The sequence below is a fragment of the Amycolatopsis vastitatis genome, assembly GCF_002234595.1.
Taxonomy (GTDB): Bacteria; Actinomycetota; Actinomycetes; order Mycobacteriales; family Pseudonocardiaceae; genus Amycolatopsis; species Amycolatopsis vastitatis.
The window spans coordinates 1-223,333 of record NZ_NMUL01000006.1 but is presented as its reverse complement, the minus strand read 5'-3'; the positions used below and the strand labels follow the sequence as shown (position 1 = coordinate 223,333).

At 71.6% G+C, this 223,333-nt stretch carries 211 protein-coding genes, 5 tRNA genes, 2 pseudogenes and 2 riboswitches (1 of these 220 cut by a window edge); of the genes and pseudogenes, 81 read left to right on the top strand and 137 right to left on the bottom strand.

All coding sequences use genetic code 11. From position 1 onward, the window contains the following. A protein-coding gene (gene selA / locus CF165_RS07140; RefSeq protein ID WP_093946612.1) for an L-seryl-tRNA(Sec) selenium transferase crosses the window boundary here: on the bottom strand, positions 1 to 257 show its 5' end (the start). It extends 1,027 nt beyond the left edge of the window; only the first 257 of its 1,284 coding nucleotides appear in the window; the start codon lies at positions 255 to 257; its stop codon lies off the left edge, out of view. Beyond that, positions 257 to 351 (bottom strand) — tRNA-Sec (locus tag CF165_RS07135). The genes selA and CF165_RS07135 overlap by 1 nt, the downstream gene beginning before the upstream one ends. A 53-nt stretch (positions 352 to 404) precedes the next feature. On the opposite strand from CF165_RS07135, the gene selD reads away from it, so the two are divergent. Further along, entirely contained in the window at positions 405 to 1,397 is a 993-nt protein-coding gene (gene selD, locus CF165_RS07130; protein ID WP_093946611.1) for a selenide, water dikinase SelD, read from the top strand. A 56-nt stretch (positions 1,398 to 1,453) separates the two neighbouring features. Next, on the top strand, positions 1,454 to 1,666 hold the full coding sequence (locus CF165_RS07125; RefSeq protein WP_093946610.1) for a DUF2795 domain-containing protein: 213 nt from the start codon (positions 1,454 to 1,456) through the stop codon (positions 1,664 to 1,666). Here the strand turns inward: CF165_RS07125 and CF165_RS07120 are convergent. Next, positions 1,663 to 1,953, bottom strand: a complete 291-nt coding sequence (locus tag CF165_RS07120; protein ID WP_093946609.1) for a ribosomal protein L7/L12 — start codon at positions 1,951 to 1,953, stop codon at positions 1,663 to 1,665. The two genes, CF165_RS07125 and CF165_RS07120, sit on opposite strands and share 4 nt — an antisense overlap. Before the next feature lie 53 nt (positions 1,954 to 2,006). Between CF165_RS07120 and CF165_RS07115 the strand changes: the two genes are divergently transcribed. Then, positions 2,007 to 2,573 carry an isochorismatase family protein gene (locus tag CF165_RS07115; protein WP_093946608.1) on the top strand — a complete coding sequence of 189 codons (567 nt, stop codon included), beginning with the start codon at positions 2,007 to 2,009 and terminating at the stop codon, positions 2,571 to 2,573. A 46-nt stretch (positions 2,574 to 2,619) separates the two neighbouring features. On the opposite strand, the gene CF165_RS07110 is transcribed toward CF165_RS07115, so the two are convergent. Both CF165_RS07110 and CF165_RS07105 read right to left on the bottom strand, forming a co-directional pair. Beyond that, positions 2,620 to 3,522: a serine hydrolase gene (locus CF165_RS07110; protein WP_093946607.1), complete on the bottom strand. Its 903-nt coding sequence runs from the start codon at positions 3,520 to 3,522 to the stop codon at positions 2,620 to 2,622. After that, the gene (locus CF165_RS07105) at positions 3,519 to 4,397 is read right to left on the bottom strand and encodes a LysR family transcriptional regulator (protein ID WP_093946606.1); all 879 of its coding nucleotides are present in this window, start codon (positions 4,395 to 4,397) and stop codon (positions 3,519 to 3,521) included. Before CF165_RS07105 ends, CF165_RS07110 begins: the two co-directional genes overlap by 4 nt. A gap of 107 nt (positions 4,398 to 4,504) precedes the next feature. On the opposite strand from CF165_RS07105, the gene bla reads away from it, so the two are divergent. After that, positions 4,505 to 5,410, top strand: coding sequence for a class A beta-lactamase (bla, locus tag CF165_RS07100; protein WP_093946605.1), 906 nt, complete (start codon positions 4,505 to 4,507; stop codon positions 5,408 to 5,410). Positions 5,411 to 5,412: 2 nt separating this feature from the next. On the opposite strand, the gene CF165_RS07095 is transcribed toward bla, so the two are convergent. The 3 genes from CF165_RS07095 to CF165_RS07085 all read right to left on the bottom strand — a co-directional run bounded on the left by CF165_RS07095 (position 5,413) and on the right by CF165_RS07085 (position 7,661). Further along, on the bottom strand, positions 5,413 to 6,033 hold the full coding sequence (locus CF165_RS07095; protein WP_093946644.1) for an NAD(P)H-dependent oxidoreductase: 621 nt from the start codon (positions 6,031 to 6,033) through the stop codon (positions 5,413 to 5,415). Between the two features lie 28 nt (positions 6,034 to 6,061). Next, positions 6,062 to 6,292 carry a hypothetical protein gene (locus tag CF165_RS07090; RefSeq protein WP_167441382.1) on the bottom strand — a complete coding sequence of 77 codons (231 nt, stop codon included), beginning with the start codon at positions 6,290 to 6,292 and terminating at the stop codon, positions 6,062 to 6,064. A gap of 103 nt (positions 6,293 to 6,395) precedes the next feature. Further along, positions 6,396 to 7,661 carry an RsbRD N-terminal domain-containing protein gene (locus tag CF165_RS07085; RefSeq protein WP_093946604.1) on the bottom strand — a complete coding sequence of 422 codons (1,266 nt, stop codon included), beginning with the start codon at positions 7,659 to 7,661 and terminating at the stop codon, positions 6,396 to 6,398. A gap of 392 nt (positions 7,662 to 8,053) precedes the next feature. On the opposite strand from CF165_RS07085, the gene CF165_RS07080 reads away from it, so the two are divergent. Beyond that, positions 8,054 to 8,479 carry a DoxX family protein gene (locus CF165_RS07080; protein ID WP_093946603.1) on the top strand — a complete coding sequence of 142 codons (426 nt, stop codon included), beginning with the start codon at positions 8,054 to 8,056 and terminating at the stop codon, positions 8,477 to 8,479. Here CF165_RS07080 and CF165_RS07075 read toward each other — a convergent pair. Together CF165_RS07075 and CF165_RS07070 are read right to left on the bottom strand one after the other, a co-directional pair. Continuing rightward, a complete protein-coding gene (locus CF165_RS07075; RefSeq protein WP_093946602.1) occupies positions 8,476 to 8,985 on the bottom strand; it encodes a VOC family protein in 510 nt (169 codons plus the stop codon). The two genes, CF165_RS07080 and CF165_RS07075, sit on opposite strands and share 4 nt — an antisense overlap. 84 nt (positions 8,986 to 9,069) lie before the next feature. Beyond that, positions 9,070 to 9,705, bottom strand: a complete 636-nt coding sequence (locus tag CF165_RS07070; RefSeq protein WP_093946601.1) for a TetR/AcrR family transcriptional regulator — start codon at positions 9,703 to 9,705, stop codon at positions 9,070 to 9,072. 50 nt (positions 9,706 to 9,755) lie between these two features. Here CF165_RS07070 and CF165_RS07065 point away from each other — a divergent pair, with 50 nt between their 5' ends. Next, complete coding sequence (locus CF165_RS07065; RefSeq protein ID WP_093946600.1) at positions 9,756 to 10,217, top strand: YybH family protein; 462 nt, start codon at positions 9,756 to 9,758, stop codon at positions 10,215 to 10,217. Between the two features lie 166 nt (positions 10,218 to 10,383). On the opposite strand, the gene CF165_RS07060 is transcribed toward CF165_RS07065, so the two are convergent. Further along, a complete protein-coding gene (locus CF165_RS07060; protein WP_240521477.1) occupies positions 10,384 to 11,142 on the bottom strand; it encodes a D-Ala-D-Ala carboxypeptidase family metallohydrolase in 759 nt (252 codons plus the stop codon). Between the two features lie 165 nt (positions 11,143 to 11,307). On the opposite strand from CF165_RS07060, the gene CF165_RS07055 reads away from it, so the two are divergent. Together CF165_RS07055 and CF165_RS07050 are read left to right on the top strand one after the other, a co-directional pair. Beyond that, positions 11,308 to 12,177: an alpha/beta fold hydrolase gene (locus CF165_RS07055; RefSeq protein WP_093946641.1), complete on the top strand. Its 870-nt coding sequence runs from the start codon at positions 11,308 to 11,310 to the stop codon at positions 12,175 to 12,177. A gap of 4 nt (positions 12,178 to 12,181) precedes the next feature. Further along, positions 12,182 to 12,772: a TetR family C-terminal domain-containing protein gene (locus tag CF165_RS07050; protein ID WP_093946599.1), complete on the top strand. Its 591-nt coding sequence runs from the start codon at positions 12,182 to 12,184 to the stop codon at positions 12,770 to 12,772. On the opposite strand, the gene CF165_RS07045 is transcribed toward CF165_RS07050, so the two are convergent. From CF165_RS07045 to CF165_RS07030, 4 genes are all read right to left on the bottom strand, one after another. Next, a complete protein-coding gene (locus CF165_RS07045; RefSeq protein WP_093946598.1) occupies positions 12,769 to 13,317 on the bottom strand; it encodes a dihydrofolate reductase family protein in 549 nt (182 codons plus the stop codon). The two genes, CF165_RS07050 and CF165_RS07045, sit on opposite strands and share 4 nt — an antisense overlap. A 100-nt stretch (positions 13,318 to 13,417) precedes the next feature. Continuing rightward, a complete protein-coding gene (locus tag CF165_RS07040) occupies positions 13,418 to 14,545 on the bottom strand; it encodes a S1 family peptidase (RefSeq protein WP_093946597.1) in 1,128 nt (375 codons plus the stop codon). Between the two features lie 317 nt (positions 14,546 to 14,862). Then, entirely contained in the window at positions 14,863 to 15,192 is a 330-nt protein-coding gene (locus tag CF165_RS07035; protein ID WP_205660789.1) for a hypothetical protein, read from the bottom strand. A 148-nt stretch (positions 15,193 to 15,340) separates the two neighbouring features. Continuing rightward, positions 15,341 to 17,038, bottom strand: coding sequence for an alkaline phosphatase family protein (locus CF165_RS07030; protein ID WP_093946640.1), 1,698 nt, complete (start codon positions 17,036 to 17,038; stop codon positions 15,341 to 15,343). 268 nt (positions 17,039 to 17,306) lie between these two features. Between CF165_RS07030 and CF165_RS07025 the strand changes: the two genes are divergently transcribed. From CF165_RS07025 to CF165_RS07015, 3 genes are all read left to right on the top strand, one after another. Next, a complete protein-coding gene (locus CF165_RS07025) occupies positions 17,307 to 17,501 on the top strand; it encodes an antitoxin (protein WP_093946595.1) in 195 nt (64 codons plus the stop codon). Positions 17,502 to 17,575: 74 nt separating this feature from the next. Then, complete coding sequence (locus CF165_RS07020; RefSeq protein ID WP_093946594.1) at positions 17,576 to 18,745, top strand: VanZ family protein; 1,170 nt, start codon at positions 17,576 to 17,578, stop codon at positions 18,743 to 18,745. 257 nt (positions 18,746 to 19,002) lie between these two features. Then, positions 19,003 to 19,401, top strand: coding sequence for an ATP-binding protein (locus CF165_RS07015; protein WP_093946593.1), 399 nt, complete (start codon positions 19,003 to 19,005; stop codon positions 19,399 to 19,401). Positions 19,402 to 19,416: 15 nt separating this feature from the next. On the opposite strand, the gene CF165_RS07010 is transcribed toward CF165_RS07015, so the two are convergent. Continuing rightward, the gene (locus CF165_RS07010) at positions 19,417 to 21,483 is read right to left on the bottom strand and encodes an MMPL family transporter (protein ID WP_093946592.1); all 2,067 of its coding nucleotides are present in this window, start codon (positions 21,481 to 21,483) and stop codon (positions 19,417 to 19,419) included. 74 nt (positions 21,484 to 21,557) lie between these two features. Between CF165_RS07010 and CF165_RS07005 the strand changes: the two genes are divergently transcribed. Beyond that, positions 21,558 to 21,992, top strand: coding sequence for a MarR family winged helix-turn-helix transcriptional regulator (locus CF165_RS07005; protein WP_167441379.1), 435 nt, complete (start codon positions 21,558 to 21,560; stop codon positions 21,990 to 21,992). A gap of 269 nt (positions 21,993 to 22,261) precedes the next feature. Here the strand turns inward: CF165_RS07005 and CF165_RS07000 are convergent, their stop codons facing one another. The 9 genes and pseudogenes from CF165_RS07000 to CF165_RS06960 form a co-directional block, all read right to left on the bottom strand. Beyond that, entirely contained in the window at positions 22,262 to 22,861 is a 600-nt protein-coding gene (locus CF165_RS07000) for a DUF4360 domain-containing protein (protein WP_240521476.1), read from the bottom strand. A 210-nt stretch (positions 22,862 to 23,071) separates the two neighbouring features. After that, a complete protein-coding gene (locus CF165_RS06995; protein ID WP_093946590.1) occupies positions 23,072 to 23,944 on the bottom strand; it encodes a spermidine synthase in 873 nt (290 codons plus the stop codon). Further along, positions 23,944 to 24,303, bottom strand: coding sequence for an adenosylmethionine decarboxylase (gene speD / locus CF165_RS06990; protein WP_093946589.1), 360 nt, complete (start codon positions 24,301 to 24,303; stop codon positions 23,944 to 23,946). The genes CF165_RS06995 and speD overlap by 1 nt, the downstream gene beginning before the upstream one ends. Next, the gene (locus CF165_RS06985) at positions 24,296 to 25,438 is read right to left on the bottom strand and encodes a type III PLP-dependent enzyme (RefSeq protein ID WP_093946588.1); all 1,143 of its coding nucleotides are present in this window, start codon (positions 25,436 to 25,438) and stop codon (positions 24,296 to 24,298) included. Before CF165_RS06985 ends, speD begins: the two co-directional genes overlap by 8 nt. A gap of 22 nt (positions 25,439 to 25,460) precedes the next feature. After that, the gene (locus CF165_RS06980) at positions 25,461 to 27,983 is read right to left on the bottom strand and encodes a glutaminase domain-containing protein (RefSeq protein ID WP_093946587.1); all 2,523 of its coding nucleotides are present in this window, start codon (positions 27,981 to 27,983) and stop codon (positions 25,461 to 25,463) included. 155 nt (positions 27,984 to 28,138) lie between these two features. Beyond that, positions 28,139 to 28,252 (bottom strand): annotated as a pseudogene (locus tag CF165_RS52475) (MSMEG_6728 family protein); the annotation flags it as partial. A gap of 73 nt (positions 28,253 to 28,325) precedes the next feature. Next, a complete protein-coding gene (locus tag CF165_RS06970; protein WP_093946586.1) occupies positions 28,326 to 28,631 on the bottom strand; it encodes a DUF1883 domain-containing protein in 306 nt (101 codons plus the stop codon). Positions 28,632 to 28,737: 106 nt separating this feature from the next. Beyond that, positions 28,738 to 29,568 (bottom strand): hypothetical protein, encoded by an 831-nt coding sequence (locus tag CF165_RS06965; RefSeq protein ID WP_143268461.1) that lies wholly within the window; start codon positions 29,566 to 29,568, stop codon positions 28,738 to 28,740. 802 nt (positions 29,569 to 30,370) lie between these two features. Further along, positions 30,371 to 30,859: a MarR family winged helix-turn-helix transcriptional regulator gene (locus CF165_RS06960; RefSeq protein WP_093946584.1), complete on the bottom strand. Its 489-nt coding sequence runs from the start codon at positions 30,857 to 30,859 to the stop codon at positions 30,371 to 30,373. Between the two features lie 50 nt (positions 30,860 to 30,909). Here CF165_RS06960 and CF165_RS06955 point away from each other — a divergent pair, with 50 nt between their 5' ends. Continuing rightward, on the top strand, positions 30,910 to 32,355 hold the full coding sequence (locus tag CF165_RS06955) for a phenylacetate--CoA ligase family protein (RefSeq protein WP_093946583.1): 1,446 nt from the start codon (positions 30,910 to 30,912) through the stop codon (positions 32,353 to 32,355). On the opposite strand, the gene CF165_RS06950 is transcribed toward CF165_RS06955, so the two are convergent. Both CF165_RS06950 and CF165_RS06945 read right to left on the bottom strand, forming a co-directional pair. Further along, on the bottom strand, positions 32,352 to 34,925 hold the full coding sequence (locus CF165_RS06950; RefSeq protein WP_093946582.1) for a tetratricopeptide repeat protein: 2,574 nt from the start codon (positions 34,923 to 34,925) through the stop codon (positions 32,352 to 32,354). The two genes, CF165_RS06955 and CF165_RS06950, sit on opposite strands and share 4 nt — an antisense overlap. Before the next feature lie 47 nt (positions 34,926 to 34,972). Continuing rightward, positions 34,973 to 35,281 (bottom strand): DUF4326 domain-containing protein, encoded by a 309-nt coding sequence (locus CF165_RS06945; RefSeq protein ID WP_093946581.1) that lies wholly within the window; start codon positions 35,279 to 35,281, stop codon positions 34,973 to 34,975. A 540-nt stretch (positions 35,282 to 35,821) separates the two neighbouring features. Between CF165_RS06945 and CF165_RS06940 the strand changes: the two genes are divergently transcribed. Further along, complete coding sequence (locus CF165_RS06940) at positions 35,822 to 36,214, top strand: STAS domain-containing protein (RefSeq protein ID WP_093946580.1); 393 nt, start codon at positions 35,822 to 35,824, stop codon at positions 36,212 to 36,214. Between the two features lie 4 nt (positions 36,215 to 36,218). On the opposite strand, the gene CF165_RS06935 is transcribed toward CF165_RS06940, so the two are convergent. The 11 genes from CF165_RS06935 to CF165_RS06885 all read right to left on the bottom strand — a co-directional run bounded on the left by CF165_RS06935 (position 36,219) and on the right by CF165_RS06885 (position 47,029). Continuing rightward, entirely contained in the window at positions 36,219 to 36,599 is a 381-nt protein-coding gene (locus CF165_RS06935; RefSeq protein WP_093946579.1) for a response regulator, read from the bottom strand. Further along, positions 36,596 to 38,035: a PAS domain-containing sensor histidine kinase gene (locus CF165_RS06930; protein ID WP_093946578.1), complete on the bottom strand. Its 1,440-nt coding sequence runs from the start codon at positions 38,033 to 38,035 to the stop codon at positions 36,596 to 36,598. Before CF165_RS06930 ends, CF165_RS06935 begins: the two co-directional genes overlap by 4 nt. Positions 38,036 to 38,087: 52 nt before the next feature. Next, a complete protein-coding gene (locus tag CF165_RS06925) occupies positions 38,088 to 38,486 on the bottom strand; it encodes an ATP-binding protein (RefSeq protein ID WP_093946638.1) in 399 nt (132 codons plus the stop codon). Positions 38,487 to 38,556: 70 nt separating this feature from the next. After that, positions 38,557 to 39,204 carry a response regulator transcription factor gene (locus CF165_RS06920; protein ID WP_093946577.1) on the bottom strand — a complete coding sequence of 216 codons (648 nt, stop codon included), beginning with the start codon at positions 39,202 to 39,204 and terminating at the stop codon, positions 38,557 to 38,559. 80 nt (positions 39,205 to 39,284) lie between these two features. Then, positions 39,285 to 39,749: a DUF6292 family protein gene (locus CF165_RS06915; RefSeq protein ID WP_093946576.1), complete on the bottom strand. Its 465-nt coding sequence runs from the start codon at positions 39,747 to 39,749 to the stop codon at positions 39,285 to 39,287. 76 nt (positions 39,750 to 39,825) lie between these two features. Beyond that, the gene (locus tag CF165_RS06910; RefSeq protein ID WP_093946575.1) at positions 39,826 to 40,524 is read right to left on the bottom strand and encodes an RraA family protein; all 699 of its coding nucleotides are present in this window, start codon (positions 40,522 to 40,524) and stop codon (positions 39,826 to 39,828) included. A 9-nt stretch (positions 40,525 to 40,533) separates the two neighbouring features. Then, a complete protein-coding gene (gene cutA, locus CF165_RS06905; protein WP_093946574.1) occupies positions 40,534 to 40,863 on the bottom strand; it encodes a divalent-cation tolerance protein CutA in 330 nt (109 codons plus the stop codon). Positions 40,864 to 40,880: 17 nt separating this feature from the next. Then, positions 40,881 to 42,467, bottom strand: a complete 1,587-nt coding sequence (locus CF165_RS06900) for an Hsp70 family protein (protein WP_093946573.1) — start codon at positions 42,465 to 42,467, stop codon at positions 40,881 to 40,883. A 1-nt stretch (position 42,468) separates the two neighbouring features. After that, positions 42,469 to 43,716, bottom strand: a complete 1,248-nt coding sequence (locus tag CF165_RS06895) for a hypothetical protein (RefSeq protein ID WP_093946572.1) — start codon at positions 43,714 to 43,716, stop codon at positions 42,469 to 42,471. Beyond that, on the bottom strand, positions 43,713 to 45,191 hold the full coding sequence (locus tag CF165_RS06890) for a dynamin family protein (protein WP_093946571.1): 1,479 nt from the start codon (positions 45,189 to 45,191) through the stop codon (positions 43,713 to 43,715). Before CF165_RS06890 ends, CF165_RS06895 begins: the two co-directional genes overlap by 4 nt. Continuing rightward, complete coding sequence (locus tag CF165_RS06885; protein ID WP_093946570.1) at positions 45,188 to 47,029, bottom strand: dynamin family protein; 1,842 nt, start codon at positions 47,027 to 47,029, stop codon at positions 45,188 to 45,190. Before CF165_RS06885 ends, CF165_RS06890 begins: the two co-directional genes overlap by 4 nt. 37 nt (positions 47,030 to 47,066) lie before the next feature. Here CF165_RS06885 and CF165_RS53375 point away from each other — a divergent pair, with 37 nt between their 5' ends. Further along, positions 47,067 to 47,957 (top strand): hypothetical protein, encoded by an 891-nt coding sequence (locus tag CF165_RS53375; RefSeq protein WP_205660788.1) that lies wholly within the window; start codon positions 47,067 to 47,069, stop codon positions 47,955 to 47,957. Positions 47,958 to 48,096: 139 nt separating this feature from the next. Here the strand turns inward: CF165_RS53375 and CF165_RS06875 are convergent, their stop codons facing one another. Next, positions 48,097 to 50,685: an AAA family ATPase gene (locus tag CF165_RS06875; RefSeq protein ID WP_240521475.1), complete on the bottom strand. Its 2,589-nt coding sequence runs from the start codon at positions 50,683 to 50,685 to the stop codon at positions 48,097 to 48,099. Between the two features lie 268 nt (positions 50,686 to 50,953). Continuing rightward, the gene (locus CF165_RS06870) at positions 50,954 to 51,337 is read right to left on the bottom strand and encodes an LppU/SCO3897 family protein (protein WP_093946568.1); all 384 of its coding nucleotides are present in this window, start codon (positions 51,335 to 51,337) and stop codon (positions 50,954 to 50,956) included. 142 nt (positions 51,338 to 51,479) lie between these two features. On the opposite strand from CF165_RS06870, the gene CF165_RS06865 reads away from it, so the two are divergent. Beyond that, positions 51,480 to 52,886 (top strand): phosphatidylinositol-specific phospholipase C domain-containing protein, encoded by a 1,407-nt coding sequence (locus tag CF165_RS06865; protein WP_093946567.1) that lies wholly within the window; start codon positions 51,480 to 51,482, stop codon positions 52,884 to 52,886. A gap of 90 nt (positions 52,887 to 52,976) precedes the next feature. Here the strand turns inward: CF165_RS06865 and CF165_RS06860 are convergent, their stop codons facing one another. Continuing rightward, a complete protein-coding gene (locus CF165_RS06860) occupies positions 52,977 to 54,851 on the bottom strand; it encodes an ATP-binding protein (RefSeq protein ID WP_093946566.1) in 1,875 nt (624 codons plus the stop codon). Positions 54,852 to 55,041: 190 nt separating this feature from the next. Between CF165_RS06860 and CF165_RS06855 the strand changes: the two genes are divergently transcribed. Beyond that, complete coding sequence (locus CF165_RS06855) at positions 55,042 to 56,193, top strand: FAD-dependent monooxygenase (protein ID WP_093946565.1); 1,152 nt, start codon at positions 55,042 to 55,044, stop codon at positions 56,191 to 56,193. On the opposite strand, the gene metH is transcribed toward CF165_RS06855, so the two are convergent. Continuing rightward, positions 56,175 to 59,822, bottom strand: coding sequence for a methionine synthase (gene metH, locus CF165_RS06850; RefSeq protein WP_093946564.1), 3,648 nt, complete (start codon positions 59,820 to 59,822; stop codon positions 56,175 to 56,177). The two genes, CF165_RS06855 and metH, sit on opposite strands and share 19 nt — an antisense overlap. A gap of 14 nt (positions 59,823 to 59,836) precedes the next feature. Next, positions 59,837 to 59,915: riboswitch (S-adenosyl-L-homocysteine riboswitch) on the bottom strand. Between the two features lie 299 nt (positions 59,916 to 60,214). Between metH and CF165_RS06845 the strand changes: the two genes are divergently transcribed. Next, the gene (locus CF165_RS06845; RefSeq protein ID WP_093946563.1) at positions 60,215 to 61,069 is read left to right on the top strand and encodes an LLM class F420-dependent oxidoreductase; all 855 of its coding nucleotides are present in this window, start codon (positions 60,215 to 60,217) and stop codon (positions 61,067 to 61,069) included. Positions 61,070 to 61,084: 15 nt separating this feature from the next. Here CF165_RS06845 and CF165_RS06840 read toward each other — a convergent pair whose 3' ends face one another. Together CF165_RS06840 and CF165_RS06835 are read right to left on the bottom strand one after the other, a co-directional pair. Beyond that, on the bottom strand, positions 61,085 to 62,191 hold the full coding sequence (locus tag CF165_RS06840) for a sensor histidine kinase (RefSeq protein ID WP_093946562.1): 1,107 nt from the start codon (positions 62,189 to 62,191) through the stop codon (positions 61,085 to 61,087). Beyond that, a complete protein-coding gene (locus CF165_RS06835) occupies positions 62,188 to 62,844 on the bottom strand; it encodes a response regulator transcription factor (protein ID WP_093946561.1) in 657 nt (218 codons plus the stop codon). Before CF165_RS06835 ends, CF165_RS06840 begins: the two co-directional genes overlap by 4 nt. A gap of 86 nt (positions 62,845 to 62,930) precedes the next feature. On the opposite strand from CF165_RS06835, the gene CF165_RS06830 reads away from it, so the two are divergent. Then, entirely contained in the window at positions 62,931 to 64,097 is a 1,167-nt protein-coding gene (locus CF165_RS06830) for a serine hydrolase domain-containing protein (RefSeq protein WP_093946560.1), read from the top strand. Between the two features lie 94 nt (positions 64,098 to 64,191). On the opposite strand, the gene CF165_RS06825 is transcribed toward CF165_RS06830, so the two are convergent. Further along, a complete protein-coding gene (locus CF165_RS06825; RefSeq protein ID WP_205660787.1) occupies positions 64,192 to 65,592 on the bottom strand; it encodes a sugar porter family MFS transporter in 1,401 nt (466 codons plus the stop codon). A gap of 299 nt (positions 65,593 to 65,891) precedes the next feature. Here CF165_RS06825 and CF165_RS06820 point away from each other — a divergent pair, with 299 nt between their 5' ends. Next, entirely contained in the window at positions 65,892 to 68,582 is a 2,691-nt protein-coding gene (locus CF165_RS06820) for a cellulose binding domain-containing protein (RefSeq protein WP_205660786.1), read from the top strand. Positions 68,583 to 68,855: 273 nt separating this feature from the next. On the opposite strand, the gene CF165_RS06815 is transcribed toward CF165_RS06820, so the two are convergent. The 5 genes from CF165_RS06815 to CF165_RS06795 are packed head-to-tail and all read right to left on the bottom strand — an operon-like array spanning position 68,856 to position 73,707. Beyond that, positions 68,856 to 69,857, bottom strand: coding sequence for a zinc-dependent alcohol dehydrogenase family protein (locus CF165_RS06815; RefSeq protein ID WP_093946558.1), 1,002 nt, complete (start codon positions 69,855 to 69,857; stop codon positions 68,856 to 68,858). 25 nt (positions 69,858 to 69,882) lie between these two features. After that, entirely contained in the window at positions 69,883 to 70,584 is a 702-nt protein-coding gene (locus CF165_RS06810) for an HAD family hydrolase (RefSeq protein WP_093946557.1), read from the bottom strand. Continuing rightward, positions 70,581 to 71,396: a carboxymuconolactone decarboxylase family protein gene (locus tag CF165_RS06805; RefSeq protein ID WP_093946556.1), complete on the bottom strand. Its 816-nt coding sequence runs from the start codon at positions 71,394 to 71,396 to the stop codon at positions 70,581 to 70,583. Before CF165_RS06805 ends, CF165_RS06810 begins: the two co-directional genes overlap by 4 nt. Positions 71,397 to 71,443: 47 nt before the next feature. Continuing rightward, positions 71,444 to 72,274, bottom strand: coding sequence for an AfsA-related hotdog domain-containing protein (locus tag CF165_RS06800; RefSeq protein ID WP_240521474.1), 831 nt, complete (start codon positions 72,272 to 72,274; stop codon positions 71,444 to 71,446). Next, positions 72,271 to 73,707, bottom strand: coding sequence for a hypothetical protein (locus CF165_RS06795; protein WP_240521473.1), 1,437 nt, complete (start codon positions 73,705 to 73,707; stop codon positions 72,271 to 72,273). The genes CF165_RS06800 and CF165_RS06795 overlap by 4 nt, the downstream gene beginning before the upstream one ends. A gap of 579 nt (positions 73,708 to 74,286) precedes the next feature. Here CF165_RS06795 and CF165_RS53370 point away from each other — a divergent pair. Then, positions 74,287 to 75,465: a cellulose-binding domain-containing protein gene (locus CF165_RS53370; protein ID WP_093946555.1), complete on the top strand. Its 1,179-nt coding sequence runs from the start codon at positions 74,287 to 74,289 to the stop codon at positions 75,463 to 75,465. 1 nt (position 75,466) lies between these two features. On the opposite strand, the gene CF165_RS06785 is transcribed toward CF165_RS53370, so the two are convergent. Together CF165_RS06785 and CF165_RS06780 are read right to left on the bottom strand one after the other, a co-directional pair. Continuing rightward, on the bottom strand, positions 75,467 to 76,462 hold the full coding sequence (locus tag CF165_RS06785; RefSeq protein ID WP_093946554.1) for an aldo/keto reductase: 996 nt from the start codon (positions 76,460 to 76,462) through the stop codon (positions 75,467 to 75,469). Positions 76,463 to 76,494: 32 nt separating this feature from the next. After that, a complete protein-coding gene (locus CF165_RS06780) occupies positions 76,495 to 77,691 on the bottom strand; it encodes an AGE family epimerase/isomerase (protein WP_093946553.1) in 1,197 nt (398 codons plus the stop codon). 204 nt (positions 77,692 to 77,895) lie between these two features. On the opposite strand from CF165_RS06780, the gene CF165_RS06775 reads away from it, so the two are divergent. Further along, complete coding sequence (locus CF165_RS06775; protein ID WP_093946552.1) at positions 77,896 to 78,957, top strand: lytic polysaccharide monooxygenase auxiliary activity family 9 protein; 1,062 nt, start codon at positions 77,896 to 77,898, stop codon at positions 78,955 to 78,957. 54 nt (positions 78,958 to 79,011) lie between these two features. Here CF165_RS06775 and CF165_RS06770 read toward each other — a convergent pair whose 3' ends face one another. Further along, positions 79,012 to 79,938: a LacI family DNA-binding transcriptional regulator gene (locus CF165_RS06770; RefSeq protein WP_093946551.1), complete on the bottom strand. Its 927-nt coding sequence runs from the start codon at positions 79,936 to 79,938 to the stop codon at positions 79,012 to 79,014. Between the two features lie 179 nt (positions 79,939 to 80,117). Here CF165_RS06770 and CF165_RS06765 point away from each other — a divergent pair, with 179 nt between their 5' ends. Beyond that, positions 80,118 to 81,389: an ABC transporter substrate-binding protein gene (locus CF165_RS06765; protein WP_093946550.1), complete on the top strand. Its 1,272-nt coding sequence runs from the start codon at positions 80,118 to 80,120 to the stop codon at positions 81,387 to 81,389. A gap of 358 nt (positions 81,390 to 81,747) precedes the next feature. Here CF165_RS06765 and CF165_RS06760 read toward each other — a convergent pair whose 3' ends face one another. From CF165_RS06760 to CF165_RS06745, 4 genes are all read right to left on the bottom strand, one after another. Next, positions 81,748 to 83,565 (bottom strand): glycoside hydrolase family 6 protein, encoded by a 1,818-nt coding sequence (locus CF165_RS06760; protein WP_205660785.1) that lies wholly within the window; start codon positions 83,563 to 83,565, stop codon positions 81,748 to 81,750. Between the two features lie 35 nt (positions 83,566 to 83,600). Then, positions 83,601 to 85,130: a cellulase family glycosylhydrolase gene (locus CF165_RS06755; RefSeq protein WP_093946549.1), complete on the bottom strand. Its 1,530-nt coding sequence runs from the start codon at positions 85,128 to 85,130 to the stop codon at positions 83,601 to 83,603. 10 nt (positions 85,131 to 85,140) lie between these two features. Further along, positions 85,141 to 88,059, bottom strand: coding sequence for a glycoside hydrolase family 48 protein (locus CF165_RS06750; protein ID WP_093946548.1), 2,919 nt, complete (start codon positions 88,057 to 88,059; stop codon positions 85,141 to 85,143). 516 nt (positions 88,060 to 88,575) lie between these two features. Next, complete coding sequence (locus tag CF165_RS06745) at positions 88,576 to 89,568, bottom strand: LacI family DNA-binding transcriptional regulator (RefSeq protein ID WP_093946632.1); 993 nt, start codon at positions 89,566 to 89,568, stop codon at positions 88,576 to 88,578. 250 nt (positions 89,569 to 89,818) lie between these two features. On the opposite strand from CF165_RS06745, the gene CF165_RS06740 reads away from it, so the two are divergent. The 6 genes from CF165_RS06740 (at position 89,819) to CF165_RS06715 (ending at position 96,658) form a co-directional block, all read left to right on the top strand. After that, positions 89,819 to 91,123, top strand: coding sequence for an ABC transporter substrate-binding protein (locus CF165_RS06740; RefSeq protein ID WP_093946547.1), 1,305 nt, complete (start codon positions 89,819 to 89,821; stop codon positions 91,121 to 91,123). A gap of 4 nt (positions 91,124 to 91,127) precedes the next feature. Beyond that, positions 91,128 to 92,117 carry a carbohydrate ABC transporter permease gene (locus CF165_RS06735; RefSeq protein WP_093946546.1) on the top strand — a complete coding sequence of 330 codons (990 nt, stop codon included), beginning with the start codon at positions 91,128 to 91,130 and terminating at the stop codon, positions 92,115 to 92,117. Continuing rightward, complete coding sequence (locus CF165_RS06730) at positions 92,114 to 92,998, top strand: carbohydrate ABC transporter permease (RefSeq protein WP_093946545.1); 885 nt, start codon at positions 92,114 to 92,116, stop codon at positions 92,996 to 92,998. Before CF165_RS06735 ends, CF165_RS06730 begins: the two co-directional genes overlap by 4 nt. Before the next feature lie 2 nt (positions 92,999 to 93,000). Further along, positions 93,001 to 94,407: a GH1 family beta-glucosidase gene (locus CF165_RS06725; RefSeq protein ID WP_439098493.1), complete on the top strand. Its 1,407-nt coding sequence runs from the start codon at positions 93,001 to 93,003 to the stop codon at positions 94,405 to 94,407. Positions 94,408 to 94,519: 112 nt separating this feature from the next. Continuing rightward, on the top strand, positions 94,520 to 96,286 hold the full coding sequence (locus tag CF165_RS06720) for an IlvD/Edd family dehydratase (protein ID WP_093946544.1): 1,767 nt from the start codon (positions 94,520 to 94,522) through the stop codon (positions 96,284 to 96,286). Between the two features lie 63 nt (positions 96,287 to 96,349). Further along, positions 96,350 to 96,658 carry a DUF3040 domain-containing protein gene (locus CF165_RS06715; protein WP_093946543.1) on the top strand — a complete coding sequence of 103 codons (309 nt, stop codon included), beginning with the start codon at positions 96,350 to 96,352 and terminating at the stop codon, positions 96,656 to 96,658. A gap of 70 nt (positions 96,659 to 96,728) precedes the next feature. Here CF165_RS06715 and CF165_RS06710 read toward each other — a convergent pair whose 3' ends face one another. Beyond that, the gene (locus CF165_RS06710) at positions 96,729 to 97,145 is read right to left on the bottom strand and encodes a CBS domain-containing protein (protein WP_093946542.1); all 417 of its coding nucleotides are present in this window, start codon (positions 97,143 to 97,145) and stop codon (positions 96,729 to 96,731) included. 91 nt (positions 97,146 to 97,236) lie between these two features. Between CF165_RS06710 and CF165_RS06705 the strand changes: the two genes are divergently transcribed. Further along, entirely contained in the window at positions 97,237 to 97,869 is a 633-nt protein-coding gene (locus tag CF165_RS06705; RefSeq protein ID WP_093946541.1) for a UdgX family uracil-DNA binding protein, read from the top strand. Here the strand turns inward: CF165_RS06705 and ligD (CF165_RS06700) are convergent. Genes ligD (CF165_RS06700) through CF165_RS06685 form a run of 4 tightly spaced genes read right to left on the bottom strand, consistent with a single transcriptional unit; the run spans position 97,862 to position 100,818 of the window. Beyond that, positions 97,862 to 98,725 carry a non-homologous end-joining DNA ligase gene (gene ligD, locus CF165_RS06700; RefSeq protein WP_093946540.1) on the bottom strand — a complete coding sequence of 288 codons (864 nt, stop codon included), beginning with the start codon at positions 98,723 to 98,725 and terminating at the stop codon, positions 97,862 to 97,864. The two genes, CF165_RS06705 and ligD (CF165_RS06700), sit on opposite strands and share 8 nt — an antisense overlap. Further along, positions 98,722 to 99,666, bottom strand: coding sequence for a non-homologous end-joining DNA ligase (gene ligD / locus CF165_RS06695; RefSeq protein WP_093946539.1), 945 nt, complete (start codon positions 99,664 to 99,666; stop codon positions 98,722 to 98,724). Before ligD (CF165_RS06695) ends, ligD (CF165_RS06700) begins: the two co-directional genes overlap by 4 nt. Beyond that, positions 99,663 to 100,598, bottom strand: a complete 936-nt coding sequence (gene ku, locus CF165_RS06690; protein ID WP_093946538.1) for a non-homologous end joining protein Ku — start codon at positions 100,596 to 100,598, stop codon at positions 99,663 to 99,665. Before ku (CF165_RS06690) ends, ligD (CF165_RS06695) begins: the two co-directional genes overlap by 4 nt. 22 nt (positions 100,599 to 100,620) lie before the next feature. Next, positions 100,621 to 100,818, bottom strand: a complete 198-nt coding sequence (locus tag CF165_RS06685; protein WP_093946537.1) for a hypothetical protein — start codon at positions 100,816 to 100,818, stop codon at positions 100,621 to 100,623. Positions 100,819 to 100,994: 176 nt separating this feature from the next. Between CF165_RS06685 and CF165_RS06680 the strand changes: the two genes are divergently transcribed. After that, the gene (locus tag CF165_RS06680) at positions 100,995 to 101,207 is read left to right on the top strand and encodes a hypothetical protein (protein WP_093946536.1); all 213 of its coding nucleotides are present in this window, start codon (positions 100,995 to 100,997) and stop codon (positions 101,205 to 101,207) included. A gap of 176 nt (positions 101,208 to 101,383) precedes the next feature. Here the strand turns inward: CF165_RS06680 and CF165_RS06675 are convergent, their stop codons facing one another. Continuing rightward, positions 101,384 to 102,112: a GAF and ANTAR domain-containing protein gene (locus CF165_RS06675; RefSeq protein ID WP_093946535.1), complete on the bottom strand. Its 729-nt coding sequence runs from the start codon at positions 102,110 to 102,112 to the stop codon at positions 101,384 to 101,386. A gap of 303 nt (positions 102,113 to 102,415) precedes the next feature. Between CF165_RS06675 and CF165_RS06670 the strand changes: the two genes are divergently transcribed. After that, complete coding sequence (locus tag CF165_RS06670; protein ID WP_093946534.1) at positions 102,416 to 102,781, top strand: STAS domain-containing protein; 366 nt, start codon at positions 102,416 to 102,418, stop codon at positions 102,779 to 102,781. On the opposite strand, the gene ctaD is transcribed toward CF165_RS06670, so the two are convergent. Then, complete coding sequence (ctaD, locus tag CF165_RS06665) at positions 102,681 to 104,462, bottom strand: aa3-type cytochrome oxidase subunit I (protein WP_093946533.1); 1,782 nt, start codon at positions 104,460 to 104,462, stop codon at positions 102,681 to 102,683. The genes CF165_RS06670 and ctaD overlap by 101 nt on opposite strands. An 81-nt stretch (positions 104,463 to 104,543) precedes the next feature. Continuing rightward, positions 104,544 to 105,509, bottom strand: coding sequence for an LLM class F420-dependent oxidoreductase (locus tag CF165_RS06660; RefSeq protein ID WP_093946532.1), 966 nt, complete (start codon positions 105,507 to 105,509; stop codon positions 104,544 to 104,546). 119 nt (positions 105,510 to 105,628) lie between these two features. Here CF165_RS06660 and CF165_RS06655 point away from each other — a divergent pair, with 119 nt between their 5' ends. From CF165_RS06655 to CF165_RS06645, 3 genes are all read left to right on the top strand, one after another. Beyond that, positions 105,629 to 105,958 carry a plasmid stabilization protein gene (locus tag CF165_RS06655; RefSeq protein WP_093946531.1) on the top strand — a complete coding sequence of 110 codons (330 nt, stop codon included), beginning with the start codon at positions 105,629 to 105,631 and terminating at the stop codon, positions 105,956 to 105,958. Positions 105,959 to 106,020: 62 nt separating this feature from the next. Continuing rightward, entirely contained in the window at positions 106,021 to 106,470 is a 450-nt protein-coding gene (locus CF165_RS06650; protein ID WP_093946530.1) for an ATP-binding protein, read from the top strand. After that, positions 106,467 to 107,258 carry a SigB/SigF/SigG family RNA polymerase sigma factor gene (locus CF165_RS06645; protein WP_093946529.1) on the top strand — a complete coding sequence of 264 codons (792 nt, stop codon included), beginning with the start codon at positions 106,467 to 106,469 and terminating at the stop codon, positions 107,256 to 107,258. Before CF165_RS06650 ends, CF165_RS06645 begins: the two co-directional genes overlap by 4 nt. Before the next feature lie 117 nt (positions 107,259 to 107,375). Here the strand turns inward: CF165_RS06645 and CF165_RS06640 are convergent, their stop codons facing one another. After that, a complete protein-coding gene (locus CF165_RS06640; RefSeq protein ID WP_093946528.1) occupies positions 107,376 to 108,893 on the bottom strand; it encodes a CYTH and CHAD domain-containing protein in 1,518 nt (505 codons plus the stop codon). A gap of 128 nt (positions 108,894 to 109,021) precedes the next feature. Between CF165_RS06640 and CF165_RS06635 the strand changes: the two genes are divergently transcribed. Together CF165_RS06635 and CF165_RS06630 are read left to right on the top strand one after the other, a co-directional pair. After that, positions 109,022 to 109,534: a hemerythrin domain-containing protein gene (locus CF165_RS06635; protein ID WP_093946527.1), complete on the top strand. Its 513-nt coding sequence runs from the start codon at positions 109,022 to 109,024 to the stop codon at positions 109,532 to 109,534. A 43-nt stretch (positions 109,535 to 109,577) separates the two neighbouring features. Beyond that, positions 109,578 to 110,378, top strand: coding sequence for a GAF and ANTAR domain-containing protein (locus CF165_RS06630; RefSeq protein WP_093946526.1), 801 nt, complete (start codon positions 109,578 to 109,580; stop codon positions 110,376 to 110,378). Between the two features lie 62 nt (positions 110,379 to 110,440). On the opposite strand, the gene CF165_RS06625 is transcribed toward CF165_RS06630, so the two are convergent. Together CF165_RS06625 and CF165_RS06620 are read right to left on the bottom strand one after the other, a co-directional pair. Further along, positions 110,441 to 110,908 carry a hypothetical protein gene (locus CF165_RS06625; RefSeq protein ID WP_093946525.1) on the bottom strand — a complete coding sequence of 156 codons (468 nt, stop codon included), beginning with the start codon at positions 110,906 to 110,908 and terminating at the stop codon, positions 110,441 to 110,443. A gap of 147 nt (positions 110,909 to 111,055) precedes the next feature. Further along, complete coding sequence (locus tag CF165_RS06620) at positions 111,056 to 111,517, bottom strand: SRPBCC family protein (protein WP_093946524.1); 462 nt, start codon at positions 111,515 to 111,517, stop codon at positions 111,056 to 111,058. A 118-nt stretch (positions 111,518 to 111,635) separates the two neighbouring features. Here CF165_RS06620 and CF165_RS06615 point away from each other — a divergent pair, with 118 nt between their 5' ends. Genes CF165_RS06615 through CF165_RS06605 form a run of 3 tightly spaced genes read left to right on the top strand, consistent with a single transcriptional unit; the run spans position 111,636 to position 112,614 of the window. Next, entirely contained in the window at positions 111,636 to 112,049 is a 414-nt protein-coding gene (locus tag CF165_RS06615) for a phage holin family protein (protein ID WP_093946523.1), read from the top strand. Continuing rightward, positions 112,046 to 112,351, top strand: a complete 306-nt coding sequence (locus tag CF165_RS06610; RefSeq protein ID WP_093946522.1) for a DUF3618 domain-containing protein — start codon at positions 112,046 to 112,048, stop codon at positions 112,349 to 112,351. The genes CF165_RS06615 and CF165_RS06610 overlap by 4 nt, the downstream gene beginning before the upstream one ends. After that, on the top strand, positions 112,348 to 112,614 hold the full coding sequence (locus CF165_RS06605) for a DUF4235 domain-containing protein (protein ID WP_093946521.1): 267 nt from the start codon (positions 112,348 to 112,350) through the stop codon (positions 112,612 to 112,614). The genes CF165_RS06610 and CF165_RS06605 overlap by 4 nt, the downstream gene beginning before the upstream one ends. A gap of 56 nt (positions 112,615 to 112,670) precedes the next feature. On the opposite strand, the gene CF165_RS06600 is transcribed toward CF165_RS06605, so the two are convergent. Further along, on the bottom strand, positions 112,671 to 113,057 hold the full coding sequence (locus CF165_RS06600; RefSeq protein ID WP_093946520.1) for an STAS domain-containing protein: 387 nt from the start codon (positions 113,055 to 113,057) through the stop codon (positions 112,671 to 112,673). A 168-nt stretch (positions 113,058 to 113,225) separates the two neighbouring features. Here CF165_RS06600 and CF165_RS06595 point away from each other — a divergent pair, with 168 nt between their 5' ends. Then, complete coding sequence (locus CF165_RS06595; protein ID WP_093946519.1) at positions 113,226 to 114,515, top strand: NAD(P)/FAD-dependent oxidoreductase; 1,290 nt, start codon at positions 113,226 to 113,228, stop codon at positions 114,513 to 114,515. Between the two features lie 12 nt (positions 114,516 to 114,527). Further along, a complete protein-coding gene (locus CF165_RS06590; protein WP_093946518.1) occupies positions 114,528 to 115,082 on the top strand; it encodes a hypothetical protein in 555 nt (184 codons plus the stop codon). A gap of 3 nt (positions 115,083 to 115,085) precedes the next feature. On the opposite strand, the gene CF165_RS06585 is transcribed toward CF165_RS06590, so the two are convergent. Both CF165_RS06585 and CF165_RS06580 read right to left on the bottom strand, forming a co-directional pair. Next, the gene (locus CF165_RS06585; protein WP_158226739.1) at positions 115,086 to 115,280 is read right to left on the bottom strand and encodes a DUF2630 family protein; all 195 of its coding nucleotides are present in this window, start codon (positions 115,278 to 115,280) and stop codon (positions 115,086 to 115,088) included. 332 nt (positions 115,281 to 115,612) lie between these two features. Next, entirely contained in the window at positions 115,613 to 116,500 is an 888-nt protein-coding gene (locus CF165_RS06580) for a LysR family transcriptional regulator (protein ID WP_093946516.1), read from the bottom strand. 81 nt (positions 116,501 to 116,581) lie between these two features. Here CF165_RS06580 and CF165_RS06575 point away from each other — a divergent pair, with 81 nt between their 5' ends. The 4 genes from CF165_RS06575 to CF165_RS06560 all read left to right on the top strand — a co-directional run bounded on the left by CF165_RS06575 (position 116,582) and on the right by CF165_RS06560 (position 122,771). After that, positions 116,582 to 117,889, top strand: coding sequence for a type III PLP-dependent enzyme domain-containing protein (locus tag CF165_RS06575; RefSeq protein ID WP_093946515.1), 1,308 nt, complete (start codon positions 116,582 to 116,584; stop codon positions 117,887 to 117,889). A 113-nt stretch (positions 117,890 to 118,002) separates the two neighbouring features. Beyond that, on the top strand, positions 118,003 to 119,487 hold the full coding sequence (locus CF165_RS06570) for an ArnT family glycosyltransferase (RefSeq protein WP_093946514.1): 1,485 nt from the start codon (positions 118,003 to 118,005) through the stop codon (positions 119,485 to 119,487). Positions 119,488 to 119,520: 33 nt separating this feature from the next. Further along, positions 119,521 to 120,702, top strand: coding sequence for a 4-hydroxybenzoate 3-monooxygenase (locus tag CF165_RS06565; protein WP_093946513.1), 1,182 nt, complete (start codon positions 119,521 to 119,523; stop codon positions 120,700 to 120,702). An 86-nt stretch (positions 120,703 to 120,788) separates the two neighbouring features. Continuing rightward, complete coding sequence (locus CF165_RS06560) at positions 120,789 to 122,771, top strand: HelD family protein (protein WP_093946512.1); 1,983 nt, start codon at positions 120,789 to 120,791, stop codon at positions 122,769 to 122,771. On the opposite strand, the gene CF165_RS06555 is transcribed toward CF165_RS06560, so the two are convergent. Then, complete coding sequence (locus CF165_RS06555) at positions 122,752 to 125,103, bottom strand: alpha-L-fucosidase (RefSeq protein ID WP_093946511.1); 2,352 nt, start codon at positions 125,101 to 125,103, stop codon at positions 122,752 to 122,754. The genes CF165_RS06560 and CF165_RS06555 overlap by 20 nt on opposite strands. Before the next feature lie 235 nt (positions 125,104 to 125,338). On the opposite strand from CF165_RS06555, the gene CF165_RS06550 reads away from it, so the two are divergent. Together CF165_RS06550 and CF165_RS06545 are read left to right on the top strand one after the other, a co-directional pair. Then, positions 125,339 to 125,605: a hypothetical protein gene (locus CF165_RS06550; RefSeq protein WP_093946510.1), complete on the top strand. Its 267-nt coding sequence runs from the start codon at positions 125,339 to 125,341 to the stop codon at positions 125,603 to 125,605. Between the two features lie 375 nt (positions 125,606 to 125,980). Further along, positions 125,981 to 127,201, top strand: a complete 1,221-nt coding sequence (locus CF165_RS06545; RefSeq protein ID WP_093946509.1) for an SGNH/GDSL hydrolase family protein — start codon at positions 125,981 to 125,983, stop codon at positions 127,199 to 127,201. 12 nt (positions 127,202 to 127,213) lie between these two features. On the opposite strand, the gene CF165_RS06540 is transcribed toward CF165_RS06545, so the two are convergent. From CF165_RS06540 to CF165_RS06480, 13 genes are all read right to left on the bottom strand, one after another. Next, positions 127,214 to 127,756 (bottom strand): GNAT family N-acetyltransferase, encoded by a 543-nt coding sequence (locus CF165_RS06540; RefSeq protein WP_093946508.1) that lies wholly within the window; start codon positions 127,754 to 127,756, stop codon positions 127,214 to 127,216. 81 nt (positions 127,757 to 127,837) lie between these two features. Beyond that, positions 127,838 to 132,808, bottom strand: coding sequence for an RHS repeat-associated core domain-containing protein (locus tag CF165_RS06535; RefSeq protein ID WP_093946507.1), 4,971 nt, complete (start codon positions 132,806 to 132,808; stop codon positions 127,838 to 127,840). A 25-nt stretch (positions 132,809 to 132,833) separates the two neighbouring features. Further along, the gene (locus tag CF165_RS06530) at positions 132,834 to 133,376 is read right to left on the bottom strand and encodes a YbaB/EbfC family nucleoid-associated protein (RefSeq protein ID WP_093946506.1); all 543 of its coding nucleotides are present in this window, start codon (positions 133,374 to 133,376) and stop codon (positions 132,834 to 132,836) included. Continuing rightward, on the bottom strand, positions 133,373 to 133,717 hold the full coding sequence (locus tag CF165_RS06525; protein WP_093946505.1) for a type VII secretion target: 345 nt from the start codon (positions 133,715 to 133,717) through the stop codon (positions 133,373 to 133,375). The genes CF165_RS06530 and CF165_RS06525 overlap by 4 nt, the downstream gene beginning before the upstream one ends. A 4-nt stretch (positions 133,718 to 133,721) precedes the next feature. Then, positions 133,722 to 135,725 (bottom strand): hypothetical protein, encoded by a 2,004-nt coding sequence (locus tag CF165_RS06520; protein ID WP_093946504.1) that lies wholly within the window; start codon positions 135,723 to 135,725, stop codon positions 133,722 to 133,724. A gap of 8 nt (positions 135,726 to 135,733) precedes the next feature. Further along, the gene (locus CF165_RS06515) at positions 135,734 to 136,201 is read right to left on the bottom strand and encodes a hypothetical protein (protein WP_093946503.1); all 468 of its coding nucleotides are present in this window, start codon (positions 136,199 to 136,201) and stop codon (positions 135,734 to 135,736) included. A 19-nt stretch (positions 136,202 to 136,220) separates the two neighbouring features. Beyond that, positions 136,221 to 137,063 carry an ESX secretion-associated protein EspG gene (locus CF165_RS06510; protein ID WP_093946502.1) on the bottom strand — a complete coding sequence of 281 codons (843 nt, stop codon included), beginning with the start codon at positions 137,061 to 137,063 and terminating at the stop codon, positions 136,221 to 136,223. 546 nt (positions 137,064 to 137,609) lie between these two features. Next, positions 137,610 to 138,839 carry an HNH endonuclease signature motif containing protein gene (locus tag CF165_RS06505; RefSeq protein WP_093946501.1) on the bottom strand — a complete coding sequence of 410 codons (1,230 nt, stop codon included), beginning with the start codon at positions 138,837 to 138,839 and terminating at the stop codon, positions 137,610 to 137,612. Positions 138,840 to 139,049: 210 nt separating this feature from the next. Continuing rightward, positions 139,050 to 139,718, bottom strand: a complete 669-nt coding sequence (locus tag CF165_RS06500) for a flavin reductase family protein (protein WP_167441376.1) — start codon at positions 139,716 to 139,718, stop codon at positions 139,050 to 139,052. Between the two features lie 100 nt (positions 139,719 to 139,818). Beyond that, a complete protein-coding gene (locus tag CF165_RS06495) occupies positions 139,819 to 140,628 on the bottom strand; it encodes an FAD binding domain-containing protein (protein ID WP_093946500.1) in 810 nt (269 codons plus the stop codon). Continuing rightward, a complete protein-coding gene (locus CF165_RS06490; protein WP_093946499.1) occupies positions 140,625 to 141,095 on the bottom strand; it encodes a (2Fe-2S)-binding protein in 471 nt (156 codons plus the stop codon). The genes CF165_RS06495 and CF165_RS06490 overlap by 4 nt, the downstream gene beginning before the upstream one ends. After that, the gene (locus CF165_RS06485; RefSeq protein ID WP_093946498.1) at positions 141,092 to 143,356 is read right to left on the bottom strand and encodes a xanthine dehydrogenase family protein molybdopterin-binding subunit; all 2,265 of its coding nucleotides are present in this window, start codon (positions 143,354 to 143,356) and stop codon (positions 141,092 to 141,094) included. The genes CF165_RS06490 and CF165_RS06485 overlap by 4 nt, the downstream gene beginning before the upstream one ends. Positions 143,357 to 143,386: 30 nt before the next feature. Further along, the gene (locus CF165_RS06480) at positions 143,387 to 144,142 is read right to left on the bottom strand and encodes a sulfite exporter TauE/SafE family protein (protein WP_093946497.1); all 756 of its coding nucleotides are present in this window, start codon (positions 144,140 to 144,142) and stop codon (positions 143,387 to 143,389) included. Between the two features lie 380 nt (positions 144,143 to 144,522). Between CF165_RS06480 and CF165_RS06475 the strand changes: the two genes are divergently transcribed. After that, positions 144,523 to 145,536, top strand: a complete 1,014-nt coding sequence (locus CF165_RS06475; RefSeq protein ID WP_093946496.1) for a LacI family DNA-binding transcriptional regulator — start codon at positions 144,523 to 144,525, stop codon at positions 145,534 to 145,536. 18 nt (positions 145,537 to 145,554) lie between these two features. Here CF165_RS06475 and CF165_RS06470 read toward each other — a convergent pair whose 3' ends face one another. Together CF165_RS06470 and CF165_RS06465 are read right to left on the bottom strand one after the other, a co-directional pair. Further along, positions 145,555 to 147,054, bottom strand: a complete 1,500-nt coding sequence (locus tag CF165_RS06470; RefSeq protein ID WP_093946495.1) for an FAD-dependent monooxygenase — start codon at positions 147,052 to 147,054, stop codon at positions 145,555 to 145,557. Beyond that, positions 147,051 to 148,013 carry an MBL fold metallo-hydrolase gene (locus CF165_RS06465; RefSeq protein WP_093946494.1) on the bottom strand — a complete coding sequence of 321 codons (963 nt, stop codon included), beginning with the start codon at positions 148,011 to 148,013 and terminating at the stop codon, positions 147,051 to 147,053. The genes CF165_RS06470 and CF165_RS06465 overlap by 4 nt, the downstream gene beginning before the upstream one ends. A 101-nt stretch (positions 148,014 to 148,114) precedes the next feature. Between CF165_RS06465 and CF165_RS06460 the strand changes: the two genes are divergently transcribed. Then, positions 148,115 to 148,645, top strand: a complete 531-nt coding sequence (locus CF165_RS06460) for a MarR family winged helix-turn-helix transcriptional regulator (RefSeq protein WP_093946493.1) — start codon at positions 148,115 to 148,117, stop codon at positions 148,643 to 148,645. A 16-nt stretch (positions 148,646 to 148,661) separates the two neighbouring features. Here CF165_RS06460 and CF165_RS06455 read toward each other — a convergent pair whose 3' ends face one another. Continuing rightward, a complete protein-coding gene (locus tag CF165_RS06455; protein WP_093946492.1) occupies positions 148,662 to 149,273 on the bottom strand; it encodes a GTP cyclohydrolase II in 612 nt (203 codons plus the stop codon). A 236-nt stretch (positions 149,274 to 149,509) separates the two neighbouring features. On the opposite strand from CF165_RS06455, the gene CF165_RS06450 reads away from it, so the two are divergent. Further along, entirely contained in the window at positions 149,510 to 150,142 is a 633-nt protein-coding gene (locus CF165_RS06450; RefSeq protein WP_093946491.1) for a LysE family translocator, read from the top strand. 16 nt (positions 150,143 to 150,158) lie between these two features. Here the strand turns inward: CF165_RS06450 and CF165_RS06445 are convergent, their stop codons facing one another. Further along, entirely contained in the window at positions 150,159 to 151,220 is a 1,062-nt protein-coding gene (locus CF165_RS06445) for a cobalamin-independent methionine synthase II family protein (protein ID WP_093946490.1), read from the bottom strand. 257 nt (positions 151,221 to 151,477) lie between these two features. On the opposite strand from CF165_RS06445, the gene CF165_RS06440 reads away from it, so the two are divergent. Both CF165_RS06440 and CF165_RS06435 read left to right on the top strand, forming a co-directional pair. Next, positions 151,478 to 151,741 (top strand): DUF3040 domain-containing protein, encoded by a 264-nt coding sequence (locus CF165_RS06440; RefSeq protein WP_093946489.1) that lies wholly within the window; start codon positions 151,478 to 151,480, stop codon positions 151,739 to 151,741. Between the two features lie 16 nt (positions 151,742 to 151,757). After that, complete coding sequence (locus CF165_RS06435; protein WP_093946488.1) at positions 151,758 to 152,786, top strand: DNA polymerase IV; 1,029 nt, start codon at positions 151,758 to 151,760, stop codon at positions 152,784 to 152,786. 32 nt (positions 152,787 to 152,818) lie between these two features. Here CF165_RS06435 and CF165_RS06430 read toward each other — a convergent pair whose 3' ends face one another. Next, positions 152,819 to 153,481: a TetR/AcrR family transcriptional regulator gene (locus CF165_RS06430; protein WP_093946487.1), complete on the bottom strand. Its 663-nt coding sequence runs from the start codon at positions 153,479 to 153,481 to the stop codon at positions 152,819 to 152,821. Positions 153,482 to 153,567: 86 nt separating this feature from the next. On the opposite strand from CF165_RS06430, the gene CF165_RS06425 reads away from it, so the two are divergent. The 5 genes from CF165_RS06425 (at position 153,568) to CF165_RS06405 (ending at position 157,602) form a co-directional block, all read left to right on the top strand. Beyond that, positions 153,568 to 154,452, top strand: coding sequence for an AurF N-oxygenase family protein (locus CF165_RS06425; RefSeq protein WP_093946486.1), 885 nt, complete (start codon positions 153,568 to 153,570; stop codon positions 154,450 to 154,452). Positions 154,453 to 154,509: 57 nt separating this feature from the next. Then, positions 154,510 to 155,184: a hypothetical protein gene (locus tag CF165_RS06420; protein WP_093946485.1), complete on the top strand. Its 675-nt coding sequence runs from the start codon at positions 154,510 to 154,512 to the stop codon at positions 155,182 to 155,184. After that, positions 155,181 to 155,663, top strand: coding sequence for a GNAT family N-acetyltransferase (locus CF165_RS06415; protein ID WP_093946629.1), 483 nt, complete (start codon positions 155,181 to 155,183; stop codon positions 155,661 to 155,663). Before CF165_RS06420 ends, CF165_RS06415 begins: the two co-directional genes overlap by 4 nt. A gap of 31 nt (positions 155,664 to 155,694) precedes the next feature. Continuing rightward, positions 155,695 to 155,771: riboswitch (S-adenosyl-L-homocysteine riboswitch) on the top strand. Positions 155,772 to 155,853: 82 nt separating this feature from the next. Further along, on the top strand, positions 155,854 to 157,314 hold the full coding sequence (gene ahcY, locus CF165_RS06410) for an adenosylhomocysteinase (protein WP_093946484.1): 1,461 nt from the start codon (positions 155,854 to 155,856) through the stop codon (positions 157,312 to 157,314). A 132-nt stretch (positions 157,315 to 157,446) separates the two neighbouring features. Next, positions 157,447 to 157,602, top strand: a complete 156-nt coding sequence (locus CF165_RS06405; protein ID WP_004559113.1) for a hypothetical protein — start codon at positions 157,447 to 157,449, stop codon at positions 157,600 to 157,602. Between the two features lie 30 nt (positions 157,603 to 157,632). Here the strand turns inward: CF165_RS06405 and CF165_RS06400 are convergent, their stop codons facing one another. From CF165_RS06400 to CF165_RS06360, 9 genes are all read right to left on the bottom strand, one after another. Beyond that, a complete protein-coding gene (locus CF165_RS06400; protein WP_205660784.1) occupies positions 157,633 to 158,289 on the bottom strand; it encodes a cation efflux transmembrane domain-containing protein in 657 nt (218 codons plus the stop codon). After that, on the bottom strand, positions 158,286 to 158,618 hold the full coding sequence (gene cmtR, locus CF165_RS06395; protein WP_093946483.1) for a Cd(II)/Pb(II)-sensing metalloregulatory transcriptional regulator CmtR: 333 nt from the start codon (positions 158,616 to 158,618) through the stop codon (positions 158,286 to 158,288). The genes CF165_RS06400 and cmtR overlap by 4 nt, the downstream gene beginning before the upstream one ends. Positions 158,619 to 158,875: 257 nt before the next feature. Next, positions 158,876 to 159,085, bottom strand: coding sequence for a hypothetical protein (locus CF165_RS06390; protein WP_093946482.1), 210 nt, complete (start codon positions 159,083 to 159,085; stop codon positions 158,876 to 158,878). A gap of 108 nt (positions 159,086 to 159,193) precedes the next feature. Then, a complete protein-coding gene (gene ku / locus CF165_RS06385) occupies positions 159,194 to 160,066 on the bottom strand; it encodes a non-homologous end joining protein Ku (protein WP_093946481.1) in 873 nt (290 codons plus the stop codon). A gap of 95 nt (positions 160,067 to 160,161) precedes the next feature. Next, positions 160,162 to 161,388 carry a styrene monooxygenase/indole monooxygenase family protein gene (locus CF165_RS06380; RefSeq protein ID WP_093946480.1) on the bottom strand — a complete coding sequence of 409 codons (1,227 nt, stop codon included), beginning with the start codon at positions 161,386 to 161,388 and terminating at the stop codon, positions 160,162 to 160,164. A 19-nt stretch (positions 161,389 to 161,407) separates the two neighbouring features. Continuing rightward, entirely contained in the window at positions 161,408 to 162,034 is a 627-nt protein-coding gene (locus CF165_RS06375; RefSeq protein WP_093946479.1) for a GTP-binding protein, read from the bottom strand. Next, positions 162,009 to 162,404: a DUF742 domain-containing protein gene (locus CF165_RS06370; RefSeq protein WP_240521471.1), complete on the bottom strand. Its 396-nt coding sequence runs from the start codon at positions 162,402 to 162,404 to the stop codon at positions 162,009 to 162,011. The genes CF165_RS06375 and CF165_RS06370 overlap by 26 nt, the downstream gene beginning before the upstream one ends. Before the next feature lie 14 nt (positions 162,405 to 162,418). Beyond that, positions 162,419 to 162,856, bottom strand: coding sequence for a roadblock/LC7 domain-containing protein (locus tag CF165_RS06365; protein ID WP_093946478.1), 438 nt, complete (start codon positions 162,854 to 162,856; stop codon positions 162,419 to 162,421). After that, the gene (locus tag CF165_RS06360) at positions 162,853 to 164,094 is read right to left on the bottom strand and encodes a sensor histidine kinase (RefSeq protein ID WP_093946477.1); all 1,242 of its coding nucleotides are present in this window, start codon (positions 164,092 to 164,094) and stop codon (positions 162,853 to 162,855) included. The genes CF165_RS06365 and CF165_RS06360 overlap by 4 nt, the downstream gene beginning before the upstream one ends. 332 nt (positions 164,095 to 164,426) lie before the next feature. Here CF165_RS06360 and CF165_RS06355 point away from each other — a divergent pair, with 332 nt between their 5' ends. From CF165_RS06355 to CF165_RS06340, 4 genes are read left to right on the top strand one after another with little or no spacing between them, the layout of a single operon-like run. Then, positions 164,427 to 165,089, top strand: a complete 663-nt coding sequence (locus CF165_RS06355; protein ID WP_093946476.1) for a TetR/AcrR family transcriptional regulator — start codon at positions 164,427 to 164,429, stop codon at positions 165,087 to 165,089. Further along, positions 165,083 to 166,816, top strand: a complete 1,734-nt coding sequence (locus CF165_RS06350; protein WP_093946475.1) for an ABC transporter ATP-binding protein — start codon at positions 165,083 to 165,085, stop codon at positions 166,814 to 166,816. The genes CF165_RS06355 and CF165_RS06350 overlap by 7 nt, the downstream gene beginning before the upstream one ends. Then, positions 166,813 to 168,825 (top strand): ABC transporter ATP-binding protein, encoded by a 2,013-nt coding sequence (locus tag CF165_RS06345; RefSeq protein ID WP_093946474.1) that lies wholly within the window; start codon positions 166,813 to 166,815, stop codon positions 168,823 to 168,825. The genes CF165_RS06350 and CF165_RS06345 overlap by 4 nt, the downstream gene beginning before the upstream one ends. A 54-nt stretch (positions 168,826 to 168,879) precedes the next feature. Then, entirely contained in the window at positions 168,880 to 169,947 is a 1,068-nt protein-coding gene (locus CF165_RS06340; protein WP_093946473.1) for a DNA polymerase ligase N-terminal domain-containing protein, read from the top strand. 51 nt (positions 169,948 to 169,998) lie between these two features. On the opposite strand, the gene CF165_RS06335 is transcribed toward CF165_RS06340, so the two are convergent. The 3 genes from CF165_RS06335 to CF165_RS06325 form a co-directional block, all read right to left on the bottom strand. Beyond that, on the bottom strand, positions 169,999 to 170,508 hold the full coding sequence (locus tag CF165_RS06335) for a hypothetical protein (protein ID WP_093946472.1): 510 nt from the start codon (positions 170,506 to 170,508) through the stop codon (positions 169,999 to 170,001). 99 nt (positions 170,509 to 170,607) lie between these two features. Continuing rightward, positions 170,608 to 173,565: an AfsR/SARP family transcriptional regulator gene (locus tag CF165_RS06330; protein WP_093946471.1), complete on the bottom strand. Its 2,958-nt coding sequence runs from the start codon at positions 173,563 to 173,565 to the stop codon at positions 170,608 to 170,610. Positions 173,566 to 173,664: 99 nt separating this feature from the next. Continuing rightward, on the bottom strand, positions 173,665 to 174,369 hold the full coding sequence (locus CF165_RS06325) for a DJ-1/PfpI family protein (protein ID WP_093946470.1): 705 nt from the start codon (positions 174,367 to 174,369) through the stop codon (positions 173,665 to 173,667). Between the two features lie 99 nt (positions 174,370 to 174,468). Between CF165_RS06325 and CF165_RS06320 the strand changes: the two genes are divergently transcribed. Together CF165_RS06320 and CF165_RS06315 are read left to right on the top strand one after the other, a co-directional pair. Then, the gene (locus CF165_RS06320) at positions 174,469 to 175,446 is read left to right on the top strand and encodes a GlxA family transcriptional regulator (RefSeq protein WP_093946469.1); all 978 of its coding nucleotides are present in this window, start codon (positions 174,469 to 174,471) and stop codon (positions 175,444 to 175,446) included. Between the two features lie 209 nt (positions 175,447 to 175,655). Then, complete coding sequence (locus tag CF165_RS06315; RefSeq protein ID WP_093946468.1) at positions 175,656 to 177,224, top strand: YibE/F family protein; 1,569 nt, start codon at positions 175,656 to 175,658, stop codon at positions 177,222 to 177,224. On the opposite strand, the gene CF165_RS06310 is transcribed toward CF165_RS06315, so the two are convergent. Beyond that, positions 177,196 to 177,837, bottom strand: coding sequence for a hypothetical protein (locus tag CF165_RS06310; protein WP_093946467.1), 642 nt, complete (start codon positions 177,835 to 177,837; stop codon positions 177,196 to 177,198). The two genes, CF165_RS06315 and CF165_RS06310, sit on opposite strands and share 29 nt — an antisense overlap. A gap of 2 nt (positions 177,838 to 177,839) precedes the next feature. Continuing rightward, positions 177,840 to 178,406 carry an MBL fold metallo-hydrolase gene (locus CF165_RS06305; RefSeq protein ID WP_093946466.1) on the bottom strand — a complete coding sequence of 189 codons (567 nt, stop codon included), beginning with the start codon at positions 178,404 to 178,406 and terminating at the stop codon, positions 177,840 to 177,842. Positions 178,407 to 178,554: 148 nt separating this feature from the next. Here CF165_RS06305 and CF165_RS06300 point away from each other — a divergent pair, with 148 nt between their 5' ends. The 4 genes from CF165_RS06300 to CF165_RS06285 all read left to right on the top strand — a co-directional run bounded on the left by CF165_RS06300 (position 178,555) and on the right by CF165_RS06285 (position 181,802). Beyond that, positions 178,555 to 179,424 carry a peptidylprolyl isomerase gene (locus tag CF165_RS06300; RefSeq protein WP_093946465.1) on the top strand — a complete coding sequence of 290 codons (870 nt, stop codon included), beginning with the start codon at positions 178,555 to 178,557 and terminating at the stop codon, positions 179,422 to 179,424. Next, positions 179,424 to 180,203 (top strand): aminotransferase class IV family protein, encoded by a 780-nt coding sequence (locus CF165_RS06295; RefSeq protein ID WP_093946464.1) that lies wholly within the window; start codon positions 179,424 to 179,426, stop codon positions 180,201 to 180,203. Before CF165_RS06300 ends, CF165_RS06295 begins: the two co-directional genes overlap by 1 nt. A gap of 73 nt (positions 180,204 to 180,276) precedes the next feature. Next, entirely contained in the window at positions 180,277 to 181,125 is an 849-nt protein-coding gene (locus tag CF165_RS06290) for a LysM peptidoglycan-binding domain-containing protein (protein ID WP_093946463.1), read from the top strand. A gap of 107 nt (positions 181,126 to 181,232) precedes the next feature. Continuing rightward, positions 181,233 to 181,802, top strand: coding sequence for a hypothetical protein (locus CF165_RS06285; RefSeq protein ID WP_093946462.1), 570 nt, complete (start codon positions 181,233 to 181,235; stop codon positions 181,800 to 181,802). Here CF165_RS06285 and CF165_RS06280 read toward each other — a convergent pair. Next, positions 181,789 to 182,565, bottom strand: a complete 777-nt coding sequence (locus CF165_RS06280) for an enoyl-CoA hydratase/isomerase family protein (protein WP_167441375.1) — start codon at positions 182,563 to 182,565, stop codon at positions 181,789 to 181,791. The genes CF165_RS06285 and CF165_RS06280 overlap by 14 nt on opposite strands. 74 nt (positions 182,566 to 182,639) lie before the next feature. Here CF165_RS06280 and CF165_RS06275 point away from each other — a divergent pair, with 74 nt between their 5' ends. After that, positions 182,640 to 183,473, top strand: a complete 834-nt coding sequence (locus CF165_RS06275) for an alpha/beta fold hydrolase (RefSeq protein WP_093946460.1) — start codon at positions 182,640 to 182,642, stop codon at positions 183,471 to 183,473. On the opposite strand, the gene CF165_RS06270 is transcribed toward CF165_RS06275, so the two are convergent. Beyond that, positions 183,470 to 184,492, bottom strand: coding sequence for a helix-turn-helix transcriptional regulator (locus tag CF165_RS06270; RefSeq protein ID WP_093946459.1), 1,023 nt, complete (start codon positions 184,490 to 184,492; stop codon positions 183,470 to 183,472). The two genes, CF165_RS06275 and CF165_RS06270, sit on opposite strands and share 4 nt — an antisense overlap. Positions 184,493 to 184,580: 88 nt before the next feature. Between CF165_RS06270 and CF165_RS06265 the strand changes: the two genes are divergently transcribed. Together CF165_RS06265 and CF165_RS06260 are read left to right on the top strand one after the other, a co-directional pair. Next, a complete protein-coding gene (locus CF165_RS06265) occupies positions 184,581 to 184,994 on the top strand; it encodes a cupin domain-containing protein (RefSeq protein WP_167441374.1) in 414 nt (137 codons plus the stop codon). Then, the gene (locus CF165_RS06260) at positions 184,991 to 185,392 is read left to right on the top strand and encodes a DUF1304 domain-containing protein (RefSeq protein WP_093946457.1); all 402 of its coding nucleotides are present in this window, start codon (positions 184,991 to 184,993) and stop codon (positions 185,390 to 185,392) included. Before CF165_RS06265 ends, CF165_RS06260 begins: the two co-directional genes overlap by 4 nt. Here the strand turns inward: CF165_RS06260 and CF165_RS06255 are convergent. Then, on the bottom strand, positions 185,389 to 185,826 hold the full coding sequence (locus CF165_RS06255; protein ID WP_093946456.1) for a MarR family winged helix-turn-helix transcriptional regulator: 438 nt from the start codon (positions 185,824 to 185,826) through the stop codon (positions 185,389 to 185,391). The genes CF165_RS06260 and CF165_RS06255 overlap by 4 nt on opposite strands. Positions 185,827 to 185,878: 52 nt before the next feature. On the opposite strand from CF165_RS06255, the gene CF165_RS06250 reads away from it, so the two are divergent. Then, complete coding sequence (locus tag CF165_RS06250) at positions 185,879 to 187,168, top strand: amidohydrolase family protein (RefSeq protein WP_093946455.1); 1,290 nt, start codon at positions 185,879 to 185,881, stop codon at positions 187,166 to 187,168. On the opposite strand, the gene CF165_RS06245 is transcribed toward CF165_RS06250, so the two are convergent. The 8 genes from CF165_RS06245 to ruvC form a co-directional block, all read right to left on the bottom strand. After that, positions 187,144 to 189,498, bottom strand: a complete 2,355-nt coding sequence (locus CF165_RS06245; protein WP_093946454.1) for a RelA/SpoT family protein — start codon at positions 189,496 to 189,498, stop codon at positions 187,144 to 187,146. The two genes, CF165_RS06250 and CF165_RS06245, sit on opposite strands and share 25 nt — an antisense overlap. A 181-nt stretch (positions 189,499 to 189,679) precedes the next feature. Beyond that, entirely contained in the window at positions 189,680 to 190,198 is a 519-nt protein-coding gene (locus CF165_RS06240) for an adenine phosphoribosyltransferase (protein WP_093946453.1), read from the bottom strand. 1 nt (position 190,199) lies between these two features. Further along, complete coding sequence (secF, locus tag CF165_RS06235; protein ID WP_093946452.1) at positions 190,200 to 191,414, bottom strand: protein translocase subunit SecF; 1,215 nt, start codon at positions 191,412 to 191,414, stop codon at positions 190,200 to 190,202. Between the two features lies 1 nt (position 191,415). Then, positions 191,416 to 193,206 carry a protein translocase subunit SecD gene (gene secD / locus CF165_RS06230; protein WP_167441373.1) on the bottom strand — a complete coding sequence of 597 codons (1,791 nt, stop codon included), beginning with the start codon at positions 193,204 to 193,206 and terminating at the stop codon, positions 191,416 to 191,418. Positions 193,207 to 193,423: 217 nt separating this feature from the next. Further along, entirely contained in the window at positions 193,424 to 193,831 is a 408-nt protein-coding gene (gene yajC, locus CF165_RS06225) for a preprotein translocase subunit YajC (protein WP_205660783.1), read from the bottom strand. A gap of 119 nt (positions 193,832 to 193,950) precedes the next feature. Beyond that, positions 193,951 to 195,024 carry a Holliday junction branch migration DNA helicase RuvB gene (gene ruvB / locus CF165_RS06220; RefSeq protein WP_093946450.1) on the bottom strand — a complete coding sequence of 358 codons (1,074 nt, stop codon included), beginning with the start codon at positions 195,022 to 195,024 and terminating at the stop codon, positions 193,951 to 193,953. Between the two features lie 8 nt (positions 195,025 to 195,032). Next, on the bottom strand, positions 195,033 to 195,629 hold the full coding sequence (gene ruvA / locus CF165_RS06215) for a Holliday junction branch migration protein RuvA (RefSeq protein WP_093946449.1): 597 nt from the start codon (positions 195,627 to 195,629) through the stop codon (positions 195,033 to 195,035). Next, entirely contained in the window at positions 195,626 to 196,219 is a 594-nt protein-coding gene (gene ruvC, locus CF165_RS06210; RefSeq protein ID WP_167441372.1) for a crossover junction endodeoxyribonuclease RuvC, read from the bottom strand. The genes ruvA and ruvC overlap by 4 nt, the downstream gene beginning before the upstream one ends. Positions 196,220 to 196,292: 73 nt before the next feature. Here ruvC and CF165_RS06205 point away from each other — a divergent pair, with 73 nt between their 5' ends. Then, complete coding sequence (locus CF165_RS06205; RefSeq protein ID WP_093946447.1) at positions 196,293 to 196,733, top strand: cupin domain-containing protein; 441 nt, start codon at positions 196,293 to 196,295, stop codon at positions 196,731 to 196,733. On the opposite strand, the gene CF165_RS06200 is transcribed toward CF165_RS06205, so the two are convergent. The 5 genes from CF165_RS06200 to CF165_RS06180 form a co-directional block, all read right to left on the bottom strand. After that, positions 196,730 to 197,281: a DUF4262 domain-containing protein gene (locus CF165_RS06200; protein ID WP_167441371.1), complete on the bottom strand. Its 552-nt coding sequence runs from the start codon at positions 197,279 to 197,281 to the stop codon at positions 196,730 to 196,732. The genes CF165_RS06205 and CF165_RS06200 overlap by 4 nt on opposite strands. An 86-nt stretch (positions 197,282 to 197,367) precedes the next feature. Continuing rightward, positions 197,368 to 198,123, bottom strand: coding sequence for a YebC/PmpR family DNA-binding transcriptional regulator (locus tag CF165_RS06195; RefSeq protein WP_093946446.1), 756 nt, complete (start codon positions 198,121 to 198,123; stop codon positions 197,368 to 197,370). A 41-nt stretch (positions 198,124 to 198,164) separates the two neighbouring features. Continuing rightward, positions 198,165 to 198,785 carry a pyridoxal 5'-phosphate synthase glutaminase subunit PdxT gene (gene pdxT / locus CF165_RS06190; RefSeq protein ID WP_093946445.1) on the bottom strand — a complete coding sequence of 207 codons (621 nt, stop codon included), beginning with the start codon at positions 198,783 to 198,785 and terminating at the stop codon, positions 198,165 to 198,167. A 175-nt stretch (positions 198,786 to 198,960) separates the two neighbouring features. Further along, positions 198,961 to 199,281: an AzlD domain-containing protein gene (locus tag CF165_RS06185; protein WP_093946624.1), complete on the bottom strand. Its 321-nt coding sequence runs from the start codon at positions 199,279 to 199,281 to the stop codon at positions 198,961 to 198,963. Next, positions 199,281 to 199,973 carry an AzlC family ABC transporter permease gene (locus tag CF165_RS06180; protein ID WP_143268459.1) on the bottom strand — a complete coding sequence of 231 codons (693 nt, stop codon included), beginning with the start codon at positions 199,971 to 199,973 and terminating at the stop codon, positions 199,281 to 199,283. The genes CF165_RS06185 and CF165_RS06180 overlap by 1 nt, the downstream gene beginning before the upstream one ends. Before the next feature lie 68 nt (positions 199,974 to 200,041). Here CF165_RS06180 and CF165_RS06175 point away from each other — a divergent pair, with 68 nt between their 5' ends. Further along, entirely contained in the window at positions 200,042 to 200,605 is a 564-nt protein-coding gene (locus CF165_RS06175; RefSeq protein ID WP_167441370.1) for a helix-turn-helix domain-containing protein, read from the top strand. 134 nt (positions 200,606 to 200,739) lie between these two features. Continuing rightward, positions 200,740 to 201,780, top strand: coding sequence for a T6SS phospholipase effector Tle1-like catalytic domain-containing protein (locus CF165_RS06170; protein WP_093946443.1), 1,041 nt, complete (start codon positions 200,740 to 200,742; stop codon positions 201,778 to 201,780). A gap of 75 nt (positions 201,781 to 201,855) precedes the next feature. Here the strand turns inward: CF165_RS06170 and pdxS are convergent, their stop codons facing one another. From pdxS to CF165_RS06155, 3 genes are all read right to left on the bottom strand, one after another. Further along, a complete protein-coding gene (gene pdxS, locus CF165_RS06165) occupies positions 201,856 to 202,779 on the bottom strand; it encodes a pyridoxal 5'-phosphate synthase lyase subunit PdxS (RefSeq protein WP_205660782.1) in 924 nt (307 codons plus the stop codon). Between the two features lie 90 nt (positions 202,780 to 202,869). Further along, a complete protein-coding gene (locus CF165_RS06160) occupies positions 202,870 to 203,853 on the bottom strand; it encodes an ArsR/SmtB family transcription factor (protein ID WP_093946441.1) in 984 nt (327 codons plus the stop codon). Positions 203,854 to 203,891: 38 nt separating this feature from the next. After that, positions 203,892 to 205,328 carry an FAD-binding oxidoreductase gene (locus CF165_RS06155; RefSeq protein ID WP_093946440.1) on the bottom strand — a complete coding sequence of 479 codons (1,437 nt, stop codon included), beginning with the start codon at positions 205,326 to 205,328 and terminating at the stop codon, positions 203,892 to 203,894. A 143-nt stretch (positions 205,329 to 205,471) separates the two neighbouring features. Here CF165_RS06155 and CF165_RS06150 point away from each other — a divergent pair, with 143 nt between their 5' ends. After that, complete coding sequence (locus CF165_RS06150) at positions 205,472 to 207,580, top strand: elongation factor G-like protein EF-G2 (protein ID WP_093946439.1); 2,109 nt, start codon at positions 205,472 to 205,474, stop codon at positions 207,578 to 207,580. A gap of 170 nt (positions 207,581 to 207,750) precedes the next feature. On the opposite strand, the gene CF165_RS06145 is transcribed toward CF165_RS06150, so the two are convergent. The 12 genes from CF165_RS06145 to CF165_RS06090 form a co-directional block, all read right to left on the bottom strand. Then, the gene (locus CF165_RS06145; protein WP_093946438.1) at positions 207,751 to 208,260 is read right to left on the bottom strand and encodes an XdhC family protein; all 510 of its coding nucleotides are present in this window, start codon (positions 208,258 to 208,260) and stop codon (positions 207,751 to 207,753) included. A gap of 40 nt (positions 208,261 to 208,300) precedes the next feature. Continuing rightward, positions 208,301 to 208,564 (bottom strand): hypothetical protein, encoded by a 264-nt coding sequence (locus tag CF165_RS06140; RefSeq protein WP_093946437.1) that lies wholly within the window; start codon positions 208,562 to 208,564, stop codon positions 208,301 to 208,303. A 32-nt stretch (positions 208,565 to 208,596) separates the two neighbouring features. After that, a complete protein-coding gene (locus CF165_RS06135; protein WP_093946436.1) occupies positions 208,597 to 209,079 on the bottom strand; it encodes an NUDIX hydrolase in 483 nt (160 codons plus the stop codon). Continuing rightward, the gene (locus tag CF165_RS06130; protein WP_093946622.1) at positions 209,076 to 210,221 is read right to left on the bottom strand and encodes a glycosyltransferase family 4 protein; all 1,146 of its coding nucleotides are present in this window, start codon (positions 210,219 to 210,221) and stop codon (positions 209,076 to 209,078) included. The genes CF165_RS06135 and CF165_RS06130 overlap by 4 nt, the downstream gene beginning before the upstream one ends. A gap of 17 nt (positions 210,222 to 210,238) precedes the next feature. Then, positions 210,239 to 211,156, bottom strand: coding sequence for a phosphatidylinositol mannoside acyltransferase (locus CF165_RS06125; RefSeq protein ID WP_093946435.1), 918 nt, complete (start codon positions 211,154 to 211,156; stop codon positions 210,239 to 210,241). Between the two features lie 73 nt (positions 211,157 to 211,229). After that, on the bottom strand, positions 211,230 to 211,856 hold the full coding sequence (gene pgsA, locus CF165_RS06120) for a phosphatidylinositol phosphate synthase (protein WP_093946434.1): 627 nt from the start codon (positions 211,854 to 211,856) through the stop codon (positions 211,230 to 211,232). 88 nt (positions 211,857 to 211,944) lie between these two features. Continuing rightward, entirely contained in the window at positions 211,945 to 212,466 is a 522-nt protein-coding gene (locus CF165_RS06115) for a MarR family winged helix-turn-helix transcriptional regulator (protein ID WP_093946433.1), read from the bottom strand. A gap of 145 nt (positions 212,467 to 212,611) precedes the next feature. Next, positions 212,612 to 213,154: an HIT family protein gene (locus tag CF165_RS06110; protein WP_093946432.1), complete on the bottom strand. Its 543-nt coding sequence runs from the start codon at positions 213,152 to 213,154 to the stop codon at positions 212,612 to 212,614. Beyond that, positions 213,151 to 215,178, bottom strand: a complete 2,028-nt coding sequence (thrS, locus tag CF165_RS06105; protein ID WP_093946431.1) for a threonine--tRNA ligase — start codon at positions 215,176 to 215,178, stop codon at positions 213,151 to 213,153. The genes CF165_RS06110 and thrS overlap by 4 nt, the downstream gene beginning before the upstream one ends. Before the next feature lie 133 nt (positions 215,179 to 215,311). Beyond that, positions 215,312 to 215,926 (bottom strand): malonic semialdehyde reductase, encoded by a 615-nt coding sequence (locus tag CF165_RS06100; RefSeq protein WP_093946430.1) that lies wholly within the window; start codon positions 215,924 to 215,926, stop codon positions 215,312 to 215,314. A gap of 170 nt (positions 215,927 to 216,096) precedes the next feature. After that, positions 216,097 to 217,626, bottom strand: coding sequence for a sugar transferase (locus CF165_RS06095; protein ID WP_167441369.1), 1,530 nt, complete (start codon positions 217,624 to 217,626; stop codon positions 216,097 to 216,099). Between the two features lie 796 nt (positions 217,627 to 218,422). Further along, positions 218,423 to 218,494, bottom strand: a tRNA-Val gene (locus tag CF165_RS06090). Positions 218,495 to 218,883: 389 nt separating this feature from the next. On the opposite strand from CF165_RS06090, the gene CF165_RS06085 reads away from it, so the two are divergent. The 4 genes from CF165_RS06085 to CF165_RS06070 all read left to right on the top strand — a co-directional run bounded on the left by CF165_RS06085 (position 218,884) and on the right by CF165_RS06070 (position 219,664). After that, a complete protein-coding gene (locus CF165_RS06085) occupies positions 218,884 to 219,309 on the top strand; it encodes an SsgA family sporulation/cell division regulator (RefSeq protein ID WP_013227152.1) in 426 nt (141 codons plus the stop codon). A 112-nt stretch (positions 219,310 to 219,421) separates the two neighbouring features. Beyond that, a tRNA-Gly gene (locus CF165_RS06080) sits at positions 219,422 to 219,494 on the top strand. Between the two features lie 23 nt (positions 219,495 to 219,517). Further along, positions 219,518 to 219,588: transfer RNA gene (locus CF165_RS06075), tRNA-Cys, on the top strand. 1 nt (position 219,589) lies between these two features. Continuing rightward, positions 219,590 to 219,664: transfer RNA gene (locus tag CF165_RS06070), tRNA-Val, on the top strand. Between the two features lie 50 nt (positions 219,665 to 219,714). Here CF165_RS06070 and CF165_RS52460 read toward each other — a convergent pair. Then, positions 219,715 to 220,076 (bottom strand): annotated as a pseudogene (locus CF165_RS52460) (tyrosine-type recombinase/integrase); the annotation flags it as partial. A gap of 274 nt (positions 220,077 to 220,350) precedes the next feature. On the opposite strand from CF165_RS52460, the gene CF165_RS06060 reads away from it, so the two are divergent. Continuing rightward, a complete protein-coding gene (locus CF165_RS06060) occupies positions 220,351 to 220,821 on the top strand; it encodes a hypothetical protein (protein WP_205660781.1) in 471 nt (156 codons plus the stop codon). A 205-nt stretch (positions 220,822 to 221,026) separates the two neighbouring features. On the opposite strand, the gene CF165_RS52015 is transcribed toward CF165_RS06060, so the two are convergent. Beyond that, positions 221,027 to 221,308, bottom strand: a complete 282-nt coding sequence (locus tag CF165_RS52015; protein WP_205660780.1) for a winged helix DNA-binding protein — start codon at positions 221,306 to 221,308, stop codon at positions 221,027 to 221,029. Positions 221,309 to 223,333 lie beyond the last annotated feature (2,025 nt).

Genomic DNA, 223,333 nt, shown 5'->3' with positions numbered 1-223,333 from the left:
GCCCGGCCGAGGTTGGTGTGCACGACGACACCGGTCGCGTTGACCACCGGCCGCAGCGAGGACGCGCTCGACGGGAGCCGCGCCAGCACCGCGTCGACGACGTCGGCCGGCGCGATCTCGCCGGCTCGCGCGGCCCGCTGGACCTCGTTGACCACGGACTTCACCAGGTCCCGTCCGAGCGGCCCGGCGGCCTTGGTGATCCGGGGATCGGCCAGGACCGCGTCGGTGCGCGGGATCGCCCGGCGGGGGTCAGGCATGGCGGAGGCGGACGGGAATCGAACCCGCCAGCGGCAGAACCTGCCGTTCGACGGTTTTGAAGACCGCGCCGGTCACCAGGCCGGATACGCCTCCCTGCACCATGTGGTCATCCTGCCAAGTCCGGGGCGGGCGGGCAGGATGAACCGGTGGATTACCGGCTGACGCAGTACGCGCACGGCGGTGGCTGTGCGCGCAAGATCCCGCCCGGCGAACTGGAAGCGGCCGTGGCCGGCCTGACCGGCGCCGCGCCCGCCGACCCGCCGGGCGAGCTGCTCGTCGGCCTCGAGACCGGCGACGACGCGGCCGCGGTCCGGATCTCCGGGGACACCGCGCTCATCGCCACGACGGACTTCTTCACCCCGGTCGTCGACGACGCCTACGACTGGGGCCGGATCGCCGCGGCCAACGCGCTTTCCGATGTCTACGCCATGGGCGGCACGCCGGTGGTGGCGGTCAACCTGCTCGGCTGGCCGCGGGAGACGCTGCCGTTCGAGCTCGCCGCCGAAGTGCTGCGCGGCGGCCTCGACGTCTGCGGCAAGGCGGGCTGCCACCTCGCCGGCGGGCACAGCATCGACGACCCGGAACCGAAGTACGGCCTGGCCGTCACCGGGATCGCGGATCCCGCGCGGCTGCTGCGCAACGACGCGGGCCGGCCCGGTGTGCCGCTGACGCTCACCAAGCCGCTTGGCATCGGCGTGCTCAACTCGCGGCACAAGGCCACCGGCGAACGGTTCGAGCAGGCGATCGACGCGATGACGACGTTGAACGCTCCGGCGTCCCGCGCCGCGCTGGCCGCCGGGGTCTCCTGTGCCACCGACGTGACGGGGTTCGGCCTGCTGGGCCACCTGCACAAGCTCGCCAGGGCGAGTGGCGTCACCGCCCGCATCGACCCGGCGGCCGTGCCTTACCTCGACGGCGCGCGCGAAGCCCTGCGCGACGGGTACGTCAGCGGGGGCACCCGGCGCAACCTCGACTGGGTCCGCCCGCACGCCGACCTGTCCCGGATCTCCGAAGACGAGGCGTTGCTGCTGGCCGACGCGCAGACTTCCGGCGGCCTGCTGGTCGCCGGGGAGCTGCCGGGGCACCCGGTGATCGGGTCGCTCGAGCCGCGGTCGGACCACACGATCGTCGTCGGCTGAGTTTCCTCGCCGGCCGCGCCGGGTACGCGGGGAAGAGAACGATCAGGAGGTGTGCGATGCCCGCTCCGGACCGGACCAGCCTGGAACGGCACCTGTCCGAAACCGAATACCCCTGCGGCCGCGACGAACTCCTGCGGCGGGCGGCCGCGGCGGGCGGCGGCGACTCCGTGCTCGGCTCGCTCGGCGGCCTGCCGCACAACGACCGGTACGAAAACTTCGACGCCGTCTGGGAAGCCGTGTCCGCGAAGCACATCGGCGGGGCACCCTAGCCGAGCCGCTCCACGGCGTCGCGCGCCTCCGCGAGGCCGGCGCCGGTGCTTTCGCGGTAGGCCTTGATCGCCTGGATCTTCTTGCCCTGCCGCAGCAACGCCGTCACCTCGGCCAGCTCCGGCTCCACGACCGCGACCCCGAGCCGGTCGGCGATCGCGTCGAGCTTCCGTTCCACCCGCGCGAGGCGGCGGTCGACCCGGGTCAGCCTGCGGTCCGTGGCCGACGACCCCAGCGCCACGACCACGACCAGCACGACCACACCGAGCAACAGCATCCCGTAGTCCATGACCCGGCATGCTACTTCCGGAAATTGTCGGTGGCCGTGGTTAAGGTGAGCCCATGACCACACTGACCGACCGTCCGAACACCGCGTTGCTCGTCGTCGACGTGCAGAACGGGGTGATGAAGGCGTCCGTCGACGCCGGATCCGTCATCGCCAACATCGTGACGCTCGTGGAGAAGGCGCGCGCGGCGGGCACCGACGTGGTGTGGGTGCAGCACACCAGCGACGAGCTGCCGCGCGGCAGCGAAACCTGGGAGTGGGTGCCGGAGCTGGTCCGCCGCGAAGCGGAACCACTGGTGCACAAGATGTACGGCGACTCGTTCGAGGACACCGACCTCGAAGAGGTACTGGCGGCGCGCGGCATCGGCGCCCTGGTGGTGGCGGGCGCCCAGACGGACGCGTGCATCCGCTCGACCCTGCACGGCGCCCTCGCCCGCGGCTACGACGCGACCTTGGTCGCCGACGCGCACACGACGGAGGACATGTCGGCGTATGGCGCCCCACCGCCGGAGCAGGTCATCGCGCACACGAACTTGTACTGGCAGTACCAGACCGCGCCCGGCCGGACCGCGGGAACGGTGCAGACGGCCGAGGTGGAGTTCGGGGTGAAGGCACCGGCCTGAGCCACTGCCGCTCGATGCGGCTTCCAGTTGGCCGGAGCCCCGCAGGCTAGGCGCCGCGCAGGTGGTCGCGCAGGGCCCGCGCCACCCGGGCCATCAGCACGTCCGCCTCCGGCTGCAGGACCGCCGGGACCCGCGACTCGGTCAGTGCCACCACCGCGAACACGCCGCCGTCCGCGTGTTCGACGACCCCGGCTTCGTGGCGCAGGTTCAGCAGCGTTCCCGTCTTCGACGACCAGCGAGCCGCATCGGAGGCGAAATCGGGCGTGAGCCGGTGGCGGATGACGTTGTTCGCCATCAGCTCCCGCACGCCCGCGGCCACCGACGGGTCGATCTTTGACGGCGTCCACAGCGCCTGCAGCAGGTCGAGCAGCGCCCGCGCGGACGCCGAGTTCGCTCGCGTGACGTCGAGCTGGGCGAGCTGGTGGCCCTGGCCTGCGGTCGCCGCGCCGATGGCGAGCGCGTGCGCCAGGTGGGCCTCGCCGGCGTCGAAGCGCTCGGCCGGGGTCTCGACGAGGTCGCGCTGGAGGTGGCGCACGGCGATGCCGCCCAGCCCCCACTCCCCCAGCATCCGCGTGACGTCCGCCGGCGGCGTCAGGCCGAACAGAACGTCGGCCGCCGTCCCGTCGCTCAGCGACGTGCTCAGGTAGAGCAGGTCCTCGACGGCGAGGCGGGCCGGGTGCCGGAACCGGGTCAGCCCGGTCGGCCCGGGTGTGGTGACGCCGCCGGGCGCCACCTCCAGCTGGGTCGCACCGTCCAGCTCGCCGCGGCGGATGCGCTCCAGCGTCGCCGCCGCCAGCGGCACCTTGACCAGCGACGCGATCGGGTACTCCCGATCCGGGTCGATCCCGAGCTCGGCGCCGGATCGCAGGTCGCGGACGAGGAACGCCCCGCGCAGCCCGCCGTCGTCCAGCTCGGCCCGCAAGTCGCGGACCAGCGCTTCGGCGGTCATTCGCCGGCTCCGAGGCAGCGTCCGACGGCCTCCCGCAGCACCGTGCGCAACCGGTCGGCGTCCTCGCCCAGCGCCGCGGCCACGCCGTAGCCGCGGGCGAGGGTGAGCTCACCGATCGGCCGCCAGCTCACCCCCAGCTCGACGGCCTGCGCGGCCGAGCACAGCAGCAGATCCGCCGAGGCGAACACCTCCGCGGCCGCCGAGGTGAGCGAGCCCGCCACGGCGACCTGCGCCGGGGGCAGGCCGACGGCGTCGCGGACCCGCAGCAGCCGGTCGCGGACGTGCGGGACGTCGTCCTCGGGCTGGATCCAGACGTGCCGCCGCGGGGCGGCTCGCTCACCGCGGCGGCCGGTCCGCAGCGTCTCCAGGTGCACGACCCGGCCGGGCGGCGGGGTGACCGCGGCCAGGCCCAGCGGCACGGACCACCCGCCGTCCTCGGCCGGGACGGCGGTGAGCGCGGCCCGCACCTCCCCGGTGCGGACGAGCTCGGCGCGCTCGCCCGGCGCCGCGGCGCGGAACTCCAGGTGGATCGCCAGTTCACGGGCTTCGGCGGCGAGCTCGGCGAGGGCCCGCACGCCGCAGGTGTCCGGCACGGCCACGCGCATCGGCCGCAGCTTGGCGCGCCGCGCGTCGTGCTCCATCGCGTCGGCCAGCCGGACGAGCCGTCGGGCCGAGGGCAGCACGTCCCGCCCGAAGGGGGTGAGCCGCGCCCGGCGGGTCGAGCGGTCGAAGAGCCGTTCGCCGAAGTGCCGTTCGAGGGCGGCGATGCGCCGGCTGGCGACCGGCTGCGGGATGCGAGCGAGCGCGGCGCCCGCCGTGAAGCTCCCTGTCTCGCTCACGCTCACGAACGCCCTGCAGCCACCGACCAGGTCCACTACCCCACTTTATGCGATTCCGGCATCGAACCGTGCGTTTCCGTCTTGGACAGCATGAGCGGGCGTGGTGAAACTGCGGATGTCGATCAAGACCGGAAGGAAGTCCTGTGCCGTTCCCCCACGTCCGGCGGGCCGCGCTCGCCGCGCTGGCCCTCGTGGCGCTCACCTCCTGCACCGCCGAAGCACCGGCCCCGGCCCCGGCCCCGGCGACCCCGTCGTCGTCCGCCGCCGTGGCGCCGCGGCCGGACTTCGCCCCGCTCGAACGCGACTTCGACGCGCGCCTCGGTGTGTATGCCGTCGACATCGGGACCGGCCGCGAGCTCGCCCACCGCGCCGACGAGCGCTTCGGCTACGCCTCGACACACAAGGTGTTCTCGGCCGCCGCCGTGCTCCAGCGCACCAGTCTCGAGGGGCTGGCGAAGGTGCTGAACTACACCCGCGCCGACCTGCAGCCGAACTCGCCGGTTACCGAAAAGCACGTCACCACCGGCATTTCCCTGCGCGACGCGATCGACGCCGCGGTGCGCTACAGCGACAACACCGCCGCGAACCTGCTCTTCCGCGAGCTGGGCGGCCCGGCCGGGCTCGCCGCCGCGCTACGCGGGATCGGCGACACGACCACGCACGCCGACCGGACCGAACCCGGTCTCAACGACCTCGCGCCCGGCGACGTCCGGGACACCAGCACCCCGAGGGCGATGGCGGTCAGCCTGCGCGCCTTCACGGTGGGCACCGCCCTCCCGCCCGAAAAGCGGACCGTGCTCACAGACATGATGCGCGCCAACAAGACCGGCGCGGCCCTGATCCGGGCGGGCGCACCGGCGGGCTGGACGGTCGGCGACAAGACCGGCACCGGCGGCTACGGGACCCGCAACGACATCGCGGTCGTCTGGCCGCCCGGGCGCGCGCCGATCGTGCTGGTGGTCCTGTCCGACCGGAAGACCAAGGACGCCGACCACGACGACCGGCTGATCGCGCAAGCCGCGAAGCTGGCACTCGACAGCTTCCGCTGAAGCTAACGATCACCGAACAGCCGCCGCACCTCGGCTTCGACGTCGTCGAGCCACCCGGCACGCCGGTGCTCTCCGGCGTCGGCCACCACGCGCAGCACCATCCGGCTCACCGCCGGCTCCCCGAGGTACGGCGCCAGGCAGCGCCGCCAGATCGCGTCGAGCGGGTCACCGAACAGCGTCCGCTCACGCTCTTCGGTGGTGTCGGAGGTGTTCACGACCAGCAGCCTCCGCAGGCCGAGCAACGACTCCGGTGCCCCGCCGGCGTCGTCGAGCCGGTACGCCACCCCGGGGACGAGGATCCGGTCGAGCCAGCCGGCGAGGATCGCGGGCGGCTTGCCCCACCAGTTGGGGTGGATCGCGACGAGCCCGGTCGCGTCGCGCAGCTCGTCCCGGTGCCGCCGCACCAGCGGGTCCGGCGTGGCGGCGAGGAACTCCTCCGCCCGCGTCCCGCTGGTGTAGGCCTCTTCCGCGGTCAGGACGGGGTCGAAGCCTTCGGCGTACAGGTCGTGGAACCACACCGGCCGCCCGGCGCCGGCCAGCGCGTCGCGGACCCGGTCGGCCAGCGCGTGGTTGAAGCTGCCCGGCCGGGGATGGGCCAGCAGGACCACCACCGGACCGCTCATGGCGTCATCGCCGGCGTTCACTCCCGGCTCAGCCCGCGTTGGCCAGCAGTCCCGGCCCCGCCGGGGCACTCCGCACGAGGCACGGGTGGCACGGCATACCGCACAGCCCGTCGAGCACTTCGGCTTCGCCGGGGAAGATCGCCTCGCCGCACAACGCCGTCAGGTGCTCCGGCACCGGGCCTCTCGGGACGGGGATCAGGTGGCAGACGCGTCTGCTCTCGCCGACGACACCTCGGCGCAGCCGCACCAATGCGAGCATCTCACCGTTCTCACCCATAGCCGAAAAGTAGGCCGTTCGGCCGATCAAGGCTTCGTGCCCGCGGCCCGAAGATCTTCGGGACCGGTGGTCCGCGGCACCAAAGTCACGCCGGGGACAGCACCGCCGCGCCCAGCCGCCGGCAGAGGTTCAGGGCCAGCTCGACGTCCAGCCGTCCTTCGCCGAGCCCGTGCGGCAGCAGTTCCTGCGCCTTGCGGACGCGGTACTGCACGGAGTTCTTGTGCATCGTCAGCTCGGCGGCCGACGCGGTGTAGCTGCCGCCGGAGGCGAGGAACACCCGCAGGGTGTCGCGCAGCCGTGCGCAGTTCTCCTCGTCGGCGGCGAGCGGCCCGAGCGTGCTCGCCACCCAGAGCCGGGCCGCGTTCAGGTCGCTCGTCATCAGCGCCACCGTGCCGACCTCCCGGAAGGTCAGCACCCGGTCGCAGTGCTCGCCGGCGGCCAGTGCCAGCGCGTGCGCCCGCCGGGCCTGCTGGTGGGTGTCGCGGAAGCCGCCGACCCCGGTGCCGGGTTCGCCGACCGTCACGCGGACCCCGGAATCGATCTCCGCCAGCACCGCGTCGACGTCCTCGCGCCGGACGACGGTGCCCGGCGGGAGCGGCAGCCACACCCAGGCGCCGGCCTCGTCCCGGGGCACGAACAACGGCCGCCCCTGCCCGCCGACGCGCTCGAACACCGCGCCCGCCACCGACTCCAGCACCGACAGCACGTCCTCGGCGAAAGCCTCCGCCGCGTGCCAGACGATCATGCCCACGTGCGTCCCGCGCAGCCGGTAACCGATCACCGCTTCGGCCGCGTCGACGTCGGGCGGCCCGCCGTTCTCGCCGAGCAGGTCCAGCACCTTCGCCGCCCGCGCGGCGCTCCGGTTGAGCAGCCACCGGTCGCGTTCGTCCTGGTAGACGCCGACGAGCTGACGCACCACCCGCGTGATGAACTCGTAGGCGACCCGCAGCAGCTTCCGCAGGATCGCCCCGAGCAGGGCCGCGTCGTCGACCAGCCGGGTGCACTCTTCGAACCCGAAGTCGAGCATCGCGGCCTGCCCGAGGTCGTACGCGAGGATCAGGTCGAACACCGGCGTGCCGCGCTGCGCCAGCCTGCGCGCGTACTCGACGGCCGCGGCGGGCGGCTCGACCGTCGCGGGGTCGATGCCGTGCCGGAAGATCTGCAACGCGGTTTCGATGTTCTGGTAGACGCTCGCCGACAGCAGGCTCACCATGCGCTCGTCGTCGTTGACCAGCTGCGGCAGGTCCGTCGCATACAGCTGGACCAGTTCACCGGTGAGTTCGCCCGCGCGGCCCGCGAGGGTGGCGGCGATCTGCCGGATGCGCTCCGAGACGACTTCTTCGTCCACCATGGAGCCACCCTACGGGGTGGTGGATCAAGCCGGACGGCCATACCACCCCCGTCGCCGACCGGCAGCTCGGATTATGCGGTGAACGCGCTTACGAGAATAATCGGAAACATTCACGAAACCTGACCGCGGACCAGTTTTCACACTGGTCTAGACCAACTGAGGAAGATCACCCGAACGGCGGATCATCCACCCGGACAAGGCCGATGACCTCGACGTTCGACAAATCCAAGCCTTCGCCGACCCGGTTGTGCAATTCGTCGAAATTCCGGTAAATGCGCCGTTCGGAGGAGGTGTCGCCTCCCGAATAACGGTATATCTGAAATCCCCCATCTCCGCGACCGGCCCGAACCCGCCGGTCTGCTCGATGCCCCGCACCCGCCTTCGGAGGCACCATGCACCGCCTGGACCCGGCCCGCGAACACGTCATCGGCCTCTACCGCATCGTCATCGGCTTCCTGTTCGCCTGCCACGGCCTCAAGACGCTGTTCGGCCTGCTCGGTGCCAAGGCGCCCACCGCCGTCGGGACCTGGCCCGGCTGGTGGGCCGCGGTCATCCAGCTCGTCTGCGGGGCGCTGGTCTGCGTCGGCCTCGCGGCCCGGCCCGCCGCCGTGCTCGGTTCCGGCTCGATGGCCTTCGCCTACTTCACCGTGCACATGCCGGCAGGCCTGTTCCCGATCCAGAACGGCGGGGAAGCGGCCACCCTGTTCTGCTGGGGCCTGCTCGTCGTCGCGTTCATCGGCCCCGGCCGCTTCGCGCTCGGCAACCTGCCCGTCCTGCAACGAGGTTCACAGCCGACGCGGGCGCGCGCCACGGCCTAGGGGCGGGAGATCCCGACACCGCTGCGCGCGTCGGGACCGTACTTCGCCAGCTCCCCCGCCAGGTCGAGCCGGCCGATGCTCTTGACCCGGTCGTCGTCCGTCAGCAGCGCGCGCGGGATGATCCAGACGACCTCGAACTCGATCCCGCTGGGATCCTTGGCGTACAACGACTTCGTGGTGCCGTGGTCGGAAGAGCCGACCAGCGCCCCGGCCTCGGCGAGCCGGGCGGCGAGCCGCTCGAGGTCGCCGAGGGTGTCGACCTCCCACGCGAGGTGGTACAGGCCCACCGACGTCCGCCCCGCGCCGGAATCGGCGGCGTCGGGGCCGATCTCGAACAGGCCGAGGTCGTGGTCGTTGGTCGATCCGGGCGCCCGCAGGAAAGCCGCGCCGCGGTGGGCGTCCCCGCCGTCGATGTACCCGAAGGCGAGCACGTCCCGGTAGAAGGCGACACTTTCGGCCAGGTTCCGGACGTACAAGACGGCGTGGTTCAAGCGGAAGATCGACATCGGTGCTCCATGCCCGCGCGCGGCAATCGGTTGCGGCAGTCGGTTGAAGTTTCAACTTAAGGCTAGGCGCGTGCTCCCGGCCGGTCAACCCAGCAGCGACGACACCCACAACCGGCCGAGCCAGGCCGAATACCGCTCGTCGGACCACCCGCGCCGCTCGACGAGCTGGTGCCACAGCGTCCCGTCCGTCGTGGACCACAGCACGTCCCCGCACTCGTCCTCGGCCACCGCCAGCTGCCCGGTGGCCGCGGCCGCGGCCGCGTGCTCGGTCATGGCCGCCAGCCGCTGGCGGTCGATCTCGGCGAGCATCGCCGCCGCCGCGCGGTCGCTCGCCGCCGCGCCGCGCACGGCGAGGTGCAGCCGCGCGGTCCGCCGCATGGTCGCGGTGTTGAAGACGGCGAACGCGGTCAGCCGGGTCCGCAGGTCGGGCTCGGCGAACAGGGCCCGCACCTGCGGCCGCTCCAGCAGGGGCACGTCCTGGTCGTCTCCGCCCACCGCGACATCCCAGGCGCGGTGCAGCAGCGCGGGCTTGTTCTTGAACGCGGAATAGACGGTCTCCGGCGCGACTCCGGCTTCGGCGGCGACGTCGGCGATGGTCGTCCGGCCGTAACCCCGCGTGACGAACAGCTCGTGCGCCGCGCTCAGGATGCGCCGCCGGTTCTCCCGCGCCTGCTCCTGCCGCCGGCTCGAGTCGTACCGGCGCTTGACGGGCCCGCTCATCCGATACATCCTCACTGTATTGAAACCAGTCCGACTGTATTGGAGTCATCATGCCATCACCCACCGACGCCTTCCTGGCCGAGATGCTGCCGCGGCAGATCGCCGCCGAACGGGCCATGCACAACGGCGACGCGGAGCCCCGCAGCGCGACTTGGTCCCACGCCGATCCCGTGAGCCTGTACGGCGCCTGGCTGCCGATCCGGACCGGCTGGGCCGACGTCAGCGCGGCGTTCAAGCGGGTCGCCGCCCAGTTCTCCGGGTCGCGCGAATACCGCTTCGAAGTCGTCGCGGCGGGCGCGAGCGGCGACCTCGCCTACACGATCGGCTTCGAGCACAACACCGTGTCGGTCAACGGCGAACCCACGACGTACACCCTGCGTGCCACGCACGTGTACCGGCGCGAAGACGGCGAGTGGAAGATCGTCCACCGCCACGCCGACCGGCCGCCGGACGAACCCGAGCCCGAGCCCGGAAAGACCCTTACCGAGACACACTCTGGGTACGCCCGGTGACCGACCGGGCGACAAACCTTCGACACCGGATCGAGGCCCTGGTCAGGGCCCCGGGCGGTTCGTAGGGTGAATCCACCGCAGGACGCCGTGTCAGCCGTCCCGCGGGCGGTGGTGGCCCCGGATCCGACCTTTCCCCGAAGCCAAGTCCGGGGCGCCACCGCGGGGTTCAGCTGATCGTGCCGCTCTCCCACCACCAGCTCTGCGAGCCGTACGGGTATTCGACGCGGCTGTCGACGTGCTGGTGCGCGTCCGACAGCGTGTAGCGCTCCAGCCCGGAGAACCCGCAGGCTTCGGCGAGGACGTAGACGTGCCGCGTGCTCAGCCCGCTGACGTAGGCGTCGGCCGCGACACCGTAGAGGTGCATGCTGTTCGACGCGCCGCCGACGGACTGGTTGTGCGCGATGCTGCGGAAGCCCGACGAGATCGTGATCGCCCGGCCGCCCGCCTTCTGCCGCAACGCTTCCAGCTTGTACATCAGCCGCCGGACGTTCTCCTTGACCGTCGCGGCCCCGACCTTGCCGCCGTCGAACCCGGTGCCGTCCTTCGACGTGAACTCGCTCCACTCGAAGTGCGCGGTCGAGCCATCGGCCGACTCGAGAGCGTCGAGCGCCGCGAAGTCGTCGGCGTCGGCGACGCCGGTGGCGGGCAGGTGGCCGGCGGACTGGAACCGCGTCAACGCGGCGGCGGTGCCGGGCCCGAAATCCCCGTCGACGGCGACGTACGTCTGTTCCGGACCGTCGGCGGCCCAGCCCGCGACCCGGATCTGCAGCTCCTTCACGGCAGCGCCGGTCGAGCCCGAGCGCAGCGACGAAGGCCAGGCATAGGCCGCGGCGATGCCGGGGAACGCCACCATCGCGGCGACACCGCCGACGAGGACGGCACCGGTCTTGAGCAGGGTTCGGCGGTCGAAACGGGACTGGCTCACGGATGCCTCCGGATGTGGGGCGACGGAGTCCACAGCAGACGCCGTGCGGCCAAAGTTCCCCCAACACCCCGCCCGCCCCGGCGTCACTTCCGGCCCGGTCCGACACCGCGGTTGTGAATTCTCCACTCAATTTACATACATACACCATGTATGTACGCTGCCGAGATGACGAATCGAAGCGAGTCTTTAGGTCAGGCGCACCGGGTACGGCTGCCCGCCGGCGAGGTGCGGTACTTCGAGCGGGGCTCCGGAGCCCCGGTGGTGTTCGTCCACGGAGTACTGACGAACGCCGAGCTGTGGCGGAAGGTGGTGGGGGACGTGGCCGAGGCCGGGTTCCGGTGCCTGGCCCCGGATCTGCCGCTGGGCTCGCACGACATCCCGATGCGCGCGGACGCCGACCTCTCCCCCGCCGGCAACGCCGACGTGATCGCGGACTTCCTCGACGCGCTCGACCTGCGTGACGTCACGCTCGTGGCGAACGACACCGGCGGCGCGCTGACGCAGATCCTGCTCAGCCGCCGTCCCGAGCGGGTCGGGCGGGTCGTGCTCACGCCGTCCGACTGCTTCGAGTACTTCTTCCCGCCGATCTTCAAGGCGCTGCCGCCACTGGCCCGGATCCCCGGTTCGATGGCGGTGCTCGGGCAGCTGCTGCGCATCCGCGCGCTGTACCCGCTGCCGATCCTCTTCGGCTGGGTCGCGAAGCGGCCGCTTCCGGACGACGTCGCCCAGGCCTACCTCGCACCGCTGCGGAAATCCGCCGGGGTCCGCCGTGATCTGCGCAAGCTGCTCCGGGAAGTCCACCCGCGGCACACACTGGCCGCCGCCGAGGCACTGCGCACGTTCGACCGGCCGGTGCTGCTCGCCTGGGCGCCGGAGGACAAGCTGTTCCCGATCCGGCTGGCCCACCGGCTCGCCGCCCTGCTGCCGGACGCGAAACTCGTGGAAGTGCCCGACTCCTACACCTTCCTGTCCGAGGACCAGCCCGCCGTGCTGGCCCGCCACGTCGTCGAGTTCGCGGGCGTCATGGCAGATTAGGCGGGTGCGACGTACCCAGCAGGACCGTTCCGCCGGCACGAAGGCCGCCTTGGTCGCCGCCGCGCGCGAACTGTTCGCCGCCCGCGGCTACCAAGCGGTTCCGGCGGACGAGATCACCCGCGCCGCCGGGGTCACCCGGGGCGCGCTCTACCACCACTACGCCGACAAGCGGGGCCTGTTCCGCGCCGTCGTCGAGGAGCTGGAACGCGAACTGACCGAAGAGGTCGGAGCCGCGTTCGGCAGCGCCCCGGACGCGCTGACCGGCATGACGAACGCACTGGGCGTGTTCCTCGATGCCTGCCTGCGCGAGGAGATCCGCCGCATCTCGCTCACCGACGCCCCGGCCGTGCTGGGCTGGGAGGTGTGGCGCGAGATCGAGGCGGAGTACGGCCTCGGCCTGCTCGCCGGCGCGCTGGAGCGGGCCAGGGCGGACGGGCTGATCGTCGAAACGCCCGTGCACGCCCTGGCCCAGCTCGTGCTCAGCGCGGTGATGGAGGCCGCGAGGATGATCGCCGCGGCGGACGACCCCGCGCGGACGCGGGGCGAGGTCCAGCAGGTCCTCGCCGGTTGGCTCGCGAGCCTCCTGCGGCGCTAGCGCGTCCGGTAGGTGCTGAGCACCGCGGGCCCGACCTGGGTGCTCGACACCAGCCGCAGGTCCGCGGGCGCCGCGCCGTCGAAGAGCCGGCGGCCCGGCCCGGCCAGGCTCGGGAACACCAGCAGACGGTACTCGTCCACCAGGTCGTGCCCGGCCAGTTCCCGCGCGATCCCGATCGACCCGATGACGATCACGTCGCGCTCCTCGCGCTCGACCGCTTCGGCGAGATCTCCGTTCAGCAGCGCGGAGTTGTGCCAGGCGGTCACGTCCGCCAGCGTCCGCGACGCGACCAGTTTCCGGGCCGCGTTGAGCCGGTCGGGGAACTCGCCCGTCCGGCCCGGCCAGAGCTTCGCGAACAGCTCCCACGTGGTGCGGCCGAACAGCAGGGTCCCGGTGTCCAGCAGGGAGCCGAGCCGGAACTTGTCCCCGGCCACCGCCTCCGGCCCGTGCCGGAACGCCCAGCCGCCGGCGGCGGTTCCGGCCGAGCCGTCCGGGTCGTCCACCACGCCGTCCAAGGTGATGAACTCGACGACGATCACGCTCATGGTTGCTCCCGGTGGCTTTCGCCGCGCCCCGGTGGCGCGGCCTCACCGGTACCTACCGGCGGCGGCCGCCGGACTCATCGGCCGCCGCCGAAGGAATTTCCTACGCCGTGACGAGGGACAGGCCGTAGGTCTGCAGGATCTCGTTCACCGGCTGGAACCACGTCTCCCCGCCGGAGGTGCAGTCGCCCCACTTTCCCGAGGTGACGCCCTGCGCCTGGTCACCGGTGATGAAGGAGCCGCCGGAGTCGCCGGGTTCGGCGCAGACGCTGGTGCGGGTCACCTCGTAGACGGCACCCTGGGAGTAGTTGACGGTCTCGTTGAGCCCTTCCACCGTGCCGCAGTGCCAGTGCGTGGTCGAGCCCGAGCGGCACACCGACGTGCCGACCGGCGCGACCCACGACCCGCGGACGAGCGCGTCGCTGACCGTGCCCCAGCCGAGCACGACCGGCGCGGTCCACCAGCCGCCGCCGATCCGGATGAACGAATAGTCGTTGCCGGGGAAGGAAGAACCCTCGAAGGTGCCCATCCACGAGCCGTCCCAGCCGACGACCGAGCTGCCCACGCCACCGCAGTGCCCGGCGCTGACGAAGCCGCCCTGGACGGAGAACCCGATCGAGCAGCGGGTGTTGCCGTTGATGTAGTACGGGTCGCCGCCGACTGTGCCCGCCGAGGCCGTCTCGGCGGCCGGCGAGGTCGCCACGGTGACCGGGCCGGCCTTCGCCGCCCGGGCCAGGAAGGCGTCGACGTCGGCGCCGTGCGCGCCCGGCCGGAGGGTGACCACGACGCTGCCGGCCCGTGGATCGGCACGCCAGCCGCTGACGGCGGCCGGCGCCGGGCTCGCCTTGGCGGCGGCGTCGATCGCGGCCTTCGCGGCGTCGAGCTTCGCCGCGCTGATCCGGGCGGCGACCGGTTCGGCGCCGGCCTGCCGGACGGCGGCGGCCGCGGCCTGGTCGGTCACGCCCACCACGAGCTTGCCGAGCGCGGGGTCGAACCACGCGCCGCCGAACGCCGTCCCGGCGGCGCGCTGCGCGGCGGGCAGCACCCGGGTGGCCGTCATTTCCTGGGTCAGCCGGGCCGACGCCTGGGTGGCGGTGAGCCCGAGGTCCCGCTGCATGGCGGCGATCAGGCCGGGTGACGCCTGGGCGGCGGCGGGGGTCAGGGAAGCGGAAGCGAGTGACGCGGTGAGGACGGCGGCACCGCCGAGGGCCAGGGCGATTCTTCGACGCATGGGAACTCCTCCAAGGCCGGGGGAAAGAAACACACCGTCCGCGAGTGTGCGTGCCGCCCCGCGCTTTGGTCCAGACATGTCCGGTCTTCTGTCCGGAATTCCCACATCCGATCAGTTGTCCACAATAGACATTTGTACCGGCTCCTATACCGCAAAGGCTTTCGGAGCACAGCACAACGGCGCGAACAGGAGTCTGCCGGGCACCGGATGTGCCCGGCTGTCCCCTGCCGAAGCAGCCGGATCCCTTTTCCGAAACCGCGGACACGACACCGCCCGGCCACCGGGGAAACAGGTGGCCGGGCGGTTCCGTGCCCGAATCAGATTTCGGTGACCCGATAGGCGACCACACTGGCCGGGACGAGCAGCCCGCCGGAGCATTCCGCGACCGCCGGGCCGAACCCGTAGGGCACCGGCGTCCCGGCGACGAACCAGTAAGCGCTGCCGCTCGCGCACTCCGCGATCACGCGGTACCCGTAGCCGTTACCGGGAAAGCAGCTGACCGACACGCCCTGACCGAACAGGATCCCGTAGCGCTCACCGAAGCAGCCGGGTGGCGCGAAATCGCCGCCGGCCGCGGCCGACGTCCCGACCGAAAGACCGAACAGGGAAAACACAGCGATCGCGAGAACCGCAATTTTCCTTCGCATGACCCACTCCTCAGCGCGGAGAACCCCGATGTTGCCGAGCGTAGAAGTGCGCGGGAATTACCGGCAATTCATCGGGCCAGTGAATCCGCGTGCAGCGGAAAGTCACGACACTGCTCCATCCGGGCTAGCCGGTGACCGGCGCCGGTCGTCAGCGGGCGAACGCGGTCAGGAAACGGTCGCGGAAGGAGTCCATCTTCCACACCGGTGCCTGCGCGCCGGGGTGGAGCCCGTCCTGCCAGCCCCAGCCGGAGATCCGGTCCAGGACCTTCGGGTCCTTCGCCACGATGGTGATCGGCACGTCGTGCACCGCGCCCTGCGGGGCGACCACCGGCGGCTGGTGGTCGCCGAGGAACACGAGGACGAGGTTGTCGTCGCCGTAGTGCTGGACGAAGGAGATGAGCGTCTTCAGCGAGTAGTCGACGGCGTCGCGGTAGGCGTCGCGGATCTTCGCGGGGTCCTTCCAGACCGACTCCGGCGCCTCGCCCGCGGCCGGCATGGGGTTGAAGACCGACCCGTCGCCGACCTGGTTCCAGTCGACCAGCCAGGGCCGCGGCGACCACGGCGCGTGGCTGGAGACGAGGTCGACCTCGGCCATCACCGGCCGCGGTCCCGCCTTCGCGAGCTCGGTGCGCTGCAGCATCGACATGGTGAACTGGTCGGGCATGGTGGCGTAGGCGAACCCCGGCCCCTGGTAGCCGACGTGGTGGGCGTCGTAGTAGGCGTCCGGGTGGTAGAACTTCTGCCCTTCCGGCCAGTCCTTCGTGTGGGCGGGCACGTCCCAGACGGTCTTCCAGCCCGCCCGCTGGAACGCGCCGCCGAGGGTCAGCCGGTCACTGGCGAGGAGGTCGTTGTACCGCTGCTGGTTGTCTATCCACATGCCCGACTGCACTGTGGAGTGCGCCAGCCAGCTGCCCCCGCCGAACGTCGAGGAGGAGAGGAACGCACTCCGCGCGCCGATGCCCGCCGCGCGCAGCTGCGCGGTGCCCGCGTCGAGCGTGGCGCCGATCTTCGGCGCGAAGCCCGGGTCGTCGAGGGCGACCCGGCCGTAGCTCTCCACGAAGGTGAGGACGACGTTCTTGCCGCGCAGCCCGTTGAGCAACTGGTCGCCGGGGGTGGTCCGGTACGCGTCGTCGGCCGCCACCTCGCCGAACGGCCGCTGGTCCCGCAGGTCCGCGCCCACCTGGCGCAGGTCGCCGTAGGCCAGCGCGGCGGCGCTCTGCGCGGCGAACGGCTGCCCCGGCGCGATCTCGACGTCGAACAGGGAGCAGACGATCCAGACCACCCCGAGCACGGCCACGACCCGTGTCGCCCCGGTCCGCCGCCCGGCGGCGATGCGGCTCAGCCGCAGCATGGCGAGGACCATGAACACGACGACGGCCACCGCGAGCACCCCGGCGCCGACGAGCGCGGCGACGGTGGCCGCGTCGCCGATCTGCCCGGCGAGGAACTCGACGCCGGCGTAGAAGAAGCTCCAGTCGTAGATCGGGTCGAACGGCTTCTCGAGCGTCGCGTAGAAGCCGGTGTCGAGGGCCTTCAGCAGGGTGAGCAGCCCGAGGACCAGCCCGGTGGCCACGGCGGCGACGCGCCGCGCCCGCGGCGGCAGGACCAGCACGAACACGGCGACGATGAGGCCCTCCACCGGCACGCGCACGAGCGCGACGGCGGAGACCGAGGAGAGGTCGTCCGGCGCGAGGAGACCGAACAGCACGAGCAGCGCGGCCAGCACGGTCAGAACACTGCTCGCGAAGGCCTGCCGCCACTGTCCTGGTTGCGACAACCCGAAGTCGGGCAGGTGCGGGGTGCGGCGGGTGAGCCGCCCCAGCGGCAGACCGGTGTTTCCAACCATGGAGAGCCTCACGTCGTGGTGCGCGGTGTCCACCCGTCCCTGCGGCGGGACGGCGATTCGTCACCCGGATATACGAGCCACGGCGGCCCGCGGTTCACGCGGCGCCGCGACGGTACCCGGGACCGCCCCCGCCGAAACCCCCATGGAGGCCGTTCACCCGCGGAAACGCCCGAATCCCCACGACAGGTGAGCAGGCGTTGCGGGGCCCCGCCCGCGGTGTTCTCCTCGAAGGGTCCGAAGATCAGTTTCCGAACGGAGGTCGAGAGCGATGAATCTGTTCGACAAGGCGAAGGAAGCGCTCGGGAAGCACCCGGACCAGGCCGACCAGGGTGTCGACAAGGCGGCCGAAGCCGCCAAGCAGCGCTTCGGCGACCACGCCGACAAGATCGACCAGGGCTCGGAGAAGGTGAAGGACTACCTGCACAAGCAGGGTGGCGGGCAGCAGGACGCCCCGCCGCAGTGAGTCACCGCCGGTGAGGCCCAGCCGACCGGAGGAACCACGCTTCACACCTCCGCAGGCTGGGTACCACCGGCTCCGTGGTCGCCACCTACCTCGTCCCCGTCCGGACCGCCCTCCTCCTCTTCCCGCTCGTCGCGCTGGCCGTCATGCTCCCCGCCGCGTTCGTCAGCTACCGCCGCCGGGGCCGCGCCGGCGGCTGGCCGACGTTCGTCTTCTACGCGTTCCTGTTCTACCTGCTGGCGATCGCGATGCAGACGGTCCTGCCGCTGCCCGCCGACCCGGGGTACTGCACGGGCCACACCTACGCCAGCTCTCCGCAGCTGCGGCCGTTCTACTTCGTCGAAGTGGTTTCCCAGCGGGCCCGCGGCCACTGGGGCCCCGTCGCGCTGCTGCACAACCCGGCGGTCTGGACCACGGCGCTGAACGTCGTGATGCTGGCGCCGCTCGGCTTCTACGTGCGGTACGCCCAGCGGATGCGGCTGGTGCCCGCGACGCTGGTCGGCTTCGGCGTCTCGCTGTTCTTCGAACTGACCCAGCTGACCGGCCTGTGGTTCGTCTACCCGTGCCCGTACCGGCTGTTCAGCGTCGACGACCTGCTGCTCAACACCGCGGGCGTGGTCGCGGGCTGGCTGCTGGCCGGCCCGCTCGGGCGGCTCCTGCCGCCGCCGGAACCGGAGCACGACCGGCGCCGCTACGCCGCGAAGGTCACCTTCACCCGGCGGCTGTTCGCGCTGGTCACCGACCTGCTCGGGTTCGCCGCGCTGCTCGGGTTCCTCTTCGGCCTCCTGACGCTCTTCGGCGAGGACCTGCACCACCGCGACACGCCGGTCGCCATCCTCGCCGTCGTGTGGTTCGTGGTACTGCCCGCGGTGACGGGCTCGACGCCCGGCAAGCGGGCGATGCTGCTGCGCGTGACGCGCCGGAGCGGCCGGCGGGCCGGACCGGTCGCGCTGCTGGTCCGCAACGGCGTCCTGTTCTCGCCGCTGTGGCTCGCCTGGCTGGTGCTGGACCTGGACCACTGGGACCTCGGCCGGCACCCGGAACAGCTGCTCCTGCCCGTCGCGCTGGCGGCGGCGGTGTTCGTGGTCGGCGTCTGGACGCCGCTGGCGGTGCTGCTCGACGACGAGCACCGGGCGCCCTACGAACGGCTGACCCGCACCGTCAACACCGCCATCGTGCCGCCGGGCGCCGTGCCCGCCGAGCCGGCGGCCGAACCCCGCACGCGGGAAGTCCTTAAAGGACGGTGAAGCGGCACCGCGCTGCCCGGGCTCGGCGGCGCTGGTAGATTGCGGACGGAGCAGGTTGAGCCGCCAGCCCGCGTCCCCGTCCCCCATCCTGGAGCCCGCATGACCACCGACGCGACGCGGCCCGGCACCTGGACGTCCGCACTCCGTGCGTGCGAAGAACCATGACAGCCTCCGATACCAGTGTCGACGGGCGCGGATCCGGGCATGAAGAAGGAGAGGGCTCTTCTTCCGGGTCCGGCACCGCGAAGGAGGCGGACGTGAAACTACGAGCGATCCGGCACGAACTCGGCATTTCGGCCGAGCTGACCGAGCTGGCCAAGGTCCGCCAATGGGTCCGCACGGTCCTCCGGGGCCTGCCGGCGAACATCGTCGGCACCGCGGTCATGGTGGTGGACGAGCTGACGTCCAACGCGCTGCGCCACGGCCGCGCGCCCTACCACGTCCGCCTGCTCACCGGCGCCGCGAAGCTGCGGATCGAGGTCGAGGACGCCGGCGGCGAGCCGGCCCGCCGCCGGGCCCCGTCCGAGCAGGGCGGCCGCGGGCTCCTGCTGGTCGAGCGCTGCGCCGCGGCGTGGGGCCAGCTGCGGCGGCCGGGCGGCAAGACCCTCTGGGCCGAGCTGCCCACCGGCCAGGACACGGCCGGCGCGCCCGGCTGACCCCGGCGCCGGAGTTCACGCCGCCGGTTCCCTGGCGAGCGCCGAGGGCCACCAGATGCGGCGCCCGACGTCGACGGTCAGTGCGGGGACCAGCAGCGACCGCACCAGCAGCGTGTCCAGCAGGACCCCGAAGGCGACGATGAAGGCGATCTGCGCGAGGAACAGGATCGGGATCACCGCGAGCGCGGAGAACGTCGCGGCGAGCACGACCCCGGCCGAGGTGATCACCCCGCCGGTCAGTGACAGCCCGCGCAGCGTGCCTTCCCGCGTGCCACGGGTCAGTGCTTCCTCGCGGACGCGGGTCATCAGGAAGATGTTGTAGTCGATCCGCAGCGCCACCAGGAAGACGAAGCCGAACAGCGGCACGCCCGGGTCGGCGCCCGGGAAGTCCAGGACGTGGTTGAACACCAGCGCCGACACGCCCATCGTCGCCGCGAACGAGAGCACCACCGTCGCGATGAGCAGCAGGGGCGCGAGCAGCGACCGCAGCAGCAGGGCCAGCACGGCGAAGATCACCAGCAGCACGATCGGGATGATCATCGCACGGTCGCGCGCGGACGTCTCCTGCGTGTCCAGCTGGATGGCGGTCGGGCCGCCGACCTTCGCGTTCGCGCCGGGCACCGCGTGGACGGCTTCGCGCAGCCTGCCGACGGTCGCGACGGCCGCCTCCGAGTCCGCCGGATCGTCGAGCACGGACAGGATCTGCACCCGGCCGCCGACCACCTGGGGACGGCCGTCCGGGCCGGGCAGCGGGAACGACTGGGCCACACCGTCTATTGTGGACGCTCGCAGGACGGCGGGCAGCGCGCCCGCGTCGGCTGTCGTGACGGCCGGCGCGCCCAGGCCGCCCGGGAAGTGGCGGCCGAGGACTTGCTGCCCCGTCCCGGATTCGACCTCGTCGAGGAAGACGTCGGACTGCGCGGTGCCGGAGGCCTTGAGCTGCGGCACGAACGCGACGCCGATGCCGAGCACGAGCGCCGTCACCACCCAGACCGTGCGCGGACGGCGGCCGACCAGGCGTGCCACGCGGCCCCAGATCCCCGCCGTTTCCGGGTGGGGCGAGCCGAGTGCGGGTCTGAACGGCCAGAACGCGCCGCGCCCGCACAGCGCCAGCGCCGCGGGCAGGAACGTGGTGGAGGCCAGCAGCGCCGCGCCGATGCCGATCGCCGCGACCGGACCGAGGCCCTTGTTCGAGTTCAGGTCGCTGAACAGCAGGCACAGCACCCCGAGGATGACGGTGCCCGCCGAGGCGGCGATCGGTTCGAGCGTCGCGCGCCAGGCGAGCTTCAGCGCGTCGAACCGGCTCGGCGTGTCGCGCAGCTGCTCACGGAACCGCGCGACCACCAGCAGCGCGTAGTCGGTCGCCGCGCCGAACACGAGTATCGAGAGGATGCCCTGGCTCTGGCCGTTGAGCGCGAGGACGTCGTGCTCGGCCAGCAGGTAGACCACGAGGGCGGCCAGCCCCAGCGCGAACACCGCCGAGAGCAGCACCAGGAACGGCAGCAGGGGGCTGCGGTAGACCGCGACGAGGATGAGCGCGACCACGCCGCCCGCGACGAGCAGCAGGACGCCGTCGATCCCGCCGAACGCCTTGACCAGGTCGGCGATCTGCCCGGCAGGCCCGGTGACCAGCACGGTGAGCCCGGCCGGGGCACCGGTGAGCCGGGCGCGCACCTCCTTGACGACGTCGGCGGGGTTGCCGTCGGCCAGGATCGGCACGGCCAGCTGGACGGCCTGGTCGTCGCGCGGGGCCTGCTCGGGCCGGCCGAGCGGGCCGACGACGCCGGGCACACCGGCCAGTTCCCGGGCCTTCGCGTCGAGGAACCGGCGGTCTTCGGGAGTCAGGCCGGTCGTGCGCTCGGCGACGACCGTCGCCGGCAGCACCTGGCGCGAGCTGAACGCCTTCTGCTCGTCGGAGACCTCGGTCGCCTCGGCCGATCGCGGCAGGAAGGCGGCGTTGTCGTTCTTCGCGACTTCGCTCAGCTTCCCGGTGAACGGCCCGCCGAAGCCGCCCACGGCGAGCCAGGCGACCACGAGGAGCGCGGGGATGAGCCAGCGGAGGCGGCGCGGGGTCTCGTTCATGGTCGCTAAGGTCCCTTCCAGCGAGAACACGACCAATTGTTCAGCAAGCTGAACATTCTGCACGATGACCCGGAGTGACGGTGAGCACAACCCCCGAACCCGACCTGAGCACCTGGCCCACCGGCAGGCTGCTGGCCGTGGCCGCACGGCTGGCGGAGCAACGCTGGGCGGCCGTCCTCGCCGGCATGGGGCTCACCCACGCGGGGCTGATCGCGCTGCACACCCTGCGTGACGGACCACTCCCCCAGCGCTCGCTGGCCCAGCGCTGCCAGGTGACCGACCAGACGATGAGCCGCACGCTCGACCGGCTGGCCAAGGCCGGGTTCGTCACCCGGGCACCCGATCCGGCGGACGCCCGCCGTCATCTCACGCGGCTGACCGCGCACGGCCGGACCGTGCACGAGCAGGCCGTGCGCGCCGAACCCGCGCTGCTCGGCGGCCTCGGCGACGACGGCGCGTTCCGCGCGCGGCTGCTGGACCTGATCACGCGGCTTTCCGCGGGTGATTGAGAGGCCGCGAAGCTGGGTAGATCTTCTTTCATGTGGATCGCGGTGAGCACCCCAGTGGCCGTCCTGATCGCTACCGTCTTGATGGAGCGGTTCGAACGACGATGCCGCTTCGTGGCCGACACCGAGACCGAGCGCGCGCCTGCCGCGAGGTAAGCCGTGACGGCGAAACGGGCGTGACCTTGCTGGTCACGCCCGTTCAGCCCGCACGAACGGCTCGCTCACCGAGAGGATTCCGGTGAGCGAACCGCCCGCGGGCAATGCAGCGGAATTCAGCAGTCCTTCCACGCGAAGTGGTAAATCGTGTCCACGCTCGCGTGTTCGGAATCCATTTCGATGTAAGTTCCACCGGAGGAGCCGCCCGCGTCCGCACGCAGTTCCGCATTGATGTTCAGGTTGCGGCTCTCACCGCACGGCGCGAACACCAGGTCGGCCACGTCGGTGGCGTCGACCGCCCGCCACACGCCGTGGAACGGACCGGGGAACGTGTGCCGTACGCGAGCGGTCGGCGACGTCCCGGCGAAGTAGTAGTTGGCCTGCTCGAGCGCGCTCGCTCCGCTCTCGATGTGCGCGAAGCCGCGGTACTCCGCCGAGGCGATCGCGTACGTGAACCCTTGCGGCACGTGGACGAGCACGTTGATCTGGCAGTTCTTCCGGGCCTCGAGGGCGGACGCGCCGCCGCCGGCCTTGGCGGTGAAGTTCGTGTAGTGGACCGTGAACGCCGTGTTGTCCGACGCCACGTCGGCCGACGCGGTGGCCGTGCCGGCCGGGCAGCCGGAGCCGTTGATGGTCTTGATGTCGAGCGTGATTTTTTCGGTCGGAACCGACGTCGCCGGAGAATCGACGGGTGCGACGAGCGCGGACAGAATCATAGTGGCTACGACCGACATACCGAGCATGACGCTCCTCCAAATGGGCCACGGTGCCTTGATGGTGATGCTGATCGCGCGCGGAGAGGATCGTAGCGCGATCGCAACCTTTCCGACGGCCACTGAACGGAGTAACACGAGACGACGGAGTACGGGAAATCCATTTCCCGCAATTTCAGGTTTCCCCAGGCGGGATATACGGATAATCGAAGGTCAAGACTGGTCTGTACCAATGTCGCGCCGGAGCGAATACGGCGGGGTCGAGCCGCCCAGCAGCGCCGCGGCGTCGAGCGTCACCGCCCCGCTCCCCCGCTCGGCGAACCGCCGCGCCACCAGCGCGCCCGGCTGCGCGACCGGGTCGGCCCGGCCCGACAGGAAGGCCCACTCGTGCTCGTCCGAACCGAAGTACAGCACCGTCGAGAACACCTCGCGGAACCGCCGCCAGGACGCGCGCAGCGTCTCGTTGCGCCACAGCGTGGGGCAGCCCGCCTGGCAGGTCACCACCCCGCCTGGGGCGAGGAGCCGCGCGCAGCGGCCGAGGAAATCCGTTCCGTACAAGCGATTGTGCTGGGCGCCGGGATCGGCGTTCTCGTCCGGCAGGTCGATCACGACCACGTCGTAGGTGTCGCCGGCGCTCTCGGCCGCGGCCAGGAACGCCCATCCGTCCTCATAGGACACCCGGATCGGGCCGTCCCCGCGCTCGGCCCGCGCCAGGTCCGCCGGCGTGTAGCCGTAGGGCAGGTGCTCGGCGCAGGCGCGGACGGCTTGGGCGTCGATGTCGACGTGGTCGACGAGCGTGGCGCCCGCGGCGACGGCCAGCTCGCACGCGACTCCTTCGCTCGACCCGATGACGAGCACCCGCCGCACCTGCTCGGCCAGCAGCAGCGCGGGCACCATCAGCGCCTCGTGGTACAGCAGCTGGCTCGCCTCGGTGCTCTGGCGTTCGCCGTCGCAGAACAGCGAAACGCCCTGCGCGGTCTTCCCGATCAGCACCTCCTGGTACGGCGTGCGCGCGTGGAACCGCACGTCGCCGACCTCCCAGACGCGGGTGAGGCCGTCGCCGACCGGTTCGTGGATCGAGGGCATCAGCGTTCTCCCCGGTGGAGGACGGACAGGTGGACCGAAGCGGCGTCCAGCGACTTCGCCAGCAACCGCAGCGCTTGCTCGGGATCGGCACGTTCGCCGCAGGTGAACACGTCGGCGAAGAGCGACCCGTGCTCGGGGTAGGTGTGCACGGAGGCGTGCGACTCGGCCAGCAGCGCGATCACCGTGGCGCCCTGCGGCGCGAAGCGCTGCGCCACGACGTCGAGCACCGTCGCACCCGCCTCGGTCACCGCCGCCCGGAGCAGCTCGCCCAGCCGTGCGGTGTCGTCGAGCAGGCCCGGGTCGACGCCGTGCAGCTCGGCGAGCACGTGCCGCCCGGCGAACCGGCCGACCTCAGACATCGCCCCACCGCCCGACGCAGTGGGTCCGCAGCGGCTCGATCCCGTTGAACCCGACCGAGGCGTAGCTCGCGGTGTAGGCGCCGGTGCCCGGCAGGTCGAGCCGGTCGCCGGTCCGCAGTGACAGCGGCAGTTCGTACGGCGTCCGCTGGTACAGCACGTCGTCGCCGTCGCAGGTCGGCCCGGCGAGCACCACCGGCCCGGCCGGGCCGTCGTGGTGGCCGACCGGCTCGAACCGGTAGGCGATCGCTTCGTTCTCGGCTTCGGCGAGCCCGTTGTAGCGGCCGATGTCGAGGTAGACCCAGCGTCGTTCGCCCCGGTTCGCGACCAGGACCACCTCGGTCCGCAGCAGGCCCGCGTCCGCGACCAGCACCCGGCCCGGCTCCAGCAGCAGTTCGGGCCGCCCGGCCGGGAAGTGCGAGTCGAGCGCCGACGCGATCGTCTCCGCGTACGCCGCCAGTGGTGGGACGGCGGTGCGGTGCGGAGTCGCGAAGCCGCCGCCCAGGTTGAGCCGCGTCATCCTGACGCCCTGCGCCTCCGCTTCGGCGAACAGCTTCGCGGCCGTGGCGATCCCGATCTCCCACGCGGAGACGTCCGGCTGCTGCGACCCGACGTGGAACGCGATGCCGGGCCGCAGGCCCAGCGCGGCCGCACGCAGGACCAGGTCGAGGGCCTCGGCCGGTTCGCAGCCGAACTTCCGGCCGAACGGCGTCGCGGAGTCCGGCGCGTCGAGCACCACGCGGATCGACACGGCCGAGCCCGGGGCGTACCGGCCCAGGTGGTCGACGTCGGCGGGCGCGTCCGAGGTGAACTCGCGGACGCCGCGCTCGAACGCGCCGGCGATGTCGCGCGGCTTCTTGATCGGGTTGCCGTAGGCGATCTCGGCCGGGCCGGCACCGCGGCCGAGGCACAGCGCGAGCTCGGCCGGGCCGGCGACGTCGAAGCCGATCCCGGCCGCCACCAGCGCGTCGAGCACCGGCGGCGCCGGGTTCGCCTTGACCGCGTACCGGATCAGCGCGCCGGGGAACGCCGAGCGGAACTCGCGCGCCCGCGCCGCGACGGCGTCGGTGTCGACGACCAGGCACGGGGTCGGCGGGTCCCGCTCGTCCAGGAACCGGCGGATGGGGTCGGCGCACACGGCGCCAGTGTCGCAAACGGCGTCAGACGAACCGCCACAGGTGGTCCGGAGTCCCGTTGTCGTCCCACTGCGTCACCTGGGCGCCGTCCGCCGTGGACTGCTGGTCGACCGCCATGACCTTGCCGCTGCGGACGTTGACGAGCTTCGACCAGCCACCGCCGGCGTCGACGATCCGCCAGTTGTGGTCGGGGGTGCCGTTGTCGCGGTACTGCTGCACGTGGGCACCGTTGTCGAGGCTCTGGTCGTGCACGGCCAGGACCTTGCCGCTGTTGCGGTTGACGATCCGGACGGTCCCGTCGCCGTTGTCCACGGCCGCCCACAGGTGGTCGGCCGTGCCGTTGTCCGACCACTGGGTGACCTCGGCGGTGTCGGCGAGCGACATCTCCGACACGGCGAGCACCTTGCCCGACCGCTGGTTCTGGAGCTTCCGCCACACCGTCGCCGACGCCGCGGGACGCGTGAGCAGCGCGAGGTAGCCGCCGGCGACCGGCCGGGCCTGGAAGCCGCGCTGGGTGGCGTCGGCGACGACGTACCAGTCGGTGAACGGCACCCGCTGCGGCGTGGTGTTCGCGAAGCTGTAGACGCCCTCGACCAGGGTGGTGCGGATGTTCGGCTGGTCGGTCAGCCACGCCGCGGTCCACAGCTCCCAGTCGGCTTTCGTGTAGTTGTTGCGCGGGTCGAGCAGGACGCCGTGGGCGCCCGCGTGGGACTGGTACCAGGCGGCCTCCTGGGCCGCGACGCCGAGCGGGACCAGGTCGAGGCCGAGCACGCGGTCGGCGAAGCCGTTGTACTTGAGGCTCCACGTGCCGGGCTGGTCGTAGGCGAGCCGCAGGTGCTGTCCGTCCTCGGCGAGCGTCACCCACTGGCTGACGTAGCCGCGGGACGTCGACCGGTACCGCTGCGCGTCGGCGGTGTTGCCGGTGGCGGCGGCGATGATCCCCATCGCGCCGACGCCGATGATGCCCTTCAGCGCGAGGTTCGCGCTGTGCGCGATGAAGCCGGTGAAGTCGTCGGTCTGGTTCTGGAAACCCGGGTCGAGGGTGTTGGCGACCAGGTACTCCGCCCACTGCCGCAGGATCCGGTAATGCGTGTTCGCGAAGGCCGCGGCCTCGGCCGACGGCAGGCGCTGCACCAGTGCGGCCGCCATGATCAGCAGGTTGGCCGACTCCTCGACCGGCATGCTCTCCTCGTTGCCGTCGTTGTGCCCGGTCGCGTCCGGGTAGTGCGTGCCGAGGTCGTGCTCGGCGAACGCCATCGGCCAGCCGCCGCGCTCGGCGTAGTCGAGCAGGGGTTCGAGCAGCAACCGCAGGTAGGCGGGTGACGAGTAGAGGTAGGCCGGGAACGCCGGGTAGGTGACGTCCACTGTGGACATGTTCCCGTTGGAGGAGATCTCCTTGAGGAACGCCCACGGCGCGCCGCCGGAGTCGACCAGCTCGGTGCCGCCGAACGCCTGGCGCAGCGCCAGCGCGCAGATCCCGGCGTAGTGCTCGCCGGTGCTGCCGCCGCCGGCCGCGGCGACGGCGTCGTCGTGCAGGCGCTGGTCGATCGCGGTCGCCGCGCTCAGCGCGCTCGCGTAGTCGTTGGCGAACCAGACCGCCATGTCCGGCCAGCTGCCCCAGTAGTGCGTCCACCAGGGGCGCAGCTCGGTGCCGAGGTAGCGGACGGCGGGCGTGCGGACGTGCCCGATCGAGATCGTGAACGGCGTGGACGAGCCGCCGGCCGGGATGGTGCCGAGGTTCTTGTTGAAGGCCAGCACCGGCCAGCGGTCGCTGATCGCGCGCGGCTGGGCGGTGTCGCTGGTGTTGTTCAGCGCGCCTTGGCTCGCCGAAGCGGCGCGCGCGACGGTGTCCTGCCCGATCTGCCAGGTGACGCCGGACGTTGGCGCGGCCAGGACCAGGGAGCCCCAGCTGGCCTGGTCGCCGTTCTCCTGCAGCACGCCCGGGCTCGCCGGGGTGCAGCTGAGCAGGGTGTAGCCGTTCGTTTGCTGCTGGGCCCAGGTGACCGGCGTCGAGGTGCTGCCGTGCACCCACTCGGCGGAGGTGTCGAAGTGCAGGTCGACGGCGTGCGCGCGGCCGTCGGCGCTGGCGGCCTGGATGGTCACGTAGCCGAAGGGGACGCACTGGCGCTGCAGGTTGGCCGGGTCGACCGGCGAGAAGAACGTGACGGTGAGGTTCACGCCGCCGCCGTTCAGGACGTAGATCGAGCGCGTGCCGGTGACCTGCAGGCTCACCTGGGTCATCGGGGTGAGGGCGGGCGCGCCGGCGAAGACGTAGGCGGCGCCGTCGATGCGGGCGAGGCCGCACAGTGCGGTGACGTGGCCGGTCCAGAAGCTCGACCAGGTGCCGGCGAGGTTGTCGGCGGGCTGCCAGGTGGACAGGTACGGCGAGCGGACGATCAGCGGGGTGGCGGGCGGCCGGATCGGGCTGAAGGTGCCCGCGGCCGCGGTACCGGGCAACCAGAGCGCCGCGGCGACGGCGGCGGCCGTGCCCCCGGCGAGGTGAAGGAGGTCGCGGCGGGTGAGGTGAGCGCGTTCTCGGGAGGACATCGGTGGCCCCTTCCACGGCGTGCGAGCCGAGCACGATCACTGTTACATCGTTGGTACAACGTTGTAAATCCGCCGATGGTCGGTGGGTGCGGAGGGAGCGGACCAGTGATGCCGCAGGTCCGGTGCCCTTTCGGACGGCCACGCACGGCTCGGCAGCGCCAGCCGTAGCCGGGGATCACGAGGGCGCGCAGGACCTGCATCGCCTCCCCGCGCTGCTCGCCGAGCCGGCGCCGGTCGAGCGTCCGGGCGCCGGCGGTGAAGCAGGCACAGGCCTCTCACACGGCCGCGTGTCCCTGCGCGGCCCCGACCACCGGATCGGGGCCGCGCAGGGGGCGATGTGGCTCACCGGAGGCGGGTGCGTCCCCGGGATGTGACGGCCGCGTCGGGTTCGACGCTCACCCGCGGGCGCAGGGGCAGGTTTTCCAGCCCCTCGACGTCGAGCACCAGGAACCAGTGGGCGTTGGCCGGGATGTGGATCTTGAACATCGGTGCGGTGGCCACCCCACCGTGCATCCGGTAGTACTGCCGGCGCTGGTAAGCCTGGAAGTTGACCTTGGTCAGCAGCCTGACGTTGGCCATCGCGTCCAGGCGGATGGTGACCACCGCGTCTCTTCGCACCTTCCCGAGGTCGAACACGTTCGCTTCCATTTCGTCCCTCTTCCAAGCGTGATTGTTCCGATAAGGGTTTTTGCGGTCGCGGGCAGCGCGGAACGACGCCGCGGAGCGCACGACGGGGCGGAAGGACGGGACGGGACTAACCCGGGCCGGTGCCCGGTTCGCAGGGCCGCCACAGCGGCACGAAGACCCCGTGCGCCAGCGTGAAGACCCTGAAATCGCGGGGCCCGTGGTCGGAGGCAAGGAAGGCGGGCGGGATCGGCGATCCGGCACCGCAGGTGACATCGGACGGCGCGGGCGCCCCAGGCGGGGCCGGAGCCGGCGGCCCGTGCCCGGGGACGCGGGCAGCGCTCACGGCCGGGTGTGCCGAAGCCGGTGCCCGGTGCGAGCCGGGGCCGGCGGTCCCGTGACAGTCCGGCTCGGACGCCGTCGGCCTGGCCACGTCCGCGGGCCGGGCCGCGGCGGCCACGAATTTCCCGGCCGGCACCAGGGTTTCCGCTCCACTGGCGGAGGGGGTCAAGGGATCGGCCTGATGGCTCAGCTCGATCAGTTTGCCGGGCACGGTGCCGGGATTGCGGCCGGCCGGGCCCACGACGCCGGTCACCGGAGCGACGACGGGCAGGTCGGCGGCGACCGGAGCGAGGAGGCCCGGCAGCCGCGGAGCGGCGGCACCGAGCACCGGACCGACGAGCCCGCCGACGGTATGTGTCAGCGGAGCGACGAGCCCGGCCACCGGCCGGGTCACGCCGGCCAGGATGGGGTCGAGGGAACGCACGACCTGCGAGACGGGCGCCAACGCACCGGTCACGGGCAAGACCACGGCCCCGACGGCCCGCGACACCGGAGCGACGACCGGCTTGGCGGAGGCCACCACCTGCGACACCACCGCCGCGGCGGCGCCGGTCACCGGTGAGACCACGGCTTCGGTGGCCTGCGACACCGACCCGGCCGAACGCGCAACGCGAGACACCGGTTCCACGACAACGGAACCAGCACCAGACACCGGCGAAACAAGAACTCCCGCAGCCCGCGACACCGGCGCCACCGCCGCACCGCCAGCGCCGATCCCAGGCGAGACAACAGCTCCCTTACCCCGCGAACCCCGCCCCACCACAGCAGCGGCAGCACCAGTCACCGGCGAGACCACAGCCCCCGCATCCCGCGAACCCCGCCCCACCACAGCAGCGGCAGCACCAGTCACCGGCGAGACCACAGCTCCCCCGGCCCGCGACAACGACCCCACCACCGCACGCGGCGAGACATCCCCGCCAGGAGCCGTCGCGCGCGCAGCCGAGGCCGCCGCGACTCGGGCTACCTCATCGGTCGCCGCCGTCGCGGCACCGGCAGTACTCGCCCTGGCCGACCGGGCCGCGTTCGCGACCGGCCCTTTGCCCTGAGCAGGCGCACCCACCACGATGCCGATCGGGTCCGGGAGGCCGGGCAGCGTCACGCCTGGAGCCGCGTCGGCGTGGGCGGACGTCAGCCATGACACCAACCAGAAGCCTGCCACGGCTCCGGCCAGTACCAGCAGCCGCCGCGCGGCGACCGATGCGCCGCCCACGTCGCGAGCCCCGGTCACGTTGGTGAACCTCCAGATGCGAGAGCAGGTCTGGGACGTACCCTCCAACGCCGGACCCCACACCCGTGCTACGGACCGCCCGGCGCTTCCACTCGTCCGGCCTAGTTCTTTCGCTTCGGCAACCCTTACGGAGGCACCCAGTCAGGCGAGGCCGATCGGCCGGACGCCCGGTCCTCGATACGTCTCCGTGAAATCAGGCTTCCTGAGACCGGCGGTGGCCCGAGAGCGCGCCGAGCGCCGTGACGCCGTGCTGCAGACCTTCCCGGAACGTCGCGCGCTGGCCTGGGCTCATGTCGGCGAGCAGGGCCTGTTCCACCTCCGCGACCGGTGGCGCGCAGTCGGCGAGCAGCGCCCGGCCGGCGTCGGTGAGGCCGGCGAGCAGCACGCGCTTGTTGCCCGCCTTCGGGGTCCGCGCGATCAGCCCGCGCTTTTCCAGGGCCAGCACCATTTCGTGCATGGTCTGCGGGCGCAGGAACGACCGGCGGGCCAGCTGCGCGGACGAAAGCGCCCCGCTGGCTTCGAGCACGGTCAGCGCGGTGTACTGCAGCGTCGTGAGCCCGAGCGGCCGCAGCGCGTCGTCGAGCAGCGCCCTGATCACCAGCTCGAGCCGCTTGACCAGGTACAGGGTCAACGGCGCACCGGCTGGCTGCTGCTGGGCGGAGGTGCTCACGCCGCCCATCATGGCACCTTCCGCGCCGCCGGGCAGGGGCGCCCGGCGGCTATGCTCCGATCATGGACCACGGCCGGCAGGCGCGCGTGCGGCAGGCGTTCGACACCTTCTTCGAGGCCACACAACCACCGTCCGGACCGCACGTCCTCGACCTCTTCCACCGCACTGCCGAGACCGTGCCCGCATACCGGAAGTTCCTGCGGGAGCACGGAATCGCGGCCGAAAGCGTCACGACGATGGCCGATTTCCGGCAGCTGCCGCTCGTCGACAAGGCCGGCTACCACCGGAAGTACCCGCTGCCGGAACTGTGCCGCGGCGGGACGTTCGCGGGGTGCGACATGATCGCCGTTTCGTCGGGCTCCAGCGGCCACCCGACCGTGTGGCCGCGCGCCCTCGAAGACGAGCTGCACGTGGCGCGGCGGTTCGAGCAGGTGCTGGTGGACGCCTTCGAGGCCGACCGGCGCGGCACCCTCGCCGTCGTCTGCTTCCCGCTCGGCACCTGGGTGGGCGGGCTGTTCACCACGGCGTGCGTGCGCCACCTCGCGGCCAAGGGCTGCCCGATCACCGTGGTGGCGCCGGGCAACAACAAGGCCGAGATCCTGCGGGTGCTCCCGGAGCTCGCGCCGCACTTCGAGCAGGTCGTGCTGCTGGGCTACCCGCCGTTCGTCAAGGACGTCGTCGACACCGGGCTCGCCGAGGGCGTCGACTGGGCCGCATACGCGATCAAGCTGGTGCTGGCGGGCGAAGTGTTCAGCGAGCAGTGGCGCGACCTGGTCGCGCAGCGCGCCGGGATCGCCGACCCGGTCCGCGACATCGCGTCGCTCTACGGCACGGCCGACGCGGGTGTGCTCGGCACCGAAACCCCGGTGTCGGTGGGCATCCGCCGCTTCTTCGCGGGCCGCCCGGACCTGGCGCGGGAGGTCTTCGGCGACGCGCGGCTGCCGACGCTGGTGCAGTACGACCCGGCGAGCCGGTTCTTCGAGGTGCACGACGGCACGCTCGTCTTCAGCGCCGACGGCGGCATCCCGCTCATCCGCTACCACATCGCCGACGACGGCGGGATCCTGCCGTACGCCGAGCTGCTCGCCTTCTGCGCCCGGCACGGCTTCACGCCACCGCCCGGACCGGAGCTTCCGTTCGTGTACGTGTTCGGCCGTTCGCTGTTCACGGTGTCGTTCTTCGGCGCGAACGTCTACCCGGAAAACGTCACCGTGGGCCTGGAACAGCCCGGCATCAGCGACACCGTGACCGGCAAGTTCGTCATCGAGGCGATCGAGGACGCCGACCGGGACCGGCGGCTGCGGATCACCGTCGAGACCGCGCCGGGCGCGACCGCCGACGCCGGACGGATCGCGGAATCCGTGCGCGCGCAGCTGGTCCGGCTCAACAGCGAGTTCGCGCACTACGTCCCGACGGAGCGGCAGCTGCCCGATGTCGTCCTGCGGCCGACGGGCGATCCCGAGTACTTCCCGGCCGGGGTGAAGCACCGGTACACGCGGCGGTCCTAGGGCCGGGCGAGCTTCCGGAACCGTTCGCGGCGTTCGCCCGCCGACGAGCCGTCGGCGATGTCGTCGTCGAACCACGCGCAGAGCGCGGCCCACAGCTCGGCACGGGCGGCGAAGCCGTCGTCGGTGGCCAGGGTGGGTTCGAGCTCGGCGATGTCGGCGACCAGGTGGTCGAGGCGCTGGTCGCACAGCCGCACGTACTCCCGGACGACGATGTTCGCGTCGAGACCGGTCTTCGCGCGCGGGCCGGCCGCGCCGCGCAGCTGGGCGTGCAGCCGTTCCTCGCAGTACAGCGGGAACCCGGAGACGGAGCCCGGGTAGCCGGACTCGGCCGACCACTCGCGGAACGCGCAGATCGCCTGGTAGCGCGTGTACCAGTCCTGCTTCCCGGCGGCGAGCTGGGTGAGCTTCCGCCAGGCGTCGCGGTCGGCCGAGCGCCAGCGGTCGAGGGTCCGGCCGTCCGGGAGCGGCCCGGGATCGAGGGCGCGCGTCCGCCAGAGGTGCGCCCGGCAGCCGGCGATGTCGCCGACGAGCTGCCGGACGTAGCTGACCTGCTCCCAGACGTGGGCGCGCTGCGGCCGCAGCGGCGCGGCGCGGTCCGGGGAGAAGGTGACCATCTCGAAGACCCGGAACAGCTCGTGGCCGCGCAGTGCGGCGAGGTCGGGGTCCTCCCCCATCACCCACGAGCGCCGCTCCGGCAGCCGTCCGCTGTGGCTGATCGTCGCGGCGTGGTACAGCTCGCGGACCGCGCGGCGGGCCACCTCGTCGCGGGCCTCGCCTTCGAGGCGGGGGTTGCGGGCGTGGTCGCGGAGATCGCGTTCACCGCGGGGGCCGACTTCGAGCATCGCGACGGCGTACACGCTCGCGGCGTTGTAGCACTCCTCCCACGACCTGCGCGGTCCGGCGGCTTCGACGGTGGCGTCGAGGGCCCGCGGGTCCGGCGGCCAGCACCGGTCCGGGCAGGCGTCGGCCGGCCGCACGCGGCTGCCCGGGTAGGCGGGCCGGGGTTCGGGCACCGCGCCGGTGCCCGGCTCGATGTCCGCCATCGCCCGCCGCAGCACCGCCCAGACCAGCGACAGGTCGAGCGCGCGGTTCGTCAGCTGACGACGGCTGCGGCGCCAGAGCCGCCGCCACCGGCCGTAGTCCTCGAGGAGCCGTTCGATTTCGTACTGCGACAGCGCGCAGAAGTAGGACCGCATCTCGGCGGCGCGCTGGTTGTACTCGGCCAGCTGCTCCGGCGTCGCCTCGTGGACGAGGAGCTCCTCGACCGGGACGCGCAGCACGCGGCGGTGCAGTTCAAGGCGTTCCGCCCGCGGGACCGCGTCCGCGCCGGTCCGGACGTCCAGGTCGACGTAGCGGCGGAAGCGCAGCTCGATCGCCTCCCGCAGTTCGGCGCGGCGCTGCGCCCGCGCGTCGCCGGGGGTGCCCGCGGTGGTGCGCCGCACCCACCACGAACCGGCCACGGAGTCGCCGTGGCCGAGGACGAGCGCGTGCCGGTAGCGGGCGATCAGCAGGGCGACGTCGCGGCCGCGCCCGTGGCGGCGGGGCTGGCGCGCGAAGTCGGGGCCGATCCACCACCGGGCGAGGGCGGGGTGGCCCCGGCTGCAGACGGTGATCACGTCGTCGTACGTGGCGAGCGCGTCGAGGTGCAGGTCGAGCTGTTCCTGCAGGGCGGCGATCTCGAGTCTGATGTAGACGTTGGACGGGTCGAGGCTGACCGCGCGGTAGTACTCGGCGAGGGCTTCGTCGTAGCGGCGGCAGGTGATGAAGTGGTTGGCGCGCTGGTAGGCGTCGAAGAGCTCGTACGGGATCTTCGCGTCGCGCCAGGCGGCCCAGTGGATGTTCGTCCGGACGTAGGCGCTGCGCGGGATGACCAGCGCGGCGACGGCGTTGGCGGCGCGGTGCAGCACGCGCGGCCAGTTCTCGTCTTCGATCACCAGCGGGCTCGCGGCGAAGCGCGGGACGCGGACGAGCTCCAGGATGAGCTGGTGGCGGCCGGGGGTGTTGCCGGGGCGGACGGTGCCGGTGACGGTGAACGCGGCGGGTGGCTGGGCGAGCCGGATCAGCTTGGTGGCGGCCTTCCACCAGCCGTCCGCGGAGTCGCCCGCGTGCTCGACGATCTGGATGAAGTCGTACGAACTCCCGACGCCCGGGACCGGCGTCGGGGTGTAGAGGCGCGAGTCGCTGAGGAACCGCTTGAAGGTGGCGGTCAGCTCGACCGCGGAGTCGATTTCGCGGTCGTGGCTGTCCGGGGCCCGTTCGTCGACGAACAGCCGGATGTCGATCTGGTTGGCCCGGTAGGCGGCGGCTTCGAGGCGTGCCCGGCCGGTGAAGTACAGCGTGAGGACGACGGAGACGAGCACTACGGACGTCTGCAGGACGGTCCAGGTGACGACACTGGCGACCTTCGGATCCCGGACGAAGGTCCAGTTCTGGAAGAACGGCAGGTAGGGCACGACGGCGAAGCCGGCGGCGACGAGCCCGGCCGTCACCGTGGCGAGCCACCACCGGATCCGGTGCACTTCCGGCAGTTCGGCCTGGTCGAAACCCCGGTGTCGTCGCGCGGACACCATCGATCACCCCCCTCGTGCCAGAGTACTCGCGGAGGGGGTGCGATTCGTTACGGGCCGTGATCCGCGAGGTCGGCGATCACCTGGGCGTGGCACGGTTCGGGCACGCACCAGCACCCGAGCCGCCGGCCGCGGAGCCCGGGCAGCAGGGCGAGCAGGTCCGGCCGGGCGAGGAGGTACTCCCGGTACTGGGCGACGACCTCGTCGCGGGAGCCGTCCGGGCCGGGACGGAACGGGCTGGCGAGCTTCGAGCCTTCGAGGTGCCAGCCACCGCGGTGCATCGCCCGCCCGACGTAGACGACGTCGGCGTAGTCCGGGTCGTCCCGGTGCCCTTTCAGGTTGACGACCGTGGTCGCCATCGCGTCCCTCCTCGCATTCCCGGCGCCTTCGCAGACGGTTTTGTCGGTGCCCGGCGATAGGGTGGAAATCGGGGGCTGCTCACGCGCCCACGTGGGCTACTTTAGTGAACCCGCAAGCAAAACCGCCTCCTCGGCACCCGCGGACCACGCCTCGGTGTTTCACCGGATTCAGCGATGTTTGTTCGCACGTGTGTTCGGTAGCGTCGTTGGCATGATGCTCGACCTCTTCGAGGCCGCCCGGCAGGGCCGCTTCGCCCAGGTGGATCCCCCTCCTCGCCGAACTCCTCGGCCGCGAACCACGCACGGTCACCGATTCGCTCACCGGCCGAGATCACTGACAGCTGCCCCTGACCGGATCGAAACCGTCCACCTGGCGACACCCGGTGGTCCATCTAGTGCATATGCACTATGCTGAAGCCCTACGGTTGAGCCAGCAGCCGCTGCCGGACGTTCCGCGCCCGGGCCGGCAGGTCGCCTTTCCGGCACCCCGTCCTACCACGTCCGGTCCGCCCCTGCTGCCCGATGAAAGGGTGTGCCGCGATGGTTCCCCAGCCACGCTCGGCCGACCGAGAACTCACCACCACCGCCTGGATGAGCGCCGGCGGTCACATGTCACTGCGTGTGCTGCGTCCCGGACTCCACACCGTGGTCGTCGAGGTGACCGGCGAAATCGACCTCAGCACCGCGCGCCGCCTCGACGAAGTCCTGCAGTCCCGCATCCGCAGCCAGGTCGACGAGGTCGTCATCGACCTCTCCGCCGTCACGTTCTTCTCGGTCGCCGGGCTGAACTCGTTGCTGCGGGCCCAGCTGCTCGCCGACACGGCCGGGGCGCACCTCACGGTGGACGCCGGGCAGTCGCGCGCGGTGCGGCGGCTGTTCACGCTGCTTCCGATGGACTTCGACGGCGTCTCGAACGTCCGGCCGATCCGGTGACCGCTCACGAAGGTGACTGACCGCCCAGCCGCCGGACGGCTTCGACGATCGCGCTGTTCGGCGCGCCCTTCACCAGGTATTCGGTGACGCCGGCCGCCGCGAGCCCCGCGATCGACGCCCGGTCGGCGTAGGCGGAGAAAGCGAGGATGGCGGTTTCCGGGCTGCACCGGGCGATTTCGCGAGCCGCCCTCGCACCGCCGCCGCCCGGCATCCGGACGTCGAGGACGGCGACCGCGGGCCGGTGCCGCTCGGCGAGCCGGATCGCCTCGTCGACGTCGCCGGCGACCGCGACCACGGCGATGTCGGACTCGGAGTCCAGGACTTCCCGGAGGACGTCGCGGATCATCACGTCGTCGTCGGAGATCAGCACCCGCAGCTCGGTCATGGTTCGAGTCCCGTCGCGTCGGGCAGCATCGGCAACCAGAACTCGACTGTCGTGCCTTCGCCGGGTGTGCTGCTCACCGAAAGCCAGCCGTTCGCGGCTTCGGCCCGTTCGCGCATTTCGACCATCCCGAAGTGGCCCGCGTCCGCGTCTCCCCCGGCTGTGCCGACGCCGTCGTCGGTGATCCGCACGAGCGTTCCGTTGTCTACAGTGGACAGTGTGACGGCGACCCGGGTGGCCCGGGCGTGCTTGTGGACGTTGCTGAGTGCCTCCTGGCAGATGCGGTACACGGTGATCGCCGCTTCCGGTGACGGCTCGGCCGTCAGGTCGTCCCGTACCGAATGCGCCAGCCCCCAGCGGCCGGCGACGTCGTCGACATAGGCCGACACCGCCTCCACCAGCCCGTGCCGGTCGAGCTCCGGCGGCCGCAGGCGGGACACCAGGCCGCGCAGCCGGGCGATGGCCGCCTGCACCGACTCGTCGAGGCCGCCGACGGCGTTCGCCTGCGGTTCCGGCAGGCGGGAAGCGAGCAGCTGCAGGCGCATGCCGACGGCCACCATGGACTGGATCGACTCGTCGTGGACGTCCCAGGCGATCCGGCGCCGCTCCACCTCCTGGGCCTCGACCAGGTGCCCGACCAGCCGCCGGCGTTCGCGCAGGGCCTGCTCGGCGTTGCGGCGCTCGGTCATGTCGCGGGTGACCTTGCCGAAACCGTGCAAGCGTCCCTGCTCGTCGTACAACGCCGTGATCACCACGTTCGCCCAGAACCGGGTGCCGTCCTTGCGCAGCCGCCACCCCTCGTCCTCCAGCCGGCCCTGCTCGACCGCGACCTCCAGCTCCCAGGTGGGTTTACCCGCGGCGACGTCTTCGGCCGGGTAGAACACCGAGAAGTGCTTCCCGATGATCTCCTCCGCCGCATATCCCTTGATCCGCTCCGCGCCCGTGTTCCAGCTCGAAATCCGGCCGTCCGTGTCCAGCATGAAGATGCCGTAGTCCTGCACGCTGTGCACCAGCAGGCGGAACCGCTCTTCGCTCTCCCGCAACGCCAGCTCGGCCGCGCGGCGCTCGGTCATGTCGCGGGTGACCTTGCCGAAGCCCCGCAACCGTCCCTGCTCGTCGTACAACGCCGTGATCACCACGTTCGCCCAGAACCGGGTGCCGTCCTTGCGCAGCCGCCACCCCTCGTCCTCCACCCGGCCCTGCTCGACGGCCACCTCGAGCTCCCGCGCCGGTTTTCCCGCCGCCACGTCTTCGGCCGGGTAGAACACCGAGAAATGCTTCCCGATGATCTCCTCCGCCGCATATCCCTTGATCCGCTCCGCGCCGGCGTTCCAGCTCGAAATCCGGCCGTCCGTGTCCAGCATGAAGATCCCGTAGTCCAGCACTCCCTGCACCAGCAGGCGGAACCGGTCGTCGTCCGGCCGGCGCGCTTCGTCCATGCGGTCACTTTGCCGGATCGCGCCGCGCCCGGCACGCCATGGCCCCCGGTGCTCAGCCGGCGAGTTCGGCGGACGCGGCGGGCAACGCACACCAGACCAGCTTCCCCCGCCCGTGGCGCGTGGTACCCCAGCCCGCGGACAGGCGCTCGACGAGCGCGAGGCCCCAGCCGCCGTCGGCGCCAGGACGCCGCCGGACCGGCGGCGCCGGGCTGTCGTCGAAGACCTCGACGCGGACCTCCGTGCCGGTCACGCTCAACCGCAGGACGGGGCAGCCGCCCGCGTGCTGCAGGGCGTTGGTCGCGAGCTCGGTGACGATCAGGAGCGCGTCGTCGACCGCGACGTCGCTCGCCCAGGCCAGCAGGGTGAGCCGGGTGAACCGGCGCACGGCGGCCAGTCCGCCCGCCAGGTCGGTCAGGGCGCACTCCGCGGTGAGCGGGGCAGGGATGTTCACCGTCCCAGCCTGCCGGGCGGCGCCGGGCGGCGCGAGATGCAAACCGCCACCGCGCACTGGTGCAGGTGCATCAGCCGATGAGGCCCTCCCGGCGGGCGACGGCGACGGCTTCGAGCTTCGACCGCGCCCCGAGTTTCTCCAGCACCCGCTGCACGTGGTTGCGCGTGGTGTTGCGGGACACGCCCAGCCGCCTGCCGATCTCGTCGGTCGTCGCGCCCTCGGCGAGCAGGTCGAGGGTTTCGCGCTCGCGCGCGGTCAGCGCCGAACCGCCGGCGGGTCCCCGGCCGGTGAGCCGGTCGAAGACGCCGGGCAGCAGTTCCGGCTCGAAGACCACGCCCCCGGCGGCGACGTCCCGCACGGCGGCCTCCAGCACCCCGAGCTGGGACGACTTGAACAGGAGACCGGCGCCGCCCGCCTGCGCCACCTGCACGGCGACCGCCGGGGTGGCGTCACCGGTCAGCACCAGCACCCGCGCGCCGGCCGAGCCGAGCTCCGCGATGACGCCGAGAGCGTCGCCGTCGGCGAGCCGCCGGTCCAGAACCACGACGTCCGGGGCGTGCTCGCGCGCGTCGGCGACGGCTTCCGCCCGCGAGCGGGCGCGGCCGACCACGGTGATGCCGTCGGCGCGGTCGAGCGCGAGCTGCAGCGCCTCCGCCACCATGTCGTGGTCCTCGACGAGGAGGACGCGGACGGGATCGGGCTCATCGGCACTGCTCACGGGTTTCCTCACTGGACAGGTGGCTGACGGCCCATCCTAGGCGCTCGGCGCCTTCCCGTCCTTCCGTGCGGGTGCCGCGATCACCACGCCGGGGAGCTCGGCCGCAGCAGCCCCTCGGGGCCGGTCACCGGCAGCCAGTCGACGAGGTCTTCGTGGTGGCCCGCGCGCCGGAACACCGGCGGGCGGAAGGACCCGGCCGGCGGTCCGGTGACCCGCAGCACCTCGAGGAACCGGGCGACCGCGCGCGGCGGCGGCAGGATCTCGGAGCCACCGAGGTAGGCGAACACCTTCGCCGCGCCCCCGCCCGCGGGCTCGACGACCGCCGACCAGCCGTGCACCTCGTCCCAGATCAGGGCCAGGTCGTGCCCCGGCAGGTCCGCGAGCGGGCGGTCCAGGGCGATGTACCCGGAGGCGGGCACGTCGAGGTCGAGCGAACACGACTCGAAGCCCACTCCGACGGCCCGGGCGACCCGGGCGAGGTAGGCACGCAGCCCCCGGGCGAAGTGGTACTCGATGTCCCTGCCGAAGCCGATGAGCGTGTTCATGGTTCCGCCTCCCGCACCCGCTGCAGGCCGGAATACCCGATTCGGCGAGTGATCACACTTTCGGGTTCATTGCGGGCTATTCCTCGATCGCGCCGCCAACGGAACGCAGGTGCGCGCGGAAAGTCAATTCCGGATCCGATTCCCGCGCCGCGAGGAATTCACCGAACCGGACCTGACGGCGCAGCGGCTCGCCGCCGCGGATCCGGTCGGCCTGGCGGCGCTCGGTGTCGCGGATCCCTTCCGCCAGCGCGAAGAGCTCACCCGCGCGGGCGAGGGGGACGAAGAGGACGCCGTCGTCGTCGCCCAGCACGAGGTCCGACGGCCCGATCCGCCAGGTGCCGACGATCGCCTCGGCCAGCCCGCCGTCGACGCGGGGCCCGAGGCCGAGCGGTCCGGTCGGAATCGAACCGAGGCTGAACACCGGCAGCCCGATGGCCCGGATGTCCGCGGTGTCGCGGTGCAGGCCCCAGATCACCACGCCGGCCAGCCCGGCGGCGCGTGCCTCGAGCACCACGAGATCGCCGACGCAGCTTTCGTCGAGGCGGCCGCCGTTGTCGACCACGAGCACGCCACCTTCGGGGGCGTCCTCGAACGCCTCCAGGAAGACGTCGACGCTGCCGACGTGCCGGGCGGGGACGGCCGGTCCGCACAGGCGGCTGCCCGTGACCACCGCACGTGTCGGCGCCGGGGCGCAGCGCACCGGGAGACCGGCGCGGATGCACGCGTCGGCGAGGTGGGCGGTGGTCAGCGTCGCGAACCGCGCTTCGAGATCCATACCGCGAAGCTAACCACCGTTCCGGGTTTCGGTGGTGACCCAGGTGAGGTAGTCGCCGCTGCCGCCTTCGATCGGCGTGGCGATGATCTCCGGCAGGTCGTAGCCGTGCAGCTGCCGGAGGCGTTCGGTCAACGCCGGCACCCGGTCCGCGGTCGTCTTGATCTCCACCCGCCACTCGCGGCCCGTCTGCACCGCGCCCTCCCACCGGTAGACGCTGGTGACCGGGCCGACGATCTGCGCGCAAGCCCCGAGCCTGGCTTCGATCGCATTCACGGCCAGCTCGCGGGCCGCGCTTTCGGAGTCGGTCGTGGACGTCACGATCACGTGTTCTGCGGTCATGCGGCGACCGTACTGGCTCAGGTCGTCGGCTTCGCGCTCGTCGTGGTCGTCGGTGTGGTGGTCGTCGTGGGTGTCGTGGTGCGGGTCGGCGTGGTCGTCCGGGGCGGCGTCTTGTGCCTGGTCGTCGCCGGCGGGTTCGTCCGCGGAGGCACGACGGTCGCGTGGGTCGTCTGCGGTTCCTCGGGCGATGCCAGCGTCACCAGGGTCGGTGTCTCGCTCGCCGAACTCGGGGCCGGCGGCGTCGTCGTGGTGCCGGCCGAGCCGCCGCCGGAACTGCTCACGGCGACGGCGACCCCGCCGATCGCCACGGCCGCCACCGCGCACAGGCCGATGACGACCCCGCGACGCGAGGCTCGCCGTGCCGGGGTCGAACCATCGGCCTTGCCACGCCCGAGCGACGGCGGCGGCGCGCCCGCGCCGAACCCCGGGGTGGCCTGCACACGCGTCTCCTCACGCGGCGCCGGCACACGTGGGACGTCGGGCTGCGGGGGCGGCGCGACGGGCCGGATCGCCGGCTGCGACCGCGTCGCCTGCACCAGCCCGGACCGCCCGGAGGCCAGCGCGGCGGCGCCGAGCGCGACGCCGTACTTCGGGTGGATGTCCACCGCGGTCGGCCTGCCGAGTTCGGCGGACACCAGCTGGGACACCAGCGGGATCCGCGACGAGCCGCCGACCAGCAGCACCGCGCCGAGGTCGGCCGGCCGGAGGTTCGCCGAGCGCAGCGCGCGGTGCAGCGAGCCGATCGTCGCGGTGATCGACGGGCGGACCATCTCCTCGAACTCGCCGCGGGTAAGCCGGACCTCCGTCTGCACCGACGGCAGCAGCACCGGGACGGCGGTTTCGGTGTCGGCGGACAGGGCTTCCTTGGCCAGCACGCATTCCTGGCGCAGCCGCACGATCGCGGCCACCGCCCCCGCGTCGTCCGGGTCGATCTGCGACAGCTTCCCGTCGAGTGCGCGGTCGACGTGCCCGAACACCGCTTCGTCGAAGTCGACGCCGCCGAGGCCCTCGATGCCTTCCGGCGTCCCGAGGATCTCGAAGCCGCTGCCGCGCTTGCGGAGCACGGTCGCGTCGAAGGTGCCGCCGCCGAGGTCGTACACCGCCACCACCGCGCCGTCGTCCAGGCGTTCCTGGGCCGCGTAGTGCGCCGCCGCGGCCTCGGGCTCGGTGATCAGCCCGACGCGGTCGATCCCGGTCAGCCGCGGCACCTGCTCGAACAGCTCCCGCTTGTACGGGCCCCAGTTCGCCGGGTGGGTCAGGGTGATCCGGTCCGGACGGCCGCCCTGCCGGCCGGTGACCGTCCGGACCACGTACCCGAGCAGGTGGGCCATCAGCGACGCCACCGAATGCGGCGCACCGCCGAGCAGCACCGGCGTCGGGTCGCCGAGACGCCGTTTGAACTCCCGTGCCACGCGGTCGGGTTCGACGGCCGCGCGCCGGCTCGCCGCGTCCCCGACCAGCACCCCGCCGTCGGCCCGCAGCAGCACGACCGACGGGATGGCCGCCGTGCGGTCGCCGAGCGACACCATTTCGACGTGGCCGGCACTGTCGACGGCGGCGGCCGTGAAGGTCGTGCCGAGGTCGATGCCCAGTCCGTAGCCCATGTCAGCCTCCGCCGTCCGCGTGCGCGTGGTCAAAAGTCCGGTGCTCGTCCGGAACCGGGTGCGGTTCCGGGTCTTCGAGGTGGTCGTGGTGGTCTTCGTGCTCCGGTGGCGGCTCCGCCGGCGGGGTCGCTTCGGGCGGCGGCTCGTCCGGCACGCGGTCGTGGTCCGGCAGGTGCTGTCCCTTGTCCGGCCCGGGGTCCGGGTCGGGCCGCCGCGGTGGCTCGAAGGGGTGCTTCTCCTCGGCCGGGTGCGGCCGGGCGCCCGTCACTTCGCCGGCGTCGTGGTGCTCCGGCTCGGGTTCGGTGACGAAGCTGTGCTTCGCGGCCGGGTGCTCGGCCAGCGAGTTCGACGCGGCCAAGGTGGTGGTTTCGACCGCGACCGGCTGCACCACCGGTGTGTCCACTGTGGATGGAGGGCGGCTGAACGTGACGACCGGCGGTGGCGCGGGCAGTGACGACGCGGGCGCGGTCACCGACGTCGTCACCGCGGTCCCTCGAGCCTTGTCCCCCACGGTCTCGGTCTGGTGGACGGTCGGCCCGGCCGGCTCGCCGAACGGGTCCTCGGCCCTCGCCTGCTCGTCCACGCTGATGCCGACCTCGATCCCCGGTGGGCCGGTCCGGGCCTCGTCGAGGACGACCGTCTCCTCCTGGAACACCTCGATGTCGCCGTGCCCCGGCGCGTCCGGCGTCAGCTCGTAGGTCAGCGAGCCCTCGTGCTCCACCGTGATCGTGCCGTCCGGGTTCTCGTGGACCACGATGCCGGCGTCCTGGACGATGTCGATGTCCGTGTCGCCCGGCGTGCCGTCGCCGGGGACGACCAGGTGCTGGTGCTCGACGTACACCTCGTCGTGGCCGTGGTCGTGCACGACGAACCGCTCGGTCGCGTCGATGACGAAGTTCCCGAACTCGTCCTCGCGGACGTCGATCTGCTCGAACTCCTCGACGGTGGGCAGTTCCTCGAGCGGCGTGCCGTCGGTGGTCTCCGGGTGCCAGACGGTGCCCGTCCGCGCCTCGACCGAGCCGTCCTCACCGCGGGTCACGGTGTGGGTCTCCACCTCGGGGACGTACTCGTGGCCGCCGGCCTCGTGCGCCGCCGTCTCCGCCGCGACCGGTTCCGGATGCGGCGGTGGCGGTGGCGGCGGCGCGGCACCGGGCGACCCCGGCGTGAGCACGTTGCCGGCCACTTCCGACGCGACGGCACCGGCGACGGCCACCGCGGCCCGCTTGATCTTCTTCGGCAGCTCGGTCACGACAAGACCTCCGCCCGGGCTTCGCTGAGCAGGATTCCCTCGCAGGTACGCACCAGCACGCGGGCCGCGTCGCGGACGTCGCGCGGCGACGCGGGGTGCTCCGCGCGCCGCTGCCACCTCAGCAGCTGGGCGCCGAGCGCCTGCCGGATCGCGGCGCGGCCCGCGTCCGCCGGCAGGCCCAGCCGGCTCGGCACGTCCACCCCGGCCGCGCCGAGCAGCCGTTCCGCGTCGCGGGCCTCGTCGGTGGTGAACAGCACGACGCCGAGCCGGATCGAGTCGATCAGCTGGATCTCGGCGAATTCGTGCGCGCCGGCGACGATCCGCTCCCATTCGTGCAGCAGCCCGCCGGTGCGGTCGGGGTAGGCGCGCAGCACCGGTTCCACCGCCTGCAGCGCCGAGCGGGCCTTGAGCACGTCGGCGCGCGCGGCGAACTGGGTGGTCAGCAGCGCGCGCAGGCCGTGCAGGCCGCTGCGGGCCAGCAGCTCGCCCGACAACGCCCGCGCGCCGGTCACGTGGCCTCCGCCGGTCAGCTCGACCGCCAGCCGGACGCCGAAGAGCCCGTAGCGGGCCAGCAGCCCGGCGCGTTCGGCCGCCGGAACGTCCACTTCGGACTCGGCCCGGGCGAAGCGGTCGGCCGACGTCAGCAGCCGCGCCACCTCGGCCTCCGGGGCCGCGGCCAGCACCCGGAACGCGCGGTGCTCGGACTCCTTCAGCGACGCCGCCGAGCTGGCCAGCAGGCCGGCCACGGGGACCACGGTCTGGCAAAGGCCGCGGACCCGGGAGTCACGGGCGTAGCGGCCGGCGATCTTCGCCGCCGAGTCCAGCGCGTCGGTGCGGGCGTGCCCGACCTCGTCGGCCTTCGCCAGCACGCCGATGGTGTTCACCGGGCGCCGCTGCGCGGGGTCGTCGTGGAACGCCTCCAGGAACCGGACGTCGTCGCCGTGCACGTGCCGCATCAGGTAGATCACCGCGTCCGCGGTGCCCACGCCGTCGCCCTCGGGCACCAGCGCCACCTCGGTGCGTTCGGAGACCGCCGACCGCGCCGAGCCGAGCCCGGGCGTGTCGATCAAGGTCATCGCGCGCAGCGCGGGCGACGGCCAGTCGACGACGAGCCGTTCGACCTCGTCGGGCGCCATCCCGAGCTCGAGGCCGAGCGTGCCGGACAGGCGCCCGAACGGCAGCTGCCGCGGCATCCCGCGCAGCGGGTGCAGCATGATCCGGTAGGTCGGGCCGTTGCGGTACCAGGTGACGACGCGGGTGCACTCCCCCGCGTCGGTCGCCGCGAGCTCCTGGCCGACCAGCGCGTTGAGCAGCGTGGACTTCCCGGCCTTGACGCGGCCGGCGATCGCGACGCGCAGCGGCTCGGCCAGCCGGCCGGCGATCTGCCGCAGCACCGGCTCGGCCGGGGTGCCGGCGTACCCGGCGCAGGCGCGGGCGACGAACCCGCGGACCTGGAAGTACAGCGGCGGTGTCATCGCGTCACCGCCGGGACGGGCTTGGGCGCACTGCGCAGGGTGAGCTCCCCGGCACGGCGGTCGAGCACCTCGAGGGCTTCGATGTCGGCCTCCAGCCGCTTGAGTTCGGCCGCCTCGGCGTCGTCGTCGACGACGGCCTTCTTCGCGTTCGCCAGCGCCTCGGTCAGGGATCGCTGCAGTTCTTCGACGCGCGCGCCGTAGGCGTCGCGGAGTTCGCGCTGCACGGTCCGCATCGCGTCGCGGGAGTCCTTGCCGACCTGGAGGTTGAACTCGTCGACGAACCGGCGCACGGCGGTCTTGGCCAGGCCGCGGCGCTTTTCCAGCTGCCGCTTGCGTTCGTCGAGGAAGCCGGAGCGCCCCATCAGCAGGCCGGCCGCGACGCCGAACGGGGTCGGGATGGCCAGCGCGGCCATCTTCGTGAGCATGGAGAACATCAGGAAGCCGCTGTAGGCCTTCTGGAACGCGGCCATCCCGGTGGCGCCGCGGGCCTTGGTCCCGGTGAACGACGCATCGATGTCGATCGCCTCGACGACCGTCACGGGTGCCTGGACCTCGCGCGGCAGCACGGCTTGCGACTCGGCGAGCTCGAAGTGCTCGGCCACGCGGGTGGCGAGGCCGCGGGCCTGCTTGACGAAGGTCGCGTAGTTCTCCAGCGTCTCGTTGGCGAGGCGCTGGCGCAGCCACTTCTCGAACTCCGCCCAGTTCTTGGCGGGGTCGCCTTCTTCGATGGCCTCTTCGGCCTCGTGCAGCACGCCGCGGGAGCGGGCGCGCAGATCGTAGTCCACATCGGACGAAATATCGGCGAAGCCGTCGAAGAGCAGCTGCTGCCACTTCGCGGACTGGCTGCGCAGCGCGTCGACGCGGTCGTTCACACGGCCGAGTTCCTCGATGAGGGCGGCGGACTGCTCGGGGTGCGCGAGCGCGGTGCGGCGGGCGCGCAGGGCCGCGTGCAGCTGCCCGACCGCGGACCCGACGTGCAGGCCGACGGCGTTCAGCGCGGACCGCTCGGCGTCCCCGACCACGCCCTGCAGCCGCTTCACCAGCTGCGGGAAGCCGGATTCGACGTTCATCTCCTGGTCGGCCGAACGGGCCGCGACGGTACGCAGCTCGGAGGAGACGGCGACGGCGTCGATGGTGATCCCGCACGCTTCGAGGTGGCCGGCGTTGAGTTCGAGGATCCGCCGCCACTGCGGGTAGAGGTCGATCTTGGTGAGGACGAAGAAGACCGTGGGGCAGAGTTCTTTCACCGTCCGGAGGAACCGCAGCTCGGCGCCGGTCAGCTCCTGCGAGGCGTCGGAGAGGAAGAGGACGGCGTGCGCCCGCGGCAGCGAGCTGACCGTGACGGCGTTGTGCAGCGAGCCGAGCCCGCCGACGCCGGGGGTGTCGACCAGCACCAGCCCGCCCGAGAGCAGCTGGCGGCTGATCGACGCGGTGACCGATCTCAGCTTGCGGAGGTTGCCGGGGTTCCCGGCTTCACTCACGTGGGTCGGAAGGTCTTCGAGGGAGATCCGCTCGGTCCACGGCGGCGACGACGGGTCGGCCGGCTCGTAGGTCGCCAGAGCCCCGGACTCCGGCGCGTAGCGGACGACGGTCGGCACCGCGGTCGCGATGTCGTCGTCGACCGGGCAGATCTTGGCGGTCAGCAGGGCGTTGATGAGAGAACTCTTGCCCTGCTTGAACTCCCCGACCACGTAGACGGTGACGTCGGGTTCGGACAGCAGGCGCCGGGCGTCGGTAAGGCGCTGGACGAGGTCGTCCCGCCCGTAGGCCTTGGCACCCTTGACGGCGAGGTCGAGAGTGTCGAGGGCGATGTGCCCCCCGCCGCTCGGCTCCTGCATGACCGCTCCTCAGTGGACGTCGTCGGCCGGCTCAGACGTGCGGGTCGACGTCGTGGTGGTGGTAGTCGGCGTGGTGGTCGTGCCCGCCGTGGTGGTGCTCCTGCTCGTGCTCGTGGCCGTGGTGGTGCTCGGTGGCGGCTTGCTCGTTGAACTGGTTGCCGCCGTGGCCGTGGGCCTGCTCGTTCTGGAAGACGTTCCCGTGCCCGCCCGTGGCGGCCTGCTCGTTGAACTGATTGCCGCCGTGGCCGTGGGCCTGCTCGTTCTGGAAAATGTTCCCGTGACCGCCGGTCGAGGCCTGCTCGTTGAACTGGTTCCCGCCGTGACCGCCGGAGCCCTGCTCGTTCTGGAAGATGCTCCCGTGACCGCCGGTCGAGGCCTGCTCGTTGAACTGGTTCCCGCCGTGACCGTGGGCCTGCTCGTTCTGGAAAATGTCACCGCGACCACCCGTGGAAGCCTGCTCGTTGAACTGATTCCCACCGTGACCACCCGAGCCCTGCTCGTTCTGGAAAATGTCACCGCGACCACCCGTGGAAGCCTGCTCGTTGAACTGGTTCCCACCGTGACCACCCGAGCCCTGCTCGTTCTGGAACACGTCACCGTGGCGACCGGCCGAGGCCTGCTCGTTGAACTGATTGCCGCCACGCCCGGAGCCCTGCTCGTTCTGGAAAATGTCGCCGCGACCACCCGTGGCGGCCTGCTCGTTGAACTGGTTCCCACCGGAACCGCCCGAGCCCTGCTCGTTCTGGAAGATGTCGCCACCGCGACCACCCGTCGAAGCCTGCTCGTTGAACTGGTTCCCGCCCGAGCCACCCGAACCCTGCTCGTTCTGGAAAATGTCCCCCGAACCGCCCGCGGACGCCTGCTCGTTGAACTGGTTCCCGCCGGAACCGGCCGAGCCCTGCTCGTTCTGGAAAACGTCGCCCGATGAAGTCGTCATCCTGTGCGCTCCTGATCTTCGGATCGGTGAAGCCGGTGCCCCTCCGTTGTCATCCAGTCTTGGGCCGCGGGCCCCTCCGGTCATGAGTAGCGCTCTACTCGGCTTCTCGGCGGCGGCCGGCGCGGACTACCTATGGGGCGTCGGCGGGGGTACTCCCCGGCTCCGGCCTGCCCACCACCGAGGCGAGCTCGCCGCGCCCGGAGATACCCAACTTGGCGTAGACGCCGTGCAGCACGTTGTCGACCGTCCGGACCGACACGACCAGCCGGTCCGCGACCGCGCGGCTCGTGAGCCCGGTCGCCACCAGGCGGGCGATCTCCAGCTCGCGCACCGTCAGGTCGAGCGGCGTGTCCAGCAGCGCCAGCGCCGGCGTCGCCGCGTCCTCGCAGGACGCCAGCCACGCCCGGGCCCGCTGGGCCGACGTGACCGCGCTGCCGAGCTTCCCGGCCGCGCGGTGGGCGCGGGACGCCTGGGCCGCCGCTTCCGCCGCGAGCAGCCGCGCGCCGGTGTCGGCGAACGCCGTCGCGACGGCGTCCAGCCCGGCCGCGTCCGCCGCCGACAGGGCACGCGCGTGAGCCGCGTACACCAGCTCCAGGAGCCCGCCTCCGTCCGGCGGAACGTCCGTGTCCACCCCGAACCGGACCAGGTCGTGGCGGATCTCGGCCGCGACGCCGTGCCCGCCCGCCGCCTCGGCGGCGGCCGCGGCTTCGGCGGCGAGGCTTGCGGCACGGGACGATTCACCTCGCGCCGCCGCCGCCCAGGCGCGGGCCCACCCGCCGAGCGGACCCGGCAGGTCCACGTCCTCGGGCCGCCCGCTCATCGCCGTCGCCCGGGCCAGCGCCGCCGCGACGGCGGGGCGGAACTCGTGCGGCTGGTCGTGCCCGTCGACGACCAGGGCCTCCCGAAACCTGCGGATCGCGCCACGGATGTTGCCGTAGGCCAGCGCGACCGTGCCGAGCGACGCCGCCGCGGCGGCGAGGGCCGGGCCCCAGCGGTCGCCGACCGCGTCCCGGTAGCCCGCGCCGGCCAGGTCTTCGGCTTCCTCGAGCCGTCCCGCCCGGCACAACGCGACGATCCGGGCGTGCTCCAGCCGGACTCTCGCCCCGGGCGCGGAAGCGTCGGAAATCCGCGCCGCGACGGCGAGTCCTTCTTCGACGACGGCGAGGCAGGCCTCGGTGCGGCCGCTTTCGGCCAGCGCCCCGGCCGCGGCCACCAGCGCCCCGAGCCGGAGCGGGTCGCCGCGGCGGTTGCGGTCCAGGACCGGTCCGAGCAGGTCGAGGGCGCTCCGGCAGGCACCCGCCGCCGCGCGCAGCGCCGCCCGCGCGGTGACCAGCTCGTCCGCGGTCCGGGACACCAGCGTCTCCGCGGTGTCCAGCACGGCCTCGGCGTCGTCCGCGCGGCCGAGGCCGAACGCCAGGTTGAGCGCCCGGGTCGCGGCGACGCGCGCGTGCTGCGCGTCCGAAACCGTCTCGCCGGCCAGCTCCGCCAGGAGTTCGTCGGCGTCGGCGTGCCGTCCGCCGGCGATCCGGACCTGGGCGAGCAGGAACTTCGCCGCGAACCCGCCGCCCGACCGGGCGGCTTCCGCCGCCAGCTGTTCGGCCTGCGGGAAGTCCTTGCGCAGCAACGTCTCCGCGGCGGCGCGGGCGAGCTGGGGGTCGATCGGCAGCCCGGCGGCCAGCCGCCACCGCATCAGCCGGGGCTTGTCCTCGGCCCGCCGGGCTCCGGTGAGGTCCAGGGTCTGGGCGAGGATCCGGTAGGTGTCGCGCTGGCGCAGCGGGGACGTCCGGCGCCGGATCACCTCGGCGTAGAGCGGGTGCGCGAGCCGGACGTTCAGCCGGCGGCCGGTGCGTTCCGACACGACGAGCCCGGCCTGTTCGGCCGAAGCGAGGACGCGCCCGGCGCCCAGCCGGACGAGCGGCTCACAGCCCAGCGGCTCCCCGAAGGCCAGCAGTTCCAGCAGCCGCCGTTCGTCGGCGTCGACCCGGTCGGTGCGGGTTTCGATCAGCTCGACCAGCCGCGGGGTCGCGGTCAGCGCGCCGCTCCACCGCCACACCCCGTCGACGGCCGACAGCGAACCGCTGTCCAGGCCGCCCTGCACGAGTTCGCGCAGGAACAGCGGGTTCCCGAGGGACAGGTGCCACAGCCGGTGCTCCGCGCCGTCTTCGAGCCGGCCGCCCAGCGCCGCGGTGATCAGCTCGGTGGTCTGCGGACGGGTGAGCTCGCGGACGTCGATCCGCTCGGCGACGCGGTCCTTCCACATCGCGAACACCGGGTCGGGCACGCTCACGCCGTGCGGCGCGATCACGATCACGAACGCCGACGCGGTCGCGGCCAGCTGGTGCACCAGGGTCGCGGACAGGTCGTCGAGCAGGTGGGCGTCGTCGACGCAGAGCACCAGACGCCGGCCTTCCGCGCCGCGGGTGAGGTGGCCGGCGACCCGGTTGAGCCGGTGCGCGCGGTCCGCCGTGCCGTCGGCGCTGCCGGGCAGCAGGTGCGCGAAGGCGCCGAACGGGATGGTCGACGCGGACGACATCGCGCGCACCCAGTGCGTGCGCGCGCCGCCGTCGGCCAGCTCGGCCAGCAGCACCTTGGCCAGGCGTGTCTTGCCGGCGCCGGCGCGCCCGGTCAGCAGCAGCCCGCACACCTCGGCGTCGGCCAGTGCCCGGCGCGCGGACACCAGTTCCTGTTCGCGGCCGACCAGCGGCCAGTCGTTCGCCACACCCACTGCCTCCCCGTCCCTCGCCGGCTTCCCGGTGGCCGCGCACACCCGTCGCTCGGATAATGACCACGCCGGGCCCCGCCGAGTACCGGATCGGCGCGACGATTTGGCATGAATCGACGAACGGCACGGCAAATGCGACACATCGGACAGTCGATCTCCGATTTCGTGAGCATTTCCCGTGCCTTCCGCGGAAACCGTGATCAAAGATTCTTTTTTCTGAGCCACCGTCATTCCTGGGACGTGCGGCGGCACCCCCGCGTTCCGGTCACTTCTTGCCGGTCTTCGCCAGGCAGAGCACGACGCCGGTCTGGCCCTCCTTCCCCTCCCAGAAGACCTGTTCGGCGTCCGGATAGGCGGTGCAGGCGCTGACCTGAGCCTCGGTCTGCGTCTTGCCCTCGACACGCGCGACGACCTTCAGCGTCGCGTTGTCCGCTCCGCAGTCGACGATCTTCACGGAGTTCGAGCCGCTTTCGGTGACGCAGTTGCCGGTCTGCGCGTTCTCGCCGTTGTCCCGGCTGGCCACCCAGACCAGGGCGAGCACCGCGGCGACGACGATCAGGAAAACGGTCAGCACGATCTTCTGCCGCCGCTTCGATTTCCCGGGCACGGCGGGCGGCTGCGCGGCTTCGGGTCCTTCGGTGTGGGTCATGATGGTTCCTCCCTCGAAAACCAGCTGTCACCTCCCGGGCGTTCCACGACGTTCCATGACGTTCCACTCGGTGTTCGCCAGACAGCGCCCCGCCGGACGGCCAGGATGAACCACACCCCGTTCCCGACGTGAGGATCCGAGGATGACCCGTCTGCCCGCGCTCGCCGTCTCCGCACTCGTGACCGCCGCGGTCCTGGCCCCGGCCACCGCCCACGCCGCGAGCCCGCCGTTCACCGGCGCGGTGTTCCGGGCGACGCACAACAGCTATTCGGGCAACGTCGACGGCGCCAAGAACTCCCTCGCCCACCAGCTCGACCACGGAGTGCGCTTCATCGAGCTCGACGTGCACGACAACGGCTACGCCACGACCCACGACTACGCGGTCGGGCACGGCTCGCCCGGCGACCTCGTCGACCACAGCGGCGGCAACCCGGCGTCGGACAACCTCCGCGACTGGCTGACGACGGTGAACACGTGGTCGGCGCAGCACCCGGGCGCCGCGCCGATCGTCGTCATGCTCGACCTCAAGGACGACCTGACCGACAACCCGTCCTACGCGGCGGGCAACCTGACCGCGCTCAACCAGGAACTTGAGTCCGTTTTCGGCGCCCGGCTGCTGCGGGCGCAGGACTACCCGGTGGGCGAGCCCACCGTGGACGCGTTGCGCGGGCGCGTGCTGGCCCTGCTCTCCGGCGACGGCACGAGCCGCGGCGAGTACAAGCGCGACGTCGGCTACCACCCGGCGGTCGCGCTCGACGGCCGCGGCCGGATCGTCGAGGTGCACGACTCGGGCGCCGGCGGGCTCTGGTACTGGACCGGGACCTACGGCGCCGACGGCCGGATCACCTGGCTGCGGCACGGGAAGTACGACAACGGCCAGACCCCGGCCGTCGCGCTGAACGACGACGGCGACCTCGTCGAGGTGCACCAGTCGCCGGGCGCGACGACGCTCTGGTCCCACGTCGGCAAGCTCGGCGCGGACGGCGAGATCACCTGGCAGGCCAGTCACCAGTACGACAACGGTGTGCTGCCGACCGTCGCCTTCACCGACGGGACGCACGTGCGGGAGATCCACCGGAGCCAGAGCACCAGCCAGAACTGGACCTGGAACGGCACACTGGCGGGCACGGCGGTGTCGTGGACCGGCAACGCCCGGACGGCGGACGCGCGGTACGCCAAGGAGACCGCCACCGGCGGCGGCCGCCGGGTCACCGTGTGGACCGGCGCGGACGGCCCGACCCCGGCGCAGACGCTGCGCGCGGACACCGACCGCGTCACCGGCGACCGGATCCGCTACCGGCAGGTCGCGTTCGACGAGTTCCAGCAGGGCGACAGCGCGGAGCTCCAGCAGGGTGCGCTGTTCTACGGCGCGCCCGCGACGGAGTCGGCGTTCATCACCGCCGCCCGCCGGTCGGGCAAGCTGGTCCGCGGCTGGGACTTCGACTCGGCGGGCCAGGCGACGACACCCCTGGCGAACTACCCGGCGACGAACCACCCGTACGACGCCTGGTACCAGAACCTGCTCGATCAGGCGGGCGCGGTCGAGTAGGGCCTTCGTCGTCGCACCCCCGGAACTGTCGGTGCCCTCCGGTAGCGTGGAAAACGGGGGGGCGCCCCCGCGAGCAGGTCCGCGCGCCGCTCAGGCGGGGTGGTAGCAGCAGCGGGTCCCCGTCCGGACCCCGTCACGCAGGACGCCGCCGATCACCGCGTCGGCCTCGGCGACGCGGGCGAGTGCGCGGCGGATCGCCTTGCCGACGGCGATCCGGGCCTTCTCCTCCGCCCCGGCGAACTCGCGGACCCGGCCCGCCAGCCCGGCCGCCGCGGAGAGCTCGTCCACCAGCCAGTCGCGTTCGGCCCGCAGCCGTTCGGCGCGGCGGTCGTCGGCCGCGTGTTCGTCGAGCTCGGCTTCCAGGGTCGCCAGCCACCTGCGGTAGTGGCTGGTGGCCACCGGGTCGAGGACCGGCTGCGCGGACGTCCGCGCGGGGAGCGCCCCCGCGGCCAGCACGACGGCCGGGAGGTCCTGGCCGGGGTTCTCCAGCAACGTCGCCAGGTACTTCATGCCGACGCTGTGCCCGACCAGCACCGAACGGCCGCCCAAGGCGAACATCCACCGCGCGCCGTGCCGGCGGCAGGTGACCCGCGCCGCCGAACGCGGCGGTGCGGCGGGCAACGCCATCCCCAGCCCGGCCGCCTCCCGCGCCGCCGCGGCCAGCTCACGCCCGGCTTCGGCGGAAGACGGCCCCAGCGCCTGCGCGAGCCGCGCCCGGGACATCGCCGCCGCCGGCCAGTGCGCCAGGGCCAGGTTGTCCCGCACCGCCGCCCGGAAGTGGCCCGCCGCGCGCCCGGTCTCACCCGCGGTCAGCATCGCCACGCCCAGCGCGTGCTGCACCGAGCCGAAGCAGGCGACGGCGAGGCTGGCCGTCATCGGCAGCCGTGCGAACGGCGTGAGCAGCGCATACGCGGCCTGCGCCGATTCGACGTCGGAAAGCAGGTACGCCGACTCGACGATCCCGTACATCGCCACCAGCCAGCTGCTCGACCGGGGCAGCAGCGCCAGGTCGCGGCCCCGCAGGCGGGCCAGGGCACCGGCCGCCTCCCGTTCGTCACCCGCCGCCGCGGCGGCCACGGCCAGCGCCGCGACCGGCGCGTTGTCGACCGCGCTCAGCGTCGGCGAGTTCGCCGTCTCCCGCAGCATCGGCAGCAGTTCGGCGACCCGGCCCTGGTACCAGCGGATCGCCACCAGCTGCGCGGCGTACCAGCCGGTCGCGTCGGCGTCGCCGGCCAGCTCGCCGCGTTCCGCGCAGGCCGCCGCGCGCGCCTCCGCCGTCGCGAAGTCGCCGGCGCGGATCGTGAGCATGACGTCGATCGCGTCGAGCACGAACCCGACCGCGAGGTGGTCCCGCCCGGCCAGCGAGGCGCGCAGGTCGGCCAGGCCGCGCCGGGCGTGCGGGTCGCCGTCGAGGAAGGCGTCGACCGTTCCCCAGAGCGTCCCCATCAGCAGGTCGGTGCGCCGCGAGGTGCGGAAGCCTTCGGTGATCAGCTCCTGCGCCAGTACCCGGCGCCGGACGCCGTGATCGGGGCCGAGCAGGCAGTGGTGGGCCAGGCTCGAGGCTTCGGCCCAGGCCACCGGGTCGCCCGCGCCTTTGGCCTCTTCGAGCACCGCGAGGATCGCGTCGCTCTGCCCTGCCGCGTAGTCGGCTTCGCCCGCGAGCCGCGCCTTGAGCCGCAAGGCCAGCGAGGAGCCCGGATCGACCGCCGTGCGGGCGCAGCGCAGCCGTGCCCGCAGCAAGGCCGCCGCGGGCGCGCTCCGGTGCTCGTGGACCCACAACCCGGCCATGCCGAGTGCGGCGCGGGCCATCCCGTCGCCGTCACCCCCCGCTTCGGCGGCCCGGTAGGCGCGGTCGAACCACGCCCGGCCGGCGCGCAGGTCGCCGTCGTCTTCGACGGCGCGTTCGCCGTTGCGCAGAAGTTCGCCGACGCCCGTGGCCGCCGGTGCCGTTTCGATGGCAGGCATGGCCGCCCCCTCTCCCCGGCGAAGATGGTGCCTCCGGCGACCGCCCGGGGTCAACACGGGGAATCCCGCGGGCCGGCCGGGTATTTTCCGGCGGCCGGCTGTCCATTCGCGACAGTGCCGGACATCCGCTGACGGTCGCCGTCAGCGCTTCGCCAGTGACCGGTAAGCCGCCGCGGCGACGCTCTGCCGCATGAAGAACCTCTCCGTCCTGATCTCCGGCGCGAGCATCGCCGGCCCCGCCCTCGCCTCCTGGCTGACTCGCTACGGCTGCGCCGTCACCGTCGTCGAACGCGCGCCCGCGGTGCGGCCCGGCGGCCAGGCCGTCGACTTCAAGGGCGCCACCCACCGGACCGTCCTGGAGCGGATGGGCGTCCTCGACGAGATCTTCGAGCGGCAGACCGGGGGCCAGGACCAGACGATCGTCGACGCCGCCGGACGCCCGCGGGCGGTGATCCCCGGCGAGTTCACCGGCGGCGAGATCGAGATCCGCCGCGGCGACCTGGCCGAGATCCTCTACGAGCACTCGGACTGCGAGTACCTCTTCGGCGACACCATCACGGCGCTGACCGAGACCGCGGACGGCGTCGACGTCACCTTCGCCCACGCGCGGCCGCGCCGGTTCGACCTGGTCGTCGGCGCCGACGGCATCCATTCGAACGTCCGGCGGCTGGCGTTCGGCCCGGAACGCGACTACGTCCAGTACCTCGGCTACCACTACGCCCTGGCCGAGCTCGGCGAAAAGGCCGCCGACGGCGAAGCGGTGATGTACAACGAGCCGGGCCGGATGGCCGCCGTCGGCGGGCCGAAGGCGTCGGCCTTCTTCGTGTTCGCCTCACCCGAGCTGGACTACGACCGCGGCGACACGGACAAGCAGCGGCAGCTGCTGATCGACGCCTACCAGGACGCCGGCTGGCGGGTGCCGGAGCTGATGGCCCGGATCCCGCAGGCTCGCGAGTTCTACCTGGACTCGCTCAGCCGGGTCACGATCGACCGCTACTCCCGCGGCCGGGTCGTGCTGCTCGGCGACGCGGCCTACGGCAACACCCTCGGCGGCTTCGGGACCGGCCTGGCGGTCGTCGGCGCGTACGTGCTCGCCGGGGAGCTGCTCGAAGCCGGAGGCGACCACCGGGTCGCGTTCGCCCGCTACGAGGAGCTGATGCGGGACTACGCGAAGATCTCGCAGCGCGGCAGCGCGGGGCCGTTCCTCGCGCCGCCGTCGCCACTGCGGATCCGGCTGCGGGACTGGACGTTCAAGTCCCGCTTCCTGCTCGGCCTGATGCTCAAGGCGACCGACATGTTCGCCACCGACATCGCGCTGAAGGACTACGCCTCGGGCTCGTAGGCCAGGTTCGGCCGCAGCCACTGCTCCACCTCGGCGACCTCGACGCCCTTGCGGCGCGCGTAGTCCTCGATCTGGTCGCGGCCGAGCCGCCCCACGGTGAAGTAGCGGGAGTCCGGGTGCGCGAAGATCAGTCCGGACACGCTCGCCGCCGGCGTCATCGCGAACGACTCCGTCAGGCCCATGCCCAGCTGGTCCGCTTCCAGCAGCTCGAACAGCTCGCGCTTCTGGCTGTGGTCGGGGCTGGCCGGGTAGCCCAGCGCCGGGCGGATGCCGCGGAAGCGCTCCGCGTGCAGGTCCTCGAGCTTCGGCTGGGCGTCCGGCTCGAACCAGTCGCGGCGGGCCCGCAGGTGGATGTGCTCGGCGAACGCCTCGGCGAGCCGGTCGGCCAGCGCCTTGACCATGATCGCGCGGTAGTCGTCCTGCTCGGCCTCGAACCCCTTGGCCAGCGCTTCGGCGCCGTGGATGGCCACCGCGAAGCCGCCGAGGTGGTCGCCCGCCGGGGCGATGTAGTCCGCGAGACAGCGGTTCGCGCGGTCCGCCGGCTTCGCCGTCTGCTGCCGCAGCATGGGGAACCGGACGTGCGAGAACTCGCCGTCGAGCAGGATGTCGTCGCCTTCGCTGTGCGCCGGCCAGTACGCGTACGCGCCCTTCGCGGTCAGGCCGCCGTCGTCGGCGATGATCTGGTCGAGCAGGGTGTTCGCGTCGTCGAACAGCTCCCGGGCGACCGGCTGGTCGAGGATCGCCGGGTACTTGCCCTTGAGCTCCCACGCGAGGAACAGGAACTGCCAGTCGATCATCTCCCGCAGCTCGGCGATCGACGGCGTGAGCACGCGGACACCGGTGAACGCCGGCGTCGGCAGGTCGTCGAACGCCACGCGCTCGGGGTTCGCGCGGGCCCGCTCGACGCTGAGCATCGGGCGGCGCTGCTTGTTCGCGTGCTGCTCGCGCAGGATCTCCTGGTCGGCCCGGTTCTTCTCGGTCAGCGCGATCGAGCGGTCGGGGTCGAGCAGGTCGGACACGACGCCGACCACGCGGGACGCGTCGAGCACGTGCACCGTCGCGTTGTCGTAGGCCGGGGCGATCTTGACCGCGGTGTGCTGGCGGGACGTCGTCGCGCCGCCGATGAGCAGCGGAATCTTCAGCCCGCGCCGCTGCATTTCGGTGGCGACGTTGACCATCTCGTCGAGCGACGGCGTGATCAGCCCGGACAGCCCGACCGCGTCGGCGCCTTCGGTGACCGCGGTGTCGAGGATCTTCGCCGCCGGCACCATCACGCCGAGGTCGATCACCTCGTAGTTGTTGCAGCCCAGCACCACGCCGACGATGTTCTTGCCGATGTCGTGGACGTCGCCCTTGACCGTGGCGAGCACGACCTTGCCCTGCCCGTTCGACACCGCGGCCCGGCCCGCCAGCCGGGCCTCCTCCTTTTCGGCCTCCATGAACGGCTCGAGGTAGGCGACCGACCGCTTCATCACCCGGGCGCTCTTGACCACCTGCGGGAGGAACATCTTGCCGGAGCCGAACAGGTCGCCGACGATCTTCATGCCGTCCATCAGCGGGCCTTCGATGACCTCGAGGGGCCGCGCCATCGTCCGGCGCGCTTCTTCGGTGTCTTCCTCGATGTAGTCGACGATGCCGTGCACGAGCGCGTGCGACAGCCGTTCCGCCACCGTGCCTTCGCGCCACGACAGGTCGACGACGCGCTTGGTGCCGCTGCCCTTGACGTTCTCCGCGAAGCTCACCAGCCGGTCGGTGGCGTCTTCGCGCCGGTCGAACAACACGTCCTCGACCAGTTCCAGCAGGTCCGCCGGGATGTCCTGGTACACGGCGAGCTGGCCGGCGTTGACGATGCCCATGTCCAGCCCGGCCTTGACGGCGTGGAAGAGGAACGCCGAGTGCATCGCCTCGCGCACGACGTCGTTGCCGCGGAAGGAGAACGACAGGTTCGAGATGCCGCCGCTGGTCCGCGCGCCCGGGCAGCGCTCCTTGATCCGGGGCAGCGCCTCGATGAACGCCTTCGCGTAGCCGTTGTGCTCAGCGATGCCGGTGGCGACGGCCAGGACGTTCGGGTCGAAGATGATGTCCTCGCCCGCGAAGCCCGCCTCCTGCGTCAGCAGGTCGTACGCGCGGCCGCAGATCTCGACCTTGCGGTCGGCGGTGTCGGCCTGGCCGCGCTCGTCGAAGGCCATCACGACGACGCCGGCGCCGTAGTTCCGGATGGTGCGGGCCTGGGCGAGGAACGGCTCCTCGCCTTCCTTGAGGCTGATCGAGTTGACCACGCCCTTGCCCTGCACGCAGCGCAGGCCGGCTTCGAGCACGGTCCACTTGGAGCTGTCGACCATCACCGGGATCCGGGCCACCTCGGGCTCGGTGGCGATGAGGTTGAGGAACGTCGTCATCGCCTGCTCGGAGTCGAGCAGGTCGGCGTCCATGTTGACGTCGAGCAGGTTGGCCCCGCCGCGGACCTGCTCCAGCGCGACGTCGACGGCACCCTGGTGGTCGCCCGACTCGATGAGCCGCCGGAACCTCTTGGAGCCGGTGACGTTGGTGCGCTCGCCGATCATGACGAACCCGGTGTCGGCGCCGATCCCGAACGGCTCCAGCCCGCTGAAGCGCATGTGCGTGCGCGGCGCCGGCACCTCACGCGGGCTGAGGCCCTTCGCCGCGGCCGCGATCTTCCCGATGTGCGCCGGTGTCGTGCCGCAGCAGCCGCCGACCACGTTGACCAGGCCGTCCCGGACGAACCCGCCGAGCAGCCCGGCCGTCTCCTCCGGCGTCTCGTCGTAGCCGCCGAACGCGTTCGGCAGGCCGGCGTTCGGGTGGCAGGCGACGTAGGTGTCGGCGAGCCGGGAGAGCTCCTCGACGTGCGGGCGCGCCTCAGCCGCCCCCAGCGCGCAGTTGACCCCCACGACCAGCGGTTTCGCGTGCTCGACCGAGTTCCAGAACGCCTCGACGGTCTGCCCCGACAGCGTCCGCCCGCTCAGGTCGACGATGGTGACGGAGATCCACAGCGGCAGGTGCGGGGCGACCTCGCGCGCGGCGGCGACCGCGGCCTTGCAGTTCAGCGTGTCGAAGATCGTCTCGACGAGCAGCAGGTCGACGCCGCCCTCGGCGAGCCCGGCGATCTGCTCGGCGTAGGTGGCTTTGACCTGCTCGAACGTGACGGCCCGGTAAGCCGGGTCTTCGACCTTGGGCGACAGGCTGAGCGTGACGTTGAGCGGGCCGATCGACCCGGCGACGAACTTGCCGCCTGCTTCATCGGCGGCCTGGCGGGCGAGCTGCGCGCCGCGGACGTTCATCTCGTGGACGTACGCCTGGAGCCCGTAGTCGGCCTGGCCGATGCTGGTCGCGGTGAAGGTGTTCGTCGTGGTGATGTCCGCGCCCGCGGCCAGGTACTGGCGGTGCACGTCGAGGATGACGTCCGGGCGGGTGAGGTTGAGCAGGTCCGGGTCACCGGTGACGTCGTGGGTGTGGTCACCGAAGCGGTCGCCGCGGTAGTCGGCCGGGGTGAGCCCGGCGCCCTGCAGCATGGTGCCCCAAGCGCCGTCCAGGACCGCCACGCGCTGGTCGAGCAGCTCGCGCAGCCGCACTCCCGAGTCGAACGCCGTGGACTCGTGCGGGGTGTTCACCGGCAGCCTCCCTTGGTCGGGAGGCGCCCTTGGTTGGTCATTCCCGGCCGAGCGTGGCGGACCCGGTGGTCCGTTGCAGCGCCTCTCGGCTTGTGGTCCACGGTATCGGAACCGGGCCCGCGCACGCCATCCCGCCTCACCGCGGTGTCCACGGACTGGGACACTGTGTGTCCACAATGGATTTTCCGCCGCACTTCGCCTCCGTCGTGTCCGCTTCCGGGGCCATCCACGATGCCGTGTCTCGCAGCCACGTTCTGCTTCCCACCTGCTTACCCGGATCGCCTCGACCATCGCTCGACCGCCACTCGACGTTACTCTCCGCGTTTGCGTTGCCACTTTTCGCACTCGGAGGCGACCTTGAAAACTGAAACACGTTCTAATACGCTCCTCGGGTGGACTACGGAATCGTGCTGTTCACCAGCGACCGGGGCATCACTCCGGCGGCCGCGGCGCGCACCGCCGAGGCCGCGGGGTTCTCGACCTTCTACGTGCCCGAGCACACGCACATCCCGGTGAAGCGCGAGTCGCCACACCCGCGCACCGGCGACGCGTCCCTGCCCGACGACCGCTACAGCCGCACGCTCGACCCGTGGGTGGCGCTGGCGACGGCGGCGGCCGTCACCGAGCGGATCCGGCTCTCCACCGCCGTCGCCCTCCCGGTCGAGAGCGACCCGATCACGCTCGCCAAGACGATCGCCAGCCTCGACCACCTCTCCGGCGGGCGCGTCACGCTCGGCACCGGGTTCGGCTGGAACGTCGACGAGCTGACCGACCACGGCGTGCCCGGGAACCGCCGCCGCACCGCGCTGCGCGAGTACCTGGAGGCGATGAGGGCATTGTGGACCCAGGAAGAAGCCTCCTACGACGGGGAGTTCGTCTCCTTCGGGCCCAGCTGGGCGTGGCCGAAGCCGGTCCAGGCCCACATCCCGGTGCTGCTCGGCGCGGGCCCGACCGAGAAGACGTTCCGGTGGATCGCGCGGCACGCGGACGGCTGGATCACCACCCCGGCCGACAGCGACCTGGACGGGCACGTGGCGCTGCTGAAGGAAATCTGGTCGGCGGAGGGCCGCTCGGACGCGCCCCGGATCTGCGCACTCGGCGAGCGACCGGACCCGGACCGCCTGGCGCACCTGGATTCCCTGGGCGTGACCGAGACGATCTTCGGCCTCCCCGACCGTTCGCCGGAGGAGGTCGAGGCCTGGATCGCCCGGCTCGCCGGCAAGCTCACCCTCGCCCCCGCGCACTGAGCCTTCCGGAACGGCTCATTCGACGCGTTCGGCGGACGGGAGGTGGACGACGACGTCCAGCCCTCCCGCCGGGCGAGCGGCGATGGTGGTCCGGCCTCGGTGCGCGGCGACAACCGCGTCGACAATGGACAGTCCAAGGCCGGTACCGCGGTCGGTGTGGATCCGTGCCCCGTCGCCGCGGACGAACGGTTCCCGGAGCCGGTCGACGGCCTCCGGCGCGATCGGCACACCGCTGTTCGCGATGCGCAGGAACGCCCGCCCCTCCGTGCTGCCGGTGGCGACCTCGACGTGGCCTCCGGGACGGTTGTGGCGGACGGCGTTGTCGACCAGGTTGCCGCACATCCGTTCCAGCAGGACCGGCTCACCGCTGACCGGCGCGGGCCGCAGGTCGGCTCGCACGGTGAGGTCCACGCCGTCGAGGCTGTTCGCCACGACCTCGGCGAGGTCGACGCGGTGCCGGCGGCCGGCGCCCGCTTGGCTGCGGGCCAGCGCCAAGAGCCCGTCGAGGGTGCGCCGGCTCCGCTCGACGGCGGTCCGGACGTCGCCGGCCATGGCCAGCAGTTCTTCGGTACCGGGCCGGCTGTCGAGGGTGACATCGATGGCGGTGCGCATGGTGGTCAGCGGGGTACGCAGCTCGTGGGCGGCGTTGGCGGTGAACATGCGCTGGCTCGCGAGCACCCGGTCGCGTTCGGTGACGCCCTCGGAGATGCGGTCCAGCATCCCGTTGATGGTGCCGGCCAGGGTGGCGAGCTCGTCGGCGGGCGTGGTGACCGGCACCCGCTCGGACAGGTTCTCCGCCGACAGGCGTCGTGCGGTGGCGGAGATCGTGCGGAGGGGTCGCAGGACCCGCCCGGCCACCAGCCATCCCACGACCGCGGCGAGCGCCGTCACCACCGCGAGCGCGATCGCGGCCTGGGTGACGAAGTCGGTGAGGGTGACCGCCTTGACCGACGGCGGCAATGGCGGGATTTCCTCCGGACCCGGTGACGGGCCGACGGTGATGACCGACACCCGATGGCCGCCGTTCCGGCTCATCAGCAGGTAGGTGAGCGTGGTCAAGAGGGCGCCGGCGGCGAGAACCAGTGCGGCGTACAGCATCGTGAGCCTGCCGCGGGCGGTCATGGGGTGATCCGGTAGCCGGCACTCGGCACGGTCTCGATGAGCGGCGGGTCGCCGAGCTTGCGCCGCAACGTACCGACGGTGATCCGGACCGCGTTGGTGAACGGGTCGGCGTGCTCGTCCCACACCTTGTCCAGCAACGTTTCCGCGCTCGCCACCGCGCCCCCGGCGGCGAGCAGGTGCTCGAGCACGCCGAACTCCTTGGGCGTCAGGTGCAGGAGCCGGCCCGCGCGCTCCGCGGCGCGCCGGGCGGGGTCGAGCACCACGTCGCCGGCGCGCAGGACCGGTGGCATCGCGGGCGCGCTGCGGCGGGACAGCGCGCGCACCCTGGCGACGAGCTCGGAGAACGCGAACGGCTTGCCGAGGTAGTCGTCGGCGCCCAGCGTGAGCCCCTCGACCCGGTCCTCGACGGTGCGGGACGCGGTGAGCATCAGGATCCGCGCCGCGCCGCGCTCGGCGAGCTCGCGGCACACCGTGTCCCCGTGCACCACGGGGAGATCCCGGTCCAGGACGACGACGTCGTAAGGCGTGACCACGCACTTGTCCAGCGCGGAGCGCCCGTCGAACGCGACGTCGACGGCGAACCCGTGCTTACGCAGGCCGGCCGCGACGTACTTGGCCAACGGTTGCTCGTCCTCGACCAGCAGCACCCGCACCCGGCCAGTCTCCCGCGGGCGACATATGGATCACGTATGGGCCGGCCATCGGTCCCCGATCGGCCGTGCTCGGTACACCTCCGGCCATGACCACGACACGACGATCCGTACTGGGCGTGCTCGGCGCCTCCGGTGCGCTGCTCGCCACCGGTGCCGTCCCCGGAGCAGCGACCGGAGCCGCCGTCAGCCCCACACCCGCCGACGTGCGCGCGTTCGACCAGTTCGTCAAGGAACAGGCGGCCGTGGACGCGTTCGCCGGCAGCCTGCTGCTGGTCCATCGAGGACGCCCCGTGCTGGCCAGGTCCTACGGCCGGGCCAACGACACCGCCCTCAACGGCCCGGACACGCTGTTCGCCATGGCCTCGGTGACGAAGCTCTTCACGGCGGTCGCCATCGCCCAGCTCGCGCAGGCCGGCAAGATCGCCTACACCAGCACGCTGGGCACCTATGTAAGCGGCTTCCCCGCCGAGATCGCCGACACCGTGAAGGTCCACCACCTCCTCACCCACACGTCCGGCCTCGGCGACACCTTCACGATGCCCGGGTACCTGGCGGAAGCGCTTACCTGGACCAGCGTCGACCAGGTCATGAACGGCACGACGGACTACATCCGCCGCACCTCGCTCGAGTTCGCGCCGGGAGCCGGCTCCCGGTACAGCAACGCCGCCTACCACGTGCTCGGCGCGATCGTGGCCCAGGTGTCCGGAAAGTCCTACTACGACTACGTGCGCGAGCACGTGTTCCGTCCGGCCGGCCTGACCACCACGGACTTCTACACCAGGCCACAGTGGCATACGGACCCCCGCATCGCGCACCCCTACGCGAAACAACCGTCGGGCGAACGCGCCGACACCATCGACCAACGGCTGTACGTCGGCACTCCCGCCGGCGACGCCTTCACGACGTGCGCCGACATGGCGCGTTTCGCCTCCGCGCTACAGGGTTCGAAGCTGCTCGACCGCGCCTTCACGGGCATCACGCTCAGCGGCAAGGTGCCCCCTCCGCCGCAGCCCGGGCCGCAGCCCGGCCGGACGCCCGGGGTTCCGCACGTCGGCTTCCAGTGCTACGGCCCGGTGACACTGCTGGTCAACAACCAGTGGGTGACCGGACACGGGGGCGGCGCCCCCGGCACGTCGACCGACGTCCAGATGTACCCCGGCAGCGAGTGGGTGACGGTGATCCTGAGCAACTACGACTACGACGGCGGGCCCCCGCCGGTCGTGGTGAAAGCGCGCGACATGATCACCGCGTGACTTCGGAGCGCTTCCCCGCGCCCCGGCGCGGAACAGCGAACCGACCGGCGGGGCACGGATTGCCCGTGCCCCGCCGGTGATCGACCCCCCGGGGTCAGCTCTTGGCCGCGACCCCCTGCCGCGCCCGCAGGTCCAGCTCGATCTGCTCCAGCGAGCGGCCCTTGGTCTCCGGGACCAGCCACTTGGTGAGCACGAACAGCACCACGTTGATCCCGGCGAAGACGAACATCGAGCCGCCGATGCCGAGGGACTTCGAGTCGGAGATGAGCGGGAACACCGCGCTCACGATGCCCGTCGACGCCCACAGGACGACGCTGCTGACGCCCATGCCGGTCGCGCGGTACTTCAGCGGGAACACCTCGGACATCATGACCCAGACGACCGCGCCCCAGCCGAGCTCGTAGCCGACCAGATACAGCACCATCATCACCAGCATCAGGATGCCGCGCGTGCCGGTGTCGTGGACGTTCAGCACCACGAGCCCGGCCGCCACCAGCGTGATCACCATGATCACGTTGCCGATGAGCAGCAGCGGCTTGCGGCCCCAGCGGTCCACCACGAACACGACCCACGCGGTGAACAGGAACTTCGTGACACCCAGCAGCACGCCGGACAGCAGCGCGGCCTGCGTGGCGAAGCCGAGGCCGATCAGCATCGTCGGGAAGTACGCGTTGATCGCGTTGACGCCGCTGAACTGCTGGCCGACCGCGAGCAGCAGCGCCACGACGATCATCGGCCGCACGAAACCGGAGAACAGGTCGCGGATCCGCGGCTTCTCCTCGGTGTCGAGCCGGATGACCTCGTGGATGGTCGCGATCTCCTCGTCGAGGTTCACGGTGTTGCCGTGCGCGCTGGCCAGCACCCGCCGGGCCTCGGCCTCCTGGCCGTTCTTGACCAGCCACCGCGGCGTCTCGGGCAGGAACACCAGCCCGGCGAGCAGGATCACCGCGGGCACGATCGCGCCGGCGAACATCCACCGCCAGGCCGAGATCGGGCCGAGCCAGTAGCTCACCAGGAACGCGATGAGGATGCCGAGCACGATGAAGATCTGGTTCAGCGCGCCCATCGCGCCGCGCAGCCGCGCCGGGGCCAGTTCGGACAGGTACGTCGGGACGGTCGACGACGAAAGGCCGATCCCCAGCCCGATGACCAGGCGCGAAAGCACCAGCAGCAGGAACGTCGGCGAGAAGCTCGCCGCCAGCGTGCCCACGATGACGATCCCCGCCGCGACCATGATCGTGCGGCGGCGGCCGAGGGCTTCGTTGGTGCGGCTGGAAAGCAGCGCGCCGACGATCGCGCCGACCGACAGGCTGGCGGTGATCACGCCCTTGTCCCAGCTGGTCAGCGCCCACAGTTTCCCGATGAACGGGAGCACCCCGGAGATCACGCCGAGGTCGTAGCCGAACAGGATGCCGCCGAGCGCACCGAAGAAGTACAGGGTGGTCCGGCCGATGTGCCGCGCCGGGGCCGCCCGTGTTGTCGACTGATCGGTCATTGCCTGGTCGCCTCTTTCGTAGGTCCAGTCCAGCCAGCGGCCACCACACTCACACGCCGCAAAATGACGGGCAAGAAGATCCGTGATAACAATTCAGAAACCTGATCGTCGTTCACGTATGTGATTCAGACAAAACCGGCTTCCAATCCACTGTGGACAGTAAGGGACGCCGAAATCGTCGAACGCTTTACAACGGTCGAAACACTGGCTTACCTTCCTCTGGAAGCGCTCCCAGAGTTGTGGAGGCAGACGTGCACAACGCCGTGCGAAGCCCGCGTTCCCGTTCACTGAGACGACTGGTGGCGAGCACGCTCGCCCTCGTCCTGCCCGCCGCCGTCGCGGTACTGGCCGGCGCGCCGGAGTCCCCCGCCGCCCCCGCGCCGTACACGTGGCGCAACGCCGAGATCGGCGGCGGCGGGTTCGTGCCGGGAATCATCTTCAACCAGACCGAACCCGGGCTGGCCTACGCCCGCACCGACATCGGCGGCGCGTACCGGTGGAACCCGGCGACCGGGCGCTGGATCCCGTTGCTGGACTCGGTGGGCTGGACCGACTGGGGCCACAACGGCGTGGTCAGCCTGGCCACCGACCCGGTCGACCCGAACCGCGTCTACGTCGCGGCCGGGATGTACACCAACAGCTGGGACCCGAACACCGGCGCGGTCCTCCGGTCGGCCGACCGCGGCGCGACCTGGCAGGCGGCCGCGCTGCCGTTCAAGCTCGGCGGCAACATGCCCGGCCGTGGCATGGGTGAACGGCTCGCGATCGACCCGAACCGCGACAGCGTCCTCTACCTCGGCGCCCCCAGCGGCAACGGGCTCTGGCGCAGCACGGACTCCGGCGTCACGTGGGCGAAAGTGAGCAGCTTCCCCAACCCGGGCAACTACGCGCCCGACCCGAGCGACACGACGGGCTACCAGAGCGACAACGAGGGCGTCACCTGGGTGACGTTCGACCCGACGACCGGCACGCGCGGCAGCACCACGCAGACGATCTACGTCGGTGTAGCGGACAAGCAGAACACCGTCTACCGCAGCACCGACGGCGGCACGACGTGGGCGCGGCTGGCCGGCCAGCCCACCGGGTACCTGGCGCACAAGGGCGTCCTCGACGCGAGCGGCGGCTACCTCTACCTCGCGACCAGCGACACCGGCGGGCCCTACGACGGCGCGAAGGGCGACGTCTGGAAGTACGCCACGAAGACCGGCACCTGGACGCGGATCAGCCCGATCCCCTCCGACAGCTCGGACGACTACTTCGGCTACAGCGGCCTGACGATCGACCGGCAGCACCCGAACACGCTGATGGTCGCCACCCAAGTGTCGTGGTGGCCGGACGTGATCTTCTTCCGCAGCACCGACGGCGGTGCCACCTGGACCCGGATCTGGGACTTCTCGAGCTACCCCGACCGGTCGCTGCGCTACACCCAGGACATCTCTTCGGTGCCGTGGCTGACCTTCGGCACCCAGCCCGCTCCCCCGGTGCCGTCGCCGAAGCTCGGCTGGATGACCGAGTCCATGGAGATCGACCCGTTCGACTCGAACCACCTGCTGTACGGCACCGGTGCGACGATCTACGGCACGTCCGACCTCACGAAGTGGGACAGCGGCGGGAAGATCACGCTCAAGCCGGTCGTCGGCGGTCTCGAGGAGACCGCGGTGCTCGACCTGATCAGCCCGCCGTCGGGCGCTCCCCTGCTGTCCGGCCTCGGCGACATCGGCGGGTTCCGGCACGACAGCCTCGACGCCGTCCCGGCCACGATGTACACCCAGCCGGTCTTCACGACGACCACCAGCCTCGACTACGCCGAGCTGAACCCGGCGACGATCGTGCGGGTCGGCACGCTGGACCGGAGCGCGCGGCCGAACGACAACCGGATCGCCTTCTCCACCGACGGCGGGAAGAACTGGTTCCAGGGCGCGGAGCCGGGCGGGAACGCCGGCGGCGGCACGGTGGCCGCGGCCGCCGACGGCAGCCGGTTCGTCTGGAGCCCGGACGGTGCGAACGTCAGCTACTCCGTCGGCTTCGGCTCGTCGTGGACGGCGTCGGCGGGCCTCCCGGCCGGCGCGGTGGTCGAGTCCGACCGGGTCGACCCGAAGCGGTTCTACGGGTTCGCCGCCGGCAAGTTCTACGTCAGCACCGACGGCGGCGCGAACTTCACCGCGACCGCGGCCACCGGCCTGCCCACCGGCACGGCGCACTTCAAGGCGATGCCCGGCGTGGCGGGTGACGTCTGGCTCGCCGGCGGCTCCGGGACGAACTACGGTCTCTGGCACTCCACCGACTCCGGAGCGTCCTTCACGAAACTGGCCGGGGTCGCCGAAGCCGACAACATCGGGTTCGGCAAGGCCGCGACCGGCCGGACGTATTCGACGTTATACACCATTGCCAAGATCGGCGGGGTGCGCGGGATCTTCCGGTCGGACGACGCGGGCGCGTCGTGGACGCGGATCAACGACGACCAGCACCAGTACGGCAACATCGGGGCGGCGCTGACCGGGGATCCGCGGGTGTACGGCCGGGTGTACGTCGGCACGAACGGGCGGGGCGTGATCGTCGGCGAGTCCGGGGGCGGCGAGCCGCCCCCGACCACCACGACCACGACGTCGCCTCCGACCACCACGACGACGACGTCCACGCCGCCCACCACGACGACGCCGGTGCCGTCGGGGTCGTGCACGGCCGTCTACACGGTCACCAACCACTGGCAGGGCGGGTTCCAGGCCGGGGTGAAGATCGGGAACACCGGTGCGGCCCCGGTGAACGGGTGGACGGTGACGTGGACGTTCGCCAACGGCCAGAAGGTGACGCAGGCGTGGAACGCGCAGGTCACCCAGACCGGCGCGGCGGTGTCGGCGGCGGACGCGGGCTGGAACCGGGTCCTTCCCGCGGGCGGGAGCGCGGAGTTCGGGTTCACCGGCAGCTCGGGCACGGTGAACGACAAGCCGGCCTCGATCTCGCTCAACGGGCAGGCCTGCACGACGTCCTGAAGCGGGCGAAGGGGGTTTCAACCCACCCCCAGGGCGGTTGAAACCCCCTCCCCGCGCCCCCAGCCGGTCGCCCGGCCCGAGCAGCCGCAGCCTGCTCGGGCCTCGGCGCTGCCGACGGTGACCCCCACTCTTCCCGGTGCGCCCGGCAGCCGCCATTCCTGCCGAAACCCGAATTTTTCGCCGCACCACCACCCCGCTGAGCTGCGAAAACAGCGTCTCGTGGTAGCGGATATACCCAGCGGGAAGGGCAAAAGTTATCCGGTCGGCGAGGCCTCAGTCGCTTTCCAGGACGACCTTCCCGACGTGCGTGCCGGACGCCAGGTGCCCGAGGGCCGCGGCGACCTCCTCGAAGCCGAACCGGCGGTCGATCACCGGCTTGAGGCCGGTGCCCTCGATGGCCCGGTTCATCGCCTGGAACGTCTCCCGGGAGGCGTTGGTGAGGCCGCGCAGGGTCAGCTGCTTGACCAGGACGAGCACCGGGTCGGCGCCGCCTTCGTGGGTCAGGACGCCGGCGACGCTGACATGCCCGCCGTACCGGGCGGCGATCATCGACTGGCCGATCGTGCCGCCACCGCCGACGTCGACGACGTGGTCGACACCGCCGCCGGTCAGCTCGGCCACCGCGGCACCCCACTCCGGCGTGGCCGCGTGGTCGAGGGTCTCCGCGGCGCCGAGCGCGCGCAGCCGTTCCAGCTTCGCGGCGGAGCCCGACGTCGCGACGACGTGGGCGCCGCCGAGCGCGGCGAACTGCAGCGCGAACGTGGACAGGCCGCCGCTGCCCAGGGTGAGCACGGTCTGGCCGGGCGCCAGCCTGCCCTCTTCGACGACGGCACGCCACGCCGTCACGCCGGCGCTGGGCAACGTCGCGGCTTCGGCGTAGTCGAGGTGCGTGGGCACGGCTACGAGGGCGTCCTCGGCGAAGACGGCGTACTCCGCGAGCACGCCGTCGAGCGTGCCGGCCAGGTCGTCCGCGGTCTTCTCGGGGGTGCCGGGGCCGGACAGCCACCGCGGGAAGTACGTCGCCGCCACCCGGTCCCCCGGGGACCAGGCGCGCACCCCGTCGCCGGCCGCGACGACCTCGCCCGCGCCGTCGGACAGCGGGACGACGTCCGGCTTGACCGGCTTCGGGTAGAACCCCTTGATGATCATCAGGTCGCGGGCGTTGACCGCCCACCCGCGCATCCGGACCAGGACCTGGCCGGGACCGGGTTCGGGGACGTCGCGCTCGCCCAGGACGAGTTCGGCGCCGGGCCGGGGCAGGGAAAAGTACTTCACGGCGGCTCCAGGGGTGCGGGTGGGACTAACGGGGCCAGTGGGTCGAAGTCGCGAGCTCCTCGTCGACGGTTCGCAGCAGCTCCGGGGTCAGCTCGGCGAGCGAGGCCGGGAGGTGCCGCACGCCGCAGGAGGCCATGAACTCCCGCTGCCGCGCGTGGGCTGGGCTCGAGGGGAACCCGATGAAGCCGGCGCCGTGCGCGCGGGCGTCCTCGGCCACCCGGCTCACGTCGTCGACGAACACGATCTCGTCGAAGGCGACGCCGAGCACGCGCCGGGCGATGTGGTCGACGCCCGGGCGGTGCTCGTTGATGCTCACGTAGGGCACCTCGGGGTCGAGCAGGTCCACGAAATCGCCGAGGTACCGGTCGAAGGTGTGCTCCCGGGTCCGGCCGCCGTAGCAGACCAGCCGGACCGGGAGCTTCGCCAGCGCCTCCAGGCAGTCCCGCGCGCCCTCGGCGACGCGGATCGGGTGCTCGGCCAGGTACTCCCGCCGCGCCGCCCACAGCTGTTCCAGGGTCTTCTCCGGCGGCTGGCCGAGGCGGCAGAGCCGGGTGATCTTCTCGGCGACGACGATGTCGCGCAGCCCGATCACGTCCCGCTCGGCCGCGGCGTCGTACCCGCCGCCGTGGCCGGTGACGAAGCCGGCGATCATGGCCAGGTAGGTGTCGTCGACGAGCACGCCGTCGCAGTCGAGGGCGACCGCGCGGAGCTTCCGGAATCCGGTCACCGCTGGGCGAACACTTCGCGTGCGGCCGCGATGGCGTTGAGCGCGGCCGGGAACCCGCAGTAGAACGCCAGGTGCAGCACGGTCTCGACGGCCTCGCGCTCGGTGCCGCCGACGTTCAGCAGGCCGTGGATGTGCACCTTCAGCTGCGGCAGCGCGGTGCCCAGCGCGACGCACGCGGCGATCGTGACGAGCTCGCGGTGGCGCAGGCTCAGGTGCGGGCGGGGGTAGATCTCGCCGAAGGTGAACTCGACGATGTAGCGGGCCAGGTCGGGGGCGATGTCCTGGAGCGCCTCGGCGACCTTCTCCCCCGCCTCGCCGTCGATCGCTTTCATCGCGGCCAGGCCGCGCTCGTAGCGGTCGGCGATGCCCGCCCACGGCGGTGCCTCGGCAGGCTCGGACGGCGCGGGCTCATCGTCCGGCAGGCTCTCGAACAACGTCTTGAGCTGTCCCAGCGCGTTCAGGGTGGCGGGGAACCCGGCGAACGAGCTGACGTGGATGACCGCCTCGACCAGCCCGCGGCGGGTGCAGCCGACGGTGAGCGCGGCCTTGGCGTGGAACTGCAGCTGCGCACCCGCGTAGCCGAGCGCGGTGAGCGCGGCGACCGTCACCAGCTGGCGTTCCGGCAGCGGCAGGCCGGGCCGGTGGTAGACGTCGCCGTAGATGAACCCGACGCACCGCTCGCCGAACTCGGCCTCCCCGATGCTGGCGAACAGGTCCAGCACGGCGGGCCGTTCGGCGCCGCCGAGCCGCTGGATGAGGTTCAGGCCCTGGGCGAAGGACGCGGAGCGGTCGTGCTCCTGCACTTCGGACATCGTGGTGTGGTTTCCCTTCCGGAGTGGGTTGCGGCAGTGGTTTCGGCTCAGCCGAGGTAGGCCCGGGTGGCCTGGTCGGCCTTGCGGCGTTCCAGTGCGTCGATGCGCCGCTGCGCGACCATGGCGTACTCGATGGTCGCGGTGGCCACGGTGTGCCCGTGCTGGCGCACCGCCGTGGTGGCGCGGAACTTCAGGTGCGTTTCGCGGGTGACGTCGGACTCGACGATCAGCGACTCGACGGTGGCCGGGAGCGGGAACAGGAAGTCCTCGAAGGACAGGTCGATCCGTTTCCACACCCCGGCGTACCCGGCCGGGGGCAGGCCCGGGCGGACCGCGGTCTCGAACTGCGCGATGCAGATCTGCCGCATCGCTTCGATGATCACGATCCCCTGCACGTGCTCGCCGGTGTGGTGGTCGAGGACCAGCTCGTTGTCCCGGTGGATCCGCAGCGCGGCCCGGCAGTGCGTGGCCCCGGGGTGGTGCACGCCGGCCAGCAGGACGTTCTCCGGCCGGTCCTTGTGGACGATCCCCGGCGGTTCCGGCGCCGCCCGGAACCGCTCCGGGTCCGCGAGGCACACCGCGACCTCGCTCTCGCCGCGGGCGGCTTCGATCAGGTCGAAGTCCGTGGCGTCGACGCCCTGGCCGAGGTGGACGACCCAGTGGCAGCCGGCCACCTCCGGGCCGCCGGCGGTGAGCAGGGTCAGCAGACCGGACATCGTGAGCACCCGGTCCCCGCGGGCGAACCGGGCGAAGCGGTCGGCGACCACCACCACGTCGCGCCGGGTGAACCCCTCGAGCGCCTGGACCGGCTCGTGAGCGGGCTCCCGGCACGCGCCGGTGTCCGGTGCCACCTCCGTCCGGGCCGGGTCTCCCGTCACGGCCGCCCCGGCGCGGAGGCGTCCTGAAGCGCTTCGGCGAGGTGCCTTGCCGCCGGCGCCGGACGCCAGCGCGGCCCGGACAGCTCGGCGGCCAGGAGCTTCAGCGTGGCGCGCACCATGTCCGGCTGCTTGGCCACGTCCGCCTCCAGCAGGGGTTCGACGTGCGCGGCGGCGCCTTCGAGATCGTCGAGCCGCAGGTACGCGCGGCCCGTGTCGATCCGGATCATCGGGTCCATGGCCTCCCAGCGGTTCTCCGGTGACAGCTTTTCGTAGGCCTCGCGGGCGGTGGTGAACTCGCGCAACGCGGAGGTGGCCTGCCCGACCGCGAGCAGCGAGGTGCCCGCCATGTAGTGCCGCCGGTCCTTCGTGATGTTGAAGAACCGGTCCTCGCCGCCGGCGCCGAGGTCCGGGTCCTCGATGCTCGTCCAGTGCGCGATCGCGTCCAGCACCTGCCGCTCGGCCTGCACCGACGACCAGCCGCGCGCTTCGGCGAGGACCAGCGGCGCGTCCGTGAGCCGCCCGCCGACGTGGTAGGTGAGCCCGTCCGCGGCCAGCTTCGCGGACTCGACGCCGTTGCCCGCCCAGAAGGCCACGCGCGCCTGCGACGTGCGGACCCAGCGCCGGGCGAGGAAGTCGTCGGCGTACTGGGTGTAGAGCCAGGCCGCGGAGTTGAGCTCGCGCGAGAGGCGGTACCGCCCGAGGTCGCCGGCGATCCACGCCATCATCGCCGAGCACTTCGCCCCGGCCAGGAGCAGGTCCTGGGTCTGTTTCGGCCGCTGCCTGCCCTTGAGCATGGCCGACACCCGTTCCTCGACGACGGCGAGCTGGCCGAGGATCGACTCGGGCGCGGTCCGGGTGTAGACGCCGCCCAGGAAGTCCAGGTCCGACCACAGGTCGTCGAGCTGCGTGTCGTCGACGTTGGTCTTCGTCAGCAGGATCGCGTCGTCGAGGACACCTGTCCCGATTTCCTCGTCCACCCGCTCTTCGACGCGGACCGGCGCGCGTGCCTTCGGCCGGGGCACCTCGGGCTCCGCCTCGGCGTGGTACTCGGCGAGGTCCTTGGCAGGCAGCTGCTCGAGGTCACGCAGGCCCAGCAGCGACTTCCAGCAGGTGCCGTACACCGTGGCCAGCACCCGCAGGGCCGCGACGGTGGGCCGGACGCCGCGGTCGGGCCACTGCTCGTACTCCCAGATCCGGGTGCCGCGCATCCCCGCGCGGGGGTCTCCGGTGAGGGCGTTGTAGCGGTCCGCGGCGACGTCGAGCGACAGCTCGGAGGCCAGCCGCCACGCGGTGCGCGGCGGGGTCCCGCATTCGACGATCAGGTTTTCCGCCACTCTGGCCGGGATCGCCTCCGCGGGAAACCCCAAGGCGGCCAGCCGTTCTCGCAGCCGCGCACGGTAGGGCTTGCTCCCTGGCTTGACCTGTCGGCTCATCGTTCATCCAACGATTCCGGAGTACGGGTCCCCTCGGTCCGACACTACAACAGCGTGACAGCCACGGCCGATCGTGTCACCGCTCTCCCGACCGTGCGATCAGCGAGAAGTTGAGCCCGCAACAAGGATTTCGCGCCGCGCGGGGCTTCGAGTCCACAGAGGACTGGACGTGGTCACGACGAGCACGGCTCGAGGCCTTGAGAGCGCTCCCAGCAACCGTGGTCCGAGGGCGCGGCGGATCCGATCGTGATCTTGGACCGGATTCGCGGAATCCACTCCAACGGCGGCATCCGGCGGCCAACTCCGTGGCGCAGCGCGACCACGGCATCTCCTGCCCCCCAACGGCTTCGGCCGTTCAGGAGCGTTCAGTGGACGCCGGGAGCGGCCCGCCTCCGGAAAACCGACCACCGGATCGGCTCACGTCCGGGCGGCCCTTTACAAGGGCGACACACCGGGGTTACCTTCTCGTCGGCTGGAAGCGCTCCCATGCCAGGTCGCCTCGCCAGAACGCGGCCAACCACCCAGGGGCGTCGTGGTGCAGGCCACGGCGCCCCTGTCCGCGTCCCCGGGAGGACCCCGATGAACAGGTTCGCCGGCGCCCTCGCCGGGCTCTGCCTCGCCGCGGCGGGCACCACCGCCGTCGTCGTCGCCGCCGAGCCCGCCGCCGCGGCGCCGGCCTGCTCGGTCGTCTACCGCGTCAACCAGTGGCAGAGCGGGTACACCGCCGACATCACCGTGACCAACGGCGCCACCGCGCTCTCCTCCTGGGCGCTCACCTGGCACTACAGCGGTACCCAGTCGGTGACCTCGGCCTGGAACGCCACCGTCCGCCAGACCGGCAACGCCGTCACGGCGGAGAGCCTCCCCTACAACGCCGCACTGCCCGCCGGTGGCTCGGTTTCGTTCGGCCTCCAGGGCACCTACAGCGGGACGAACGCCGAGCCCACGGACTTCGCGCTCAACGGCGTCTCGTGCGGTGACACCGCTCCCCCGACGACGACCACCCCGACCACTCCCACGACGACAACGACCCCGCCGCCCCCGACAACACCGACATCCGGGCCGCCGCCCGCCGGGTGCGCGGGCGCCGCGATCTGCGACGACTTCGAGCAGCAGACCGGCGGCACCCCCGGCGGCCGCTGGACCGTCGGCGCGGCCAACTGCACGGGCACCGGCACGGTCGCCGTCGACAGCACCGTCGCGCACTCGGGCTCCCGCTCGGTCAAGGTCACCGGCCAGGGCGGCTACTGCAACCACGCCTTCCTCGGCACGAGCCTCGGCAGCCTCGGGTCGGGCGCGTTCTACGGCCGGTTCTGGGTCCGCCACACCACCGCGCTGCCCACCGGGCACGTCGCCTTCATGGCGATGCGCGACACCGTCGACGGCGGCCGCGACCTGCGGGCCGGCGGGCAGAACCGGGCCCTGCAGTGGAACCGCGAGTCCGACGACGCGACGCTGCCCGCGCAGAGCCCCGCCGGGGTCGCCCAGAGCGTCCCGCTGCCGACGTCCACCTGGTCGTGCTTCGAGTTCCAGCTGGACGGCCCCGGCGGCAAGCTCCGGACGTGGCTCGGCTCCACCGAGGTGCCCGGGCTCGTCGTCGACGGCGTCCCGACCCCCGACGTCGACCAGCAGTGGCTCGGCCGGGCCTGGCACCCGGCCGTGACCGACCTCCGGCTCGGCTGGGAGAGCTACGCCGGCGACGCCGACACGCTGTGGTTCGACGACGTGGCCGTCGGCACCTCGCGGATCGGCTGCTGACTCACCGGCCGAGGATCCGGTCGATCTCGGCCAGCTCGTCGCCGCCGAACTCGAGGTTCGCCGTCGCCGCGACGGTGTTCTCGAGCTGCGCGACGCTGCTGGCCCCGATCAGCGCCGAGGTGACGCGGCCGCCCCGCAGCACCCAGGCGATGGCGAGCTGGGCGAGTGTCTGCCCGCGCCGCTTCGCGACGTCGTTCAGCGCGCGGACGGTCGCGAGGGTCTCGTCGGTGAGCCGGTCGCTGGTGAGGAACGGGCTGGCCCCGGCCGCCCGCGAGTCGGCCGGGACGCCGTCGAGGTAGCGATCGGTCAGCAGGCCCTGGCTCAGCGGCGAGTACGCGATCGAGCCGACGCCGTGCTCGTCCAGCGTGTCCAGCAGGCCGTCCTCGGCCCAGCGGTCCAGCATCGAGTACCGCGGCTGGTGGATCAGCAGCGGCGTGCCGAGTTCCTTCAACGCGGCGAGCGCGGCCTCGGTCTGCTCCGGCGAGTAGTTGGAGATGCCCGCGTAGAGCGCTTTCCCGGAGCGGACGGCGGTGTCGAGCGCGCCCATCGTCTCCTCGATCGGCGTCTCCGGGTCGGGGCGGTGCGAGTAGAAGACGTCGAAGTGGTCCAGGCCGGTGCGCGCCAGGCTCTGGTCCAGGCTGGCGAGGAGGTTCTTGCGCGAGCCCCACTCGCCGTACGGGCCGTCCCACATCAGGTAGCCGGCCTTGGACGACACCAGGATCTCGTCGCGGTACGGGCGGAAGTCGGCGGCGAAGTGCCGCCCGAAGTTCGCCTCGGCCGCGCCGGGCGGCGGGCCGTAGTTGTTGGCCAGGTCGAAGTGCGTCACGCCCAGGTCGAACGCCCGGCGCAGCACCGCGCGCTGGACGTCGAGGGGCTTGTCGTCCCCGAAGTTGTGCCACAGGCCGAGCGACACGGCGGGCAGTTTCAGCCCACTGCGCCCGGCCCGCCGGTAGGGCATGTCCGCGTACCGGTCTTCGGCCGCGACGAAAGGCGACATGGTTCTCCTTGTCCGGAAGGGTCCCCGGAAGTCTAGCGACGCGGGAGGAGCGCGCCGGCGAACGACGCCGCGGGCGGCAGGGCGGGCAGCAGCGTCGCCTGGTAGGCGTGGTAGATGTCCGGTTTGCCGGCCCACACCGTCGCCGCGGGCCGGTTCTCCGGGTCGAGCTCGTGGTGCCACGACCCGAGCTCACGGTCCACAAAGCAGTCTTCGGCGTGCCCGCACCACTCACGGAACCGCTCGAGGTACGCCGGGTCGCCGGTTTCCTGGTGCAGCGTCCACGCGGCGGCCATCGCCTCCGTCACCACCCAGTGCAGGCGGTTGCGGACCACCGGCGTCCCGGCGAAGTCGGTGGTGTAGACGAAGCCCGCCCGGCCGTCGACGGCCCAGCCGGTCCGGACCGCCGTCTCGAACAGCGCGACGGCGTCGGGCACCAGCCACGACGGCGCCTCGTCGCCGAGGGCGCGCGTGAGGTGCACGGCCAGCCGCGCCCATTCGAAGAGGTGCCCGACGGTCGCGCCGAACGGGCGGAACGGGTGGGCGGGCTCGGCCCGGTTGAACTCCAGGCGCACCCGCCAGTCCGGGTCGTAGTGCTCCGGGAGCAGCCAGCCGTGCGCGCGGGCTTCGCCGTGCACCAGATGGTCCACAATGGACAAAGCGCGCTTCGCCCACACCCGGTCGCCGGTGACGTCGGCGGCGGCCAGGAACGCCTCGACGGTGTGCATGTTGGCGTTGGCCCCGCGGTAGTCCTCCAGCCGCGTCCAGCCGCGGTCCCAGACGTCGGCGACGAGCCCCGGCCCCGGTTCCCAGAACCGGCGTTCGACGACTTCGAGCGCCTCGGCCAGCAGCGGTTCGGCCCCCTCGGCACCGGCGGCGGCCGCGCTCGAGGCCGCCAGGACGACGAACGCGTGCTCGTAGGCCCGCTTGTCGTCCAGGGCCGCCGTGGCGTACCAGCCGCCGTGCTCCGGGTCGCGCAGCAGCCCGGTCAGCGCGGCGACGCCGTGCGCGACCCGCTCCCCCGCGGCCGGCTCGCCCCGCAGCGCCGCCAGCGCGAAGACGTGCGTCATCCGGCAGGTGATCCAGGTCTCGACGGGACGGTCGAGCACCGGCCGCCCGGCGTCGTCGAGCCACGCGAACCCACCACCGGGGTGCGCCGCGCGGGCGGCGAAACCGAGCAGCCGGGCGGGTTCGGCGCGCACCCAGGCGGGCACCGAAGACGGACTGTCCACTCTCTGCCTTTCTCGACGGCCGTTGCGGGGCCTTCCCCGGGGCCTGCCCCGGCGGCCGGTCCGGTGATCGGCGGCCTCCGTCAACGTAGGCCAAGGCGGCGGCCCCGCTCACCGCGGGATGTTCCGGAAGTGACCGCCGCCGCGTATCCTGATCGTGAGAGCGCTCCCAGTCTTCGACGCACGCTACCCAATGAAGGGACAGACGTGACCAGGAGACGAAGTACGATCCTCGCCGCCGTCACCGTGCTGCTGGCGAGCCTGACCGCCATCCTGCTGAACACCGGCACGGCCGAGGCACACGGCGCCATGATGAAACCGGGCAGCCGGACCTTCCTGTGCTGGCAGGACGGGCTCAGTTCGACCGGGGAGATCAAGCCCGTCAACCCGGCCTGCGCGGCCGCGGTGGGCGTCAGCGGCGCCAACTCGCTGTACAACTGGTTCGCCGTGCTGCGGTCCGACGGCGCCGGGCGCACGCGCGGGTTCATCCCCGACGGGAAGCTGTGCTCCGGCGGGAACCCGAACTACGCGGGCTTCGACGGCGTCGGCGAGTGGCCGCTGACCCACCTCACCTCCGGGGCCCAATTCGACTTCTCCTACAACGCGTGGGCCGCGCACCCGGGCTGGTTCTACACCTACGTGACCAAGGACGGCTGGAACCCCAACCAGCCGCTGACCTGGGACGAGCTGGAGGATCAACCGTTCCTGACGGTGGATCACCCGCCGGTGACCGGCCAGGTGGGCACGGTGGACGGCCAGTACAAGTGGAGCGGCGCGCTGCCGTCGAACAAGACCGGCCGGCACATCATCTACTCGGTGTGGAAGCGCTCCGACAGCAACGAGACGTTCTACGGCTGCTCGGACGTCACCTTCGACGGCGGGCACGGCGAGGTCACCGGCGTGAAGGACCCGGGCACCCCGCCCACGTCGACCACGCCGACGACCACCACCGGCACCCCGCCGCCGGGCTCGTGCATGGCGATGTACGAGATCACCAACCCCTGGAGCGGTGGCTACCAGGCCACGGTGACGGTGATGAACCACGGCACCACGCCGTACACGCGCTGGCAGGTGGGCTGGACACTGCCCGCGGGCCAGACGATCGCCAGCGTCTGGAACGGCACGCTGAGCCAGTCCGGCTCGGCGGTCACGGTCCGCAACGCCGACTGGAACGGCCAGGTGGCCGCGGACGGCCAGACCACCTTTGGGATCGTCGTCAACACCACGGGAGGCAACGCCGCGCCGTCGCCGACGTGCCAGGGCACCTGACCGTCCCCTGTGGACAATGCGTGCAGGCCACCTCCGGCGACACGGAGGTGGCCTTCACGCGTGGGCGGGGCCGGTGCTGCCGCGGGTGATCAGCCTCGGCCGGGACGCGAACACGTCGCCGGTCGCCTCCCCGGCCAGCAGGTCGTGCAGCACCGAAGCCGCGAGCGCGCCCAGCTCGCCCAGCGGCCGCCGGATCGCCGTGAGCGCCGGGCGGACCAGCAGGCAGAGCGAGGTGTCGTCCCACGAGACCACCGAGAGGTCGCGCGGAACCGCGAGGCCGAGTTCGCGCGCGGCGGCGAGCGCGGCCACCGCGAGGCCGTCGGTGTCGCACACCAGGGCGGTGGGCCGGGGGCGCCCGGCCAGCACCCGGCGGACCGCGTCGGCCGAGGGCTCGGGGTGGGCGGGACCGGCGGGGAACGCCCGGTGCCGCGCCGCCGGGTCCGCGAACACGGCCGCGCCCGCCACGCGGACCACGCGCCGGTGGCCCAGCGCGGCCAGGTACCGGAGCACCTCGGCGGCCCCGGTGGCGTCGTCCACCCGCACCGACGGGACGCCCGGCACCCCGCCCGGGCCGCCGAGCACCACCGCCGGCAGGCCGATCCGCACCAGCTCGGCCGCGCACCCCGGCTCGGTGAGCAGCACGCCGTCGACCTTCCGTTCGGCCCGCCAGCGGCGGTGGATCGCCAGTGCGGCGTCGCGGCCGGCGGCGACCTGGATCAGCAGCTCGTCGGGGAACCCGTCGAGCAGGGCCGGGACGACCACCTCGAACGGCCGGTCGAGCACCAGGCCGATCGCCCCGGTCCGGCCGCCGGACAGCGCCCGCGCGGTGCTGCTCGGCGCCCACCCGAGCTCCCTGGCGATCTCGGTGATCCGCTGCCGGGTCGCCTCCGAGACGCCGGGGCGGCCGTTGAGGGCGTAGGAGACCGCGCCCTTGGAGACGCCGGCCTCCTTCGCGATGTCGGTGATCGTCGGACGCTTCATCGCACCCCTTCGTCGCACCACGTGCCGCACCGAACCGGCGCCGGCCCGCGGTCCGTGTTCACCCGGACACCCGCTGTCGCACAGCTTGACACTCGCCGCACCCGGAAACGACACTCGGCCCGGGAGCGCTCCCAGCCAACGAGGGACGGGAGCCGGGCTCCCACGGGGAGAGCACACTCATGAGGCAGATCCGAAGACGGCTGGCCTTCGCCGTCACCGTCGTCCTGCTCGTCCTGACCGCCGGGTGCGGTCCCAGCACGCCGGAGCACATCACGCTCACCGTGGCGACGTTCGGCGAGTTCGGCTACGAAGACCTCATCCCCGGTTACGAGTTCACCCACCCCGGGCTCACCATCCGCCAGGTCCGCACCGAACAGGGCGGCCCGTACCACCAGGACCTGCTGGCGAAGCTGCAGAACGGCCAGGACCTCGCCGACATCCAGGCCGTCGAAGAGGGCCACCTCGCCGACGTGCTCGCGCAGTCGGCGAAGTTCGCCGACCTGGCCAAGATCGGGCCACCCGACGTCAAGCCGGGCCGGTGGCTGGAGTGGAAGTACGAAGCGGGCCGCAGCAAGGACGGCAAGCTCGTCGGCTACGGCACGGACATCGGCCCGCTGGCCATGTGCTACCGCAAGGACTTCCTCGAAACGGCCGGGCTGCCCACCGATCCCGGCTCGGTGAAGACGATGTTCTCCACCTGGGACGGTTTCTTCCGGGCGGGCAAGGAATATGTCAAGCGCTCGCACGGGAAAGCGTGGTTCGACTCCGCGGCGCAGATCTTCAACGCCATGGTGAACCAGCTCCCGGTCGGTTACCTGAACCGCGAAGACCGCTCGACGCTCGAAACGAACACCGCGTTGAAGGACGCCTGGGACCAGGTCACCACCGCGGTGAAGCAGGGGCAGTCGGCCGGGCTCACCGCGTTCGAGGACGACGGCAACAACGGCCTGCGCCTCGGCGCCTTCGCGACGAAGGTCTGCCCGTCGTGGATGCTCGGCATCATCGAGCAGCAGGCCGGGATCGCCAACGCCGGCAAGTGGGCGATCACCGACGCCTTCCCGGACGGCGGCGGCAACTGGGGCGGCTCGTACCTCACCGTGCCGGCCACGAGCCCGCACCAGAAGGAGGCCGCCGCGCTCGCCGCCTGGCTGACCGCGCCGGAGCAGCAGCTGCACGCGTTCCGGGTGAGCGGGAACTTCCCCAGCCAGGTCGAGGCGTTCACCTCCCCCGACCTGCTCAGCGAGATGAACAGCTACTTCGGCGGCGCGCTGAGCGGGCAGGTCTTCGTCGCCCAGGCCCGCAAGGTCGGGAAACCGCAGTACAAGGGCCCGGGCGACGGCAAGATCCAGGAGGCGGTGATCGCGCCCGCGCTCAAGTCGGTCGAGCAGGGCGCCGACCCGGCCGCCGTCTGGCAGCAGGTGCTGGTCGGGGTGCACCGGCTCGTCCCCTGACCGGGGCGCCCGGCACACCGGCACCCGGCGGTACGGGCGATCACTTCGCCGGAGAACAAGGGTTCGCACAGTTCCACACCCGGATGGGGTTCGTCACCGAACCAGGCCGAAGGAGTTCGAGGGGTTCCGCTTCCGCGAGGATCCCGGCCGGCACGCCGAAGACGTGCGCCGCGGGGCCCGGCCCGACGTCCTGCCGGACGTCAGGCCGAACCTCGTCGTCCCGCTCGGCCGGTCAGGCGGCCGAGCGGGACCCGGCGGGCGGCCTGGCGGGACAGGCCGCCGCCGGTGCTGCGGGTTGCCGAGGTGGAGCCCGGGCCGGACGGCGGCTACGCGGCACCGCCCGGCCCGGGGTGTCAGGTCACTGCACCGGCGGGTAGGCGTTCTGGACCAGCTGCTCGAACTGGGCCTCGAACCACTTGCCGGACAGCGGGGCGTTCGGCAGGGCCCCGGTGAGGTTGCCACCGTTGGCCTGCTGCGTCCCGTGGAACGTCGGGTCGCACATCGGGTCGGCGCCCTTGCCTTCGTCGTTCGGGATCTGCTGGCTCGCGCCGTCGGACTCACCCGGCGGCTTGATCCAGACGTAGGCGTCGAAGTGCGCCGCCGGGGACGCCGTCGGCCGGACGCCCAGCCCCGCGCCGCTTTGGTTGCACCAGTTGCCGCGGTGCAGCCGCCGGTCGATCCGGCCCGAGTTCACGTAGGCGTCCACAGTGGACCCCGACGCCCCGGTGGGCCGGGCCGCGCCGCCCCAGCCGTTGCGGGAGGTGTCGACCAGCATGCCGATGCCGCTCGGCAGGCCCGCCGACACGAACGCGTTGTACATCGCGGTGGCGTAGGGCACCTCGGCGAAGTACGGGTTCCACTGGTAGAACGTCGCCGACTTCAGCTGCTGCCCGCCGACCGTCAGGTTCGGGTCGGGCAGGTTCGGCTCGGTCAGCGGCGTGTAGTTGGCCGTGGAGCTGATGAAGCCGTCGATGCTGTTCACCCCGGCCGTGGTGCCCTGCAGGGTCTGCTTCACCAGGTTGACGAAGGGACCGAAGTTGCTGTCCCAGCCCAGCCACGCCGAGTGCGCGATGTCCAGGTAGTTGTAGACGTTGGAGATCGCGTGCAGCTTGTTCAGCGCGTACTGGATGCCCTGCGTGTACGCCCCGCTGGACTGCGCCTCCGCGCAGGTCGCCATCGACGTGTTCGTGATCAGGTTGGGCAGCGAGTCCGGCTCGACGATCGCCACGATGCGCAGCGGCGCGTACTTCGGGTCGGCCATGATCGAGGCGATCGGGTCGATGTACTCGCTCTTGTACCGGGCCAGGCCGTTCTCGGCGACCTTCAGCTCACCGTTGGACGCCAGCGCCGCGCAGTCGCGGTTGGGCAGGTCGTAGACGACGACCTGGATGGTCACCGGCGTGCCGCCGCTCGCCTGGGCCAGCGCCGCGTCGAGGTGCCCGCGCAGGCCGCGCGAGTCCGCCGTGCCGGTGATCGCCGCGATCCGGTCGATCCAGACCGCGGTCGAGGTGTTGGCCACCTTGGCCATCTGGGCACCGAGCGTGCCGCCCTTGGCCGCGGCCGCCGCGCTCACCTCGCCCGACCAGTCCGGGTTCACGTACCCCTTCGCCCCGGCGTACGGGTTGTCCACGTGGGTCCCGGGCTGCGTCGGGGTGGTGGGCCCGGTCGGCGTCGTCGACGTCGTGGGGCTGCTCGACGTCGTCACGGTCGTCGGCGTCGTCGGCGTCGTGGTCGGGCCGCCGGGGGTGCCGTCGCAGTGGGCGCCGTTGAGCGAGAACGACGTCGGGATGTCGTTCGTGCCCGAGTACGAGCCGTTGAAGCCGAAGTTCGCCGTCGCGTTCGAGCCGAGCGTGCCGCCCCACGACGGGTTCTTCGCGCTCACGTGCTTGCCGCTCTGGCTGAACGTGGCACTCCAGCCCTGCTGGACCTGCTGGTTGCCGCCGAAGTCCCATTCGACGTTCCATGCCGAGACGCTGTCGCCGAAGTTGGTCACCGCGATGTTCGCGGTGAACCCGGTGTCCCACTGGTTGACCGTGTAGGTCACCTTGCAGCCGGTCGCGGCCCCGGCGGGACTGCCGCCGGCCACCAGGAGCCCCGAGACGACCGCCGCGGCCGTCACCGAGGAGGCCACGGCGAGCCGGGCCTTCCTCTTCGGGGACCAGAATTCACTCTTCATTGAGTGTGCTCCTTAGGGTTCTTCGGGTGGGTGGGTCAGGTGGTGCAGGCGGTCGTTCCGACGGCGAACCCGCCGGGCGTGCCGGTCGCCGGACCGGTCGCCTGGATGCCGATCGACACCGAAGCGCCGCCGGCCAGGTCGGGCGCCCAGGTGGGCGCCTTGGCCGTCGCCTGCTGCCCGGTCTGCGAGACCGTCGCGTTCCAGCCGCCGGTGATCTGCGTACCGGCGGGCACGGTCCAGCCGAGCGCCCAGTTCTTCAATGCCGAACTGCCGGAGTTCTTCAGGGTCACCGTGGCGATGAACCCGCCTTGCCACGTGTTGTCGACGTGGTAGGTGACCGCGCAGCTCACCGGGGGCGGCGGGTCGCCCGGGCCGCCACCGGATCCCACCGGCGGGATCAGGTACGGCTGCAGGATCGCCTGCTTGGCCTGGTTGACCGTGGTCCAGTCGTCGTTGAGGATGCCGCCGGTGTCCCCGGAGTTCGGGTTCCACGACCAGTACGTGAAGCTCATCCCGGTCGGGCCGGTGCCGGTGTAGCGCATCAGCTCCTGCAGCCACGTCTTGTCACGCGGGTCGGCGAGCGTCGTGCCGAACTCGCCGAGCAGCACCGGCGCGATGTTCTGCTTCTGCAGGTAGCCGAAGAAGTGGTCCCACAGCGCGGGCATGTTCGCCGGGAACGCGGGGTCGGAGAACCACTTCTGGGCGAACACCGACGTCGCGTACTCGTGCGCCGAGTACACCAGCTTGTCCGGTTTGGACAGCCGCACCGGGAACTGCTTCGCCCCGGAGAGGTTGCCGCCCCACCAGCCGCACTGTGGGTCGCCGGTGCCGCTGACGCAGTCGACGCCCTCGACGACGATCAGCCAGTCCGGGTTCGCCGCGAGCACGGCGTTCCCGGCGCGTTCGGCGGCGAGCCGCCAGTCGGTCGCGGTGTCGCCGCAGCCCCAGCAGGCCCCGCCGCCACCTTGGATCGAGTGCGGTTCGTTGTGCAGGTCCGCGCCGATCACCGTGGTGTTGCCCTTGTAGTGCTGGGCCAGCATCGTCCAGTCGGAGATCCAGCGGCTTTCGGAGTACGCGCTGGTGTACCAGAGCGGTGACTGCGCGCCGGAGTCCGGCCGGTGCCGGTCCAGGAGCACGCGCATGCCCTTGGTGCCGGCGTAGGCGACGATCTTGTCCAGCACCTGCAGCCCGGACAGGCCCTGCAGGTCCGGGTTCTGCACGGCGTCGATGCTGACCGGTTTGGACCCGGGGTCGAACAGCTGGTTCGAGTACGGCAGCCGCAGCGTGTTGTATCCGAGCCCGGCCATCTGGTCGAGCATGTCCTTGTAGTTGCGGCTCCACAGGCCGTGCGGCGAGTAGTTGCCGGTCTCGGCACCGAACCAGTTGATCCCGGTCATCCGGACCGGCGCGCCGGTCGCGTCGACCAGCTGGGAACCGGCGGCGTGCCAGAACCCGGTGCCGGTGCCGGCCGCCGCGGTGATCTCCGGGGCCGCGGCGGCCGGGGACGCCGTGAGAACGGCGCCCCCGGCCAGTGCGGCGACCACCAGTGCGAGCAGTCGCTTCATCGAATGCCTCTCAACCGAACAGGGCGACGTGCGCGGCGAACGCCGTGGCGATCTCCGACTGCGCCCAGAACCGGTGGTAGGTGAACGTCGGCGCGGCGCCACCGTCCAGATAGGACTGGACCTTCGGCCACTGCGGGTCGTTCTTGTAGAACGAGCGGATCGACAGGAACGTGGAGTTCGCGTTGATCGGGTCGCCGTTCGGCATCGTGCCCGTCCAGCCCGGGGGCACGTACAGCCCCTGGTCCGTGGTGGCGTTGTAGGTGTCGTCGAACCGGTTGTAGTCCGTCCGGGTCTCCGGCACCGCGATGCCCTTGCTGTCGGTGTTCGCCGACAGTGCGTTCAGCAGCTGCTCACCGACCGTCTTGGCCTGGGCGTTGCTCGACCCCGACGCGTAGTAGAGCAGCGTCTTGGCCAGCGAAGCCGCGACACCCACGTCCTGGCTGAAGTTCTTCACCGTGACGTGCAGGCCGGTGTTCGCCCCCGGGCTGGTGGCGTTCCAGGTGTCCGGCGCGCCGCTCCAGGTCAGGTCCGCCGGGATCTGGAAACTCCCGCCGGCGCCGACCGTGGTGTTCGCGATCGCCCACGGGACCCACTTGTCGAGGATCTTCTTCGCCCGGGCGTCGCCGGTCGCCTGGTAGTACTCGGCGATCCGTTCCATGCCCCAGGTCTGGAAGCCGAACCACTGGTTGCTCGGCGGGTCGTGCCAGACCGGCTGCTGGTCGTAGAACATCCCGTAGAACGTCGGCGTGCCCGCCGGCGGGGTGCCGTACTGGCCGTCCCAGCTGTTGGTCGCACCGCCGGCGAGACCGCCTTCGGAGGACTGCAGCCACTGCAGGAACTCCATCTGACGGCCGAGGCTGGTCGCCCAGTCCTGCGCGCCGGTGGCCGAGGTGACCTTGAGGCCGGGGTCGTTCGACAACGCGTAGGCGGCCAGCGGGTTCTGGTAACCCTGGTGCGCCGCGCCGTCACCGATCCGCCACGCCCACGCACTGGACGAGTCCATCGAACCGCCCCAGGCGTAGTACCACGAAATCAGGTAGTGCTCGCTGTCCTTCCCGGTCCCGGCCGGGCAGCTCGACGCGCCGACGCAGTTGCCGATCTTCTTGAAGTACTTGTCGAACAGCGAGTACCGGAGGTAGTCGCCCATCTTCGACGCCTTCTTCACCACGGCGGCGACGTCGGCGCTCTTGTTCTGCGCCGCGGCCCACTTCTCGGCCTGGAAGGCCACCTGCACGGCGCGGGCGTCCGCGTCCGGGGCGTCGGTGTACTTCCACTGCTTGGCGTAGGACGAGTCTCCGGTGAACAGGTCCAGGTACCCGTTCTTGCCGCCGAACTTCAACAGGTCGCAGCTGGGCTGGGTGACCGTCTCCCAGACCGACTCCTGCGAGCCGCGCTGGAAGGTGTTGATGAACGCGGGCGCGGTGTTCGTGCCGTCCTCGCAGTGGCCGAACTTGTAGATGTTGTCCACGTCCAGCAGCCAGTGCATGCCGTAGACGTCCGGCGAGCCGTAGGCCGCCTTCAGCTCCGCCGCGATCGGGTCACTGCCCACCGACACGCCGGACTGCAGCTGCGACGGGTACGACTTCGGGCTCGGGTACTCCGCCGCGTACGTCGCCGGCTTGCTCGCGTTGTACCCGGAGTTGCCCGGCTGATCCGCCGCCGACGGGATCGCGTACGTCTCGATCGACGTCCACGCCTGGTTGAACGGCGCCCAGTCACCGGTGATCCGGCCGTAGGACGCTTCCAGCCACAGGTAGTAGCTGAACGCCTCCGACGTCGTCTCGTGCCCGTGGTCCGGTGCCTCCACGATCAACGTCTCGATCGAGTGATACGGCACCAGGATGTTCCCGAACTTGCGGAAGTAACCGTTGTTCGGGTCCTTGATCTTGTTGTACTGCGTCAGGAACGCCAGCTGATAGTCCGAAGTGGACGACGAGATCTCGTTCACCGTCACCGTCGCCGCGGTGTAGCCGGAGCTGCTCGCGGTGAAGGTCGCGCTGCCCAGCGCTCCCCCGTTGTCGGCACTGGTGACCGTGACGTTCTGCGGGGTGTTCCAGTTCGCCGTCGTGAACGTCAGGCTCGCCGGGGCGGCCGTCAGGTCCGTGCTCCCGCCCGTCCGCGCGACGGCCACCGTGACCGGAGCCGTCGGGGCGCCGGCGAGGCTGACCGCGAACGTCGCCGTACCGCCCTGCTTGACCTGCGCGGTCGCCGGGGAGGCGACGATCGTCGGCCCGGAGAGGACCTTCACGCTGACCGGGCTGGACGACGTGCTCGCGCCCTTGTTGTCGTACGCCTTCGCCGTGATCGCATAGGTCCCGGCGGGGACGTTGCCCCAGCTGCCCTCGAACGGCGCCGCCGTGTCCGTGGCCAGCAGCGTGTCACCGGCGTAGAACTCGACCTTGCTCACCGTGCCGTCGCTGTCGGCGGCCGTCGCGGCTAGAGGGATCGTCGCCGGGGCGTAGTACGTCCCGGTCGAGCTGGGTGCGGTCAAGCTGACCGTGGGTGCCTTGTTGGCGCCGGTGCACGAGGTGCCGTTGACGGAGAAGTCGGTGGGCGGCCGGTTGGCCGAGCCCTTCGAGCCGTTGAACCCGAACGACGTGCTCGCCCCGGTGTCGAGGTGGCCGTTGTAGGACAAGTTCGACGCGGTGACCGCGGCGCCCGACTGGGCGAACGTGGCGCTCCAGCCCTGCTGGACCTTCTGGCCGTCGAGGAACGTCCAGCCGACCTTCCAGCTGTCGAGGGCCGGGCCGTCGTTGCGCAGCGACACGCTGGCGGTGAACCCGGTGTCCCAGTCGTTGGTGGTGTAGGTGACCGAACAGGCGATGTCGGCGCCGAGCGCCGGGGGTGGGGCGACCACCGCGCCCGTGACCGCCAGCACGGCCGAGGCCAGTGCCAGCGCACGCGCGCGCTTTCGGGGAGAGGAACGCATGGCTGCGGAACTCCTTTGTCCGTAGGGAGCCAGCGATCTGGGAGCGCTTCCAGGCGCAGACGGTAGCCAGCCGGAAACCTGGATGTAAAGAATCGAGTCAGAAGGACACCACGGGCCCGGACGTCACATCTGCGCATCCGGCGAACAGCGGCCCGCTTAACGCTCCTGAACAGCCCGCGCCGATAGTGGGAAGTTCACCCGTTCAGCCCAGCGAAGCGGTCACGTTGAGTCCCCAGGAAACGCTGTTTAGGACTGAAGGGGTGCATCTGGACCGGGAACGCTCCCACCCACCGAGGCACGACACCCGTGTCGTCCCCGCAATCACGCGTGTCGTCCCCGCAATCACGCGGGCCGACCCTCCAGGCACGCTCGCCGACCCTCCAGGCACGCGAGCCGGCCCTCCGGGCACGCGGGTTCGCCGTTCCGGTCGGGCGCCGGAGGCCGGCACGCGTGATCAGGAGGCCGGCACGCGTGATCAGGAAGCCGGCACGCGTGATCGGAGGGTCGACACGGCGGTCAGCTCGAGGCGCGGACCGCCAGGGAGACCGGGAGGATCTGCTGCCGCGGCTTCAGGTTCTGGTCGGCCAGCAGCTGCATCAGGGTCTCGACCATCGCGTGGACCTGCTCCTGCGGGTCCTGGTGCACCGACGTCAGGGGCGGGTCCATCGCCGGGGCGAGGGTCGCGTTGTCGTCGAAGCTGACCACGGCGACGTTGTCCGGGATGCGGCGGCCCGCCGCGTCGAGGGTGCGCAGCGCGCCCACCGCCATCATGTCGCTGGCGACGAACACCGCGTCGAGGTCCGGGCGCCTGGCCAGCAGCGCGGACATCGCGTTCGCCCCGCCGGACAGCGTGAAGTCGGCCTCTTCGGCCAGGTCGGCGGGGTCGAGCCCGGCGTCGAGCAGGGTCTTGCGCCAGCCGGCGAGCCGGTCGATCGGGGCACTCTGGTCCTGCGGGCCCGCGATCGTGGCGATCCGCCGCCGCCCGGCCGCGACCAGGTGCTCGACCGCCAGCCGGGCGCCGCCCTCGTTGTCGAAGTCGACGACGTGCACGCCGCGCCGGATGCCGGCCGCCTGCCCGCCGAACACCACCGGGATCCGCAGCAGGCGCAGCGCCTTGGGCAGCGGGTCGGCCCGGTGCGGCGCGAACACCAGCGCGCCGTCGACGTGCCCGCCCTCGAGGAACCGCACGGTCTTGCTCAGGTCCTCGCGCGTGTCGCTGAAGATCAGCACCATCTGGCGGCCGACGTCGGCCAGCTCGCGGTAGCCGGCCTTCATGACGGCGGTGCGGTAGTGGTCGAGCAGCAGGTCCTCCGGCTCCGACAGCACCAGCGCGATCGCCCCGGTGCGCCGCGTGACCAGCGACCGCGCCGCCTGGTTCGGGGAATAGCCCAGGTCGCGAGCCGCGGCCAGCACCTTCTCGCGCGCCGCCGCGCTGACGTACGCGTCGTCGTTCAACGCGCGTGACGCCGTCGACCGCGACACCCCGGCGAACGCCGCGACGTCCTCCAGCGTCGGCCGTTCTTCATCCCCTGCTCGAGGCCCCACGGCACCGCCCTCGCTCACCAACAACCACCCGGACTTCGACAGCTTAACGGTCACGCTGGGCAATGTCCGGGAGCGCTCCTCGCAGGAAACACTCCGGTTACGACCTCTTGACACCGGTGAACGCCTTCAGCAGACTCTGCCACACCTGGGAGCGCTCCCAGATCGGCTCCCAGCAGTGAGAGCGCTCATTCCCGTCAACAAGGTGGTTGGACACGTGAGAACGATCCGGAACGGCCTGGTCCTGGCACTGGGCATCACGATGACGGCGCTCGGCGCCACGGCTTGCAACGGGGGTGGTGGTGACCAGCAGACCCCGGCCGCGGCGGCTCCGAACGAGCACGTCGACCTGACGCTGGCGACCTTCACCGAGTTCGGCTACGAGGCCCTCATCCCGGAGTACGAGCGGCTGCACCCCAACATCAAGATCACCCACCGCAAGACCGGCGAGGGCGGGCCCTACCACCAGGACCTCATCACCAAGCTGGCCGCCGGTTCGGGTCTCGCCGACGTCGCGGCGGTCGAAGAGGGCCACCTGTCGGACGTCCTGGACAAGGGTTCCAAGTTCAACGATCTGAGCAAGATCGGCCCGGCCGACGCTTCTCCCGACCGCTGGCTGAGCTGGAAGTACGACGCCGCCAAGACCAAGGACGGCAAGCTCATCGGCTACGGCACCGACATCGGGCCGCTGGCGATGTGCTACCGCAAGGACATGTTCCAGGCCGCGGGCCTGCCGACCGACCCCGAGCAGGTCAAGCCGCTGTTCGCGTCCTGGGACAGCTACTTCGCCGCCGGCGCGGACTACGCCGCCAAGACCCACAAGGCCTGGTTCGACTCGGCCTCGCAGAACTTCAACGCCATGGTCAACCAGCTCCCGACCGGCTACATCGGCAGCGATGACAAGCTCGCCCTCGAGAGCAACCAGGGCATCAAGGACGCCTGGACGAAGGTCACCGACGCCGTCGCCAAGGGCGAGTCGGCCAAGCTCGTCGCGTTCAGCAACGAGTGGAACTCCGGGTTCAAGCAGGGCGCGTTCGCCACGAAGGTGTGCCCGTCGTGGATGCTCGGCGTGATCAAGGAGCAGGCCGGGCCGGACAACGCGAACAAGTGGGCGGTCACCGCGGCCTTCCCCGGCGGCGGCGGCAACTGGGGCGGCTCGTACCTGACCGTGCCGACGCAGTCGAAGCACCCGAAGGAAGCGGCCGAGCTCGCGGCTTGGCTGACGGCCCCGGAACAGCAGGTCAAGGCGTTCCAGGCGAAGGGCAACTTCCCCAGCCAGGTCAAGGCGCTGACCGACCCGGCCCTGCTGAGCCAGACCAACCCGTACTTCGGTGGCGCGAAGGTCGGCGAGCTGTTCGCCGAGCAGGCCAAGAAGGTGCAGAAGCCGCAGTACAAGGGCCCCGGCGACGGCCAGATCCAGGAAAACGCGGCCAGCCCCGCCCTGCAGGCGGTCGAGCAGGGCAAGTCGGCCGCGGACGCTTGGAACCAAATGGTCGAGGCCGCGAAGAAGATCACGCGCTGAACCGATGACCGTCATCGACAAGATCGCGCCAGAAGGGAGTAAGGCCGGGGAGCGGGTGTCTCCCCGGCCCACCTTCCGTCACCGGCTGAGCCGGTGGGACGTCAAGGCCTCGCCGTACCTCTACGTCGCACCGTTCTTCATCGTCTTCGGGATCGTCGGGCTCTTCCCGCTGCTGTACACCGCGTACGTCTCGCTGTTCAAGTGGAAGGCCGGCGACGACAACCCCGACTTCATCGGCCTCGACAACTACAAGGACCTGTTCGGGGACAGCCAGTTCTGGAACGCGCTGACCAACACGATCAGCATCTTCCTGCTCTCGAGCGTCCCGCAGCTCGTCATCGCGGTGCTGCTGGCCGCGCTGCTCGGCGCCCGCCTGCGCGGCGCGACCGGCTGGCGGGTCGGCATCCTGCTCCCGTACGCGGCCAGCCTGGTCTCGATCGGGATCATCTTCGCCAACCTGTTCGGCCCCAAGTACGGGCTGATCAACGGCGTGCTGCAGACCATCGGGCTGGATCCGGTCGACTGGCAGGCCAGCCGGTTCGGCAGCCACGTCGCGATCGCGATCATGGTGAACTGGCGCTGGACCGGGTACAACGCCCTGATCGTGCTGGCGGCGATGCAGGCGATCCCGAAGGAGCTGCACGAGGCGGCGCTGATCGACGGCGCGGGCACGTGGCGGCGGTTCTGGAACGTCACGCTGCCCCTGCTGAAGCCGACGCTGGTCTTCGTCACCATCACCTCGACGATCGGCGGCCTGCAGATCTTCACCGAGCCCAAGCTGTTCGACGCCATGCCGGGGTCGAACAACGGCGGCTCCAGCAACCAGTTCCAGACCGTGACGCTGTACCTGTACCAGTCGGCGTTCGAGAACTACAGCCTCGGCTACGCCTCGGCGATCGCCTGGGTGCTGTTCCTGATCATCATCCTCATCGCGCTGGTGAACTTCTTCCTCACCGGCCGGATCGCCCGAACTCCGGCGGTGAAGACGAAATGACCACCATCCGCAGTGACATCCGCAGCGACATCCCGAAAACGGGGCTGCGCAAGAGCGTCGCCAGCCTCGGCAAGCCGCGCAAGGCGACCTACGTCGTGCTGGCGATCTTCGTGCTCGGCTCGCTGTTCCCGTTCTACTGGTCGTTCCTGGTGGCCAGCCGCGACAACGGGATGCTCACCGAGCGCATCCCGCCGTTCCTGCCCGGCGGGAACTTCTTCGCGAACGCCTCGCGGGTGTTCGACAGCGTGCCGTTCTGGAAGGCGCTGGCCAACAGCGTCATCGTGTCCGGGACGGTCACCCTGACCACGGTGCTGTTCTCGTCGCTGGCCGGGTTCGCCTTCGCCAAGCTGCGGTTCCGGGGCCGGAACGGGTTGTTCGTGTTCATCGTCGTCACGCTCGCCGTGCCGACGCAGCTCGGCATCATCCCGTTGTTCATCGCGATGTCGGAGCTGGGCTGGGCCGGTCACCTCGAGTCGGTGATCGTGCCCAACCTGGTCACCGCGTTCGGCGTGTTCTGGATGCGGCAGTACACAGTGGACGCTCTGCCGTACGAGCTCATCGAGGCCGCGCGCGTCGACGGCTGCAGCATGATCCGGATCTTCTGGAACGTGTGCATGCCCGCGGTCCGCCCCGCCGCGGCGATCCTCGCGATGTTCACGTTCATGATGTCGTGGAACGACTTCCTGTGGCCGCTCGTCGTGCTGGACGCCGGCAACCCCACCGTCCAGGTGGCCCTGGAAAAGCTGCAGAGCGGCTACTACGTCGACTATTCGCTGGTGCTGGCCGGCACGACCCTGGCCACCATCCCCATCCTCATCGTCTTCGTCCTCCTCGGCCGCCAGATCGTGGCCGGGATCATGCAAGGTGCCGTGAAAGGGTGAACATGTCCGTACATCCCGACAGCGTTCGGGCGGAGACCGCGTTGATGTTCCCGCCCGGCTTCGTCTGGGGCGCCGCCACCGCGGCGTTCCAGGTCGAAGGGGCCACGACGGCCGACGGGCGCACCGACTCGGTCTGGGACGTCTTCGCCCGCCGCCCGGGCGCGGTCCGGGGCGGCGACAACGGCGAACCGGCGGCCGACCACTACCGGCGGTACTCCGAGGACGTCGGCCTGATGCGCCGGCTCAACCTCGGCGCCTACCGGTTCTCGCTGGCGTGGCCGCGGGTGCGGCCGGACGGCGGCGAGCCGAACGCCGCCGGGCTCGGCTTCTACGACCGGCTGGTCGACTGCCTGCTCGAGGCCGGGATCCAGCCGTGGGCGACGCTCTACCACTGGGACCTGCCGCAGGCGCTGGAGGACAAGGGCGGCTGGACGTCGCGGGACACGGCGTTCCGGTTCGCCGAGTACGCCGAGACCGTGCTGGAGCGGCTCGGCGACCGCGTCGCCAGCTGGTCGACGCTGAACGAGCCGTGGTGCGCGGCGATGCTGGGCTACGCGGGCGGGATTCACGCCCCCGGCCACAACGACCACCCGGCGGCCGTCGCCGCCACGCACCACCTGCTGCTGGGCCACGGCCTGGCGATGGACATCATCCGGCGGCACGCCCCCGGCACCCCGGCGGGCATCACGCTGAACCTGTACCCGGTCGCCCCGCACGACCCGGCCGACCCGGCCGACGTGGACGCGGCCCGGCGGATCGACGGCCTGCAGAACCGGCTGTTCCTCGACCCCGTGCTGCGCGGCGGCTACCCGGACGACCTGGTCGCCGACCTCGCGCCGTTCGGGCTGGGCGAGGTGGTCCGGGACGGGGACGCGGCGGTCATCGCGGCGCACGTCGACTGGCTCGGCGTGAACTACTACCGCGACTACCGCGTCGCGGGCCGCCCGGTGGCGGACAGCGAACCGGCGGGCCCGGAGTGGGTCGGCGCCGGCGGCGTGCACTTCGTCCCGGACCCGGCCGCCCCCCGCACCGACTCCGGCTGGGAGGTCCAGCCGGCCGGGCTGACCGAGTCGCTGCTGCAGGTCCACCGCGACTACCGGCCGGTGCCGCTGTACATCACGGAGAACGGCGCGGCCTACCCCGACGTCATCGGCGACGGCGGTGACATCGTCGACACCGACCGCGTCGCGTTCCTCGACTCCCACCTGCGGGCGGCGCACGACGCCCTCCAGGAGGGCGTCGACCTGCGCGGGTACTTCTACTGGTCGCTGCTGGACAACTTCGAGTGGGCCGAGGGGTACGCGAAGCGGTTCGGCCTGGTCCACGTCGACTACGAGACCCAGCGGCGGACCCCGAAGCGCAGCGCGCACTGGTACGCCCGGGTGATCGGCCTCAACGGCCTGGGCTGAGTCTCGAGCGCCCCAATGTGGCGTTGGTTGCGTTGGACGCACCGAACGCCGCATTGGGGCGCTCGTAAGGCGGGGCGTGCATTCGGCGAGCGGCGTTGACAGACTGGCCGGTATGGGACTGCGCAGCGAAGCTTGGTTCAACAACCCCGCCGACCCCGGCATGACCGCCCTCTACCTCGAGCGGTACATGAACTGGGGCCTCACCCGCGAGGAGCTGCAGTCCGGCAAGCCGATCATCGGGATCGCGCAGACCGGCTCCGATCTCACCCCGTGCAACCGGCACCACCTCCAGCTGGCCGACCGGACCCGGGAAGGCATCCGCGAGGCCGGCGGGATCGCCATCGAGTTCCCGGTGCACCCCATCCAGGAGACCGGCAAGCGCCCGACCGCGGCGCTGGACCGCAACCTCGCCTACCTCGGCCTGGTGGAGACGCTCTACGGCTACCCGATCGACGGCGTCGTGCTCACCACCGGCTGCGACAAGACGACCCCGGCGTGCCTGATGGCCGCCGCGACCGTCGACATCCCCGCCATCGTGCTGTCCGGCGGCCCGATGCTCAACGGCTGGTTCAACGGCGAACGCACCGGGTCCGGCACCATCATCTGGAAGGCGCGCGAGCTGCTGGCCGCCGGCGAGATCGACGACGCCGGGTTCATGGAGCTCGTCGCGTCGTCCGCGCCGTCGCCGGGGCACTGCAACACCATGGGCACGGCGTCGACGATGAACGCGCTCGCCGAAGCGCTCGGGATGAGCCTGCCCGGCTGCGCGGCCATCCCGGCGCCGCACCGCGACCGGGCCCGGATGGCCTACCGCACCGGGCTGCGGATCGTCGAGATGGTGCGGGAAGACCTCAAGCCGTCCGACATCCTGACTCGCGAAGCCTTCGAGAACGCCGTCGTGGTGAGCTCCGCGATCGGCGGTTCGACCAACGCGCCCATCCACATCGGGGCCATCGCCCGGCACATCGGCGTCGACCTCCCCCTGGCCGACTGGCAGCGGCTCGGGTACCGGGTCCCGCTGCTGGTCGACCTGCAGCCCGCGGGCAAGTACCTCGGCGAGGAGTTCCACCGCGCGGGCGGTGTCCCGGCGGTGGTGCACGAGCTGATGCGCCACGGGCTCGTCCACGAGGACGCGCCGACGGTCAACGGCCGCACCCTCGGCGAGAACTGCCGCGACGCCGAAGCCGGTGACCGGGACGTCATCCGCACCTTCGAGACCGCGCTCGTGCCCGACGCCGGGTTCCTCGTGCTGCGCGGCAACCTCTTCGACGCGGCGATCATGAAGTCCAGCGTCATCTCGCCGGAGTTCCGGCGGCGCTACCTCGCCGGCGGGGTCTACGAGGGCACCGCGGTCGTGTTCGACGGCCCCGAGGACTACCACGCCCGCATCGACGACCCCGCCCTCGGCGTCGACGAGCACTCGCTGCTCGTGATGCGCGGCACCGGCCCGCTCGGCTACCCGGGCTCCGCGGAGGTGGTGAACATGCGGCCGCCGGCGGCGCTGATCAAGCGGGGCGTCCACGAGCTGCCGTGCCTGGGCGACGGCCGCCAGTCGGGCACCTCCGGGTCGCCGTCGATCCTCAACGCCTCCCCCGAAGCCGCCGCGGGCGGCGGGCTCGCCGTGCTGCGGACCGGCGACCGCGTGCGGATCGACCTCGCCGCGGGCACCGCCGACGTCCTCATCCCGGACGAGGAACTCGCGCTGCGCCACAAGGAGCTCGCCGAGTCGGGCGGCTACCCGGTGCCCGGGGCGCAGACGCCGTGGCAGGAGATCCAGCGGTCGATGGTCGACCAGCTGTGCGACGGCATGGTGCTGCGTCCGGCCGTGGCGTACCAGCGGATCGCGGAGACGAAGGGAATCCCCCGCGACAACCACTGACTTTCCCGCTTCGGACGGGCCGAAAACGGGTACCAGTGCGTTAGCCGAGGCGAGGAGGCCCCCATGCTCCCCGAGCGAGAACGCCACGCCCTGCGCGCGATCGAAGCGGAACTGCAAGCCAGCGACCCCGCGTTCGCCGCCGCCTTCAGCGGCCGCAAGCTGCACTCCCCCCGGCGCCGGCACCTGCTGCTCCTACTCTGCGACGTCACGGCGGCGGTGATGCTGGTCGTCGGCCTGTTCGCCCGTGACGCCTCGCTCGTGCTCTGGGGCACGGTGAGCGCGGGCGCGCTGGTGGCCTGGCACATCGCCCGCGCCGAGTCGGTCCGCGAGTCCACTGAGGACGGCTCGGCCCGGGCGGCGGGCGCACCCTGAACGCGAACGCCGTACGGCCGCCCATGGTGAGGACCCGTGGGCGGCCGTACGGCGTTTCCGGTGCGTCGGCTCAGTCGTAGGACAGCGCCTCGACCAGCTCGCCGGCGGTCGGGTTCGACAGCGCCCTTGCCACGTCGGCCTGCGCGACGATCCCGACGAGGTCGTGCCCGTCGATCACCGGCAGCCGGCGGACGCGGTGCTCGGACATCGTGCGGAGGATCTCCTGGGCGTCGTCGTCCGCGCCGATCGTCACGACCTCGCCCTGGGCCAGCTCGCCGACGTGGACCGCGCGGGGGTCCTTGCCCTCGGCCAGGACCTTCACCACGATGTCGCGGTCGGTGATCATGCCCTTCAGCCGGTTGTCCTCGCCGCAGATCGGCAGCGCGCCCACCTGCTTCCGCGCCATGGTCACCGCGGCGTCGTGCACGGTGTCCGACTCCCGGGCGCAGGTCGCGTCCGACGTCATGATTTCGCGTGCGGTGGTCATCGTGAAACTCCTTTCGTCCCTTGAGCCGTGTTGTGCGGCTACCCGGGACCGGCAGGTTTACCCACGGGCCGCGCGGGGAATTTCCCGGCACATGCCGGATTCCCGCGGTGCCGAGCCGCCGGACACCACCGACCTCGACCGCCTGCGGTCGGCGGCGTCCGGCTGCCACGGCTGTGCCCTGTACCAGGACGCGACCCAGACCGTCTTCGGCGAAGGGACGCCCGAGGCGAAGATCCTCGTCGTCGGCGAGCAGCCGGGCGACAAAGAGGACCTGGCGGGCGAGCCGTTCGTCGGCCCCGCCGGCAAGCTCCTGGACCGCGCCTTCGAAGAGGCCGGCTTCGACCGGCGGTCGTTGTACGTCACCAACGCCGTCAAGCACTTCAAGTTCAAGCGCGACGAGCGCGGCAAGCGCCGCATCCACCAAAAGCCGGGCCGCACCGAGGTCGTCGCGTGCCGCCCGTGGCTGCTGGCGGAGCTGCGCGCGGTGCGCCCCGACCTGGTGCTGCTGCTGGGCGCGACGGCAGCGCAGTCGTTGCTGGGCCCGAAGTTCCGGCTCACCGCTCACCGGGGCGAGCCGGTGGACGCCCCCGACGACGTGGCCGACCTGGTGCCGTCCGCGGTGGCGACGGTCCACCCGTCGGCGGTGCTGCGGGCGCCTGACCGGGACGAGGCCTACGCGGCTTTCGTCGCCGACCTGAAGGCAGCCGGCAAGACCCTCAAGTGAGCTGCTTCAGCGCCGCCTCCGCCGAGGCCTCGTGCTCGCCGAGGTTCCGCCACGGGTCGTCCTTGCGCGCCAGCCGCTGCTTCTCCTTCGCCAGGCTCCAACCGGCCGGATCGGCCTTGCCCAGCTCCCGCCAGTCCAGCGGCGTCGCGGCGGCCGCGCCGGGGCGGGCACGCAGCGAGTACGGGGCGACGAACGTCTGCGCGTAGCCGTTGCGGTTGGCATCCAGGAAGATCCGGTCGCCACGCTTGTCCTTGCGCTGAGCCGTCGTCAGGCGGTCCGGGTCGTCCGCCGCGACCCGGTCGGCGAGGGCGCGCGACAGCTCCAGCACCACCTCCGTGTCCGACTTCGCGTCCAGCGGCGCGAGCACGTGGAAGCCGCGTCCGCCGGTGGCCTGGACGAACGCCGTCAGCCCGGCCCGCTCGTAGTGTTCGCGGATGCGCCGCGCGACCGCGCGCAGCTGCGCGACCGGCGTGCCGTCCGGCGGGTCGAGGTCGAGCACCAGCCGGTCCGGGCACTCCGGGGCGTCCACGGTGGACAGCCAGACGTGGAACTCCACCGTCCCCTGGTTCGCCAGGTACTCCAGCGTCCCGGCGTCCTCGCAGACGACGTACTCGTCGGTGCCGCCGCCACGCCGGGGAACGCGCTCGACCCGGATGGAGTCCGGGAAGTGCTCCCCCGGGTGCTTCTGGAACCAGCCCTGTTTCGAGATGCCGTCGGGGAAGCGCCGCAGCGTGAGCGGGCGGCCGCGCAGGTGCGGCAGCATGACGTCCGCGACGGCGCGGTAGTACTCGACGACGTCTCCCTTGGTCAGGCCGTCGTCCGGGTAGAACACCTTGTCCGGGTGGGAAGTCTTCACGCGCGCTCCCGTACGACGTCCGCGGCCTTCTTGTCCTCGCGCAGCCCGGCGAACCGCGGGTGCCGCAGCCGCCCGTCCCGCGTCCACTCGGAGAAGCCGATCTGCGCCACCAGCTCCGGGCGCACCCAGTGCGCGCCGGGTTCCTTGACCGGCCCGGCGAACGGCGACCGCGCCGTCTCGCGCGCCCGCAGCCGCGCGTGCAGCGACGTCAGCAGCTTCTCGTCGAACCCGGTGCCGACCTTGCCCGCGTACTTCAGTCCGCCGTCCTCGTGGTAGCCGAGCAAGAGCGCGCCGAAGCCGTGGCGCGCGCCCTGCGGGTCCGTGAAGCCGCCGATGACGAGTTCCTGGCCCTGCGCGCACTTGAACTTCAGCCAGTCGGGTGACCGCCCGTGGTGGTACGGCGCGTCGGCCCGCTTGGCGATGACGCCTTCCCAGCCGCGGCGGCAGGCTTCTTCGAAGAACTTCTCGCCTTGCGCGTTCCGGTGCGAAGACAGCCGCAACGGGTCGTCGAAATCGAACGCGTCGCGCAGCAACGCCTTCCGCTGCCGCAGCGGCAGCCCGGTCGTGTCCTGGTCGTCGAAGTACAGCAGGTCGAACAGGTAGTAGTAGACGCGCACGCCGGTCGCGCGGGCGCGGTCCGGGTCGCCGACGTGGATCCGGGGCTGCAACGCCGCGAAGCTGGTGTTGGCGCCGTCGAAGGCGACGATCTCGCCGTCCGCGACGAACCGCGGCCCGCCCCGGGTCGCGAGCGCTTCGACGATCTCCGGGTAGGCGTTGTCCATCACCTTGTGGTTGCGCGAATACAGCGTCGGCGGGCCGGCGTCGCGCACGCAGATCGCGCGGACGCCGTCCAGCTTGCGCTCGAAGATCCAGTCCTCGTCGGAGAACCGGCGGTCGGTGAGCGTGGCCAGGGTCGGCTCGCGCCAGCCGGGTCCGCTCACGACGCCTTCAGCGCCTTCTCGAGTTCGGCGCGCGTCATCTTCGACCGGCCCTTCACGCCCTGCTCACGGGCGAGCTTGTCCAGATCGGACTTCGACAACCCGGCAAGCTTGCCCTGCTTCTTCGCGGTCTTCTTCTTCGGTTCCTTGCCGCCGCCCTTGCGGTTCTTGACGCTGCGCGACAGCGCCTCGAAGAGGTCGACGACGTCGGCCGACGGCTCCGGCTCCTCTTCGTGGGTGATCTCCTTGCCCGCCTTCTTGGCCTTGATCAGCTCTTCGACGCGCTTCGAGTACTCGTCCCGGTAGTCCTCGGGCTTCCACGGCGCGGTCATCTCGTCGACCAGGGAGAGGGCCATGTCCAGCTCCTTGGGCCGCGGCTTCGGCAGCTGCGGGAGCTTGCCCATGACGTCCTTCGGCTTGCGCAGGTCCGCGACGAAGTGCAGCGTGTTGAGCACCATCACGTCTTCGCCGGCGCGAACGGCGGCGAGGTACTCCTTGCCGCGCAGCACGAACTTCGCGACGCCGGCCTTCTCGCTGCGGTCCATCGCCTGCAGCAGCAGGCCGTAGGCCTTGGCGAAGTCCTCCTTCGCCGGCTTGAGCCAGTACGTCTTGTCGAAGAACCACGGGTCGATCTCGTCCAGCTCGACGAACTGCTCGATGTCGATCCGGCGGGACCGCTCGGGCGCGATTTCGTCCAGCTCGTCCGGTTCGACGAGCACGTGGTCCCCGCCGCCGAGGTCGTAGCCCTTGACGATCTCGTCCTGGGTCACCTCGTCGCCGGTCCGCTCGTTGACCCGGCGGTTGCGGATCCGGTCCGACGTCCCGCGTTCGAACTGGTGGAAGTGGATCGTGTGGTCCGCCACCGCCGGGTACAGCTCCACCGGAACGGTGACCAGCCCCAGGCTCAGCGCACCGCTCCACACCGGTCGGGCCATGTCGACCTCCTCGAGGAGTTTCTCAGGCGACGTCGCTGGCGCGCCGGGTGCCGGAGTGCAGGCCCAGCATGTCCAGCAGCCGCGCGCAGTCCTCGGGGTCCTTGGCCCGCGCCGCGACGGCCAGTGCCGCCTTGCGCCGGGTGCGCGCCAGTTCCGGTGAGTCCCCGCCGTCGGCGAGCAGGTCCGCCACCGGCCGCAGGTCGTTCCGCTTGTCTCGCATCTTGGCTCCCTCGAGCAGTCCCCGGGTGCTCCTTCGCCGACGGATTACCCCGGATCACCCCGAGCGACACAAGAGTCACCGAAGCTGATCCAGACTGGGCCGAACGAGTGAATTCGGCTGGTACCGGCCCCGAAGGAAGGCAAGGTGGTGAGATCCACGTCACATCAGGAGGCCGGATGGGCGCCCAGCTCCGCATCAGTCGCGAGGATGCGGCACTGCCCTGCGAGGTCTGCGGGTTCCCGACGATGCACGTCGCCCAGGTCGTCGCCGACGACGGGACGGTGCTCGGCCGCACCCTGGTCTGCACGACGTGCCAGCTCACCAGGCAGCGCCCGGAACCGGCGGCCACCGAAGCGGAGGCCCCACCGGACGAGGTCCCGACCGCCTGACCCCCGCGTACCCAGGCGGTCGGCTCGCGTACCCGGACCGCCGACTCGCGTACCCAAGCGGTCGGCTCGCGTACCCGGACGGTCGGCTCGCCGTCCGACCCTCCAGGTACGCGAACCGACCCTGCAGGTACGCCGTCCGACCCTCCGGGTACGCGAACCGGCCGTCGCGGGCCGGGTCAGGTGGTGGTCGCGACCGCCGCCACGAACTCCGCCGCCACCTCGTGGAGCTTGCGGTTGCCGTCCTGAGAGCGCTTCACCAGACGCTGGAACGCTTCCTCCGCCGTGATGCGGTGCGCCGCCATGAGGATCCCCTTGGCCTGGTCGATCACCGCGCGGGTCTCCAGCGCCCGGTTGAGCTGGTCGACCAGCTCGCGCGCCGCGAAGTACCGCCGGGCGCTGCGCAGGCCGATCACCACCGTCGCGGTGTACAGCTCGAGGATCTTCGTCCCCAGCTCGCTGAACCCGTGTTCGCCGAACCCGAAGAGGTTCACCGCGCCGGACATGTCCTCGTCCACCGTCAGCGGCGCGGCGAGGAAGCTGGCGACGCCGAGCTGTTCGGCCGACGTCACGAACTGCGGCCACAGGTCCCCCACCGCTCCGACGCCGACCCGGACCGGCTGCCCGGTTTCGGCGGCCCGCAGGCACGGCCCGTCCCCGATCCGGTACTGCTCGCGGTCGAAGTTCACCGCCCGCTGGTCGGTGCTGGCGACCGTTTCCGGCACGCCTTCACGCACCAGGGTGATGCTCGCCATGTCGGCCCCCGGCACCACCTGCACCGCGTGGTCGCACACCGCCTGCAGCATCTGGCCGAGGTCGAGCTCGGTGTCCAGCATCGCGGTCAGCGACTCCATCGCGACCGTGACTTCGTCGAGCCGCGCGGTGAGCTGCTCATGGCCGCCCGTCATCCTGGTGACGCCCCTCATTCTTGTGCTCGGGGCGCTGGAGGACCAGGGAGGACCCGGGCGCGCGCCACTAGTGGGCCGCTAGCGCTTTAACGGGTCCAGCGGGAGATTACTGCATCCCGTCCGTCCCGGGCACGAGCGGTCACGGCTGCGGCGCGCCGCACGTCCATTCGGAGCAACGTCGGTTGCGGGCCCTCAGCACGCGATTAGGCTCGGGTGACGGTTCAACCCAGCAGCCGACCTCGATTCCCCTCGAGAGCGCGGCAGCCCGGTCGCGCACCATCCCCAGGACGGCGGCGAACCGACATGAACCTTCCCCGAGCCCGGCACCCGGCCCTCCGGCTGCGCACGGCGTGGCCGGCTCCGCACGCGGTCCTGGTGACCGCGCGCGGTGACCTCGACAGCGCCACGGCGGGCGACCTGGCCGCACTGCTTTCCGACCGCCTGTGGGCGACGCCCGAACGGCTGACCGTCGATCTGTCCGAAGTGGACTTCCTGGGCGTGGCGGGCGTCCGCGTGCTGCTTCACGCGGCGCTCCAGGCCGAGCAGAACGGCACCGATCTGCTCGTGGTCACCGGGACGAACCCGATGGTCCGGCGTGCCCTCCGCGTGACGGAAGCGGATCGGCGGCTGGTCCTGTCCGCCCATCGGCCCGAGCCCGCGCCCGCTTAGACCGCACGTACCGCTCTTCCAGCAGCCGCTCCACGACCTCCGGGTGGTGCAGCTCGAACGCCGGCCGCTCCGAGCGGATCCGCGGCAGGTCGAGGAAGTTGTGCCGGGGCGGCGGGCAGGTGGTGGCCCACTCGAGGGAGTTGCCGAACCCCCACGGGTCGTCGACCAGGACCTGCTCGCCGTACCGGTAGCTCTTCACCACGTTCCAGATGAACGGCAGCGTCGACGCGCCCAGGATGAACGCGCCGATCGTCGAGATGGTGTTCAGCGTCGTGAACCCGTCGGTGGACAGGTAGTCCGCGTAGCGGCGCGGCATGCCCATGTCGCCCAGCCAGTGCTGGATGAGGAACGTCGTGTGGAAGCCGATGAACGTCGTCCAGAAATGCCACTTGCCGAGCCGCTCGTCGAGCATCCGGCCGGTCATCTTCGGGAACCAGAAGTAGATCCCGGCGAAGGTGGCGAACACGATCGTGCCGAACAGCACGTAGTGGAAGTGCGCGACGACGAAGTACGAGTCGGTCACGTGGAAGTCCAGCGGCGGCGAGGCGAGGATGACGCCCGTGAGGCCACCGAACAGGAAGGTCACCATGAACCCGACCGACCACAGCATCGGCGTCTCGAAGCTCAGGTTCCCCTTCCACATGGTGCCGATCCAGTTGAAGAACTTGATCCCGGTCGGCACCGCGATGAAGAAGGTGAGGATCGAGAAGAACGGCAGCAGGACGGCGCCGGTGGCGAACATGTGGTGCGCCCACACCGTCGCCGACAGCCCGGTGATCGCGATTGTCGCGAACACCATCAGCCGGTAGCCGTACAGCGGTTTCCGGCTGAACACCGGCACGATCTCGGTGACGATCCCGAAGTACGGCAGGGCGACGATGTAGACCTCGGGGTGGCCGAAGAACCAGAACAGGTGCTGGAACATGATCGCCCCGCCGTTTTCGGGGTCGAACACGTGCGCGCCGAGCCGGCGGTCCGCCTCCAGGCCGAACAGCGCGGCCGTCAGGATCGGGAACGCCAGCAGGATGAGGATGGCGGTGAACAGGATGTTCCAGGTGAACAGCGGCAGCCGCCACATCGTCATCCCGGGCGCGCGCAGGGTGACGATCGTGGTGGTCATGTTGACCGCGCCGAGGATGGTGCCGAGCCCCGACACGATCAGGCCCATGATCCACAGGTCACCGCCGACGCCCGGCGAGTGGATGGCGTTCGACAGCGGCGTGTAGGCCGTCCACCCGAAGTCCGGGGCGCCGCCGGGGGTGAGGAACGAGCTGATCACGATCAGCCCGCCGAACAGGTAGAGCCAGTAGGCGAACCCGTTGAGCCGCGGGAACGCGACGTCCGGCGCGCCGATCTGCAGCGGCAGGATGTAGTTGGCGAACCCGAACAGGTTCGGGGTGGCGTAGAGCAGCAGCATGATCGTGCCGTGCATGGTGAACAGCTGGTTGTACTGCTCCGGCGAGAGGAACTGCAGCCCCGGCCGGGCCAGCTCCCCGCGCATCAGCAGGGCCATCGCGCCGCCCGCCATGAAGAACAGGAACGACGTCACCAGGTACAGCAGCCCGATCTGCTTCGGGTCCGTGGTCCGCATCAGGGCCAGCAGCGTCCCGCCCTTGGGGCCGCGTCGCGCCACCGCCAACGGCACCGCCTGCAGGGTCGGCGCCGGCTTCACCTCGGTCATCCGCACCTCCCGCTGTCCTGCCCCTTACTGCGCGTATTACTCCCTTCGGCCACGATCCGCCCTACCCCGAACGGGTGGAAATCACCCGCGCAGGGCCGGCAGCAGCTCCTTCTCCGCGAAGTCGAGGAAGCCGTCCTGCTGGTCGCCGCCGATCTGGACCAGGGCGACGTCGGTGAAGCCCGCCTTCTCGAACTCGCGAACGCTCTCGACGATCGCCTCGGCATCCGGGCCGCACGGGATCGAGCCGGCGACGTCGTCCTCGCGGACGAACTGGGTGGCCCCGGCGAACCCGGCCGGACCCGGCAGCTCGGCGTTGACCTTCCAGCCGCCGGCGAACCAGCGGAACTGCTCGTGCGCGCGCTTCACGGCGGCGTCGCGGTCGGTGCCCCACGACACCGGCAGCTGCCCGACCTTGCGGCTGGGCGCGCCGCCGAGCTTCGTCGCGTCCCACTCACTCGACAGCTCCGCCTTCGGCTCGACGGCGATCATCACGTCGGCGACCGGGGCGAACCGCCGGACCGACTGCGAACCGGACACCGCGACCCCGATCGGGACTCGCTTGTCCGGCAGGTCCCACAGCTTCGCCGAGTCGACGCGGAAGTGCTTGCCCTCGTAGTCGAAATACCCGCCGTCGAACAGGCCGCCGATGATCTGCACGGCCTCGGCGAGCATGTCGTGCCGGACGTTGGCCGGTGGCCAGCCGCGGCCGACGACGTGCTCGTTGAGGTTCTCGCCCGCGCCGAGCCCCAGCGTGAACCGGCCGCCGGAGAGCGCCTGCACGGTCGCGGCCTTCTGCGCCACCACCGCGGGGTGGTAGCGCATGGTCGGGCAGGTCACGTAGGTCATCAGCTCGACGCGTTCGGTGGTCTGCGTGACCGCGCCCAGCACGCTCCAGGCGTACGGCGCGTGGCCCTGTTCGTCCAGCCAAGGCGAGTAGTGGTCGCTCATGACCTCGAAGTCGAAGCCCGCCTGTTCCGCCCCGGCGGCGAACCGGACCAGGTCGTTCGGTCCCGCCTGCTCGGTCATCAGGGTGTAGCCGATCCGCATCGGCGCCTCCTCTCGGGTCAGCTCACCGCGTACCCGTCCCGCGCGGTGAGTAACCGGCCGGTCGCACGTTTGTCCCGTGATCAAGCGGGTACCCGCCCCACGAGCCGAAGGGAGCGGACATGCCTCAGTCGTGGAGCGGCAAGCGCGAACGCCAGTACGAGCACGTCAAGGACTCGGCCGAGGACCGCGGAGCGAGCACCAAGCGGGCCAAGGAGATCGCGGCCAGGACGGTGAACAAGAACCGTGCCCAGTCGGGTGAGTCGCGACAAGCCAGCAAGACGTCGGTGAAAGACAAGTCGCCGCAGCAGCGTGGCGGTGAGCGGTCCGGCAACCGCAAGGGCCCGGGCGGCCCGACGAAGGACCAGCTCTACAACGAAGCGAAGAAGCGGAACATCAACGGCCGGTCGACGATGACCAAGAAGGAACTCGAACGGGCGCTGGGCCGGTGACGATCCCCGAAATCCCTGAACACGAAGTGTCAGCATTCGCCCAGATGGGTAGTACCTCCAGCATGGAAGAAACGCGAAGGGGCGGCTTGGCCGGCGGCAAGCCGACCATCGACGAGCTGCTCGACGAACTGGTGGAGCTGCGGCTGCCCGCGATGGCGGAGCAGATCCCGCTGGTCCGCATGCTCACGCACGGCGTGGTCTCCCGCGCGGACTTCGGGCTCGACGCCATCGCCGACGCCAAGATGGCGGTCGACGAGGCCTGCGCGCAGCTCGTCCAGCTGGCCGAGCTCGGCACCCAGCTGCACTGCCGCTTCCGCCTGGCCCCCGACGGCCTCCACGTCATCGTTTCCACCCGCTCGAGCGACCCGCGGCCGCCGAGCGACCGCACGTTCGGCTGGCACGTCCTGACCACCCTGAGCCGGTCGGTGACCGCGCACTGCGACGTCCTTCCCGGTGGAGGCGCGGGCATCGTCACGATCGAGCTGGTGCTGAACCCGGGAACGAGCGCGTGAGCGGCGAGCGGAAAACCCTCCTCCACCGCCCGGACGAATACGCCCACTGCGAACCGCTGTTCGAGGAGCTGGGCGAGCTCGGCCCGGACGACCCGCGGCGCGACGCCGTCCGCAGCAAGCTGGTGACCGAGCTGCTCCCGCTCGCCGAGCACATCGCGACCCGCTTCTCCGGCCGCGGCGAGCCCCGGGAGGACCTGGTCCAGGTGGCGCGGATCGGCCTGATCAACGCCGTCGACCGGTTCGACCCCGCCCGGGGCCACGACTTCCTGTCCTTCGCCGTGCCGACGATCATGGGCGAGGTCCGGCGCCACTTCCGGGACACCGGCTGGTCCGTCCGGGTCCCCCGCCGGCTCAAGGAGCTGCACCTGTCGCTGAGCCAGGGTTCGGCGGTGCTCTCGCAGCGCCTGGGCCGGGCCCCGACGCCGACCGAGCTGGCCGAGCACCTGAACCTGGACGTCGAAGAGGTCCGCGAAGGTCTCCTCGCCGGCAACGCCTACCAGGCGCTGTCGGTCGACAAGCCGGTGCACGACGACGCCGAGGCCCTTTCGCTGGCGGACACCATGGGGGAACCGGACCACGAGATGGCCATGGTGGAGAACCACGAGGCCCTCCAGCCGCTGCTGCAGGAGCTGCCGAAGCGCGAGCGCGCCATCCTGGTCATGCGCTTCTTCGGCGGGCTGACCCAGACCCAGATCGCCGACCGCGTCGGCATCTCCCAGATGCACGTCTCCCGGCTGCTGTCGCAGACCCTGGAGCAGCTGCGCGGGAAGCTCACCGGCGAAGCCTAGGGCCGCCGCTCCCGCCGCTCCTCAAGCGCCCCAATGTGGCGTTCGGTGCGTCCAGCGCACCCAATGTGGCGTTCGGTGCGTTGGACGCAACCAACGCCACATTGGGGCGCTTTGAGCTCAGGCGAGCCAGCCGGGCCGGGTGCCCTTCCGCAGCCGCCGCCACTCGTGGGTGAACCGCTCGCGCAGCCGCTCCGCCCGCCCGGCGTCCTGGGCGTACAGCATCCCGAACGTGAAGGTGTTCTGCCCCTCGCCGTGCCCGGCGACGGTGAGGTGGTGGAGGACCTCCCGGCCGACCACAGTGTCCTGGTGCTCCCCCAACGTGACCTGGACGGCCTTCACGTTCTTGCGCCACTTGCGGACTTTCTTGCCGTACACCGGCTTCACGGTGTCGGCGGCGTAGCGGGCCCGCTTCGCCTTCTTGCGGACGTCGTGCAGGGCGTGCTCGAGCTCGCCGCCTGCCAGGCCGCGGGTCGCCGCTTGCGCGCGGCTCAGCTTCCGGGCCGCCTTGCGCAGCGGCTTGCGCAAGGCGGCCTTCGCGGGCTTGCGCGCCTTGGCGGTCAGGGGCGGTTCCTCCAGCACGGCGTCCAGGGCCCGCAGCAGCGCCAGGTAGCGCTTGCCGGTCAGCGCCGCCATCGCCCGGGTGCGGGCTTCCTCGGCCTCGCGGGCGAAGTAGCGGGTGAGGTACTGGCGCAGCGGCCCGAACACCAGTTCCGAGGGCACGCCGTCGAGCTGCTCGCCGAGCCGCTCCTCGCTGACCTCGGTGTCCCTGGCCGGTGACAGCTGCTGCCCGAGCCACTTCAGCTCGGCCACGACCGGCGCCGTATCCCGCTCGTCGACGACGGACCCGAAGGTGCGGAGCGTGCTGCGCAGCTTCCGGGTCGCGACGCGCATCTGGTGCACGGAGTCGTCGACGTCGAGCCGCACCCCGACGTCCGCTCGGCACAGCCGGCCGTAGTGTTCCCGCAGCGAGGTGAGCACGACGTCGCCCGCCGATGGCTTCTTACCGCGGCGGGGCGGCGACGGCACGCGGTCGCCGATCAGGCGCCGCAGCTTCGACGGCCACGGCGACGCCGACGCACCGGCCTCGGCGAGCGCCCGGTCGAACTCCTCGAGCCGTCCGGGATCGGTGCCGGGGTCGAGCTCCAGCTCCAGTTCGCGCCACTCGTCGAGCCGCGCAGCCGGCCCGCCCGCCTCCCCGGTCACGTGGTCGTCGGTAAGGACCGCGATCGTCCGGCCGCCGTCGCCGGCGAGGCGGTGGGCGAACCGGTCGGTGCGCAGGTGCGCGATCGGCACCAGCTTCTCCCCCAGCGTGTACGCCCGCACCAGCCGCCGGAGCCTGCCGGGCACCTTGTGGGCGTCGCCGCCCAGCGGGAGCTGGAGCTCCTGCCGTTCGTCCGCCGAGACCGGCAGCTTGAGGTGCCAGCCGGCGTCGGAGCCGCCGACCCGCCGCCGCAGCGTGATCCCGCTGCGCGCCAGCCGGAACCCTTCGGTGTCGTAATAGGACGCGTCGAGAACCTGCTCGACCGGATCGTCCTGGCTTTCGACGCCTGCGACGCCGACCAGGCGGGGCACGCCGCTGCCCGCGACGATCTCGTACTTGCGCTCGCGCTCGGTCACCGACGACGGCGCTGCCATGGTTCGTCCTCCTCGAAGTCCGGTCCTTCTGGGAGGAATACCCGGCCCGCCCCCGCCCGACACGGGATTCGGCGTCCGAGCAGCGGGTATCCGGGTCCGGAATCCCGACGTCCGGACCAGGAGAGTGCATGAACGGCGCGACCGACCTGACGACCGTCCTCGCCGGCGACCACCGCGAGCTCGACCGGCTCTGCACCGAGCTCGAACTCGGCCAGGGCAGCCCGGAGAACCGCAAGGACCTGGCCGACCACCTGATCGCCGAGCTGGTCCGGCACGCCGTCGCCGAAGAGCCCTACCTCGACGGTGAGGGCGATCTCGCCGAGGCGGACCGCCTCATGCGGCAGCTGGAGGGCGCGGGGCCGCAGGAGACCCGGTTCGAGCGCCTGCTGGGCGGGCTCATCCGCGCGATCCGGCGGCACGTCCGCGACGAAGGACCCACAGCCGTGGACGAGGTCCGGCGCAGGTGTTCCCCGCAGCGGCGGGCCGAACTGGGCAAGGAGGTGCTCGAAATCCGGGACGCCGCGAAGACGGTGCCGCACCCGGATCTCGCCGACCGGCTGCCGCAGGCTGACCAGCTGTGGCCGGGGCCGGGGTTCGTCGATCGGGCCCGTGCAGCGCTGCGGGCGCCGGCGTCGGGTTGAATGGACACTCCGCCCCCGATTTCGGAGGAGACAGCGAGGACCGATGAGCGTCGGCGAAGAAGAGTGGGCCCGGGACCGGGCCTGGTTCGGGCGGGACGGTGCGCAGGCGCCGGGTCCGCTGGCGCGGCAGTTCGCCGACCTGACGCGGACGCTGCTCGACGCGACGCCGACCGTCGGCGGGGTGCTCAAGCTCGTCGTCGGGGCCGCGACCGCGCTCATCCCGGACGCCGACCTGGTCAGCGTCACCCTGCGCGCCGCCGACGGCACCTTCCACACCCCCGTCGGGACCCACCCGGTCGCCGAGCGGCTCGACCAGGTGCAGTACGACCACGAAGAAGGTCCGTGCGTGGAATCGGCGCGCCCGGACGGCCCGGCCATCGGCTGGTCCCAGGACCTCGGGCGCGACGCGCGCTGGCCGGCGTTCGGCCCGGCCGCGGCCCGGCACGGCTACCACTCGGTGCTGGCCACGGCCCTGCTCCCGGACGCCCGGCCGCCCCGGCTCTCGGGCGCGCTGAACGTCTACTCGCGCACGCCGGGCGCGTTCGGCGGGCCCGCGATCGACATCGCGCTGCTGCTGGCGACGCACGCGTCCCTGGCGCTGGCCCACACCGAAGCCGTGGTCACGGCCGAGCTGGAGTCGGCGCACCTGCGCCGCGCGGTCGACAGCCGCGACGTCATCGGCCAGGCGAAGGGCATCCTGATGCAGCGCCGCGGCATCACGGCCGACGAGGCCTTCGACGTGCTGCGCCGCGCGTCGCAGGATCTCAACGTCAAGCTCGCCGACCTGGCGAGGACGCTCGCCACGCGGCACACCGAGGTCGACCTGCCCGCCGCCGAGGCCTGACCCGCGACCCAGGGCGGCCACTCTCCTCCGGGAAAGTGGCCGCCCTGGGGTTCGTGTACGACTTACGGCGCGGAGTACGGGGACCGGTTCTCCAGCGACGGGCTCGCCGCCGGGTAGTGGCCGTCCTGGCCCGGCACCGGAGTGACCGTCGGGCCCTGCTGCTCCGGCTCGACCCGCGGCCGGGGGCCGCGCTGGACGACCGCCTCGACCTCCTGCTCGCCGCGGATGCGGGCCAGCACGCCGAGGGTGATCGCGTGCGCCAGCGCCAGGATCAGCAGCAGCACGCCGATCCGCCCGACCACGCCGGGCAGGTCGCTTTCGCCCATGTCGATGGTCGAGATCAGCGCCAGCACACCCAGCGTCGCGAGGTGGAACAGCACGGTGACGAGGCGGGTCATCGAAGCGCCCGCCGCCGGGTCGCCGTAGGAGTTCTCCAGGTACCGGCGGCCGCTGCGGTAGATGATCTGCCCGTCTATCAGGACCAGCGCGACGCCGATCGCGAGGAACGACAGATACGCGTTCGTGGTCATGCCGGACGCTCCTTCCTGGGGGACCTTGCCGGAGGAATACCCTGCAGGTCGCAGAGGGAAACGCCGCGGTCACCCCGTGAAAGTGCCCGGACGCGAAAACGGCGGGGCGAGATGCACTCGCCCCGCCGCGTGTTCCGTACGGACGGGTTACGAACCGGGGCGGTCCACGTCACCACGCCAGGTGCCGGTCTCCCGGCCGCGCTGCTCGATGAACTCCTTGAACCGCTTGAGATCGCCCTTCACCCGGCGGTCGAGCACGCCGAGCTTGTCGGCGACGTTCTCGGCGAACCCCTCCGGGTCGATCTCCATCTGCGCGGTCACCCGCGTGTGCGCGTCGTCGAGCCGGTGGAAGGTGATGACACCGGCGTGGTCCGGCCCGGAGTCGGACGTCCAGGCGACCCGCTCGTCGGGGTGCTGTTCGGTGATCGTCGCGTCGAATTCGCGCGTCACGCCACCGAACCGCGTCACCCAGTGGGTGTGGGTGGCGTCCACCTGGCGGATCTCCTCGACGCCCTCCATGAACTTCGGGAACTCCTCGAACTGCGTCCACTGGTTGTACGCGGTGGTGACGGGGACTTCCACGTCCACGACTTCGGTGATCGTGCTCATGCACTCCTCCTGATCGGTGGTCGAAAAGTCCGGCTACCCGGTGCTGCCGGGGTCAAACCCGCCGTGGTTGACCAGCGCCGGGCCCGGGTATCCGGCGGCCAGGCCAAGGAGGTGTTCCGTGATCGAAGAGGTGAACAAGAAACCGGCGGCCGAACGTTCGGTCGGCGAGCTGGTGGCGGACCTGACCGACGAGGTCAAGCGGCTGGTCCGCGACGAGATCCGGCTGGCGGTCTTCGAAATGCAGCGCAAGGGCAAGAAGATGGGCTTCGGCGCCGGGTTGTTCGGCGCGGCGGGCCTGTTCGCGTTCCTCGGCGCCGGCACGCTGGTGGCGGCCGCGGTGCTGGCGCTGGCGCTCGTCCTGCCGGGCTGGCTGGCGGCGGTGATCGTCGCGGTGGCACTGTTCGTGGTGGCCGGGATCGCCGCGCTGATCGGCAAGAAGGAGGTCTCCCAGGCGGTTCCGCCGGTGCCCGAAGAAGCGATCACCGGCGTCCGCGAAGACGTGGACACCGTGAAACAGGGAGTGCGGGCATGAGCGGGGACTTCCCGAAGAACGCCGAGGAGGCGCGGCTCGACCGGGACACCACCCGGGAAGAGCTCACCGAAACCCTGGAGGCGCTCGGGCAGAAGCTCGACGTGAAGACCAGGGTCTCCGAAAGCGTCGACGAAAAGCTCGACCAGGCGACCGCGAAGGTCGCCGACGTGACGAACGAACCGACCGCGGTCAAGTTCCGCCAGGGCGCCGACGCCGTCCGCGCCCACCCGCTGCCGGTCTTCGCCGGCGTGCTGGGCCTGGTGATCGTGATCCGCCTGATCCTGCGACGGAGGAACTCGTGAACAAGGTGCTCTACAAGCCGCTGAGCTGGGTGGTGGGCGCGCTGGGCGGCATCCTCGCCGGCCAGGCGTTCAAACAGGTCTGGATGCGCGTGGCCGGCGAAGAGGACGCCCCGGAAGCCACCGACCGCGACTACAGCTGGCGGCAGGTGATCGTCGCGGCGGCGGTGCAGGGCGCGATCTTCGGCGCCGTCAAGGCCGCCACCGAGCGGGCCGGTGCGGTCGGCTACCGCAAGGCCACCGGCGACTGGCCGGGCGACGAGTGAACTTCCGGGGGCTCCGGACGGCGGAGCCCCCGGCCGTCACCATCCACACAGGACAGTCAGATCTCGCGGCGGGGCTCCATCTCCCGGCGGGGCTCCGGCGCCAGGCCGGCGAGCGCGGCCCCGACCCGCGGGTGGATCTTCAGCACCAGGTCGGCGCCGGTGGCCTCGAGCGAGCGCGTCACCGCGCGGCCGCCGGGGACGACCGCGAGTTCGGTGCGGGCGTTCGCCCGCAGCAGCGACCGGACCCCGGCGCAGCTGAGGAAGGCCACCCGGGACAGGTCGGCGACCAGCCGGTCGCCGGTGGCAAGGGCGTCGTCGAGGGTGCCGACCGTGGCGGCGTCGATGTCGCCCACCAAGGTGAGGACCTGAATCCCGCCGGATCTCTCGATCGTGGTGACGGTCAGGCCGGACGGTTCGTCGATCGTGCGGAAACAGTCGTCCATGGCGCTCCCTTTCGCGGTGTGCAGGGGCGCTGACCGGAGCACGTGTCTGAACAACAGCCAACGCCCCTGACCGTACGCCACTGGGGCGAGAGGTCAACCCCGCGGGTTTCCCGGCTCCGACCTCGGGTAATCCGTTCGGGACGAGGAGATCCGACCGGAAGGAGATCCATGCGTGTCGTGATCGTCGGCGGCGGTTTCGCCGGCTACCACACCGCGAAGAGCCTGCGGAAAGAGGCCGGGGACGACGTCGAAATCGTCATCCTCAACCCGACGGACTACTTTCTCTACCTGCCTTTGCTGCCCGAAGTGGCAGCCGGGATCCTCGACCCGCGGCGGGTCGCCGTCTCGATCCCCGAGACGCTGCCCGGGGTCCGGCTCGTGCTCGGCGTCGCGACCGGTGTCGACTTCGACTCCCGCCACGTCGCCTACACCGATCCGGAGGACAACGAACACCGGATCGGGTATGACCGGCTCGTGCTCGCGGCCGGCAGCGTCAACAAGCTGTTGCCGATCCCGGGTGTCCCGGAGTACGCGCACGGCTTCCGCGGCGTGCCGGAAGCGCTGTACCTGCGCGACCACATCACCCGGCAGATCGAACTGGCCGCCGCGGCCGAAGACCCGGCCGAGCGCGACGCCCGCTGCACGTTCGTGGTCGTCGGCGCCGGCTACACCGGCACGGAAGTGGCCGCGCAGGGCCCAGCGTTCACCGAAGCGCTGGCCGCTCGCCACCCCGAGCTGGCCGGGCAGAAGATCCGGTGGCTGCTGCTCGACGTCGCCGAGCGGGTGCTGCCCGAGCTCGGCAAGCGGCTCGGCCGGACCGCCGACGAGGTGCTGCGCGCCCGCGGCGTCGAAGTGCTGATGAAGACTTCGGTGGACCAGGCCGGCGACAAGGGCGTCACGCTGACGAACGGGGACTCCGTGCCGACGCACACCCTCGTGTGGTGCGTGGGCGTGCGGCCGGACCCGCTCGTGGCCGAGCTGGGGCTCGAGACCGCGAAGGGCAGGCTGGTGGTCACCGAGCGGCTGAACGTGCCGGGTCACGACGACGTGTTCGCCTGCGGCGACGCGGCCGCGGTGCCCGATCTCACCCGTCCGGGCCAGTACACCGCGATGACCGCGCAGCACGCGCAGCGGCAGGGGAAGCTCGCCGGGCGCAACGTCGCGGCGTCGCTCGGGTACGGCCGCCCCGGCACCTACCGGCACCACGACCTCGGCTTCGTCGTCGACCTCGGTGCCGGTGCCGCCGCGGCGAACCCCTTGCACATCCCGCTTTCCGGACGCCCGGCGAAGGCCGTGACACGCGGCTACCACCTCATGGCGATGCCGGGGAACCGGCTGCGCACGGCCACCGACTGGGCGCTGGAGGCGCTGACCGGCCGCCAGACCGTCCAATTGGGACTCGTCCGGTCCGGCGCCGTGCCGCTCGACACGGACACCCCCGAACTCCCCCGACGCTGAAAGGTTGGCCCGATGACCGCCGAACACGAACCTGTCCGCTCCGAAGGCCCGTCCGTGGTGACCGCCGGCGACCCGGCGGGCCCCAAGGTGATCGTCCTCGACCCGGCGGGCGCCGGGAAGCACGACGAGCTGCCCGCGACCTGGCGGCCCCTGGCGGAGCGGCGGGGCGTCTTCTGGTGCCGGGTCCCCGTCGGCGGCGCCCTGACCGAGGCCGACGACCTCGTCGGCGACGCCGGTCCCGGCGATCCCGAGATCACCGTCGTGGCGAGCGGTCCCTTCGCGGCGGAAGCCCTCCAGCTCGTCGAACGCCACCCGGGCGCGGCGGCGCGGCTGCTCCTGGTCGACCCGGCTTCGGACGCGTTCCTTCCCTCCGGCGACGCGTCGGCGGCCAACGAAGCCTGGCTGGCCGAGCACGACGACGTCGTCGCGAAGCTGCGCGAGGCGGGCACCGACGTGCGGTTGATCGCCTCCAGCACCGAGAGCCCGGAAGACCGCGTGCCGCCGCCATTGCCGCTCGGCCACCCCGACGTCGTCGCGGCGGTGCGCTCGGCCCTCGGCGAGGGTTGAGGCTCAGTCGTCGTCGAAGGCGGCGAGCGCCTGGCGGCGGTGCAGCAGCTCGACCGCCGCGTCCAGCCGTCGTTCGAGGTCCTTCAGCCGGAGGCGCTCGTCCGGGGTCAGCCCGCCGTGGTGGAGGGCGGCGGTGCGCAGCCGGTGCTCTTCGTCGATCAGCTCGGCGATGCGGTCGGTGATTTCGTGCGCTGCCATCGGAAATCCCTCCTGTCCGCCCGCGAGCATACTGTGCCGACCGTACCAATCCGACCACAGTCACGGCCGATGACTTCGTGGCAACGGTCACCTACCGCGCAGGGGCGGCCTGCTTTTGCCCGGCTTGGTACGCCGCGCCGGCAGCCTCGCGCGGGTGATCGAGGTCGCCGAACTGGTGCGCGCCCGCGGGGCCCGGGCGAGAGCCGACACGCGTGATCAGAGGGTCGACACGCGTGATTGGCGGGTCGACACGGCGAAACCAGGCTCGATCCGGCGTGTCGTCCCTTAAATCACGCGTGCTGACTCTCCAATCACGCGTCCTGACCCTTCGATCACGAGCCGGGCCCCTCGCGGGCCAGATCGACGAAGGCTCGGACCACCGGGGGCAGCGGGCCCGCTCGCCAGGCGAGGCCGAGGTCGATCCTCGGCGCCGGTTCCTCCAGCCGCCGCAGCACCACGCCCCTGCGGCGCAACGCCCGCGCCCGGTGTTCCGGCACCGCGGCGATGCCCGCGCCTTCGGCGACCGCGCGCATCAGCTGCTCGTCCTCGGGTTCCTCGCGGACGATCGGCGGCAGCCCGCCCGGCCAGACCTGGCCGCTGATCGCGTCGTACTGGCCGGGGCCGTTCTCCCGGGGCCAGAACACCACCGGCTCGGCGGCGATCGAGGCCCGCCGTACGCGGCCGCGGCGGCGGGCCAGCGCGTGGGTGTGCGGCAGCGCGAGCAGGACCTCCTCCGAGCCGACGACGGCGACCTCGACGTGCGGGGCGCTCACCGGCGGCCGCACGAAGCCGACGTCGATCTCGCCCGCCGCCAGCCGGGCCAGGTTGAGGCTGGTCCAGCCCGTTTCCAGGGCCAGCTCGACACCCGGGTGCCGCGCGCGGTACGCCGCGACCAGGTCGCCGGCCAGCGGGCCCGGCGCCGAACGCGTGTAGGCGATCCGCAGCCGTCCCGTGTCGCCTCGGCCGGCCGCGGCGATCACGCCTCGCGCGCGGTTCAAGCGGTCGAGCAGTTCGCGGGCCTCCCCCGCGGCGACGTGTCCCGCCTCGGTCAACGCGAACCGCGGACCCGAGCGGTCCAGCAGCGCGACGCCGAGTTCGGCTTCGAACGCGCGGATCTGCTGGCTCAGCGACGGCTGCGACACGAACAGGCGAGCGGCCGCCTTGGTGAAGTGCATCTCTTCGGCGAGCACGACGAAGTAGTGCCATCGGCGCAGGTCCACCCAGCCACTATAGGGCTGACCTATGATGTCATCGGGACGAAGTCTTGGACCCGCCGTGCCGGCCGCTGCTGTCCTGGGAACATGAACCGCACCGAACGCAAACTCCGCGCTCTCTCCGCCGCCGCGGAGCAGAACCTCGTCGACCCGATGGCCGGGTTCGTCGACCTCGCCGGTGTCCGCGAGGCCGTCGAGGACCTGACCAAGGCGTTCGCGCCGCTCGGCCGCGTCCAGCACACGGTCGCCGCCAAGGCGTGCGGCCTCGCCCCGCTCCTGCGGTTCCTCGGCGACCTCGGGGTCGACGCCGAGGTCGCGAGCCCCGGCGAGACGGCGGTCGCGGAAGCCGCCGGGCTTCGCGGCGCGCGGCTGGTGCTCGACTCCCCCGCCAAGACCACCGCCGAGCTCGCGCACGCGCTGGCCGAGGGCACCGCGGTCAACGCGGACAACTTCCAGGAGCTCGCCCGGCTCGACCGGCTGGTCGGCGCGGCCCCGCCGCGGTCGGTGCTGGGCCTGCGGATCAACCCGCAGGTCGGCGCCGGCCGGATCGGCGACACCAGCACCGCCACCGCCGCGTCCAAGTTCGGCATTCCCCTGCGGGACAACGGAAACCGGGCCCTGCTGCTGGAGTCCTTCGCACGACGGCCGTGGCTGACCCGGCTGCACGTCCACGTCGGCTCGCAGGGCTGCCCGCCGGAGCTGATGGCCGAAGGCGTCGCCGCGGTGCACGAACTCGCCGAGGAGATCAACACCGAAGCGGGGTACCGGCAGGTCACCAGCCTCGACCTCGGAGGCGGGCTCCCGGTGAACTTCGCCTCCGAAGACCCGGGCCCGACCTACGCCGGCTACGTCGCGACGCTGCTCGCCCGCGTTCCCGCTCTCGCCGACGGGCGCTACGGCTTCGTCACCGAGTTCGGCCGGTCCCTGCTGGCGAAGAACGGCTTCCTGGTCAGCACGGTGGAGTACACGAAGGTCGCCGGCGGCAGGCCCATCGCGGTGACGCACGCGGGCGCCCAGGTGGCCGCCCGCACGGTGCTGCAGCCGGAGCACTGGCCGCTGCGGCTCGGCGCGTTCGACGCCACCGGCACCCCGAAGCCGGGGCCCGACGTGCCGCAGGACATCGCCGGTCCGCTGTGCTTCGCCGGCGACCTTCTCGCCCGCGAGCGTCCCCTGCCGCTGCTGGAACCCGGCGACCTCGTCCTCGCCCACGACACCGGCGCGTACTACTTCGGCGCGCACTACGCCTACAACACGCTGCCGCGCCCGGCCGTGCACGGGTTCACCGTGTCCTCGCGCGGTCACGTGGAGTTCACGCCGATTCGCCGCGCACAGTCCCTGGCCGAGCTGGTCGCCGACGCCGGCGGCGAATTCCTCGGAGCGCTCCCGGCTGCGTGATCGACCGCGTACGATCCCGGGCACGCCGAGGGGAGACTGCCATGGGGGCCGGTCGAGTACGAGCTTTTCGGGGGTCCGGGTGGCGGAGCCCCCGGCCCGGGCCGGAGGCCCGGTTGTCACAGCTACCGCGGTTCGCCGCGCTGCCAGTGGGAATCGTCGTCGCGGTCCAAGCCGTCGTGCTGACGGCGCTGTCCGGGCGCTACGGCTTCCACCGCGACGAGCTGTACTTCGTCGCGGCGGGCCGCCGTCCGGACTGGGGCTACGTCGACAACCCGCCGATCACGCCGTGGCTCGCCCGCGCGTCGACGGCGTTGTTCGGCGAGACGCCGATGGGACTGCGGGTCGCCGCCACGCTGCTGGGCATGGCGACCGTGGTGGTCGTCGCGCTCATCGCCCGCGAGTTCGGCGGCGGCCGCGGCGTCCAGCTGTTCACCGCGATCTCGACGGCGTTGTCGACCTACGTGCTGGTCGTGTCGCACATGCTGGCCACGAACTCCGCGGACGTGCTGCTGTGGTCGCTGATCGCGTTCTTCGGCCTGCGGTTGCTGCGCACCGGCGACGGCCGGTGGTGGCTCGCCGTCGGGGCCGCCACCGGGCTCGGCCTGGCGAACAAGTGGCTGGTCCTGCTCCTGTTGTCCGGGCTCGGCGTCGGGGTGGCCGTCGCCGGGCCGCGCCGGGTGCTCGCGACCTGGTGGCTCGCGGCCGGCGCCGGGATCGCCGTCGTGCTCGCGGCCCCGGTGGTGCTCTGGCAGGCGTCGCACGGCTGGCCGATGCTGACCGTCGCCGGCGGCATCAGCGAGGACGACGGCGTCGAAAACCGTGTCCTGTTCGTGCCGATGCAGCTGGTCCTCCTTTCGCCGGTCCTGGTGCCGGTCTGGATCGCCGGGCTCGTGCGGCCCTGGCGTGACCCCGGCCTGCGCTGGGCTCGCGCACTGGCGATCGCCTACCCGGTGGTCTGCCTCGAGCTCCTGGTCCTCGGCGGCAAGCCGTACTACTCGGTGCCGCTGCTGCTGCCGCTGGTGGCGCTGGGCGCCGAGCCGGTGCTGCGGTGGCTGGGCCGCGGCGGGACGGTGCGCCGCGCGCTGATCGCTGCGGCCGCCGCGGTGTGCGTGGCCGTGTCCGTCCTCATCGGACTCCCCGTGGTGCCCGCGCCGGCGCTGAACGGTCCCCTGCTCGCGATGAACAAGGAACCGGGCGAACAGGTCGGCTGGCCGGACTTCGCCGACAGCGTCGCGGGCGCCTGGCAGCGGATTCCGGACACCGAACGCGACACCGCGGTGATCCTCGCCGGGAACTACGGCGAAGCCGGGGCGATCGAGCGCTACGGTCCCGAACGCGGGCTGCCCCAGCCGTACTCGCCGCACATGTCGTACGCCGACTGGGGACCGCCGCCGGACCGGCTGGTCGGGCCGGTGCTGCTCATCGGGCGGATCCAGCCGGGCACACCCGCGTCCCGGCTGATCACCGGGTGCCGTCCGGTCGCGAAACACCGCAACGCCGACGGCGTCGACAACGACGAGCAGGGCGTCGTGCTCTCGCTGTGTTCGCTGACGCGGCCCTGGTCCGTGGCGTGGCCCCAGCTGCGGCACTACTACTGAGCGGTTCGTCCGGTTCGCGCTACCCTCGGGCGCATGGTGTCGACGCGCACGGCGGTGGCCGTGCTGGGGGCGGGCCCGGCCGGACTCACGGTGGCGAACCTCCTGCGGCGCGCGGGGATCGGCTGCGTGCTGCTGGAGCGGGAAAGCCGGGCGTTCATCGAACAGCGGCCGCGGGCCGGGTTCATCGAGGAGTGGGCGGTCCGCGGGCTCGAACGACGCGGCCTCGGCGAGCAGCTCGTCGCGAAGGCGCCGCGGCACGAGAAGTTCGAGTTCCGGTTCGCCGGGCAGCGGCACGTCTTCCGCTACGGCGACGTCACCGGGCAGCGGCATTTCGTCTACCCGCAACAGCTTCTGGTGACCGATCTCGTCGCGCAGTACGTCGACGCGGGCGGCGAGGCGGTCTTCGAGGTATCCGACGTCCGGCTGCACGACCTGACTTCGGACTCCCCCGCCGTCACGTTCCGGGCCGACGGCGGCGAGCACCGGATCGACTGCGACTTCGTCGCCGGCTGCGACGGTGCCCGCGGCGTCTCTGCGAGCTACCTGCCGGAATCCGCAGTCCGAGCCCATCACGACTACGGAATCGGGTGGCTCGCGCTGCTCGCGGAGGCGCCGCCGTCCGCCGACGGCGTGCTGTTCGGCATCCACCCGCGCGGGTTCGCCGCACACATGGCACGCACGCCCACGGTGACGCGGTTCTACCTGCAGACCGCGCCGGGCGAGACCGAGGCGGACTGGCCGGACGAGCGGGTGTGGCGGGAGCTGCACGCGCGGCTGGCCGTGCCCGGCGGCGAGATCGTCGAGGGCAAGCTGTTCGAGAAGCGGATCCTCGACATGCACAACTCCGTCGTGGAGCCGATGTCGCACGGCCGGCTGCACCTGGCGGGCGAGTCGGCGCACCTGGTCGCGCCGATCGCGGCGAAGGGCATGAACCTCGCCCTGCACGACGCGTTCCTGCTGACCGACGCGCTGGCGGCGTACTACGCGGGCGACCCGGCACCGCTGGCCGGGTACTCCGCCGCCTGCCTGCCGCTGGTCTGGCAGTACCAGGAGTTTTCGCTGTGGCTGTCGGACATCTTCCACCACACGGCCGCCGGGGCGGAGAACCCGTTCCTGGCCCGCGTCGCGGAGGCCCGGATGCGCCGTCTGCTGGGTTCCCCCGCCGCGGCGGCCGCGTTCGCGGAGCTGTACATCGGCAAAAACGCCGACTTCTGAGCACGGCTGTGCTTTCTGAGCGCGGCAGGGGTTGTCAAGAAGAACAAGACTGCACTTTCCGCGAGATCGCGGGCACGCTCGGCGGCATGCCGGAAATCGCCGCTGAGCAGGACCACGTGAACGTTCTCTACGCCCGCCTCGACGCGTTGCGGGAGGAGGCGGCCGCCGCGCTCGCGCGCGGCCACGCGCCGGACGTGTGGCAGGCCGAGGTGGCACGGCTGGCGGCGGTCGAGGACGGGCTGTGCTTCGGCCGGCTGGACCTGACCGGCGGCCGGCGTGTCCACATCGGACGGCTCGGGCTGTTCGAGAAGGACGAGGCCCTGCTGGTGGACTGGCGCGCGCCCGCCGCCCGGCCGTTCTACACCGCGACCGCCGCCGAGCCGGGCGAAGTCGTGCGACGGCGGCGGATCACCACCCGCGGCCGGACCGTCGTCGCCGTGGACGACGAGCTGCTCGATCCGGACGGGCCCAGCGACGGGCTGGTCGGCGAGGCCGCGTTGCTCGCCGCGGTCACGGCCGAGCGCACCGGGCGCATGCGCGACATCGTCACGACACTCCAGGCCGAGCAGGACCGCATCATCCGGGACGACGCCCGGGGCGTGCTCGTCGTGGAAGGCGGACCGGGCACGGGCAAGACGGCCGTCGCGCTGCACCGGGTCGCGTACCTGCTGTACACCCACGAACACCTGCGTACCCGCGGCGTGCTCGTCATCGGCCCGAGCCGGGTGTTCCTCGACTACATCGGCCAGGTGCTGCCCGGGCTCGGCGAGAACCGGGTGGTGACGGCGACCGTGCCCGATCTTCTTCCCGGCGTCGCGGTCACCCGGGCGGACTCCGCGGCGGAAGCCGCCCGCAAGGGGCGGGCGGACATGGCATCCCGGCTGGCCGAGGCGGTGCGGGCCACCGTCCGGGTGCCCGAGGAGCCGGTGGACGTCGAGTTCGAGCAGCAGGTCCTGCGGCTGGACCCGGCGGTGGTGCGCCGGGCCGTCCGCAAGGCCAGGGAGACCGGGCTGCCGCACAACCAGGCCCGGGAGGTGTTCCACCGGGCGGTCGTGACCACCCTGACCGGGGAGCTGGTCGACCGGATGGAGGCGGTCGCGTTCACCGAGACCGGCGAAGCACTCGACGGCGGCAGTGCCGACGGCCGCCTCGGCGAAGCCGAGCTGCAAGCGCTGGCCGCCGCGGGTGTGGTGCTCGGCCCGGACGAAGACGACGGCCCGCGTGCCCTGCTGGACGAGCTGGACCGGCAAGCCTTGCGGACGGCGCTGCTCGGCGACGCCGGCGTCCGGGACGTGCTCGACGAGCTGTGGCCGCCCCTGGCTCCCGCGGAGGTGGTCGAGGGGCCGTGGAGTGCCGCGGACGTCCCGCTGCTGGACGAGGCCGCCGCGCTGATCGGCGAGAGCGTGCCGGTGTTCGGGTACGTGGTGGTCGACGAGGCCCAGGAACTGTCCGAAATGGACTGGCGGATGCTGGTGCGCCGCTGCCCGTCCCGGTCGATGACCATCGTCGGAGACCCGGCCCAGACCGGGAGCGCGGCGGGCGCGGCGTCGTGGGACCGGGTGCCGCGGCCGCACCGGCTCGCGGAGCTGACCGTCAGCTACCGCACTCCGGTCGAGATCATGGAGGTCGCGGCGGAGCTGCTCGCCACGCACCACCCCGAGTTGCGGCCCCCGGTGTCGGTGCGGGCGAGCGGAAAGCCGCCGTGGCGCCAGGCGGCCGCCGACGTGCCCGGTGTGCTCGCCGAACTCGTCGACGAGCACACCGAGGGGCAGGTGGCGATCATCGCGCCGGAGACCCGCGAACTGGCGGCCGCTCTGTCGCTGAGCGTGCCGCCGGACCTGACCGCCAAGGTGGTACTGCTGACCCCGGCCGAGGCGAAGGGCCTCGAGTTCGATTCGGTCGTGATCGCCGACCCCGCCGCCGTCCTCGCGGCCGGCCCGCACGGACCCAACGACCTCTACGTGGCGATGACGCGCGCCACCCAGCGGCTGGGCGTGGTCCATCCCGGGCCGGTCCCGCGAGAACTGCGTTCGCTGACCGAACGGCGGGTCAGCTCCAGGCGATCTTGAACACCCAGGCGAAGCGGCCCGCCTGCCGGGCCGCGGCCGGGACGTCGATGACCAGCGAGCCGTTCTCGACCGTCCAGTGCAGATTCCCGCGGTACCCGAGCATGGTCACCCGGTCACCCGTGCGGATCGGGACCGGGGCGTCCACGACCAGGCGGCTGCCCGGCGCCACCAGCGAATGCACGTAGAACGCCTCATTCTGCTTCACCGTGAAGCGGAGGTCGCCGAGCTGCGCCATCCGGGACCAGTACGTCGTGCCGTAGATCGCCTCGCCGTTGACCTTCAGCCACGCACCCGCGTCCCGCAGGTGCCGCTGCATGACGTCGGGGATGGTGCCGTCGAAGTCCGGGCCGATGTCGAGCAGGAAGTTGCCGTTCTTCGAGACGATGTCGACGAGGGTCCGGACGACCTCCTCCGCCGTCATGTACTTCGCGTCGGGGGTCGCTCGGTTGTAGCCGTAGGAGAACGGGTCGAGGCCGCGGCTCGCCTCCCACTTCGCCACCACGGTGTTCGGGTATGTCGTGTACTCCGGCGTCGTGAAGTCGTGGTCCGGGATGCCGCCGCGGTCGTTGTAGGTGACGTCCTTGGGGCGCTTGCGGTTCTTCGCGTGGTTGAAGTACTCGGTGAGCACGTTCCGGCTGTCGTTGACGCCGCCGATGTCGAACCACAGCACGTCGGGGTCGAACTCCGAGATCAGCTCCAGCACCTGCGGCGCCTGGTAGTCGCGGACGAAGTCCTTGCCCGCGGTGTATCCGGTGTAGGGCAGAGGCGCCCCGGTGTAGGGGTTGCGCGGCGCGTGGCCCATCCACGGGTTGTCCGGGTTGAACCATTCCGGCAGCGAGAAGTACAGCCCGTTGCGCAGCTGCGGGGTGTACTTGCGCGAGGCCGCGAACAGCTCGGCGATGACGTTCCGCTTCGGCCCGAGCTTGACGGAGTTGCGGTCGCTCACCTTGGTGTCCCACAACGCGAAGCCGTCGTGGTGCTTGGACGTCAGGACGTAGTACTCGGCACCCGCGTCCGCGATCAGCTTCAGCCAGGTCCGCGGGTCGAACTTCGCCGCGGTGAATTGCGGGATGAAGTCGTCGTAGACGAAGTTCTCGCCGTACTTCTCCTTGTGGTAGGCGTACGTGGGCCCGTTCGGGTCCTGCTGGTTCTGCCAGTACCACTCCGCGTACTGCTGCCCGACCGGCGCCCACGCGGGCACGGCGTACACGCCCCAGTGGATGAAGATGCCGAACTTCGCGTCGTCGAACCAGTAGGGCGCGCGGTGCGTCGAGAGCGACGCGTCGGTCGGCCGGAAGTCCGGGACGCCGAGGGTGATCGGCACCTGCTGCGTGGCCAGCGTGCCGCGCCCGGCGGTGACGCGGATCTGGCCGTTCGTGGTGGTCCCGGGCGGCACGGACGCGTTCGGGGCGAGCCCGAGCCGCACGGTCGCCTGCTCCCCCGGCGCCAGCGCGCGGATGGCCGCCGGCACGGTGGTCCGGCCGCCGGGGACGTCGACGGTGACACTCACCCGGTCGCCCGCGCCGAGCCACACGGTCCCGGCGTTGACGATGGTCGCTTCGGCGGTCTGCGGGCCGCCGTCGGTCAGCAGGTTGGCCGTCGAGCGGCCGTCCAGGATCAACGCCGAACGGCCGACCGCCACCGGCTGGAGGGTGAGCGCGAAGACGTGCAGGCTGGAGACGTTCGGCGCCGGGTTCGCGGTGGTGGGCAGGGTCAGCGCGACGGCTTCCCTGGCCGGGTCGACCCAGACCTGCCCGGTAGCCAGCGAAACCGGGTTGTTGTCGACGACCCCGCCGGGCGCGTAGCGGAACGGCGAGACGAGGGCGCCGTTGCCGGTGTACCAGTCCGGACCGGACAGGGAACCGGTGCTCGTGCTGCCGTCGGCGTAGTGCACGGTCGCCGTGCCGCCACAGGTGCCGTAGCTGGCGGCGACCAGGAAGTACGCGACGAAGTAGCGGCCCTTCGGCAGATCGAGCTTCTGTCCGGTGGCGGCGATGTTGTTCTTCGCGCCGGCGGCCGCGGACCCGAGCTTGAACGGAACGCCGCCGACGGTGGTGGTCTGCCCGGCGGGCAGGTGCTCGGCGGGGAAGGTGTAGCCGGACCCGTCGAAGTCACCGCCGGTCGCCGACGCGCTGTCGATGCCGTCGTTGGTGAACCAGGTGTCGAGCGCGACCGGGACGGGTGGCGGCGGCGGGACGATCGGGGTGTCGGGGCCGTCAGGGGCGGCGTTCACGGGCACGGCCGCACCGGCGGGAGTGAAGCCGGCCGCGCTGAGCGCGACGGCGCCACCGAGGGCCATGCCGAGAGCTTGACGGCGGGGGAAGGTCGTCACTGAACCTCCAGGGATCGGATGACTACGGCGGAATGACGGCAGAGTTCGCCTCTTTAAGGCTCATCTGTCGCTGGGGGAACTGATTCATCCGATGACTGACCCTCCTGCTTGACCTCTGCCATGTCAAGAGGCAACCGGAGCGATCAAAGTGAACCGTGCTCGTGTTCGCCGCGTATCCCTAGGTAACGAGCTGCAGCACTCGCACCGAAATCAGCCGCACTGAAAGGCCAGACCGATGTCCACCCCCTCGAACGCGCTGAGCCGCCGCGCGATCGCCATGCTCAAGGCGGTCGCCGAAGGCCGTGCCGAGCTCCGCTGCAGCTGCGAACCCGATCTCCGCGTCGACGGCCTGTCGTGCTGCGACCAGACCACCGCGCACGACCTCGCCCACGCCGGGCTGGTGAGAGCCACCCGGCTCGTCGCGCCCGGCCAGTGGGCCCCGGCGGAACTGACCGACGCCGGGCACCGCGCGCTCGGTGCCTTGCCCGCCGCCGCAGCTTGAGCCTCCCGCTCGGAAAACCCGTGAAGGCCACCTCGAGTTCGCCGAGGTGGCCTTCACGGGTTTCGGCCCGCACCGGCGGAGAAACCTCGAAACTGCGCTGAACCACCCGGCACCGGCGACCGTGCTCTGGGTGAGGGCGTCTCGCACACGCCCTCCGGGGTCGCCACGACGCAACGATCCGGGCCAGCCTCCGCCCGGATCGGGACCGGGTACCCCGGCGAGCGGCCGTCGCGGCAACGGCCACCTCGCGCGGGCCCGTCCGGTATCCCCAGAATTCCGGACGGGTCCGCCCCCGGCCCGCTGTCCGGGATCTTGTCCGCCTCCCTCACCTGATCAGCGGTCGTCGCCCCCTACCGCGCACGGGACGGTGAGGACATGCGACGTTTCCTGGCCGTCGGAACGGCCGTCCTGGCGGGGTTCGGCCTTCTCAGCACGTCCGGGAGCGCGAATCCAGAGAGCGCTCTCCCGGACGTCGCGCAGCACGCCGTCGGCGGCTGGGTGGGCACGTGGGCGGCGGCCCCGGCGGCGGCCGTGCCGAACACCCCGGACGGCTACCCGGGCTATTCGATCCGCAATGTCGTGCACACGAGCGCCGGGGGTGGCCGGGCGCGCGTCCACCTGTCGAACGCCTTCGGGGCCGCTCCCCTGACCTTCGGGCACGTCACGGTCGCGGTCCAGGGCACCGGCCCGGACGCCGCGGCGGGCACCCTGCGGTCGTTGACCTTCGGCGGAGCGCCGAGCGTCGTCGTGCCGGCCGGTGCCGAGGCGCTGAGCGACCCGGTGAGCCTGCGGGTCTCCGCCGACTCCAACCTGCTCGTGACGACGTATGTGCCGGCGGCGTCCGGCCCGGTCACCTACCACCCCGCCGCGGCGCAGACGTCGTACTTCACCCGCGCGGGTGACTTCGCCGCGAGCGAGTCCGGCGCCCCGTACACCGAGCAAACGGCGGTGTGGCACTACGTTTCCGGCGTCGACGTCCAAGGCGGCGCCGACGCTTCGATCGTCGCACTGGGCGATTCGATCACCGACGGCGTGGGCTCGGCGAGCGGGGCGAACCACCGCTGGCCGGACTACCTCGCCGACCGGCTGCACGGCCGGTTCGGCGTGCTGAACGCCGGGATCAGCGCCAACCGGCTGCTGCTCGACGTGCCGGGCTCGGGCGCCGGGCAGAACGCGTTGTCCCGCTTCGACCGGGACGTGCTGAGCGTCGGCGGTGTGCGGACGCTGATCGTGCTGGAGGGCATCAACGACATCCAGCAGACCCCGCACCAGACCGACGCGAGCGCGATCACGTCGGCGTACCGCCAGCTGGTGGCGCAGGCGCACGCCCGCGGCATCCGCGTCCTCGGCGGCACGCTCACGCCGTTCAAGGGCTGGCGGGTCTACGACGAGACCCTGGAGGCGACCCGGCAGGCGGTGAACGCGTTCATCCGCACGAGCGGGGTGTTCGACGCGGTGATCGACTTCGACGCGGCGGTCCGCGACCCCGCCGACCCGCTGCGGATGCTGCCGGCCTACGACTCCGGCGACCACCTCCACCCGGGCGACGCGGGCTACGAGCGCATGGCCGCGGCGATCCGCCTGGACCGCCTCTGATTCACGAGCGGGTCACGAGCTGCTGAGCGCGGCCGCCGGCACCAGATCGTCCACCAGGAGATCCATCAGCAGGCCGTCGTGCCAGCTGCCGTCCGGGCCGCGCTCGTAGGAACGCATCGTGCCGACCGGCCGGAAACCGAGCGACTGGTACAGCCGGATCGCCGAGGAGTTGTCCGCCGCGGGGTCGATCACCAGCCGGTGGTGCCCGCGCACCGTGAACAGGTGTTCGGCGAGCGCGCGGATGGCGTCGGAGCCGAGGCCCCGGCCCTGCCAGTCCGGGTGCACCGCGATGTCGATCCCGGCGTGCCGGTACTGGGGATCGGCCTCCTCGAAGGCCAGCTCGATCCCCACGACGACGTCGTCGTGCTCGACGGCGTAGGTCGTGGTGCCTTCGTCGGGATCCAGCAGGTACGACACCTGGGCGGCCACCGGCTCTTCGGCGTCCGCCCACCAGCGGGCGACTTCGGGGTGCGACAGGATCTCCTCGAACCGGGCGGCGTCCGAGGCGGCGGCAGGCCGCAGCCGGACACGGCTTCCGGTGATCAGGCCGGTCATCGGCCCAGTGTCGACCCCCGGAAGCCGTCTGTCGAGCGGTTCCGCCGCGTCAGTCACCCATGTCGGTGTCCTGGCCCGTGTCTAGTCCGTCCGCGGCCGCTTGGCCGGTGGGGCGCCGTCCGGCGAGATCGGCGAGTGCACCGGACCCGAGCCCGAACCGGCGTTCGACGGGCCGGCGGCCGGCTGCTTCCCGCCACCGGGAACCTCTTCCCAGGAGTGCCACGGCCCGCCCTGCTTCTTGAAGTTGGGGTCGTTGCGGTCCCAGTAGGCCCGGTCGGCGCCGTCGCCGGGGCGGGGGCTCTTGTACCGGTCCTCGCCCGAACCACTGGCGGTGGATCGTTCCTTGGACTCGATGCCGTGGTAGATGCCGGTCTGCCGGTTGTGATCCCGATTCTCGGCCTGGGTCCGTTTCATGCCTTCGCGGTTCCAGTTCGTGCCCGCGGCCTCGTCGTGGCCGAGCACGCCGTTCTTGTGCCCCTTGATCTCGTTCCCGTTCGCCCCGGTGTAGTTCTCCCCGGGCTGCTTGGTGTCGAACCGCCGGTTCGGGTCGGACAGCCACTTCTTGACCTCGGCCGGCTTCTTGTCCGGGATCGGCGACTTGGCCGCGTCCTTCCACAGCGGAATCATGTTGCTGTGCATGTGCTCGGGGTTGTCGTACCCGCCCGCCTTCCGCCGGCTGTACTTCCATTTTCCGTCGGGCTTCTTCGCGCTGTACTTGCCCGCCGGCGACATCTGCTGGTAGAGCCGCCCGCCCGGCGAGTGCTCGGTGACGACGTTGTTCGGGACGTTCGTCTTGATCGTCAGCTTCGGCTTCTGGCCACCCGAACCGCCCGCCGCGCCCTGCGCGCTCGTCCCGCCGTTCTTGCAGCTCTGGGGCGCGAGCCCGAGCGGGTCGACCCACGCGTGCGGGTTCTCGACGTAGGCGTGCGGGTTGGGCCCGGCGCCGAGGCCGATCGGGTCCGGGCTGGCGTACCGCCCGGTCGTCGGGTCGTAGTACCGGAAGAAGTTGTAGTGCAGCCCGCTTTCGGCGTCGAAGTACTGCCCGGCGAACCGCAGGGGCGTGCCCGTTCCCGTGCGGGTCTGCTCGACGGTCGCGCCCCACAGGCTCAGCCGGGAGAACCAGGCGACGGCGCCCCGGTCGTCGACCAGCTCGGTCGGCGCGCCCGCGGGGTCGGCCACGACGACGTGGAACTGCTCGCCGGCGAGCTCCTGCGACGGGCGGAACAACCGCTCCCGCTGGATCAGCGGCTGGAAGCTGTCCGGCTCGTAGTCCCACACGGTGACCCGGGTTCCGGTGCCGTCCGTGTGGGCCTGCTCGACCAGCACCTGGTCGTCCCAGGTGAACTCGACGCGCTCGGCGACGCTCGTGCCGTCCGGGCCGAGCCGTTCCTTGCCGGTCCGCCTGCCCAGCGGGTCGTAGGTGTACCGCCACCGCGTGCCGTCCGGGGTCCGCACGCCGGCGAGCCGGTCCTGCGGGCCCCAGGCGTACTGCCAGGTCCCCGCGGTCTCGGTCTCCCGGAGCACGAGGCGGCCCCGCTCGTCGTGGGTGAAGCGGGTCCGCCCGGCCGTCCGGACGACCGTGCCGGCGAACGACCGCGGCCCGAGCGCGTCCTGGCCGCCGACGGCCGGCCACACGGCCTCGGTGACGTTGCCCGCCGCGTCGTAGGCGTACCGCTCGGACCAGCGCGGCGCCTGCACGCCGACGACGCGGGCCCGCTGGTCAAGGGTGAACCCGCGCGGCCCGGTGAGCCGGTCCTGGACGCCGGTCAGCACGCCGTCCGGCCGGTAGGCGTAGGAACGCTGCTGGCTGGGCTGCCCCGTCGCGGCGGTGATCGTCTGCGAGAGCAGCTGCGCGTCCGGTGTCCACGCCTGACTGATCGCCGCGCCGGAGTCGAGCGCGCGGCGGACCTCGCGGCCGGCGTGGTCGTGCTCGAACCGCAGTGTCCGGCCGGCCGTGTGCAGGGCGAGCGGCTGGTCCAGCGCGTCGTACTCCCAGACGCTCTCGGCACCGGACGGCGTCCGGCGCCGGACCCGGCGGCCCAGTGCGTCGTAGACGGACTCGACCGTGCGGCCGTTCACCGTTTCGGCAGTCACCCGGCCCGCGGCGTCCCGCTGGAACGTCACCCGGGTCCGGCCGTCGTCGGCCTCCAGCAGGTGTCCCGCGGTGCTGTAGGTGTACCGCGTCGTGACCGGCCCGCAGGTGTGCTCGACGACGTTGCCCACCAGGTCGTGGCGGAAGGTCGTCGTCTCCCCCGCGTGCGTCCGGGCGACGAGCTGCCCGGCGGCGTCGTAGCGGTAGTCCACCACGACGCCGGCGAAGTCCGTCTCGCGCACCAGGTTGCCGGCCGCGTCGTACTCGTAGCGCCAGACGAACCCCTGTTCGTTCGTGACGGCGGTGAGCCGCAGCATGGTGTCGTAGGCGAACTCGACGCGGCTGCCGTCCGGACGGATCTCCGCCGCGGGCAGGTCGAAGTGCGTGGTCTCGGCCCGGGTGACCGCCCCGGCCGCGTCGGTGTGCGCGACGCTGTTGCCTTCGCCGTCGAAGACCCACCGCTCGACGGCGCCGCTCGCGTGCCGGTGCCAGGAGAGCTTGCCGTCAACCGTGTAGCCGAAGCGCTCCACGCTCCCCGACGGGTCGGTGATGGCCCGGATGCGGCCGAACAGGTCGCGCTCGTACCGGGTCACGCGGCCGAGCGGATCCGTGGTCGCGACCGGCAGGCCACTGGCGTCCGACTCGACGAGCAACGTGTTGCCCAGCGCGTCGGTGACAGCCGAAACGTTCCCGCTGCCGTCGTAGGCGTACCGGGTGGTGGCGCCGGCGGGGTCGGTCACCGCGGTGAGGGCGCCGCGCTCGTCGTACTCCCAGCGCGTGACCACGCCGGGTGCTTCGGTCATCGTCAGCGGCAGGCCGAACTGGTTGCGCTCGAAGGTGATCTCGGCGCCGTCCGGCCGGGTGATGGTGACGAGGTGGCCCGCGTCGTCGTAGGTGTACGCGGTGGTGCGGCCCAGCTGGTCGGTCTGGCGCAGGAGCCGGTCGTGGGCGTCCCACTCGTTGACGATCGTGCCGCCGAGGGGGTCGACCTCCTTGACCACCTGCCCGGCTTCGTTCAGGTGGAACTCGGTGCGGTGGCCCAGTGCGTCCGTGGAGTGGGTGACGCGGTTTTCGGTGTCGTAGGCCAGCGTGCCGGTGAAGAACCCGCCGGCGCCTTCGGTGCGGACGCACCGTCCGTGCTGGTCGTAGGTGTAGCGGTACCACTCGCCGTTGCGGTCGGTCCAGGCGGTGATCCGCCCCGCCGAGTCGTAGGTGTAGCGGAACGCCTGCCCCGAGGTGTTGGTGACCGCGGTGAGGTCGCCGCCGGTGTAGCCGTAGCGCAGGAGCTCGACCTCGGTGCCGTCGGCCGCGACCGCGTGCAGCGCCGCGACCAGTCCACCGGCCGTCTCCACGCGGACGGTGTAGCCGCCGCTGTGCCGGATCTCGGTGGGCACGCCGCGGTCGTCGTGGGCGAACTCGATCCGGTTGCCGTGCCGGTCGCCGACCGACGTCAACGGCAGTTCCGGCCCGCCGGGAGCGAAGTACAGGACGTGCGCCTGCTCGAAGTCCTCGATCAGGTAGCCGCCGTCGTCGGTACGGGTCAGGCGCCGCTCGGGCCCCTGGTCACTGGTGGTCCAGGTGCCGACGAGCGGGTACGGGAACTTCTGGATCGTCCCGTCGGCCGCGGCGAAGGTCAGGCCGGTGTCACCGACCGCCAGCCGCTGGTCCAAAGTGGACACCCAGCTCGCGCCGAACCAGCGGCCGGCCCGGTGGGCCGAGAAGTGCGTCCGCTCGACGACCAGGGGCAGCACACCGAAGAACTCGGCGTCGACCTCGCTCATCACCATCTGGCCGGTGGAGACGTCGATCGGGTCGGTCACGCACCGCGTGTTGTCCTGCGACCGGGGGTTCGGTTTCTCGTCCTTCAACGGCGGCGGGCTGTCCTTGCCCTTGCCCTTGCCGTTCGCCCCTGGCCCGTCGAGCCCGCGCGATCCGGTCGGGCCGTCCGGCGTCGGGTCCGGGCTCTTCGGAGCGTCCTCGGGCCCCTTCGACGCCGGTGGCGGATCGGTCTTCGGCGGCGGGTCGGCCTTCGCGCCCGCCGCGCTGGTGCTGTCGCCGCTCTTCGGCGGCGGGTCCGTCTTCGGGGGAGGATCGGTCTTGGGTGGCGGGTCGGTCTTCGGGGGCGGGCCGCCCTTGTCCTTCGGTCCGTCGATGTTTTTGGGGTTGCCCTTGATGTCGGCGTGCTTCGGCGGCGGCGCGGCCTTGCCCGGCTTGATGTTCCGCAACGCCTTCGCCGCGTCACCGAACAGGTTCCCGGCCCGCTTCAGCAGCGGCATCAGCGCCTTCAACGCCGTGACCAGCCGCTTGACCAGGTTCGCGATCTTCGACGCCGTCTTCGCGACCGCGTTGATCACCTGCGGGACGACCCAGGTCATCCCGATCCCCAGGGTGAACACCACCTGCAGCGCCCAGCTGATCAGGTGCCCGACCAGCTCCGCGATGATGTCCCGCACCAGCGCCCGCACCGCGGCGACCACCTCACCGGCGGTCTTCACCCCGCTGGAGGCGCCCTCGCAGCCCTTCTGGGCGGTTTCCAGCAGTGTCACGGTGTCCTGCGCCCGCTGCCGGTAGGCATCCCCGGCCGGTCCCGTCCAGGACACGGTGTCCGACTTGACCATCCCGGTCAGGTCCTCGCCGACACTGCCCAGCTCGGTGGCGATGTTCTTCCACGTCTCCGACTGCGCGGCGATCTCATCCGCGTTGCCGGTCAGGCCGTTCAACGCTTCCTTCAGCGGGCCGACGTGCTCGATCAGCCAGCCGACGCCGGCCGCCAGGATCGCCCCGAACGGGTCCATCGCCATCGACAACGCGTCGAGCGCCGTCCCGACGGCACCCATCGCGACCGACGCCCAGTCACCACTCTCGATGGCCGACTTCAGATCATTCGCCGACTCCAGCAGCGAAATCCCCGAATATCCCTTAGTCGAGTCCTTCGGCTCCGCGACCAGCGGGTTCGCCACTACGCGGCCTTCCTGTCGGCGCGGATCACCACGGGTTGTTGTCCTCGTCCTCCGAGACGGCGGGCCGCCGTGCCGGCGGCCCCGGGGGCGACGGCGGGGCGGCGGCACCGCCCGCCGGGGACGGCGGTACCGGGCCCGGCTCGGCGGGCGGCGGCTGGTCGCCAGGGTCGTCCGGGTCGGGGAACCGGCCGCGCAGGTTGTCGAGCAGGGCGGTGCGGGTCTCGCGGTCCTCGTCGCCGAGCTGCTCGGCCATCACGCCGGCGACGCGTTCGGCGATGCCGGACTGCGCGCGGCGCATGGTCGTGAGGATCTGCCGCGAGAGCTCTTCCAGCGGGAACGACTTGACCTTGTTCGAGAAGGTGAGGTCCGTGACCGTGCCGTCCGCGCCGACGGTGACGCTGACCGCGTCGTCGGAGCTGGTCGCGGTCAGCCGCAGCCGTTCGGTCTCCTCCTGCGCCGCCTGATACCGCTCCGCCTTGGCGGCGAACCCGGCCGCCCAGTCGTCCATCCGGCGGATCGCCTCGTCGGGGTCCCGCATCAGGTCCCCCAGGCCGTTCGGGCCCGTCATACCTTCACCTTCACTTCAGCCGAGCTCGGCGAAGCCGCGAGCTGACGCTCGAACGGCTGCGCGTTGCCTTCTTCCCCGTCGCGATAGGACTGCGCCGCGGTCTTGACGTTGTCGGAAAGCCCGCGCACACCCTCGACCGACGCGGACAGCGCGTCCTTCGCCTGTTCGCCCGTCGGCCGGATGATCGGCGGCAGGAACGCGCACAGCAGCCCGTAAGCGTGGTCCGACATCGCCGTGTCGGACGCCGAAACGGCCGTGTTGAGCCGGTCCACCAGGCTGTCGACGTGGCTCGCGTGCGCGACCAGGTCGTCCGGTTCGACCTCGAAACCGCCGGCCGTCATGTGGTCACTTCCAATCCTGGTTCTTCCAGTCGCCGATCACCGGGGGCGCGACCACCTGCTCGCCTTCGAAGAAGTTCGGGTCGTCGCTCTCGAGGTAGTCGGCCGCCTTGTGTTCCTTGTCGTCTTCCTTCTTGCCGCCGCGAGCCCCGCCCATGGCCCCCATACCAGGGGTGCCCGCCGCGCCGGCCGTGCCGCGCCCGGACATCGCGTTGCGCGCCGCCGCCGCTTCGGCTTCCGCGGCCGCGCCGGAGGCCGCGCCCCCACTCAGGTTGCCCGCGCCGCGCATCCCCGCGCCGCCGGCAGCGCCACCGGTGCCGGAGCCGCCGATCCCGCCGAGGGAACCGCCCCCACCGCCGCTGCCGCCGCCGATACCACCGATCCCGCCGAGCCTGCTGGCGATGCTGTCGCCGTTGATCCCGCCGCCGCGGCCGATGGTCGGCAGCTTCGCGCCGCCGGGACCGGTGTTCCCGAGCCCGCCGGTGCCGATGGGCAGGCCGGTGATCGGGTCGATGCCGGGCGGGGTGAACCCGGGGATACCACTGCCGACCCTTGGGCCGCCGCCGGTGCCGCCCGAGACGTCCGGGATGGTGGGGATGTTCGGCGGGGTGAACCCGCTGCCGCCCGTGGTCCCATTGCCCCCGATGCCGGACGGCGAGAAGCCGGACGACGTGGTCGTGTCGTCGAAGCGCGGCACCGAAGAGCCGGGGATGCCGGCGCCGGTGAAGCTGCCGCCCGTCTGCGTGTCGGGCACGTCGAACGAGGGCGGCGTGAAGCCCGCGCCGCCGGAACCGCCCGTCCCGCTGCCGCCGCCGGGGATACCGCTGCCGGAAAAGCCGGAGCCACCGGCCCCCTCTCCGCCGGGGATGCCGCTCCCGGAAAAGCCGGAGCCGCCGGTGCCCGAGCCGTCGCCGGGAATGCCGGACAGGCCCGCGCCGCTGCCGCCGGGAACGTCGGCGCCGGGGATGCCCGCACCGGCGCCACCCGTGCCGTTGCCGTTGGCACCGTCGAGACCCGCCGCGGTCAGGCCGGCCGGGGTCCGCGCGGTCGTCCCGTCCAGCGACGGCTCCACCGGGTTCCGCGCCAGCAGCGGCTGGGAGCCGGTCGCCGCGCCCCCGCCCGACGGCGCCCTGGTGGCCGAGCGCGCCGTCGCGGTCGGCAGCTTCGGCGGGGCCGGGAACTTGGGGGTGGCGACGGCGCTGCCGATCGTTTCGTCGTACTGCGTCAGGATCTGCGCGGCGTGCTCGCGGGCGACCTGCTGCGCCTTGTAGGTCTGCAGGGCCTCGCCCGCCGCCGAGGCGTACTGCACCGGGTCGGTCATCTGCTGCAGGCGCTGGTTGGTGGCCTGCAGGTCGAACTGCACCGGCGGGTTCGCGGTCATCTGCCGCTGGGTTTCGTTGAGCGCCTGGGAGTGGATCTCCTGCTGCCGCCCGGCGAGCGTCGCGCCCTGCGCGGTCGCGCCGAGCCACTTGCCGACGCCGGCGAGGTGCTCGCGGACGGCGTCACCGGCGCCGCCCTGCCAGTTGCTGGTGCTCGCGTTGATCGCGTCGGCGAGGGTCTTCTGGTGCGTGCCCAGTTCGTTGCCGACGCGCACCCACTCTTCCGAAGTTTCCGCGACGGTCGCCGAGTTGGCGTCCAGTGTGATGGCTTCGTTCATCTGCTCGTGGCTGGCGTTGGCCCACAGCGTGCGCGGCGCGCCGCCGGTCTCGCGCATGGAGAGGCCCTCGTCGAGGCCGTGCTTGGCGTCGGCGAGGTGCTGCTCGTAGAGCTCCTGGATCTTCCGGTCGCGCAGCACCGGGTCGACGACCGGGCCGAGCCAGCCGCGCCGGATCTCGTCGTCGACCTGCCGGGTGGCCATCTCCCGGATCTGGTCGCCCGAAGGCGAGCTGTCCGTGGTCAGCGGCCCGACGTAGTACTTCGACGACGAGTCGGCGGTGACGTCGTAGAGGGGGCTGTGCGGGTCGTAGTCCGGGGACGACGGGTCCGACACGGACTGGGCGGTGGGTGCCACGGTCTCCCTCAGCTGTGGTCGGCGGGCGGGATCGCCGCGAGCGTGGCCCGCGTGTTCTCTTCCCGGGACTGGTAGTTCTTCTTCGCCAGCTTGATGGCCTCGATGTAGGTCGGGAACTCCTGCCGCGCCGCCTGCAGCTGGGTGAGCAGCCCGTGCTCGTCGGCCGCGGTGCTGACCATGTGCGCGGAGACCCACTGCCCGGTGGCGGTCCGGCTCATCGCCGGCGCGTCGTGCAGCCGCTGCAGCGTGGCCCACCGCGCTTCGAGCGACTCGAGCACGCCTTCGAGCGCCTTGATCAGCTGGTTTCCGGTGGTGTCGTCGATCGCGAAGCCGCCGCTCTGGGCGAGCCGCTTCAGCTGGGCACCGGCGAGCCCGACGCGGACCGCGGCCACCGTCTTGGCCTCGGGCGTCGTCGCGGCTTGCATCTGCATGGCCGCCTGGAGAGCCTGGGCTGTCGCCGCGGTCTCTTCCGTCATCAGGACTGTTCCTCCCCGATCAGTAGACAGCCGCGATCGCGTGCCGGATCGCGCGCGCGAGGTCGGCCCGCCCGGCCGGCACGTACTCCGCGGTCAGCTCGCCCGCTTCGCCGGTCTTGGTGTGCACCAGGTACCGGCCGTCGGCGGTGTCCAGCCAGCTCAGCGGCTCGCCGGCCAGCAGCTCGCCCCGCCGGCCCTGAGCGCTGACGGCGATGTTGCCACCCCCCAGCCGAGGTTCGGCGAGCACCCGTTCCAGCACGGCGACGTCCGACGATTTCGGCGCCGGAGGCCGCCGCCCGGGCCGCACCACGGCCTTGACCTCGATCATCCCGAAGGCATCGGTCTCTTCTTCGTCGAACTCGGCGTCCGCGATGCGCTTGGCGGTCATGGCCGAAACTTCCCGCCCGGCGGCGCGGTGCACGACGTGCCTGCCGGTGGTGGCGGCCGGAGCCGGCGGCAGCACACCGGTGACGACCTCGACGAGGTCCTCGTCCGCGAACAGCGAAAACAGCAGTTCATCGGTGTCCGCGGCCTGGGTGACACCGAGCGCCTGGGCCCCATCGGTGACGACGAGCACGGCAACATCGGCACCAAGGCCGTCGATCCCGCTGACGGCAACCGAAACCCGCGACTCGGCAAGCAGCTCGAAGGCCATCCGCACGCCGGGGTGCAGCTCGCCGGAGACGGAGAGCCGCCGTTCTTCGAGAGCGTCGTAAACCTGCCGCGCGACGTGCACGAACCGCACGGGATCGGCGGGCAGGTGCCCGGCACGCAGGGGGTACCGCCGGATGTCGCCCCCGGTCGCCTGCCCGACGACGAGAGCTTCGACGACCTCGAGGACGAACTCGAACCGCTCCGCCATATCCCCTCGCCGCACTCGTTTCGTCAAGCCCTCAAGCAATTCTCCTTACGAACAGTAGCAGTGCCGCAAGATGCCGCGTCGGCACCGCCACGCGGATGCCCGAAAGACCACGATCCCTGGACAGCGCGGGCAAAGGCCCTGAGCCAACCTTCGGCCAAGCGACCAACCCACCACGGCGGATACCTCCAGCCCGGCCGCAAGTGCAGTGGCACACCGCTGCCAGCCTCATAAGGCGACGTGGGCAGGGACAGCTTCGCAACCGAAGCGGCGGAGGCGACAGCTGTGGTCGCAACCCCGGGCCGCACTGCTTAGCCTGGGCGCGGCTGCCCACCGCACCCGCCCAACCGAACGCGCGAGACGTTGGTGCGACAGAGTCTTCGCTATCGAGCGGCACCGGCCCAGGCGGATGCGGTTGTCGATCCGCGGCTGTCTGATCGTCGCCCGTGCCGGTTACCCGGATGAACCGCTCGACTGCTTCCTCACACCTCCCCGACGGCGTGGGTGTGGGCCCGGAGCCGGTGGCTGCGGGCCTGTCCCATGCTGTGGTTATGCCGCGAAGGGCAAGGGTTGGTGCAGGTTGTTGCGCCGGGGTTTTCGCTGTTTGTCTAGGAAGGCTGGCGGTAGGAATTCGGGGAGACCGTCGGCGGCGATCCGGACCTCCCACCCCGAGCGGTGCAGCAGCCGATGGTGGTGGGCGCACATCAGCACCAGATTGCCCAGCTCGGTGGGACCACCATCGGCCCAGTGACGGATGTGGTGACCCTGACAGTGCCGAGGTGGCCGATGACACCCCGGGAAGGCACAGCCCCGGTCCCGCAGGTACAGGGCGTGGCGGATCGCTCGGGGAACCAGGCGCCGCAGACGCCCCACATCGAGGGGTTCGCTGTGGGTGCCGAGCACCGCGGGAATGATCATGCAGTCGCAGGCGTGCAGCCGGGCTTCGGCGGCGGAGATCGTTCCCTCATCCCCCAGGAGGGCGGTGCCGATACCGGTCTTCAGGTCGGTCAGGGAGACCGCGACCATCACGTGGGCGCGTTCCCCGGCCTGCATCGGCAGGTCCGGGGTGGTCCACGCCAGGTCGATCGCGTCGGAGAAGGCGTCGCCGTAACGTTCCTGCGGCGACCGCAAATCCGGGCCCTCGCCGGTGGGGCGACGCTGGGCCAGCGAATCCAGCAGGACACTGGCCCGGGCACCGGTCTCGTCATCCAGCTTGCCGTTGATCTCCCAGATCCCGGTCCGTTTGCGTCGCAGGGAGAGTTCCCGGGTGGGGGTGGCGGGTTCGGTGTCGTCGGGTTCCGCCCCGTCGGGGTCGAGGTGCGCGAGGATGCGGGCGCCGAGCGCGGCGACCTGCCGATGCCCCGCCTCGGCGGCGAAGTCGAGCAGATGCCGCTCGGCCCCCTCGCGGTGCTCGGGCGGAACGTCTTGCAGTACCCCGGCAATCACGTCGATCATCGGGTTGCTCAGCTGTCCCGACCGGGCCACGACCCCCGTGGCGGCCGCCAGGGCCGGGATCGGAGTGCCGTCCAGGCTCAGGCCGGGGTTGAGGGCGCGGGCGCGTTTCACCATCCGCTCGGCGGAGGCTTTCGGGACATCCGCGAGGTGCTCCAGCAATCGGGGCACATACCGGTAGCCGAACAGCTCCAGCACCCCCCGCTGCTCGATCTCGACCAGCAGGGCGCCGAGTTCGGCTTCGGCGGACCGGATGCACGCGAACAGGGAGCCGATGCGGTCGGCGATGGCCACCGCATCAGACTGCCGGATCGCGTGTTCGGTCATAACTCAATGATTACCGGCAATCGAACACCTGTCATCACACGAACAGGTACCACCAAAGCAGAACTGTCACAGCACCGGAACACCCCACGAGAAAGTCGGCAGAGGGACTCGATGCGTGGGGAATCGGCGCTGGCGACCACAAGGACAAGCAACCACGACAAGCGCCGATTTCCCACGCCACGGCGAAGCCGCGCTTGAAACTCGAGAAAATCACGGAGAAACCAACCGAGCCCGATCGATATCAGCCCCACGATAGAGCCGCTCCGGAATCCGAGCCAGGGTGGAAGGATGAACCTGCTCCCCCAACCCGTAAAACTTCTGAAAACTCATGATGAGCGGCCGCCAAGCGTCAGGATCGATGCGATCGTCACTACCGGCCAACCGGATCTCATCATGCACGAAAACCCGCTGAACCCGAACCTCGAAGGCGACGATCCCCCCATCATCCCCGACCGGATGCACGGCCTCGACAACAGCCTCCATGGCGACCGGACACTCGGCAACCCGAGGAGGCACAACGGTTTCCGAAGGAACAGGGGTCAACCCAGCGCGCGAGAACTTCGAGGCGACGTGAAAGTAGCCCCGTCGAACCTTCCCGTCCGGCACCGGATCCGACCCCGTGGTCAGCGCGAGCCGGTCGACGGCCGCCGCCTGGGTGTCCGAGGGGAGGTTCAGCACGCATTCGCGGGTGCGCAAAAGGTTCTGGGCGGTCTTGGAACGGACCCCGAGTCCGAGTATCGCCCGCCACCCGAGCCAGAATGCCGACGACATCGGGGCCAGGTTGGCCGAGCCGTCCTCGTTGGTGCTCGCAATGAGCACGACCGGGGTGCCGAAGTACAGGATGCCGGGCTCGATGGCCGTGTGCGCAGGAGTGTTCACGTCGTCGAGCGTGCCGTCCGCATCGGCCCCGGCGCTGGCGGGAATCGGCCATCGCGATCACCGGCGCCCCGAGGAAGGACGCCGGTGATCGCGGGAGCCCTCAGCCCGCCTGGGTGAGCGCGCGGCGCGTCAGGACCCGCGCCAAGTGGCGGCGGTACTCCGCGGTGGCGTGCGGCTCGTCCGGCGGGTTGGTGCCCTCCGCCGCCGATGCCGCCGCGTCCGCTATCGACGCACCGGACGCCAAGGCCGCTTCCGTGGCGGTGGCCCGCAGCGGCACTCCGCCCATGTTCACCAGCCCCACCCGGCCTCCGGCGACGGCCACCCCGACCATCGCCCAGTCGATCGCGCGGCGGGTGAATTTCTGGAAGCCCCAGCCCTGACCGGCCTGTGACGGCAAGCGGATTTCCGTCAGCAGCTCGGTCGGCTCCAGCGGTGTCGTGAACGGGCCGAGGAAGAACTCCGACGCCGGGATACGCCGCGAACCCGACGGACCGCGCGCGACCAGCACGGCGTCCGAGGCCAGCACCGCCGCGGGCAGGTCCGCCGCGGAGTCCGCGTGCACCAGCGACCCGCCGATCGTGCCGCGGTGGCGGACCTGCCGGTCGCCCACCGAAGCCGACACGTGCGCCAGCAGCGGCGCGTGCTCCAGCAGCACCGGGTCCCGCGCGAGGTCGCTGTAGCGGGACAACGCGCCGATCGCGACTTCGGCGCCGTCCATGCGGACGTACCGGAGCTCGTCGACCGGTCCGATGTCCACCAGGTACTCCGGCGCGGCCAGCCGCAGCTTCATCAGCGGCAGCAGGGAATGCCCGCCGGCCAGCACCTTCGCGTCGTCACCCAAGGACGCCAGCCGAGCCACCGCCTCGTCCACTGTGGACACGCGCAGGTACTCGAACGAAGCCGGGATCACCGGTCCACCTCCTGCCCCGAAGCGTCGATCACGGCGTTCACGATGTTGTGGTAGCCCGTGCAGCGGCACAGGTTGCCCTCGAGCCCCGCGCGCACCTCGTCACGCGAAGGCTTCGGGTTGTCGGCCAGCAGCGAAACCGACGCCATGATCATGCCCGGCGTGCAGAACCCGCACTGCAGACCGTGCTGCTCACGGAAGGCACGCTGCAGGGGATGCAACTCTTCGTCCGAAGAGGACAGTCCTTCGACGGTGGTGACGGCGTGGCCGTCGGCCTGCGCGGCCAGCACCGTGCACGACTTGACCGACTCGCCGTCGAGCAGCACGGTACAGGCCCCGCAGGACGTCGTGTCGCAGCCGATGTTCGTGCCGGTGAGCCCGGCGGTGTCACGCAGGAAGTGCACCAGGAGCGTCCGGTCCGGCACCTCCTCGGCCACCGCCCGCCCGTTGACCTCGATCGAGACCTTCACTGCGCGCTTCCCTTCCCGGTTTCTTCCAGTGCGGCCCAGACCCGAATGGGGGTCGTGGGCATGTCCAGGTGCTTGACGCCGCGTGCGGCCAGCGCGTCGACCACGGCGTTGTGCACCGCCGGCGTCGAGCCGATCGTCGCCGCCTCGCCGATCCCCTTGACACCCAGCAGGTTCCGGTCGGTCGGCGTGGTCATGTCGACGAGCTCGAAGTCCGGCAGCTCGGCGGCGGTGACGAACGAGTAGTCCGCCAGTGTCGCGGTCGTCGGGTTGCCGTCGTCGTCGTAGGTGACGACTTCCATGAGCGCCTGCGCCGCGCCTTGGGCGAGGCCGCCGTGGCGCTGCCCGCGGAAGGTGAGCGGGTTGACGATCGGGCCGGCGTCGTCGACGGCGACGATCCGGCGCAGCTCGACCTTGCCGGTTTCGGTGTCGACCTCGACGACCGCGAGGTGCGCGCCGAACGGGAACGTCGGCTTGCCGTCACCGAACCAGACGTCGGCGGTGAGCTTGCCCTCGGCGGCGCGTTCGGCCACCTGCGCCCAGCTGAGCACGGTGCTCGACGGCGCGCCGCGCACCTGCCAGACCCCGCGCTCGACGTCCAGTTCGAGGTCGTCCGGCGCGGCTTCCAGCAGTTCGGCCGCCAGCTCGCGGGCCTGGGCGATCACCTGGTCGGCCGCCTGCCGGATCGCCGAGCCGCCCAGCTGCAGCGACCGGGAGCCGAACGTGCCGATGCCCTTGGGCACCTCGTCGGTGTCGCCGTGCCGGACGGTGATCTTGTCCAGTGGCACGCCGAGCCGGTCGGCCAGCAGCATCGCCAGTGACGTCCCGAGCCCCTGCCCGTGCGGCGAGCTCCCGGTCCACGCGACGACCGAGCCGTCCGGGTGGATGTCGACGCGGCCGCTCTCGCCACCGCCGTCGCCGCCGGTGATCTCGACGTAGGTCGCGATGCCCAGACCGAGTTCGACCGGGTCGCCCGCCTCCCGCCGCCGCCGTTGCTCGGCTCGCAGTCCGGTGTACCCGGCGGCCTCCAGGGCCTTGTCCAGCGCCGCCGCGTATTCGCCCGTGTCGTAGGACGCGCCGGTCGGCGTCTGGTACGGGAACTCGTCCGGCCGGATGAAGTTGACCCGGCGGACCTCGGCCGGGTCGCGTCCGATCTCGGTGGCGAACAGGTCCATCGCCCGTTCGACGGCGGCCGTCGCCTCCGGGCGGCCCGCGCCGCGGTAGGCCGAGACCGGCGTCGTGTTCGTGACGACAGCGCGGCTGCGCGTCTCCACCTTCGGGAACCGGTAGACGCCGACGGCCATCAGCTCGGTCAGCGTCGGCAGGAACAGCGTCCGCGGGTACGCGCCGGCGTCCTGGATGACGTCGAGGCGGTACGCGAGGACCGTGCCGTCGCGCTTGCCGCCGATGGTCACGGTGTTCTGCTGCGCGCGGCCGTGCGTCATCGACGTCAGGTTCTCGCTGCGCGACTCGACCCAGCGCACCGGCCGCTCGAGCCGTTTCGCGGCCCAGCCGAGCACGGTGACCTCGGGGTCCGCACCGATCTTCGCGCCGAACCCGCCGCCGACGTCCGGCGTGATGACCCGGACCGACTCCTCGCCGACGCCGAGGCTCGCCGCCAGCTGCATCCGCGCGATCTGGGCGTTCTGCGACGACAGCCAGACCGTCAGCCTGCCGTCCTCGCCCCAGGCGCAGGATGCGCCGCGCACCTCGAGCGGGGCGGGCGCGACGCGCTGGTTGGCGATGGTCTGCGTGACCACGACGTCGCAGCCTTCGAAGATCGCGTCGTCGAACTGCTCCGCGCCGTTGACCTGGACGATGTTGCTGCCGGTCTCCGGGTACAGCAGCGTCTCGCCCGCCAGCGCCGCGTCGATGCTCGCGACCGCTTCCAGCGGGTCGTAGTCGACGTCGACCAGCTCGGCCGCGTCGGCCAGCTGGTAGCGCTCTTCGGTGACGACTAGCGCGACGGGTTCGCCGACGTAGCGCACCACCCCGTCGGCCAGCCAAGGTTCCTTCAGCGGTCCGGCCGCGTGCGGGTCGAGCCCCAGGTCGGCGGCGGTGAAGACGCCGAGCACCCCCGGCGCCGCCTTCGCTTCGGTCACGTCGATGCCGCCGATCCGCGCGTGCGCGATCGGACTTCGCACGAACACCGCGTGTGCGGCCCCGCTCAGCGCGTCCACCCGCAGGTCGTCCACGTAAGTGCCGCCCGCGGTGATCAGGTTCCGATCCTCTTGGCGGACCACCCTGGTCCCGACAATGCTCATCTGCTCTCCTGCTCGCCGATACCCCGCCGATCATGCCCGCACGCCGAGGACCACCGCCAGGCCCAGTCCCGCAATGCCGATGCCGATCCGCAACGGCGTGGCCGGCAGGTGCCGCACCAGCGTCGAACCCAGCCACGCGCCGCCGAGGGAGCCGAGGCAGACGGCGAGCGCGGCCGGCCAGACGACCTTGCCGGTGACCGAGAAGACGATCGCGGCGAGGAGGTTCGCCGAACCGGTGACCAGGTTCTTCGCCGCGTTGGTGCGGGCGAGTGGCTGGCTCCAGACCGACACCAGCAGCGCGAGCATGAGCACGCCCGCGGCGGCGCCGAAGTAGCCGCCGTAGACGCCGATGAAGAACGCGGCCACGCCGGTCGCCGCGCTCAGGCCGTGGTGTTCGGCACCTTCGGCCAGCCGGCGGAGCCGGGGCCCGGCCATCAGCACCAGCGACGCCCCGCCGATCAGCCACGGCACGATGACGGTGAACGCGCCGGCCGGGGTCAGCAGCAGCACGGCCCCGCCGCACGCGCCGCCGACGGTCGTGACGAGGCAGAGCGGGACGAGCCGGGCCCGCTGCCCGGCCAGCTCGGGCCGCGCCCCGGCCGCGGCGCCCGCGGTGGTGCCCAGCATGGCGACGGTGTTGGTGACGTTCGCGGTCAATGGCGGCAGGCCGGCCGCGAGCAGCGCGGGGTAGGACACCAGCGAAGCGAGCCCGGCGGTCGCCCCGGTCAGGCCGGCGCCGACCCCGGCGAGCACGAGCAGGAGCAGCACGAGCGGGTCGGTGATCACGGGGGCATCCCATCACGGCCGCCTCGGCTGCCGATCCGGGCGCGCGCCGTTCGTGTCGGAGGTGACAGGCCGGCGGAGACGGAAGGACATCCTCGATGCGTTCGATCAACGTCAGAACTCGAGGCTGCTCCGGGGCGAGGCGAGGCGAAACGGTGGCCGAGCTGGGCGTTCTCATCGCCCGCTACGGCCGTCGGGTACAGGGCCGCGGCGACCTCGTCCGCCACTGTCCACATCGGATTTCCGCGACCCGGTCCACCGGCGGCGGCCGCCCGGAGCGCGGTTGTCCGGCAGGACTTGATCGATCTCGGACGGCTCGCACCGGGCCCGGAGGCGAGTACCTTGGCACCACAAGGCTCGCCACCCCTCGCTCGGGAGGACGGATGCGCGTCACGATCGCCGAGGTCGCCCGCCGCGCGCGGGTGAGCAAGACGACCGTGTCGCGGGTGCTCAACAACAAGGCCGACGTCGACGCGGCGACCGCGGTCCGGGTGCGCGAAGTGATCGCCGCGACCGGGTACATCCCCAGTGCCGGCGCGGTCGGGCTGGCCCGCGGGGTGACGCGCACGGTCGGGATGCTGGTACCCGGGGTGACCTGGCCGTGGATGGGCGAGGTGCTGCAGGGCGTCGCCGACGTCCTCGAGGCGAAGGGCTACGGCTTGCTGCTGTCCACGGCCAACCGCGGTGCCGACTCGCTCGACGGCTTCTCGCGGCGGGTGTCGGCGAAGGCGTTCGACGGCCTGCTGCTGGTGGAACCGCCGGATGCGGTGCGGCACCTGCGCGTGCTGTACGACTCGGGGCTGCCGGTGGTGATGATCGACGACCGCGGCCGCCGCCCGGCGTTCCCGTCGGTGGGCACGGACAACCGCCGGGGCGGCGCGGCCGCTGCCCGGCACCTGCTGGACACCGGCCGCACCCGGCTCGCCACGGTCACCGGGCCCCACGGCTTCGGCTGCACGAGCGACCGCCTCAACGGCTTCCACGACGTCGTGCGCGAAGCCGGCCTGACGCTCGATCCGCGGCTGATCATCGAAGGCGACTTCACGAGCGAAAGCGGCGAGGCGGCCATCCTCCAGCTGCTCGCGACGGGCCCGGCGTTCGACGCCGTCTTCGCGCACAACGACCTCACGGCGGCGGGTGTGCTCGCCGGGCTCCGGAAGGCCGGCCGCGCGGTGCCCGACGACGTCGCCGTGGTCGGCTTCGACGACATCCCCTTGGCCGCGCACACCCAGCCACCGCTGACCACGATCCACCAGCCGCTGCGCGAGATGGGCGAGACGGCGGCCCGGCAGCTGCTCGCGCAGCTGGCCGGCGCACCGCCGCCGGAGGCACCGGTGATCGTCCCGACGTCGCTGGTCGTCCGCGAGTCGACCCGGGCGCCGCGCACCGCGGGCTAGCCGAACTGTCCATTGTGGTCAGTCGCTCGCGCTTCCCGAGGCGCGGCGCAGGGCGCGTCCGATGTCCGCCGGGGAGGACAGCACCGCGGCGACGTACGCGTCCGGGCGGACCAGCCAGGCCTCCCCCGGACGCGCTCCCAGCGCCCCGCCCACCGGGATTTCCACCGACCGCAGCCCCGCGGACCCCACGCCGGGGGTCGTGAGCAGGAGGAACCCCTGCCGGGCCAGGTCGCGCAACCGTCCACCGGGGACGGTCACGTCCGGCAGCAGCACGCCCGGTCCCGGGGGCGGCAGCGCCCCGCGCGGCGGCCGTCCCGTGGCCGGCCGCAGAGGATCCGGTGTCGTCAACGGCGAGTCCGCGTACCAGAACGGCTCGGCCAGCCGCCCCGAGTCGACGAGCGCGTGCGCGGACGGATCGGCCGCCGCGCGCGTCAGGACCTCCTCCCGGTACCGGCGCCCCGTTTCGTCCCGCGGCACCAGGAAGTCCATGGTCGCCGTCGTCACCTCGGCGTTTTCCACCGCGGCCGCGTGCCGTTCGGCGTGGTAGCTGTCGAGCAGGCCGTCGCCGGCGAGCCCGCGCAGCACGTGGGCGAGCTTCCACGCCGCGTTCTCCGCGTCCGCGACACCGCCGTTCAGGCCACGCGCCCCGAACGGCGCGACCAGGTGCGCGCAGTCGCCGGCCAGCAGCACGCGGCCGGCGCGCATGCGGCGGACCAGCCGGGTGTGGAAGCGGTAGACCGACCGCCACACGACCTCGTACGGCCGGTCGCCGATGATCGCCCGGATCCGGCGGCCGAGCGCGCCACCGGTCTCCTCCGCGGCCAGGTCGTAGCCGTCCGGCACCTGCCAGTCGATCCGGAACTGCGAACCGGGACACGGGTGGATCAGCACCTGGCGGCCGGGGTTCCACGGCGGGTCGAAGTGGAACCGCCGTTCGGCCGCCCACCCGGCGAGGTCGGCCCGGATGTCGCAGATGAGGAACAGATCGGCGAACGAGACCCCGTCCAGCCGTTCCCCGACGGCGCGCCGCACCGCGTCACCGTGCGCGCCGGTGCAGGCGACCGCGTAGTCGGCTTCGATCCGGCGCGGGCCGTCGGCGGTCGCGCAGTGGATCTCGACGCCGGCCGCCTGCGTCAGGCCGGTGACGCGGTGGCCGCGGCGGACGTCGATCAACGGCTGGTCCGCGATCAGGCCGTCCAGCACCTCTTCGACGCGGGCCTGGGACAGGTTCACGAACGGCGGGAGCGCGGACCCCGCGTCCGGCAGCCGGTAGGAGAACAGCTCCCGGCCGCGGTGGAACGTCCGCGCGGTCGTCCAGGTGAGGCCTTCTTCGGCCAGACAGCCCGCGCCCAGTGCCGCCCAGACGTCCAGGGTGTCCCGCTGGTGGCAGATGGCCTTGGACCCCACGGGGTCGCGCCGCACGTGCTCGTCGACGAGCACGACCGGCACGCCCCAGCGCGCGAGCAGCAGCGCGGCCGTCTGGCCGACCGGGCCGCTGCCGAGGACCGCGACCGTCATCCCTGCAGCTGGTCCCAGACCTCGCGGTCGCGTTCGGCCGTCCACACCACCGGCCGTTCGACGCCGGACAGTTCGTCCCATAGCCGGGAGACGTCGAAGGGCAGGCAGTGCTCGAAGATCGGCCAGTGCCCGTACCGGCCTTCCAGGGCGGCGTGCGTGCGTTCGAAGGCTTCCTTGAGCGTGCCGCCGGCGTCGCGGACCGCGCCGACCTCGCGGATCATCGTGTCGAGGAAGTGCCGGGTCTGCGCGATCGCCGCCTCGACGGCCGCCGCGCCGCGGCTCACGCCGCCACGGCCGCCGATCAGCACCTCGGCACCGAAGGCGGCCACACGGTCCAAAGTGGACGAAGTCCATTCGCGGTGGAACGCGTCGCCGGTGTACAGCGCGGCTTCGGCTTCCACGAGGTCGCCGGCGTAGAGGATCTTCGGCCGCGGCAGCCAGGCCACCAGGTCGCCTTCGGTGTGGCCGCGCCCGCAGTACTGGAGGACGAGGTCGCCGCGGTCGCCGCCGAGGTCGATGGTGAGCCGGTCGGAGAAGGTCAGCGTCGGCCAGGTCAGCCCCGGCACCGACGCCGCGCCCTTCGCGAGCCGCGGCATCCGGCCGAACTCGCTCTCCCAGTCCTCCTTGCCGCGCTCGGCGATCAGGGCGCGGGTATTCTCGTGCGCGACGATGACCTCGGCGTCGAAGGCGGACGCGCCGAGCACGCGCACCGCGTGGTAGTGGCTCAGCACGAGGTAGCGCACGGGTTTGGCGGTGTGCTCCCGCAGTTTCGCGAGCCACTCGCGGGCGGCGACGGGCGTGGCCAGCGCTTCGAAGCAGACGAGGAAGTCCTCGCCCTCGATCGCGCCGATGTTCGGGTCGCCTTCCGCGGTCAGCGCCCAGACGCCGTCCGCCAGGTTTTCGAGGGTTTGCGCTTTCTCCGCCAGGTCGGCCGAAGAGGCGAAGGCTTTCTTCGTCACGGCGAGCGCTCCTTGATCGTCAAAGGATTGACTATCCCTGCCGGGCCAGGCTAGCTCGCCGGACCGCCGCGGGAAACCCTCCGTCCCCTAACCTGGGCCGCATGACCGACCGACCGGCCGACCTCGACTACCTTTCGTTCGTCGACTACGCGATCGGGAAGGCGCAGGCCGAGCTGCCCGCGACCGACCCGGTCGCGATGCGCCTCGGGCTGACGCTGCACCGGCTGGCCGGCGCATTGGTCTACGACTGGGAATCGACGGTCCACCGGCCACGCGGCTGGAGCTGGGGCGGGTTCCGGGTGCTGTTCGTGCTGTGGCTGGCCGGCCCGCTCGAGTCCCGCCACGCGGCCAAGCTCGCCGGGATGAGCCGCGCGGCGGTTTCGGCGCTGGTGAAGACATTGGAGCGGGACGGCCTCGTGACGCGCACCCAGGTCCCCCACGACCGCCGCGCGGTCCGGCTGGCGCTGACGGAAGCGGGCCGCACCTCGGTCACCGACGCCTACCAGGAGCACAACGCGCGCGAGCAGGCTTGGGCGGCGTCGCTGACACCTTCCGAACAGACTGTCCTCATCGGACTCCTCGAAAAGCTCACGACGGGCCCGGCCGCGGCGGCCGCTCAGCGCCTCGCCTGACCGGCTGCCCCGGCTGTCAGCTGGCCAGGCCGGGCAGGGTGAGCGTGTGGCCGGTCTGCTCGGCCTTCGCCCGGAGGTACCGGACGTTGTTCTCGGTCGCGAACACCCCGGTCGGCACCCGGTCGCGCACCGCGATCCCGGCCGCCCGAAGCTGCGCCGCCTTGTCAGGGTTATTCGACAGCAGGTCGATCCGGCCGACGCCGAGCGCGCCCAGCATCTGGGCGGCGACGGTGTAGTCGCGGGCGTCCTCGGGCAGGCCGAGCGCGGCGTTCGCCGCGTACGTGTCGAGGCCGCCGTCCTGGAGCGCGTACGCGTCGAGCTTGTTGTACAGCCCGATTCCGCGGCCTTCCTGGCGCAGGTACAGCAGGTACCCGCCGGTCTCGGAAATCCGGGCGACGGCCTCGGCCAGCTGCGGGCCGCAGTCGCAGCGCGCCGAACCGAAGACGTCGCCGGTGAGGCACTCCGAGTGCGGCCGCACCAGCGGCACCTCGCCGGGTGTCCCCAGGACGAAGGCCAGGTGCTCGCCGCCGTCGGCCAGGCCGCGGAACGTGACGGCCTCGGCGTCGACCGCGACGCCACCGCCGAGCCGCAGGGGAATGCGCACCCGCGTCCGCACCCCGGCCGTCATGTCGTCACCCCGCGAGTCACCCACAAGATCGACCCTACACGAGGTTCAAATTCGAACATTGACACCGGCGAGGTGTGCCGGACCGGTCGGCACGCGTGATCAGGAGGCCGACACGCGTGATCCGCGGGACGACACGGCCGCCGGAAACCTCCCACGCCGTGTCGACCCGGCAATCACGCGTGTCGACCCCGTGAGCACGCCGAAGGCCGCCGGCGGGCGGCTCGTACCCTCGAGGCATGATCCCCGGTTCCACCGCCGCCTCGTTCCTGCTGGTCGTCGTGCTGGGGGCGATATCGCCGGGGCCGGACTTCGTCGTCGTCACACGCTCTTCGCTCACCGGCGGCAGGCGGGCCGGGATCGCCGCGGGCGCCGGGATCGCGCTCGGCGTGTTCATCTGGGTCGCCGCGATCGCGCTCGGCGTCGCCGCCGTGCTCACCGCGTCCGCGATCGCCTTCACCGTCGTCAAGCTGGCCGGCGCCGCCTACCTCGTGTTCCTCGGCATCAAGGCCTGGCTGGCCGTCCGCCGCGGCGGGTACCGCGACCTCGGCGCCGGCGAGCACAAGCCGCCGCTCGCCGCCGGGGCGGCCTTCCGCCAGGGCCTGTTCACCAACCTGCTCAACCCCAAGGTCGCCGTGTACTACCTGGCGCTGCTCCCCCAGTTCCTGCCCGCGGACGGTGCCGCCCTGCAGACGCTCGAGCTCACCGCGATCGCCACCGCCGGCACGGTGCTGTGGTTCGGCACCCTCGCCCTCGTGGTCGGCGCCCTGCGCCGGTTCTTCGGCGACGGCCGCGTCCGGCGGGGCCTCGACGCCGTGCTGGGCAGCGTGCTCGTCGCCCTCGGCCTGAAGGTCGCCGCCGAGACGGCGTGAGAACCCGCCGGAAGCCTCAGCTCAGCTTTTCGGACGCCAGCCGCGTGCCTTCGACCCGGGCCTTGATCTTCGCGAACGCGAGGTCGCGCGAGGTCGACGTGTCGTCGGCGAACGGCGAGAACCCGCAGTCGTCGCAGGTGCCGAGCCGGTCGGCTGGCACGAACCGGGCCGCGGCCAGGACGCGGTCGCGGACTTCTTCCGAGGTCTCCACCCGCGGGTCGATCGGGTCGGTGACGCCGACGAACACCCGCTGGTCCGCCTTGAGGTGGTCCGCGATCAGCCCGAGTGTCCGCTCCGAGTCGCCTTCGCTGGCCAGCTGGACGTAGAAGCGCCCGGCCCGCAGGTCGAACAGAGCCGGCAGCAGGCCCGCGTAGTCGACGTCGAGGCTGTGCACGGAGTCCTGGTCGCCACCCGGGCACGTGTGGACGCCGATCTTCGCGCGCTCCTCGGCCGTGAACCGGTCCAGCACGGCGTTGTTGAGCTCGACGAACTGCCGCAGCAGGCCGCCGGACGGGTCGAGCTTCAGCGAGAGACGCCCTTCGGTGAAATCGATCTGCACGCTGTCCGCGCCCGCTTCGAGGCTGCGCCGGATGTCCGCCGCCGCCTCGGTCACCAGGTCGGCGACGAACCGCTCCCGGGGGTATCCGTCGATGCCGTCGGCGGGGTAGATCAGCGAGAGGGCGGAGGCGGCGATCACCGCCTGCTTGACCGGCTTGTCCGTGAGCGCTTTCGCTCGCGTCAGGTACGAATCCGCGTGGGTCGCGTAGCGGAACGGGCCCGCGGTGAGCCGCGGCAGCTGCCGGGTGTGCCCGTCGGCGAACGGGATGACGGCGCCGTCCGGGGCCAGCGCGTCCAGACCGGCCAGCGGGTACGTCGCGAAGCTCGGCTTGCCCTGCTCGCCGTCGGTCAGCACCGGCGAGCCCGTCTCCTCGAACCGGCGCAGCGTGTCGGCGACGGCCCGGCTCTCCAGCCCGGCGAGCGCCTCGGCGTCGATCCGCCCGGCGGCGAAGTCGCCGAGGCCGTCGAGCAGGTAGTCCGGCCGCGGGATGCTGCCGATCGGTTCGGTGGGCAGGGTCATCGGGTCCTCCGGCTGCTCGAAGAGTCCCGGCGGGCAGGGCGGAGCCGGCCATACCGAGCGTCCCCAAGCCGTCCGGGTCGTCACCAGACACGTTCGAGAGGCAACTTAACGTGGCGGAAGGCGGTCACCCAGCGCGGATCACCCGGTCGGAGCAGCAAAAAGCACGAAATGAGAAGGCGTTCGGCGGTTCGTTCGGAGGACGATTGGGTATTCGCTCTGGCGATACGGCGGGTTCGGCGCCGAAGGAGTACCCCCCGATGCTCAGTCACCACGATCGCACCGAGCTCGAGAAGATCGAGCGCAGCCTGGAGCTCAGTGACCCCGATCTGGCTGCCGCGCTGCGCGACGGCAGGCGCCCGAAGTCGCGCGCGTTCCGGAGCGCCGTCCTGATCTTCTTCGACGTCATCGCCGTGACGCTGCTGGTCCTCGGGCTGGTGCTGCCCGATCCCGGCGTCACGCTCTGCGGGATCATCGCCCTCACCGGCACGGTCTGGACCCACGTGGCGCGGCACCGGATCTGAGGCGAGACTGGGCGGCGTGAAGTGGGTCCTGCACGTCGACCTCGACCAGTTCATCGCCGCGGTGGAGATCGCCCGCCACCCGGAGCTGCGCGGGCGGCCCGTCGTGGTCGGCGGCAACGGCGACCCCACCGAACGCGCGGTCGTCGCGACGGCGTCGTACGAGGCCCGCGAGTTCGGCGTCCAGTCCGGCATGCCGCTGCGGATCGCCGCCAAACGCTGCCCGGACGCCGTCTTCCTGCCCAGTGACCCGGACGCCTACCTCGAGGTGTCGGCGCGGGTGATGGCGGCGGTGCGGGAGCTGCCGGTCGTGGTCGAGGTGCTGGGCTGGGACGAGGCGTTCGTCGGGGCGGAGACGTCGGACCCCGAGGCGCTGGCGGTGTCGATCAAGGAGGCGGTGGCGCGCGAGACGGGCTTGTCCTGCGCGGTCGGGATCGGCGACAACAAGCTGCGGGCCAAGCTCGCCACCGGGTTCGGGAAGCCGGGCGGGATCTTCCGGCTGACGCGGGAGAACTGGTGGGACGTGATGGCCACGCGCCCGACCGACGCACTGTGGGGCATCGGCGGCAAGACGGCGAAGAAGCTCGCCGAAGCGGGCATCCACACCGTCCTCGACCTGGCGGGCGCGGACCCGGCGGCGCTCGCCGCGCGGTTCGGCCCGAAGACCGGCCCCTGGCTGCGGCTGCTCGGCGGCGGCATCAGTGACGCCGACGTCAGCGCGACCCCGTACGTGGCCCGGTCCCGCAGCCGCGAAACGACGTTCCAGCGCGACCTGACGGACCCGGCCGAGATGGCGGCGGAGGTCTCGGCGCTGGCGAAACGCGTCGCCCAGGACGTCCTCGCCGAGGACCGGCCGGCGGCGCGGGTGGCGGTCAAGGTGCGGTTCGTGCCGTTCCTGACCCACACGCACAGCGTCACGCTGCCCGAACCGACGTCCGATGCCGCCGAGATCGGCCGCGCGGCCCAGGAGGTGCTCGGCATGTTCGAGCTGACCCGCGCGGTGCGGCTCCTGGGCGTGCGGGCGGAGTTCCCGCGCGAGCCGTCGTGATTGTTCCGGAGGGTTAGAACACTGTTACTCACTCACGACAGGGCGTCCGGGAGGGGCAACGGCCGGTCGGGGTCCAGTTCCACCCCGCCCGCCCGCAGCGTGTGGTCCAGCATCGCCCAGATCGTGCCCGTCAGCTGGGCCGTCAGCTGGTCCAGGGTGAGCGCGCCGGGGTGGTCGAGCCAGCGGGTCGTCGCCGATTCGACGTAGCCGACCAGCCCGAAGGCGATCGTGTCCGCCGGCGCCGGGTCGAGGCCGAACGCGGTCAGGTAGCCGGTGAACAGCCCGCTGAGGTGCCGCGCGATGGTGCCGCGGACGTCCGCGGCACCCTCCGGAGTGGCCGGTAGCGTCCGGACCAGGTACCGGTGCAGCTGGGCGTGCTCGGTCAGCCAGCGCAGGTGCGTCGAGATCGCCGCCGCGATCATCTCGTTCGGGGATCCCTCGGGGTGCCACAGCGGCGCCAGCTCCGCGGTCACCAGTTCGGCCGCGCGCCGGGCGATCGCCCGCTGGAGGTCGGCCGCGCCGTCGAAGTGCCGGTACAGGCGGGTGCGGGCCACGCCGGCGCGCTCGGCGATCTGCTCGGTCGAGACGTCCGGGCCGTGCTCGGCGATCGCCTCGAGCGCCGCGTCGACGAACTCCGCGCGCCGGCGCTCCTGCTGGCCGGCCCAGCGCGCCGCCCGTCCGTCGACCTTGGTCACGGCGGAAGCCTACTCAGGACGCGGCAAGCGGTGTACGCTCCCGAAGTAAGTAGTACATCGCGTACCCCCTACTTTCGGAGGCGGCCATGAGCGTCGAGAACCGGGACGTCACCGCGGCCCGCCTTCTCAAGAGCTCCGCGAAGAACTCCTACGACCCGTACGTCGACGTCGACTGGGACGCGCCGCTCGCCGAGGACAAGGCGTACATGCCGCTGGAGCGCGTGTCGCTGTACGGCACCGGCCTGTGGGCGAAGCTGACGCCCGAACAGCGGATCGAGCTGTCCAAGCACGAGATCGCCAGCATCATGAGCGTCGGCCTGTGGTTCGAGATCGTCCTGATGCACCTGCTCGCCCGGTACGTCTTCGACCTCGACGCGCGCACCGAGCACGCGCAGTACGCGCTCACCGAGATCGGCGACGAGACCCGGCACTCGGTGATGTTCGCCCGCACCGCCGAGCGCCTCGGCGTCCCGCGCTACGGCGTCCCGAAGGTCGTCCACCGCGCCGCGAAGGTGTTCGGCGCGACCGCCGCCGGGCCGTCGATGTTCGCGAGCGTGCTCGTCGCCGAGGAGACCACCGACCGCTTGCAGCGGTCGATGATGGACGACGACGGCATCCAGCCGCTGATCCGCTCGGTCAACCGCATCCATGTCGTCGAGGAGGCGCGGCACGTCCGGTTCGCCAAGGAGGGAGTGCTGCGGGAGACGCCGAAGCTGTCGAAGGCGGCGCTCCAGCGGCACCGGTTACGGACCGCGCTCGTCGCCTACGGCGTCATCGACAGCATGGTCGACCCGCGGATCTACCGCAGTGTCGGGATCGATCCCCGCGAGGGCCGGGCCGCGGCGCTCGCGAACCCGCACTTCCACGAGACGCGCCGCTGGATGGCGGGGAAGATCGTGCCGTTCCTGCGCGACGCGGGGCTGATCGGCGGCCGGTCCGAGGGCATTTGGCGGCGCGCGCACCTGATCTGACCCGGCACGGCAAAATTCCCTTCCCGCGAGGCACGCGGCTACGCCAGGATTCCCTGGGTGACCGAGGGATTCCCGCTCGAACCCGCACCGCCGCAGCCGACCGCGCCCGCGCCGCGCCCCCGGCTGACCCGGCCCGTCGCCACCGGCCTGATCGGCGTCCTCGTCGGCGCGTTCCTGGTCGGCGTGCCGTGGCTGGTGCTGAGCCTGCTCGGCGGCCCGAGCGGGCAGGCCCCGGCCGCGCCGGCCAACCTGGGCGGGCTCGCCAAGGCCCAGGATGCGATCACGAAGGTCGCCGCCGCCCGGGGCAAGGCCCAGATCGACCGCATCACCAAGACCGACCAGGAGACGGCCGCGCGCGTGTCGGCGGCCTACGACGGCGCCGGCGCGGTGGTCCAGGACTACCAGGACGAGCGGCTGGCGCGGTCCTTGCAGCTGATCGCCGTGCGCGCGCCGTCGCCGGAGCTGTTCGCGCCCTACGAAGACGTCCAGGCCCTCGGCGAGGCCAAGCCGGGCACCGAACTGGTGCGCGTCGGTGCCGTGCAGTGCCTGCTGCACAACAACCCGGCTGCGCCCGGCTCCACCCCGGACCCGGACCTCTCGTTCGTGATGCAGTGCCAGCGCACCGGGCCCGGACTGACCGTCACGGTGCGGAGCATGGGCACCGAGGGCAACCACGACCCCCAGGAGCTGGCCGGGATCGTCGAGCAGGCGTGGCGCGAGGTCGGCTCGTGATCACCATCCGGGCGGCTCGCGCCGACGACGAAGCTGTGCTCGCGAAGCTCGACGAGCGCACCTGGACCTCCGTCATGTCTCCCGCGGCCCCGCCCCCACCCGGCACGCCCTTCTTCGACGAGGGCGCGCGACCCGAAGACTTCCTGGTCGCGGAGCACGAAAGCGTGGTCGCGGGCTACGTCCGGCTCGCCGAAGGGTTCACCATCCCCGCCCATCGGCACGTCCTGGTGATCGGCGGGCTCGCCGTGGACCCGGACCGGCGGCGGCTGGGCATCGCACGACAGCTCGTCGAAGCCGCCTTGGCCGAGGCCCGGCGGCGCGGCGCCCGCAAGGTGACACTGCGCGTGCTCGGGCACAACACCGGGGCCCAGCGGGTCTACGAGCGCTGCGGGTTCGTCGTCGAAGGCGTGCTGCGGGCCGAATTCCGCATCGACGGCCACGACGTCGACGACATTCTCATGGCTTGCCCGCTCGCTTGACAGCGTCGGCGCGGCTTTGCCATCCTGGTCGCGGGCCGAGAGGCGCTGCGACGGAATTCTTCCGCCACGCTCGGCCCGGTACGACGACTCCAAGGGCGCCTCCCGCGAGGGAGGTGCCTTTTTCGTTGTCCGCAAGGACTTCCGCCGCCTCCCGAGCGTTCCGCCGACGATTTCCGGAGTGCACCGAAAAATGAGTGACAAACTGCAGACCAGGGGCGGCCTCGACTTCGCCGTCGCCGACCTCGCGCTGGCCGACGCCGGCCGCACGCAGCTGCGGCTGGCCGAGCACGAGATGCCCGGCCTGATGGCCATCCGCCGCGAGTACGCCGCGGCGCAGCCGCTGAAGGGCGCCCGCATCGCCGGGTCGCTGCACATGACCGTCCAGACCGCCGTGCTCATCGAGACCCTGGTGGCGCTCGGCGCGCAGGTGCGCTGGGTGTCCTGCAACATCTTCTCCACCCAGGACGAGGCCGCCGCCGCGGTCGTCGTCGGCGCGCAAGGCACCGTCGACGCCCCGGCGGGCACCTCGGTGTTCGCGTGGAAGGGCGAGACGCTCGAAGAGTACTGGTGGTGCACCGACCGGCTCTTCGCCTTCCCCGGCGGCCAAGCGCCGAACATGATCCTCGACGACGGCGGTGACGCCACCCTGCTCGTCCACAAGGGAGTCGAGTTCGAAGCGGCGGGCGCGGTGCCGCAACCGTCCGAAGAGGACCCGGAGGAGTACCGGATCGTCCTCGAGACGCTGCGCGCGAGCCTGGCCGCCGACGGCGATCGCTTCACCCGGATGGCCAAGGAGATCCGCGGCGTCACCGAGGAGACGACCAACGGCGTCAAGCGGCTCTACAAGCTGGCCAAGGACGGCGAGCTGCTCTTCCCCGCGATGAACGTCAACGACTCCGTGACGAAGTCCAAGTTCGACAACAAGTACGGCATCCGGCACTCCCTTGTGGACGGACTTAACCGGGCCACCGACGTGATGATCGGCGGCAAGCGCGTGGTCGTCTGCGGCTACGGCGACGTCGGCAAGGGCGCGGTCGAGGCGCTGCGCGGGCAGGGCGCCCGGGTCGCGGTCACCGAGATCGACCCGATCTGCGCGCTGCAGGCGGCGATGGACGGGCTCGACGTCGTCGAGCTCGACGACGTGGTGGCCACCGCGGACATCTTCATCACCACCACCGGCAACTTCGGCATCATCTCCGCCGGCCAGATGAGCCGCATGAAGCACAACGCGATCGTCGCCAACGTCGGGCACTTCGACAACGAGATCGACATGGCCGGCCTGGCGAAGCTGACGGGTGTCGTGAAGACGGAGATCAAGCCGCAGGTGCACGAGTGGACGTTCCCCGACGGCCACGCGATCATCGTGCTCTCCGAGGGACGGCTGATGAACCTGGGCAACGCGACCGGGCACCCGTCGTTCGTGATGTCGAACTCCTTCACCAACCAGGCGATCGCGCAGATCGAGCTGTTCGCCAAGCCCGGCGAGTACGCCACCGACGTCCACCGGCTGCCCAAGCACCTCGACGAGAAGGTGGCCCGGCTGCACCTCGACGCCCTCGGTGTGAAACTCACCAAGCTGACGAAGGCTCAGGCGGACTACATCGGGGTCGACGTCGAAGGTCCGTACAAGCTCGATCACTATCGGTACTGAGAAGGCTCTGATCCAAGATTGCTCCATTCGCCGTAGTTTGGTTTATCCCGAAACTGGCCATCCTCCGGTCGAGAGCGCATCCGCCCGGACGGCACGGAGCCGGGCCGGGTCTCATGCGAAGGAGTGTGTCAAGTGATCATTCTCGGTGTGATTCTCCTTGTCATCGGGTTCATCGTGGGCATCCCGGTGCTGTACACCATCGGTATCATTCTCGCGGTGGCCGGCGTGGCACTGGCCATCCTGGGCGGCACGGGCCGCCGGATCGGTGGCCGGGCGCACTGGTACTGATCCCGAGACTCCGCCACGGCCTGGCGTGCGTCAGCAGCAGTGCTGGCCACGCCAGGCCGTTCGGCCTTCGTGCATCGCCACGGCGGCGATCGCCAGTGCGACGGCCGGGTCCGCCCACCACCAGCCGAACAGGGCGTTGAGCAGCAACCCCGCCAGCAGGACCGCGGAAAGGTAAGTGCAGAGCAAGGTCTGCCGCGAATCCGCGACCGCGCTGGCGGAGCCCAGCTCCCGCCCTGCCCGGCGCTGTGCCGCGGAGAGCGCCGGCATCACCACGAGCGAAATGGCCGCGAGCACGATTCCGGTCCGGGAAGTTTCCGGGGCCGTGCCGGTGAAAAACGTACTGACGGCTTCCCCCGTCACGTAAACCGCGAGCGCGAAAAAGGAAATCGCGATCGCCTTCAGCGCCCGCCGTTCGCGGGCTTCCGGATCGGCACCCGAAAACTGCCACGCGACGGCGATCGCCGAAGCGACTTCGATCACCGAGTCGAGCCCGAAGCCGATCAGTGCCCCGGACGAAGCCGCGGCTCCGGCGGTCAGCGCGACGACAGCCTCGACGACGTTGTAGGTGATGGTCGCGGCCACCAGCAGACGGACGCGGCGCACCAGGACCGGACGACGGTCCGGCACCACCACCGGCGGCGCGCAGCAGCCGTCGGCACAGGTCTCCGTGACAGGCTCGGGCTTCATCGCGTCCCCACCGGCTCGTCCTCGCAGTCTTCGCGCGGTTCGACCGCCAGGACGACCTGGACGAGCTCGCGCAGGGCGCGGGCCAGGTGCGCGTCGGCGATCTCGTACCGCACCTGACGGCCTTCGTAGCCCGCCACGACGAGACCGCAGCCACGCAGGCAGGACAGGTGGTTCGAGACGTTCGAGCGGCTGAGCCCGAGTTCGCCGGCGAGCCGTCCGGGGTAGGCGGGGCCGTCCAGCAGCGCGGTCAGGATCCGGCAACGGGTCGGATCGGACAGAGCACGCCCGATGCGGGCCAGCGCCGCCTCCCGCGTCTCACAGGTCACCATGCGGTGAACTGTACATCAGCGGCTGACATATCCACACCGGACACTCCGGAAAGACCCTGTAGGCAGAAAAGGGTCCTCCGGCTCCGAGGGGGAGGGAGAGCCGAAGGACCCCGTTAGTGTTAGCACATTGCCAAGCCCGTGTACACAGCTGCATACACGATCGTGTTACGGCCTTGACGCCGCCCGGACGCCGTGAAGGCCTCCCCGGCGGGCGGCGAAGCCCGGCGGGAAGGCCTTCACGGATCCTGGCGGGAGGCTCAGGAAGCCTGGCGCAGCAAGGGTTTCCGCGGCGCGTCGGCACAACCGCACCCGCCGCCCAGAGCCTGGCAGTCGACGATCAGCGCGTGCCGCACGCGATCACCGTCCCCGCAGGCCGCGTCGGTGCACTCGGCGAATCCGCCTTCCGGGTGGATCACCAGCGTGCCGTGGCAATGATCGATCCCCGCGTCACAAGAGGCGCACTCCATGACCGGCCACCTTTCCGCGATGGTGCTCGCTCCCCCAAGGTAGGCCGGGAAAGCACACGGACGCGGTAAAGGGACGGCGTGTCGGCCCAACCACCCGTCCGGGCGGTCTCAGGCGGACTTCGGTGCCCGCTTGCGGGCCGCCGGCTTCTTCTTCGCGGCCGCCGGCTTGGCGTCCTCATCGGACTGCTCCGAAGAGGACTGCCGCGACTTCTTCGCGGCGTCCACACTGGCCTGCAGCGCCGCCATCAGGTCGACGACGTCGGCCTTGGCGGTGACCGCCGCGGGCTTGGTCGTCTCCTCCCCCGCGACCTTGGCCTCGATCATCTGCTCGAGGGCCTCGCGGTAGTGGTCGCGGTACTTCTCCGGCTCGAACACCGGCTCGGCCAGCGAGTCGATCAGCGATCCGGCCATCGTCAGCTCCTGCGGCCGGATCTGGGGCGGGTCGTCGCGCAGGAACGGGAAGTCGGGCTCGCGGACCTCGTCCGGCCACAGGATCGTCGTCATCACGAGCACGTCGGCGTGCACGCGCAGCACCGCCATGCTCTCCCGCTGCCGCACGGCGACCTTGGCGATGGCCACCTGGCTCGACTTGTGCAGCGCGTCCCGCAGCACGACGTACGGCTTCACCGCGTTCTTCTGCGGTTCCAGGTAGTAGGTCCGGTCGTACTGGATCGGGTCGATCGACTCCAGCGGCACGAACTCCAGCACGTCGATCGTGCGCTGGCTGGACAGCGGCAGCTCGGCCATCTCGGCGTCGGTGATCACCACCATCTCGCCGTCGGGCAGCTCGTAGCCCTTGGCGATCTCGGCGTAGGGCACTTCCTCGCCGTCGATCGTGCAGAACCGCTTGTACTGGATGCGGCCGCCGTCGGCCTCGTGCACCTGGCGGAGGGAGACGTTCTTGTTCTCGGTGGCCGCGTACAGCTGGATCGGGATGCTGACCAGCCCGAACGACACCGAGCCCTTCCACATCGCCCGCATGCCACGTACCTCCGATGTGCCACCCTGCCGCCTTCACGCTACGTAGTTACCGTAGCCCGAATCGTCCCCCGGCGACAGTGCACCGGCCCGGCGATCTAGACCTCTGCCAGGTATTTCTCCCAGAGCACGGGGTCCATGAACCAGTGCCGGAAGTCCGTCGGGTCGGCGAATCCGTTGACGAACCGCCGGGCCACGGCCGGATTCTGCCCGGCGACCCCGAGGATCTGGAGTACGTGCGGGGGCGGCGGCAGGAGCAGCGCGTTGGTCCATTCGGTGACGTGCCGGGCGTACTCCCAGTAGCGCTCGAAGGTGGCGTCCATCCACGCCGCGTCGAACGGCCGGTCGCCGCGGGCCAGGATCGCGTCCAGGTACGTCGCCGCGCAGTGGCTCGCGTTGTTCGAGCCCTGCCCGGTGATCGGGTCGTTGGCCACGACGACGTCGGCCATCCCCAGCACAGTCGCCCCGCCCGGCAGCGTCCCGACCGGGTTGCGGACCACCGGCGTGTACCCGCCGGCCAGTGTCGCCTTGGCGTCGGTCAGCTCCGCGTCGCGGCAGCGCTCGAACTCCCACGGCACGAACTGCCGCATCAGGTCGAGGATCCGCGCGAAGTGCTCCCCGGGGCCCGGGCGGTCGTCGAAGCAGTCCAGCGGCCCGCCGGGGACGCCTTCGAAGAACAGGATCTCGCAGTTGCCGCTCAGCGTGTACGCCGGGATCATGAACAGCTCGCCGACGCCGGGGACGATGTTGAACCGCACCCCCGGCTTTTCCGGGTGTTCCGGCCGCGGGCCCACGCCGTGGGCGTAGACCAGCGAAAGCGCGCGCATCGGCTTGGTGAACGGCGACCGCCCCGGCACGCGGTCGAACAGCTGGACCAGCTCGCCCTTGCCGGCGGAGATGATCACCAGGTCGTACAGCCGGGCCAGCGCGTCCAGTTCGGAGGTCATCACGCCGTGGATGACGAGCTTGCCGCCGCGTTCCTCGAACAGCTCCAGCCAGCCCGCCATCTTCACGCGCTGGTCGACCGACTGCGCGGGGTGGTCCAGCTCGCCGAACCAGTCGAGCGCGCGGCCGCCGTCCGGCGCGGCCACCGAGATCCCGATGCCCTCGACGTTCACCGTCCCGGCTTCCCACAGGTTCAGCCCGAGGTCCCGCTCGTGCTGCAGGGCGTCGTGGAACATGCACTGCGTCGACATCACCCGCCCGCCCCGGATCTCCTCCGGTGTCCGCGCGGACATCACCGTGACGTCGTAGTCCTTCGCCTGCAGGCCGAGAGCCAGCTGCAGGCCGGACTGACCGGCGCCGACGATCAGGACCTTGCGCATGGGGCTCGTCTCCTCCGGGTCAGGCGTGCGGGGCGCTGCCGGCGAGCTCGCGGCCGGCCGGGCCGGAGAGCACCGCGAGCGACAGCGTGTGGCCGACCAGTTCGGTCAGGGTGGCGATCGTCGACGCGCGGTCCCGGGCGTCGCAGGTGACCAGCGGGACGGCCGGGTCGAGGGCGAGGGCGTCGCGCACCTCCTCGAGGTCGTGCACCGGCTTGCCCTCGAACTGGTTGACCGCCACGACGAACGGCAGCTCGGAGTCGTTCTCGAAGTAGTTGATCGCCGCGAACGACTCGTCGATCCGGCTGGTGTCGACGAGCACGACCGCGCCGAGCGCGCCGCGGCTCAGGTCGTCCCACAGGAACCAGAAGCGCGCCTGCCCCGGCGTGCCGAACAGGTACAGCAGCAGGTCCGGGCGCAGCGTGATCCGGCCGAAGTCCATCGCGACGGTCGTGGTCGACTTGCCGCCGGGCGGGATCTCGTCGATGCCCTCCCCGGCCTCGGTCATCCACGCCTCGTTGCTCATCGGCGGCACTTCCGACACCGCGCCCACGAACGTGGTCTTGCCGACACCGAAGCCCCCGGCGACGACGATCTTCGCGGAGATCGTCAGCAGATCGCCCTCAGGCGGGGAGCCGCTTGAGCCCATCAAGGATCCTCTCGAGCACGTTGGTGTCGTGGTGGTAGGCGTGCGCGGTCGGGTGGACGAAGACCGCGCCCTGGGTGGCGAGGTCGCCGATCAGCACCCGCACCACCCCGAGGGGCAGGTCCAGCCCGACCGACAGCTCGGCGATCGAGCACCGGGTCCGGGCGCGTTCGTAGAGCGAGCGCGACTCGGGCATCAGCGCGTCGCTCAGCGCGGGGTCGTACCGCGGCACCGAAACCAGCGTCTCCACCAGCAGCTGGTGGCGCGTGCTGGTGCGGCCGCCGGTGAGCGCGTACGCGCGGATCCGGCGGCTGCGCCGCGGCAACGGGTCACCCGGACCGGGCACTGTGGACACTGTGGTCTCTTCGGACACGGACCTCACCTCCTTCACGCCCGGGGCCGCCGCGCGGTCAGCACCTGGCGCAGCTCCGCGCGCACCTCGGGGGTGAGCGCGTGGCCGGCGTTGGTGATGAACTGCGTCATCTCGTAGGCGACCACCTTCATGTCCGCCTCGCCCGAGGTCAGCACGGCGAGCCCGGCACCGGAACCCATGCCCATGAAGAGGAAGTAGCCGTGGGTCAGCCGGATGATGATCTGCTCGCAGGTGCCCTTGCCGAACAGGGCCGCACTGTTGCCGGCCAGGGAGAGCAGGCCGCTGGCGATCGCGGCCAGCTGCTCGGCCTCGGCCTCGCCGACCGAGTCCGACGCGGTGAGCGGGAAGCCGTCCACGCTCATGATCAGCGCGTGGCTGACGCCGTGGACCTTGCGCACGAAGTCGTCGAGCAGCCAGGCGAAATCCGCCGGGGCGGGGTGGGGAGCGCTCACGAGGTCGTTCCTCCGGGCGTTTCGTCCTGCTGGGTGCGGTTCTCCGCGAGCGCGGCCCGCTCGCCGTCGGCGAACGCGCCGAGGTCGGCGAGCAGCCGCTCGTGCCCGGAAGCGGAGGTGTCCCGGCCCGGTGGTGGCGGGGGCGGTGGTTCCGGCGCGGCGCCCCGGATGCTGCCGGGCACGCGGCGCGGCAGGCCGCTGGGCGTGGTCCCGCCGGCGGCCCGTTCGACCGGCCGGGGCCGGGGACTGGGCTTGCGCGGCACCGGTGTCTCCCGCGGGAAGGCGCCCGGGCGGCGGCGCGGGAGCCCGCCGACGGCGACCGGTTCGCCGCTCGCCCCCACCTTGACCGGCTCGAACGTGACGGTCCGAGTGCCCGACCACGCGTGCTCGGCGAGCTCGGTGACGATGCCCGTGGGCAGCAGCACGGTGGCCACCGTGCCGTGCGGGCTGCGCCGGTCGAGCCGCACGGTGACGCCGTGGCGAGCCGCGAGGCGGGCGACCACGGCGAGCCCCATGTGCCGCGCCGCGGCATCGTCGAGGTCGCCGCCCGCGGCGAGCCGCGCGTTGAGGTCCCCGACGCGGTCGGCCGGGATGCCGATGCCCTCGTCCTCGATCCGGACGAGCACGCTGCCCTGCTCGGTCAGGTGGGCGCTGACGTGCACCGGCGAGCTGGGCGAGGACTGGTTGGCGGCGTTGTCGAACAGCTCCGCCAGCACCCGCCCGAGGTCTTCCGCGGCGAACCCGACGATGCCGAGGTTCACCACCCGGCCGATGGTGATCCGGGCGTAGTGGTTGATCGAGGACATCGCCTCACGCATGAGGTCGAGCACCGACGTCGCGCGGGCGGCGTCGTCGGTGGTGTCCTGCCCGGCCAGCACGCGCAGGTTCTCGGCGTTGCGGCGCAGCCGCGTGGCGAGGTGGTCGAGCTGGTAGAGCTCGGCGAGGCGGTGGTGGTCCTCCTCCCCCGCCTCCAGCTCCTCCAGCCGCGCGAGGAGCTGGTCGACGAGGTTGAGGTCACGCAGCGCGACGCTGGCGCAGATCTCGGCCAGCACGCCTTCGCCGGACGGCGCCGCCACCGGCGCCGGCCGCGTCAGTTCCACGAACGCCGGCCCCGCCGCGGGCGCGGCCGGGTACCCGGGATGCTTCGGCGGCGCGGTGAGGAACTGCGCGGCGGCGACCCGCGAGCGGTCGAGCAGGACGCGTGATCGATCCAGGAGTTCCCGGGCCCGGCTCGCCATGTGGTCCCACTTCTTCCTTGATCGGGTACGACTGCTTGTCGGACGGACGGCTGTGGTGCGCCGACCCCCGGACGGCGACGCCGGACATGCAAGCAGAAAGCTTCGTGGAATGTCCACAGCGGGTCCTCGCGCGATCGCTCCGCGTGATCGGATTTTCCGGGCATCGCCGCTGGTGAGCGCAGGCGACTAGGCCATTCGGCTCTTTTTTGCAAATTGCGGGTCGCAACACTGCGCACACAGCCGCCCGCGCCGCAGCCGCGCCCGATTCGTCCCAACTTTGCGTGCCACGCAATTTTTTGCGGGGCACGCAAGTTTTTCGCTACACTCTGCACATGCCGCCGGAAGAACCCCCGAAGCTGACCCTGCGCGAGCGGAAGAAGCGCGAAGCCCGCCGGGCGCTCGCGCAGGCGGCGCTGCGGCTCACGCTGGACCGCGGGCTGGAGAACGTCCGGGTGGAGGACATCGCCAACGAAGTGGGCGTCTCCCCCCGCACATTCAACAACTACTTCTCCAGCAAGGAGCAGGCGGTCTGCGCGCTGGTCGTCGACCGGCACGAGGGCATGCGCGAAGCGCTGCTCAACCGGCCGGAAGGCGAGCCGCTCTGGGACTCCGTCAAGCAGGCCGTGCTCGAGCAATATTCACGTGAAGGCGAGCCGGATCGCGCGTATGTTGCGCGTATCCGGGAGCTGATGGGCCAGCTCATGCTGCGTGGCGAATTCCTGAACGCCCACGCGGCGGTCGAGCGGGTCCTCGCCGAAACGATCGCGAAACGGGTGGGCGGTGTGGACCACCTGCTGTGCCGGCTGATGGCCTCCTCGGTGGAAAGCGCCGTCCGCGTCGCCTTCGTCAACTGGTTCACCGAAGGCGAACCGCTCCTGCCGACCCTGGAGCGGTTGCTGGACGAGCTGGCCGCCGGGATGCCGACCCTGACCGGCGGCACCGCACCCGAACCCGAACCGAACACCACCACTCCACTGGGGGAATCGTTGTGCTAGTCAAGCTCCTGCGCAGTTACCTGCGCCCGTACCGGGGCACGCTGTGGGTGATCGTCCTGCTGCAGCTCGTGCAGACGATCGCCATGCTCTACCTGCCGACGCTGAACGCCGACATCGTCGACAACGGCCTGATCAAGGGCGACATGGGCTACATCGTGCGCGTCGGCGCCGTGATGCTCGCGGTGACCGTCGCGCAGATCGCCGGCTCGATCGGCGCGGTGTACTTCGGCGCCCGCACGGCGATGGCGATCGGGCGCGACCTCCGCGCCGGGGTCTTCCACCGCGTGCAGGACTTCTCGGCCCGCGAGGTCGGCCAGTTCGGCACGCCGTCGCTGATCACCCGCACCACCAACGACGTCCAGCAGGTCCAGATGCTGGTGCTGATGACTCTGACGCTGATGGTGTCGGCGCCGATCATGTGCGTCGGCGGGATCATCCTGGCGCTGAACCTCGACGTGCCGCTGTCCTCGCTGCTGCTGGTCATCGTGCCGGTGCTGGGGGTGGCGGTCGGCACGATCATCGCCAAGATGCGGCCCGCGTTCCGGCTGATGCAGGTGCGGATCGACCGGATCAACCAGATCCTGCGCGAGCAGATCATGGGCATCCGCGTCATCCGCGCGTTCGTCCGCGACTCCCGCGAACGGGAACGCTTCGACGTCGCCAACGACCAGCTGCTCACCGTGTCGCTGCGGGTCGGGCGGCTGATGGCGCTGATGTTCCCGATCGTCATGCTGGTCGTGAACGTCTCCAGTGTCGCGGTGCTGTGGTTCGGCGGGCAGCGCATCGACTCCGGCAGCATGCAGATCGGGGCCATGACGGCGTTCCTGTCCTACCTGCTGCAGATCCTGATGGCCATCATGATGGCCACGTTCATGTTCATGATGGTGCCGCGCGCGGAGGTCAGCGCCGAGCGGATCAGCGAGGTTCTCGACACCGAGTCCAGCGTGCGCCCGCCGGTCTCGCCGGTCAGCCCCGGCACGGTGCACGGGCACCTGGAGCTCTCCGGGGTCGAGTTCCGCTACCCGGGCGCGGAAAAGCCGGTCCTGCAGGACATTTCGCTGATCGGGCGGCCGGGTGAGACCACCGCCGTGATCGGGTCGACCGGCACCGGCAAGACCACGCTGCTCAACCTGATCCCCCGGCTGATGGACGCCACCCGCGGCACGGTGAAGGTCGACGGCGTCGACGTGCGCGACCTCGACCCGGCGGTGCTCGCCCGCGCGGTCGGGCTGGTGCCGCAGAAGCCGTACCTGTTCGCCGGCACGGTGGCGAGCAACCTGCGCTACGGCAACCCGGACGCGACCGACGAAGAGCTGTGGCACGCGCTGGAAGTGGCGCAGGGCAAGGACTTCGTCGAAGCGATGCCCGAGGGCCTGGACGCGCCGATCGCCCAAGGCGGCACGAACGTCTCGGGTGGCCAGCGCCAGCGGCTCGCGATCGCCCGGATGCTGGTGCACAAGCCGGAGATCTACCTGTTCGACGACTCGTTCTCGGCGCTGGACTACGCGACCGACGCGGCCTTGCGCCGCGCGCTCGTATCGGAAACCGCCGACGCGACGGTGGTCATCGTCGCCCAGCGGGTCAGCACCATCCGCAGCGCCGACCGCATCATCGTCCTCGACGAAGGCCGCGTCGTCGGCACCGGCACCCACCACGAACTCATGGACGGCAACGAAACCTACCGGGAGATCGTGCTGTCCCAGCTGACCGAACAGGAGGCGGCGTGAGTACCACGGAATCGCCGAAAGCCGCCGTCACCGACGCGGGGGAACGCCCGGTCGCCCAGCGGAACCGCAACACCGGGGCCGCGGCCGGCGGACCGGCGGCCCGCTTCATGGCCGGTGGCGCGCCGCCGGAGAAAGCCCTGGACTTCAAGGGATCCCTCAAGCGGCTGCTGCGGATGCTCGCCCCGCAGCGGCTGTACCTGATCGGCGTGCTCGTGCTGGGCGCGGTGAGCGTCGCACTGACCGTGATCGGGCCCAAGATCCTCGGCCAGGCCACCGACGCGATCCTCGCCGGCGTGCTCGGCAAGCAGGTGCCACCGGGCGTGACCAAGGAACAGATCGTCGCCGGGCTGCGCGCCCGCGGTGACGGCACGCTCGCCGACATCTACGGCCGCGTCGACCTCGTCCCCGGCGTCGGCATCGACTTCCACAAGGTCGGCCAGATCCTGCTCATCGTGCTGGCGCTGTTCGTCGTCGCGTCGTTCTTCGGGCTGATCCAGGCCCGGTTGACGACGACGCTGGTGCAGCACGCGGTGTACCGGCTGCGCGAGGACGTCGAGGCGAAGTTCGCCCGGCTGCCGCTGAAGTACTTCGACCGCCAGCCGCGCGGCGAGGTCCTTTCCCGGGTCACCAACGACATCGACAACCTGGCGATGTCGCTGCAGCAGACGCTTTCGCAGATCGTCTCGTCGCTGCTGACGGTGATCGGCGTGCTGATCATGATGTTCCTGATCTCGCCGCTGCTCGCGGTGTTCGTCCTGCTCACCGTGCCGCTTTCGGCGGTCATCGCGGCGAAGATCGGGAAGCGCGCGCAGCCGAACTTCATCAAGCAGTGGTCGACGACCGGCAAGCTCAACGCGCACGTCGAGGAGATGTACACCGGGCACTCGCTGGTCAAGGTGTTCGGCCGCCACGAGGAGTCCGCGGCGATCTTCGACAAGCAGAACACAACCCTGTACGAGGCGAGCTTCCGCGCGCAGTTCATCTCCGGGATGATCCAGCCGGCGATGATGTTCATCGGCAACCTCAGCTACGTGCTGGTGGCGGTGATCGGCGCGCTGCGCGTCGCGTCGGGCAACCTCACCCTCGGCGAGGTGCAGGCGTTCATCCAGTACTCGCGCCAGTTCAGCCAGCCGGTGACCCAGATCGCCAGCATGGCGAACCTGCTGCAGTCCGGCGTCGCTTCGGCCGAGCGGGTGTTCGCGCTGCTCGACGCCGAGGAGCAGGCACCGGAGCCGGCCGACCCGCAGCGGCCGTCCGTGGTCCGCGGGCGGGTCGAGTTCCAGGACGTCTCTTTCCGCTACCTGCCGGACAAGCCGCTGATCGACAACCTGTCGCTGACCGTGGAACCCGGCCAGACGGTGGCGATCGTCGGCCCGACCGGGGCGGGGAAGACGACGCTGGTCAACCTGCTCATGCGGTTCTACGAGCTCGACAGCGGGCGGATCACGCTCGACGGCGTCGACATCGCGGAGATGAACCGCGAGGAACTGCGCGACCAGACCGGCATGGTGCTGCAGGACGCGTGGCTCTTCGGCGGCACGATCGCGGAGAACATCGCCTACGGCGCGGACGATCCGAGCCGCGAGGAGATCGTCGAAGCGGCGCAGGCGACCTACGTCGACCGCTTCGTCCGCACGCTGCCGGACGGGTACGAAACGGTGCTCGACGACGAAGGCGGCACGGTCAGCGCGGGCGAAAAGCAGCTGATCACGGTGGCGCGGGCGTTCCTGGCCAGGCCGGCCGTCCTCATCCTGGACGAGGCGACCAGCTCGGTCGACACCCGCACCGAGGTGCTCATCCAGCGGGCGATGAACTCGCTGCGCAGCGGGCGCACCAGCTTCGTCATCGCCCACCGCCTGTCGACGATCCGCGACGCGGACGTCATCCTCGTGATGGAGCACGGCCGGATCGTCGAACAGGGCGAACACGAAACGCTGCTGCGCAGCGGTGGCGCCTACGCGCGGCTGTACGCGGCCCAGTTCGCCGAAGCCATGGCGGAAACGGACTGACGTCGTCCCCCGGTACCCTGGAAGCTCCCGAGCCGAAGGGGTACTGGGGCGGCGATGGCCGACAGACTCGAGGAATACCGCGCCAAGCGCAGCCGCGACCGCACGAGCGAGCCTTGGCCCGGCGGTCCGCCGCAGCCGGGGGACGACGACCTCTTCGTCATCCAGGAGCACCACGCGACCCGGCTGCACTGGGATTTCCGGCTGGAACGCGACGGCGTGCTCGTGTCGTGGGCGGTGCCGAAGGGCTTGCCGCTCTCCCCCGGCGTGCCCCGGCTCGCCGTGCACACCGAGGACCACCCCCTGGAGTACCTCACCTTCGAGGGCGAGATCCCGGCCGGTGAATACGGCGGTGGCCGGATGACCGTGTGGGACACCGGGAAGTACGAAACCCTGCACTGGAACGACCACAAGGTCGAAGTCGTCTTCCACGGCGAACGCGCGCGCGGCAAGTACCTGTTCCTCAACCGGCACGACGAGGACGGCCGCGACTGGACGCTCCGCCGCCTCGACCCCGCCGAGCCGGGCCACCAGGACGCGCCGGAGTTCCTGGAGCCGATGACGGCGGTGCCGGGCGACCTGCCGCCCGACGACGACGCCTGGGCCTACGAGTTCGCCTGGGGCGGCCTGCGCACGATGCTGCTGATCTGCGGCGGCCGCGTCACCGCGCACGACGAAACCGGCGCCGACGTCACCGGCCGCTACCCCGAGCTGCACAAGCTGGGCGAGCAGCTCGGATCCACGGAAGTGCTGCTGGACGGCGAAGTCGTGGTGGTGAAGGACGGCAAGCCCCACCCGGGCGGCCTCGACGAACGCCGGCGCGCCGACGGCAACGCCGCCAAGCGGCTCACGGCCCGCTGCCCGGTCTTCTACTTCGCCTCCGACGTCCTGCACCTCGACGGCAAGGCGACCCTCGACCTGCCCTACACCGCCCGCCGGGAGCTCCTGGACGACCTCGGGGTGGCCGGCCGGCACTGGCAGGTGCCGCGCTACTACCTGGGCGGTGGGGAAGCCGTCGCCGGGGCCAGCCGGCAGCACGGGCTGCCCGGCGTCGTCGCGAAACGGGCCGACAGCCCGTACCGGCCCGGCGACGGCTCCGGTGACTGGGTGCTGATCGAGAACTGAGCGGCCGGGGCCTGCCCGCCGCCCTCAAAGCGGGCAGGCCCCGGCCGGCGGTCAGCAGCCGCAGGTGTAGTAGGTGATGTCCCAGTGGTTGCCCTCGTCGGCGTAGAGGTTGCCGGACGCCGCCTTCCACTGCGGGTAGCCGTCGGCACGCAGGCCGATGTAGGTGAAGGTGTTCTTGATGTAGCCGTCGAGGCAGCTGTTGTGCGCGGTGTCCACCTTGTAGCCGTTCCAGTGGCTGTAGGTGCCCGACGCGTGCCCGGTCTCGGTGCCCCCGGTGATGTTGACCGCGCAGCCGCCGGCCCGCTTCAGCGTGATCACGCCGTCGACCGTGCTCTGGTTGATCTGCTCGTAGGACGTGCAGGTGGAGTTGTTGCGGTCGGTGCAGTTCCCGCTCGACGAGTGCGTGACCCCGGCGGCGGACAGCTGCGACGCGGCCTGCGCCTGCGTGAGCTTGGTGACCTCGACACTCGCCGACGCGGTACCGATGGCCGCGAACAACACGGTCGCGGCCGAAGCGGTCAGCCCCAGACCCGCCCGTACCAGCATCCGTCGTCCTCGCATGGCTTGTCTCCCTCAGTACGACAATCCGACTGCGGCAGCCAAATCGGGACGGCCATAACTTCGCCAAACACCCGGCGGCGCGGGACGCCGGGACGCTCGTCAGGTCCTGATCTTCGCCAAGACTTCACGAGTCCGGTCCCGGGCCGGAGATTCACTGGTGACGGCGTTGAGCTCGCTCAGCGCGCGCAGCTCCCACATCGGGAACCCGAGCTCCCGGAACACCTCGGCCGACGTCCGCAGGAGCCGCGCCGCCTCAGGCCCGGCGCCTTCGCCCGCCTGGGTCCGGCCCAGCCCGAGCAGGGCGTACCCGGCGCCGCGGCGATCGCCCAGCTCCCGGCACACGCCCAGCGCCGTCCGCAGGTGCCGCCGCGCGCCTGCCGGGTCGCCCGCGCGGCGGCGGGCCTCGGCCAGGCTGCGGTGGGTGTAGGCGGCGGCGTGCCGGTGCCCGATCTGCTCGAACAACGCCAGCGACCGCGTCAGGCAGCGGTGGGCGTCGGCCAGTTCCCCGGCCTCGGCGTGCAGGTCGCCGAGGCTGCGCAGGACGTGCGCCTCCCAGTGTCGCTCGCCGGTGCGGACAGCCCCGCCGAGCGCACCGGCGAGCAGGTCGCCCGCCTGGTCGTGGTCGCCTTGGCGGCGCAGGACGTCGGCGTAGCGCTTCGCGGCCTGGTCGTGCCAGCGGCTGTCGTCGCATTCCCGGGCGAGCAGCATGCTCACCTCGAAGCTCTCGACCGCGCGCCGCACGTCGCCGACGTCCTCGGCCAGCGAACCCAGCTGCGCCGCCGCGGCCGCCTGCCCGCGGCGGTCGCCGCAGTCGCGCAGCAGGCCGATGGCTTCCCGCAGCTCGGCCTCTGCGGTGTGCGGATCGCCCGCGTCGAGGTGGATGTCGGCGAGCGCGGCCAGCACCGCGCCGGTGCCCCGCGGGTCGTCCAGCCCGCGGTAGCGGTGCTCGGCCATGACGAAGTACTTGCGCGCCTGCTGCCAGCGGCCGTGCTGCCAGTGCACCGAACCGAGGTCGAAGAGCTTCTCCGCCTCCGCGTGGGGGTCGCGGCGGCGCCGGGCCGCGGCCAGCCCGAGGACCGAGACGGCGCGGGCGGCGTGGCCGAGCCAGGGGGTGCCCGCCAGCGCGGTGCAGGCGTCGGCGAGCTGCCCGGTCAGCTCGTGCCAGCCGTGCGCGCCCGCCACCCGGACCGCCGCGGCGAGGTGCCCGGTCTCCTCGGCCGCCCAGCCCGCCGGATCGGCCGTGACCCGGCGCAGCGCCGCCGGGTCCGGCTTTCGCGAGCCGGGTGCCGGACGGCCCCTGGCGTGTTCGGCGAGCGCCAGCGCGACCTCGCACGCGCGGCGCAGCGCCTCCTCGTCGTGCGGCGCCGGCGCGCTCTCGGCCAGCACGAGCCGGGCGAACGGGTGGACCGCCCACCGCGTGCCGCCGGACGTCAGCAGGTGCGTGGCGGCCAGCGCGTCGAGCCGGTCCTGAGCGTCGTGCAGCGGCCGGTCGAGCAGTGCCGCCGCGCACCAGTCCGGGACCGGTCCCCCGAACGCGGCGAGCAGCCGCAGCAGGGACACCTCGGCGGTGGATCGTTCCCGCAGCGCCGACGTCACCGCGGCCCGGACGCCGAGGTCGCCCGCGGTCAGCTCGTCGAGCCGGCGGCGATCGTCGGCGAGACGTGTGGCGAGTTCGGCGACGCGCCGGTCCGGCCGCGCCGCGAGCTTCACCCCGGCGATCCGGACGGCGAGCGCGAGACCGGCACAGTGTCCGAGAAGCCGTTGCGCGGCTTCGGGTTCCGCCCGCAACCGCGACTCTCCCGCGATCGCCGCGAGCAACGCCCATGCGTCCTCTGTGGACAGTCCGGCGACCGGAACCGGGCGCGCGCCGGACAAGCCGGGGAGCGCACGTCGCGCGGTGACCAGCGTGGCGCAGCCGGGCCCGCTCGGCAGCAGGGCACGCACCTGCGTCTCGGACGCGGCGTCCTCCAGGAGCACCAGCAGCCGGCGATCGGCGGTGTAGCTGCGCCAGAGCCCGGTCAGCCCGGCGCGGTCGGCCAGCTCCGCGGGTGTCGCCCCGAGCAGGCGCAGGAACCCGGTCAGCACGGCGGCCGGGTCGGCGGGCGTCCCGTCGGGGCCACGCAGCGAAGCGGTCAGCTGGCCGTCCGGGAACCGGCGGCGGGCCCGCCACGCGGCCTGGACGGCCAGCGCGGACTTCCCGCTCCCGGCGGCCCCGTGCACCACGACCGGAGCCGGGCCGCGCAGCGCCCGGGCGACGTCGGCGAGCTCGGCCGCGCGGCCGGTGAAGTCGGGCACCGCGGGCGGAAGCTGGGCGGGCGGCCCGGGCGTCGTCCACTCCGTGCCGGCGATCCGGCGGTACACCGCGACGAGGTCCGCGCCCGGCCACACGCCCGCCTCTTCCCAGAGCGCGCGCCGGGTCCGGCGGAGCACCTCCAGTGCCGATTCGCGGCGGCCGACCGCGCCCAGCGCGGACGCGAGCCGGGCGGCGAACCGCTCGTCGGCGGGACGGGCCGCGACGACCGGGTCGAGCCGCTCGACCACGGACCGGCCGTCCCCGTCGGCCAGCTCCAGCTCGACCAGCTGCAGCAGCGCCGCCGACCGCCGGTCCTCCAGCCACAGCTTGTACGCCTCCAGCAACGGCCCGCCCGCGACGTCGGCGAACGCGTCGCCCCGCCAGCACGCCAGTGCCCGTTCGAGCGCGCGGCGGCGCTGCGCCCGGTCGTCGGCACCGGCCGACAGCAGCGTCAGGAAGTCGTCCGCGTCCAGCTCACCCGGCTCGACGGCCAGCGCATAACCTCGCGGCCCGGAGCGCAGGCGCTGCCCGGCCTCGGCGGCGCCCAGGCCGGGCGAGAGCGTCTTGCGCAGCTTCGACACGGTGACCTGCACGATCGCCGCCGCGCTCGCCGGCGCACCGTCGGGCCACAGCTCGTCGACCAGGGTGTCGCGGCCGACGAACTGGCCGGCCCGGGCGAGGAGGACGGCGAGCAGCCGCCGCGGCTGGGCCGCCGACGGCAACGCGACAGTGGCCGTCATCGGGCCGAGGACCTCGAACCGCACGGCTACCCCCACCCCGCGAGATCACCTGATCGAGCGAGTTGAATCTAGCCGCCCGGGCCGACCGGGGAAGCCCGCTCACCCGGATGGCCGACCACGTCCTCAGGCGTGCGCGAGCAGTTTCGCCAGCAGCGCCGGGTTCGCCGCCAACCCCTCGCGGAGGGTGTGCTCACGCAGCGGCTTGAGGTCGCCGTACGGCTGGTTCGCCCACTCCAGGGCACCCTGCGGCGGCTCCGGGTCGTATTCGATGACGAACTGGACGTTCGTCGCCACCTGCCGCCCGGCCAGCCGCTCCACCAAGTGCAGCGCCAGGTCGATGCCGGCCGAGACGCCCGCCGCGGTGATCACCCGGCCGTCCTCGACCCACCGCCGGGCGACCGGCTTCGCGCCCAGCCCGGTCAGGACGTCCCGGAGCATCCAGTGCGTCGTCGCCTCCTTGCCCTCGAGCAGGCCGGCGGCGCCGAGGATCAGGGAGCCGGTGCAGACCGACGTCACCAGCTCGGCGCCCGCAGCGGCGGTGCGCAGCCACGCAAGGAGCGTTTCGTCGGACATCGCGCGCAGCGTCGGCACGGTGCCGCCGGGCACCAGCACGGCGAAGGGCGACGGCACCTCGTCGAACGTGTGGCTCGGCGCGATCCGGAGCGGCGTGTCGGTGCCGACGGTGTCCTTCGTGGCCCCCACCACGACGGTCCGGTAGCCGGGGTCGAGCTGAGCCAGGGCGCTCAGCACCTGCAGCGGGCCCACCAGGTCCAGGGGCGTCAGCCCTGGGTAAACGACGAAGGCGATGGTCTTCTGCTCATCGGTCATGCCGCTCAGCCTGGCGGGACCTCCAGGGTGCGAGTGGCCGCGATGTCCGAAATCCTGCGAACCACGTCCGAGTGCCGGTCCGGCTGCTAGCGTTCGATCATGCCAGGCTCACCCAGACGGGTCGCGATCGTCGGCTACGCCGACGCCGAGCTGCTGGACATCGCCTGCCCCGCCGATGTGTTCGACGCCGCCAACCGGCTCGGCGCGCGGCCGCCGTACGAGCTGCAGCTCGCCTCGGTCGACGGCCACGGCATCCGCACCGCCTCCGGGCTGACGCTGCAGCCGCACCTGCGCCTGGACCAGGTGTCCGGGGACCTCGACACGCTCGTCGTCGCGGGCGGCTGGGGCAGCACGGCCGCCGCGGCCGACGAACGCGTCCTCGCCCACGTCCGGCGGCTCGCCCGCTCCAGCCGCCGGATCGCGTCGGTCTGCACGGGTGCCGAGGTGCTCGCCGCGGCCGGGCTGCTCAACGGCCGTCGCGCGACGACGCACTGGCGCTACGCGGCGCGGCTGGCCCGGGACTACCCGGCGGTGACGGTGGATCCTGTGCCGCTGTACATCAGGCACGGCAACGTCTACACGGCGGCGGGCGTCACGAGCGGGCTCGACCTGACGCTGTCGCTGGTGGAAGCCGACCACGGCCCGTCGCTGGCCCGCGAGGCCGCCCGCGCGCTGGTCACCTACCTGCAGCGGCCCGGCAACCAGGCGCAGGTCAGCCTCTTCCTGGCCGGGCCGCCGCCGGAGCACCCCGAGGTCCGCGACCTCACCGCGTACATCGCCGAGCACCTCGACGCCGACCTCGGCACACCGGCGCTGGCCGCCCGCGCCGGCCTCGGCACCCGCCAGCTCACCCGGCTGTTCGACGCCCACCTCGGCACCACGCCCGGCAAGTACGTCCGCACGGTCCGCACGGAGCACGCGGCCCGCCTGCTTTCGGGCACCGACCTGCCGCTGGCCACGATCGCCCGCCGTTGCGGCTTCGGCTCGACGGAAACGTTGCGCCAGGCCTTCCTGGACCACTTCGACACCCCGCCGTCGGCCTACCGCCGGGTCCACCTCCGCCATTCCCCCACCTGAAGCCGTGTCGTCCCGCCAATCACGTGTGATGCCTCTTCAATCACGCGAGATGCCCGTCCGATCACGGCGGATCGCCGTACCGAGAGGACGACACGCGTGCTTGAACGGACGACACGCGTGCTTGGCGGGACGACACGGCGCATCCGGACGAACCGGGCCGTCCGCGGCCCCTCGCGCGGGGGCCGGAATCCCGCTGTCAGGATGTGCGGGTGGACCGCCCCGACCTCACCGACGACGAAACCGGACCGATTCGCCGGGTCACGGACGAGGTGTCCCCTTCGCCGGTCCGCGGAACGTCCGGAACGCCGGGAACGCCCCGGAAACCCGCCCGCCGGACGCCGCCGGAAGGCGCCCGCGCGACCGACGCCGCCGCGGCGGCCCGCCGCCGCACCGACACCGGGCCACAGCGAATCCCCCAGCGAGCCGGAACCGGCGCTCAGCGGATCCCGAACCGCGCCGACACCGGACCGCAGCGGGCCGCCAAGCCGCGGACCGCCGGTCAGCCCGGCGCGGCCAAAAAGCCCGAAACCGCCGCGAAACCACCCGTCACCGGCCACGGACACGGCCATGGACACGGACCCGCCGCCCCGGCGTCACGACGTGTCCGGCTGCTGCTGATCTGGCTGCTCGCCCCGCTGGTCCTGGCCACCGTGGTCGGGATGGTCGTGCTGTACCCCTGGGGAAAGGCGTCCCCGACGAGCGTCGTCCCGCAGGGCACGCCCGTGCACGCCTCGATCGGCACCACGAACACCGGCCCCTGCCTCGCCCAGGGCCAGGTCCAGGTCGGCGACCAGACGGACCCGAACGCGAAACCCTGCTTGACCGTCGAACTCACCATGACCGACGGCCCCGCGATCGGGAAGCCGCTCAAGCTGACCGTGCCGATCGAGCCCAGCACCCCGCGGTTCGCCGCGGGTGACGCCGTCGTCCTGGCCTACAACGGCGGGAACGCGGGCGACCCGGCCAGCTTCCAGCTGGTCGACTTCCAGCGCGGCACGCCGCTTCTGGTGCTGGCCGCCCTCTTCGCGGTCGCCGTGCTCGTGCTCGGCCGCTGGCAGGGCGTCGCCGCGCTCGTCGCGCTCGGCCTGTCCTTCGTCGTCATCGCCCTGTTCATCCTCCCGGCCATCCTCGCCGGCGAGAACCCCCTGGTGGTGGCCATCGCCGGGGCCGGCGCGATCATGTTCATCGCGCTGTACCTGACCCACGGGCTTTCGGCGAGGACGTCCGCGGCCGTGCTCGGCACGCTCGTCAGCCTCGCCCTGATCGGCGTCCTCTCGGCGATCTTCTCCGCCGCGGCGTCGCTGACCGGGCTGGATGACAGCACCACGACGCTGATCGGCTCGCTCGGCCACGGCATCGACGCGCGGGGGCTGCTGCTCGCCGGCGTCGTGATCGGCGCGCTGGGCGTGCTCGACGACGTCACCGTCACCCAGACCAGCGCGGTCTGGGAGCTCCGCCGCGCCAACCCGGACCTGACCTGGCGCGAGCTGTACAGCTCAGGCCTGCGGATCGGCCGTGACCACGTCGGTTCGGCGGTGAACACCCTCGTGATGGCCTACGCCGGTGCCGCGCTGCCGGTGCTGCTGTACTCGTCGATCTCCGGGGTGGGCCTGGGTGCGCTGCTCGGCAGCGAGGACATCGCGCAGGAGATCATCCGCACGCTCGCGGGCAGCGTCGGCATCGTCGCGGCCGTCCCGGTGACGACCGTCCTGGCCGCGCTGATCGCCTCACGCGAGCCGGCCGAGAGCCTCAGTCGAGCGTTGCCACGAACCGGCTGACGGCCTCCATCGTGAACCGCTGCACGTACTTGCCCGACGGCGCCACCGAAGCCAGCCGGTAGAGCGGGCGTTCCGCCACGCCGGCGCCGCGGGCCTCGGCCTTCAGCTCGGCGATCAGCAGCTCGCCGAACACCAGGCCGTTCGCCTCGGTGTTGTTCATCAGCGCGTTCGCGAGCTTCCGCAGCGGCAGGATGCCCAGCTCGCGCCCGCCGGTCCCGGAGAACACCGCGAGGTCGACCTTCGCCACCTTCCCCCGCCGGCCGGCGTTGACCAGCAGGCTCACGGTGCGGCTCCCCCGGACGTCGCCGACGACGAGGTCGAGCCGCGTCGCGGTGACCAGGTCGACGCGGCGCAGTCCCCAGGTGCGGACGAGCAGCGTCGAGCCCTCCAGCCAGACGCGGCGCCGGATGCTGGCGGCCATGACGTACACCAGCGGCAGGGCGACCACCAGCGCGACGACCAGCCCGGTCACCGTGCCGCCGATCAGGCCGGCGACGCCGCCGAACGCCGCGGCGACGATCACCGCGCCGATCAGGCCCGAGATCCCGCGGCGCCGCCGCGAACGCGGGTCCTCCTCGAACAGCGCCAGCCGCTCGGTCGTCTCCCCGGCCATGCTCACGCCCCCGTCCCGGCGAGGAACGGGTTGCCCGCGCGTTCCTGGCCGATCGTCGTCGCCGGGCCGTGGCCCGGCAGCACCACCGTGTCGTCCGGCAGGCTCGCCAGCAGGTCGCGCAGCGAGTCCGTGACGTCGCCGCGGCCGACCGAACCGGCGAACAGCGTGTCGCCGGTCAGGGCGAGCCGCCCGCCCTCGGCCGTTTCCAGGGTGAGGACCACGGATCCCGGGGTGTGTCCCGGCGCGTGCCGGACGTCGACGTCCAGGCCGGCGAAGGTGCCGGACTCGAGCGGCACGCTGTCGCCGTCGTAAAGCTCCGCGTCGGCCGGGTGCAGGTGCAGCGGGACGCCGTGTTCCGCCGACAGGGACGCGGCCGAGGCGACGTGGTCGGGATGCCCGTGGGTGGCCACGAGCGCCGCCGGTACCAGCCCGTGCCCGGCGAGCGCGGCGGCCAGCGGCCCGGCCACCTCCTGCCCCGGATCCACGACCACGCACGGCCCGCCGGCGGCGTCCGCCAGCAGGTAGCAGTTCGCCTGCAGCGGGCCGCTGCCGAACCCGACGACGAGCACCGAACGCCTCCCGGACATCCGCGCCGGATGGCGCCGATCACGATCGGGTTGAGACTAGCGGGCCCTGTACATGGTCCTCACAGGCTGTGCCCATACACTGCCGCTACCTCTAGACGTGTGACACGAGCGGAACCTGGGAGGGACCGGGGTGGCGACCAACCAGCAGCGCCGCGAAGCTGCTAAGCGCAAGCTCGAGCGACAGCTCGATCGCCGGAAGGAGCAGCAGAAGCGACGCCGGATGATCGGGGCTGGTGTGGTCGGTGTGGCCGTCCTCGTCGTCGCCGGTGTCGTGGTGTGGATCGTGAGCGCCAACGGCGGCGACAACACCAACGCCGCGGCGTCGTCCTCGGCCGCCCCGCCGCCCACCGATCTCCAGATCCCGACGCAGCGCACCGCGCTGCCGAAGCGGTCGAAGCCGTTGCCGAACCCCACGACGTGCGACTTCAAGGCCGACACGACGGGCAAGGCGCCGAAGAAGGTGAACCTGCCCGACGGCAAGAACGTCCCGTCGACCGGCACGGTGAACGTGACGCTCAAGAGCACGGCGGGCGACATCCCGCTGACGCTCGATCGGTCGCTCGCGCCCTGCGCGGTGCAGAGCTTCCTCAGCCTCGCCAAGCAGAACTTCTACGACGGCACCATGTGCCACCGGCTCGGCACCGAGGGCCTGCAGATGCTGCAGTGCGGTGACCCGGCGGCGACCGGCGACCCGACCCAGGACGGCCAGGGCGGTCCCGGCTACACGATGCCGGACGAGGCGTTCCCGGAGATCAAGTACGGCCGCGGCATCCTCGCCATGGCGAAGACGCAGGCCCCGAACTCCGGTGGCAGCCAGTTCTTCATGGTGTACGGCACCGCGGAACTGTCGCCGGACTACTCGGTGTTCGGCAGCATCAGCGACGAGGGCCTCAAGGTGCTCGACGCCGTCGCCAGGGCAGGCATCGCGAACCCGAGCCCGCAGGACGGCACCGGGGCGCCGACCAAGCAGGTCAAGTTCACGGGCGTCACCGTCCAGTAGTGCCACCCCGCTTCGAGCTGAACGGGGATCCGCTCGGCCCGGACGCCGCGATCGCGGGAATGGTCTCCTACGGCCACTTCACCGCGATGCAGGTCCGGGACGGGCGGGTCCGCGGGCTCGCCTTCCACCTCGACCGGCTGGCCGCGAGCACGCGGCTGCTGTTCGGAACCGACCTCGACGTCGGACTGGTGCGCTCGTACGTCCGGCAGGCCGTCGCGGGCGAAGCCGCCCTTTCGGTCCGGGTCGTGGTGCTCACGCGCTCCTTCGACGAGCCGATGACGCCGGAGATCCTGGTCCGGGCCCTTCCGCCGCACCCGGCCGATCCCACGCCGCTGCGCCTGCGGACCGTGCGCTACCAACGCGAGCTGCCGCAGGTGAAGCACCTCGGCACGTTCGGCCTGATCCACCACTCCCGGCAGGCGCGGCTCGCCGGGTTCGACGACGCGCTGTTCGTCGACCCCCAGGGCCGGATCAGCGAGGCGTCGATCTGGAACGCCGGGTTCCTGGCCGGGGACACGGTCGTCTGGCCGGAAGCCGCCGTGCTGCCCGGGATCACGATGCTGGTGCAGAAGGAAGCCCTGCGCCGGCTCGGCGTCCCGCAGGAAACACGCGAAGTCCGGCCCGCGGATCTGCCGGGCTTCGACGCGATGTTCCTGACGAACTCCGAGACGCCGGGACGTCCGGTCGCCGCCGTCGACGACCTCGTGCTGCCGCCCGCGGACCGCGCCGTGAAGCTCCTCGCCGAGGCGTACGAGACCGTGGCCTGGGACAAGATCTGAACCGCACCCGCTCCCGCCCCGTGTAGGGGGCAACACCGGAGGCCCGCCGGGTCACCGGGGAGAGGTGCCGACGATGGTCGAAAACCGGGTACCCGCGGTGCGCCGCGCCCTCGGGCGGGCCGGGCAGGCCGGCGCCGCCGGAGTCCTCTTCGCCGTGCTGGCCGGCGGTCCCGCGCTCGCGCAGGCCGCACCGCCGCCACCGCCGTCGGTCAAGTACTTCATCGTCCCGCACGCCGACGACCCGGGCGACCTCACGCTGTTCAAGATCGCCGAGCGGGCCCTCGGCGACGGGCGGCGCTTCCCCGAGATCTTCCGGCTGAACCAGGGCAGGCCGCGGCCGGACGGGACGCCGTTCACCGACCCCGCGACGATCGAGCCCGGCCAGGTCCTGCAGCTGCCCGACGACGCCGAGGACCCCGCCGTGCAGTTCGGGCCGCTCCCGGCCACGCCGCCGGTCACGCCGGTCACGCCGGTCACGCCGGTCGCTCCCCCGGTCCAGCCCGCCGAAGAGCCCTCCGGCCTCGGCATCGGGCTGGCTTCGGCCGTCAGCGGCTCCGGTGGCCTGCTGACCGGCCTGCTCGCCGGGCTATGGTGGCGACGCCGTCCGCAGCTCGTCCCGCCGTCGCCCTTCGAGCCGGCGCAGTCCTTCGAGCCGCCGGTGCACGAGGAGGCCGACGACGGCTCCGGCTCGGTCAGCGGCACCCTGCCGATGCCGGTCGTCGTCCCGGAACCGCGTCCGGACGTGGTGCTTCGCCCCGAGCCGATCACCGCCGAACACTCGATCATCGTGCTCGACACGGCCGACACCCAGGTGATCGCCGCGATCCGGCCAGGCGCGCAGTTCCGGTTCCGCTTCGAGAAGGATCCGGGCTTCGCCGACAGCTCCACCGTCCTGGTCGTCGACGAAGGCGACAGATCGTGACCGGCGAAGTCGTGGCCCCCCGTACGCGCCAAGTCACTCTGCGCTGAACGGCTCAACCGCCGCCGGAACACTGGCCTTGAAGCCGCCAGTGCCGCGATAGTCGAACGATGACCTCGGACCCGTTCGGGACCCTGCGGAAGGCCCTGTGGATCGGCGGCGCGCCGTGGACCGGCAAGTCCACCGTCGCCCGGCTGCTGGCCGACCGGCACGGGCTGGCGGCCTACCACCACGACGACCGGACCCGGCCGGAAACGACGCCGGCCGACGACATCCCGGCCGTCGAGCAGCTGACCGTGGCGCTGGCCGAGTTCCGGCAGCGCTTCCAGTACGCCTTGGACGACCTGCGTGTCTGGGAGTCACCGCGGCCGATCGTCGCCGAAGGCTGGGCGCTGCGGCCGGAGCTGGTCGCCCCGCTCGTCGACTCGCCGCGCCGGATGGTCGTGCTGGTCCCGACCGAGCTGTTCCGCCAGCACCAGCTTCGGCACCGGCCGGACGAACCCGCGATCCCGCGGCAGCGGACACGGCTGACCCGCGACCGGATGCTCGCCGCGCAGGCCGTGCGGTCGGCGCGGGAGCGCGGCATCCGCGTCATCGAGATCGACGGCAGGCTCGATCCCGCCGGAGTCACCGACGTCGTCGCCGAGCACTTCCACGAATACCTGGTCAGCGGAACGTGAAGCGCGGCGGGCGCCGCTCGAGGAACGCGGCGACACCCTCCGCGTAGTCCACGCCGTGGAGAGCCTCGGAGCGGATCTCTTCGACCTCGGCGTCCGGCGTCTCCTGCCCGGCGACGATCTTCTCGATGATCCGGTTCATCCCGCGGACGGACGCCTGCGAGCGCGAGCACAGCGTCGCCACGAACGCCCGCGTCGACGGCTCGAGGTCGCCGGCCGGGAAAACGTCGTTGAGCAGCCCGATCTCCCGGGCGCGGCCCGCGCTGATCAGCTCGCCGGAGAGGAGGAAGTACTTGGCGTGCGCCGGGCCGACGAGCGACACGAGCTGACGCGTCGAATCGAAGTGGTAGACGATACCCAGCTTCGCCGGGGTGATGCCGAACCGCGCGCCTTCGGCGGCGAACCGGAAGTCGCAGGCGACCGAGATCTGGCAGCCGCCGCCGATGCAGTTGCCCTGGATCATCGCGACGGACGGCTTCCGCATCGCGGTGAGGGCGGCCACCGCGCCCTCGACGGCCTTGTCGTAGCTCGCCGCGCCTTCCGCCGTGGTCCGCAGCTCCCCGAACTCGCTGATGTCGGCGCCGGCGGAGAAGTGCTTCCCGGCACCGGCGATCACCAGCACCTTGAGCGCCGGGTCGGCCTCGACCCCGGCCACGACGTCCGGGATCGCCGACCACATGCCGTAGGTGATCGCGTTCATCTTCTCCGGCCGGGTCAGCGTCAGTCGCGCCACCTCGCCATCGCGCGTCAGCTCGAATCCGTCCATGCCTTGGCACATTAGCTTCTCGCCCTGAGCGAAACCCGCGGTGTGTGACGCGGTCGTGTCGCTAGCTTGGGTCCATGGCGACGATCGACGTGAACGGGACGGCGTTCGGTTACGACGAAACGGGTGAGGGGCCCGCGGTCGTCCTGCTGCACGCCGCGATCGGCGACCGCCGGATGTGGGACGCGCAGTTCACCGCGCTCGCCGCCACCCACCGGGTGATCCGCTACGACCGCCGCGGCTTCGGCGAAACCGGCGGCGAGACCGGCGAACACGCCCACTACGAGGACCTGCTGGCCCTGCTCGACACCCGGGGGATCGAGCAGGCCGCGCTGGTCGGGGCGTCGATGGGCGGGGCGTGCGCGCTGGACGCCGCCCTCGCCGTGCCGGAGCGGATCACCCGGCTGGTCCTGCTCGGCTCGGGCCTCACCGGGCACACCTGGCCGGACCACATGCAGGCGGACTTCGCGCGGCTGGCCGCCGAAGCCTTCCCGCCCGGCCGGCTCGCCGAATACCAGGCCCGGAAGCGCACCCCCGGCCCGGCGGACGTGCGCGCGATCGCGGACGCCAACCTCCGCTACCTCGTCGCCGGCCCGGAGCGGGACGTCTCGGTCCTGCCGCCCGGGATGGTCGCGCTGGTACGGGAAATGTGCGAGCAGGTCTACCGGCACGACTGGACTGCTCCACAGTGGACGGAGAAGATCCCGGACACCCGGCACCGCCTGGCCGAGATCACGACCCCCGCACTGGTGGTCATCGGGACGGCCGACGCGCTCGGCCTGGTGGAGCTTTCGCGGCACCTCGCGGAGTCGCTGCCGGCCGCCGAGCTCGTCGAACTCCCCGACACCGGCCACCTCCCGGCGATGGAACGGCCGGACGAGGTGAACGCGCTGCTGCGGAAGTTCCTCTAGGACCACAGCTTCGCGGTCAGCTCGCCCCGGCTCCGCACGTCCACCTTGGCGAACACCGACTTCAGGTGGTCCTGCACGGTGTGCGCCGAAATGGCCAGCCGCGCCGCGATGTCCGTTGTGGACCGTCCGGCCAGCACCTCGTGGCAGACGTCGCGTTCGCGGGCGGTGAGGCCGTAGGCGGCGAGCAGCACGCCCAGCAGTTCGGCGCCCGACGCCCGGTCGACGGTCACCACCGTTTCGCCGTCGCCGTCGCCGGTCACCAACCGGCTGGCGTGCAGCACGATCCAGCCGCCGTGGGCGTCGCGGACCCGGGCGCGGAACGTCCCCGTCGCCGCCGCGAGCGCACCGGTCACCACCGCGCGCAGGAGCACCGCGAACCGGCCGGGGGCGATTTCGTCCAGTTCGGACCGCCACGCCTCGGCCGCCGCGGTGGCGGCGCGCTGCCTGCCGTCCGGGCCGGCCACCACGATCGCCGGTTCCGCCCGCTCCCCCGCCCCTCGCGTGCGTGCCGCCACCCGCGTCGCCGCCGCGAGCGCGGGGGCGACCGACGTCAGGAACCCGACTTCGCGGTCGCTGAAATCGCCACGCCGCACCAGTCCGGCCGCGGCCCACGACGTGCCGTCGACCCGGAACACCGCGCGCAGCTCGTGGCCGAGCCCCAGCGGCCGCCAGACCTCGGTGAACCGGCCGCTGCGCTCGACGTCGCGGCGCGGCAGGTCCGAGAGCCGGGCCACCGGCACCGGCCGCCGGGCCAGCTCCGCGAAGGTGTGGGGCTGCGCGCCGTCGTACTCGTAGGTCGCCAGCAACGGCTCGTACTCGCCGGGGATGCGGGCCGGGCCGCTGGTCATCGAGCTGATCACCGCGGTGTCGGGGTCCAGCGAAGCCCAGCACGTGAGCTCCGCGGGCACCACGCGGTCGACCAGCTCGATGGCGGCGGCGTGGAGTTCCGCGACGCCGAGGCCCGCCGTCGCGAGCGCGGCGACGTCCCGCCGCACGCCCTCCGCCCGGCTGTCCCACATGGACGCAGTATGCGCCGCGCCCTCGGCGTGGCGGAATCCCCGGATTCTGGGATGGCCGGCCGCGCCCGCGATTCCTAACGTGGCGGCCATGACCCACTTCAGCGCCCCGGGCGAAGGCCCGGAACTCGACACGAAGGACGCGCGGATCACCGTCAAGGTGGCCGCCGAGCACACCGGGGACGCCTACGAGGTGTTCGAGGTCGACGCGCCTCGCGGGCCGTCGGTCCCGCCGCACGCCGAGCCCTGGGCCAAGGCCTTCTACGTGCTGCACGGACGCATCACCGTCTACGTCGACGGCGAACTCCACGACCTCGGCCCCGGCGCGTCGATCAGCATCCCGGCCGGCGCGGTCAACACCTTCACGGTGCACACGTCGTCGGCGCAGTTCCTCGCGGTGAGCCTGACCGGCGGGATGGGCCGGTTCTTCCGCGAGGTCGACCGGTCCGCGGCCGAGCGGATCCCGGAGATCGCCGGGCGGCACGGCATCGAGCTGGCGTCGTGAACGCCATCGCGCAGGTCTGCGCCGGGCTGGCGGTGCTGGTGCACCTGGTGGCGTTCACCTGGGAAGTGCTGTTGTTCGAGCGGCCCGGCGTGCACCAAGGCATCTTCAAGATCCCCACGGCGAACCTGCCCGCCACCCGGCTGTGGTCGTTCAACGTCGGGTTCTACAACCTGTTCCTCGCCGCCGGCCCGGTGGCCGGGCTGGTCCTGCTGCACACCGGGCACGCCGACGCCGGACGCTGGCTGGTTCTCTACTGCTGCGGGTTCATGCTGCTGGCCGGGATCGCGCTCGGCGTGTCGGACCTGCGCGGCCTCAGCCGCCCGCGCGGCGCCGGCCGCGGTGGCGCGCTCGCCCAGGCGCTCCCGGCGCTGGGCGCGCTGGTCGCCGCCCTGTTCTAGGCCGGCTCGACGCGCTCGATCAGCTCCTCGCTCCAGGAGCGGATGGCCGCGGCCTGGTCCGGGGTGAGCCGGTCGAGGACGTGCCGCCGGACGTTCGCGCCGTGCACCCGGGTCGCGCTGCCAGCGAGGCGACGGCCTTCCGCGGTCAGCTCGATCCCGGTACGCCTGCCGCCTGCGCCGTCCTCGGTCCGCGCCACCAGGCCACGCTTCTCCATGCGCGTCAGCAGGTGCGCGACACGGCTCTTCTCCCAGCCGAGCGCGTCGGCCAGCTCGCCGACGCGCATCGGCCGGCGCAGCGTCACCAGCACGCTGAACTCGGCTTTCGAGATGCCGCAGTCGCGCTGCAGGTCGCGGTCGAGCTCGCGGACCAGCAGGCGGTGCGCGCGCATCCAGGTGTCCCAGAATGCCCAGTCCTCGGGGCTCATCTCCGCCATGCCGACAGTCTAGGCTAGAGTTGACGTATCAACTCTTGGGGAAAGGACATCCATGAACACGCTTCTACGCGGCGGCATGGTGGTCAGCATGGATCCGGCGACCGGGAATCTCCCTCGCGGTGACGTGCTCATCGAGGACGGCCGGATCGCCGCGGTCGGCCCGGCCATCGACGCGGCCGGCGCCGAGGTCGTCGACGCCTCGGGCAAGATCGTGCTGCCCGGGTTCGTGGACACCCACCGGCACACGTGGCAGACGGCGTTCCGCGGCCTCGGCGCCGACTGGACGTTCGGCCAGTACCGCGTCGCCGTGCACGGCACGCTCGGGCCCTGCTACCGCCCGGAAGACGTCTACCTCGGCAACCTGCTGGGCCGGATCGAGGCACTCGGCTCCGGCGTCACGACCCTGCTCGACTGGTTCCACCGCGCCGACCGTCCCGAGAACGCCGACGCCGCGATCCAGGCCCTGCGGGACGCGCCCGGTCGCTCGATCTTCTGCTACGGCGCCGCGGGGCCGGACATCGCACCGGAGATCCGGCGGGTGCGTGCCCTGCTGCCGGACGAAGAAATGGCACTGGGCCTGCGCGGGCCGGTCATGTCCACCATGGACGAAACGGCCGCCGATGTCGCGCTGGCACGGGAACTCGGGCTCCGGGTGAGCATGCACGTCCACGGCACCGGCGGCTGGCCGCGGGGCGACCGGCCGATCGCGGAGATGCACGAGCGCGGCCTGCTCGACGACCGCACGACCGTCGTGCACGGCAACGGCCTCTCCGACGACCAGCTCGCGATGCTGGCCGACGCGGGCGGATCGGTGTCGGTCAGCCCGGACGTCGAGCTGAAGATGGGCTTCGAGCCGCTCGTCACCGGACGCGCGCTGGCCGCCGGGATGCGCCCGTCGCTGTCAGCCGACGACTGCCCGTCCGCCGGTGGGGACATGTTCGGCGCCATGCGCACCGCACTGGCCGCCGAGCGCGGCGCCGTGACGACCCGGGACGTCCTCGCGTTCGCCACTGTGGACGGTGCCCGTGCGTGCGGGCTCGGCGCCCGGACGGGCAGCATCACCGTCGGCAAGGACGCCGACCTGATCCTGCTCGACGCCGAAGACCCGGCGATCTTCCCGGTGGGCGACGCGGCCGGGTCCATCGTCAGCGCCGGTCACCCCGGCCTGGTCGACAGCGTCTTCGTCGCCGGCCGGGCGGTCAAGCGCCACGGCCGGCTGCTCGGCCTGGACCTGCCGGCCCTGCGTGCCCGGCTGCTCGAATCCCGCGACCGGATCGCCGCGGCCGCGGGTATCGCGGTCGACGGGTCGTGGCGGCCTCAGGAAGCCGACGTCACGCGGTAGACGTCGTAGACGCCTTCCACGCCGCGGACCACCTTGAGGACGTGGCCCAGGTGCTTCGGGTCGCCCATCTCGAACGAGAACCGGCTGACCGCGACCCGGTCACGGGACGTCGTCACCGAAGCCGACAGGATGTTGACCTTCTCGTCGGCCAGCACCTTGGTCACGTCCGAGAGCAGCCGGTGCCGGTCGAGCGCCTCGACCTGGATGGCCACCAGGAACACCGACGAGGCCGAGGGCGCCCATTCGACCTCGACCAGCCGCTCGGGCTGGGACTGCAGGTCACCGGCGTTCGTGCAGTCGGTGCGGTGCACCGAAACCCCGCCGCCGCGGGTGACGAAACCGAGGATCTCGTCGCCCGGCACCGGGGTGCAGCAGCGGGCGAGCTTGGCCCAGACGTCGCTGGCGCCCTTGACCACGACGCCGACGTCGTTGGAGCCGCGGCGCCGGGTCACCGTGGACGGCGTCGCCCGCTCGGCGAGCTCCTCCTCCGCCGCGTCGACGCCGCCGATCAGCGCCACCAGCCGCTGAACGACGTGCTTCGCGCTGGTGTGGCCTTCGCCGACCGCCGCGTACAGCGACGAAATGTCGGCGTGGCGCAGCTCGGTGGCGACCGCGCCCATCGACTCCGCGGAGACCAGGCGCTGGATCGGCAGGCCGACCTTGCGGATCTCCTTGGTGATGGCTTCCTTGCCGCCTTCGATCGCCTCGTCACGGCGTTCCTTGGCGAACCACTGCCGGATCTTGGCGCGGGCCTTCGGCGAGCCGGCGAACGACAGCCAGTCGCGCGACGGCCCGGCGTTCTCCGCCTTCGACGTGAAGATCTCGACGGACTCGCCGTTCTCGAGCTTCCGTTCGAGCGCCACCAGCCTGCCGTTGACGCGAGCGCCGATGCAGCGGTGGCCGACCTCGGTGTGCACGGCGTAGGCGAAGTCGACCGGCGTCGAGTCGACCGGCAGCGTGATCACGTCACCCTTCGGGGTGAACACGAAGATCTCGCGCGCGGCCAGCTCGTAGCGCAGCGACTCGAGGAAGTCACCCGGGTCCGCCGCCTCGCGCTGCCAGTCGAGGAGCTGGCGCATCCACGCCATTTCGTCGACGTCCACCGCGTTGCCGTTGTGCGTGCCCTTGGTTTCCTTGTACCGCCAGTGCGCGGCGATGCCGTACTCGGCGGTGCGGTGCATTTCGTAGGTGCGGATCTGCACCTCGAGGGGCTTGCCGTCCGGGCCGATCACGGTCGTGTGCAGCGACTGGTAGACGCCGAACCGCGGCTGGGCGATGTAGTCCTTGAACCGGCCGGGCACCGGCTGCCACAGCGCGTGGACCACACCCATCGCCGCGTAGCAGTCGCGGACGTCCTCGACCAGGATCCGCACGCCGACCAGGTCGTGGATGTCGTCGAGGTCGCGGCCGCGGACGATCATCTTCTGGTGGATCGAGTAGTAGTGCTTCGGCCGGCCTTCGACCTTCGCGGTGATCCGCGACGAGACGAGGTTGCTCGTCAGCTCGACGATCACCGACCGCAGGTAGATGTCGCGTGACGGCGCGCGGTCGGCGACCAGCCGCACGATCTCGTCGTACTTCTTCGGCTGCAGGATGGCGAACGCCAGGTCCTCCAGCTCCCACTTCACCGTGGCCATGCCGAGCCGGTGGGCCAGCGGCGCGAGCACCTCGAGGGTCTCGCGGGCCTTGCGGGCCTGCTTCTCCGGTGGCAGGAAGCGCATGGTGCGCATGTTGTGCAGCCGGTCGGCGAGCTTGATGACCAGCACCCGGGGGTCCTTGGCCATCGCGATGACCATCTTGCGGATGGTCTCGGCCTCGGCGGACGAGCCGAGCTTGACCTTGTCCAGCTTGGTCACGCCGTCGACCAGCTCGGCGACCTTCTCGCCGAAGTCGGCCTTCAGGCTCTCGACGGCGTAGCCGGTGTCCTCGACCGTGTCGTGCAGCAGGGCGGCGACCAGCGTCGTGGTGTCCATGCCCAGCTCGGCGAGGATGGTGGCGACGGCCAGGGGGTGGGTGATGTAGGGGTCGCCGGACTTGCGCCGCTGGTTCCGGTGCAGCTCCTCGGCGACGTCGTAGGCACGCTGCAGCAGCCCGAGGTCGGCGTTCGGGTGGAGCTCGCGGTGGATGACGGCCAGGGGTTCGAGGACCTGCTTGACCGGGGCGGCGCGCTGCGCGGTGATCCGCCGGGCGAGGCGCGCACGGACCCGCCGGGTGGCGGACGGGTTCGGCGCCGCGCCGTTCGGCTTCGGCGGCGCGGGCGTTGCCGCCGCCTGCCCGTTCTGCTGGGCGCCCTGCTTCGCGGGCACCGCGGCGTCGAGCTCCTGGCTCACCCGCACCTCCTGCTGCTCGTGCGGCCTTCGGAACACCAGGGTAGCCGTTGCACCTCGCGGTCCTGTCGGGTGCGCCCATTCAGGGGGACCCGGAGCCCGCAACCAGCCAGTTCACGGTCGTGAGTGAGTAACAGTGTTAGAACACTGTTACTCACTCACGACCGCCTCGGCCGCTGGTTCGTCAGCAGGTCTCGAGGGCGTGGACCTTCCGGTCGCCCAGGACCTGGCGGCCGCCGAGGGCGGCCAGTTCCAGGACCACCGAGACGCTGTCGACCACCGCGCCCGCGTCCTCCAGGAGCTTGCCGGTGGCCGCCACCGTGCCGCCCGTGGCGAGGACGTCGTCGAGGACCGCGATCCGCTGCCCCGGCTTCACCACGCCCGACGGCAGCTCCACCGTCGCCGTGCCGTACTCCAGTGCGTAGTCGACCCGGCCCGCCACCTTCGGGAGCTTGCCCGGCTTGCGGATCAGGACCACGCCGAGGCCGCGGGCGTACCCGACGGCCGCGGCGAGGAGGAACCCGCGGGCCTCCACGCCGGCGAGCGCCTCGACGGAAGGGTCGAGGGTGCTCGCCAGCGCGTCGGTCACGGCCTTGAACGCGCCCGCGTCCGCGAAGAGCGGGCTCAGGTCGCGGAACAGCACGCCGGGCTCCGGGAAGTCCGGCACCTCGGCGATCAGGCCGAGGGCGTCGTCCAGCTCCACGTCAGCGCTTCCGCTTCCCGGCCGGGCGCTGCTTCTGGATCCGGGCGGGGACGCCGGCCGCGGCCGCGTACGCCTTCTCCTTGCGCAGTTCCTTCGCCAGGGCGTCGTCGTCCGAGGCGTCGAAGTCGTCGCCCGCCGCCTTGCGCTCCTGGCTGGCCCGGCGCTGCCGGACGCGCTCGGCCTGCTGCTGGTACTTCGGGTCGCGCATCTTGAAGTCGACCAGCAGCGGCGTCGCCAGGGCGACCGACGACAGGACGCCGACGAGGGTACCGGTGAGCTGCACCAGCGCCAGGTCCTGCAGCGTGCCCGAGCCGAGCAGCACGTACCCGACGATCAGCAGGCCCAGGATCGGCAGCAGCGCGATGAACGCCGTGTTGAACGACCGCATCAGGGTCTGGTTCAGCGCGAGGTTCGCGGCCTCGCCGTACGTGCGGCGGGTCAGCCCGAGCAGGCCGCGCGTGTTCTCGCGGACCTTGTCGAACACCACCACCGTGTCGTAGAGCGAGAACCCGAGGATGGTCAGCAGGCCGATCACGGTCGCCGGAGTGACCTCGAAGCCGACCAGCGAGTACACGCCGGCCGTGACCAGGATGTCGTGCAGCAGCGAGACGAGCGCGGCCGCGGCCATCCGCAGGTCGAAGTAGATCCCGAGGAAGATGACCACCGCGACGAGGAACACCGCGAGCGCGATCAGCGCCTTCTGCGAGATCTCACCGCCCCAGGACGCGCTCACCGCGCTGTCGCTGATCGCCTGGACGCTGGGCTGGTTGTTCGTGCCCTTCGGGCCCAGGTCCTGGAACAGGCCCTGCTTGAGCTTGGCGACGTCGGCCGCGTTCAGCGTTTCGGTGCGGATCTGGATGGTCGACGCGTTGCCCGTGCCGACCTTCTGCGCCTCCGCGGCCGGGTGGCCGAGCGCCTTCTGGAACGACGCCTTGGCCTGGTCTTCGGTGATCACGCCGTGGATGCCGTTGGCGGGCATCTGGATCTGCGTGCCGCCCTCGAACTCGATGCCGAGGTTGAAGCCGCGGACGATCATCGACAGCAGGCACACCAGCACCAGCGCGCCGAAGAACACGTACCAGCGCTTGCGCTTGCCGACGACGTCGAACGCGCCCGTGCCGACGTAGAGCCGGTGGAAGACGCTTTCCTTCTTGCCGGGCTTCGCCGTCACCTTGGCGTTGCCTTCGGCGTCCGTGCTCAGTTCTTCGACCCCCATGTCAGGCCTCCTTCACGTTCGCGCGGCCGACCGAGGTCGACTTCTTCCGCTGCGAACCCACTTGCTGCACGGCGCCGAGGCCCAGGTGCCTCGGATTGGACAGGAACTCGTTCTTGGACGTGGACACCATGGCCACCAGCGGGTGCGTCACCAGGTACACGACGACCAGGTCGAGCACCGTGGACATGCCGAGGGTGAACGCGAAGCCCTGCACGTCGCCGACCGCGATGACGTACAGGATGGCCGCGGCCAGGAAGCTCACGCCGTCCGAGGCCAGGATGGTGCGCCGGGCACGGACCCAGCCGCGTGGCACCGCGGACCGGAACGTCCGGCCCTCCCGGATCTCGTCCTTGAGCCGTTCGAAGTAGATGACGAACGAGTCCGCCGTGATACCGATGGCGATGATCAGGCCGGCGATGCCCGCCAGGTCCAGCGTGTAGCCGATCCAGCGTCCGAGCAGGATCAGCACCGCGAACACCAGCGCGCCGGACAGGGCCAGCGACAGGATGGTGAGCACCCCGAGCAGCCGGTAGTAGAACAGGCAGTAGACGAACACGACCAGCAGACCGATGCCGCCGGCGATCAGGCCCGCCTGCAGCGACGCGAGGCCGAGGGTCGCCGACACCGTGGTCGCGTCCGAGGACGAGAACGACAGCGGCAGCGAGCCGTACTTCAGGATGTCCGAGAGGTCCTTCGCCTCGGACTGCGTGAACTTGCCGGTGATCTGGGTGTTGCCGTCGAGGATGGCCACCTGGATGTTCGGCGCGGACACGACCTGCGTGTCGAGGACGAACGCCGCCTGCTGGCCCTGGTTCTTCGACGTGAAGTCGGCCCAGGTCTTGGTGCCGTCGCTCTTGAAGCTGAGGTTCACCACCCACTGGCCGCGCTGCTGGTCGTAGCCCGAGGTCGAGTCGGCGATCTCGGTGCCCGGCAGGAACTCCGGCTCCAGCAGGTACTTGTACGTGTCGTGGTCACCACAGGCGACCAGCGGCAGCTTCGGGTCGTCGTTGCCCTCGAGGGGGTCCTTGGCGTTCGGCGCGCAGGTGAGCGACGCCATCGCCTTAGCGACGAGCTCCTGGTTCGGCTGGCCGTCGGCGCCGATCAGCTGCGGGTTCTGCCGGACCGCCTTCGCGGCCTGGATCTCCTGCGCGGTCTGCGCGTCGACCGAGCCGTCCGAGGGCGCGGGCGCCGGGGTCGACGCGGGCGGCGTGGTGCTGCTGCTCGGCGCGGCCGGCGTGGTGGTCTGCTGCTGCGCGAGAGCCGCGCCCGGGGCACCGCCGCCACCGTTCTTGGTGCTCGGGGCGCCGGACGTCGCCGACGGCGCGCCCGAAGGCGGCGGCGTCGAACTCTTCGGGGCACCCGAGGTGGGCGGGGTCGTGGCCGGCGGCGCGGTCTGCGGCGGCACCACCGGCTGGGTGGCGTTCGCGACGACCTTCCGGAAGCCCAGCTTCGCGGTCTTGCCCAGGTTCTTCGCCTGGTCACCCTGCTCGCCGGGGACCGTGATGACGACGTTGGTGCCGTCGAGGAGAACCTCGGTGCCGCTGACGCCGATCCCGTTGACGCGTCGTTCGATGATCTGGCGCGCCTGGTTCAGGGACTCGCGGGTCGGCTGGCCGCCGTCGGGGGTGCGGGCGGTGAGCGTGACCCGGGTGCCACCCTGCAGGTCGATGCCCAGCTTCGGGGTCGGCTTGTGGTTGCCGGTGAGGAACACCAGCGCGTACAGCACGATCACGATCAGGGCGAACAGGGCGAGATAGCGTCCCGGGCGGAGATGCCCGGCCGATGCTGCCACGGTGCTTCGGTCTCCTCGGACTGGGTGGACCCCAAAGTTGCGGTGCCCGCCCGGAGGGTTACCGGGAGGGACTGTGTGCGATTCACTCCCGGGCACGGGTATGACGGCGGACACGCACGCAGCACCGAGACACTACTCGGTGCTGCGTGAGCCCGGCGTTCGAGGTCGTACCGACTTTCGTCGGGATTCCCGGCCCGCCCAGGAGGTGCCTCGGGGCTTACTTCTTGCCGTGCTCCAGCGGCGGCGCCACCTGCGCGGTGGTCTGCGGCTCGTCGTCCTTGATGCCGGAGCTCGACTCGATGATCGACGGCTCCTCGGCGGGGGTCTCCACGTCGTCGGCGGAGTCCTCCTCGGTCTCGACGACCGGCTCGACCTTCTCGCGGACCGCCAGCCGCAGCCAGGTGGTGACGACGCCCGGGGCGATCTCGATGTCGATCGTGTTGTCACCCGAGGTGTCGGCGACGGTGCCGTAGAGACCCGAGGTGGTCATCACGCGGTCACCGGGCGCCAGGCTGCTCTGCAGATCCTGCTGCGCGGCCTGCTGCTTCTTCTGCTTTCGCGTGCTCATCACCAGCGGCACGGCGAGGACGAGCACGAGCAGCAGGGGCAGCAATAGCTGTTGCATGATTCTCCGTTCGACGGACACCGGGCCCAGCCGAAATGTCCGGTTTTTGGGTATGTGCTCCTGTCAAGTGTGCCAGGTACCAGCGCGGACGCCGACACCCACCCGCCGGTACCGGCCGCTCAGTCCTGCTCGAAGAGCGTCGGCCCGCCCTGGTCCGGGCGCCCTGGGAGATCGGCGGGCGGCACCATGCCGAGGTGTTCCCAGGCGGTCGCCGTGGCGACCCGGCCACGCGGGGTGCGGGCGAGCATACCGGCGCGGACGAGGTAGGGCTCACACACCTCTTCCACGGTGGTCGCCTCCTCCCCCACGGCGACCGCCAGCGTCGAGATACCCACCGGCCCGCCACCGAAGGACCTGGTCAGCGCCGTGAGCACCGCCCGGTCGAGCCGGTCCAGGCCCAGCTCGTCGACGTCGTAGACGGCCAGCGCGGCACGGGCGATGTCGCGGGTCACCTTGCCGTCGGCGCGGACCTCGGCGTAGTCGCGGACGCGCCGCAGCAGCCGGTTCGCGATCCGGGGCGTGCCCCGCGAGCGGCCGGCGATCTCGGCGCAGCCGTCGCGGTCGATCGGGATGTCGAGGATCGTCGCGGCCCGGCGGACGACCAGCTCCAGCTCGGCGTCGGTGTAGAACTCCATCTGGCCGGTGAAGCCGAACCGGTCGCGCAGCGGGCCGGTCAGCGAGCCGGACCGGGTGGTGGCCCCGACCAGCGTGAACGGGGCGATTTCCAGCGGGATGCTGGTCGCGCCCGGGCCCTTGCCGACCACGACGTCGACCCGGAAGTCCTCCATCGCCAGGTAGAGCATCTCCTCGGCGGGGCGGGCGATCCGGTGGATCTCGTCGATGAACAGGACGTCGCCCGGGGCCAGGTTGGACAGCATCGCGGCGAGGTCGCCGGCGCGTTCCAGGGCCGGGCCCGACGTGATCCGGATGGCCGCGCCCAGCTCGGCCGCGACGATCATCGCCATCGACGTCTTGCCCAGCCCGGGCGGGCCGGACAGCAGGACGTGGTCGGGCGGCACGCCGCGCCGCCGCGCGCTCTCCAGGACCAGTTCCAGCTGCTCGCGCACGCGTGGCTGGCCGACGAACTCGTCGAGCTTGCGCGGCCGCAGGGTGCCTTCGACGTTCTCCTCGCCGGTCTGGGCCCACGCCGAGAGGGCGTCGTCCTCTTCGTCGCTCACGGCCTCATACTCCACGTCCGCGCCTACCGCTTCCGGCCGAGGGTGGCCAGTGCGGCGCGCAGCACGCTGGACGTCGTGTGGCCGTCGCCGTCGGCGAGCACCTTGTCGACGGCCTGCTCGGCCTGCTTGGCCGGGAACCCGAGCCCGGCCAGCGCCTCGACGACCTCCGTGCGCAGGGCGCCGGGGGCGGTGACCGCGGGGGCGTCGCCGGTGCCGCCGAGCGCGGTGACCTTGTCGCGCAGCTCGAGGGTGAGCCGTTCGGCGCCCTTGCGGCCGATGCCGGGCACCGAGGTGAGCACGGTGATGTTGCCTTCCACCAGCGCGGCCCGCAGCTTGCCGGGGTCGAGCACGGCGAGGGTGGCCAGCGCGAGCCGCGGGCCGATCCCGGACACCGTTTGCAGCAGCCCGAACAGCTCCCGCGCGTCGGCGTCGGCGAAGCCGAACAGCGTCAGGGAGTCCTCGCGCACGACCAGCGCGGTGTGCAGCCGGGCCTCCTCGCCGCGGCGCAGGGTGGCGAGGGTGGCCGGGGTGGCCTGCACGGCGAAGCCGACCCCGCCGACCTCGACCACGACGTGGTCCAGGGCGACCGAAAGGACTTCTCCGCGTACCGACGAGATCATCGTGCTGCTCCCGGGTTCTTGACTTGCTTCGCCTGTTTCGCCGCCGCGGCGAGGCGGGCCTTGTGCGTGCGGGCCATCTCGGCCGCGCGGGCTTCGGCCTCGGCGAGGCGGGCCCGCATCGGCTCCCGCCAGAGGTGGCAGATGGCGAGCGCGAGCGCGTCGGCGGCGTCGGCGGGCTTCGGCGCGACTTCGAGATTGAGCAGGCGCATCACCATGGCGGTGACCTGCGCCTTGTCCGCCCGGCCCGAGCCGCTCACGGCCGCCTTGACCTCACTCGGCGTGTGGAACACGACCGGGAGGCCGCGACGCGCGGCGGCCAGCGCGACCACGCCGCCCGCCTGCGCGGTGCCCATCGCGGTCCGGACGTTGTGCTGCGCGAAGACCCGCTCGACCGCGACGGCCGCCGGCTTGTACTTGTCCATCCACCGCTCGACCTCGTCGGAGACGGCGAGCAGCCGGTGCGCCAGATCGGCGTCGGCCGGCGTCCGCACGACGTCCACGGCGACGCAGCGGACGGCCCGGCCCTTGCCGCCGTCGACCACCCCCAGGCCGCACCTGGTCAGACCGGGGTCGACCCCGAGCACGCGCACCCGCATTCCTTTCCGCCGCGAACACCAGTTCGAGCTGCAGGCTACTGGCCGCGTCTGCGGCAGGATGGGTGACATGCCGGAGCCATCGGATTTCGTCACCCACCTGGGCCTGCAGCCGTTGCCCGTCGAAGGCGGGCAGTGGGCGCAGAGCTGGCGCTCGGAGACCGGCTCGGCGATCTACTACCTGCTCGTCGCCCCCGAGTTCTCCGCACCGCACCGCCTCGACCGCGTCGAGATCTACGCGCACCACGCGGGCGCGCCGGCCGCGATGCTGCTGCTGCACCCGGACGGCTCGGTCGAGCGGCCGGTGCTCGGCACCGACGTCGCGGCCGGGGAACGTCCCCAGGTCGTCGTGCCCGCCGGGACCTGGCAGGCGACCGTCACGCAGGGGGCGTGGAGCCTGCTGGGAACCGTCGTCGTGCCGCCCTACACGGACGGCTGCGTGGAGTTCGCGGCCGCGGCAGACCTGGCGCTGGAGTACCCGGAAGCAGCCGCCGACCTGCGGAAGTTCTAGGGGCCGTCGACGCCCGGGGTCCAGCTCTCCGGGCGGCCGCTGCCGGTGAGCACCAGCTGCCACTCGGCGAAGCCCTCGGGGGCGTCGGGGTGCCACGGGAACTTGCCTTCCGGCGTCGCGACGATCAGCTGCAGCGCCGGGAAGTCGCCGTCCGGGTAGATGAGGAACGCCGTGCCGAAGTACTGCGGGTAGTGCCCCTTGTCGACGCGCTCGAGGACCACCGGGACGCCGTCGAAGAAGTCGTCGTAGCGCTTGCCGACCTCGAAGATCTCGCCGTTGGCCGCGCGGTCGACGTAGGCGTCGAGCAGCACCTGGCCCATCTGGCCGGGCAGCCCGACCACGACGGCTTCCGGCACGTGGTGCAGCGCCCACGCGCAGGCGGTGAAGCAGTAGCCGGCGCCTTCTTCGTCCGCGGCGACGTTGATGACCGCGTTGCCGCGTTCCTTCGCCTGCCCCTCGATCCATTCGATCAGGCGCAGTTCTTCCGCGGACAGTTCGGCGGCGATGTCGGCGGAAGCGGCGGGGGTCGTCGAGGTCACGGCGAACATTCTGCCTGACGAGCCCGCCGGAGCCCAGTGCCCGGGCCGGAAAGTTTCCGGCCCGGGCGGGAAATCCTTGCGCGACAAGGAAAAACTCAGCCGACTTCGGCGAGCACCTCGTCCGAGACATCGAAGTTGGCGTAGACGTTCTGGACGTCGTCGCAGTCTTCGAGGGCGTCGATCAGCTTGAAGACCTTCTTCGCGCCGTCCGCGTCGAGGGGCACGCTCACCGTCGGGAGGAAGGTGAGCTCCGCCGACTCGTACTCGAACCCGGCCTCCTGGAGCGCCTTGCGCACCGGCACCAGGTCACCGCCCTCGCAGACGATTTCGAAGCTCTCGTCGAGGTCGTTGACCTCTTCGGCGCCGGCGTCGAGCACCGCCATGAGGACGTCGTCCTCGGTGGCGTCGCCCTTCGGCATGATCACCACGCCCTTGCGGTTGAACATGTAGGCGACCGACCCCGGGTCGGCGAGGGAGCCGTTGTTGCGCGTGAGCGCGGTGCGGACCTCCATCGCGGCGCGGTTCTTGTTGTCGGTGAGGCATTCGATCAGCACGGCCACGCCGTTCGGGCCGTAGCCTTCGTAGGTGATGGTCTGCCAGTCGGCGCCACCGGCCTCTTCGCCGGCGCCGCGCTTGCGGGCACGCTCGATGTTGTCCTGCGGGACCGAGTTCTTCTTCGCCTTCTGGATGGCGTCGTAGAGCGTGGGGTTGCCATCCGGGTCGCCACCACCGGTGCCCGTGCGGGCGGCCACCTCGATGTTCTTGATCAACCGCGCGAAGAGCTTGCCGCGCTTCGCGTCGAGGTTGGCCTTCTTGTGCTTCGTGGTGGCCCACTTGGAGTGGCCGCTCATCTCTCCTCCATCTGTTCCGTACCCCGGCCGGGCACCGCGTCTCAGGCAGCCTTTCGCACGAGGTCGACGAACAGCCGGTGCACCCGCACGTCGGGCGTCAGTTCCGGGTGGAACGCGGTCGCCAGCACCGCCCCTTGCCGGACCGCGACGATCCTAGCGGTCTCCTCGTCGACGCCGGGCACGCCGCTGACCGTGGCCAGCACGTCGACGCCGTCACCGGCCTTCTCGACCCACGGGGCCCGGATGAACACCGCGTGCACCGGCGGGGTTTCTATGCCGGCGAAGTCGAGGTCGGCCTCGAAGGAGTCGACCTGCCTGCCGAAGGCGTTGCGCCGGACGACGACGTCGAGCCCGCCGAGCTGCTGCTGGTCGGGGCGTCCGTCGAGGGTCTGCCGCGCCAGCAGGATCATCCCGGCGCACGAGCCGAACGCGGGCAGCCCCTCGGCGATCCGCGCCCGCAGCGGCTCGAGCAGCTCGAAGCTCTCCAGCAGCCGCGACATCGCGGTCGACTCGCCACCGGGCAGCACCAGACCGTCCACTTCGGACAGCTCGGCGGCGCGGCGCACGGGCTTGGCCCGCGCGCCCGCTTCGGCCAGCATCGCGACGTGCTCCCGCACGGCGCCCTGCATGGCGAGCACACCGATCACCGGCTCCGACGACAACCCGACCTCCCGAAAGACCTTCCCACCAGCCTAGACGCCAAGGCCCGGCGGCTTCCCGGCAGGTCAGCCCCGGTGCCGCCCGCTTCGACGTAGTGAATGACTCATTCCGGTCGTCCGGCGACAGGAATGAGTCATTCATGTCGTCCGGGCGCCCCCGTCGCAGCCGAGCCCGCCGTCACGGCACCCCGGCCAGGCGCAGCAAGGCCGCGGTGGCCGCGGCCGCGACCACCACCAGGACGAACGGCGCCTTCCGCCACGCGAGCACCCCGGCGACCAGCACCCCGGCCGGCCGGGCGAAGCCCGCGAAGCCGTGCCCCTCCGTCAGCGCGCTGACCGCGACCAGCGCCGCCAGCAGCACCACCGCCGCCAGCGCCATCAGCCGCTCCGCCTTCGGCGACAGTTTCACCCGGCTGCGCAGCACCGGGCCGGCGAACCGGAACGCGAACGTCCCCAGCGCCAGCACCGCCGTGCCGATCAGCAGTTCCATCCCGTCCATCAGCACGCCTCCTGCAGCTCGGGCTCCTTCGCCGCGACGCCGACGACGACACCCGCCAGGGCGAGCAGCACCGGCAGCCCGGCCGGCAGGAACGGCGTGGCGGCCAGCGCCACCACCACTCCGGTCAGCACCGGCAGCCGCGCCGCGCGGTCCTTCAGTGACGGCAGCACCAGCGCCAGCAGCACCGCCGGGAAGGCCGCGTCCAGGCCGAAGACGTCCGTGTCGCTGATCGCCGTCCCGGCGAACGCGCCGGCGACCACGCCGAGGTTCCAGCAGGCGAACAGGCCGATCCCGCAGGCCCAGTACGCCGCGCGGCGGCGGTGCGCCTCGCGCTGGGCCAGGGCGAACGCGACCGATTCGTCGATCATCAGGTGGCTGCCGGCCAGCCGGGACGGCCACCGCTTGCCCAGGACGTCGCCGATCGCGAAGCCGAACGGCAGGTGCCGCGCGTTGGCCAGCAGCCCGGCGAGCACGGCCGCGAACGGGTTGCCGCCGGCGGCCACGATGCCGACGAACATGAACTGCGACGCTCCGGCGAAGACCAGCAGCGACATCAGCATCGGCAGCCACAGCGGGAAGCCCGAGCTCACCGCGATGGCGCCGTAGGAGACCCCCACGAGACAATCGGCGAGACAGACCAGGCCGATGTCACGGGCGAGGCCTCGATCGAGTGTTCGCCATATCGAACGCATGTGTTCTATAGTGAACGGCAGGCCGCGTGTTCGTCAAGCCGAACAAACAGACCGATGGAGCGAACGGAATGTCGCAGGAGACGACCGGAGCGCCGCTGGAGATCATCGCGGCATCGCTGCGCCGCGAGCGCACCCGCGCGGGGCTGTCCCTGACCGAGGTGGCGCGTCGCGCCGGCCTGGCCAAGTCGACGCTGTCGCAGCTCGAGTCCGGCACGGGCAACCCGAGCGTCGAGACGCTGTGGGCGCTCGGCGTCGCCCTGGACGTCCCGTTCTCCCGCCTGGTCGAGCCGGAACGGCCGAAGGTCCGCGTGGTGCGCGCCGGCAAGGGCCCCACGGTGTTCGCCGAGCACTCCGACTACGCGTGCACGCTGCTGTCGGCCTGCCCCACCGGCGCCCGCCGGGACATCTACGTCGTCCGCGGCGAGCCGGGCACGCCCCGGCGCTCCGACCCGCACATGACCGGCGTGGTCGAGCACATCGTGCTCTGCGCGGGCCGGGCACGCGTCGGCGTCATGGACGACCCGGAGGAACTGCTCCCCGGCGACTACATCTCCTACCCCGGCGACGTCCCCCACATCTTCGAGGCCCTCGAGCCGGGCACCTACGGCGTCGAGATCTCCGAGTACGTCTGAGTCCCCGGCGAGGAGAAATCACCGACCGGACGTCGAGCCGGAAATCGGGAAACCCGGCCGGGTCCCGTATTTTCCCGCGCGTAACGCGCCACCGTCCCGGTGCGACTCACGATGATCCGACGCCGGGAGGAAACATGGCGAAACGTCTGGTGATCTGCTGCGACGGCACCTGGAACAAACTCGGCCAGCCGAATCCCACGAACGTGACGAAGGTCAAGGAAGCCGTCGCCGCAACGGACTCCGCCGGTACTTCCCAGATCGCCTTCCACGGCGATGGCGTCGGCACCGGGACGAGCCTGTGGGACCACTTCACCGGTGGCGCTTTCGGCCTGGGACTCTCGGCCAAGGTGCGGGATGCCTACGAGTTCGTCGTCAAGAACTACGAGCCCGGCGACGAACTGTTCTTCTTCGGCTTCAGCCGCGGCGCGTTCACCGCACGCAGCACCGTGGGCTTCATCCGGAACTGCGGCGTCCTGCGCCCCGAGAACGCGGGCCTCATCAAAGAGGCCTACCGGCTTTATCGCGACCGGGACACCTCGACCACCGGCCCGGAGAGCCCGAAGGCCCGGGAATTCCGCGAGAAGTACGCCCACGAAGACCGGACGCCCATCCGGTTCATCGGGGTCTGGGACACCGTCGGCGCACTGGGCATCCCTCTCAGCGGCGGCCGCCTGCTCAACCTGCTGAACCGGCGCTGGCAGTTCCACGACACGCAACTGTCTTCGATCGTGCAGTCGGCCTTCCAGGCCCTGGCCGTGGACGAGCACCGCACGTCTTTCAAACCGGCGGTCTGGGAGTCGTCGCAGGCCGGCCAGGAGCGTGAACAAGTCTGGTTCGCCGGGGACCACTCCGATGTCGGCGGCGGGCACGCGGTGTCCGACCTTTCGGACCTCGCCCTGCGCTGGATGACCGACCGGGCGCACCACTGCGGCCTCGCCTTCGAGCCGGACGTCTTCGCCGGCTTGTACCCCGGCAACCCCCTCGGCGCACTGCACGATTCGCTCAACGGGTTCTTCCGGTTGTTCGGCCGGGTGGTTCGCAGCATCGGCACGGTGGACCCGCAGTCCGAGTTCGCCGCGTCCACCGCCGTGTGCCGCCACGAGCACCAGCCGCCGCCGTATCGGCCCGACAACCTCGTCGCCTACCTCGCGGCGCACCACACCATGACGGTGTAGACCGCGTCCCAGCGCAGGAGAGAGGCCCCGTGAACCGGCGTTCACGGGGCCTCTCTCGTGCGATCGGAGGTGGCGTTACCAGCCGCGCTCGGCCAGCCGGTGCGGCTCCGGGACGTCTTCGACGTTGATGCCGACCATGGCCTCGCCCAGGCCGCGCGAGACCTTCGCGAGCACGTCCGGGTCGTCGTGGAACGTCGTCGCCTTGACGATCGCCGCGGCGCGCTGGGCCGGGTTGCCGGACTTGAAGATGCCCGAGCCGACGAACACGCCTTCGGCGCCGAGCTGCATCATCATCGCCGCGTCGGCCGGGGTCGCGATGCCGCCCGCGGTGAACAGCACCACCGGCAGCTTGCCCGCCTCGGCCACTTCGCGGACCAGCTCGTACGGCGCCTGCAGCTCCTTCGCCGCGACGAACAGCTCGTCCTCGGGCAGCGACTGCAGCCGCCGGATCTCGCCGCGGATCTTCCGCATGTGGGTGGTGGCGTTGGAGACGTCGCCGGTGCCCGCCTCGCCCTTGGAGCGGATCATCGCCGCGCCCTCGGTGATCCGGCGCAGCGCCTCGCCGAGGTTGGTCGCCCCGCAGACGAAGGGCACGGTGAACGCCCACTTGTCGATGTGGTTGGCGTAGTCGGCCGGCGTGAGCACCTCGGACTCGTCGACGTAGTCGACGCCGAGGGACTGCAGGACCTGCGCCTCGACGAAGTGGCCGATGCGGGCCTTCGCCATCACCGGGATCGAGACGGCCTCGATGATGCCGTCGATCAGGTCGGGGTCGCTCATCCGCGCGACGCCGCCCTGGGCGCGGATGTCGGCGGGCACGCGCTCCAGCGCCATCACCGCGACGGCGCCGGCGTCTTCGGCGATCTTGGCCTGCTCGGCGGTGACCACGTCCATGATCACGCCGCCCTTGAGCATCTCGGCCATGCCGCGCTTCACCTTGGCGGTGCCGGTGACGGACTGGACGGTGCCGCTGGTGGGAGTGGTCTGCTGCTCGGACACGACGGGGCCTTTCGACACGGATTCGGGGGTTACGTCCCCTCGAGCGTAAGTCGGCGGTGGACCCTTCAGGCAGGCCAGTACGCGGGTATCTCAGCAGTCCACTTCGCCGGTGCCCGCGACCAGGGCTTCCGCCAGCGGAGTGCGCGCATAGAGCACGTGACGTCCGGCACGGTGCCCGCTGACCAGGCCCGCAGCCTTGAGGATGCCGAGGTGCTGCGACACCGCCCCGGCGCTGAGCCGGGTCCGGCGGGCCAGTTCCGCGGTGGACGCCGGTGCGGCCAGTTCGGCCAGCAGCATGGCCCGGCCGCGGCCCACGACGGCGGCCAGCGCACCGGGCGCGGTGGCCGTGCCGGTCTCCCACAGCGTGGCGATCCCGCGCGGCGGGTAGCGCAGCACCGGCTGCCAGCGCGCGTCGGTCTTGGAGAACACCCGCGGCCAGACGAACGCGGACGGCACGAGCACGAGACCGCGCCCGTCCAGCGGCACCGCCGCGCGCAGGTGCCGGTGCGCCACCGTCAGCGTGCCGCTCTGCCAGCGGACCAGCGGCGTGAGGTCGTTGAACAGCTCGGCGGCCCCGCCGTGGGCCAGCAGCCGGGACCGGTGCAGCACGTCTGCCTCGAGCAGCGCGCGGATCCGGGGCCAGTCGGAGGCGAGCACGAGCTCCCAGTACCGCTCCATCAGCGTCGCGAGCCGCTCCAGCCCCGCCTCCGGGTCACGGTGGAAGCGGCTCAGCGCGGGTGAGCGCGGCCCGGACATCGCGTCCAGCTCGCGCCGGACGAGGCGGGCCGGCACGTCGCGCAGGTCGGCGAGCTCGTCGGCCAGCTCGGGCAGGGGCGTCGACGGCGTCCCGGCCAGGAAGCCGGGCAGGTGCCGCAGCGGGACGAGGTCGCGCAGGAGACCGATGTCGAGGCCGGCTTCGTCGAGCGCCGCGGTGGCGCGCTTGACCCACGGCAGGTGCAGGGCGTGCGCGCCCGGGGAGTTCAGGACGCGGACGCTCGCCACGATCTCCCACGCCGGGGAGAACGCGAACCGGGTGTGCGCCAGGTCCTCGGTGGAAAAAGCCAGGTCGAGCACGCGCTGCCTCTCTGCCTCTGGTCCGGCGCAGTCTAGGTCTATCCCATGTGGACAGTGGAGTGGGGTGAAGAAAGCCCTTGCGGGAACGCGAAAGTTCCTCGGGGGTCGTACTTCCGCGCGACGGCGCGTAGCCGTGGCAGGTTGACCCCGTAGTACGCCTCGGCCCAGTCCGGCATCTCCGGGTCGAGGTAGTTGACGTACCCGGTCGTGCCGAACTCCGGCCCCAGCCCGTCCCGGACCGTGGCGAGCGCGCGCCGGGCCCCGGCTTCGCCGCCGTCCGCCGGCGTGGCGCCGTGCAGGAACTGGAAGCTGGCCGGCGCCGTCCGGTGGGGGAACGCCGTTTCGCGCACGCCGACGCGGGCGATCGCGCCGCCGCCGGCGTCGATGAGCGTGCCGACGCCGGGCGCGCTGAGCAGTACCTCGACGACCGCGGCGGGGTCGGCGGCGGGCCGCGTCACCATGCGCGAGGTCCCGACGTACGCCGCTCGCGCCGCGACCGCACCGGGCCGGGACTCCTGGTCGTCGAACGACCGCATGGCGGCCAGGTGGTCCAGCACCCGCCCGTCCCGCTCGGCGGGCCGGGTGCCGACGCGGCGGACCAGGTCGTCGAGCAGCTCGTTCATCCGCGCTTCCGGCCCGAGGAAGCTGCCGCCGGCGTTCGAGGTGGTGGCGTCGAGGTTCAGCCCGGACCACAGCTCGTCCGGCATCGACGGCTGCCACTCCTGCCAGGCGGCGAACAGTGCCGTCTGGGTGCCCGCCGGGAATTTCAGCGTGAAGGTGGCCACGTCCGCGATCGGCACGGTCCGGAACGTGAAGCCGGTGACGATCCCGAAGTTGCCGCCGCCCCCGCCCCGCAGCGCCCAGAACAGGTCCGGTTCCGCCGCCCTCGACACCGTGCGCACGCGGGCGTCCGCCGTGACGATCCGCGCCGCCTCCAGGTGGTCGCAGGTCAGTCCGTACTTCCGGTCGAGCACGCCGACGCCGCCGCCGAGGACCAGCCCGGCGATGCCGACGGTGTCGCAGCTGCCCGCCGGCAGCACGCGCCCGGCCGCGGCGAGCGTCGTCGCGATCGGCCCGAGGCGGGCCCCGGCACCGATCACCGCGCGGCCGTCCGGACGCAGCTCGATCCCCGAAAACCGGCTCAGGTCCACCACGATCCCGCCGTCCACAGTGGAGTAGCCGGGGTAGCTGTGCCCGCCGCTGCGGGCGGCGACCGGCAGCCGGTGCCGGGCCGCGAAGCCGACCGCCGCCTGGACGTCTTCGACGCGCGCCGCCCCGACGACCGCGGCCGGCATCCGGTCGTCGTACATCGTGAAGTACGCCTGCTTGGCCTCCGGGTACTCCGGGTCGCCGGGCCGGAACAGCGGCCCGGAAAGCCGCCGCCGCAGCCGCTCCCAGTCGTCCGGCGGCGGCCACCCCGCCAGGCCCGCCACCGGGACCGCCCCGGACATCCGCAGGAACGTCCGCCTGTCCATCGCCATGTCCTCCCCCTGCCAAACTCCCCCCGGGGCCCCCAGGCATATGGCTGGTCCCGGGAGCGCTGCCTTGCCGTGACCAGGGTAGCGGGTGTGTGATCGAGGACACATTCCGTACATCATCCGTTCGCCGAGGAGTCGTCATGGCAGACAAACAAGCCAAGAACGCCGACACCGGGGCCGCCGTCGCTGTAAACGACCCCGCCAAGGTCCGCAACGTCGTGCTCGTCGGCCCGGCGGGCTCCGGGAAGACCACCCTGGCGGAGGCCCTGCTCGCCGCGTCCGGCACGGTGCCGCGCGCGGGCTCGGTGGTCGACGGGACGACGGTGTGCGACCACGATCCGGCGGCGGTCCGCCAGCAGCGTTCGGTGGGGCTTTCGGTCGCGCCCGTGCTGCACCAGGGCCACAAGATCAACCTGATCGACACGCCCGGGTACGCCGACTTCGTCGGGGAGCTGCGGGCCGGGCTGCGCGCGGCCGACGCCGCGCTGTTCGTCGTCAGCGCCTCCGAAGGCGTCGACGCGGCGACGGTCGCGGTGTGGGACGAGTGCGCCGCGGTCGGGATGCCCCGCGCGGTCGTCGTCTCCCGGCTCGACCACCACCGGGCCGACGCGACGGCCGAGATCGCCGCCTGCCAGTCCGCGTTCGGCGCCGGGGTGCTGCCGCTGTACCTCCCCGCGGGCGACGGCCTGGTCGGGCTGATCACCCAGCGGTACTTCGACTACTCCGGCGGCCACCCGCCGAAGGTCGGCGAGCCCGATCCGGCCGACCTGGAACGGATGGCCGAGGCCCGCAACGAGCTGATCGAAGGGATCATCGCCGAGAGCGAGGACGAGTCCCTGATGGACCGCTACCTCGCCGGCGAGGCGATCGCCGAGGAAACCCTGATCGCCGACCTCGAAACCGCCGTGGCGCGCGGCTCCTTCCACCCCGTCATCCCGGTGTGCTCGACCAGCGGGATCGGCCTGGCCGAAGTGCTCGACGGGATCGTCCGCGCGTTCCCGTCCCCGCTGGAGCACCGGCCACCCGACGTCACGACGCCGGACGGCGGCGAGCACGCCGCGATCACCGCCGACCCCGCGGGCCCCCTCGCCGCGGAGGTCGTCCGGACGGCGGTGGACTCCTACGTCGGCCGGGTGTCACTCGTCCGGGTGTTCTCCGGGACGCTGCGCCCCGAACGCCCGGTGCACGTGTCCGGGCACGGCCTCGCCGAACGCGGCCACGAGGACCACGACGCCGACGAGCGCGTCGCGCACCTCTACTCGCCGCTGGGCGCGAACCTGCGCGAGGTGCCCTACTGCGTCGCGGGCGACCTCTGCGCGCTGACGAAGGTGGGCTCGGCGGAAACCGGCGACACCGTCTCCTCCCCCGACGACCCGCTGCTGATGGAGCCGTGGGCGATGCCGGAACCGCTGCTGCCGGTGGCGGTGGTCGCGAAGACCCGCAGCGACGAGGACACCCTGGCCCGCAACCTCTCCCGCCTGGTCGCGGGCGACCCGACGCTGCGGCTGGACCGCAACGCCGAGACCAACCAGCTGGTGCTGTGGTGCATGGGTGAGGCGCACGCCGACGTCGTGCTGTCCCGGCTGCGGGCCGGCGGCGCGGACGTCGACACCGAACCGGTGAAGATCAGCCTGCGCTCGACGTTCGCCAAGCCGGCCAAGGGACACGGGCGGCACGTCAAGCAGTCCGGCGGGCACGGCCAGTTCGCCGTCTGCGACATCGAGGTCGAGCCGCTGCCGCGCGGCGGCGGGTTCGAGTTCGTGGACAAGGTGGTCGGCGGCGCGGTGCCGCACCAGTTCATCCCGAGCGTCGAGAAGGGCGTGCGGGCCCAGCTGCAGCGCGGGCTGGCCGACGGGCACCCGGTCGTCGACGTCAGGGTGACCCTGGTCGACGGCAAGGCGCACAGCGTCGACTCCTCCGACGCGGCGTTCCAGACGGCGGGCGCGCTGGCCCTGCGGGAGGCCGCGGCGAACGGCCACATCACGATGCTGGAACCCCTGGAGGAAGTGGCGATCCGCCTGCCGGACGAACACCTCGGCACGGTGCTCGGCGACCTGTCGTCCCGGCGGGGCCGGGTCCTCGGCACCGAAGCGGGCGAAGGCGGGCGGACGGTGATCCGGGCGGAGGTCCCGGCGACCGAGCTGGTCCGGTACCTCATCGACCTCCGGTCGATGACGTCGGGCACGGCGACGTTCACCCGCCGCCACGCCCGCTTCGAACCGATGCCGGAGGGAATGGCGGTCCACTAGCCGCCGCGAAACGGTCGGCTTGCGTACCCGGACAGTCGGCTCGCGTACCTGGACGGTCGGCTCGGCGAAGGCCCACAGCGGCCGCCGAACCGACCGCCTGGGTACGCCAACCGACCCTCTGGGTACGTGAACCGACCGCCTGGGTACGCGAGCCGGCCGGTCGGGAGCGGCTACTCGCCGAAGTCGAAGCCGCCGGGGCGGCCGTTGCGGTCGGCCAGGAGGCCCGCGAGGGTGGCCAGCGCGATCTCCGCCGGGGTTCGCGAGCCGATGTTGAGCCCGACCGGCCGGTGCACGTGCGCGATCTCCTCGTCCGGCACGCCCAGTCCCCGCAGCGCGGCCACGTGCGGGCCCGGGTGACGCGGGTTGCCGAGCACGCCGACCCAGCGCGGCTTCCCCTCGAGCGCGGCCTTCAGCACCGGGCCCAGCTCCGGCCGGTGGTGGTCGGTGACGACGACGTCCGCCGAGCCGTCCAGCGGCGGCAGCGTCGTGTCCGCCTCGATGCCGTCCGGCACGTCGGTGGCGCGCGCCGCGGCGGGTTCGTACAACGTGACGTGGTAGCCGAGGTCGCGTGCGAACCGGAGCAGGAAGCCGGACACCGGCGACGCGAACACCGCCACCAGCGTCCGCACGCCCGGGTCGGCCGGGGCCGTGCCGTGGGCGACGTCGCAGGTCTCACTCATGCCGCCCAGTCTGTCAGCCACCGGCCCGCCCGCCCAAGCGTCAGATCGCTTCGCCGACGGTCAGCCGGAAGTGGAACCTCGACGTCCGGCCCTCGACGATCACCAGGTAGCCGCCCGGGATCCGCATCGGCGTCCGCGACTTCGGCGACCACGGGTACACCGGCTGGTACTCACGGGCCAGCCGCAGTGCTTCGGCCTCGGCGCTCTCTTGGTCGTCGAAGCGGAACGTCTCCGACAGCGACCAGCTCCGGCCGTCACCCGCGCCGCGCTGTTCCTCCAGGACCACCCACCAGTTCGAGCTCATGCTCTTTCGACGCGAGGAGCCCTCGAAACGTTTCAGACCTCCGGCTCGGCGAACTCGAAGTACTCCGGCAGCGGCGCGGTGCCCGCCAGCCGGAAGTACCGGACCTTGCGCCGCCTCCGCAGCCGCAGCGTGTCGCGGACGGCGTCGTTGTGGACGCGGCGGGCGATCACCACCCGGTGCTCGGCGTCGGTCAGCTCTTCGGCCAGCTCGGCGGCCAACCTCGCCCGGTCGACGCGGCTCAGCTGCAAGGTCAGCTCGTTCTCCGAGGCTTCACGGTCGGCGCGGGGCGCCGCTTCGGCGCGCTCGGCCGACGTCCGCAATGCGGCGTCGCCCAGCACCACGGCAACCGCGCGGGCCACCACGGCCCGGCGGGCCAAAGCCGCGTCCAGGGCGGCCCAGCCCGCGTCCGTCCGGACGTGCAGCCGGTCGAGCCGGTTCGCCGTCGCCACCAGGAACAGCCCGCCCAGCAAGACGACCAGCGCGAGCAGCGGGAGCAGCCAGCCGAGCACGCTCACCGGGCGAGCTCCCGCTCCGGCGCCGCCACCCGGCGCGGGTCGGCGGCGACGGCGGTCTCGTAGACGCGCAGCACCTGCGTGGCCACCACCGACCAGTCGTACATCGTGACGCGCTCCCCCGCCGCCGCGGCCAGCGACGCCCGGCGTGCCGGGTCGGCGAGCAGCTCGCGCAGCCCGTCCGCGAGCGCGTCCGGGTCACCGGTCTCCACGAGCTGCCCGGCCCGGCCGTCGTCGAGCACCCGCCGGAACGAGTCGAGCCCGCTGGCCAGCACCGGGGTCCCGGACGCCATCGCCTCGGTGAGGATCATCCCGAAGCTCTCGCCCCCGGTGTTGGGCGCGCAGTAGACGTCGACGCTGCGCAGCGCCTGGGCCTTCACATGGTCGTCGACCTGGCCGAGCAGCTCAAGGTGCGGGGCCAGCTCCGGCCCGGCCTCGCGGCGCAGCTGGTCGGAGTCGCCGCGGCCGACGACGACCAGCCGCAGGTCCTCGAACTCCGGCAGGATCCGCCGCAGCGCCTCCAGCAGCACGCCCATGCCCTTGCGCGGCTCCCCGAACCGGCCGACGAACCCGACCGTGCCCCCGGCCCGCGGGTAGCCCGGCAGCGGTGTCGCCGAGGCGAAGAATTCGACATCGACGCCGTTGGGGATCTCCACGGCGTCACCGCCCGCGTGCTCCACCTGGACCCGGCGGGCCAGCGCCGACACCGCGATCCGCGCCGTGATCTTCTCCAGCAACGGCCGCAGCACGGGCTGGAACGCCGACAGCGTGCGCGAGCGTGTCGTCGCCGTGTGGAAGGTCGCCACGATCGGGCCGTCCGCGATGAGCAGCGCGAGCAGCGAAAGGCTCGGCGCGGCCGGCTCGTGCAGGTGCAGGACGTCGAAGTCGCCTTCGCGGATCCAGCGCCGCACGCGGGCGTAGGACACCGGGCCGAACTGCAGGCGGGCGACCGAGCCGTTGTAGGGAATGCCGAGTGCCTTGCCCGCCGGGTGCACGAACTCCGGCAAGTCGGCGTCGTCGTCGGCGGGCGCCAGCACGGACACGTGGTGCCCGCGGGCGAGCAGCGCCTTCGCCAGATCGATCACGTGCCCCTGGACCCCACCGGGCACGTCGAACGAGTAGGGGCACACGATCCCGACCCGCATCGGCCGCGTGGCCACCCTCAGCTCGCTTCTTCGAGGCTGACCTGCTCGTCCGCCTCGAGGTCGGCCGGCCAGAACTTCTGCACCATGTGCCAGTCGGCCGGGTGCGCGGCGATGTCGCCGGCGAAGATGTCCGCCAGTGCCTGGGTCGCGGCCGGGACCTCGGCCCGCGCGGTGACCCGGATCCGCGGGTGCAGGCGGATCTGCCAGCCGTCCTCGGTGAACCAGCAGCCGGCCGGGATCAGCGCCGCACCGGTCGTGGCGGCCAGCCGCGCCGGGCCGCCGGGGAACCGGGCTTTCTCGCCGAAGAACTTCACCGGGATGCCGCTCGTGGTCAGGTCGCGGTCGCCGACCAGGCAGACGGCCTTGTTCTCGCGCAGCCGCTTCAGCAGCACGCGCATCGCCGAGCTGTCGCCGGTGAGCGGCACGATTTCGAAACCCAGCGACTCGCGGTACTCGACGAACCGGCGGTAGAGCGATTCGGGCTTCAGCCGCTCGGCGACGGTGGTGAAGCCACCGAGGTAGTCGGCCAGCCACACGCCGGCGACGTCCCAGTTCCCGCTGTGCGGCAGCGCCATCACCGCGCCGTTGCCCTCGGCGAGCGCGGCGTCGAGGTTCTCCACGCCGGTGATCGAGGCCGCGACCTTGGCGCTGACCTCCTTGTGGTCCATCGACGGCAGCCGGAAGGTCTCGTGCCAGTACCGGGCGTAGGAGCGCATCGCCCGCCGCGTCAGCTCGTCCAGCTCGACGGGGTCGGCCTGCGGCACCACGCGGGCGAGGTTCGCGCGCAGCTGCCGCACGCCCCCGCCGTCCCGGCGGACGGCCAGGTCCGCGCCGAGCGAGAAGACCGTGCCGCCGAACCCAGGAGGCAGCCAGCCGGCGAGCCGCCACCCGGCCGCGTAGCCGAAGGCGCTCAGCCGCTCGCTCAACCTGCTCATGCGCACGCCTCGCTGACGCTCGGCGCGGCCTGGGCTGAAGGCGAAGTGGTGAACGATTCGTTCGCAGGCTCACTCATGCCGGTTGCTCCCCGGCGGCGGCCTCGCGGGCCGCCTTCGCCACGGCGGCGAAGCGCTGCAGCAGGGTGACGACCGATCCGGCGGCGAGCAGCCAGAGCGTCACGTCCACGGTGTACGGGATGCCGAAGCCGTGCAGGCCGGTGCCGACCAGCGCGATGATCAGCCGCTCGGCGCGCTCGACGAGCCCGCCGTCGACCGGCAGACCCGAGGCGTCGGCCCGGGCCTTGACGTAGGAGATCACCTGGGCGAGCACCAGGCACAGCAGGGCCGCGGCGGCGGCCGGGTGGTTGTCGTCGACGACGAAGCACCACCAGGCGATGGCGGCGAACAGGGCACCGTCGACCAGGCGGTCGCAGGTCGCGTCGAGCACCGCGCCGAACGGGGTGCCGTAGCCGCGGGCCCTGGCCATGGCGCCGTCGAGGATGTCGAGCATGGCGAAGCCCCACACCGTGAAGGTGCCCCACAGCAGGTGGTCGTTCGGGAAGAAGAGCAGGGCGCAGACGACCGCGCCGGCGGTGCCGAACACGGTCATGACGTTCGGGGTCAGCCCGGCGCGCACCAGCGCCTGGCCGATCGGATCGGTGACGCGGGAGACAGAGGCACGCGCGAAGATATTGAGCATCGGTTCGTCGAGGCACCTGGCTACGAGGGTCGGGTGGGCGATGGCAGCCTATCGACCCACGTGCGCGGCCCCGACGCGCCGCCCCGGGTCAGCCCGATTTCGTGAGCTCGCCCTCGTGCTCCTTCGCCGCTTCGGCAGCCGCGGCGGCAGCGCACTTCGGCGTCAATTGACGGCGGATCGCCGCGCTGATCTCACCGAGCGCCGTCACCTGCTCCGGCGTCAGCGGGTCGAACAGGCTTTCCCGGACGGCCTCGACGTGGCCGGGCGCGGCCGCCTCCAGCGCGGTGAAGCCCGCGTCGGTCAGCACCGCCCAGGCGCCGCGCTTGTCGGTCGGGCACGCCTCGCGCCGCACCCACCCGTTCGCTTCGAGCCTCGCGACCGCGTGCGAAAGACGGCTTCGCGACGCCTGCCGCGCGTCGGCGAGCTCGCTCATCCGCAGCCGGCGGCCGGGCGCTTCCGAGAGCGCGACGAGGACCTCGTAGTACGTGTGCGGCATGCCCGAGTCGTGCTGCAGCTGCCCCTCGAGATGCGCGCTGAGCATCCGGGTGGCCGCGTTGAACTCACGCCAGACGCGTTGCTCGTCGTCGGTGAGCCATCGGGGTTCGGACATACCTCCACTATACCCGCGGTTGAACACTCAATAAGGAGTTTTTGCCGGTCATGGGCGAGCCGGTCGCCGGTGGTCCAGACGACATGAACGACTCATTCCTGTCGTCTGGGGACAGGAATGGGTCATTCACTACGTGGCCGCGTGCTCACCAGGCGTCGGCGAGCAGGTCCCGCGTCTCCCCCAGCAGCTGCGGCAGCACCTTCGTCTGGCCGATGATCGGCATGAAGTTGGCGTCCCCGCCCCACCGCGGCACCAGGTGCTGGTGCAGGTGCGCCGCGATGCCTGCCCCCGCGATCACGCCCTGGTTCAGGCCGATGTTGAACCCGTGCGCGCCGGACGCCGCGCGGATCACCTTCATCGCGTGCTGCGTGAACTCGGCGACCTCGCGCGTCTCCTCGACCGTCAGCTCGGTGTAGTCCGCGACGTGCCGGTACGGCACCACCATCAGGTGACCGGGGTTGTACGGGTACAGGTTCAGCACCGCGTAGACCGTCTCGCCGCGCGCGACGATCAGGCCCGTCTTGTCGTCCAGCGACGGGATGCGGCAGAACGGGCAGCCGGTGTCCTCGTCGTCCTCCGGCTTGTCCTGGCCCTTGATGTAGGCCATCCGGTGCGGGGTCCAGAGGCGCTGGAACGCGTCCTGGACCCCGATGCCCTGCTGCTCGACGAGCTCGGGACCCTCACTCACCGAACGACCGTCTCCAGTGCCCCGGCCGACGGCGACGCGTTTTCGCGGCGCTCGACCCACTCCGCGATCGCCTTCACCGCCGTGTCCACCGGCACGCCGTTGATCTGGCTGCCGTCGCGGAAGCGGAACGACACCGCGCCCGCCTCGACGTCCTTCGCGCCGGCCAGCAGCATGAACGGCACCTTCTGCGTGGTGTGCGTGCGGATCTTCTTCTGCATGCGGTCGTCGCTCGCGTCGACCTCCGCGCGGATCCCCTTGGCGCGCAACGCCTTCTCGACGTCCTGCAGGTACCCGACCTGGTCGGCGGTGATCGGGATGCCGACCACCTGCACCGGCGAGAGCCACGCCGGGAACGCGCCCGCGTAGTGCTCGGTCAGCACACCGAAGAACCGCTCGATCGAGCCGAACAGCGCGCGGTGGATCATCACCGGCCGCTGCCGGGAGCCGTCCGGAGCGGTGTACTCGAGCTCGAACCGCTTGTTCTGGTTGAAGTCCAGCTGGATGGTCGACATCTGCCAGGTTCGGCCGATCGCGTCCTTGGCCTGCACCGAGATCTTCGGGCCGTAGAACGCCGCGCCGCCCGGGTCGGGGACCAGCTCGAGACCGGAGTCGACGGCGGCCTGCCGCAACGTCTCGGTGGCCTCCTCCCACTCCCAGTCCTCCCCGATGAACTTGTCGGAGTCCCCGCGGGTGGACAGCTCGAGGTAGAAGTCGGAAAGGCCGTAGTCGGCGAGCAGGTCGAGGACGAACTTCAGCAGCGACCGCAGCTCGCCCGGCATCTGCTCCTTGGTGCAGTAGATGTGCGAGTCGTCCATCGTCAGCCCGCGCACGCGGGTGAGGCCGTGCACCACGCCGGACTTCTCGTAGCGGTACACCGTGCCGAACTCGAACAGCCGCAGCGGCAGCTCGCGGTAGGACCGCCCGCGCGAGCGGAAGATCAGGTTGTGCATCGGGCAGTTCATGGCCTTGAGGTAGTAGTTCTCCTCGTCGAACTGCACCGGCGGGAACATCGTGTCCGCGTAGTACGGCAGGTGGCCGGAGGTGTGGAACAGCTCGCCCTTGCTGATGTGCGGGGTGTTCACGAACTCGTAGCCGGCCTCTTCGTGGCGGCGGCGCGAGTAGTTCTCCAGCTCGCGGCGGATGATGCCGCCCTTCGGGTGGAACACCGGCAGGCCGGAGCCGATCTCCTCGGGGAAGGAGAACAGGTCCAGCTCGGCGCCGAGCTTGCGGTGGTCGCGGCGCTCGGCCTCGGCGATGCGCTCCAGGTAGGCGTCCTGCGCCTCCGCCGACTCCCACGCGGTGCCGTAGATCCGCTGCAGCTGCGGGTTCTTCTCGCTACCCCGCCAGTACGCCGCGGCGACGCGGGTCAGCTTGAACGCCGGGATGAACTTCGTGGTCGGCACGTGCGGACCACGGCAGAGGTCACTCCAGACACGTTCCTTGGTGCGCGGGTCGAGATTGTCGTAAATGGTGAGCTCGCCCTCGCCCACCTCCATCACCTCTGACGTGTCCACTTCGGACTTGAGGTCGACGAGCTCGAGCTTGAACGGCTCGTGAGCCAGTTCTTTTTTGGCCTCGTCGACGGAGTCGAAAACGCGCCGCGAGAACTGCTGGGCGCCCTTGACGATCTGCTTCATGCGCTTTTCGAGCGCCTGGAGATCCTCCGGGGTGAACGGAGTGTCCACGGCGAAGTCGTAGTAGAAGCCGTCCTTGACCGGCGGGCCGATGCCCAGCTTGGCGTCCGGGAACTGCTGCTGCACAGCCTGGGCGAGCACGTGCGCGGCCGAATGGCGGATGACGCTGCGCCCGTCCTCGGTGTTCGCGGCGACCGGCTCGACCTCCGCGTCGGCTTCCGGGGCCCACGCGAGGTCGCGCAGCTTCCCGTCGGCGTCGCGGACGACGACGATCGTGTCCTCGCCCTTGGTCGGCAGACCGGCTTCGCGGACCGCCGCGCCCGCCGTAGTGCCCGCCGGTACCACCACACGGGAGGCGGCCACGGGGGAAACGGGGGGCGACTGGGACACGATCGGCTCCTCAAGCTGGAGTGACAAAGATGACGCCGTCGATGCTAGTCGGCTGCGCTCGCGCGCCTCACGCGCGTGGCGCGAACGCCGGGCAGGCCGCCTCCGGCTCCGGAAGCGGCCTGCCCGATCGACGTCAGAGGGTCTCGACGACCTGGTCGAAGTCCAGCCGCGGCAGGCGGTCGAACCACGGGTTCTCGCCCGGCTTGCCGACGTTGACGACGACGAGCGAGCGCCACTTCTTGTCCGCGAAGAACTCGTCGTCGACGCCCTGGGCGTCGAAGCCGGTCATCGGGCCGGCGGCCAGGCCGGCGGCGCGGACGCCGATGATGAAGTAGCCGACCTGCAGCAGCGAGTTGAGCTTGCTGAACTCGACGCGGCCCTGCTCGTCGGAGAAGTTGTCCTTGACCCCCGGGTTGTGCGGGAACACCTGGGGGATGTTTTCGTGGAAGTCGACGTCCGCGGCGAGCACGACGGTCAGCGGAGCGGCTTCGGTCTTGTCCCGGTTGCCCGGGGCCAGGTGCGGGAGCAGGCGGGCCTTCGCCTCGGCGGTGCGGAGCACCAGCGCGCGCAGCGGCTGGGTGTTCATCGACGTCGGGGCCCACTTGACGAGGTCGTAGATCGCGCGGACCTGCTCCTCGGTCACCGGCTCGGAGCTGAAACTGTTGGCCGTGCGCGCCTCGCGGAACAGCAGGTTCTGGACGTCCGCGGGGAGCTGAAGGGCCTCGGTCTGCTCGGCAAAGGTGGTCATGGGGCTGCATTCCTTCCGTTGGGTCGGTACCCCCTACAACCAGGTTGAGCGCTCAACTATTTCGCGTTCAACCACTTGTGAAGCGGATCACCGGCCGGGAACGGACACGGCCGCCGACCCCTGTGGCAGGGGTCGGCGGCCGTGGTGCGCGTGCGCGGTGCGAGAACGGGTCAGTAGGCGCCCTGCCCGCCCATCACCGCGCGGAAGGTCTTCCAGAGGATCACCAGGTCCAGCGCGAGGGACCAGTCCTCCACGTAGCGCAGGTCGAGCCGGATGCTCTCGGCCCACGTGAGGTCGCTGCGGCCGCTGACCTGCCAGAGGCCGGTCAGCCCCGGCTTGACCAGCAGCCGGCGCCGGGCGTCCGGGGCGTACTGCGCGGTCTCCTCCGGCAGCGGCGGCCGCGGGCCCACGAGCGACATCTTCCCGGAGACGACGTTGAACAGCTGGGGCAGCTCGTCGAGCGAATACCGGCGCAGCAAACCACCCACCCGGGTGATACGAGGGTCCCGCTTCATCTTGAACAGCGGGCCCGCGCCCTCGTTGTCCTCCTCCAGGGTCTTCCGGATCTCGTCGGCGTTCGTGACCATCGTCCGGAACTTGAGCATGGTGAACGTCGCCCCGTCGCGGCCGACGCGGCGCTGGCGGTAGATGACCGGGCCGCGGTCGTTCAGCTTGATCGCGACGGCGATCGCGAGCAGCAGCGGGGACATCAGGGTGAGCAGCAGCGCCGAGCCGCAGCGGTCGACGATCTCCTTCACCACCCGGCGGCCGCCGGTGAACATCGGCGCGGTGACCCGCAGCAGGGGCATGCCGAGCACGCCCGTGACGTTGAGCCGGGGCCCGGCGACCTCCATCAGCACGGGCGCCACGACCATCTCCGCGCCGGTGCCCTCCATGTCCCAGGCCAGCCGCTGCAGGCGTTTCGGCGTCCAGTACTGGTCCGCGGTGATCGCCACGACCCGGTAGCCGCCGCGCCGCACGTACCGGGACAGCTCCTCCAGCCTGCCGACCACGGGAACGCCGTCGATCTCGCCGCTGTCGCGGTCGGCGCCGTGCCCGGTGAACGTGCAGGCCGCCTCGACGCGCCAGCCGACGTGCACCTCCGAGCGGGTGCGGGCGATGAGGTCGGCGACGGTTTCCGGGCTGCCCGCCGCCATCACCGGCAGCAGGCAGAGTCCCTTGGCGCGCTTGCGGTGCAGGACCTGGCGCAGCAGGTACCGCTGCGGGAACGCGACGAGCGCGATCGCCGGGACGACGACGAACACCCAGACCTGGACCTCGAGCGCCCCGAACAGCAGGCCGCCCAGTGCGACGAGGACGGCGGCGGTGATGAAGCCGCGGCCGAGGGTGCGGTACTCCTCCGCGCCTTCGCCGAGCACGCGCGGGCTCCAAGCCCGGCTGACCGGCAGGGAGACGAACACCGCGAGCATCGTGCCGAAGGCGTGCATGTCGTGCGGCGCAACGCGATCGATGACGAAGGCGCTGATCGCGATCACCAGCAGCGTGATGAAGACGTCGCTGCCGATGACCCAGGCTCTGTATCTGGCCTCCCAGGCCGCCGGCAACGCCTTGGGGGACGGCGTTCCCGACGGTTCGCCCGCCGGCTGGCCGTCCCGGTGGGCGGGACGAGGGATGGCCTGGAGGTCGATGTGCGGCGGTGGCTGGCTCACCGTGTAAGAGGGCCGCACAGACTCTTCCATCTGACCTCCCGGGAACAGGGATCGGGGTTGGATCCGCAAGCACGCAGCGTCACTGAGGATGATTTCGTAGCGTCATCACGGCTCAGGTCTCGCGCAGTGCCCGCGGAGGGGTTCACACGGCAAGGTATCGGCGACTCTCTCGCCATCGTTACAAGGATTTCCAGCCACATCTTGCGCGTCTTATCCGCCAGAAAATGGCCGCAAGATAACGAGAAGGTGACGATGCGTAAGAGGACGTATCCCCGAGAAAACTACATTCCGTAACGGGAGGACCGTTGCCCGCACCCGGGTGGACCAGACGCTCGCGAACGGCCGAGCGCACCCGGAAGATCCACTGTGGACGTTGCGGCCCCGCAGTGGTCCACAGTGGACCAGTGTGGGAGCGCGACCGTCGCGACGCGGGTGCCCGATACACGGATCGTGACGTTCCTCGTCAATTCGTCACGCGCACGAGGTTTTGTCACACTTGTCCCGGACCAGCCGGGCCCGCGCGGTGCCGAAGATCACATCCGGACCTCCCGCAGGCGTTCGTTCGACAGAAACCCACCGCGGCGGCAGGATTCGGAGGCAGTTCCGGCGAGCCCCGGCGGCACGGGCGCGAACTGTTCTCGTCACCTGATACGCAAGATCCGAACGGATCGTTCACTCCACTTACAGAAGTTCCCCCACCCGAGGCGACCACCCCGGGGGTCCGGGGGCTTGCCCCCGGCGGGGGTGTGGGGGCTCGGCCCCCACAAGACACGAAGAGAGGGTCATGTTCGCGTGTTCCGCGAACATGACCCTCTCAACCGTCTCGTGGGCGATACTGGGATCGAACCAGTGACCTCTTCGGTGTGAACGAAGCGCTCTCCCGCTGAGCTAATCGCCCGCCTTTGTCGTTGCGAGAACTCTAGCCTACGACTTTAGGGCGCCTGCAAACGGGTGGTCCTCATCGACCACACTCCGCTTACCGGCGAGTACGGAACGAACAAACCCGAGCTAGCCGGGGTTGTGCCGACGGGGGGCCGCCTGACGCCACGTTCGACACCCGTGCGACGGTGCTATCGCCCGGCGACTAAACCGCGCAGTATGGAGGCGTGGGCCCCACGGGGCGCGCCGGTCAGCTGCGCGCCGTGGGTGGTCACGGGTGGAGAAGGGGGCCGGCGAGCCCGGACGGGTGATATGCGGCTCACCCGCGACGGAATCGGCCTCCCGATGCGTCCCAGTGGTGATGCCCTCGGCCGGGCCGGGCCGGGAAGGGAGACGAAGGGTAGGACGATGCGCAACGATCACGTGACGCTCCGCTCGACGGCGGTCTTCGACCTGCTGGCGCCGCGGACTCCCGCGGTTCCGGTCAAGGTGGAGCTGCGCTACGACACACGAGACCCGTACGCGGTCGTCGCCGCCTTCCGCACCGGCCGCGCAGGATGGGTCGAATGGGTGTACGCGCGCGACCTGCTCGCGGACGGCCTCCTGGCCGACGCCGGCGACGGGGACGTCCGCATCCGCCCCTCCGTCGAGGACCCCGAAGCCGTCCTGATCGAGTTGAACTCGCCGTCCGGGCACGCCATGTTCGAGGCGTCCGCCCAGGAGCTGGCCGACTTCCTCGACCGGACCTACGACGTGGTGCTGCCGGGCAACGAGCACCTGTGGGTCGACGTCGACGACGCGCTCACCCACCTCATCCCCCACGATTTGGCCTGATGACGGCCACGCAACGGCGGAGTGACACCCCGGTGTCGGCCCCGGTTCCGGGGTCCGATATGGTTTTCCCACACCACGGCGACGGGGGAACGACCTCCCGGAGCTGCGGAATGCGGATGTAGCGCAGCTGGTAGCGCATCACCTTGCCAAGGTGAGGGTCGCGGGTTCGAATCCCGTCATCCGCTCGGTAGGCTCTCGAGCCTGTCACGGTGGAGTGGCCGAGAGGCGAGGCAACGGCCTGCAAAGCCGTGTACACGGGTTCGAATCCCGTCTCCACCTCGCGCGATTAGCTCAGCGGGAGAGCGCTTCCCTGACACGGAAGAGGTCACTGGTTCAATCCCAGTATCGCGCACCACATGTTTTCGCAGGTCAGAAGCCCTGTCCCTCCCTCGGAGGGGCGGGGCTTCAGTCGTCAGTCGGCGATGGCCCCGGGTCGGGCCCGATCGCCCGGCGGGACCGCAGGTGCGGGAACCAGGACACCAGCTTGGCGCGCTCACCCGGCTACAGCGACGCCAAGGACCGCAGGCAGCGTTCCTCGAGCGCGTCCAGGATCTGGTTGACCATCGCCGGGTCACGTGGTCGTAGACCCGCGCGATGCCCTTCATCTTCTGCCCCAGCCGCGCCTGGCGGGCGACCTCCGGGATCCCATCCTCGGTCAGCCACGTGCTGTGCGTGTGCCGCCCTTCGTGGAAGGTGAACGTCGGCAGGATCGGCGGGCGCCGCTCCCCCGCACCCGGGTCGTCGAGCTCGACCACGTCCCACGCCGGCTCCGGCCTCCCTTGTAGACCCTGCCGCCGATCTCCTTCAGCGGAGGCCGGATCTCAATGCCCCGCTTCTCGGAGAACTCGAACTGGCGGCGGGCGACTTCTCCTACAACACCGGCTCGCTGCGCTGCCCGCGGTGCGACGGAACCGGGCAGGTGTCGCTCGACGTGCAGTTCCTGCCCGACGTCGACATCGACTGCCCCGACTGCGGGGGCCGCCGGTCGCCCCCGAGGCCGACCGGGTCCGCCGCGGCAACGACGCCCTCACGCTGCCGGACGTGCTCGCCCTGACCGTCGAAGAAGCCCTCGACCACGTGGGCGACATCCGGCGCGTCCTCACCCGCCTGCAGACGCTTGCCGCACTCGGCCTCGGGTACCTGACGCTCGGCGAATCCACCCCGGCGTTGTCCGGGGGCGAAGCCCAGCGCCTCAAGCTCGCCGGCGAACTCGACCGCGACCAGGACGGCTCGCTCTTCGTGTTCGACGAACCCAGCGTCGGCCTGCATCCCCTCGACGTGCGGGTGCTCCTCGACGTCCTGCAACGCCTGACCGCTCGCGGAGCGACCGTCGTCGTCATCGAGCACGACCTCGACATGATCGCCAACGCCGACCACGTCATCGACCTGGGCCCCGGTGGCGGCGCCGAGGGAGGCAGCGTCGTCGCCGTCGGCCCGCCCGAGGATCTGGCCGGCACGACCGGAAGCCTGACGGCGCAGTACCTGCAGCGGCACCTTCAGGCAGTCCATTGAGGACAGCTTTCCCGTGAACCCCGGCTTCCGGGGTGGCCTACGCCGGCTCGTGTCACGCGCTCAGGCGATACGCGGCACGCAGATCCCCGAGCGCCCTGCCCAGCTGCTTGAGGGACCCGTTCCGAAAGCACCGAGCCGAGCCGGATCTCCAGCTCGTCTTCGAAGACCTTCTCGGCTCGGGCCAGCGTCCGGCGCCCCGCAGACGTCAGCTCGACGATCGAAGACCGCCGGTCGTCCGGATTGGCGCGACGCCGGCAGTACTTGGCGGCCTCGACCCGGTCGACCACCTTGCTGGTCCCCCGACCGTGATCCCGAACTCCTCGGCGATGTCCAGGACCCGGCATCCACCGCGCCGGCCGAGCAGGCGCATCACCTCGAACCACGTGAGCTGCAGATCGCATTCCGCCCGCAGCCGCGCGTCGACCGCACCCCACAGTTCCATCTCGAACCGGACCAGGTCGTGGTACAGCAGCTTCAGATCGACCACAGCAACTTTCCTCGGAAGGCTCGTCCCCGGACGCATGCTAGGCCACCGGACACAGGCGACCGAACAGATTCACCGGAAGCTGCTTCCAGGGAAACTACGTGGGCGCCGGATCGCGACCGACCCGGCGTTCGATCAACCGGCGATCGCCTCCCCAACACGCGGACGCCCATGCCGGTGTGGATAGGTCCATTTCGCCGCTACCAGCCGGTGTGTTCGCAGCGCCTTGGGCAGCAACCGAGCCGCTGCTCCGCGCTTGTGAGTCGCCAGGCGCGCAGTCGCCACCTTCGAGGCGCTCGACCGAACCGACGCCACCCGCAAGGTAGAGCGTCTGCGCCCGTCAAGGTTAGGACCTTCGGCTACTGCGAGCGTGCGGGAAGGACGGCAATGAACCTCGCGGGTACAGCGTGCGGACGGCGGGGGCCCCAGCGACTGCTGGCGAACAGGACAACGGTCGAGCGGCCCGAGCCACCGACCCACGCAGGTTGCGCGCGGTCGAAGGCCGGAAGCGGAGGGCGATGCCACAAGCTGGCACCACCTCGCAGCCGAGCACCACCGCCGTCGCGGTATTGAACGACGTAGGCGAGCTTTCTACCAGGATTCGCCCGCGGGTGAACGAAATCCGCGAGGCACCCTGCCGGTTCCACCACGATCTCTGCCGTGACCGTCGCAGCTCGCCAGCCGGTGCGCCGGACCGACTCATAGCGCAACCACCACAATACGGCCCCCGGCGTAAAACACAACGACACCGCAATCATCACAAGCGCACAGAATACTAAAATACCCGTCGCAGTATTCCGGGGAGCATCACCGTCACTATTGCTGTATAAAACAAACAAGAAGGCAAGAGCCACGATCCAGACCAGACAGCACGCCGTCGTCCGCAGTGCCACGGCCCCCACGCGCTCCAGTTCGCGAGCCAACTCCGGCCGCCCCAACCCCCAGGAATCCCCACGATCACTCCGCGGCCCGTCATCCCGCTCCATCACCCCAGCATACGGGCACGCTGGCGATGGCACTGGCTGCGATCGCCGGCGGCGTCGCCGGGCAGCCACGCGCTGAACGCCCCGATGCGATCAAGCCGGGCAGGGCGAACCGACGAGTCTGACCGTCACTGACCGCCCACGAGACAACCCCTGCGTGAAGCGAGCTTCCGGCGCCTTCTGTGCCACGCGTCGAGCAACTGGGAGATTCAGCGCTATTCGGACTCCTGCGCCATTGTGGACGATCGGTGGTCAGCGGTGGCGCACCCGGCTTCGTCAGGCCCCCTTCCACGAAGTGCACCTTCAAGAAGGTCGACGCACCTTCGAAGCCGAAGCCCACCCCCGTGATGCCGATTTCGCAGGTCGCGGCACGACGAGCAAAGGTTCCCCGCTTCGGAGACCCTTCGGGCAGGGGTAAAACGTTTCGGGGCGCTTGACGCCGTCCAGTCACGGCTGGCACGGTCGGCCTGGCGAGAGTGCTTCACCCGGCTGGGATAGCAGACGTGATGATTCCGGCACTCTCGGTAACTGGGGTTGTTTTACGGGGGAAGGCGGAAGACTGTGTGGCGAGGAACGAAGGCCGAAGTGATCGCGCCTCGTCAGCGCCGTCGATGACGAGCCTGCAGTGGTTGCGCTGTCAGTGACCTGACGACCGGGGACCTGGGGGTTCCGGGGGACACGCCGACGCGCTTCTGTTGTGCGTGACCCGGCGGAGAGCCGCGGCACCGTGACGACGGCGTGCGCGCTCGTCCGAGCGGGGTCTGGCTGAGCCGTGCAGGTTGAGCGGCACAGAAACGGATTTCTTCGGCTGTGAAGAAATGATCCGCCTCATTCCAAAGGGTGCTGGTCCGCTGCTGGCTGGCCCCGATGTTGTTCGACTGCGGCGGCGTCCTCTGCGGCAGTAGAAAATCGAAAGAAAGCGGACTTTTGTAGTGAATCTGAGAACCAGAGTTCTTGCCATTGTCACGTTCACGCTGTCCGCGGTCGTGGCCGTGGCCACGCCGGCGCCGGCGGCCACCACGCCTCAGACCGTGGAAGTCGCCGC

What these genes read in the sequence shown, in the direction of transcription:
- CF165_RS07125 (WP_093946610.1), top strand. Translation starts at nt 1,454, where the DNA reads ATGCCCGCTCCGGACCGGACCAGCCTGGAACGGCACCTGTCCGAAACC.
- CF165_RS07120 (WP_093946609.1), bottom strand. Translation starts at nt 1,953, where the DNA reads ATGGACTACGGGATGCTGTTGCTCGGTGTGGTCGTGCTGGTCGTGGTC.
- CF165_RS07115 (WP_093946608.1), top strand. Translation starts at nt 2,007, where the DNA reads ATGACCACACTGACCGACCGTCCGAACACCGCGTTGCTCGTCGTCGAC.
- CF165_RS07110 (WP_093946607.1), bottom strand. Translation starts at nt 3,522, where the DNA reads ATGACCGCCGAAGCGCTGGTCCGCGACTTGCGGGCCGAGCTGGACGAC.
- CF165_RS07095 (WP_093946644.1), bottom strand. Translation starts at nt 6,033, where the DNA reads ATGAGCGGTCCGGTGGTGGTCCTGCTGGCCCATCCCCGGCCGGGCAGC.
- CF165_RS07090 (WP_167441382.1), bottom strand. Translation starts at nt 6,292, where the DNA reads ATGCTCGCATTGGTGCGGCTGCGCCGAGGTGTCGTCGGCGAGAGCAGA.
- CF165_RS07085 (WP_093946604.1), bottom strand. Translation starts at nt 7,661, where the DNA reads ATGGTGGACGAAGAAGTCGTCTCGGAGCGCATCCGGCAGATCGCCGCC.
- CF165_RS07080 (WP_093946603.1), top strand. Translation starts at nt 8,054, where the DNA reads ATGCACCGCCTGGACCCGGCCCGCGAACACGTCATCGGCCTCTACCGC.
- CF165_RS07075 (WP_093946602.1), bottom strand. Translation starts at nt 8,985, where the DNA reads ATGTCGATCTTCCGCTTGAACCACGCCGTCTTGTACGTCCGGAACCTG.
- CF165_RS07070 (WP_093946601.1), bottom strand. Translation starts at nt 9,705, where the DNA reads ATGAGCGGGCCCGTCAAGCGCCGGTACGACTCGAGCCGGCGGCAGGAG.
- CF165_RS07065 (WP_093946600.1), top strand. Translation starts at nt 9,756, where the DNA reads ATGCCATCACCCACCGACGCCTTCCTGGCCGAGATGCTGCCGCGGCAG.
- CF165_RS07055 (WP_093946641.1), top strand. Translation starts at nt 11,308, where the DNA reads ATGACGAATCGAAGCGAGTCTTTAGGTCAGGCGCACCGGGTACGGCTG.
- CF165_RS07045 (WP_093946598.1), bottom strand. Translation starts at nt 13,317, where the DNA reads ATGAGCGTGATCGTCGTCGAGTTCATCACCTTGGACGGCGTGGTGGAC.
- CF165_RS07040 (WP_093946597.1), bottom strand. Translation starts at nt 14,545, where the DNA reads ATGCGTCGAAGAATCGCCCTGGCCCTCGGCGGTGCCGCCGTCCTCACC.
- CF165_RS07035 (WP_205660789.1), bottom strand. Translation starts at nt 15,192, where the DNA reads ATGCGAAGGAAAATTGCGGTTCTCGCGATCGCTGTGTTTTCCCTGTTC.
- CF165_RS07030 (WP_093946640.1), bottom strand. Translation starts at nt 17,038, where the DNA reads ATGGTTGGAAACACCGGTCTGCCGCTGGGGCGGCTCACCCGCCGCACC.
- CF165_RS07025 (WP_093946595.1), top strand. Translation starts at nt 17,307, where the DNA reads ATGAATCTGTTCGACAAGGCGAAGGAAGCGCTCGGGAAGCACCCGGAC.
- CF165_RS07010 (WP_093946592.1), bottom strand. Translation starts at nt 21,483, where the DNA reads ATGAACGAGACCCCGCGCCGCCTCCGCTGGCTCATCCCCGCGCTCCTC.
- CF165_RS07000 (WP_240521476.1), bottom strand. Translation starts at nt 22,861, where the DNA reads ATGATTCTGTCCGCGCTCGTCGCACCCGTCGATTCTCCGGCGACGTCG.
- CF165_RS06995 (WP_093946590.1), bottom strand. Translation starts at nt 23,944, where the DNA reads ATGCCCTCGATCCACGAACCGGTCGGCGACGGCCTCACCCGCGTCTGG.
- speD (WP_093946589.1), bottom strand. Translation starts at nt 24,303, where the DNA reads ATGTCTGAGGTCGGCCGGTTCGCCGGGCGGCACGTGCTCGCCGAGCTG.
- CF165_RS06980 (WP_093946587.1), bottom strand. Translation starts at nt 27,983, where the DNA reads ATGTCCTCCCGAGAACGCGCTCACCTCACCCGCCGCGACCTCCTTCAC.
- CF165_RS06970 (WP_093946586.1), bottom strand. Translation starts at nt 28,631, where the DNA reads ATGGAAGCGAACGTGTTCGACCTCGGGAAGGTGCGAAGAGACGCGGTG.
- CF165_RS06960 (WP_093946584.1), bottom strand. Translation starts at nt 30,859, where the DNA reads ATGATGGGCGGCGTGAGCACCTCCGCCCAGCAGCAGCCAGCCGGTGCG.
- CF165_RS06955 (WP_093946583.1), top strand. Translation starts at nt 30,910, where the DNA reads ATGGACCACGGCCGGCAGGCGCGCGTGCGGCAGGCGTTCGACACCTTC.
- CF165_RS06950 (WP_093946582.1), bottom strand. Translation starts at nt 34,925, where the DNA reads ATGGTGTCCGCGCGACGACACCGGGGTTTCGACCAGGCCGAACTGCCG.
- CF165_RS06945 (WP_093946581.1), bottom strand. Translation starts at nt 35,281, where the DNA reads ATGGCGACCACGGTCGTCAACCTGAAAGGGCACCGGGACGACCCGGAC.
- CF165_RS06940 (WP_093946580.1), top strand. Translation starts at nt 35,822, where the DNA reads ATGGTTCCCCAGCCACGCTCGGCCGACCGAGAACTCACCACCACCGCC.
- CF165_RS06935 (WP_093946579.1), bottom strand. Translation starts at nt 36,599, where the DNA reads ATGACCGAGCTGCGGGTGCTGATCTCCGACGACGACGTGATGATCCGC.
- CF165_RS06930 (WP_093946578.1), bottom strand. Translation starts at nt 38,035, where the DNA reads ATGGACGAAGCGCGCCGGCCGGACGACGACCGGTTCCGCCTGCTGGTG.
- CF165_RS06915 (WP_093946576.1), bottom strand. Translation starts at nt 39,749, where the DNA reads ATGAACACGCTCATCGGCTTCGGCAGGGACATCGAGTACCACTTCGCC.
- CF165_RS06910 (WP_093946575.1), bottom strand. Translation starts at nt 40,524, where the DNA reads ATGGATCTCGAAGCGCGGTTCGCGACGCTGACCACCGCCCACCTCGCC.
- cutA (WP_093946574.1), bottom strand. Translation starts at nt 40,863, where the DNA reads ATGACCGCAGAACACGTGATCGTGACGTCCACGACCGACTCCGAAAGC.
- CF165_RS06900 (WP_093946573.1), bottom strand. Translation starts at nt 42,467, where the DNA reads ATGGGCTACGGACTGGGCATCGACCTCGGCACGACCTTCACGGCCGCC.
- CF165_RS06890 (WP_093946571.1), bottom strand. Translation starts at nt 45,191, where the DNA reads ATGACACCGCCGCTGTACTTCCAGGTCCGCGGGTTCGTCGCCCGCGCC.
- CF165_RS06885 (WP_093946570.1), bottom strand. Translation starts at nt 47,029, where the DNA reads ATGCAGGAGCCGAGCGGCGGGGGGCACATCGCCCTCGACACTCTCGAC.
- CF165_RS06870 (WP_093946568.1), bottom strand. Translation starts at nt 51,337, where the DNA reads ATGACCCACACCGAAGGACCCGAAGCCGCGCAGCCGCCCGCCGTGCCC.
- CF165_RS06865 (WP_093946567.1), top strand. Translation starts at nt 51,480, where the DNA reads ATGACCCGTCTGCCCGCGCTCGCCGTCTCCGCACTCGTGACCGCCGCG.
- CF165_RS06860 (WP_093946566.1), bottom strand. Translation starts at nt 54,851, where the DNA reads ATGCCTGCCATCGAAACGGCACCGGCGGCCACGGGCGTCGGCGAACTT.
- CF165_RS06855 (WP_093946565.1), top strand. Translation starts at nt 55,042, where the DNA reads ATGAAGAACCTCTCCGTCCTGATCTCCGGCGCGAGCATCGCCGGCCCC.
- CF165_RS06840 (WP_093946562.1), bottom strand. Translation starts at nt 62,191, where the DNA reads ATGACCGCCCGCGGCAGGCTCACGATGCTGTACGCCGCACTGGTTCTC.
- CF165_RS06830 (WP_093946560.1), top strand. Translation starts at nt 62,931, where the DNA reads ATGACCACGACACGACGATCCGTACTGGGCGTGCTCGGCGCCTCCGGT.
- CF165_RS06825 (WP_205660787.1), bottom strand. Translation starts at nt 65,592, where the DNA reads ATGACCGATCAGTCGACAACACGGGCGGCCCCGGCGCGGCACATCGGC.
- CF165_RS06805 (WP_093946556.1), bottom strand. Translation starts at nt 71,396, where the DNA reads ATGTCCGAAGTGCAGGAGCACGACCGCTCCGCGTCCTTCGCCCAGGGC.
- CF165_RS06795 (WP_240521473.1), bottom strand. Translation starts at nt 73,707, where the DNA reads ATGAGCCGACAGGTCAAGCCAGGGAGCAAGCCCTACCGTGCGCGGCTG.
- CF165_RS53370 (WP_093946555.1), top strand. Translation starts at nt 74,287, where the DNA reads ATGAACAGGTTCGCCGGCGCCCTCGCCGGGCTCTGCCTCGCCGCGGCG.
- CF165_RS06785 (WP_093946554.1), bottom strand. Translation starts at nt 76,462, where the DNA reads ATGTCGCCTTTCGTCGCGGCCGAAGACCGGTACGCGGACATGCCCTAC.
- CF165_RS06770 (WP_093946551.1), bottom strand. Translation starts at nt 79,938, where the DNA reads ATGAAGCGTCCGACGATCACCGACATCGCGAAGGAGGCCGGCGTCTCC.
- CF165_RS06765 (WP_093946550.1), top strand. Translation starts at nt 80,118, where the DNA reads ATGAGGCAGATCCGAAGACGGCTGGCCTTCGCCGTCACCGTCGTCCTG.
- CF165_RS06760 (WP_205660785.1), bottom strand. Translation starts at nt 83,565, where the DNA reads ATGAAGAGTGAATTCTGGTCCCCGAAGAGGAAGGCCCGGCTCGCCGTG.
- CF165_RS06755 (WP_093946549.1), bottom strand. Translation starts at nt 85,130, where the DNA reads ATGAAGCGACTGCTCGCACTGGTGGTCGCCGCACTGGCCGGGGGCGCC.
- CF165_RS06750 (WP_093946548.1), bottom strand. Translation starts at nt 88,059, where the DNA reads ATGCGTTCCTCTCCCCGAAAGCGCGCGCGTGCGCTGGCACTGGCCTCG.
- CF165_RS06735 (WP_093946546.1), top strand. Translation starts at nt 91,128, where the DNA reads ATGACCGTCATCGACAAGATCGCGCCAGAAGGGAGTAAGGCCGGGGAG.
- CF165_RS06730 (WP_093946545.1), top strand. Translation starts at nt 92,114, where the DNA reads ATGACCACCATCCGCAGTGACATCCGCAGCGACATCCCGAAAACGGGG.
- CF165_RS06725 (WP_439098493.1), top strand. Translation starts at nt 93,001, where the DNA reads ATGTCCGTACATCCCGACAGCGTTCGGGCGGAGACCGCGTTGATGTTC.
- CF165_RS06720 (WP_093946544.1), top strand. Translation starts at nt 94,520, where the DNA reads ATGGGACTGCGCAGCGAAGCTTGGTTCAACAACCCCGCCGACCCCGGC.
- CF165_RS06715 (WP_093946543.1), top strand. Translation starts at nt 96,350, where the DNA reads ATGCTCCCCGAGCGAGAACGCCACGCCCTGCGCGCGATCGAAGCGGAA.
- CF165_RS06710 (WP_093946542.1), bottom strand. Translation starts at nt 97,145, where the DNA reads ATGACCACCGCACGCGAAATCATGACGTCGGACGCGACCTGCGCCCGG.
- CF165_RS06705 (WP_093946541.1), top strand. Translation starts at nt 97,237, where the DNA reads ATGCCGGATTCCCGCGGTGCCGAGCCGCCGGACACCACCGACCTCGAC.
- ku (WP_093946538.1), bottom strand. Translation starts at nt 100,598, where the DNA reads ATGGCCCGACCGGTGTGGAGCGGTGCGCTGAGCCTGGGGCTGGTCACC.
- CF165_RS06685 (WP_093946537.1), bottom strand. Translation starts at nt 100,818, where the DNA reads ATGCGAGACAAGCGGAACGACCTGCGGCCGGTGGCGGACCTGCTCGCC.
- CF165_RS06680 (WP_093946536.1), top strand. Translation starts at nt 100,995, where the DNA reads ATGGGCGCCCAGCTCCGCATCAGTCGCGAGGATGCGGCACTGCCCTGC.
- CF165_RS06675 (WP_093946535.1), bottom strand. Translation starts at nt 102,112, where the DNA reads ATGACGGGCGGCCATGAGCAGCTCACCGCGCGGCTCGACGAAGTCACG.
- CF165_RS06670 (WP_093946534.1), top strand. Translation starts at nt 102,416, where the DNA reads ATGAACCTTCCCCGAGCCCGGCACCCGGCCCTCCGGCTGCGCACGGCG.
- ctaD (WP_093946533.1), bottom strand. Translation starts at nt 104,462, where the DNA reads ATGACCGAGGTGAAGCCGGCGCCGACCCTGCAGGCGGTGCCGTTGGCG.
- CF165_RS06660 (WP_093946532.1), bottom strand. Translation starts at nt 105,509, where the DNA reads ATGCGGATCGGCTACACCCTGATGACCGAGCAGGCGGGACCGAACGAC.
- CF165_RS06655 (WP_093946531.1), top strand. Translation starts at nt 105,629, where the DNA reads ATGCCTCAGTCGTGGAGCGGCAAGCGCGAACGCCAGTACGAGCACGTC.
- CF165_RS06650 (WP_093946530.1), top strand. Translation starts at nt 106,021, where the DNA reads ATGGAAGAAACGCGAAGGGGCGGCTTGGCCGGCGGCAAGCCGACCATC.
- CF165_RS06640 (WP_093946528.1), bottom strand. Translation starts at nt 108,893, where the DNA reads ATGGCAGCGCCGTCGTCGGTGACCGAGCGCGAGCGCAAGTACGAGATC.
- CF165_RS06635 (WP_093946527.1), top strand. Translation starts at nt 109,022, where the DNA reads ATGAACGGCGCGACCGACCTGACGACCGTCCTCGCCGGCGACCACCGC.
- CF165_RS06630 (WP_093946526.1), top strand. Translation starts at nt 109,578, where the DNA reads ATGAGCGTCGGCGAAGAAGAGTGGGCCCGGGACCGGGCCTGGTTCGGG.
- CF165_RS06625 (WP_093946525.1), bottom strand. Translation starts at nt 110,908, where the DNA reads ATGACCACGAACGCGTATCTGTCGTTCCTCGCGATCGGCGTCGCGCTG.
- CF165_RS06620 (WP_093946524.1), bottom strand. Translation starts at nt 111,517, where the DNA reads ATGAGCACGATCACCGAAGTCGTGGACGTGGAAGTCCCCGTCACCACC.
- CF165_RS06610 (WP_093946522.1), top strand. Translation starts at nt 112,046, where the DNA reads ATGAGCGGGGACTTCCCGAAGAACGCCGAGGAGGCGCGGCTCGACCGG.
- CF165_RS06600 (WP_093946520.1), bottom strand. Translation starts at nt 113,057, where the DNA reads ATGGACGACTGTTTCCGCACGATCGACGAACCGTCCGGCCTGACCGTC.
- CF165_RS06595 (WP_093946519.1), top strand. Translation starts at nt 113,226, where the DNA reads ATGCGTGTCGTGATCGTCGGCGGCGGTTTCGCCGGCTACCACACCGCG.
- CF165_RS06590 (WP_093946518.1), top strand. Translation starts at nt 114,528, where the DNA reads ATGACCGCCGAACACGAACCTGTCCGCTCCGAAGGCCCGTCCGTGGTG.
- CF165_RS06585 (WP_158226739.1), bottom strand. Translation starts at nt 115,280, where the DNA reads ATGGCAGCGCACGAAATCACCGACCGCATCGCCGAGCTGATCGACGAA.
- CF165_RS06575 (WP_093946515.1), top strand. Translation starts at nt 116,582, where the DNA reads ATGAACCGCACCGAACGCAAACTCCGCGCTCTCTCCGCCGCCGCGGAG.
- CF165_RS06565 (WP_093946513.1), top strand. Translation starts at nt 119,521, where the DNA reads ATGGTGTCGACGCGCACGGCGGTGGCCGTGCTGGGGGCGGGCCCGGCC.
- CF165_RS06560 (WP_093946512.1), top strand. Translation starts at nt 120,789, where the DNA reads ATGCCGGAAATCGCCGCTGAGCAGGACCACGTGAACGTTCTCTACGCC.
- CF165_RS06550 (WP_093946510.1), top strand. Translation starts at nt 125,339, where the DNA reads ATGTCCACCCCCTCGAACGCGCTGAGCCGCCGCGCGATCGCCATGCTC.
- CF165_RS06545 (WP_093946509.1), top strand. Translation starts at nt 125,981, where the DNA reads ATGCGACGTTTCCTGGCCGTCGGAACGGCCGTCCTGGCGGGGTTCGGC.
- CF165_RS06540 (WP_093946508.1), bottom strand. Translation starts at nt 127,756, where the DNA reads ATGACCGGCCTGATCACCGGAAGCCGTGTCCGGCTGCGGCCTGCCGCC.
- CF165_RS06530 (WP_093946506.1), bottom strand. Translation starts at nt 133,376, where the DNA reads ATGACGGGCCCGAACGGCCTGGGGGACCTGATGCGGGACCCCGACGAG.
- CF165_RS06525 (WP_093946505.1), bottom strand. Translation starts at nt 133,717, where the DNA reads ATGACGGCCGGCGGTTTCGAGGTCGAACCGGACGACCTGGTCGCGCAC.
- CF165_RS06515 (WP_093946503.1), bottom strand. Translation starts at nt 136,201, where the DNA reads ATGACGGAAGAGACCGCGGCGACAGCCCAGGCTCTCCAGGCGGCCATG.
- CF165_RS06510 (WP_093946502.1), bottom strand. Translation starts at nt 137,063, where the DNA reads ATGGCGGAGCGGTTCGAGTTCGTCCTCGAGGTCGTCGAAGCTCTCGTC.
- CF165_RS06505 (WP_093946501.1), bottom strand. Translation starts at nt 138,839, where the DNA reads ATGACCGAACACGCGATCCGGCAGTCTGATGCGGTGGCCATCGCCGAC.
- CF165_RS06485 (WP_093946498.1), bottom strand. Translation starts at nt 143,356, where the DNA reads ATGAGCATTGTCGGGACCAGGGTGGTCCGCCAAGAGGATCGGAACCTG.
- CF165_RS06475 (WP_093946496.1), top strand. Translation starts at nt 144,523, where the DNA reads ATGCGCGTCACGATCGCCGAGGTCGCCCGCCGCGCGCGGGTGAGCAAG.
- CF165_RS06470 (WP_093946495.1), bottom strand. Translation starts at nt 147,054, where the DNA reads ATGACGGTCGCGGTCCTCGGCAGCGGCCCGGTCGGCCAGACGGCCGCG.
- CF165_RS06460 (WP_093946493.1), top strand. Translation starts at nt 148,115, where the DNA reads ATGACCGACCGACCGGCCGACCTCGACTACCTTTCGTTCGTCGACTAC.
- CF165_RS06455 (WP_093946492.1), bottom strand. Translation starts at nt 149,273, where the DNA reads ATGACGGCCGGGGTGCGGACGCGGGTGCGCATTCCCCTGCGGCTCGGC.
- CF165_RS06450 (WP_093946491.1), top strand. Translation starts at nt 149,510, where the DNA reads ATGATCCCCGGTTCCACCGCCGCCTCGTTCCTGCTGGTCGTCGTGCTG.
- CF165_RS06445 (WP_093946490.1), bottom strand. Translation starts at nt 151,220, where the DNA reads ATGACCCTGCCCACCGAACCGATCGGCAGCATCCCGCGGCCGGACTAC.
- CF165_RS06440 (WP_093946489.1), top strand. Translation starts at nt 151,478, where the DNA reads ATGCTCAGTCACCACGATCGCACCGAGCTCGAGAAGATCGAGCGCAGC.
- CF165_RS06425 (WP_093946486.1), top strand. Translation starts at nt 153,568, where the DNA reads ATGAGCGTCGAGAACCGGGACGTCACCGCGGCCCGCCTTCTCAAGAGC.
- ahcY (WP_093946484.1), top strand. Translation starts at nt 155,854, where the DNA reads ATGAGTGACAAACTGCAGACCAGGGGCGGCCTCGACTTCGCCGTCGCC.
- CF165_RS06400 (WP_205660784.1), bottom strand. Translation starts at nt 158,289, where the DNA reads ATGAAGCCCGAGCCTGTCACGGAGACCTGTGCCGACGGCTGCTGCGCG.
- cmtR (WP_093946483.1), bottom strand. Translation starts at nt 158,618, where the DNA reads ATGGTGACCTGTGAGACGCGGGAGGCGGCGCTGGCCCGCATCGGGCGT.
- CF165_RS06390 (WP_093946482.1), bottom strand. Translation starts at nt 159,085, where the DNA reads ATGGAGTGCGCCTCTTGTGACGCGGGGATCGATCATTGCCACGGCACG.
- ku (WP_093946481.1), bottom strand. Translation starts at nt 160,066, where the DNA reads ATGCGGGCGATGTGGAAGGGCTCGGTGTCGTTCGGGCTGGTCAGCATC.
- CF165_RS06380 (WP_093946480.1), bottom strand. Translation starts at nt 161,388, where the DNA reads ATGCGCAAGGTCCTGATCGTCGGCGCCGGTCAGTCCGGCCTGCAGCTG.
- CF165_RS06375 (WP_093946479.1), bottom strand. Translation starts at nt 162,034, where the DNA reads ATGGGCTCAAGCGGCTCCCCGCCTGAGGGCGATCTGCTGACGATCTCC.
- CF165_RS06360 (WP_093946477.1), bottom strand. Translation starts at nt 164,094, where the DNA reads ATGGCGAGCCGGGCCCGGGAACTCCTGGATCGATCACGCGTCCTGCTC.
- CF165_RS06355 (WP_093946476.1), top strand. Translation starts at nt 164,427, where the DNA reads ATGCCGCCGGAAGAACCCCCGAAGCTGACCCTGCGCGAGCGGAAGAAG.
- CF165_RS06340 (WP_093946473.1), top strand. Translation starts at nt 168,880, where the DNA reads ATGGCCGACAGACTCGAGGAATACCGCGCCAAGCGCAGCCGCGACCGC.
- CF165_RS06335 (WP_093946472.1), bottom strand. Translation starts at nt 170,508, where the DNA reads ATGCGAGGACGACGGATGCTGGTACGGGCGGGTCTGGGGCTGACCGCT.
- CF165_RS06325 (WP_093946470.1), bottom strand. Translation starts at nt 174,369, where the DNA reads ATGACCGATGAGCAGAAGACCATCGCCTTCGTCGTTTACCCAGGGCTG.
- CF165_RS06320 (WP_093946469.1), top strand. Translation starts at nt 174,469, where the DNA reads ATGCCAGGCTCACCCAGACGGGTCGCGATCGTCGGCTACGCCGACGCC.
- CF165_RS06310 (WP_093946467.1), bottom strand. Translation starts at nt 177,837, where the DNA reads ATGGCCGGGGAGACGACCGAGCGGCTGGCGCTGTTCGAGGAGGACCCG.
- CF165_RS06290 (WP_093946463.1), top strand. Translation starts at nt 180,277, where the DNA reads ATGGTCGAAAACCGGGTACCCGCGGTGCGCCGCGCCCTCGGGCGGGCC.
- CF165_RS06285 (WP_093946462.1), top strand. Translation starts at nt 181,233, where the DNA reads ATGACCTCGGACCCGTTCGGGACCCTGCGGAAGGCCCTGTGGATCGGC.
- CF165_RS06280 (WP_167441375.1), bottom strand. Translation starts at nt 182,565, where the DNA reads ATGGACGGATTCGAGCTGACGCGCGATGGCGAGGTGGCGCGACTGACG.
- CF165_RS06275 (WP_093946460.1), top strand. Translation starts at nt 182,640, where the DNA reads ATGGCGACGATCGACGTGAACGGGACGGCGTTCGGTTACGACGAAACG.
- CF165_RS06270 (WP_093946459.1), bottom strand. Translation starts at nt 184,492, where the DNA reads ATGTGGGACAGCCGGGCGGAGGGCGTGCGGCGGGACGTCGCCGCGCTC.
- CF165_RS06265 (WP_167441374.1), top strand. Translation starts at nt 184,581, where the DNA reads ATGACCCACTTCAGCGCCCCGGGCGAAGGCCCGGAACTCGACACGAAG.
- CF165_RS06255 (WP_093946456.1), bottom strand. Translation starts at nt 185,826, where the DNA reads ATGGCGGAGATGAGCCCCGAGGACTGGGCATTCTGGGACACCTGGATG.
- CF165_RS06250 (WP_093946455.1), top strand. Translation starts at nt 185,879, where the DNA reads ATGAACACGCTTCTACGCGGCGGCATGGTGGTCAGCATGGATCCGGCG.
- secF (WP_093946452.1), bottom strand. Translation starts at nt 191,414, where the DNA reads ATGGGGGTCGAAGAACTGAGCACGGACGCCGAAGGCAACGCCAAGGTG.
- yajC (WP_205660783.1), bottom strand. Translation starts at nt 193,831, where the DNA reads ATGCAACAGCTATTGCTGCCCCTGCTGCTCGTGCTCGTCCTCGCCGTG.
- ruvA (WP_093946449.1), bottom strand. Translation starts at nt 195,629, where the DNA reads ATGATCTCGTCGGTACGCGGAGAAGTCCTTTCGGTCGCCCTGGACCAC.
- CF165_RS06205 (WP_093946447.1), top strand. Translation starts at nt 196,293, where the DNA reads ATGCCGGAGCCATCGGATTTCGTCACCCACCTGGGCCTGCAGCCGTTG.
- CF165_RS06200 (WP_167441371.1), bottom strand. Translation starts at nt 197,281, where the DNA reads ATGTTCGCCGTGACCTCGACGACCCCCGCCGCTTCCGCCGACATCGCC.
- CF165_RS06195 (WP_093946446.1), bottom strand. Translation starts at nt 198,123, where the DNA reads ATGAGCGGCCACTCCAAGTGGGCCACCACGAAGCACAAGAAGGCCAAC.
- CF165_RS06185 (WP_093946624.1), bottom strand. Translation starts at nt 199,281, where the DNA reads ATGGACGGGATGGAACTGCTGATCGGCACGGCGGTGCTGGCGCTGGGG.
- CF165_RS06180 (WP_143268459.1), bottom strand. Translation starts at nt 199,973, where the DNA reads ATGCGTTCGATATGGCGAACACTCGATCGAGGCCTCGCCCGTGACATC.
- CF165_RS06175 (WP_167441370.1), top strand. Translation starts at nt 200,042, where the DNA reads ATGTCGCAGGAGACGACCGGAGCGCCGCTGGAGATCATCGCGGCATCG.
- CF165_RS06170 (WP_093946443.1), top strand. Translation starts at nt 200,740, where the DNA reads ATGGCGAAACGTCTGGTGATCTGCTGCGACGGCACCTGGAACAAACTC.
- CF165_RS06155 (WP_093946440.1), bottom strand. Translation starts at nt 205,328, where the DNA reads ATGGACAGGCGGACGTTCCTGCGGATGTCCGGGGCGGTCCCGGTGGCG.
- CF165_RS06150 (WP_093946439.1), top strand. Translation starts at nt 205,472, where the DNA reads ATGGCAGACAAACAAGCCAAGAACGCCGACACCGGGGCCGCCGTCGCT.
- CF165_RS06145 (WP_093946438.1), bottom strand. Translation starts at nt 208,260, where the DNA reads ATGAGTGAGACCTGCGACGTCGCCCACGGCACGGCCCCGGCCGACCCG.
- CF165_RS06140 (WP_093946437.1), bottom strand. Translation starts at nt 208,564, where the DNA reads ATGAGCTCGAACTGGTGGGTGGTCCTGGAGGAACAGCGCGGCGCGGGT.
- CF165_RS06130 (WP_093946622.1), bottom strand. Translation starts at nt 210,221, where the DNA reads ATGCGGGTCGGGATCGTGTGCCCCTACTCGTTCGACGTGCCCGGTGGG.
- CF165_RS06125 (WP_093946435.1), bottom strand. Translation starts at nt 211,156, where the DNA reads ATGAGCAGGTTGAGCGAGCGGCTGAGCGCCTTCGGCTACGCGGCCGGG.
- pgsA (WP_093946434.1), bottom strand. Translation starts at nt 211,856, where the DNA reads ATGCTCAATATCTTCGCGCGTGCCTCTGTCTCCCGCGTCACCGATCCG.
- CF165_RS06115 (WP_093946433.1), bottom strand. Translation starts at nt 212,466, where the DNA reads ATGTCCGAACCCCGATGGCTCACCGACGACGAGCAACGCGTCTGGCGT.
- CF165_RS06100 (WP_093946430.1), bottom strand. Translation starts at nt 215,926, where the DNA reads ATGACCACCTTTGCCGAGCAGACCGAGGCCCTTCAGCTCCCCGCGGAC.
- CF165_RS06095 (WP_167441369.1), bottom strand. Translation starts at nt 217,626, where the DNA reads ATGGAAGAGTCTGTGCGGCCCTCTTACACGGTGAGCCAGCCACCGCCG.
- CF165_RS06085 (WP_013227152.1), top strand. Translation starts at nt 218,884, where the DNA reads ATGCGCAACGATCACGTGACGCTCCGCTCGACGGCGGTCTTCGACCTG.